Below are 208308 nucleotides of genomic sequence, written 5' to 3'. Positions count from 1 at the left end.
CCCCCCAACCCGCAGTCCCGACGCTCCGTCGGCGCTGCCGCCAGGCGAGGGCCGCACGCCGGGCCGTAGCCGTCTTCGAAGGGACCACCGTGAAGTTGAGCGGGTTGTTGACCGGCCATGAGCACCACGTCATCCAGGGCGACACCGAATCGACGAGGATCACCGCGGGCACCACCTTCGATGTGGACCGGGTGGTGCCGGGCTCGCTCTTCATCGCCGTACCCGGCCACAGCGGCGGCGGACCCGCCTCCGTCGGTGCGGCGCTCGCGCGCGGGGCGGTGGCGGTGCTCGTCGACGCGGCCGGAGCCGCCGCCGCGCCCCCCGGACGGGAACTGCTGCCCGCGGTGTGCGTCGTCCGGGTATCCGACACGCGCAAGGCGGCCGCGGTCGTCTCCTCCCGCTACTTCGGCGAGCCGGGCCGGCACATGGACCTGGTGGCCGTCACCGGGACCAACGGGAAGACCTCCATCTCCTACATGGTCGAGTCGCTGCTGAGGATCTCCGAGGGCGCCTCGGTGGGTGTGATCGGTACGGCGGGCAGCCGGATCGGCGACGAGGTGATCCCGATGCCGCCCTCGGTGCTGACCACACCGGAATCGCCCGACCTGCAGTACCTGCTGGGCCGCATGCGGGACCAGGGCACCGGCAGCGTGGTTCTGGAGGCCACCTCGATGGCCCTGCAGACGTACCGGATGGACAGGACCTTCGTCGACGTCGGCGTCTTCACCAACCTGACCCAGGACCACCTGGACGATCACGGCACGATGGCCCACTACACGGACGCCAAACTTCGGCTGTTCCAAGGGCTGTGCCGGCACGCCGTGGTCAACGTGGACGACGCCGTGGGAGCCGGCATCCGCGCGATGATGCCGGACGCGGTGACGACCTACGGCCTCGACGAGGACGCGGACTTCCGGGCCACGGACCTGGTCGCGGACGCCTCGGGCACGCGGTTCACCCTGCACCACGCCGGCCAGGCGTACCCGGCGGCGATCCCGGTCCCGGGCCGCTTCTCCGTGTCCAACGCGCTGGCGGCCGTCGCCGCCTGCCGCGTGCTCGGGCACGACCTGGAAGGACTGGTCGCCGCGCTTTCCCAGATGCCGCCCGTACCGGGCCGGTTCGAGCGCTTCGTGACCCCTGCCGGCACCTCGGTGATCGTGGACTACGCGCACTCCCCCGACTCCCTCGACAAGGTCCTCACCGCCATCCGCGGCTTCGCCCGGGGCCGGGTCATCACCGTCTTCGGCTGCGGCGGGGACCGCGACACCACCAAGCGCGCCGAGATGGGCCGCATCGCCGGCACCCACTCCGACCTGTGCGTTCTGACCTCGGACAACCCCCGCAGCGAGGATCCCGAGGCGATCCTGGACCAGATCGCCCCCGGCATCGAGGCCACCGGCACACCGTACGAACGCTCGGCCGACCGCCGCCGGGCCATCGCCCTCGCACTGTCCGCGGCCGGGCCCGAAGACATCGTCCTGATCGCCGGGAAGGGCAGCGAGCCGCACCAGATCGTGGGCGACGACCTGCTCCCCTTCAGCGACATGGCAACCGTCCGCGACCTGGCCTCCCGTCTGCTCCCCTGAACCCGGAACCCCAACCCGGGCTTCGCAACCGCCGCTTCGTCCTACAAGGGTGTCCACCAGGCGCCGCGGGGCGTTCGGCGCCACCCTCAGGGAGTTTCCCTGCAACGCGTTGTCTCGCCTACCGTCGGCTCCATGAGCAAAGACGGCGTAGTCGCGTACGGGGCGATCCGCGCAGCATGGGACTCGTACCGGGTCCTGGAGAAACGGACTTCCGCCCAGGAGCGCCCGCAGGCACAGCAGCGCGTCAAGGACGCGATGGACACCTGCGGGCCTGAGGAGGTGTCCCGGGGCACGGTCTTCCTGGTGGGCGTACTGACCGGATACCTGATCGCCGAGCAATCCGGTGGCGAGGACCGGCTGGATCCGCTCAGCGATCTGATCCCCGCTGTGATCCGCCGGCTCCCCACCTTCGAGATGGCCGACCCGGCTCAGTTGCCGATGGCCACCGGTGTCCTCATGGCCGCCGCGATGGGCATGGACACCGTCGCGTGGCGCGACCGGTTCGGACCGATCCCGCCGGAAGAAGCTCTGGTGCACGGCTTCGTGTTGTGGCTGCTCGCCGACCTCTTCGATTCCCTGATCAACCGGCCCGGAGCCATCGACCGGATGATGCGGGAGACCTTCGAAGCCATGGCCACCGAGCATCCCTGACGTGCGGGGGCGTCCGACCGGGTGAGTTCCGGTGGTTCGGGCCGGCAACTACCCGAGCCAGACGACGCTCAGGACGGACAGGCGGTGCATTGGCCTGTTGACCCAGTAGGTGAGGGACAACTGGCCGACGGACGCGAGGCGTACGTCCTGGCCCTCGGGGTCGTCGGCGTTCCACTGGCGAAAGCCCCACGGATCGCCAGCGGCGGCGTCCAGGACGTCCCAGACCATTTCCTCGGCGTGTCCGGGCAGGGTGTCGAGGACCTTCGCCGCCGGTGCGGAGAAGCGGACCGCGTACGGCTCGGCAGTCATCGGCGCCTGCTTCGCAGCTCGGCCATCTCCACGAACCCGGTGTCGTCGTAGCCGCAGGCCACGAACGAGTCGACCGCCGGGGCCGAGACGAGACGGGCCTGCCAGAGCTGGACGACCTCGTACAGCCCGGCGAGGGAGAACGTCCGGCGGGACTCCTCCAGCGCGGCCGCCCACTCCTGCTCGAAGGCCGGAACCCATTGCGCGGCACGCCGGTCGGCGCGCAACTGTGCGAGCAGTTCGGCCGGGGCGCCGGGGGCGGGTGCATATGACGGGACGGGCGGGTACTCGGGCTGGACGCTCACGGGATCCTCCAGGCGGGTCTCACCACCACGGTAGCCCCCACCGCACGACTGAGGAGGACTTCGGCGGTCATGCGTCCTCCCCGGGCAGCCGATGGCCGGCCACGGCGCGGCGTCCGTACGTCGTGACGTCACGACGTCACGACGGTCGTGACGTCCGGACGTCGTGACGTCCGGACGTCTTACGGTGGCACGCCCTATGGCGATGGCAGTGCGGGCGGCTGAACGGCCTCGCCTCGGATACGCCATGTGCCGCTTTCCTGGTGCCAGATGAGACGGACCCGCCCTGCGTCGGGCCTGCGTGCCGTCAACTCGTCGAGGTCGAAGGCGGCAAGAGCCCGGAGCGCCTCGTCGGACATCTCGGACGACAGGTACAGCGTGATGCCCGCATCAGGGTCGTCGACGATGACGAACCGCGCCTGCGGCTGCCCGGAAAGGGCGGACGGGTTGCCGGCGCTGCAGGATTCCTGGCGCCCGAGGGGCAGTCGGCGGATCAGTTGGCGGGCCTGCGCGTACGCGTCCTCGGCCACTTTGGATACCAGCACCTGGACGAAGGGCAGCACCGCTGTGGCGACCAGGACCGTGAGTGCCGCTTCGGCCATGCGCCCGGAGTGCACCGGCGGCGGGAGAGAGGAGCCGGGCAGACGGTTCTCGGTCTCCATCGCCTCGACCCGGCGGTGCCAGTGTGCGGCCTCGTCCTCGCGCCCTTGGTCCGTGAGGAGACGAGCGAGTTCCTGCGCGCACTGAAGCGCTACGCTCCGACCGGCGCCGGCGGTGGCCACCCGCAACCAGTGCTCTGCCTGATCGAGGCGGCCCTGTTCAAGGAGCCTTTGGGCGAGTTCCAACTGTTCGGCGCCGGCCTCGGCGGCCACGGTGAGGTGGTCCACGGGGGAAACCTGCTCGCCCGGCATCTGCACGACACCCTCCCTGCTCTCATCTGGGGAAGCCATTGTGTCTGGAATCCAGGCGAGTTGGTGGCGAGCAGGTGACCGGCCCTGTGCGGGAAAGGACGCCGCTTTCCGGTGAGCTCGGCGGCCGCATACGCAAAAGACGCCCGGCCGGGAAGTCCCGGCCGGGCGTCTTCGTGCGTGTGATAGCCGCTGGTGGTTTAGTACCAGTGGTGGGACTGCCAGAAGTTCCAGGCGGCGGCCGGGCTGCCGTAGCGCGAGTTCATGTAGTCCAGGCCCCACTTGATCTGGGTGGCCGGGTTGGTCTTCCAGTCCGAGCCGGCCGAGGACATCTTCGAGGCCGGCAGGGCCTGGACCAGGCCGTACGCGCCGGAGGAGGCGTTCGTGGCGTTGGGGTTCCAGCCGCTCTCGCGGGAAACGATGTTGTTGAACGCCGCGAACTGGGCCGGGTCCTTGATCATCTGGTGCGCGATCGCCTTTGCGTCCATCGGAGCCGCCTGGGCGGGAACGGTGGCAAGCATGGTGCCGGCGACGCCCAGGGCGACGATGGAGCCGGCGAGGGTCTTCTTGGTGGCGGCGAAGCGACGGATGACGTTGGACACAGACTCACCTTCCGGAGGGGACTAGGGCGGTCGCCGCATGCCGGGGGCATGCGTGAGCCACTCACGCGGAGGAGAGGGGTTCGTCGGCGACGGGTGAAACCCCGTGGCGCCTGGCGACATCAACCAGTTAGCCAGCCCCTCACGGCGTTGGCAACGACCCCTACTACTAGGCGCCCTCGCAGTCGGGGCCTGGGGACCCCCCGGCGGAACAGTCCGGGTCCGCGCAGGTGGGAGCCGGTCCCAAGGAGCCGGCTAGGGCCCTGTGGAACTACTAGCCCGGTTCGTATGTGACGGGGGTCCTATGGGGCGGGTCACCACCAGGGACCCCGGATCTCACGCAGCGTGGCCGCCCGTACCCGTCCTGCGGGGTGCTCGGCATGGAGCCGAGCCCCCGAATCGAAGGAACCTGGGGCATCGGACCGAACCTTCACCGAGCACCCGATGCCCCGGCCGGGCGGGCGGGCGGCCCGCTCGCTCGCCGGAAGGACAGGACGGGCCGGGTCAGTCGCGGGTGGCCTGGCGTTCGACTTCGGTGATGGCGGTGGGCTAGACGTCGATGATGCCGCCGAAAGGCCGGTCGACGTCACGGATGATGCACAACGTCGTGGTGAGCAGCGCGGTGATCACGGTGAGTGTGCAGGGCTGGTTGTGCGCGGGCGCTCTCGTCCGAGGCATAGGTGCGGGCGACGGCCAGTTGGAGGAAGGCCGTCAGTCGCGTGCCGGCGCGTTCCACCCGCAGGTGGCGGACGGTGGCCGTCTCCAGTTCGTAGTCGCAGGCCAGGTCGGCCACGAACCCACGGGTGAGCGGGCGCACCGGCGCCATGACGCCCGGTCGAAGCGGCGGGCACGTGGTCGATGTCCAGCGCCCCCGTAGGGCGGTGGGCCGTTCAGGTCCCGCGGGTCACGCGCCGAAGGGACGCCACGACGGTCGGCCGTCGTCGTCCCGGCGGACGGTTCCGAACACCACGTCGGCGAAGTGGACGCCGAAGCCGATCGTGTCGGGCTCCTGCAACTCCGCCACCAGACGGCGTCGGAAGTCGGCGGACTGCGCGCAGTCGTGGTCCAGAACGGCCGACCACTCCGGATGTGCGATCTGGATCGGCGAGTGCAGGGCGTCGCCGAAAGCGACCAGCCGCTGTCCGCCCGACTCGACGACGTAGGCGACGTGGCCGGCCGTGTGTCCGGGGATGAACCGGGCTTTCACACCGGGGAATATCTCCTGCCCGTCGGTGATCGTACGGACCTGCGGCGCCATCGCGGCGAGCATCCTGCCGGTCGTGCCCACGTCTTCCAGGAGGTGACGCTGCGCCCACTCCGGCTCGGAGACCAGGTAGTCGGCGCCTTCGAAGGCCGGGCGCTCACTTCCCGCGGCGGCCGCGTACGCCCATCCGATGTGGTCCGTGTGGAGGTGGGTGAAGGCGACGGCCTCGATGTCCCGCGGAGCCCAGCCCGACAGGGACAGGTTGTCCAGGAGCGCCCCGCCGCGGATCGCACCGTACGGATTGCCCGGCACCGCGTCGGCCGTCTGCGGCCCGAATCCCGCGTCGATCAGCAGGCCGCGGCCCTCGTGCCGCACCAGGAGCCCCCCGATGCTCCCGACCAGGTTCCCGGAACCGTCCAAGTACTCGGGGTGGGCATCCCACACCTCGTCCGTGGTGTCCGGGAGCCAGCCGCGCGGGGTGAGCTGTATCGCCCCGTCCGGTATGTAGGTCACCGTGATCTCGCCGAGTTCCAGCGTCCGGATGCCCGACGGCCGGCGAAGCCTTTCGTTCTGAATGCGTGTGGTCATGGTGGTGCGTTCCTCCCCTGAAACGGCATGGATCACCACCGCGGCCCGCTCGGCCCACGGCGATGACACAACCATAAACATCAAGCTTGAATCATTCAAGCTTGAGCTATTCAGGCTGAACGCAATCGCTAGGATGGGCGCATGACGGACCCGGAAGCGAAGAGCATCGCCGAGCGGCAGCTGTGCGGCCTGGTCAGCACCATGGCCCACCAGATCGCCGAGCACGTACGCGATCGCGCCGCCACCCTGGGGATCACCGCAGCCCAGGCGACCGCCCTGCGCGAGCTGACCGGACCCATGACCATGCGCGAACTCGCCGACCGCATGAACTGCGAGCCGTCCAACGCGACCTTCATCGTGGACAAGCTGGAGAACCAGGCGCTCATCGAGCGCCGGCCGCACCCTACCGACCGCCGCGCCAGGCAGCTGTCCCTCACTCCGGAAGGTGCGGCGATGCGGGAACGGCTCCTCGGTCTCCTCGCCGTGGACTCCCCGGTCGCGGGCCTCACCCAGGACGAGCAGGGCACCCTGCAGCGCCTCCTGCAGCAAGCCATGACTCACCACTGAGCCGGAGCTCGCCCCCGCCGTACCCCGTACGCGCATCGCGGCCCCGCCCCCAGGAGGGACGGGGCCGCAGCTGGTCCTGGATGACGGCGCCCGGCCTGTCAGGCGTGGTCACCTGTACCACTCGGGAGGGTCACAGGGAGCGCTGAAACACTGCCACTGCTGCCCCTCGAAGGGACCTCCCTTGCCGGGGTGGTAGTTGAACTTGTCAGGCTCGTCGTGGTCCCACTTGCCGTACCCATCCTCTTCCCACTGCTCGCGCTCGTCCCACCAGCCGAAACGGTCCGTACGCAACCAGTCGCGGCCACTGTCCGCCACGGCCGAGTGCGGCGACGCCGGAGCCGCGAAGGCTGTTGCGGGCACGAGCACGCCTCCCGCGGCGATCGCGGTCGATACGGCGAGCAGAACCAGGCGGCGCGGTCGAATGGTGCACGTCATGGCAGTTCTCCCTTGGCTGGACACGCTGAAAAGGTGGTGCCTCCAGTACGCTCCAGCGCTCACCCCATGTCATGCCCCTGCATCACGTGACTTGACGGACAAAACCGGCCTTGACACCCGGCCCGGCCGGGTCCGGCGGCGATCCGCACGCGCGCCTCACCGGCCGCCGGGCGGGCCGCCGGCTCAGGGCAGGGCCTCGGGCGGGCCTCAGGGCGTGGACGTCCAGCCCTCACCGTGGAGTCGGTCGAATCCGTCCAGGAGGAGGTCCAGCGCGAACTCGAACTCGAACCGGTCGTCGCAGCCCTGGCCGACGACGGACCGCCGATCGTGGGCCACCGACCGGGCCAGCTCGGTGACATGGGGGTACTGCCGGGCCATCGCCTCGTACGCGGCCGCCTGCGCCCGGTCGTCCTGTGGTGCGCCGCTCGCGCCCGCCGGATTGTCGAACAGCTCCTCGGTGAAGCCCAGCACCCGGCTGCCGAGGGCGTGCATCACGTGGTGGGTGAGGTCCGTCGAGAGACCGCCGGCCCGGAACATGCCGATCACGGAGTCCAGGTACGCGAGTACGGCCGGTGTCGGGCTGGTGCGCGACCGAATCACCTGAGCCGCCCAGGTGTGCGCCAGGAGGGTGGCACGCGCCCCGAGGATCCGCCCGCGGACCGCGCCCTTCCAGTCGGATCCGGGGACTTGACCCTCGATCCCCGCGAACACGACTTCCACCATGCCGTCCAGGAGCTCTTCCTTGTTGGCCACGTGCTTGTAGAGCGCCATCGGTACGACGCCCAGCTCCTGGGCGAGTCGGCGCATGCTCAGCGCGTCGATCCCGGCGGCGTCGGCGAAGGCGACGGCGGCGCGCAGCACCCGGTCCCGGTTCAAGGGGGTCCGGCGTGACTCCTGCGGCTGGTCGGGCATGTGAGCTGCTCCCTCGATCCGTTCCCAAGGTGGCGCGGGTGGGGCCCCGCCTTGACGAGTGTACGACGTACACCTACTGTGAGCGCCAACCATCGGGTGTACGCCGTACACCCATCGAGGGAGGGTCGGTTCCGCATGAGCTCAACCAGGAGAATCGCGATCGTCACGGGAGCGCTGTTCCTCGTCACCGAGGTCGCCGCGATCGGCGGGCTCGCGCTCTACCGCCCCGTCCTGCACGACGCCGCCTACGTCCTCGGCTCCGGCGCCGACACCCGGGTGTTCCTGGGGGCGCTGTGCGAGTTCGTCCTGGCGCTGGCGGTCACGGGCACGGGGGCCGCGCTGTACCCGGTCCTGAGGAGGCAGAACGAGGGGGCCGCCGTGGCCTACGTCTGCGGGCGCCTGCTGGAGGCAGCCGTCATCGTCATCGGCATCCTCAGCGTGCTGTCCGTCGTGACGCTGAGGAGACAGGCAGAGGGCGCGCCGAGTACCGACGAGGCCTCCCTGGTCGCGGCCGGCCAGGCCCTGGTGGCCTTCCACGACTGGGCGTTCCTGTTCGGGCCGAACTTCGTACTCGGCGCCAACACCCTGGTGCTGGCCGGCCTGATGTACACCTCGCGGCTGGTGCCGCGCTTCATCGCCGTCCTGGGGCTGGCCGGCGGCACGATGATCTGCGCCTCGGCGACCGCCGTGCTGTTCGGGGCATACGAGCAGGTCTCGGTGGCGGGATCGCTCGCGGCCCTTCCCGTGTTCGCCTGGGAAGTGGCGCTGATCGTCCGGCTGATCGGCAAGGGATTCGACGAGCGGCCGGACGGGCACACCGCCCGATGACCGCCCGTCTTCCCGCTGCCAAGGCGAGCAGGTGGACGGAGTTGAAGGTCCCGCCCGTCAGCCCCCGGCTGCCGACCACCCGGGCGTCCGGGCCCTGCGTGTGGGCTACGGCGCACGCGATCTGTTCGTCGGTCAGCGTCCGCTACATCGCGCGCGCCCTTCGGTGGGCGAGCCGTCCGACGTCCTCTTGAACAAGTGGGGCAGCAGTGGTCGCGGACCTCGCGGGGCCGTTCGGTGGACGGGAACTCCCGCCGCCCGGTCCGGTTCGGACGGCGGGTGATCCGGGTCCTGCCGTACGGGTCCGGGTCAGCGGGCGGGGACTACCGCTCCAGGGAGGGGAGCTCGTCAGGAGCCGGACAGATCCGACGCCCGGTGTGGTCGAACACGTAGAGCTGCTCCAAGTCTACCAGCAGCGGAATCTGGGCTCCCACCCGCACCCGGACGTGCGGTCCGGTGCGCACCACGAGGTCGCTGCGCAGCGCCCCGCGCCGTGCCGGAGCAACGTTCGCGTCGAACGTCTGGTCGGATTCCGGCGGCGCCTCCAGGACGGCTGTCGAACCGGAGAGCCGTTCCATGGCCCGGTTCCTGAGCCGACCGAGGCTGCTCTGCTGCTGCCTGCGCCTGCGCATGGGCGAGGCCGGCTGCCGCGGCGCCTCCAGATCCGTCACCACGGCGGGGCGTGAACCCGTGTCCACGTGTACCAGCGCCTCGTGGCCCTGGTACTCGACGTGCTCGACGATGCCGGTCATCGGCACCTCGCCCGGTCGTGCCTGGCTCGGCAGGGCGATCCGGACGGCCTCGGACCGCAGGCCGACGATGATCGGGCGCTCCTGCTGGATCCGGAGCATCTGGTGGTCGGTGCTGAGGGGCTCGGGCAGGACGAGCCGGTGCCGCCCCAGGTCGACCGACATTCCCGTGTCCAGCGGCGCGTGGACCACCGCCTGCAACAGGCTGATGCGGGGTGTGCCGATGAATGCCGCCACGAACACGTTCGCCGGCAGGGCGTAGGTGTCGCGTGGCGAGCTGACCTGTTGCAGGACCCCTCCGCGCATGACCGCCACCCGGTTGCCCAGGGACATGGCCTCGGACTGATCGTGTGTTACGTAGACAGTGGTGACACCCAGTTCCGCCGTCAGCCGGGAGATCTCGGCCCGCAGGTGGTTGCGCAGCTTCGAGTCCAGGCTGGAAAGCGGCTCGTCCATGAGGAACACCGACGGCTGGCGCGAGATCGCCCGGCCCATCGCCACGCGCTGGCGCTCGCCGCCCGAGAGCTGCCGTGGAAAACGGTCGAGCAGGTCCTCGATGCCGAGCATCCGGGCCGTCGCCTCCACCTGCGGTTCGTGATCACCACGGGGGTCGCGCAGTTTCAGCGGGAAGCCGATGTTGGCCCGGCCCGTCATGTTCGGGTACAGCGCGAAGCTCTGGAACACCATCGCGATGTCCCGCTCGCTCGGCGGCATGTAGTTGGCGTACTTGCCGTCCAGGTACAGCCCGCCCTCGGTGATGTCCTCCAGCCCGGCGATCATCCGCAGGAGGGTCGACTTGCCGCAGCCCGAAGGCCCCAGCAGAACCAGGAACTCGCCCGGCTCGACGGTGAGGGAGACACGCTCGACGGCGTAGGAGTTCCGCTCGTATCTCTTGGTGACATCACGCAACTCGATGGTTCGACTCATGACGATCCGCCTGGAGCTGGGAATGGTGAAGGAAGAGGGGGGTGGAGGTGATCAGGCCAGAAGTTAGCCCACGTCACCGCGCGAGGGGAACACCCTGGAGCAAGTTCAAGGAAGCGCGCCCCGGGCCGCCGCCACGGCAGACGCGCCGGCGCGAGTCGGCGCGCCTTCCATCGGCGCCAACAACCATGATCCGCATCGCCGTTGACGCGCACCTGATCAACTGTCAGACCCTGTACGACCCGGAGGCTCCACCCGACGTGCGGGGCATCGTCAGCCGCTCCCCTCACAGGGCGGAGCACTCCCCCCTCCCCTTCACGCTCAGGGAGGTGCACCTCCTGACGGCTGGTTGTATCCGGGCGTGGACGGAGCCCCCGGCGGTGCCGGTGGGCCAGGCCACACCGTTCGTACTCGGCTCCCTCGGCGGCCGCGCGGATCCCCGCGTCGCGACCGCCGAGCACGTCGTCGGCGCGATTGAGGCAGCAACCGGCGAGGCGATGGGAGAGCTGCGGTTCCTGACGAGTCTTGTGGACGGAGCCCCGGTCGCGTGGTGGCGGGGGGATGCCACCACGCGACTCGGGCCCGCCGGGATCCCGCGCCGCTCACCGTCGCGGCTCCCGTGACCCCTCGTATGACCGGTCGCCGGCGGACCAAACAGTCTCGGCGCCCTACTTTTCGTCCGGGCAGGGCTTCGTGCCGGTCGCGGTCCGGATCAGGCTTCTTCGCCGAGGACCGCACGGATCAGTTGCCGTTGGTCATCGGTCAGGACCGTTTCGGAGAGGTCCAGTATCTGGTCGTCGATCGTGATCCGGTAGTGGAAGCCGTCCGCCACCGGCGGCAGGATGCGGTCTGCGAGGCCCTCCCATTCCACGGCGTCGCGCCGGGCCGAGGTGTCGATCTTCCGTACCTTGTCCACGCCGGCAAAGCCCCCCGAGCGGCTGACGGTGATCAGCATGGTCGTTCTCCTTCGGAAGTCGGATCTTCCCTCGTCGGGGCCCGCGGACCGCCCTGCGAGCACGGCCGCGGCCCCACGAGGCTTTGGGCGCGCCTGCCCCTGATCCGGCGCTCCTCCCCCACCGGGTCCCGGAAGCGACGTCAACGTCTCGATCTCATCGGTGCCTGGCCGACAGTCGGCAGTCGGCATGCATCAGCCGGCAACCGGTGGAACCGGGCCCACCTCCCCGAGCCGCGCCGAGCAGCGGGGCGCGTGGTCCGGCCCCTCCGGGGCGTCATGTCGCTCCCCCGGCGCCGGTCCGCCCGTGGGGCCCGACGTCTGCCGACGGGCCGGTGTCGGCCTGGGGAGCTTCGGGCTCGGGTTCGGTGAGCTCCGGTTCCAGGCCCTCGGTCATCGTCGTGCGGCGGCGTCCGGTGTCGGCTCGCCAGGCTTCGAAGGCCAGCGTCGTCGCGGCCACCACCGCGACCCCCAGCAGCCAGCCGCCGACGACGTCGCTGACCCAGTGCACCCCCAGCGCGACGCGCGTGTAGCCGACGCCGGCCACCGTGACCAGCGCGAGCGCCCAGGGCAGCGGGCGCCACATGCGTGGAACCACGGGCAGCAGGACCAGCAGCAGGATGGCGCACGAGGTGGTGGCCGTCATCGCGTGGCCGGAGGGGAAGGAGAAGCCGGGCGCGTGGGCGACGGGGTCCGGAAGGTGCGGCCGTGCCCGTTCGACGGCGCTCTTGGCCAGCAGTCCGATCAGGCCTCCGGCGACCGCCGTGACGCAGGCCCAGGCGGCCAGCCTCCAGGCACGGCGGGTCACCAGCCAGGCCACGCAAACGGCCACCAGGAACCGCATGGTCGCGGGATCCCACACGAAGTCCGAGAGGACGCCGAGGAAGCGCACCCAACCCGGGTGGGCGAGCGCGGTGGTGTGGAGGCGTTCGGCCGTGGCCTGGTCCAGCCGGTGCAGCGGAGGCCAGCGGGACTCCACCAGGACCAGGGCGAGGGCGAAGGGCACGGACGTCACGGCCGTCGCGGCCGCGGCGAGAACGAGTCTCGCGCCGAAGGCGGCGTCGGGTCCGGCGTGCCGTGACAGCAGCCTCCGTAGCGGGCCTCGTGGACCTCGCCGCCCTTGCGGACTTCGTCGAGAACGTTCTGTGCGCCGTGCCATGGTGGCGGCTCCCTCTGGTGTGCGGTGGCGGGCTCCGGCCGCCGAAGGATGGGCCCGTGGGCTGGGGCCGTCAGACCCCGGGATCGTCGGTGACCGGCTCCCTCACCCCCGCCCGTACGGCTTCCAGTTGGGCGGCGAAGGAGAGGCCGAGGAAGAGGGCCATGGAGGTGAGGTAGGACCAGAGCAGCAACGACACGATCGCGCTGAGGGGCCCGTACACGCTGGTGAACGAGCTGCTCTCGCCTATGTAGAGGCTCAGGCCCCAGGTCGTCAGGTTCCACAGCACCAGGTAGACGACGGCGCCGAACGCCAGCCAGGTGTAGCCGGGCTGGCGTCGGCGCGGGGAGAGGCGGAAGATCGCGCTGGCGGCGAGGACGGCGAGCAGGACGCCTACGGGCCAGCGCAGGAGCTCCCAGGCCCGCACCGTGGTGGCAGAGAGCTGGTAGACCTCGGCCAGGGCGCGGGTCAGGTGGGCGCCGACCACCGTGAGGATGAAGCTGAGTCCCAGCGGGACTCCCGCGAGGGCCGACATCACCAGGCCCCGGGTGTACTTGGCGAGGAAGGGCCGGTCTCGTTCGTTGCCGTAGATGCGGTTGGCGCCCCGTTCGACCTGGCAGAGGCTGGTGGTGACGTTCGCCAGGGAGAACAGCAGGCCCAGCCACAGCGCGGCCTGGCCGCCTTCGCCGGCGTTGCGTCTGCTCTCGCTGAGCGCGTCGTCCACGACGGCCTGGCCGGGGCCGCTGGTCAGCCCGCGGATGGTGAGCTCGGCCACGCGGCCCGCGTCCTCGGTGTGCAGTACGCCCGACAGACCGACGACGGCGATGGCCAGCGGGACGATGGACAGGACCGTCTGCAGGGCGAGCGCGCGGGCGTGGCTGAAGCCGTCGGCGTACCGGAAGCGCACGAAGGAGTCGCGTGCCAGGCTCCAGCCGCCGTAGCGGCGCAGTGCCGTCCACGCCTCGTCGGCGGACAGTTCCTCACCGCTCACGTCGTGCCGTTGCGGTACTCGTCGCGCGGTGCCCATCGCGTTCCTGCCTTCTCATGGATGCTGCGAATCGTGCGTGGTGCGCAGAGGCGCCGAACCTGCCGGGCCCCGCCTCAGGACGGTGGGACGGGAGCCGCCGGGAGGTGCGCGGCGCGATCGGCGGGCGCACCGCCTCCGTACGGGGCTGCGGGAGCTCGGGGCAGGTACACCCTCAGGGCGCCCGGTTCGATCTCCGCGGTGAGGCGGACACCGTCGCGGACGGCGTCGCCGTCGAGTTCGCGCGGCTGCGGCGCGGCGCAGCGGACGTCGATCCGGGTGGCGCTGAAGTACTCCAGCACCCCGCCGGCTTCGGTGCGTCCGGCCTGCGCCCCGAGCGCGGTACCCGCCGGGGCCGGCGCGCGGTGGTGCAGGAGCCGGGACGCCAGGTGCCCGGCGGCGGTGAACCATCCGGTGGCGCCCCGCGGGTCGAACAGCACCACTTCGAGGCGTCCGCTGTCCGGCCGCGCCGTCGGCAGGAGCGGCAGGCCGCCCTGGAGGGTGCCGACGTTCCCGATGACGACCATGCGGGCGCGGCGCCGCCGGGGGCGGCCCCCGTCGATGCGGATCGTCAGGCGGACGCCGTCGTCGTTCAGGTGCCGCATGGCCGACAGGACGTACGCGGCCCAGCCCATCCGTGACTTGAGCCGCGGGGAGGCGTCCCGGACCATCGCGGCGTCGAATCCGGCGCCCGCCATGACGGTGAACCGTGTCGGAGAGAGGCCGTCGCCCCGGACCCGTGCGACGTCGATCCCGAAGCTGTCGCCGGCCAGGGACTCTTCGAGGGCGCGGGCCGGGTCCATGGGGAGGCCCAGGTTCCTGGCGAGGAGGTTGCCGGTGCCGCAGGGCACCACGGCCAGCGGGATCCCGGTGCCGGCCAGGATGTCGGCGCAGGCCCGCAGGGTTCCGTCGCCTCCGCAGACCACTACGAGGGTGGGCCGGACGGCGGGCAGCTCCTCGGCCAGGGTGCCGCAGGCCCGCTCGGCGGAGGTCAGGATCCACCGCGGATCCCGGTGGCCGTGGCTGCGCAGCACTGCGCCGATCGTGTCGGCGAGTTCGTCCGGGCAGCCGTGCGGGTGGCGCACCACGACGACCCGGCCGCCGGTGTGCGGCGCGGACTCCCCGGCGGGCCGCTCCGCGCGGTCCGGCTCCGGTGTGGACTGCCTCCCGTACAGCAGCGCGAACCCCGTGATCAGCAGGGTCGCCGCACCGTTGAGCAGGCCTGCGGCCACGTCGCTGGGATAGTGCATGCCCCGGTACATCCGCGACAGTGCGACGGCCGGCGCGAGCAGCAACAGGAAGCCCGCCAGGGCATGGCGCCAGGGGCCGCGCAGGCGAAGCACGGCGATGACGGCCAGTCCCCCGTAGAGCGCGAGGGCCGCCCCGACGTGCCCGGAGGGGAAGCTCGACGTCGGCGGCGCGGCGTCCAGATGGGGAACGGCGGGACGCGGCCGGTCGACGAAGGCCGTCACCACCAGGAACACCGCCGACTGCGCGGCGACCGAGACTCCGAGGAACAGTGCTTCGGTCCGGAGCGGGACCCGCGGAAGCACGAGCAGGGCGACGACGCAGACCAGCGTCACGCCGACGACCGCCTGCGTACTGGCGAGGAGGGAGAACAACTCCGTTACGCCGGTGAACGGTTCGCGGCGGCGCTCCGCCAACGCCTGCACGGCGGATGCCTCGGCCGACAGAGGCCGGTGCAGGGCGGCCTGTCCGGTGACCAGCCCTCCCAGGCCCACCATCAGGGCCGCTTGGGCGGGCAGGAGCAGGAGTGGCCAGGCACCGCGCACCGAAGAACCGCGACTTCGCTTCATGAGGGCCTTCTGGCCCGTCACGGCCGGATGATGCGCGGTGCGAATACGTCGGGCGGCCACTCATGTTCCCGTTCCGGCGGGGCACACGGCGGTCATCGACCGAAAGGGGCCCGACCATGCTGGGCATCACCGCCGCAGTACTGTTCTTCATCGCGTTCCTGATCAACGCGACTCACATCTCCACCAACGACGTGCTGAGCTCGACCAACTTCATGCTGATCGGTCTCGCCGTGCTCGCACTGCACCTCGCCGGCATCGGCGACCGGCTGGCGTCCCGTGGGCGGGGCCGCAGACGCTGACCCCAGGGGCCGGATACGGGTCCTCGGGCAGGCGCAGGCAGGTCCGGAGGGCTCCGCACTCGGCCCCGTCCGGACCTACCGCCGACGCCCCGTCCGGACCTACCGCCGACGCCAGTCCAGGCGGAGTACGGCGAGGTCGTCGGAGTGCCGCCCGGCGTTGAGGGCGTGCACCTCCTTGATGACGCTGTCCACGTGCGCGGCCGGGTCCGTGTGCGGCAGGCGGTCGATCAGGGTGAGCAGCCCCTCGACGCCGAGGCGCTCGGCCGCGTCGCCGTTGTGCCCTTCGGTGAGGCCGTCGGTGTAGAGGGTCAGGGCTCCGGCCGCCGGGAGGGGGATCACCGTGACGGGCCAGCTGCGCAGTTCCGGGGCGATGCCCAGGGCAATGCCGTGTGCGGCGGGGACTTCGCGCGTGCCGTCCGCCGCCGTGGTAAGGAGGGGGTCGTGATGGCCGGCCAGGTGAACCGTGGCGGTCCCGGCGGCCTGGTCGAAGGTGAGGAGGGCTCAGGTCGCGAACAGCGTCTGGAGCCCGCGCTCGGCGATCAGGATGCGTTCCATGAGGTGGAGCAGGTCGGGGCCGCGATGTCCGCCGAGCACCAGCGAGCGCCAGGCGATGCGCAGGCAGACTCCGAGCGCCGCGGCATCGGGACCGTGTCCGCTGACGTCGCCGACGACCACGTGCAAGAGCCCGTCGTCGGCTTCCACCACGTCGAGGAAGTCCCCGCCGAGCAGCGCCCTTTCGGAGCCGGGCAGGTAGCGGGTGGTCACCGTCACCGTGGAGGTGCCGAGGATGGGGCGGGGCAGGAGTCCGCGCTCCAGGCGGGCGTTCTCCTCGGCGCGCAGGCGGGCCTCCTGGGCTTCCAGGATGGCGCGTTCGGTCCGGCTGCGGTAGACGGCGTAGCGGACCGTCCGGTGCATCAGGTCCGCTTCGACCTTGCCTTTGACGAGGTAGTCCTGGGCGCCGGCGGCCATCGCGTCGGCGCCGGCCTGCGTCTCGGACAGACCGGTCAGGACGACCACGGCGGTGTGCGGGGCGAACCGGCGTACGGCCGTCACGGCGGCCGGGCCCGAGGCGTCGGGCAGGTGCAGATCGAGCAGGATGCAATCGACCGGACGGATCGCCAGTTCGGCGCGGGCCTCGGCCAGGCATCCGTGGACGATGAGCTCGAACGGCAGTCCCGTGTCGAGGAGGAGCTCCTCGACCAGCACCGCGTCGCCTTGGTCGTCCTCGACGAGGAGGATCCGGTAGGTGGGTTCGCCGGGCGCCGTACCGGGAGCGGTTGCCACGGTGGTGGTCATCTCGTGGGCTCCTCGGCGGACCGCGTCGCTTCCACCGGGATGAACTGACCGGCGGGCTTGGGCAGTTGGCGGGCGAGCGTGAAGGTGATGCGGGTGCCCAGCTCGTGTTCGGGGTCGACGAAGATGGTCCCGCCGTGGAACTCGACGATCTTCTTGCACATGGCCAGGCCGATGCCGCTGCCGCCGTAGACGTCCTTGGTGTGGAGGCGCTGGAAGATGACGAACACCTTATCGGCGTACTCGGGAGCGATGCCGATGCCGTTGTCGGTCACCGCGAACCGCCACAGGTCGCCTTCCCGCACCGCCGAGACGTGGATCTTCGGCGTCTCCTCCGGGCGGCGGAACTTCACGGCGTTGCCGATCAGGTTCTGCCACAGCATGCCCATCTGGGTGGGGTCGGCGACCAGGGACGGCAGCGGATCATGGGTGATCACGGCTCCGGCTTCCTCGATGCTCACGCTCAGCGAGGACAGGGCGCCCTCCAGCACCGTGTCCAGGGCGACTTCCTGGTGGGTCTGGTGGACCCGGCCCACCCGGGAGAAGTCGAGGAGGTCGTTGATGAGGATCTGCATGCGGTTCGCGCCGTCGACCACGAAGTCGATGTACTGGTCGGCCCGGGCATCGAGCTGCTCTCCGTAACGCCGCTGCAGGAGCTGGGTGAAGCTGGAGATCTTGCGCAGCGGCTCCTGCAGGTCGTGGGAGGCGACGTAGGCGAACTGTTCGAGCTCGGCGTTGGAGCGCTGCAGGTCGGCGGCCTGCGCGTCGAGGCGCAGCCGTGTCTCCTCGCTCGACGCCAGCTCCCGTACGAGTCGGCGGCGCATGAAGTCGATCTCGATGCTCAGACGTCGCAGGTCGGCCGGCCCGGTGGGGGTGATGGCGTGGTCGAAGTCGCCGTCGGTGATGATGCGGGCGTCCGCCCCGAGGAGTTCGAGCGGTGTGGTGATCCCTCGGCGCAGCCCTTCGAAGGCCAGGCCCACGAGGGCGGCGATGAGTACGGCGATGGCGGTGAACAGCCCGTTGCGCAGTCTCATCGTGTCGGACAGGTCCTCGCCGACCCGGACGCCGTCGGCGCGGAGTCGCTCCTGCTGTTCCCGCAGAGCCGTCCGTACCGCGTCGAAGGCCACTTTGCCCTCCTCGGCACGTTCGGTGGCCAGGGGCGAAGGAGACCCGGGCGGCGTGGCGGCGATCGGCTGCGCGATCCTCTCCTGCCACCGGGTCACGGACTCCTGGACCCTGTTCAGGTCGGCGAGGCCGGCGCGGTCCGGGGCCAGCAGTTCCGCGAGGGTGGCCATGTACGTCTTCTGATCGGCGAGTCCCTGCCGATAAGGGACTACGAACTCCGGGGACCCCGTGAGGCCGTAGCCGCGGATCCCGGTTTCCTGGTTCAGCAGGGCCGACTCCAGGCGGAACGCGGTGGTCACGGCAGGAGACCTCACATCCACGAGGTTCTCGCTGATCGAAGACGTGCGGGCCAGCACCCAGGAGCCGGTCACCCCGAGCAGGACCAGGGCCGTCATCGACACGGCCACCCCGACTTGAAGCCAGCGCCTGGTCGTCCACGTCGAAAGCCGCCGCGCACGCGGCGGCTTCTCCTCCCCCGTCATTCTCCGCACCCCTCCAGTGTCGTCGTCTTCCCTCCAGGGACGTGGCGCACACTGTAGAGGGCTTACGACTGGCGTTGTTATCGTAAGTTCAGTCCGGGGACTTACTGTGCTGGGTATGCACAGTGAGCGCCGCCCAGTGCGCGCCGCCGGACGGATCCAGCGCGAAGCAGCCGTGCGGGATGCCCGCCCGGATGGCGCATACCCACGGATCGGCCAGGCATGCGGCATGATCCGCCAGGGAACTCCTGGCCGCCGGCCGGGCCTCTTCGACCACACCCACAACGCACCCACGGAGCAATGATGATGACCGCACCCGCCCGCCCGTTCGATGTGCTGCTCGTCGAGGACGACGCCGCGGATGCCATGCTCATCGAAGAAGCCCTCTCGGAGCGCGGGGCCCGCAACCTCATCCAGGTCACCGACGGAGTCGCCGCCCTGGAGTACCTGCGCGCACCGGGGAGCGTACGTCCCGACCTGATCGTGCTCGACCTGAACATGCCCCGGATGAACGGCCGTGACCTGCTGCGCGTCCTGAAGAGCGACGCCGAGCTCCAGACGATCCCCGTGGTGGTCCTCACCACGTCCTCCGCGCCGGACGACATCCACGGCGCGTACAGCAGCCACGCCAACGCCTACGTGACGAAGCCGGTCAACCTCGAAGCGTTCGAGCAGGCCGTACAGAGCATCGACGCCTTCTACCTCGACACCGCGGCCCGGCCGCCCCGGGGGCCGTCGGAAACCCTCTGACCGCCGCATCCCGGGCGGCCGCTCAGTGTGCCGCCGGAGCGCCGGCCGCGTGATGGCGGGGGGATGCCACCACGCGGCTCGGGCCCGCTCGGGACCCCGCGCCGCTCAACGCCACGGGCTCCCGGTATTCACGCTAGTGACCGGGATCCGGCCGCCCAAACGGGGCAGTGCCCACTTTTCTCGAAGTCCGCATTCTTCTCGAAGTCCGCCGTCGAGGCACCGCGGCCGGCGCCGCAGCCGGCTCAGGCGCCGGCGGTGATCTCCGCGCAGCGGGTGGCTACGGCTCCGAGCGTGCCGTGCGTACGCAGCAGCTCCCGCTGGACGCGCGCGCCGTTGCCGCGCTCCAGGAGGCGGGCGATGCCCTCCCGGACGCGTTCGTCGTCGCCGTGGTCGGCCAGGGCTTCGCGCACGTGCGCGTACAGCGCCTCGACGGCCACCTCGGGCGGCGTCTCCCGCATCGTCCCGGGATCGATGAGCGGGCCGTCCAGCCCCGAACGGCCGGCGCGCCAGGCCGCGAGCCGCAGCAGCCCCGTGCCGATCCTGGCCGGCGGCTGACCGTCCCGCCAGGCGCGGGCGGCGGTCTCGACCAGGCCGCGCACCAGGGCCGCCAGGAGAACCGGGGTGGACGCCTCCAGGCAGACGTCCGCGACCCTGACCTCCACCGTCGGATAGGCGGCGGACAGCCGTGCGTCGAAGTAGATCATCCCCTCATCGCGCAGCACGCCGGTGTTGAGCATGGCGCTCACCTGCTCGTGGTAGCGGTCGGCGGACCCGAAGACGTCCGTGGGCCCGGCCGACGGCAACCGGTTCCACACCCGGCTGCGGTAGCTGCCGTACCCGCTGTCCTCGCCCTGCCAGAAGGGCGAGTTCGCGCTCATCGCGGTCAGCACCGGCAGCCAGGGGCGGATCCTGTCGAGGACCGCGACACCCTCCTCGTCCGACTCGACCGACACGTGGACGTGACAGCCGCAGGTCAGCTGCTCCTGCGCGGTCAGGCCGAACTGCTCGCCGACCCATTCGTAGCGCTTGCCCTTGCTCAACGAGGGCCGGACGGCCAGCGGAGAGGTGCCGAGGGCCGCGACCAACGCCCCGGCGGACGCGGCGTGGCAGGCGGCCTCCGCCCGCCAGCGGGTGATCTCCTCCAAGAGCTCGCCCATCTCCGTCACCGGTTTGGTGGCGAACTCCAGCTGCTCCTTCTGCAGTTCCTTCTCGAAAGTGTGCCCCTGCGGTTCACCGCCCTGCGGCCGATGTCCGGCGGACCGGTCCGCGGCCGCCAGTACGGCCCCCGACAGGGCCAGCGGCTCGCCGCTGCGGCTGTCCACCAGCAACAGCTCTTCTTCCACGCCTACGCTTCGCATGCCGCCGCCCATCGTTCCGCTGGTCACAGATCACCCCACACCTGCCCTGCCCCACCCCGACCATGCGGGTACCGGCCGGGGCGGCGGGCAGGCGGCCTGCTGCGGGGCGAGCCACCGGGTGCGGTCGCGGTGGATCCGCATGAGCCGCGGCTTCCGGGGTACGCGGTACGTCGCGGACGGGCCCGGCATCACCATCCGCGACGGTCGGACGGCGGCGGAGCGATACGCCCCGTCTTCCTTTTCCTTTACCGAAGGAGTTGTTTTCGCGTGACTGAGCATGGTTGGAGCTATCCGGCGACTTCGGGGTACCTGACCGGGGCAGATCTGACCGGCTACAAGGTCGAGGCTGCCGACGGCAGCGTCGGCAAGGTGGACGAGCACACCCACGAGGCCGGTGACGCCTTCCTGGTGGTCGACACCGGAGTGTGGATCTTCGGCAAGGAAGTGCTCCTCCCTGCGGGCACGGTGACCCGCGTCGATCCGGAGGACCGGAAGATCTACGTGGACCGGACCAAGGAGCAGATCAAGGACGCCCCGGAGTTCATCCGGGCCACGCACCTCGCCGACGTCCAGTACCGCGAGGAGATCGGCATCTACTACGGCATCGGCGGTCCCTTCGGCGGCGGCCGCTCCGTGTGATCAAGGGCGCCTTCAAGCACTGACCCGCACCGCCGGAGTCCGCCGCGGTCCCGAACCGATAGAGGGGTTCGGGACCGCGGCGTGTCCGAACCAATAGAGGGAGGGCTCCCGCATGACGTCGTCGGGGGAAGACAGGGGAACGAGCGGACACGGTTCCGCGTCGTTCGGGCGCGATGTGGTGCTGGCCGTGGGGCTCGCGGGGATCTGTGTGGGCGGCCTGGCCGTCTTCCTCAAGGCCGCCGGAGGGGCCGGGGCGGGGATGCCTGTCGTCCCCGTCGTCACCGCGGTGGTCCTCGGCGTCGGGGTGGCGCTGGCCAAGTGGGGCGTATCGCCCGTCCGCCGCGGCTCCACCGCCCGCCCGGTCCCCGGCCCGGCAGCGCACAGGGATCCGTACGGGCTCGAGATGACCGCGGTACTGGACGCGCCCGCCGTACGGGAGGTACCGGACGTACGTGAGGTAACCGCCGTACAGGAGGTGCCGGACCTCGACGCCGGCGCGCTGGACCACACTGCGGTCGACGCCGACGGTTTCGAGCACGCGATAGCCGCGCTGTGCGCGCGCGACGGCTGCACGCCCGTGGAAGTGGTCGGCGGCGCGGGCGACTTGGGCGCCGACGTGATCGCAACGACCCCGGACGGACTCCGTGTCGTCGTCCAGTGCAAGCACTACGCCGACACCAACCGCGTCGGATCGCAGGACCTGCAGCGCTTCGGCGGCACCTGCTTCGCCGTGCACGACGCCGACGTCGCGATCGTCGTCACCACCAGCTCCTACACCGCCCCCGCCCTCGAATACGCCGCCGGGTGCGGCATCGTCTGCGTCGACGGCGAAGCCCTGGCGGCCTGGACCGACCTGGCCACGCCGCCGCCCTGGGAACCGGACAGCCGCGCCGGTACGGCCTCCGTGTCCACGGACTGACCGCGGGCGCCCCGGCGGACGAGGCGGCGTAGAGCGAGCCGGACCGGCTCTCGCGGGTCGATATGGGATTAAATCTGAGGTACATGACGTTTTGTCATGGAATTTGGTTCCGATGCATGGGTGAAGGGGGCCTCGTTGCCGGCCGATCAACGTTCTCGCACGGACAAGGTGGTCTTCGGGGTCACCGCGGGCCTGACCATCGCCTTCGTACTGTGGGGCGCCGTAGCCACGGATTCACTGGAGAGCGTGTCGAGCACCCTGCTCGGAGGGCTCATCCACAACGGCGGCTGGGCCTTCATGCTCGCCGCCAGCGCCTTCGTCGTCTTCGCCCTCTGGCTGGCGGTCAGCCGCTACGGCCGGATCCGCCTCGGCCGCGAGGACGAGCCCCCGGAGTTCCGTACCGTCTCCTGGGTCGCCATGATGTTCAGCGCCGGCATGGGCATCGGGCTCATGTTCTACGGCGTGAGCGAACCGCTGGCACACTACGAGACTCCCCCGCCCGGCACGCATCCGGTCGACTCCGCCGAGCGGATGCAGACCTCGATGGCCACCACCCTGTTCCACTGGACGCTCCATCCGTGGGCGATCTACGCGGTCGTCGGACTCGCCATCGCCTACAGCACGTTCCGTCGCGGCCGCCGCCAGACGATCAGTGCGGTGTTCGAGCCGCTGATCGGCGCCCGGCACGCCCACGGTGGAGCCGGCCGGGTCATCGACATCGTCGCGATCTTCGCCACCCTCTTCGGTTCGGCGGCCTCACTCGGCCTGGGGGCCCTCCAGATCGGCAGCGGGTTCCGTGAGCTGGGGTGGATGAACACGGTCAGCACCGCGCTCCTCGTGGGCGTCATCGCCGTGCTGACCATGGCCTTCGTCGCCTCCGCGGTGTCCGGTGTGGAACGCGGAATCCAGTGGCTGTCGAACATCAACATGGTGCTCGCCTTCGTGCTGGTCGTGTTCGTGTTCATCGCCGGTCCGACCGTCATCGTGCTCGACCTCCTGCCCACGTCCCTGGGCGCCTACCTCGGCGACCTGCCCCAGCTCGTCGGCCGTACCGAGGCCACCGGCGCCGGAGAGGTCGCCGAATGGCTGGGCAGCTGGACGGTCTTCTACTGGGCCTGGTGGATCTCCTGGACCCCGTTCGTCGGGATGTTCATCGCCCGGATCAGCCGCGGCCGGACCATCCGCCAGTTCATCGGCGGGGTCATCCTCGTCCCGAGCACGGTCAGCCTGCTGTGGTTCGCCGTTTTCGGCGGCACGGCCATGAAGCTCCGGGAGAGCGGCGACCTCGCCAAGGAGAGCACCCCTGAGGGACAGCTCTTCGGGCTGCTGCAGGAGTTCCCCCTCGCCACCGCCATGAGCCTGCTGGTCATGCTCCTCGTCGCCATCTTCTTCGTCTCCGGCGCCGACGCCGCCTCCATCGTGATGGGCACGCTGTCGCAAAAGGGCGTCCTCGAGCCGTCCCGGCTGGTGGTCGTCTTCTGGGGCGTGGTCACCGGCGCCGTCGCGGCCGTCATGCTGCTCATCGGCAACGGCAAGGGCGATGCGCTCGCCGGACTGCAGAACCTGACGATCCTCGTGGCGGCGCCCTTCACGCTGGTCATGATCGGCATGTGCGTGTCACTCATGCGCGACCTGCGCCGGGACCCGCTCATCATCCAGGGCGAGCAGGGCGAGGAAGCCGTGGCCGTGGCCGTGGCCGCGGGCCACGAGGAGTACGGCGGCGACTTCGAGATCCGCATCGGCCCGGCCGGCGAGCCGGATGAGGACGCGGCGCAGACACCCTCCGCGTCCTCCCCTCCCAACGGTCGGACATGACGACGGAGCTCGAAGTCCTTCCCGGCGCGCGGGCCTTCGTACGGCCCATCCCCTAGGTTCGGGGGCATGGTGCACGTACTCGGCAGCAGGATCCTGCTGCGCCCCACGGATCCGGAGCGCTCCCGCGCCTTCTACGGTGAGGCGCTGGGGCTCTGCGTCCACCGTGAGTTCGGGACCGGCCCGGAGCGCGGCACGGTCTACTTCCTCGGCGGCGGGTTCCTGGAGGTCTCCGGGCGCTCCGAAGAACCACCTGCTCCCGGTCTGCGGCTATGGCTGCAGGTAGCCGACGTCCGGGCTGCGCACGAGGAGCTGGTGGCGGCAGGCGTACGGGTGCTAAAGCCGCCCGTGAAGGAGCCGTGGGGCCTGATCGAGATGTGGGTGGCTGACCCGGACGGGGTGCGGATCGCGATCGTGGAGGTGCCGGAAGACCACCCGTTGCGGTACCGCCCCTGAGATGTTCTTCGGCCTGCGCCCGGCTGCTGTCGGCAGAAGGACGGGCGCCTGGTCGACGGCGTACCCGGTGCGGGTATGCCGTCGACCAGGCGGCGCCGGCTCAGAGCAGCGCGTGCGGGTACTGTTCGGCGCGGTTCTGGAAGGCCAGGACCGCGGCGTTCTGGACGGTGCCGCCGCGGATCTCGATCGCCCGGCGGATCGTGCGGTCACCGTCCCAGCCGGCCGGTCCCTCGAGGACCGGCCGCAGGAACGGGATCAGCGCCTCGCTGTTCTCCCAGGTGGCCGCGTCCCACAGGTAGGAGGGGCTGTGGTCCACGCCGTAGTAGTGGACCTGGTCACCGACGGTGAACATCGGGTTGTCGAAGGTGGTGGGCCGAGCCCAGTCGAAGCCCATGCCCTCGTCGCAGGAGACGTCGATGACGAGAGTGCCGGGCGCAAGCTTCGGCAGGTCCTCCTTTATCAGGAACATCAGCGGCGCCGCGGTGTCCTGGAGCACGCAGTTGACGATGATGTCGTGCCCGGCAAGGAACTCGGCCAGCGGCTCCGGCCCGTCCTCCGTGAGCGCGACGCTCCGCCGCGGGTCGAGGGTGTCGTCGGCCACGTCGTGGTCGAAGTGCACGATCCGTGCCGAATGGATCGGTGAGCTGACGGCGGCGATTCCGCGGGCGGTCAGCACGTCCACGTCGTGGACACCCAGCGCACTGAGCGCGGTTACCGCGCCGCGGGCGGTGGCTCCGAAGCCGATCACCACCGCACGCCGCCGGCGCCCGTAGTCACCGGTCGCCCCGGTCAGCTGCATGGCATGCAGCACCGAGGAGTAGCCGGCCAGCTCGTTGTTCTTGTGGAAGACATGCAGGCTGAAGTTGTCCTCCCGCGTCCAGTGGTTCATCGCCTCGAAGGCGATCACCGTGAGCTTGCGGTCGATGGCGGCCTGCGTGACCTTCTCGTCCTGCACGCAGTGCGGCCACCCCCACAGCACCTGCCCGTCCCGCAGCTCCGCCAGGTCCTCGTGCAACGGTTTGGCCAGCAGGATGACGTCACACTCCGCGATCAGCTCCTCGCGTGAGCGGAAACCGGCGACCCACGGGGCAAGCTGAAGGTCCGGAACACCGAAGTGCTCTCCGTAACCGGTCTGCAGATAGAGGCTGGGCTGAAGGTCGGCGTCGATGCGTTCGAAGTGCGCCGGGTGGATCGGCAGACGGCGCTCGTTCTCTTTACGGGTCTGCGACATGATTCCGAGCTTGAGATGCTGCAAAATGCCCCTTTGATTAATACCTGTCTAACACACCCGGGGGGTACGGAGCGTTGGCGGGCGTTGATCCTTCGGGCTGAGCGCCTTCAGCTGACAAGCGTGTGAGGGGCGGCCGGCTGCTTCTGGTCGGCGATTCGGTCGAGCCATTCCTTCATGAGGGCGAGTTCGCCGGAGGTCAACGCGGAGACCTGCGGGAGCACCGCACGCAGGGTGATTGCCGCACCGGCCGGTCCGGTTGAGGCCTGGACGGGCGCCTCGGTGGTGATGGCCGCGATGACGGCTTCACGGGCGAGGTCGGCGACCGTGAGGTCGCGCTGGTCTGCCGCCGTGGCGAGCAGGGCGAGCGCGGTTCCGCTGCCGGCGGCCTGGACCAGGCGGGCCGCCCGTTCCTCGGTGACCCGCAGGCGGCCCGCCTGGGCGATGCTGTGGATGTGCGAGGAGAGGTGGGCGAAGGCGGCCGCGGCAGCTGGTGCGGTCGCCCCGTCCGGGCGGGGCGCGCCGTACATGAGGCGGTACAGGGCCGGGTTGGCGAGCGCGAAGTCGATGTTCAGCTTCCAGCCGGTACGCAGGTCCTCGACGGGGTCGCCGGTGGGCCGGATGACCGCGTTCGCCTTCAGGTGCTCGGCCCATCCGTGTGCGGCGACCGCGTCCAGCAACCCCTGCTTGTCCCCGAAGAGGCGGTAGATGGTGGGGGCCTGAATGCCGGCTGCGGCGCTGACGGCGCGCGTGGATACGGCCTCGTAGCCGCCCTCGTTGAGGAGTTTCGTCGCAGCGGCGACGACCCGCTCCTGGTTCTTGTCGGCGCTGACAGGCTTCCCGGTCTCCATGTTTCCAACGATAACAGGTTGCTGATAGCGACCGTTCGACAACTGCCCTGCGCGCGTGTTGGATCACGCGCACCCGGCCCGCCGCATCCGTCCGCACCAGACTCCGCCCGAACCCGCGCACCCCCTCGGGGCCACCTTTGACGTCCTAGATGCGCCAGAAGCCGCACTGGTGGTCCGCCGCGAAGGCCCGGTCGGGCCGGTCGCCCGTGGGAGTCAGCTTCAGGACCGTGCCGCCGGGTCCGGTGGCCGGCCAGGGGGTCTGTCCGGGCACCGCGGGAACCCCGTAGCGGGCGAAAGCGCCCCAGTAGCGCTTCATCCGCGTCGCGAGCGCGACCTGGACGGGGGTGAGGGGCCGCTCACCCATGGTGAAGTCGTGCAGGTAGGCCAGGTCGGCGCTGTGCGCGTTCGACTCGTCCAGGCCCGGGACCTGCGCACCCGCCAGGGTGGGCGAGTCGGGGTCGTCGAACTCGTAGGTGAAGGTGGGCACTTGCCGGGCGAACAGCTGCGCCGTCCGGGCGGTCTGACAGGCGAACGTCGAATCGGTCATGACGGCCGACAGCGCCAGGTACGGTGATCCGTGGGCGGCGGCCGGATAGCGGGCGAGGACCTCCGGGCCGGCCGCTCCGTAGCCCCCCAAAACTTGTTCCGCGTACTGCTCGGCCGTCAGTCCGGGCTGGGTCAGCGCGACGAAGAGCCGCGCCTCGGAGCGGGTGCTCCCGATCAGGACCGGAACCTTGTTCCAGGTCCCCGCGGCGATCGCGGCCGCGGGATCCCTCGGGAGGAGCCCGTCGCCCGACGCGGGACCCGAAGTCGCCCGCGTACGGGCCGCATCCACCAGCGACTGCCCGGAGGCCGCGCGCAGGCACTCGACGACCGCGGTCGGATCGGCACAGCCCGCGCCCGCCGCGAAGTCCCGCGCCTCGGACTCGGCCCGCGCCCCGTCCGGAGTGCGCAGCAGCGTGCACGGCCCGCTCTGCAGTACGGCCCGGTGGAACAGCCCCGCCGCCGACGGCGCGGCCAGCAGCCCGCACACCGAACCGCTGCCCGCCGACTGGCCGGAGACCGTGACGTTGCCCGGATCCCCTCCGAAGGCCCGAGCGTTCTCCCGCGTCCAGCGCAGCGCCTGGATCTGGTCCATCAGGCCGAAGGAGCCGGAGCGCAGCCCGTTCTCGCGGCCCAGTTCGGGAAGGCCCAGATAACCGAGCTGCCCGAGGCGGTAGTTGACGCTGATGACGACGCTGTCGGTCAGTTCCGCCATCGTGCGTCCACCGAACTGGGTTCCGGTGCCCTGGCTGTACGCGCCACCGTGCATCCAGAAGACCACCGGCAGCCGGTCCCCCGCGCGGGCCCGCCGGGGCCGGTAGAGGTCCAGGTACAGGCAGTCCTCGCTGACCGCCCGCGGGTCCCGCAGCCCGAACGGCGAGAACTGCAGGCAGGCGGGCGCCTGCGCGACGGCTTCGCGCACGCCGTTCCAGCGTGCGGGCGAGCGGGGGGCGCGCAGCCGGAAGTCCCCGACCGGTGCGGCGGCGTAGGGCACGCCGAGGAACTCCTGCGCCCCGTCGTGGGCGCGGCCGCGGAGGGCGCCCTGTGCCACGGAGACCACCGGGCGGGGCGGTCCGTCCGGCGGGCCGGCGTTCGCGGAGCCTGCGGCGGCGGCTGCCGGGAGCGCCGCGGCGATCAAGGCGGTCAGGGCGAGTGCGGTACCGAGTAGGGGTCTTGCCGTGGAAAGCCGGGCGATCCGGGTCGAGAGCCGTTGCATCCGTACTCCTGGGTTCAAGACGGTCCGGGGGGCGGGGCGGGGGCGGGCGGGCCGCGCCTGCCCCGCCCCCGGAAGGGCGTCGCTCGCTCGAGAGGGGCCGTACGGCCTACGGGCGCAGGCCCGTGATCAGGGCCGCGGTGACGGCGAAGTCGACCGGACCGGTGTTCCAGTCGGCATTCATCGGACTGACGGCGATCTTCCCGGCGCTCACGGCTTCGACGTCGCTGCCCCGGGCCGGGGTCCGCAGGTCCACCTTCACGCCGACCTTCCAGGTGCCGTCGCCGGCATCGGTGAAGTCGGCCTTGAGCAGCGCCTGCGGGTCCTGGAAGGTGGTGGCCACCCCGGCCGGGGTGCCCATGCCGTCGGCGCCGATGACGGGGTGGTTGACGTTGAGGCCGACACCCTTGGGCAGCAGGGGGCCCGAGCGGGCCCGCGAGCGCAGCCGGTCGATCAGCTTGACGGCGAAGTCGAGCGTCGGCCCCATCGCGTTGACGGTGGTGACGGGGTCGGGGGCCGTGACACCGCCGGTGCTCAGCGCGATGGCGGGGATCCCCGCGTCCAGTCCGGTGACGGCGCCGCCGACCGTTCCGGAGTGGGTGGCGAGGGCGGCGACGTTCGGGCCGAAGTTGGTGCCGGACACGACGAGGTCGGGCGCGTTCCCCTCGAACACCTCGGAGAGCCCGAAGCCCACCGAGTCGCCGGGGGATCCGTCGACGGCCCACACCTTCGGCTCGGGGTGCCGCACGGTGATGGACGGGGCGTTGGAGGTCTTCGTGCCGGCGCCGCTCTGGTTGGTGAGCGGGGCGACGATGGTGACGTCGTGTCCGGCGGCGGTGAGCCGCGCGAAGGCGAGGCGGATGCCGGGCGCGTTGTAGCCGTCGTCGTTGGTGAGCAGGATCCGCAGCGGGCGCGCCGGTACGGGGGCGGGCGCCGGACCGGCCTGCGGCTCGGCCGCGGCGGCGGGCACCGTACCGGCGAGGGCGGGGGCGCACAGCAGCAGGGCGGCCAACGGCAGAACTCGCTTGCGTTGCACAGAACGCTCCTTCGGGGAGGGAGTGGCGTCGGGATGGGGTGAGGGCCGGAAAGCGGTGGGGACCGGCGGGCGCGCGACCCTCGGCGCGAGCCCGCCGGAGTGCGGACCGGGCCGCCGCCCGGAAGCAGGAAGGGCGGCCCGGAGTCTGTGGGGCGGCAGCGGGATCAGCGCACGCTGCGGATCGGGAGGATGGCCAGCGCGCCGATCAGCGAGAGGGCGCCGCCGACCAGGAACAGCGGGGTGTAGCCGCCCAGGGTGGTGACGACGGCGGAGGCCACGAACGGGGCGATGATCTGGGGCCCGGCGTTCGCGATGTTCAGGACGCCCATGTCGCGGGCGGCGTCCTCGGCCCGGGGCAGCACCAGGGTGACGAGCGCGGTGTCGACGGCCATGAAACATCCGAAGGCGAGGCCGTTGAGCGCGCTGAAGACGAGCATGCCCGTCCACGTCGGACTGACGACGGGGACCACCATGACCAGTCCGGCGAGGGCCGCGGAGACGCCGACGAACACCTTCCGGCGGTTCCACCGGTCGGACAGAACCCCGCCGACCACCGTGGAGAGGGCCATCGCGACCATCGAGATCGGGGTGAGCACCGCTATCGCCGCGGGCGGGGTCATCCCCTCGGGAAGGGTGATGTGGTCGCCCAGGATGTAGAGCTGGTAGCCGACGACCGAGAAGTAGCCGAGGACCATCAGGGCCCGCCCGATGAAGGCCCACCGGAAGTCGTGGTTGGCGAGCGCCGACAGGAAGGCCTTCATCTGGGCGCCCTTGGGGGCGGCGGGCGCGTCGGGGGCGGCCTCGGGGCGCGGTACGTCGCGGCAGAAGGTGGTGAGCAGCAGCGCGGCCCCGGCGATGACCCCGCCGAAGATCAGGTAGCCGGTGCGCAGGTGATCGGCGGTCTGGGAGGCGATGAGCACGCCGACCGTGCCACCGATGGGCAGGCCCAGCCCCACCAGTGCGGACGCGGTGCCGCGCCGGGCGGCGGGTACCCGGTCGGGCACGATCGCGGTGACGGCGGCCTGGTAGATGTTCATGGTCGCCTGGACCAGGCACCAGCCGATCCCGACGAGCAGCGCGGTACTCACGCTGCCGACGAGGGCGAGGCCGGCGAGCGAGGCGAGGCCGCCCCCCAGCACCCAGGGGTTGCGGCGGCCGCTGCGATCGGAGAGGGCGCCGGCGATCGGGTTGAACGCGGTCGCGAAGATCGCGCTGATACCGCCGATCAGGCCCAGGACGGCGACCTTGTCGTCGCCGGCGATGGCCTCGATCTGAGTGGGCAGCAGGACGGAGCCGACACCCATGTAGACGGCCATCATCGCGGAGTTCGCGACCAGCAGGAGGAGCAGGAGCCCGCGTCCGCGGGAAGGTTCGGGATCCGCCGGTACGGGCGGGTCGATGATCTCGTTCGTGGCCATGACGACTCCTCGGGGGACGGAGCGGGGAGGTGACGTGCGGGGTGCCGCCGGAATGCGGTGCGCGGGGAAGACGGAGATGCCGGGGGTGCTGTCGCGCACGGGGGCGTCGCCGGGAGGGCCGTGCCGAGCGCGATGACGCTGACGCGGTGCGGTTGCTCGGTGCGGGGCGGTCCGGTGCGATGCCGTGCCGTGCCGTGGGTGCAGTGCCTGCGGTCGGGAGCGGGTGCACTGCGGGTGCGGTGCGGGAAGGCGGTACCGCCTTGCGGGGCTGAGCGGTGCGGTGCTGGCAGTGCGGTGCGGATGAAGCGCGGTGCGGATAGAGCGCGGTGCAGTGCGATGAGATGCGGTGCCGTGCTGTGCTGTGCCGGGCTGTGTGGTTTACGTGATGTTGTTACACGTGTCACTCGAGGTGCTTGGACACTGTGTAGCACTCGTTCCCGGGTCTAGCCAAGGGCTGGCGCTGGTCTCCGTACAGATCGTGACCCATCGGAGAGTTCCAGATCGATCACGTGTAACCAGCCGAATGCGACCGCCCGTCGAGTCCGGACCGTCCGAAATACCTCTTGCCCTTGTGGCGGCGGTCACGCATCCGCAATACTCCGTGCCGCACCGCGACGGCCCCGCCGCAGCGCTCCGGCAAGAGCACGCCCACCCCCCGCGGTTCCGCCGCCGCGCCGGCCCGCCCCGGCCCCCTCTGCACATCTCCCCGCTCCGCGCCCGTACGCCGTCTCCCCACACGCCCCCACCGCTCGGGGACGCGGCCGCGAAAGGTCCCGCCATGCAATATTTCCCCACGCCCGCCCCCGCACCGACCCCGGTTCCCACCCGGCCCGCCCGGCGCCCGGTCCCCGCGGCCCCACCCCGCCACGCGCTCGCCTGTGGTGCCGCGCTGACCCTCCTGTCCCTGCTGACCGGACTGCTCGTCCGCATCGACGAACGGCCCTTCTTCCAGGGCCTCGACGACGCCTGGGCCGCCTCACTGCACGGCTCGCCCGCCGACTCCGCCAGCGGGTTCGCCACCGCGCTCGACCGGCTCGGCGGCCCGCTGGGCACGGTCGTACCACTCCTGCTGATGGGCTGCCTGGCCACGTACGGGCGCTGGCGCTCGGCGCTCTTCGTCTTCACCACCGCGATCCTGGCCAACATGCTCGTGGTGCTGCCCCTCAAGCAACTGGCCGACCGGCCGCGTCCCCCGCACACCTGGGTCCTGGTCAACGACGGCTCGTACCCCTCCGGCCAGGTCTTCAGCGCCGTGGCCCTGGTGATCGCCGCCGCGGTGGTGCTGTTCCCGCCGGGCGGCCGGCGTTGGTGGTGGCTCTTCGGCGCGGGGTACACCGGCGCCATGATGTGGAGCCGAACCTGGCAGCACGCCCAGTGGCTGAGCGACACCTTCGCCGGCGCCCTGGCGGCCGCGGGTGCCTGCCTGCTCCTGTGGCGGGCCTTCGCACCCCTGCTGGAGACGGAGGCGGAACGAATGGCCGCGGACACGCTCTGGCTGTGACGGGCCCCGTGCCGGCAGGGCCGCCCGGAGGGAGTTCCCGGCGGCCCGGCCAGCTGGGCCAGCCGGACCCCGCCTGTCCCGCCAGGCCCGCCCGGCCCGACGGTGACACACTCCGTGATATTGCGAAAGATTGACGGTCGCCGAATTCTCGCCATACTCTCGACGGGTCGGCGCGCGTCCGGCGCGCAGCCCAGGAAGGATCGACTCATGGCACCCACCCCAGGACCCCCAGGATCCGGTCAGCCCGTGGCACATCCGCCCGCGGGCCGGCTGCGCGGCGTGGTCGAGGACGGGCTCGCCGTCTTCCGGGCCGTGCCCTACGCCGCGCCCCCGGTCGGCGCACTGCGCTGGCGGCCCGCGCGGCCGCATCCCGGCTGGAGCGGCACCCGCGACGCGACCGCCGACGGACCCAGCGCCCCGCAGATGTACATGGAGGGCGGCGACCCGGTGCTCGGCGGGCACGGCTCGCCGCCCTTCGACGAGGACTGCCTGACCCTCAATGTGTGGACTCCCGCGGCCGACGACGCCCGGCGGCCCGTGCTGGTCTGGATCCACGGAGGCGGCTTCGTGTCCGGCTCCGGGTCGCTGCCGAACTACTCGGGCGCCACCTTCGCCCGCGACGGGGACCTGGTCGTCGTCAGCATCAACTACCGCATCGGACCGCTCGGTTATCTCCACACGGGACCCGAGGAAGGTGCGCAGGACCCCGGCGCCAACCACTGGCTGACCGACCAGCTCGCCGCCCTGCGCTGGGTGCGGGACAACATCGCCGCCTTCGGGGGCGACCCCGACGCCATCACCGTCGCGGGCCAGTCGGGCGGCGCCGTGTCCACCGCCGCCCTCGCCGGGCTGCCTGAGACCCGGGGTCTGATCCGGCGGGTGATCCTGATGAGCCCGCCCTTCGGGCTGGACCTCCCGGTGCCCGACGACCGCCCCGAGCGCACGGCCGCGTACCTCGAGGCCGCCGGGGTCAAGAGCCTGGCCGAGCTGCGCATGCTGCCCTGGCCCGAGCTGATCGGCGCCGTCGGCGGGCTTTTCGCCCGGACGACCCGCTGGGGCTACTGGCCCACGCCGTTCCTGCCCGTGGTCGACGGCGTCAGCCTGCCCCGCCACCCGGCCGAGGCCCTGCTGCACGGGGCCGCGGCCGGGATCGAGGTGATGATCGGCTGGACCCGGGAGGAGGCCAACTTCGGCTTCGCACTGAACGAGGTCCACGACGCGGCGGACCGGGACCAGGTCACCGCTCGGATCGCGGACACCTTCGGCGCCGAGGCCGCCCCCGGCGTGTACGCGGCGTACGAGCGCGCCCGGCCCGGGGCGAGGCCGGCCGAGGTCCTGATGGACCTCATCACGGACGAGCTCTTCCGGGTCCCGGCGCTCCGGCTCGCCGAAGCGCGGGCCGAGGCGGGCCATCCGGTGTGGGCCTACCAGTTCGACTTTCCCGCGGCCGCCTACGAAGGACGGCTCGGCGCGGCCCACTGCCTGGAACTGCCCTTCGCCTTCGCGAACTTCGACCAGTGGGCGGACGCGCCCCTGACCTCCGGGCTGGACCCCGCCGTCCGGGACGGGCTCGCGCACACCATGCACGAGGCCTGGATCGCCTTCGTCCGCACCGGCGACCCGAACCACCCGGACATGCCGGCGTGGAGCCCGTACGAGAAGGACACCCGCACCACGATGCGCTTCGACTCCGTGGTCACCGCGCTTCCCGACCTCGCCGGGGACTCCCTGCGCCTGCACGAGGGGGCCCTCGGCTCACGGCCCGCCTGAAGGCCGCTCCGAGGGGGCGGCGCCCCGGCCTGGGGCCGCCGTGCGGGGCCGCGCTCCTCGGGAAGTCCGGCGCCTGCTTGAATGCCCGGGTGGATCTTGAGACGTTCCGAGCCCTGCTGACGGACGAGGGCCAAGACCTGCTGGCTGCCCTGCAGGCCGCCGACCCCGCCGAGCTGCCCGCCACGGTGACCGGACAACTGCGGTACCACCCGGCCGCCTTGGTGTCCGCGGCCGTGGAGCAGGTGCGGTTGCGCCGGCGGGCCCCGGCGAAGTTCGGCGAGTACGCGGCCGGCCTGTACTTCACCGAGGACAGCCTGGAGCTGTCGTCCCACCTGGCCGTGTCCGAGTACAAGCTGGGCCGTGTCCTGGACGAGCTGGGCGTTGTGATCATCGACGCGATGGGCCTCGGCAGCGGCGCCGACGCCCTCGTACTGGGCTGGTCGCACCACACCTTGGCCGTCGACGGGGACCCGCTGACCGTCGAGATCGCCGCGGCGAACCGGGACGGGCTGCTCCGGCCGATGTTCCACCCGACCTGCGCGGACGTCATGGAGTACGACGTCGAGGGCGAGGCCGTCTTCATCGATCTGATGCGGCGGGCCGGACCGGGCGGGGTCCACGATCCCGAGGCGTACGATCCGCCGCTGTCCTGGGCGTTGGACCGGGTGCGTGCCACCAAATCCGGCTGGATCAGGCTCGCACCGGATCTGTCGTCGGACACCGTGACCGACCTCGGAGGGGCCCACGAGGCGGAGTGGATCTCCTACCACGGGCAACTCCAGGAAATGGTCGCGTGGTTCGGCCTGGACCTTGGGCGGACACCCCCGCTCGCCCCGGAGCACAGAGCCACCCTGCTGCCCGGCGGCGCGTCGCTCACCGGACGCGGCCTGCCGGAGCCTGCCGTGCGACCGGCCGGCCGCTACCTGTACGCGCCCGATCCCGCCGTCGTCCGTGCGGGGCTGGTCGCCGAGGTCGCCCAGGACATCACCGGCGGGCTACTCGACGGAGGCGGCCCCCTCCTCACCGCCGACGAGCTGCGCCACACCCCCTTCGCGACCGCGTACGAGATCACGGCCGTGCTGCCGTTCACCGGCACGGCGCCGGAGGCGACGCTCCGCGAGCACGCGCTCCGCCGCGTGACCGTGGCGACGCAGGGTTCGGGAAGAGAGCCGGATGCGTTCCGCCACGGCCTCGGCCCAGAGGACCCCGAAACGGCGACGGCGTTCATCACGGGGACCGCCGAATGCCCCACGGTCCTGGTCGTCAGCTCCGTCCCGGTCACGCGCGCGCTCTGAACCGAACGGCGGACCCGGACCGCCTCTTTCGGATCTTGTCGGCCGAGCCCGCGGTGTCCGGTGCCGTGCATGGCAAGGCGGAGGAGCGCCGTGTAGTGGACGTACTCGGTCGCCCCGACAACGCGGCCAGGCGCGGTGCCGGGCGCCGCGGGCCCGGCAAGATCCGAAAGAGACGGCCTGGGCGCCGGACCGGCCGGACTCGGCCCCCGCGAAGCCCTGTGCACATCCGGGCGGCCCCGCGCTCCGGTGATCTAACTCGTGTAACCTCCGAAGGGAAGGCACCGAGCCGACCAAAAGGAGCGTCGATCGACGTCATGGCCAAAGACACTCCTGTCCGGGCATCCCCCACCAGCGCAGACGTGGCCCGCCTCGCGGGGGTCTCCCGCGCCACGGTCTCCTTCGTCCTCAACGACACCCAGGGACACCGCGTCGGCGAAGCCGCCCGTGCCCGTGTCCTCGATGCCGCCCGCCAGCTCGGCTATGTACCGCACGCCGCGGCCCGGTCCCTGCGGGCAGGCCGCAGCAACCTCGTGCTGATGCCCTCGTCCATCTCGGCGGTCGGCCGCCTCGTCAGCGACTGGGTCGACGACCTGCACAGCGAGCTCGACCGGCACGGCTACACCGCCGTCCTCCACGCGGGGCGCTTCGCCGACCCCCTCGACGCCGCCCGCGCCTGGGCCGAGCTGCGGCCGGCCGCTGTCATCGCCCTCGACGGCGACCGGCTCACCGCGCAGGCCGCCGAGTTGCTCCATCGCGCCGGAGTACGCGGCCTGCTCGCCTTCGCCGCCCGCCCCGTACCGGGCGTGCACACCATCTGCTTCGACCACGCCCGCATCGGCGCCACGGCCGCCGAGCACCTGATCGCCCGCGGCAGGACCCGTATCGGCGTGGTCATGCCGCAGGAGCGCGGACTCGGCACCCTCGCCGCGCCGCGGCTCGCCGGCGCCCAATCGGTCGCCGCCCGGCACATGGCCACGGTGACCCCGGTGGAACTCGCCTACACCCGGGAGTCCGCGACCGCGCTGGCCCGGCGCTGGCGGAGCCTCGATCTGGACTCCGTGTTCGCCTACAACGACGAGTACGCCGCGCTGCTCATGCACGCCCTGCGGGCCGAGGGGATCTCCGTACCCGGGGACGTGGCGGTCGTGGGCTCCGACGACCTGGTACTCGCCGCCCTCCAGCAGCCCCCGCTCACCTCGATCCGCCTGGAGATGGTCTCGCCCGCAGTGGTCGCGGACGCCGTGCACGATCTGATCGAGACGGGCACGACGGCGCCCGTACCGGAGGTAGGGGCAGTCCTGGTACAGCGCGAGACCTCCTGAGGCGACCGGCCCCCCGCGCGGCCGCAGGGGGTCGCGGCAGTTCCTGGACGAACTCCGCGTCCGTGCAAGGCAGCCGCCGCGCCGGGCGCCCCGGCGACGGGGCGTCCGGCGCGGCCGCGAGCCGCTTCCCCACAGGGGTCGTGCAGGCTCAGGCGTCCAGGTGGGCGGTGAGGAAGGCGACGCTGTCCGCGACGATCCGCCCGATGTCGGGGGATCCGAGGAAGATGTGGTCGGCGCCCTCCACCGGAGTCAGGGTGACCTCTCCCCCGGCCTTCGTCAGGGCCGCGGCCAGCTGCTCGCTCTGGCTGTAGGGGACCAGCCCGTCCCGCGTTCCGTGGACCAGCAGGAACGGCGGCGGGTCCGCGCCCTCGACGGCGTACGTGACCGGGCTCGCGGCCCGCGCCAGGTCGGGCCGTTCGGCGACGGACGCGCCGAGCAGGGCCTGGTACGGGTCGGGGAACTCGGCTCCGGCGGGCATCGGCGGCATGGGGTGCTCGGCGATGGTGACCAAATCACCGACCCCGTACCAGTCCACGACGGCCCGTACGGCGGTGTCCCCGGCTCCGACGCCCTGCACCCCCTCCAGCGCGGCAGCGTCCGGGGTGTCCGCGCCGACGACCCCGGCGAGGGCGGCCAGGTGGCCTCCGGCGGACTCGCCCCAGACCCCGATCCGCTCCGGGTCCACGCCCAGGACCGCGGCGAACTTGCGGACGTAGCGGATCGCGGCTTTCACGTCGTGCAACTGGGCCGGGAAGGGGGCCTCCAGGCTGTGCCGGTAGTCGATCGAGACGAGTGCGAGGCCGGCCCCCAGCACCGATCCGTGCAGCAGCTCCACGGGAACGGTCGGCGGCGGATAGCGGCGGTCGCCGTCCAGCCAGCCACCGCCGTGGATCCACACCACCGCGGGGAAGGGCCCCTCGCCCTCGGGCACCAGGACGTCGAGGAGCCGCGGCCGGTAGCCGGGAGAGGTCGCGTAGGCCACCCCCTCGAAACGGCGGATCCCGTCCGCGCCCAGCACCGCGGGCGCGGGGTTGCCGAACGGCGGGGGCGGCCAGGTCATGTCCGCCAGGTCGATCGAGGCGGGGGGCGATTGCGTCACTGCGGCCCTTCCAATCTGCTCGGCCTGGGGGCCGACGGGGTCCTGGTGCGGGCCGGGGTCCGGGTCTGGTCCGGGCCCGGGTACGGGTCCCGCCAAGGCTGCGGCCACCACTACGGACAAGGCTTCGTAACGTATGTCCGAAATGCTTGCGCGAGCCAGCGCGGAGGCTTAGCGTGTTACACGTGTAATCGAGACTCTAGCGACGCATTTCCGCAGACCACAAGAGCACGGGCAGTCCAAGTTCCCCGGCCGTTACACGAGCCACCGCGCGAATGCCGTCGCCTTCCCCTTCCGGGAGCACGCCATGCTCAGCTCCGCCCCTCCCCCCACCACACGCCCCTCCGGCCCGATCGCCTCAGCCTCCCCCCGGGCCCGCGGCTTCGGTCACTGGGCAGCGCGGCCCACCGCGGCGGCCGTCCCCGTGATGCGGTCCCGGGTCCGTTCCACGCTCGACGGCTGGCAGATCGCCGGCGACATCGCGGACCTCCTGCTGCTGGCCGTCAGCGAGCTGGTCGCAAATGTCGTCCTGCACGCCGCCGACCCCGGCCGCCTGCGCGTCCGGGTCTCCCTGCGGGGAGGGTGGCTCCGGCTCGACGTGGCCGATGGGGCCTCCTCGCTCCCCCGGCTGCCGCACCCAGGGGCCGTGGTCGATCCCGGGGCCGAGGACGGGCGGGGGCTGCTGATCGTGCAACTGATGGCAGCCGAAAGCGGCGGTCGACTCAGCGTCAGGGCCGATGAGTTCGGCAAATCCGTGAGTGTGCGCGTACCCGCCGTCTGAGAAGTGGCGAAGCCCACACCGAGGACCCGAGGAGGACCGGGGAACCCCGGGAGCACGGCCACAGAGCCTCTCGAGAGCCTTCACGGCGAGCCCCGGACGCGGCGCCGAGCGCGACCATCACCTCACAGAAATATCGCGAGGAATTGACGGCCGCCATTTTATCGAGATACTTGCCCCATCTCCCCCGCTGCTCCCTGATTGAGGTGCCGCCCCATGGAGCTCTCCCCTTCGGCGCATGCCGATTCCTTCTGCCGCGACCGGCTTCCGCCGTTCGAGCTCTGGCCCCGACTTCACTTCGATCTACCGGAGTTGGACTACCCCGACCGGCTCAACTGCGCCCGCAGCCTCCTCGACGACGCCGTCGAGCGCTGGGGCCCCGACCGCCCCTGCCTGCTGACCCCGACCGAGCGCTGGACCTACGGCGACCTGCGTCGGCGCGCCAACCAGGTCGCCCAGGTACTGACCGAGGACCTGGGCCTGCGTCCCGGGAACCGCGTACTGCTGCGCGGCCCCAACACCCCCTGGCTCGTCGCCGCCTGGTTCGGCGTGCTGAAGGCGGGCGGCGTGGCCGTCACCACGGTGCCGCTGCTGCGCGCCGCCGAGCTCGCCGGGCTGTGCGAGATCAGCCGGCCCGCCGTCGCCCTGTGCGACCACCGCTCCCTCGAAGAGCTCGAAGCCGCCACCGCGGCCGGCTCCGACGGCACCGATGGCACCGATGGCACCGGCCTGCGGGTGATCGCGTACGGCGGCCCCGGCGAGGACGACCTCTCCGTCCGCTGCGCCGCCAAGGACGGGGTCTTCACCACCGTGGACACCGCCGCGGACGACGTGGCGCTGATCGCCTTCACCTCCGGCACCACCGGGCTGCCCAAGGCGACCCTGCACTTCCACCGGGACGTGCTCGCCAACGCCGACACCTTCTCCCGGCACATCCTGCGGCCGGGCCCCGACGACGTGTTCACCGGCACCCCGCCGCTCGCGTTCACCTTCGGGCTCGGCGGCCTGGTCGTCTTCCCGCTGCGGGTCGGCGCCGCCACCCTGCTCGTGGAGTCGGCGACGCCACTGCAGCTGGCCGACCTCGTAGCCGCGCACGGGGTGAGCATCCTGTTCACCGCGCCCACCGCCTACCGCGCGATCCTGGCCGCCGGCGCGGCCGACCGGCTGTCGGGCCTGCGCCGCTGCGTATCGGCGGGCGAACCGCTGCCCGCCGCCGTCTGGGAAGAGTTCCATGCGGCCACCGGCCTGCGCATCATCGACGGCATCGGCGCCACCGAGATGCTGCACGTGTTCATCTCCGCGGCCGACGAGGACATCCGGCCCGGCTCCACGGGGCGGCCGGTCCCCGGCTACCGAGCCGCCGTGGTCGACGAGAACGGGGCGCCCGTCCCCGACGGGCACCCCGGCCTGCTGGCCGTCACCGGGCCCACGGGCTGCCGCTACCTGGACGACCCGCGCCAGTCCACGTACGTCCGGGGCGGGTGGAACATCACCGGTGACACCTACATCCGCGACGCCGACGGCTACTTCTGGTACGTGGCCCGCAGCGACGACATGATCGTTTCCTCGGGCTACAACATCGCGGGACCCGAGGTCGAAAAGGTACTGGCCGGCCATCCCTACGTGGCGGACTGCGGTGTCGTCGGAGTGCCCGACGACCGCCGCGGCATGCTCGTCAAGGCGTACGTGGTGCTGTGCGCCGGCGTCCCGGCCGCGCCCGAGACCGCCCTCGAGCTCCAGAACCACGTCAAAGCGGCCATCGCCCCGTTCAAGTACCCACGGGCCGTGGAGTTCGTCACCGGCCTCCCCCGTACGGAGACCGGCAAGCTCCGCCGCTCCGAACTCCGCACCAGGGGAAGGGAGTCGACGGCTCTTCCCGCCCCGGACCCGATCCCCGCATCCACGCCCACGCCCGCGGGCCCGGTCGCGGACCCGAGCCCGGTCGCCGACGCGAACCCGGCCCCGAACGACGGCGGCTGCGCCGCCGGGTGTCCCGAGGCCCGGGTGCCGCACCTGCCCAGCGTCGTCGTCGAACGGCGCGTCGAGTGGATGGACACCGACGCGGCCGGCCACTACCACCACTCCACCGTCGTGCGCTGGGTCGAGGCCGCCGAGGCCGTGCTCCTGCGCCGACTGGGCCTGGCGCACCTCTTCGGCAGCACGCCCCGCGTCCACTTCGAGGCCGACTACCGGGCCCGGCTCTGGTTCGGCGAGGCCGTGCGGACCGAGCTGCGGATCACCAAGGTCGGCGCGAGCTCCCTGCACTACGCCTTCACCGTCCACGGCGAGGAGGGCACGGAGGCCGCCACCGGCCGCATGGTCATCGCCCACTCGGCCGCCCGCGCCACCGGGACCACCCCCTGGCCGGCCGAGGTCCGCGAGGTCCTCACGAAGGCGGGCCGCCAGGCCCCCGAACTGATCGAGAACCACCGAGGAGGCGCCCCGTGCGCATAGCAGTCATCGGAGGCGGGCCGGGCGGCCTGTACTTCGCAGCCCTGGCCAAGCAGCTCTCCCCGCACTGGGAGGTCACCGTCTGGGAGCGCAACGCTCCCGACGACACCTTCGGCTTCGGAGTCGTCTTCTCCGACGAGACCCTCGACGGCATCGCGCAGGCCGATCCCGCCGTCCATGCCGCGATGTCGGCGGAGTTCGCCCGTTGGAGCGACATCGACGTCCGCCACCGCGGCCGGACCCTCACCTCCGGCGGCCACGGTTTCGCCGCCCTGGGCCGGCGCCGGCTTCTGGGCATCCTCCAGGAGCGCTGCGCCGCCCTGGAGGTGGACGTCCGCTATCGCACCCAGGCCCCGCCACCGGAGCAACTGGCCGCCGAATACGACCTGGTGGTCGCCTGTGACGGCGTGCGCTCGGCCACCCGGGCCGCCTACGCCGACACCTTCGGCGCCGATCTCGACGAGCGCTCGGGCCGCTACATGTGGCTCGGCACGGACAAGGTCTTCGAGGCCTTCACCTTCATCGTCGAGGAGGGGGACTTCGGCACTCTGCAGGTGCACGCGTACCCGTACGACGACACCCGCTCCACCTTCATCGTCGAGATGGACGAGGACACCTGGCGGAGCGGCGGCTTCGCCCGGTCCGAAGGGTTGGAACTGCCGCCCGGTGCCAGTGACGAGGAGGGGATCCGGCGCTGCGAGGAGATCCTCGCAGCGCACCTGGACGGCCACCGGCTCATCCCCAACAACTCCAAGTGGCTGCGCTTCACCACCGTGCGCAACCGCACCTGGCGCCACGCGAACACCGTGCTGCTCGGGGACGCCGCGCACACGGCCCACTTCTCCATCGGCTCCGGCACCAAGCTCGCCATGGAGGACGCCCTCGCGCTGGCCGCCTGTCTGCACGAACACCCCGACGTGGAGAGCGCGCTGGCCGCCTACGAGGACGAGCGCAAGCCGGTCGTGGAGTCCACCCAGCGGGCGGCCCAGGCCAGCCTCGAATGGTTCGAGAACATCGACCGGTACACGGGGCAGGATCCGCACCAGTTCGCCTTCAACCTGCTGACCCGCAGCCGCCGGGTCACCTACGACAACCTGCGGGTGCGCGACGAGGAGTTCACCACCTCCGTCAACGCCTCGGCGCCGGTGCCGCCCATGTTCCGGCCCTTCCGGCTCGGCGGCCTGCGCCTGCGCAACCGGATCGTCGTACCGCCCATGGCCCTGTCCACGGCCCGCGACGGGGTCCCGGGTGACTTCGACCTCGTCCACCTGGGCACCCAGAGTCTCGGCGGCGCGGCCCTGGTCATCGCCGGCATGACGGCGGTCAGCGCCGACGGCCGCACCGACGCGGGCTGTCCCGGCCTGTGGACCGACGAGCAGGAGGCGGCCTGGCGGCGGATCACCGACTTCGTGCACGGCCAGTCGGACGCCTGCCTCGGCATCCAGCTGACCCACGCCGGCCGCCGGGCCGCCGAAGGACCGCTGCTGGCCGCCTCCGGTCTGCCGTGGGACGAGCGGAGCCCCGTGCCCCGCGAGGCGGGCCGCGCCGATATGGACCTGGTCGTACGGGACTTCGTGCGGGCGGCCGAGCGCGCCGACCGGGCGGGCTTCGACGTCCTGGAGCTGCAGTTCGGGCACGGCCATCTGATGTCCGGGTTCCTGTCCCCGCTGACGAACCGGCGCACCGACGAGTACGGCGGCGCCGTGGACGGCCGGCTGCGCTTCCCGCTCGAAGTGCTGGGCGCGGTACGGGCGGTGTGGCCGGCCACGAAGGCCCTCCTGGTCCGGGTCTCGGCCGCCGACTGGGCCGAGGGCGGGCTGGAGGAGGCGGACGCCGTGCGCATCGCCCGCGCCCTGACGTCTGCGGGCGCCGACGCCCTCGACGTCTCGACCGGCGAGGTCGTGGCCCACGAGCGGCCCCGCTTCGGCCGCAGCTACCAGACCCCCTACGCCGATCTGATCCGCAACGCCACCGGGGCGGCGACCATCGCCGTCGGCGCGATCTCCACCTACGACGACGTGAACTCGGTGATCCTGGCCGGCCGGGCCGACCTGTGTGCGGTGGGCCGCGCCCAGCTCCACGACCCCCTGTGGACCCTGCACGCGGCCGCCGCCCAGGGGTACCGCGGACCGGCGGCGCCCTGGGCCCCGTCCTGGCGGGCCGGCAGTGCCCGGCCGCCGGCCTCGCGCACCGACCGGGTCCCGCCCCGCCTCGAACTGCTGCGGCAGCCCGCCGCACCGGTGCACCAGCGATGGCTGCCGCGCGTGACCGCGCCGGCCCTCTGAACGGAACGGCCGAGATCCCATGGAGACCCCTCCCCAGCGTGACCTGCCCCGCTTCATCGCGGCCGCCGTACAGGCCGCCCCCGTCTACCTCGATCCCGCTGCCACCGTCGACAAGGCCGTCGCCCTGATCGCCGAGGCCGCCGGGAAGGGCGCCGAACTCGTGGTCTTCCCCGAGGCGTTCGTGCCCGGGTACCCGTACTGGAACTGGACGATGAACCCCGTCCAGGGCTCGCCCTGGTTCGAGCGCCTGCAGCGCGCCTCCATCGACATCCCCGGCCCGCACGTCGACACCCTGCGCGCGGCGGCCCGCCAGTACGGGATCGTCCTGGTCATCGGGGTCAACGAGCGCGCGCCGCACAGCCTGGGCGTGCTCTACAACACCCTGCTCACCATCGGCCCCGACGGCGAACTGCTCGGCGTGCACCGCAAACTGGTGCCCACCTGGGCCGAGAAGCTCACCTGGACCGGCGGCGACGGCAGTTCCCTGCGCGTGCACCCGACCCCCGTCGGCCCGCTCGGCGCCCTCGCCTGCGGGGAGAACACCAATACCCTGGCTCGCTTCGCGCTCCTGGCCCAGGGCGAACTCGTGCACGCGGCCTGCTACATCGCCCTTCCGGTGGCGCCCGCCGACTACGACATGGCCGATGCCATCGCCGTGCGGACCGCCGCCCACAGCTTCGAGGGCAAGGTCTTCTCGGTCGTCGCCTGCTCCACCGTCTCCCCCGAGATCATCGACGCCGTCGCCGGGGAGGACGAGGCGGTCCGGGCCCTGTTCAACCGCCCGCGCAGCGCCCTGTCCGGGATCTTCGGCCCCGACGGCCGGCCGGTCACGGAGCCGCTCGTCGACGTCGAGGGCATCGTCTACGCCGAGATCGACCTGGCCCGGTGCATCCAGCCCAAGCAGATGCACGACATCACCGGGCACTACAACCGCTTCGACGTCTTCCGCCTCGAAGTCGACAACCGCCCGCGCCGGCCGGTCACGTTCACCGTCCCGCCCGCCGCGCCGCTGTCCGCGCCGCTGACCGCCACCCTCGAGGAGGGCTCATGACCATCGAACAGGACGACACCGCGCTCGGCCGCGCCCGGGTGTCCGACACCCCCGAACTCACCGCCTACTACGCCGAGCTCGAGGCTCTGGAAGCCGGCGCGCTGTGGACCGTGGCCAATGACATCGAGCCCTGGTACCCGCAGCCCAAGTCCGTTCCGATGCTGTGGCGTTACGAGGAGCTGCGGCCGCTGGTCCACAAGGCCCTGGGCCTGGTCCGCGGCGACGACGCGGGCCGCCGTGTCGTCATGCTGGTCAATCCCGGCCGCAAGGACGTCAGCGCGGCCGCCGGGCTCCTCTACACCGGCCTGCAGATCATGGGTCCCGGTGAGGCGATGACCGCCCACCGCCATCAGGCCGCGGCCCTGCGCTTCGTACACGAGGGCACCGGAGCGTGGACGATCGTGGACGGCCAGAAACTGAAGGTCGGTCCACGCGATTTCGCCATCACCCCGAACGGCACCTGGCACGAGCACGGCAACGACGGGGCCGACGCCCCGGTGATCTGGCAGGACGGCCTGGACATCCCGCTGGTCAACGCCCTGGACGCGGGTTTCTACGAGGTCCACCCCGAGCTGTACCAGCGGCCCGGGAAGGTGGTCAACTCCTCGGTGCTGACCTACGCCGCGAACCTGCTCCCGTACGGCGCCGAGAAGTGGAGCCGGCCCTACTCCCCGCTGCTGGCCTACCCGTGGGAGCCGACCTACGAGGCCCTGCTCGGTCTGGCCAAGGCCACCGGGGGCTCTCCGTACGACGGGATCATCGCCGAGTACACCAACCCGGTGACCGGCGGCCCGGTCATGCCCACCATGGGCGCCCACATGCAGCTGCTGCTCCCGGGCCAGGCCACCAAGGCCCACCGGCACACCGGTTCGGTGATCTACACGGCGGCCAAGGGACGCGGTGTCTCGGTGGTCGCCGGGCAGCGCTTCGAGTGGAAGCGGGGCGACGTCTTCTGCGTCCCCTCCTGGGCCTGGCACGAGCACCGCAACCTCGACGAGTCCGAGGACGCCTGCCTGTTCTCCTTCAACGACTTCCCCGTCATGCGCTCCCTCGGCTTCCACCGCGAAGAGGCGTACCCGGACAACGACGGGCACCAGCCCGCGTCCTGAGCCGCGCCGCCGCACCGGACCGCCGGCCCTGACACCGGTCCCGGCGCGGCGGCGCACCCCCGTTCCACGCCCTCTCTTCTAGGAGCCACCGATGCGACTGGTGACGTACACGACCGACCGCCCGACCAGCGCCGCCGCCGACACCACCGGCGCGGCCGACCGCCTGGGCGCCCAGGTGGACGGCCTGGTCTACGACCTCGCGCTGCTCGCCCGGCACGCGGGCGTCGAACTGCCCGGCGATCTGCTCTCGTTCGTCCGGGCCGGCGCCACGGCCCGCGAGAGCGCCGCCCGCCTGCTGGACGGCGACCCCGCAGGCCGGCCCGCCGAGGGCGTCCACCGGCTCGAGGACGTCACCCTGCGTGCCCCGCTGCGCCCCGGAAAGATCATCGGGGTGGGGCTGAACTACGTGGAGCACGTCGAGGAGTCCAGCCGGAGCCTGGACACCGACAAGGACCTGCCCCCGCGCCCCGTGCTCTTCAGCAAGCCCGCCACCGCCGTCACCGGACCGGGCGCGCCGATCCTGCACAACGCCGACCTGACGGCCCAGCTGGACTGGGAGTGCGAACTCGCCGTCGTCATAGGGACGAAGGCCTTCCGGGTGACCGAGGAGGAGGCGTACGGCCACATCTTCGGCTACAGCATCGTCAACGACATCAGCGCCCGCGACCAGCGCCGCTCGGGCCAGTGGTTCTTCTCCAAGGGGCAGGACTCCTACGCCCCCTTCGGCCCGGCCGTCGTCACCGCCGACGAGGTCGCGGACCCGATGGACCTGGACCTCGAACTGCGCGTGAACGGCGTCACCAAGCAGAAGTCCAACACCCGGCACATGCTGTTCCCCATCGCGCGGCTGATCGCCGACATCAGCTCCGGCGTGACCCTGGAGCCGGGCGACGTCATCGCGACCGGCTCCCCCTCGGGTGTCGGGGCCGGCATGGTCCCGCCCGAGTTCCTCGTGCCCGGCGACACCGTCGAGGCCACCGTCGAGATCATCGGCACCCTGGCGAACCCCGTCGTCGACGCCCGCTGAACCCCGGCCGGCGCCCGCAGGCGCCCGCCACCACCCGCCGATCGCCACCCGACCATCGAGGAGTACCCGTGCCGCCCCGTACCTACCGCATCGGCCAGATCGTGCCGAGTTCCAACGTCACCATGGAAACCGAGGTCCCCGCGATCCTGCGCGCCCGGATGGAGGCCGCGCCCGAGGAGCGCTTCACCTTCCACTCCAGCCGCATGCGCATGACCCACGTGACCCCCGAGCAGCTCCGGGCCATGGACGCCGACTCCGACCGCTGCGCCCTGGAGCTCTCCGACGCGCGGGTCGACGTACTCGGCTACGCCTGTCTGGTGGCCATCATGAGCATGGGCCTCGGCTACCACCGCGCCTCCGAGGAGCGACTGCACGCGCGCACCGCGCAGAACGGGGCCCCGGCTCCCGTGGTCACCAGCGCCGGGGCCCTGGTGCACGGGCTGCACACGATGGGCGCCAAGAAGGTGGTCCTGCTGGCCCCGTACATGCGCCCGCTCACACAGACCGTCGTCGACTACCTCACCCACGAGGGCATCGAGGTCCTCGACCACCAGGCCTTGGAGATCCCCGACAACCTCGACGTGGCCGCCCACGACCCGGCCCGGCTTCCGGGCCTGGCCCGCGCCCTGGACCACTCCGACGCGGACGCGGTCGTCCTGTCGGCGTGCGTGCAGATGCCCTCGCTCGGCGCCATCGAGGAGGCCGAGCAGCTGCTGGGCAAGCCGGTCGTCTCCGCGGCCGTGTGCACCGCGCACCAGATGCTGCGCGCCCTCGACCTGTCCGCCGTGTCTCCCGGAGCCGGGCACCTCCTCTCCGGCGCGTACGCGCACTCGCCCCTGGCACCGGGGGCGCCCGGAGCGGCTGCCGCGGGGTAGCCGCGGGCGGCCCGGACGCGCCGCCGCTCGGTAAGATCACCTCCGCACACCACGGGAAGGTGATCATGTCGGACAGCCCCCTCAGGCCCAGCTCGTTGATCAGTACGGTCTACGGGGCGTTCGTGCGCGGGAGCGGCGGCTGGATCTCCGTCGCCGACCTGATCACGCTCATGTCGGACCTCGGCGTGGAGAGCCAGGCCGTGCGCTCCGCCATCTCCCGGCTCAAGAAGAAGGGCGTGCTCGAGCCGGAACGCCGCGGTGCCACGGGCTACCGGCTGAGCCCGGCCGTCCATCCCGTCTTCGACGCCGGCGACCGGCGGATCTTCGCCAGCCTGGAGCCGGCGGACCTGGCGGACGGCTGGGCCATGGCGGTCTTCTCCGTACCCGAGTCCGAGCGCTCCCACCGCTACCAGCTGCGCACCCGGCTGACCTGGCTCGGCTTCGGCAACATCGCCCCCGGCGTGTGGCTGGCGCCGGGCCGGCTCCTGAAGGACGCGCGCGACATGCTCGTCCGGCTCGGGCTGAGCGAGTACGTCCATCTGTTCGCCGCCGCCGACTACGCGGCGTTCAGCGATCTGCCGGAGGCGGTGAGCTCCTGGTGGGACTTCCCCGCGATCCAGGCCCAGTACGCCACCTTCACCGGAGCGTACGCACCGGTCGCCGCGCGGCTCGCCCGGCAGGACGGCATCGACGCCGCCGAGGCCTTCCGCCACTACGTGCCGATGCTCACCGAGTGGCGCCGCCTCCCCTACCTCGACCCGGGCCTGCCCGCCGAACTGCTCCCCGCTGACTGGAACGCCGTGGGCGCCCGGCAGGTCTTCCAGCAACTGCACGAGGTACTCGCGGGACCGGGCCTGCGGCACGTGCGCAACGTGACGGGTACCGCCGAGGGTTAGAACTGCGGTCACGGCAATACCCAGCGGGCGGGCGGGCCGTGACGCCGGCGATGACGAGGTCGATGCCGGCAGGGAACTGCAGGCGGTCGTCGTGCTCGAGCGCCAGGTCAGGTCTGCTTGGGGTAGAGGGCGGCCGGCCGGCTCGGCAGGCCGCTCACACATTCGCGCTGCGCGGCCCGTTCAGGCGCGGAGCCTGCTCGCCGCCAGGGCGTCCTTTACCTGTCGCACCACGCGGGCCGCGTCTTCGGGGTTGTTCACCACGTCGGTGTTGTTCATGTCGATGACGAGGACTTCGCTGGCCGAGTAGTACGTGTGGACCCAGTCGTCGTAGCCGGACCAGAGCGTCCGGTAGTAGTCGACGAGGCTCTCGTCCTGCTCGAAATCGCGGCCGCGCAGTCCGATGCGATGCAGCACCGTCTCGAAGTCCGCCTTGAGGTAGACCATGAGGTCGGGTGCCTTGCGGTAGGGCAGGCCGTCGATCTCGCGCATCATCTCGTGGAGCAGGCCCTCGTACACCCGCATCTCGAGGGAGCTGATCCGGCCGAGGTCGTGATTGACCTTGGCGAAGTACCAGTCCTCGTAGATGGACCGGTCGAGGACGTTGTCGCCCTGCTTGTACGCCTCCTTGATCGAGGCGAACCGGGTCTGCAGGAAGTAGAGCTGGAGCAGGAAGGGGTAGCGCTTCGCCTGGATCTCTTCGGGGCTCGCCGTGTAGAAGAGCGGAAGGATCGGGTTGTCTTCCACGCTCTCGTAGAAGACCTCGCTGCCCAGCTCCTTGGCGAGCAGTTCGGCAACGCTCGTCTTGCCGATCCCGATCATGCCTCCGACGCAGATCACTGACATACCTCACTTCTCCCTGGGGGTCTGCTGTTCGCGCGCGGGCGGGCTGGACACCCCACACCACACCACTAAGACGCGTGTCGGCGGTCACTCGATTCCCGAGAGCTTCATGATCAGCGTCACGTGGTCCTCGAGCGGCCCGAGGGCCCGACGCAGGACGGCCGTCTCGACCGGCCGGGCAGACCGTGCCGCAGATGCGCGTGCAGCGACGAGCCACCGCCCCGCGGCCGCCCTGAAGCATAAATGACGCTCCGCCCCACGTCCGCCAGAGCGTCGGTGCCCACAGCCGGCCCAGGTGGCAGGCGGCGATCGGGGACCGGAAGTTGACAACGTTTCAGTTGCGGTAGCCGAGAGATCTGGCCAAAAACCTTACTTTGCGATGCGACATGTGAAATTTTACATGTCACACACCAGCTGCCCGTGTCCCAGCACGCGGCCACAACGGCCCCGGAGGCCCCCGCAGATGCATCCCTTCCGGATATCGAAGGCCACCGCGCGAAGACTTCCCGCGCTCGGCGCAGCCGCCTTCATCGCGCTCGGCCTGTTCGCGCCACCGAGCCAGGCCACCTCCACAGGCGCCGCGACCCCGGCCGGCCCGAACGCGCGGGGAGCAGCGGCCTCGGCGCCCCGGTCGATCCCGGTCCCCAAGTCGCCCGATGCCATGAGCAACGGCTCCCGCTTCCGGATCTCCTCGCAGGACAGTGCCGAGGAGTCCGCCCCGGCACCCGCCCCTGTGGCCGCGCCGACCGTGAAGCCCGGCGAGCGGTCCTCGGCCGCCGCCGCGGACGAGTGCGCCGATCTCTCCGGCGTGATCAACGCCTCGGGCGGCGCGTTGGTCCAGCAGCTCAAGGCCCTCCCCCGGATCTCCTGTACGTACCCGCTGTTCGACCTCACCGGGGAGAACGCGCGGAAGGCCTTCCGCGAAGCCCAGATGGTGACCGTCGCCAACGCGCTGCGCGATGCCTCCGCCACCTACTCGGGCGACAACAGCGCCGCCGTCGGGCAGCTGGTGCTGTTCCTGCGCGCGGGGTACTACGTGCAGGACAATCACGCGGACGTCGTCGGCGACTACGGCACGGCGCTCGACAGCGCGGCGCTCGGCGCGCTCGACGCCTTCTTCGCCTCCCCGCGCAGCAAGGACGTCACCGACGCCAACGGCGAGATCTTCAACGAGGTCGTCACCCTGATCGACAGCACCCACGCGGCCGGCCGGTACGCCGGCGTCGTCAAGTGGATGCTCGCCGGCTTCGACAGCACCTGGCCCGGCCAGATGAACCTCTCCATGCAGCACGTCGAATGGGTCGTCGAGAACGGCTTCAAGGCCAAGGACGACGACCGCGGCTGGCGGGCAGCCCTCAAGGCCGACCCCGCCATCCTCGACACCTGGGCCGGCTTCATCACGCGCAACAGCGCGCAGCTGAACCGCTTGGACGTCGTCAGCAACGTCGGCCGCTTCCTCGGCTTCGCCCTCGACGTACCCGAGGTCAAGGACCGCGTCCGGCCACTGCTGAAGGACCTGATCAACCGCTACCCGAACGTCGGCCCGACCGCGCCGATCACCATGAACCTGGGCTGGTACACGCGCCAGTACGACAGGAACAACTGCGCGGCCTACGCCATCTGCGACCTGGGCGACCGCGTGCTCCCGGCGATCCTGCCGATCCAGCACACGTGCACCCCGGGCCTGAAGATCCGCGCCCAGGACATGTCCCCCGGACAGCTGGCCGGCACCTGCACCAGCCTGGTCAACCAGGACGCCTACTTCCACCGGGTCATCGGCGACAAGGGCGCGATACCCGGCGACGTGAACACCAACCTCGAGGTGGTCGTCTTCGACGACTACACCCAGTACTCGCTGTACGCCTGGGCCATCTACAACATCGACGTCGACAACGGCGGCATGTACGAGGAGGGCAATCCCGCCGCCGCCGGCAACCAGGCCCGCTTCATCGCCCACGAGGCCCACTGGCTGCGCCCGGACTTCCAGATCTGGAACCTCAACCACGAGTACACCCATTACCTCGACGGCCGCTACAACATGGCCGGCGACTTCGACGCCGGCCTGACCACGCCGACGATCTGGTGGGTCGAGGGCATCGCCGAGAACATCTCCTTCGGCTACCGGGGCGAGCGCAACGCCGACGCGATCGGCGAGGCCGGCAAGAAGACCTACAAGCTCAGCGACCTGTTCGACACCGTCTACAACCAGGACGGGGACCCCGAGGTCAACTCGAACCGGGTCTACCGCTGGGGCTTCCTCGCGGTGCGCTACATGCTCCAGGCCCACCCCGCCGACGTCGAGACCGTACTGGGCAAGTACCGCGCCGGTGACTGGAACGGCGCCCGCGCCTTCCTGAAGCAGACCATCGGCACCGGCTACGACGCCGGCTTCGCCACCTGGCTGACCACCGCCTGCGCGACCAACGACTGCGGCCCCCTGCCGGAGGCCCCGTCCACCCCGCTCTGCACCCTCGCCGACCCCCGTCAGTTCGACAAGAACTGCCGCCGGGACAATCTCGCGGCCGCCACCGGCAACTACAGCTACCACTTCGTGTACCTGCCGGCCGGCGTCAAGCAGCTGACCATCACCAGTAGCGGCGGCGCCGGCAACGCCGACCTCTACTACGGCGGCAGCAGCTGGGCGACCACCACCAGCTACCAGGCGAAGTCCGCCAACGCCGGTAACGGCGAGACCCTGACGGTCGACAACCCGCCGTCCGGCTGGGTCTACTTCAGCCTCGCCGCCGCGCAGGGCTTCAGCGGTGTGAGCGTCTCCACGCAGTCCAAGTGAGCAGCTCCGCCGGGGCCTGCCCGGCCCCGGCGGACAGGGGTGCGCCGACGGCGCGGCTCGTAGAATTCCGGACATGCGTACTGTCGCGTTGGCCGTCACTGACGGCATGCTGCACTTCGAGCTGTCCATGGCCATCGAGGTGTTCGGCTCGGACCTGACCCACATCGTGGACCCCTGGTACGAGTTCTCCCTCTGCGGACCGGGCGCCGTGCAGGTCGGCCGCTTCCGCCTGGAGCCCGACCACGGGCTCGACCGCCTCGCTCACGCCGACACCGTGATCGTCCCCGGCTGGGCCGACACCGACACGGACCCTCCGGCGGAGCTCGTCGACGCGGTGCGCGCCGCCCATGCGGCCGGCGCCCGCATGGTCTCCTTGTGTACGGGAGCCTTCGTGCTCGCCGCCGCCGGCCTGCTGGACGGCAAACGCGCCACCACGCACTGGGCGCACACCGCGGAGCTGGCCAGGCGTCACCCGAACGTCATCGTGGATCCGGACGTCCTGTACGTGGACAACGGGGACGTGCTGACCTCCGCCGGCAAGGCCGCCGCCATGGACCTGTGCGTGCACCTCGTCCGCCTCGACCACGGCTCGGCGAACGCCAACAAGATCGCCCGGCGCCTGGTCGTTCCACCGCACCGCGACGGCGGGCAGGCCCAGTTCATCTCCACGCCCGTCCCCGCCCCGGGCAACCATCCCCTCGCCGACCTCTTCCCCTGGACCCTCCAGCGGCTGGGCGAACCCCTCACCGTGGAGGACCTGGCCCGCCAGGCGCGGATGAGCTCGCGCCATCTGGGCCGCCACTTCAAGTCCCTCACCGGTACCACCCCGCTGCAGTGGCTCCACATCCAGCGCATCCGCCATGCCCAGGAGCTGCTGGAGACCACGGACGAGACCATCGACACCATCGCCACGGCCACCGGCATGGGCACGTCCACCACCCTGCGCCGGCATTTCCACCGGACCGTCGGCGTTCCACCGGACACCTACCGGCGCACCTTCCGCTCCCACGCCCGTCCCCATCCCGACGCCGCCGCGTACCACGCCCGGCACGAGGCATGATCGGCGGAGGCGGAGGCGAGCACCGTTCTCAGCAGGCCTTGAAGCCGCGAGAAACGGCCTACGCCTTGGGCCTCCAGGGCTCGTCGGAGGACTCAGGGCCGTTGAGGGCGTGGCGGAGCTTGTCCTTGAACGAATGCGGAGGAGCCTGGATCTCTTCTTGCGTGTGGACGAGGCGGGCGGTGCTCACGCGTACGTGACAGGCGCGGTGACGCTGCCTGAGGTGGACCAGCCAGGCACCGTCCGCGGTGAGAAAGGCCTGACGGGCCGGAACGTCCCCCGGACTGGCGTAGCCGGCCAGGAAGGGCGGCACATAGTGCAGGGCCGCGTCCTCGGCCACGGCGAGAGCCTGCTCCTCCGTACCCTTGACGAGGTGGCTGGCCGCCAGGGTCCAGCGGTGCAGTTTGAGCACGACACCGTCGGCACTGCGGGTCGTGCGCGTGTCCTCCTCGATGAGGACGTACCACTGGCCATGGGTCATGAACGGAGCCTAGACCGGTGCTCCGGGGACGCAAGGGATCGTTCAAAAGTCCCGAATACGAGACCGCGTCAGCCCTGCGGCGACAGATACCCGGCACCAGCGGACCCACTCGCCCACCCGACTGATGGCGCTATCGGCGGCGACGAACCGGACCACAGGCGACCAGGGCCTCGATTTATGGCCGTCCCGGGGTAGATGTACTGGTGTGGCTGCGCGACCGCGTGGACGAAGGTGAAGAACACCTGCCGGCCGTTCACCACCCAGACGGAGAAGACCGAGCTCCCCGAGACCATGGAGACGTGCCCCTCATGACCAACCCCCAGCCAGACAACATCCCGGGTCCCGAGCACTGTGCCGGTCCGGGCGGGTCGGTTCCGCTGACCGCCCACGTGAAAGCGGGGCCCGGCGGGGCGATGACCGACGAGGTCGGCGTCATCACCGGCGACGTCACCCTGACGAGCGAGGCCGGCCAGGACGGCACCGTCCGGATCCGTATCCAGTACACCGGCGCGGACGAGTGGTACACGCTCACGGGCAGCCCGGCCCCCCTTGCGCCGGGAACCCTCGCCGCGTTCCACGAACACGTCGTCGACGCCGTCCGGGCCGGCGGTGCGGCCGAGGTTCCCGATTCCTAGCCGGATCCGGCCTTCCGTCCGCGACGGGGGAGGCGGCGGAGACGGCGGGCCGAGCCCGCCTGTCGGCCGTGTAGCTACGTCGCTGCGCCCGCGTCCGTGACCATGCGGACGAGGGTGTCGACGATCTCCTCTGGAGTGGTGCCCAGGCTGTCCGGGCCGGGGTGGCCGCTGAGTTCCATGTCGGCGATGCCGTGCGCCCTGGTCAGCAGCAGGGCGCTGCAGAGGCGGGTGTTGCGCTCCGCCACCACGTCGGCGACGACGGCCAGGAACTCGCCCTGGAAACGTCCTGCCGCGCGCAGGCGGCTGCGGTCGGGTCTCCCACCGGTGTGCACAGCCGCCCGCGAACGCGGTCGAGTCCTTCGCCGTGGTCTTCCGGTCGGTGTCCGGGGCGCCTGAACAGCATCTGGTACAGGTGCGGCTGGTTTCGGCCGACGGCGATGAGGGTGTGCAGAGCGCCGCGCAGCCTGTCTGCGGCGGACCGGGCCGGATCGGGCCGCAGGGCGTGGACCTGGTCGCCAACCGTGCCCCGGGCAGGCGATGCACCGGGGCACGGGTGGTCAGCGGCTGTTCAACGGCCCTGCAGGGACTTGACGTTGTCGCCGAAGGTCCAGCCCTTCGAGCCGTCCCAGTTGACCGACCAGGTCATGAGCCCCTTCAGCGAACCGCCGAAGGCGTTCCACGACTGGCTGACCAGGCTCGGCGCCATGTAGCCGCCACCCGCACCGGGCTGGGCCGGCAGGCCGGGGACCTGCTTGTCGTAGGGCACCTTGATGGTGGTGCCCTGGATGGTCAGGCCGTTGTTCAGGCACGTGGTCTGGGCGGTGAAGCCCTGCACGGTACCGGCCTGGTAGGAGTCACCGGAGCAGCCGTACATGCTGCCGTTGTAGTACTGCATGTTCAGCCACCACAGCCGGCCGTTGTCGGCGTACTTCTTGATGATCGGCAGGTAGGAGCCCCAGATCGACCCGTAGGTGACGCTTCCGCCGGTGACGTACGCGGTCTCGGGGGCCATCGTCAGGCCGAAGCCCGCGGGCATCTGGGCCAGTACGCCATCGATGATGCGCACCAGGTTGGCCTGGGAGGCGGACAGCGTGTTGATGTTGCCGCTTCCGGTCAGGCCGGTCTCGATGTCGATGTCGATGCCGTCGAAGTTGTACTTCTTGAGGATCGGTACGACGGTCGCCACGAACCGGTCGGCGACCGTACTGGAGTTCAGGTCGATGCCTGCGGTGGCGCCGCCGATCGACATCAGGATCGTCGCTCCGGCCGCCTTGGCCTGGCACATCTCGGCGGGGCTGGAGACCTTGACGGTCGCGTCCATGCCGTCCTGCCACAGGACGGTGCCGTCCGAGAGGATCACGGGGAAGGCCGCGTTGATGACGTTGTAGCCGTGCGCCCCGATCCGGCTGTCCGTGATGGGGACCCAGCCCATGCCGGGGTGGACGCCGTTCGCGGCGCCGTCCCAGTTCTCCCAGTACCCCTGCAGGACCTTGCCCGACGGCTTGGGCTTCGTGGGGCAAGTTTCACCCGGCGGAGGGGTGGTGGGAGGGGCGGTGGTGGGCGGAGGGGTCGTCGGCGGAGCGGTGGTCGGCGGGGTCGTGGTCGGCGGAGCGGTCGTCGGCGGGGTGAACGTCGGCGTGGGGGTGCCGCCTCCGGGGCCGGCGAGGGACACGTCATCCGCGTAGTACGCGGGCTGCCCGTACCAGCCGTGCAGGTAGACGGTCACCGAGGTGGTGTTCGCCCCGGTGGTGAAGCCCACGCTGAGCTGGCTGTACGACGGACTGTTCGGCGTCCAGGTGGACGGGGCACTCGTGATACCGGCGCCGGTGGCACCGAGGTAGACGTAGCTGCCCTGGACGTAGGCGCTCAGCGTGTACTGGGAGTTGGGCTGCACGCTGATGGTCTGGGTGCACTGGCCGTTGTCCTGGCCGGCCGGCGTGGCCTTGAGCGCGGAGGTGCCGGAGTGGACCGGGCTGGCGACGGCCGCGCCGGAACCACCGGAGCAGATCCAGTCGGAGAGACCGTTCTCGAAACCGGAGTTGGCCACCAGGTTGGCGGTGACGGCCCCGGCCGTGACGGACCCGGCCACGGCAAGGCCGGCGGCTATGACGGCGGCGGCGCTCAATCCGGCGAGAGTGCGGCTCAGCACGGTTGACCCACGCCCGGCGCGGCCGGGATCCGGACGAGGGGCGATATCGCCCGACAGGCGTGGAGTACGCGGCTTCCGACGGAACATGGTGTGCTCGCTTCCCGCCGAGCGCCATGGACATGACCGGCGCGTGGGGGCGTGACGCCCGGCTGTGGGTGAGGTGGGGAACATGTGGGGCTGTGCCGGACCGGATCGTAGGAGGCGTCGGAAGCCTGGTCAATAGGTCTGGACCAATAGGGGGAAGTGCGGTTCGATCGAGTGGGGTGCCTGAGCTCTGGTCTCCAAACCCGGATGTCCTCGGTTCGGCGCGCGAGCACGGCCGCGAGCTGCTTGACGCGGTCACGCGGGGACGGACCCCCTACGCGTCACGGGCCCGCTCCAGTGAACCGGAGCGGTGAGTTCGACGGCGCGGAGCGCTGCGGCGAACGCCTGCTCGTCGTTCACGTCCATCGCGGTGTCGGTCAGCTTGATGACGTGCTCGTCGCCGTGGGCGAGGGCGCGCTCGAGGACTTCATCGGCGGTAATGCGAAAGGGAGTCGTGTACGGGATCGGGGCTTGCGTGACGTACATCGCCGTCACCGCCGCCGAGGCCGTCCACGCCGCGTGCAGGCTCGGCACCCAGAGGGTGCGCGGGAGCGCGGGAAGCGTGCGCAGCACCGCGTTGGGCGCTGTTGCCGCGTGGACCAGCATCGTCTCCTCACCGTGGCCGTGGGTGGCGTAGCGGTGGGTCGCGGCGCGTACCAGCTCTGCCAGCTTGCGTTGCGCCTCGTCGGGGTCGGTCACCTCCGCCGCCCAGGCCGGCAGCCGGTCCACGCGGGCCAGCCTGTCGGGGAAGCCTCCTCGGGGGTCCCCGATCGGCGGGACCGCGGCCAGGGCTTGTCCGGCGTCGGCGGTACCGGGGAGCTTGGCGATCGGGGAGACCGGGCGGTGCCTGGCGGCCCAGTAGCCGAGCCCGTGGGCGAGTTCGGTGAGGCGCGGTGGGCTCTCCCCGCCCTCGATGAGGGTGCGCACGGTATGGCCCACCCGGATCACGGGGTGGGTGGATCCCCCGTAGATTCCGGGCAGCAGCCGTGACCACCACACCGCCAGGAGGTGCCCCCACGGTTGATCGGCGAGCTCGCGCGAGAAGTACGCGATCCAGTCGGCCGCCCGGCGCGGGTCCCCCAGCGCGGTCCGCCAGTCGGCCTCGGTGACGGGGGCCACCGAGGCGGGGAACTCCTCGAGCTTCGTCTCGTAGAGGTCGAGCCAGCGGTGCACGGCACCCGACTGCCCGCGCGAAGCGAGCGCCTCGACCACCATCGGGGCGTGATTGGTGAGCCGGCCCAGACGTTCGGGGCCGGAGGTGTGCAGCCGTTCCAGCGCTTCGTCGAGTACGCCGCTTCCGTAGTGCATGTCCATGCTGAGCACGCTAGGCGGGGTGGTGCGGTTTCCTCATCGGGCCTGGGCCCGAGTTCCGTCCGACCAGGCCTAGGACCAAAGTCTCAACGACCGTCGGAGCGCTGAGGGTGAGCCCGGATCCGCGTGACGGGTGGGCGGTTCGCGGCCGGGCGCAGTTCGGTGTGTCCGTGTCGTCCACCGGCCGGTTGGTGCCGGTAGGAACCAGGGCCCTGCGGGCCGTACTCCCCGTGGTCGAGCCTCGGCCCATGGGAATGCTGACGACCTGTCTGGTATCGCTGGCCGGCGTGAACCTCGTACTGGGCCTGACCCGGCTGTGGCGGCGCGCGGGTGAGGCCCGGATGGTCCGACAGGTGCGGGCTTGGGCGGAGTTCGACGTCTAACATGCGGAGCTGCTCGGTACCGCCGAACCGCTGTGCTCGAGCAACCACCAACCCGACAGGCTCGCCCGGAACTCCTTCCGCGCGGCCGAAGCGGCCGTCCGTTTGATGCGCGCGGGCGGGCTGTTCCACGGGCCCGGCCTGGAGTTGACGCAGAGCGCGGCCGAGCCGGCCCACCCGGTCACCGCAGCCGCCTTTCGGGCAGTCGGCCGATCCCAGGCCGCAGTCGGCCGGCTGTGCGTCGGCGACATCAGCCGCGACCCCGGATTCCTGGCCGCCGTCCGGACCCACCTGAACGAACTCCTCGCCCACGCCCCCGCGACCCGGCACCACTTGGGCAACATGACCAGAGACACGGCTTTGTGGTCGTACGGCCTCGGCGCGGCGGACCCTGCTGTCCATGCCTTCCTGCTGCTACGCCGCTCCGCTCCCGGCGATCCCGACGTGGTGCAGGGCTCCTTCGTGCTGGCTTCCCTCGTCTTCGCGGCGGCCCTGATCGTGATCACAGCCCAGGCCGGCAACACCTGGCATCCCCTCGAAGACCCGCAAGTATCCGCCGCCCTGAAGGAGCCGGCCCTATCTCGCGCAGACGCCGCAGATGCCGTAGACGCCGGTGACGGTTCGCACATCAGTAGATTTCCCGGCGATCCGGAAGCCGGCAGAGGGGCATAGGACTCCCCCCTCAGAACACCCCGGGGACCGTGTGCGCAGCCGGCCGGGAGCCGGGCGTCATAGGGAAGCGGCGGGAGGTGTCCAGTCCGGCTCGCGCCCGCTGAGCCCGACTGCCCGGTCCAGCAGCGGGGCGTCGTCCGGTACGGGCACGAGGGGTCCGAAGATGCCTCCGCCGCGGCTCTCGTCCTCGGCGGCGGCCAGCAGGAACGCGTGCGAGGCGCGCAGTGCCGCCTGATCGGGGACGTAGTCCTGGCCGGTGGCCCGGGCCAGGTCCCAGCCGTGGATCACCAGTTCGTCGACGGCCACCACGGCCGCGATGTCACCCGGCAGGTCCACGCCACCCGCGCGGGTCATCCCGGTCCAGGCCGCCGGGTCCTTCCAGGCCTCGGCGAGTTCACCGAGGACCCGGGGCAGTTCCTCGCGCCAGTCGGCGGGCAGCGGGGTCGCGGCTTCGCCGGGGTCGGTGTCCGTCGTGGGGCCCAGGTCCTTGCGGGCGGCGTCACGGAAGGCGACGGCGAGGCCCGCAAGGTGCCCCAGCAGGTCCCTGACCGAGTAGTGGGGGCAGGGCGTCGGGTCGCCGAGCCGGGTGTCCGGGACACCCGCCGCCAGACGGGCCACGATCCGGGCTTGCGGGCCGAGGTCGAGCGTCGTCGTACCGGTCATCTGCCGCACCTCCAAGGCGATGGCGGGTCTGCAGGGTAGACCGGCGGCACGGCCCGTACTCGTCGCAACACGGTCCGGAGGCCTGCCCGGGCGGTCGAGCCGGGCCGTCGAGGCGGGCCGCATCGCGCGTGGGCCGGCGGCCTGTGTCGCTCATCCGCACGCCCGGCCTCCGGCGCCAGTGGGGCATGGCGGTCGCCTTGCTGCGTCCATCGAGGTCAGGTGCCCTCGGCCAGGCGACGTTCGAGGGGAGTGCGCATGCTGGGCCGGATGCGGATCTCGCCGAGGAAGGCGGCCAAGCGAGCCGTCTCGGTGGTGATCGCTTCCCGGGCCTCCGGGGTGCGGCTCGCGGGCGCCAGCAGTTGGGTCGCGATCTCGCCGTCCGGACGCTGGGCCCAGCCGCCGACGACACGGCCGTCCCACCAGATGGTGGGGCCGATGTTGCCGAAGGCATCGACGAGTTCGGGTACGTGGGCGGGGTCGAGGTACCAGTCACGGTGTCGCCAGCCCATCGCCGTGGGATCGAGGGAGGGCAGCAAGGCGGCCGCGGGCGCAACCTCCGAGGGCAGATCGAGCTGGTCGGGCAGGGCGTGGCCGGGCCCGTGGGAGAGGTCGGCTTCGACGGCTGGGGTGCGGGCCATGGCCCGGCGGGTGTCGGTGAGGGTCCAGCCGGTCCACCATTTGACGTCCTCCGTGGTCGCGGGGCCGAAGGACCGCAGATAGCGGGTCACCAGTTCGGCGCGGGCGTCGTCGACCGGGAGGTCCGGGTGGGGCTCCGCCGGCGCCCAGCGGAACTGCGAGGACGCCCAGGTGCCCAGCGGGCGGCCGCGCCGGATCCGGCCCTGCGCGGCCATCACCCCGAGCACCCGGCTGGTGATGCGGGGCGTCGCCTCGTACGGCTTGCCGGGCGAGAGCGTGATCTGCGTACGCAGGGCGGGCACGGCGCCCCCCAGCTCGGCGGCCGTGGCCTCCCCGAAGCCGGCCAGGGCCACCAGTACGGCCCGTTCGGCGGCGGCCAGCCAGTCCTCGCCGTGGCCGTGCTGCTCCCCCACCACCTTCAGCAGGTTCTTCCGCTCCCGGGCCGCGACAGCCCTCGCGGTCGACGCGTCGATCACGGGCGCCAGGTCGCGCGGCACCACGAACATGGTGCGGCGCATGCACAGCATCCGCACCAGGCTCCGCTGCTCGTACAGGGCCCCCTCCAGCTGCGCCGGCGTTGGATCGGTCATACGCGCGGCCACCGCCAGGTAGACGGTCGCCGGGTCCGTGGCGTGCAGGGCGAGAAGCGCGTCGGCGACCTGCTCGGGCGTTGTCGCCCGCACTGCGGGGGCCAGGAGGTGGGCGGTGGTGAGGCGGGCGCGCCGCTGCTCGTCGGTGATCCTCGGTCGGGACTTGGTCATGGGGGGGCCGGCGGCGTCGAGAGCCGTAGCCGTCCTTTCTCGGATGCGGGTGGGAGGCGCTCCGCCGCGGACGGGCTGTCCGGGGCGGAGAAACGTTGGCCGGGATCAGCCGTTGGGTATTCCGAGCCGTTCGAGGAGGGGCTTCCCGGCGTCACCGGGGGCGCCCCTGACCGATCCGGGGCCGTATTGGGCATCCGGGTCGTCCGATCGGGTGCGGACGGATCAGACGGATCAGAATGGATCAGACGGCAGATGGATCAGACGACCGTGCCCGTGAGCCGGGGCGTCCGGTCAGACGGTACGGCCGAAGTAGGCGGCGAGCCGGTCGAGCGCGGGTGCGTCCTCGGGAGCGGCCTTGGACGGGCCGAACATGCCCGTCTGGGGCCGGATGGCATCGGGGTAGTTGCCGCACCAGGTCCCGAAGGCCGCCTCGACGGTGTCCTGGTCCCCGGTACGGTCCTGGCCGGTCGCGGTCGCGAGGTCCCAGCCGTGCAGGACCGAACAGCGAGAAGTCGGGGGCGCCGCCCCGCGCGAGGATCACGTCGTAGGGGTTCCCGGCCACGAGGTGGTCGGCCAGGCCCCGCACGTCGAAGTCGTCACACGGCGTGGGCAGCGGTACTGCTCCGGGGTGACATTGCCGAGCAGCCGCGTCGTGCGGGTCATAGCCCGCTCCAGCAGCTGGATGTCCTGGGACATGATGGTTGCGCCTCTCCGCCGGGTGGGTGTGGGGATGCCTGCACGGCTGGATGGCCATCAGGCACGCGGAAGCACCTCCGCCCTTCTTTCGGGTACCGGTACACCGACAACCCCAGAGTGCACCCCATTGCGGACAGAAACTGTCCGCAATGAGACAGGCGGCGCCGTCAATCACTCCCCCCGGTGGTCTTCCCGGCGGGCGGCACTCGGCGGTCCACCCGTCCGAAGCCCGCTCCGGTCCGGTCCGGTCCGGTCCGCAGAGGGAGAAGCAACACAAAGGGCCATGTCCGGAACTGTTTGGATCATGTCGTTCCGGACACTCGTATGGAGATGGTGTTCCGCGTGAAGATGTCTGTGACGGAGTGCGGCGGGCCGACAGGGCCGGGCGGCGGGACAAGCAGGTACTGAGGAGCGGGTTCATGACATCGGGTCAGATGGTGGCGGTGTTCGGTGCGTACGGGCACACCGGGCGGTTCGTGGTGGCGGAGCTGGTGGAGCGGGGGTTCGTGCCGGTGCTGTCGGGGCGCGACGGCGACAAGCTGAAGGCCCTGGCGCACGAGAGCGGACTGGAGGCCCGGCCTGCGACGGTCGGCGACGCCGACTCGCTGGACCGTGCGTTGGCCGGTACGGCTGCGGTGATCAACTGCGCCGGGCCCTTCGCCTCGACGACCGCCCCCGTGATCGAGGCGGCCCTGCGGGCCCGGATCCCCTACCTGGACGTGGCCGCCGAGATCGAGGCCAACATCGACACCTTCGCGCACTTCACCGACCGGGCGCGTGACGCCGGGGCGGTGATCGTCCCGGCGATGGCCTTCTTCGGCGGTCTGGGCGACCTGCTGGCCACCGCGGCGATGGGTGACTGGACCGAGGCCGAGGAGGCGCACATCGCGTACGCCCTGAGCAGCTGGCACCCCACCGCCGGAACGCGGCTGTCGGGCGCGGTCTCGCGGGAGCGGCGCGGTGAGCGGCGCATGCGGTACGCGGGCGGGCAGTGGGAGTACCGCACCGACGCCGCACCGACCCTCGAGTGGAGCTTCCCCGAGCCGATGGGCCCCCGGCCGGTGATCGGGGAGTTCACCATGGCCGACGTGGTGACCGTACCCAGCCACCTGTCGATCCCGGACGTGACCACCTATATGACGGTCGAGGCGGTCCGTGACATCGCGGCCCCCGGCACGCCGGCTCCGTCCGCGGCCGATGACAGCGGGCGGTCCGACCAGACCTTCCTCGTCGACGCGGTCGTACGGTCGGGCGGCGTCGAACGCCGCGCCGTGGCCCACGGGCAGGACATTTACGCCGTCACGGCCCCCCTCGTCGTGGAAGCCCTGGACCGTGTCCTGACCGGACGCACCCGCACGGTCGGCGTCGCCTCCGCGGGCGAGATCTTCGACGCACCCGACTTCCTTCGCGCGCTGTACCCGCACATCACCCTGGAGCTGCTCCCGTAAAGGGGCACCGCGGCCTGCCACCCGCCGGACTCAGGTGGGCGCCCCGCCGAGACGGGCGCGTGGACTTGGTGGCGCCCGGTCGGCGTGCGGCGGCAGTCATCGGGCTTCGCCGGTCAGGCGGCGGAGCGCTCCCCGGCAGCCGGCGGGCCGTCCGCGGCGCGTTCGAGCGTCACCCTGGGCAGCTTCCGGTCGAGCGGAGCGGCCCAACGGCCACACCCGGTCCGGTTCCCTCGGTCGGGCGTGAGATGGGTCACTCGGCACGCCTCGGTGGGGCGGGCCCTACCGAGATCGTCGACGTGAAGACATTTCGGCGTTTGTGGCTATTTCTTACGGACATGCCTTGCTCCGCCGGAATCGGAATGAGTGCCTTTCGTTTCGCCTTCGTCAACCTGCCTGTCAGGGGGCGGTCCTGGCCGTGTGTCAGTTGTCGGCCGTAGGAGCTGCGGCGGGGGAATGCACGATCACGTGGCCGATTCAAGCCCGGTCGGGAAGCTCCTGGGCGGCTCGGCGGAGGCCGCTTGCCAGCCTGCTGCCGTGCTTCTAAGAATGGCGGCTCCTCCGACGCCCTTGCGGTCGGGCGCCGGGAGCTTCGCGATCACCGGATGAGGTCACGCATGAAGAAGCACCGTAAGAAGACGCACCGTCGGAAGATAGCCGTCGCCTTCGGGGCGCTTGCCATCGTGGGCGCGCCGACCGCCGCCATGGCGTGCTGGGGCCCGCAGGACGCCGGCTCCGCGCCGGCCGCCGCGACCCGGCAGGACGGCCGCTTGCGGCCGGGAGCCCCTCTCGGCGACCCCGGCTCGCAGCCGCCCGCGCAGGACCCGGGCCAGGCAGACGCGCCCGTCGCCCCCGATACGGAACCGGCTGCTCCTGCGGAACCCGTCGCCCAGCCCGTCCCTCGGCCGGTCGCCCCGACCACACCGCCGGTCAGGCCGCAGCCGGTGGAACCCGTGGAGCCCGTGGAGCCCCCGGCCGAACCGGTCGAGCCGATCGAGCCGTCCGCTCCGGATAGCTCCTCTGCGCCCTCCGGAGCTCAGGCCCAGGTCCTCGCCCTCGTCAACGAGGAGCGCGCCGCCGTCGGATGCCCGGCGCTCACCGTCAACGCGGAGCTCACGAAGGCCGCCCAGAACCACAGCGCGGACATGGCCACCCACGGCAACATGTCCCACACGGGCTCCGACGGTTCCGATCCGGGCCTGCGCATCACCCGAGCCGGGTACGAGTGGAGGACGTACGGCGAGAACGTCGCCTACGGCTACGGCACCGCCGCGAAGGTCATGGAGGGCTGGATGAACAGCCCGGGCCACAAGCGGAACATCCTCGACTGCTCCTTCAAGGAGATCGGCATCGGCCTCGCACAGCCGGGCCAGTACTGGACGCAGGACTTCGGCGCGGCGCGCTGACCTGGCAACCTCGCCAGGGCCTCGTGGCCTGACCCCGAAGGACACGGCCCGGGCCTCAGGTGGCGGGTGGCAGGCGGACCTGCAGGTCGAGGCCGCCGGTGGGGCGGGCGGCGGCTGTGGCGGTGCCGCACCGTGGGCGCGGGCGACGGAGCGGACCAGCGCGAGACCGAGGCCGCGGCCGCTGCCGACGCGGGGACTCGCCGGAGTCGTCGGAGCCGGCGAGCTGGAGGGCGGCCCGCGTGGTGGCGAGCGGGGCGAGGAGTTCGTGCGAGGCGTTCGCGGCGAACCTCTGGTGCGCGGCGAAGGACACCTCCAGGCCGTCATCGTCTCCACCTCGGGCTACTTCTTCCACCTGTGCCTGCGCGTCGGCGGCGTGATCCTGCTGCCCATGCTCGTCCATGGCCTGTAGGACACCAGCCTGTTCTCCAGCCAGGTCGGAGCGGAGCCCTCCGCCTGCCCCGGCCTCGTCCTGGTGGTCCTGCTCCAAATCGTCCTGATCGTCGTACTCTTCGTCCGCCGCCGCTCGGCCGAGCCCATCGCGGCCGTGGCCGAAGCCCGGAGCCCCGCCCACCGGCGGTGATGTCGCGCCGACCGCGCCCGGGCCGGCCCTGACGGGGTCCGGGCCGGGCGCGGTCTCACAGGTCCTGGATCCGCCGGAAAGGCCGGTCCGCCTCGAGCGCGAACGCGACGTCCAGCAGCTTGCGTTCACTGCCTGGGCGGCCTGCGAACATGACGCCGATGGGCAGCCCGTCCTGCGTCGCGCTCGCGGCGGGCACCGAGATCGACGGGGTGCCCACGACGTTGTCGACCGGCGTGAACGCCACGTAGGCGAGGATCCGTTCCATCAGCGCCTGGTAGGGAACGTCCGGGCTGAGGTGACCGAGCGGCGGCGTGGTGTGGGCGAGCACGGGCGAGAGCACGAGGTCGAGCCCGCGGAACCCCGCCGCGTACGCCTCCCTCGTGCGCTTCAACCTCCGCAGCACGCCCGGGGTCCGGTGCCAGTTCGCCAGGTACGTCTCGCGCAGGCCCCTGCTGAGACCGTCCATGCGATGCCGGTCGAAATCCGTACCGAGGCTGCGGCCCGTGACACCGATGAGGAACGACAGCATCCCCCAGTACGCGAGGAAGTCCTCGGTGAAGCGGGGGTCGAAGGCCAACTCCACCGGCTCCACGCCGTGTCCGAGCCGTTCGAGCCGGGCCGCGGTCTCCGTGACGGCCGTCCGGGTGGCGGTGTCGGCGGGGACACCGTTCGGCGAGTCCAGCAGGAAGCCGATGCGCAGCCGTTGGCCCGAAGGGCCTTCGACCAGGCCCAGCGGCGGTAGCTTCGGGTTCCGCCAGTACGTCTCGGCGGAGGCGAGGAACGCCGCGGTGTCCCGCACGGAGCGGCTCACGATTCCGTCGGAGATGATTTCGAGCGGCAGTTGGCGGCTCTGCGCGTTCGCCACGACCCGGCCGCGGGTCGGCTTGAGGCCGATGAGCCCGCAGCAGGCGGCGGGTATTCGGATCGACCCGCCGCCGTCGTTGGCGTGTGCGATGGGCACCGCTCCGGCGGCGACGAGGGCCGCGCTGCCGCCCGAGGAACCGCCCGCCGAGTAGTCCGTGTGCCACGGGTTGCGCACAGGGGCGGCGCCTTCGTACTCCGTGGACGGGCTGAACCCGAACTCCGGCAGCCGGGACTTGCCCAGTACGGTGACCCCGCTGCTCAAGAACTGCCGGGCGAACGGCGCGTGCCGGCGCGCGGCGCCCGGCGTGAAGGCCGCGCTGCCGTGGCCGGTCGGCGACCCCTGGTAGTCGGTGTTGTCCTTGACGAAGGTCGGAACTCCGGCGAACGCCCCGGCCGCCCCGGTCGTCCCGTCCCTGTGCGCCGGGAAGTCGCTGTGGTCCTGGACCGCGTTGAGCCGCGCGTCGACCACCCGTACCCGCTCCGCCGCGTCCCGGGCGACCTCGGCGGCACCGACCTCACCCCGCCTGATCGCCGCGGCGAGTCCGACGGCGTCGTGCTCTCCCAGGGAGTCGTCCCGGAAGGCGTGCACCGTCGTTGCTTCCTCGAATGTCGTCACCGCTACCTCAGCCCCCGGCCGTATGGATGGTGCCCGCCATCATTGCCTACCGCCGAGTAACGGGCGAGGGTTCCGCTGATTCGATACGCCGGGCCCGCCAGGCCCCACAAGTGCGTGAAGGGAACAACGCCATGGACTACCGTCTCGAACTGATTCCGATCCCCGTCACCGACGTCGATCGCGCCAAGGCCTTCTACTCGACCCTGCTCGGCTTCACCGTCGACCTCGACTTCAGTCCTACCGAGGCGTTCCGGGTCGTCCAGCTGACGCCGCCGGGGTCCGCCTGTTCGATCGCCATCGGTGTCGGCGTCGTCGCCACTCCCCCGGGTTCGGTCCAGGGCCTGCACCTCGTCGTCGACGACATCCACACCGCCCGGGCAGAGCTGCTGGGCCGCGGAGTCGAAATCGGGGAGGTGCGGGACATGACCGCACCGGGCAAGCCGGTGGTGTCCTACGCGGCGTTCAACGACCCGGACGGCAACGGCTGGACCCTGCAGCAACTGCCCCGCTGAGACCGGCCGTACGAGCGGTGCCCGGGCGAGGTGACCGAAGCCTCGCGGCGGAGTCCCTCGACGGCCGGACCGGTTCCGCTGTCACTGGCTCCGCGTACGGTCGGCGCATGGTCGATCAGCAGTGGACGGGTGTGCGCCGGCGTGTTGTCGCGTTGGGCGCGCGGGCGGACAGCGGTCAGGTATTCGGCTCTCTCGGGCACCGGTGGGTCTTGGAGGATCCGCTTTCGGCTGCCGAGCTTGCCGAGCTCGAAGCGCAGACGGGTGCGAGGCTGCCCGAGGACTACCGGGATTTCCTCACCGGTGTGGGCGCCGGTGGCGCGGGTCCCGCTTACGGTCTCTTCCCCGTGCGCCGCGTCCAGGGCCGCTGGCGCTGGGAGGGGGACGGCGCCGAGTTGGCTGATCCGTCCATGCTCGCCCGGCCCTTTCCTGGCCACGGGCCGGACCCCGAATCGCTCGCCGCGCTCCTTGCCGAGCGTCCTGAAGAGGAGGACTTCGACGCGAGCGAGGAGTTCGATGACGCCGTCGAGGCGTGGGACGAGCGCTGGGAAGCCGTGATGTTCGCCCCCGAGCGCACCGCCGGGGCCATCGTGATCTCCCACGTCGGCTGCGCCCAGAGGGAATGGCTGATCGTCAGCGGCGCCCACAGGGGCACCATCTGGTCCGACTGCCGGGCAGACGACACCGACCTCGCCCCGCTCGTCGATGACGACGGGAGGCCGCTCACCTTCGCAGGCTGGTACACCACCTGGCTGGAGGCGGCGGAGCTCACCTCACGGCAGTAGGTGCCGACGGCGCCGTGGGACGGGCGGATCGGCGTGGGGCGCGGGCGTCGGGCTCCGGGCGTCTCAGCCCCGGCGGCCCCAGGCCGTCATCATGCCCGGGCCGAGTTCGGCGAGTCGGTGCGAGGCCAGGTAGGACAGGGCTTCGTCGATCACGGCGGCGTCCACCCGGCCGGTCGCCTCGAGTTCAGGACGCATCCGGCTCCACGTCTGCGACCAGAATCGGGCCAGGGGATAGCCGGCCGGCGCGAAGAGCCCCAGGGCGCAGGCCAGGGCCCAGGTGCGGGGTAGAGCAGGGCCACGGCCGCTTCCAGTACCGCTTTCAGGGCCGATGCCGCCCGGGTGACCCGTACGGCGCCGGTCCGGTCGGAGCCGCGCGTAGCCGGGAGGCCACCACCCGAGGCCCGGACGGGCGCGGCCCGTGTGGGGCCGTCCCCCGGATCACTCCGGCTCGGTGCAGTCCGGGTCCGTGGCCAGCCGTAGGGCGAGGGCCTGCAGGATCTCCTCGGTCGACGTCTCGGGGTCCGTCTCCTCGTAGGCGTCAGCCACCTGCTCGAACGCCAGGATGAAGCCGTTGATCAGGGAGTTGATGGGGCCGGACAGCTGCTGCAGCACCGACAGGCCGATCTCCGCCGCGTCCCCGTCGACGGGTACGAGGAACTGGTCGGGGGTCACTTCGCCGAGCATGTCGGAGATGTAGTCCTGTCCGACGCCCGAGCGCAGTCCCGTCAGCGCGGCGATCGCCTTCAGCCTGGTGTCGTCGCCGGTCACCGGACGCGCCCGCCTTCGGGAAGCCTCGCCGGCCCGTCCGCCTTCCCGGGCTCGGCGGCCCTGCCCTCAGGCGAGGCTGCCCGCGCGAGGGCGGCCTCGCGCGTGGGCTCGGTCTCCAGCGCCGAGTCGGCGCCGGACATGCTCAGCAGCAGGGCGAACTGGCGGGGCACCGGGCCGACGAGTATCAGCGGGCCGGCCCGCCGCGCCTCGATGAGCGCGGCGAGAACGGTGGAGTCGGCGAACACCACCGCGGCGATGTCGACGACAGCGCAGACCCCGTCCCGTGCGGCGGCCGCCAGCGTCTCCCGGAGCGGCTCGACGCTGTACATGTCGAACTCTCCCGACAGCACGACGACCCGGACCCCGGCCTCCTCGAGGAGGACCTGCACGCGCGGCTCGTCGTAGCTCATGACCCCTCCTTCTCGTCTGCCGCCCCGGTGCTGCGCGGGCGGCCCGCACTGGGCCCCTGCCCGTGATCCGCGCGTTCATGCGGTCGGGCTGGACGGCGGTCCGGAAACGGTCGACGGGGCTCCCCGAACCGCTCGCCGCGAGGCGTCCCGACTGGTTTGTCGCCGGGATCTGCGGGCACCCGCTGACCGAACCCAGCAAACTCAAAACACGGCCCCGGAGTGGAGGCCCCCATGTCAACGAGCACACTGATCGCGATCATCGTCCCATCGGTGGTCGTACTGATCGCCCTCGCCGTCGGACTGTCGATGTTGTCCCGCCGACGCCACCTGCGCCGGCAGTTCGGACCCGAGTACGACCGTACGGTCGAGGCCGAAGGCGGCCGTCTGGCGGCGGAGCGGGAGCTGCACGCCCGCGAGCAACGCCATGAGGCCTTCGAGATCAAGGAGTTGTCCCCCGAGATCCACGACCGGTACGTACACGACTGGCGCGATGTACAGGAGCGCTTCGTGGACCGGCCCGAAGGAGCCGTCACCCAGGCGGACGAGCTGGTGTCGCGCCTGATGCGCGAACGCGGCTACCCGGCCGACGGCTACAGCGGGCGGGTACGGGACCTGTCGGTCGAGCACGGGCAGACCCTCGAGCACTACCGGGCAGCGCACACCGTGAATGTACGCAGCAACGAAGGACAGGCGACGACGGAGGAGCTGCGCGGGGCCATGGTCCACTACCGGGCCCTGTTCGAGGAGCTGCTCGGCACCCAAGGAGGTCGATGACATGCAGTTCGACGAGGACCGTAAGAACCGCAAGGTGGTCGGCGGGGCCGACCAGAACGAAGGCCTGACGACCGAAAGCCTGGCCCAACGAGGAGACCAGGCCGTATATCCGGGCGACGCCACGAAGGGCTGGGAGGGAACGCAGGACGTGCAGGAGGACGAGCGGCAGGATGCCCAGGGCGCTGCGGATGCGACGCAGGACAGCTCGCGGGTGCGGGACGTACCCGACGAGGACGCCCAGAACGGGACCGACGGCGGCGGCCGGTTCGACGAAGGTCGGTTTGACGAAGGTCGCTTTGACGACGATCGACCCGGCACGGTCCGCCCCGACGCCGTTCGGTCGGACACGTCCGCCGACGCAGGCGCGGGCGCGGGCGCCGAGGCAGGCTCCGCGGCCGCGGATGGCACCGTCGGCGGTCAGGGCGAGGAGGCCTTGCTGCCCCGGGGCGATGCGGAGGAGCTGCGGCTGCGGTGGAGCGAGGTCCAGGGCCGCTTCGTGGACGACCCGCAGGAAGCCGTCAGGTCGGCCGACCAGCTCGTCGCAGAGGTGATGCAGACGCTGGCCGGGACGTTCGCCACACGCAAGCAGGAACTGGAAGGCCAGTGGAGCCAGGGCCAGCCCGCCACGGAGGACCTGCGGCTCGCCCTGCAGCACTACCGGTCGTTCTTCAACCGGCTCCTGGCCACCTGAGCCCGGATGACGCCGGGAGCGATCCCTGCGCAGCGTGGGGCCGCCGCCGCATCCGCGGCGGCGGCCCCATGTTCGGCGGCACCGCGTCCGGGCTCGTCAGGACCGGGCGCCGGGAACCTCCAGGGGGTCGGCGGACGCCTTGGCCTTCGCGGCCTCCATCCGCTCGCCGAGCTCCTTCAGCTGGTTGCGACCCAGCGCCCTCCGCACCTCCGGGAACCATCCCTGTTCCTCTTGCTCGACGTGTTGGCGCACGTTCTCGATGAGTACGGTGGTCTTCGCGTCGAAGCGCTCGTCAGACGGGTCCAGCGTGCTGAGCTCGACGCACAACCACACGACGGCATGGTGTTCCGCCACGCTCTCGATCACGCGCTCGCCGGAGTCCGGAACGGCTTCGCGCGCCGCGGGATAGAAGATCTCTTCCTCGATGAGCGCATGGGTGGTCAGCTCGTCGATGATCCGATCGACTATCTCCTTCTTCTCCTGCACCGTGTCCTCGCCGACGCCCTCGAACCTCTTGAAGAGCTTCTCGACGGTCTTGTGGTCGTTGCGCAACAGCACGATGCCGTCCATGTCTGGTCGCCTCTTTCCGCGCCGGCTCCGCGGTGCCGTCCTCACTACCGCGAGACGCACGAGGCGCCTGCCCCGCACAAATGACGCAAAACGGAAGTACTCGTACGAATGACCGAACCGTACGCGCGTCGAGTGGGCACGCACGCCGAAACCTCCGGTCGGCGATACCGGCACGGGATCAGCACGTCGGGCGCCGCATGTTACAAGTCGGGACATTGCGGGCAAGTGCCTCCCGGAGAGAAAGAGAGACACTCACACGGAGCTCCACCATGACGGCCCCGAACCGGAACCAGCGAAAGCATCTCGATCTGCCACCCGACGTCCGCGCCGCGAGCCGCGCCCGCGACGCGACCGCGCATTTCCTGCACGACGCCGCCGGCGAACACGGAGAGCTGCTCCCCAGAGCCGCCGCGGAGAACGCGGCCCTCATCGTCACGGAACTCGTCACCAACGCCGTCCGGCACACCGACGGACCCTGCAGCCTCGACCTGTTCCTGCACGAAGGGATCCTGGACATCGATGTGACCGACACGAGCCCCACCCCGCCGGAAACCCGCCCGCCCCATGTGACGGGCACCGGCGGATGGGGCATGGTCCTCATCCACCACATGGCCCGGGCTCTCACCGTCCAGCAGACCCTCGGCGGCGGAAAGCGCGTCCACGCGGTCCTGACCCTGGTCCCCGAGGACGGCGCCTGAGCAATGGTGGACGTACCCCCGGCCCCAGGAGCTCCCGGACCGGTCCCGCCGGCCGAACGGCGACGGCGGGGCCCAGTGTCCGGGGTGTGTCCGGGGTAGGGCTCAACCGCCGAAGACGGTCACGAGCGCCTCGCAGAACGCGTCCAGGTCGTCCGGCTTGCGACTGGTGATGAGGGTGGACGGGGTGGCACGACAGATGTGGACGGGCTCGTCCACCCATGTGCCGCCCGCGTTGCGGATGTCGGTCGCCAGGCTGGGCCAGGAGGTCAGCGTGCGGTCGCCCACGACGTCCGCCTCCACCAGCAGCCAAGGAGCGTGACATATCGCCGCCACCGGCTTGCCCGACTCGAAGAATCCGCGGGCGAAGGCGACGGCGGAAGCGTTGGCCCGCAGGGCGTCGGGATTGGCCACTCCGCCCGGGAGGACGAGGGCGTCGAAGCTTTCCTCCGTACGGCCGGTAAGGACCCGGTCGACGGCGTACGTGCCGGCCTTGTCCAGATGCCGCATCGCCTGGACCCGCCCCGGCTCCGTCGAGACCAGCCGTGGGGTCCAGCCCGCTTCGAGAACGGCCTTCCAGGGTTCGGTCAGTTCGATCTCCTCGACGCCCTCGGGCGCCGTGAGGAATGCTATCCGCACAGGGCTCACGTCTCTCGTAGCCGGCTCTGTGGCTGGCTCCTGCCCAGAGCGGGACACCTCATGCGGCCTCGGAGCCCGCTCGGACCAGGGCGGGGGCCCGGCCGGCCGCTGTCCGGGCGAGCAGTCGGCAGACGGCGCGCTCCACCTCCCCGTGCGTGGCCGGCCTGCCGAAGGCGACGTCCTGCCCGAGCCGGTCGAGTGCCCGCCTGATCGTGACTCCGCGTTCGAAGAGCTCCACGACCCGGGGATTGATGTACGAGGCCCGGCAGACCGCCGGCGTGTTGCCGAGGTACCGGCTCACCTCCCGGACCGCCCGCGACACCGCCGTACGACGGCGTCCCGGCGATTCGTCGGCGACACCGGCCGAAACCGCGAGGGCAACAGCCGCCAGCACCGTGGCGTGCCAGGTCCGGAAGTCCTTCGCCGTGATGTCGCCTCCGCACGCGTCCCGGAGGTAGTCGTTCACGTCCTCGGCTCGCACGTCGTGCCAGGCGCCGCCTTCCCAGTACACGAACAGCTGGGCGCCTCCGTGGTGCCGCAGCAGTGCGCGCACGACGGCATAGGCAGCAGGATCCACCACGGCCCGCGTCTGTCGGCGGGAGGATTTGCCCGGGTAGTCGAAACAGACCTCGCCGCGGCTGCACGCGGCGTGTTCCCGGAGCAGGGTCGTCAGCCCGTAGGCCTGGTGATCGCGCCGGTACGACGTACCGCCGACCCGGAAGAAGCCCAGGTCGAGCAGGCGCGCGGCGCAGGCCAGGACCCGCTGCCGGGTCAGGCCGCGCCCCGCCAGGTCCGCCTCGATCCGTGTGCGCAGCCGGGGCAGCCGGGCGGCGACCTCCAGCACGTGTGCGTGCTTGGCCGCCTGCCGCTCCCGGAAGAGCTCGTGGTACAGGTACTGGCGCCGGCCGGCCTCATCGGTGCCCATGGCCTGGATGTGCCCGCCCGGCCAGGGGCAGATCCAGACGTCCGCCCAGGCCGGCGGGATCGCCAGCGCTCGCAGCCGGTCCCGTTCCCGGGCGTCCGTCAGCGGCGCACCGCCGGATCCAGGTACCTGAACCCCCGGCCGCGGCGTACCCGCGTGCATCCCGGGCGGTCAGGGCGGCTGACCCGCAGCCGGATGGCCCGCGGCCGGCCCACCCCGGCGCTCGTCACGGCCGGCGCCCCGAAGTCCTCGAGCACCGTCTCCTCGGCCCGGGCATGGCCGGTGATCTCCTCGGACCGTGTGCCATGGGTTGCTCCGTCCCGTATCCCGGCCGGGCGGTCAGGTGGTGGTCGGCGGACCTGCGCGGCGTCGTTGGCCTGGGCTTCGGAGCCCGCGGGCTCCGGTTTTCATGCGGCGAACGGGCCGGCATCGAGACGGTCCAAGAGGCCGGCCGGGTTCCGGTACACCGAGCGGGCCCCGGCCTCCTCCAGGTCCTTGCGGGGGATGCCCCCGCAGAGCAGGCCCACAGCAGTGACCCCGGCCCGGGCGGCGGCTTTCATGTCCCACACGCTGTCGCCGACGAACACCGCGCCCCGCGCCGGTGCGCCGACCAGGTCGAGTGCGTGGAATACCGGGTCCGGAGCCGGTTTGCCCTCGTCCACGTCGTCCGCGCTCGCAGCGGCGCTGATGGCGTCGTCGGCGTCGATGGCACGTCGGAGTGCTTGAAGTTCCTCGCTCCCGGCGGAGGTGACCAGCACGACCCGCCAGCCCCTGCCGGCGAGTGCGCGCAGCAGGTCGGCGGCGCGTTCGAAGGCGGTCAGCCGGTCGAAGTACGTCCCGTACAAGGTCTCGTGCGCGGCGCTCAGCGCGTCGTCCGCGCTCTTGTCCCGGTCCTTGCCGAGCAGGTGGTCGAGCAGGTCCTCGCCCGGCAAGCCCAGGGCATGGTGGATGGAGTACGCCGGTACGGTGTGCCCGGCCTGCCGTAGCGCCTCCCACCAGCACGTGACGTGCAGGTGGTTGGTGTCGGTGAGGGTCCCGTCCACGTCGAACAGCGCGGCGCGCGGCGTAGCGGAGGAGTTCATGGCCCGCTCCGGTTTCAGTGGCCCAGTTTCCGCTTGAGCTCGGCCTTGTTCATGGATGAGCGGCCGTGCAGGTTGCGGCGCCGGGCCTCGGAGTAGAGCTGGTCGTACGTCGGGCCCTGCGCCCCGCTGTGCGAGCGCTGCCCACCGCGCTTGGAGGAGGACATGTCCTCGATCGAGCTCTTGCTGGCCGTCTTGGACTCCCCCGCACGCGCCCGCTCCTTGTTGACCGTACGGGCGGCGATCTCCTTGGCGTGCTCGGTGCTCTCCCCGCGCTGTTCCGCGCTCTCCTTGATGTGCTCGTACTGGCGTTCCCGCTTGGGGCTCGATCCGCGAGGCATGGCGACTCCTTCGGTGGCGGTGGCGGTCGGCAGGGGCACGAACCGTCGATCCGGTGCCGGACCCTGATACCGGGCCGGACCATTCGGGCGCCTACCCCCTCGACCGGCCCCTACGCCCGCCCCCTCGCGCCGACGGAAGCGGCCCGAGGGCTCAGGCCCCCTCTTCACGGGGCCGCAGCACGGGCACGGTGTCCGGCGAAGCCCCGGATACCGAGGACGGTGTCAGGCGAAGCCCCGCCCCTTTTGATGTGCAAAGTGCGGGATCTCGGGTAGACGCGGGCCATGATCGCCTCCGATTTCCTCGCAGCCTCCGGCTTCCCGTCCCTCTTCCTGGTCCTCGCGGGCGTGGTCGTGGCCGCCGTCCTGATCGCCGCCTTCTGGTACGGAAGCAGGCGTACGGCAGCCCGCAAGGACCCCGGTGCCCGGCCGCCGGACCAGAGTCCCCCCGCCCGGGCCCGCCAGGATTCCTGGCAGACACCGGACGGGGACTCCGGCAACGACCCCGGCTCCCAGCCGCGCCCCTGACCCTGCGCCGTCCGGCCGGGGCCTCCGCCGAGGAGGCCCCGGCCGTACCGATGGCTACGCTCCGCATGCGGGCCGCAGGGGACACGGTCCTGGGCGCCGACATCCTGATCCTGTCGACACCGATCTGGCTGGAGCCTCGACAAAACCCCGGAGACCGCCGCCAACAGTCAGAGTTCCGCCCGCGTGGCCGACTGGGCGGCCCGTATCGCGACGTTCGCCGCGTCCTCCACGAGTGGGGCGGGCGACCGGCCGGCTCCGCCGGCCAGGGTCCAGCCACACAGTGCCGCCCAGGCCAAGGCTGACGAGGCCGCCTTGGCCCGCTCGGAGCGGCCGGGCAGGAGAGCGCCGAAGAGCAGCGCGTCTCCCCCGTCGAGCGCAGCCCTGCAGAGCAACGCCGTACGCAGCGCCGCACCTGCCGGGGCCATGACCATGGCTGCTCCGACGACGGCGTCCCGGACCCCGAGGGCGCGGATGAGCAGTGCGGCGGAACCTTGTTCGGGCAGACCGCAGGGCCGGGCCAGTACCCGCGGATTCCAGGCGACAGCCACCCCGTATCCGAGGGTGGCCACGCCCATGACCCTGGCCGCTGTGGTGCGCATGCACATCACTCCGATCTCGTCGTGCTTCGCCGCAGGCTCCTTTCCCGGATCCACGCCTTGGCCGTCTTTTCGGATCTTGCCCGGTCCGCGGGCCGGGCAAGATCCGAAAGAGACGGCCAAGGCGTGGGCCTTCCCGAGCTCGGGCGCAGCCGCCGTCAGCCGCCTACGATTGCGCGCACGTTCTCGATGCGGCCGCAGTCGGCCGCGAGCTGCCGCTCGCGCTCGCGCAGGAAGGCCGCCCCGAGCTCGGCCCTCCGCTCGTCCGGCACGTTCTCCCTGGCCCCGTTGAGGATCGTCCGCTCCTCCTCGTCGAGGTGGTGGGAGACCGCTTTGACGAGGTCCTCCAAGCGCGTGTCCCACTCGTCGGAACCGACCTCGGACACCTCCAGCAGTGCGAGCAGCGCCTCGTTGCCCTCGGCGTGCTCCTCGGTCCCGTGCTCGACCTCTTCGTCGTCGACGTCCTTGAACCGCTTCAGCGCGCCGTACACCTCGGACTCCTCGGCCTCACCGTGCGCGATGAGCAGGGCGGAGAACTTCGCGAGGGCCCCCGCCCGGTCCGCTTCCACGCTGCGCATCCGACGGAAGAGGTCCTCCATCGTCCGGTGGTCCTTGAGGATCAGAGCGACGACGTCCTGGGGGTCCTGCTTGTTCGCTGCCATGTCACGTGCCTCCTGTGCTCGGATTTCTCTTCGCACGGCGCCTGCTCGATGACGGCGAGTTCAAACCCGGGCCTAAGGCCCGGCCGGACGCGGCGCCTGGCCGGTGGGTTCGCCCACCGGCCGGGCGACGGCCGTTGGAGGTCCTGCGGTGTCCAAGAGGTACGACTACCAGTAGTGGCGCCGCCCTCCGACCGCGTGTCCGACGGAGCCGAGGATCCACAGAACCGCGCCGATGATGACCAGGATGATTCCGATGGTCCAGAGGATGGAGATCCCTGTCAGGAATCCGATGAGCAGGAGGATGAGTCCGACGACAAGCATGATGGCCTCGTTCTCACATCGGGGATCCGGCGGACGGGTTCGATCCGCCGTGTGACTCAGCCCGCGTGTACCCGAGAATTCCGTCGATATCTGCGATTCTGCCCTGATCTTCTCCGGACGACGGACGGGGCGACGGACGGGCAGGCGAGGACAGGGACAGGGGCCAGGGGCCAGAGGCCACAGGCAGCCGGAGCCGGTACTGTCCTCGGCCTTGACACCGCTTAATTAATTCCGCTTCTATTCAAATTAAATACCGGCACCGTCACACGCACACCCGCGCTCCCTCCGCACCCACCCCCACCACCAGGAGGAGTACCTGTGTCAGCCCGCTCCAGGACGATGACCGCCGGCGCCCTCGCCGCCACCGCCGCCGTCCTGTTCGGCACACTGGCCGCCGCTCCGGCGTCGGCCCAGCCCCCCTCCCCCACGTACACCGTCGCCATCGGCGCCAAGGGCGCCTGGGGCAACCCCGACGACACCCCCGCCGCCACGTACATCGACAAGAACGGCGCGTTCTACTACCAGTCGGCCCACGCCCTGTACGCGGCCAACGACCCCCGCAAGTGGACCTTTTACACCGGCAAGGACTTCGATTCGGCCGGCCGCTCCAGCACGCTCAGCGACGCGGTCAACCCGGCGAACCCCAACGACCGCAACAACGACACCACGTGGCGGTGCAACAACAGCCCGACGGGCCGCGAGGCCACGTACGCCCCCGACACCTCGCACTACGCGCAGAAGAACTACTGCGACCTGATGGGCGTATGGGTGGACCCGGATACCGGCGACTGGTACGGGCTGGTCCACAACGAGTTCACCCCGCGGCCCTTCGGCGACGGCCTGCACTACGACGCGATCGACTACGCCGTGTCCAAGGACCAGGGCAAGACCTGGTCCATAAAGGACCACGTGCTGACGTCTCCGTACAGCACCCGCCGAGGCGACACCTCGGCGTTCCCGCACGAGACGTACCACTACGGCAACGGCGACGCGCGGCTCTTCGTGGACACCGCCTCCGGGTACTTCTACGTCTACTACAACTCCCGCGTCATCCCGAAGGGCGGCGTCCCCGGCGGGTGGACCTCGGGGAGCCGCGCGCACGTGGCCCGCGCGCCCATGTCCGGGAAGATGGCGCCCGGTTCCTGGCAGAAGTGGTACGACGGGGCCTGGTCCCAGCCCGGGACCGGAGGCCTGGAGAGCAACATGGAGCCGGTCGACGCAGGCCGCTCCACCGGCTACACCCCGGTCGCCCACGACTACGACCCGGCCAACGCCGGCACCGTCCAGGAGCAGCAGGCCGCCGGTGAACTGCCCGCCAAATCCGATCTGTTGACGATGAGCGTCGCCTACAACGCCTATCTCGGACTGTACGTGGGCGAGCCCGAGGCGGTCGACCAGGACGCCGGCGAGCCGCAGCGCTTCTACGTCACCGACAACCTCGCCACCCAGAAGTGGCGCCTGGCCGGCGACTCCGGCGGCTACCGGACCGGCTCCTGGTACCGCTGGATGCTGGACTCGGTCAACAAGACCGGTTCCACCATCGTCGGGAAGCAGTTCCGCTCCTACTGCTCGTTCTTCTGCTCCGAGGGCTCCGACGGCGAGTACTACGACACCGTCATCGACACCAGCGCCCCCGCCGCTCCCCTGGACCCGGGCAAGTCCTACACCATCGCCAACGGCGCCAACCGCTTCCTCTCCCAGGTGCAGGGCAGTACGGCCACGACCTCCCAGGCCTCGGCCGGCAGTTCCGCGCTCCGCCGCTGGGTCTTCACTCCGGGCGGCGACGGCTCGTACCGCATCGCCAACGCGTCCACGGGCCGGCTCCTGGGCGTCGACTCGAAGAACAACGCCGGGCGCGCCTGGGCCGCCAAGCCGACGGTGACGAAGGCGCCGGCGGGCGGGCCCACGGTCGGGCAGCAGTGGTTCGTCGTCCCCAACTCCACGGTGGACGGCGCCCCCACCGGCACCTACCGCCTGGTCAACCGGTACAGCGGCCTGGTCATCGGCATGTCGGCGACGAGCGGCCGCCTCGCCGAGACCACACCCACCCGCGAGTGGACCGACACCACCGGCACCTCGGTCGGCGGCGCACGCACCGCCGCGGAGCAGACCCTCACGCTCTCCGTCGCGGGACCCGCCGCCAAGGCCGGGAGCGTCGCCGCGGAATCCGCCCGCGCCGGCGGCCTCGACCCGCTCCGGCTCACCGGTCGCAAGGAGGACTGACCCCACGCTCGTAACCGCCGCCTCCGGCCCGACCAGCGCCGCCACCGCCACCACAGCGAGAGCGGCAGCGCGCGGGGGCGGGAACGTGCCTACGCTGTAAAGAGGCCGAGGAGGCCCCTGCGGGACATGGCGGACTCGACCTCGGGTACCACTCGGATGAGGTGAAGCCATGGCGGTGACGCGCACAGCCCACTTGCGTGCGGGCGGTGGAAGCCGCGTCATCGCCACGGTTTCCGCCGTCGCCGCCGTATGCCTGCTGTCCGGCTACACGGATTCCGGCAGGCATCCTGCTTCCGCGACGGCCCTCGTCGGCCGGGCTGACGGCTCCTGTCGGCCCTCCCCGCCGGACAGTTTCTGGCACGCACCCGTGGATGCGCTTCCCGTGCACCCGCGCTCGGCCCAGTTCGTCTCCTCGATCGGTGCGGCGGAGCCGTTGCACCCGGACTTCGGGGCGGGACTCGTCGACGGGCAGCCCTTCGGCATCCCCGTCAACGTCTCGGACGCGGCGGTACCGGAATCGAAGGTCACCCTGGACTACGCCGAGGAGAGCGACGCGTCCGGGTACCGGATCCCGCCGGATGCCAAGATCGAGAACGGTCCGCAGAGCGACGGGGACCGGCACGTCATCGTCTGGGACCGCGAGCTCTGTAAATCGTACGAGCTGTGGGACGCGCGCCAGCAGGGCGACCACGCCTGGCACGCCGGCTCGGGCGCGGTCTTCGACCTGCGGAGCAACGCGCTGCGGCCCGCCGGGTGGACCTCCGCCGACGCGGCCGGCCTCGCCGTCCTGCCCGGACTGGTCCGCTACGACGAGGCCGCCGGCGGGCAGGTCGACCACGCGATCCGCATGACAGTGCCGCGCACGGACCAGAGCTACATCTGGCCCGCCCGGCACCAGGCCGGTTCCGCGGCGGACGAATCGCTGCCCCCGATGGGACTGCGGCTGCGGCTCAAGAGCTCGGTGGACACCTCTCAGCTGGCCCCGCAGGCCAAGGCCGTGGCCGAGGCGCTCAAGAAGTACGGCGCCATCGTCGCGGACAACGGCTCGGCCTGGTACCTCACCGGTGAGGAGAACAGCGGCTGGGACAACGACCAGCTCAACGCTCTCAAGGGCTTCAAGGGATCGGACTTCGAAGCCGTCGACGCGTCGGGACTGCAGCAGGCGCCGGACTCGGGAGCCGTCGCACCGAAGTGACGGTTCCCCGGTGTCCCGACGGCTTCGGCCGAGAGGAACGCTTCGATGCACGCTGAGTCCTCGGCGGCAGCACGCAGGGGCGCCTTCGTCGCCGTCGCGGTCGCCCTGTTCTGCGTCCAGCTCGATTTCTTCGCCCTCAACCTGGCCGTTCCCGGGATCTCGGCGGAACTGGGCGTCACGGTTTCGGCCGCGCAGTGGACCCTGTCGGCGTACATGCTCGCCATCGGCTGCTTCTTCATCATCGGCGGCCGGGTGGGGGACGTCTTCGGGCGGCGGGGCACCCTGCTGGCCGGCATCGCCCTGTTCACGGCCGGGTCCGTGGGGTGCGCGCTGGCTCCCGGGCTCGGTGCGCTGGTGGCGGCCCGGATCGTGCAGGGGGTGGGTGCGGCGTTCGTCTTCCCGGTGGCCGTGTCGGTGATGACCAACGCCTTTCCCGAGCAGACCCGTACGAGGGCCCTGGGCGCCGTGTTCGGGGTGGCCAACATCGGGACCGCGCTCGGGCCGTTCGTGGGCGGAGGGCTCACCGAGGGGCCCGGATGGCGCTGGATCTTCTGGCTGATGGCGCCGCTGAGCCTGATCTCGCTGCTCGTCGCGCTCGTGTACGTCCCGGACTCGCGCGACACCTCCGCGTCGCGCGAGCTCGATCTCCTCGGCTGCGCCCTGATCGTCTGCTCGCTGGCCGCTCTGACCCTGGCAGTGGAACGGGGAGACGCCTGGGGATGGAGCAGCGCCCGCCTCCTCACCTTCCTCGCGGTGGCCGCGGTGAGCGGCGGGCTGTTCCTCGTGCGGGAGAGGCTGGCCCGGCACCCGCTGATCAACCTGAGGCTGTTCCGCAACGTCCTGTACCTCCTCGTGACGGGGATGGGCTCGCTCTCGAACATGGGGTACGCGGTCACCGTCTTCCTCGCCACGCTCTACCTCCAGGGTGTGCGAGGGCTCTCGCCCCTCCTGGCCGGCACGGTCTTCCTGGCCCCGGCCCTGCTGGTGGCGCTCAGCGGACCGCTCGGTGCCGGTCTCGCCCGGCACCTGCGGCCGACCGCCGTGATGGCGCTGGCCGGGGCGGTGGCGGGGACGGGAATGTACGTGCTGGCCCAGGTCACCGCGTGGTGGCTGTACGTGCCGGTGTTCGCCTGGTGCGGTCTGGGCCTCGGGCTGGGCTGGACCTTCTCCAGCGTGGCGACCCAGCGGGTCGTCGCGCCCGCCAGGGCGGGTGAGGCAGCAGGCGTACTGCTCACCTTCCTGGTCACGCTGGGTGCGATCGCCTGCGGGTCGTCGCGCCCGCCAGGGCGGGTGAGGCAGCAGGCGTACTGCTCACCTTCCTGGTCACGCTGGGTGCGATCGCCCTGGCCGGCACGGCGGCCGGCATCTCCGCGATGACTCCGCAGCGGCCGCCCGAGGAGGCCTACGACGCGATCCTGCGCCTGGGCGGGGTGGCCGTCCTCGGCGGGGCCGCCGTCCTCGCCACGTCGGCGGCTGTCACGGCCGTACGCCACCGGCTCGACCCGTCCCGTTCGGGGGGTGCGGGCCCGGCCGGCCTTGCGGGCCCGCACACTCCTCGGCATCCGAAGCCGTGAACCTGGGTCCCGGGAGGTTTCGACGGCCCTTTACGGGATACGCGCTTCCATGCCCGGCAAGTTGGTCCGCCGACCAGACGGTGAGGTACTCCGTGACCCGTCCCAGCCTCGACGCCCCGGGGGAAGCCTCCCTGCCGGAGGACCCTGGCCTGAGCCGCGAAGGACCGGACGACGGCCGGCTGCCGGAGGACCACACCCAGGCGATCCTGGAGACCACCAAGCACGTCGCGGCGCTGCTGAAACGCTCCGGACAGCCCTTCGCGCTCGCCGGTAGCGTGGCCGCGTTCGCTCACGGGCTGCCGGCCCGTTTTCAGCACGACACCGACTTCTGCGTACGGCCGGAGGACGCCGACGCCGCGATCAAGGCCTTGGAGGCCGGGGGCATCTCCATGCGCCGCGCACCGGAGGACTGGCTGGTCAAGGGCAGCGCGGGCGGGGAGGAGATCGACCTGATCTTCGAACTGGCCCGGCGGCCCGTGAGCACCGCGCTCCTGGAACGAGCGAGCGTCAAGGCGGTGGACTCGGTGTGGATGCCGGTCCTCGCCCCCACGGACCTCATGGAGAGCCGCCTCTCCGCGCTCTGCGAGCACTACTGCGATTTCGGCGACCTGCTGCCCATGGCCCGGATGCTGCGGGAGCAGATCGACTGGGCGCGGCTGGACCGGGACCACCGGTCCAGCCCGCTGCCCGACTCGTTCTTCCACCTGCTCGAACGGCTCCAGGTCATCGAGCGCGAGCACATCGAGCACTTCGAAAACTTCGAGGAACCCGCGGGCGTCGAGGAACGCGAGGGCTTCGAGGACTACAGGGAGGAGGGCCCATGAGTTCCGCCGAGAGCATCGAGTACCGCATCGAGCACCTGCGCGACCGGCTGGCCCGCGAGGACGTCGCCGAGCTCGGCGTACGGATCGACACGCACGGCGCGCGGACCGTCGTCCGGGGCCGCGTGGCCGACGCGAAGTGTCTGGAGGCCGTCCTGCGGATCGCCGGCGAGGAGCTGGCGGGTACGGACTGGTACGCCGACCTCGCGGTGAGCCACCACGGCGCACCCGACAACCGCCCGGAGGAGCTGTCGTGATCCGCGTGGCGGCAGTGGGCGACATTCACCTCGGCCCGGACAGTGCCGGCCTGCTCCGGCCCGCCTTCGACACCCTCGGTGACTGCGCCGACCTGCTGCTCCTGGCCGGGGACCTGACCCGGCACGGCACCGAGCGGGAGGCCGCGGTGGTGGCGGAAGAGGTGGCCGGGCTGGCGGTGCCCGTGGTCGCGGTACTCGGGAACCACGACTACCAGAGCGACGAGGAGCAGGCCGTCGCCCGGCAGCTGACCGATGCGGGCGTACACGTACTGGAGGGCGACGGCGTAGTCCTCGAGGTCGGCGGGACGAGGGTCGGCGTGGCGGGAACCAAGGGCTTCTGCGGAGGCTTCGCCGGCCGGAGCGGCAGCGAGTTCGGCGAACCGGAGATGAAGGCGTTCATCCGTCACGGCCGCACCCGCGCCGAAGGACTCGAAAGGGCGCTGTGCGAACTGCAGGAAGCGGGCTGCACACTGTGCATCGCCCTCACCCACTACGCGCCCGTACCGGACACCCTCGCCGGCGAGCCGCCCGAGATCTTCCCCTTCCTCGGCAGCTACCACCTGGCGGAGGCGATCGATTCGGCCGGAGCGGACCTCGCCGTGCACGGGCACGCCCACCTGGGCACCGAGCACGGCATGACGGCGGGCGGTGTCCACGTCCGCAACGTGGCGATGCCCGTGATCGACCGGGCCTTCGCCGTGTACCACCTCTCCCCCGGCGGAGCGGACGGTGGCGCGCGCGGCATCCGGGCGAACGCACGCTGATACGGGCGGACTGGTTCGCCTTGCGCGTTCTCTGTGCATGTCCTCCCTGCGTGTTCTCTCAGAGGTGCGGTCCGTGGTGCGCGACCATACGGACGCCGACAAGCGCTCGATTATCGGCTTCGTTCGTGAGGACAGGTTCTCGCCGGCCGCTGGACCCGCGTTGACGGCATACGGAAACACCGCGACAGGAAGAAGGACGGACGTGTCCGGCAGCGACAGCGAGAACCCGGCGATCCCCTCCCCGGCCCCCACGGCGACGCGCCCCAGCACGAACCAGGACTGGTGGCCGAATCAGCTGGATCTTCAGGTTCTTCACCAGCACTCGCCCCAGTCCAATCCGATGGGCGGAGATTTCGACTACGCAGAGGCGTTCGCGACCCTGGACGTCGACGCGCTGAAGCAGGACGTCTTCGAGGTGATGACGGCCTCGCAGGAATGGTGGCCTGCCGACTACGGCCACTACGGTCCGCTCTTCATCCGGATGAGCTGGCACGCGGCGGGCACCTACCGCATCGAGGACGGCCGCGGCGGCGGCGGTTCCGGAGCCCAGCGCTTCGCCCCGCTCAACAGCTGGCCGGACAATGCGAGCCTCGACAAGGCGCGCCGTCTGCTCTGGCCGGTCAAGCAGAAGTACGGGCAGAAGATCTCGTGGGCCGACCTTCTGGTATTCGCCGGAAACTGCGCCATGGAATCGATGGGCTTCGAGACATTCGGATTCGGTTTCGGGCGGGAGGACATCTGGGAGCCCGAGGAGATCTTCTGGGGGCCCGAGGACACCTGGCTCGGAGATGAGCGCTACAGCGGCGACAGGGAACTCACCGGTCCTTTCGGCGCCGTGCAGATGGGACTGATCTACGTCAATCCCGAAGGGCCCAACGGCAACCCGGATCCGCTCGCCGCCGCCCGGGACATCCGCGAAACCTTCGCGCGGATGGCGATGAACGACGAGGAGACGGCCGCGCTCATCATCGGCGGCCACACGTTCGGCAAGTGCCACGGCGCCGTCGATCCCCAGTACATCGGTCCGGAACCCGAGGGCTGCCCCATCGAGCAGCAGGCCCTCGGCTGGAAGAACAGCCACGGCAGCGGCAAGGGCGTCGACACGCTCACCAGCGGGCTCGAGGGCGCGTGGACCTCCGAGCCGACGAAGTGGGACAACGGTTACCTCGACAACCTGTTCCGGTACGACTGGGAGCTGACGACGAGTCCGGCCGGCGCGCGACAGTGGACGCCCACGGACTCCTCCGCCCAGGGCACGGTGCCCGACGCCCACGATCCGTCGAAGCGGCACGCTCCCATGATGCTGACGACGGACCTCTCTCTGAAGCTGGATCCGGTCTACGGGCCGATCGCGAAGAGCTTCCACGAGAACCCTGACAAGCTCGCGAAGGCCTTCGCCAAGGCCTGGTACAAGCTGCTGCACCGCGACATGGGCCCCCTCTCCCGCTACCTCGGCCCGTGGATCGCCGAGCCGCAGCTGTGGCAGGACCCCGTTCCCGAGGTCGATCACCCGCTGATCGGGAACGCGGAGATCGCCGATCTGAAGGACAGGATCCTCACCTCGGGTGTGAGCGTCTCCCAACTGGTCTCCGCGGCGTGGGCGTCGGCGGCGAGCTTCCGGGGCACCGACAAGCGCGGCGGGGCCAACGGGGCACGGATTCGACTCGCGCCGCAGAAGGACTGGGAGGTCAACGCCCTGCCGGAGGTCGCCGAGGTCGTGCAGACCCTCGACCGGATCCGGCAGGAGTTCAACGCCTCGCAGGCCCCCGGCGGAGCGTTGGTCTCGCTGGCCGACCTGATCGTCCTGGGCGGCTGCGCCGCCGTCGAGCGGGGCGCGAAGAACGGCGGCTTCGACGTCGCCGTCCCGTTCGCACCCGGCCGTACGGATGCCTCCCAGGAGCAGACCGATGTGGACGCGTTCGCCGTGCTCGAACCCAGGGCGGACGGGTTCCGCAACTACCTCCGGGCCGGGGAGAAGCTGTCCCCGGAGACACTCCTCCTGGACCGTGCCAACCTGCTGACGCTGACAGCGCCCGAGATGACGGCCCTGATCGGCGGCATGCGGGCCCTGAACGCCGGTTTCGGCGGGTCACCGCACGGCGTCTTCACGGACCGGCGGGAGACGTTGAGCAATGACTTCTTCGTCAACCTGCTCGACATGGGTACGCAGTGGAAGACGTCGACCTCGGCGGAGAACGTGTTCGAGGGCCGGGACCAGGTCACGGGCGAGGTGAAGTGGACGGCCACGGCCGTCGACCTCGTCTTCGGTTCGCACTCCCAGCTCCGTGCCGTCTGCGAGGTCTACGCGTCCCGGGACGCGGGCGAGAAGTTCGTACGTGACTTCGTGGCGGCTTGGGACAAGGTGATGAACCTCGACCGGTTCGACCGCGCCTGAGCCCGATGTCGCGGCCGGCCGCTCCCCGGCCGGCCGCGACACCGACGGACCCCGCACGCCGGCCGACCCCGACTCCGCCTCCGGCTGCCGTGCGCACGGGGTGCGGGTCACGCCCGCCTTCTCCTCGGCGATCCCGGTGGCCACCAGCGCCCGAACCATGCCGGCGATCATGACGGCGTCGTCGGCCCGGAGCTGTACGTCAGGCACCGCACCTCGACCGTGGGGTACCGGTCGGACAACCTCGCCTGCCAGTGGATCTGGGACCGGTCGGCGACCACTCCGGACGCCACCAGGGCCACCAGCCTCTGTTCGTAATCGGAGAAGTCCGCAAAGTGCGGCGGCGGACCCCTCGCCGACTTCCTCCGGGCTCCAGCACACGGGAGTGGCCACGCTCCATGCTCACCCCCCGCGGACGTCGGCTCGGCAGGGTCCGGACCGCCGACCGGGAAGGGCCCGAACCGCTCCTGGCCACCGCTGTCGCGAGTCTGCGTTCAGAGGCGTTTCGATCAGTTCCGCATCAGAGATGCTGCCTAGAGTGACGGGTGCGCGAGGGAGATCAGCTGCTGCTGCACGGCTCCGCCTTCGGCCGCTTCATCACCACCGCCGCGGCCGGGGCCCCGCTCTGCGTCACGGCCACCTTGATCGACGGCGTCATCCTGGGCCGGGCTTCCTCGCACCATTCGGCCGCCTACCGGTCCGTCATGGTCTTCGGGCAGGCCTCCCCGGTCGACGACGCGGAGCTGCGCGCCGAGGCGCTCGGCCGGGTCGTGGAGAGCGTCATCCCCGGCCGCCTCTCCGGGCCGCGGGCAGCGCGCCGCCCCAGCGCCGAGGAAGCCCAGTACACGGCGGTCCTGACCCTGCCCATCCAGGAGTTCTCGATGAAGGTCCGTGCCGGTTTCGCCCGGGACGAGCCCAAGGACGACGCGGTCGAGGCCTGGGTCGGCTTCATCCCGCTGACCCCCGCCCCCGGCGCCCCCGTACCGGACGCGATCACCGGCACCCGCTTCCCCCCGCCCGCGTACGACCCCACCGTCCACCGCTTCCGCCAGGATCGATGAGCGACGGACCCGGCGCCGGAGACATCGGAGACCTTGGAAGCCTTGGAGGCCTTGGAGGCCTCACCGGAGCGAATGTGACGTCTTGGGAACGGACGAGTCCGGGGGCGCCCGCGCAGGGCCGAGTCCGGTCGATGATGGGCAGGCGCACTTCCCGCGCGGTTGAGAGGAGCCCTTGATGACCACACCCCGGGACTTGTTGATCATCTCCATGGATGTGAAGTCCGATCACGCTGCCGAACAGGGTGACCTCTCGCTCGCCCTCGCGGGGGCCGAGGTGATCGACCTCCTCGCCGCCGGAGCCGTCCGGCTGGACGGGGACCACATCGTGCCGGGCGAGCATGCGCCGCTGGGTGATCCCCTGCTGGACGCGGCAGTCGCGTCGCTCGTTCGGGAGGCGCCCTACGAATCCGTCGCCGACTGGCTGTGGCGCAGAGGACACGGTCTGTCCGCCGGGTACCAGGCCGCGCTCGAGGCCGATGGGCAACTGGTCCGGCAGCGCCGCCGGGGGATCTCCCTGCGGGCCGGTCAGCTGGTTCCGGCCGATTCGCCTGCCCGCCGGGAGGCAGAGGAGCGCTTGAGTTCGGGTGAGCCCGTCCTCGCTCTCCTCGCGGAGGCGATCGGTGGCGGCGACGACCCAGCGGGGGACTCTCCGGACGTGGCCGACGACGCCGTCGCGACGGTGCTGGCCACGGTCAACGACGCATTGGTGGAACTGGCGTCCGTACGGCAGCGCCGAGCCATCGAGAACGCGGCCTTCGACAACATCTGGCGCGGCAGCGGCGGCTGATGACACAGCACCCGCAACCGTTCCTACGGGTGCGGTGCGGGCATGACCACTGGTTCCCACCGCGGGGCGGCGGACGTCTCCGTCCGACCGCCACCGCGGTACCGGGGCGGGCCGGATGCCTAGTTGGCGCCGAGGTGGGCACCCTTGACCCACTCCGCCTCGCCGTCCTTCGCGCAGGACGACGTGTAGACGGGCCCGAACGGCGCCGGGACGGCACCCACGGAGGAGCAGTTGGACGAGAACGCCTTGTGCCCACCCGAGAAGTAGTCGATGTCGACACCGTCGTTGGCCAGGGCCGCGCCGGCGCCGCCCAGCAGGATGCCGGCAGCCAGGACGGAGGCGGTGACGGCAGAGCGAATACGCATGATTCCCCTAAGAAGTCATCTCATTTGGCTGGTTGGGTAGGCTGTCGGTCATGGTGGGGATCGTTGAGCGGCTGGTGCCGGATGAGTTGTGGTGTCTGTTCCAGCGGGTGGTGCCTGAGCCGCCGTCGCGGCCTCAGGGCGGTGGCCGGCGTCGGCACGGAGATCGGGAGGTGCTCGCGGCGATCGTGTTCGTCGCCACCTCGGGTTGCACCTGGCAGCAGCTGCCCACAGCGTCGTTCGGACCCTCCGGAGCAACCGCCCATCGGCGCTTTTCCGAGTGGTCAAAGGCCCGGGTGTGGGCCAAACTCCACCGCCTGGTCCTGGATGAACTCGGTGCCCGCGGCGAACTGGACTGGTCGCGTTGCGCTATCGACTCGGTGAACATGAGGGCCCTGAAAAGGGGGATCTGACAGGTCCGAATCCTGTGGATCGGGGCAAGTACGGATCAAAGATCCACTTGATTACCGAACGGACCGGTCTGCCCCTCTCCGTCGGTATCTCCGGCGCGAACATGCACGACAGCCTCGGTCTCGAACCACTCGTGCGAGGCATCCCACCGATCCGATCCCGACGAGGACCCCGCCGACGGCGCCCCGGCAAGCTCCACGCCGACAAGGGCTACGACTACGCTCACCTGCGTCGATGGTTACGCGGACGCGGCATCACCCACCGCATAGCCCGCCGCGGCATCGAATCCTCCCAAACCCTGGGCCGGCACCGCTGGACCGTCGAACGCACCATGGCCTGGCTCGCCGGCTGCCGCCGACTCCACCGCCGCTACGAACGCAAGGCCGAACACTTTCTCGCCTTCACCAGCATCGCCTGCACCCTCATCTGCTACCGCAGACTCGCCAAATGAGATGACTTCTAAGGACTCAAGGATCTAAGGAACGACGCTCCCATGGGTGGATGCGTCAGCCGATTCAACGCCCGGCAGCGCCGTCAGGAACGACCGTTCACTCGAACGCTCCGGCAGAAACGTTTCGACACCCCCTATGGGACGTGCGGGGGCTCTCCGTCCAGCCTGAGATCCAAGATCGATTGTCAGTGGTGGGTGAGACGGTAGGAGCATCCAGTCGGAACGAGGGGGAGCTGCCATGTCCGGAACTCAGAACTACATCAACCACGTTGCTCTTGTGTTGGATGCCAGTTCGTCCATGTCCCACCTGAGCCGCAAGGTCGTCGAAGTCGCCGACCAGCAGATCGCCTACCTCGCCCGCCGGTCGGGAGAGCTGGATCAGGAAACCCGCGTCACGGTGTACGTCTTCGCCGACAAGGTGGAGTGCGTCATCTACGACAAGGACGTGCTGCGGATGCCGTCGCTGAAGCAGCTGTACCGGACCGGTGGCATGACGGCGCTGCTGGCGGCCTCGCTGAAGTCCCAGCGCGAGCTGGCACAGACGGCTCAGCTCTACGGCGACCACAGTTTCCTCACGTTCGTGCTGACGGACGGGCAGGAGAACGCGAGTCACCGCGGCCCGGACGCCCCTGCCCGGGATCAGCGTGAACTCGTCAAGGCCGTGGCCGAGATGATCGCGACGCAGGAGGACAACTGGACGCTGGCCGTCCTCGTGCCGGACCAGATGGGCAAGCGCGAGGCCATGCAGTGCGGTTTCCCCAAGGAGAACATCGCCGTGTGGGACGCCACGAGCACGCAGGGTCTGGAGGAGGCCGGGCAGGTCATCAAGGAGGCCACCGAGAAGTTCATGGTGGGTCGCGCCCGCGGCATCCGGGGATCGCGGGCGGTGTTCTCCATGGGCGCGGAGGCGGTCAACAAGGACACCATCGAGGCGGCCGGCCTGAAGCCGGTGGATCCGTCCGGCTACCAGGTGATCCCGGTGGCTCGTGACGTGGCGATCCGGGAATGGGTCATCGAGTCCGGGCACACCTACCGCACCGGTGGCGCGTTCTACCAGCTCAGCAAGACGGAGAAGATCCAGGCGAAGAAGCAGATCGCGGTGCTGGAGAAGAAGACGGACCGAATATACACGGGGCCGCAAGCCCGGGCCCTGCTCGGCCTGCCCGCAGTGGACGCGCGGGTCAAGCCGGACCACAACGACGACTTCACGATCTTCGTGCAGAGCACCAGCGTGAACCGGAAGCTCGTATCGAACACCCGGCTGCTGCTGATGGGCTGACACCGCCGCCCCGCCCGGCCAGAAGGCCCGCGGCGGGGCTGCCGGGCGTCGCCGCGTTCACCCGGATGCGGGCGTACGACCCGCCGGGACCTCGCCCCACCGCCCGCGCTCGGCTCAGGCCTGGGGCGGACCTTCGGGAATCGGGTGCACCTCGACCGGGTCGCTGCCGGGCTTCCCGCCCGGGCCGGGGCACGCCGACGCCCGTGCGGCGATCTCCAGGGCACGCTCCTCGCTCTTGACGTCGACCACCCAGTACCCGGCCAGAATGTGCCCCGCCTGGGCCGGCCCGTCCGTCACCTGCGGCCGCCCGTCACTCCCGGCCCGTACCGTCTTGACCAGCGAGGGGCCGCCGAGACCCTGCCCGTCCACCCATTCTCCGGCGGCGGTGATGTCCTCGTTCAGGGCGCCCATGTGGGCGAACATGGCATCCATCTCGTCCTTGGAGTACGACGACATGATGGTGTCCCACTCGGCGGCAGGCACGTTCATCTAGATCATGTACTTCATGTTCCTCACCCTTCCGGGGCGGCTGCTGGGGATACGTCTTACACAGGGGTAGACGGCCGGGCGCCGCGAAACTCATCGGTTCTCCCACCACGAAATCACGGAATCCACCGAAGGGCTCCGGGCGGTTTCCGCCACTCCCAGCGGCGGCGCCGCCACCGGTCGCCCTCGCAGCCGGGCGCCGCGGGCCCGGCAGGATCCAAAAGAGACGGCCTAGGGCCTGTGTGATGTCGTGATCAGTTCTTGAGTTCTGTGCTCTTCGTGGGGTGGATTCGATAGGACTGTGGTTGTGACTCGCAGGCAACTCACCCATGCCCAGTGGAAGTTCATCGAGCCATACCTGCCGATCGGTAGGTATGGCCCGTACCCCGAGCGGCTGCGGGAGCAGTTCGAGGGGGTGATCTGGCGGTTCCGGTCCAGCGGTCAGTGGCGGGAGATGCCTGCCGAGTTCGGCCCATGGGCCACCGTCTACGGGCGTTTCCGGGTCTGGCGGAACGCCGGCGTGTTCTCCGCCCTCCTGGAAGGCCTGATCGCCGAGGCCGCCCGCGCCGGACGGAGCGACTTGTCGCTGGTCAGCGTGGATTCCACAACGGTTCGCGCCCATCACGACGCCGCGGGCATGCGCGTCAGCAAGCACCTCATGGACGCCCTGGAGGAAGCCGCACAGGAACATGAGACCGCCCGGCAAAAAGGGGCGGACCGGAGGAACAGAACGGACAGGCCGAGCGCCGGCGCGTCCGGCGCAGACACAAGCTCCGCCTGAAGGAAGCCCTGCTCGGCAGATCCAGGGGCGGGCTGACCAGCAAACTCCACCTCGCCGCGGACCGCAGATGCCGCCCACTCGCACTGGTCCTGACCGTTGGGCAGGCCGGGGACAGCCCGCAGTTCATCCCCGCGCTCAAGCGCGTTCGAGTCCGCTTGCCTGTCGGTCGTCCTCGCAGCAGGCCCGGCGCGGTCGCCGCGGACAAGGCCTACTCATCCCGCGGCAACCGCACCTACCTGCGCAAACGCAACATCAAGGCGGTCATCCCAGAGAAGAGGGACCAAGCCGCCAACCGGAGGAAGAAGGGCGCCCGAGGCGGCCGACCCGTCAGCTACGACGCAGACCTCTACAAAGAGCGGAACACCGTCGAGCGCCTGATCAACAAGCTCAAGGCCTGGCGAGGCATCGCCACTCGCTACGACAAATCACCCGAGAGCTACCTCGCCGGCGTCCACCTCCGTGCCGCAATGATCTGGATCGACGACCTCCTGAAGACCCCCGACTGATCACGACATCACACAGGCCCTAGTGCTGTGACCGGAAAGGTTCACCGTGTCGCGACGGAGGTTGTCCACGATGGCGAGGGACACGAGCAGGTTCGGCACCTTCCCCGCCTTGAGCGCCTGCCAGACCTTGGTATGGCCGGCCCGCCAGACGTAGACCATGCCCCCGCGCACGGCCACCTCGCTCACGTCCCGCCACGGCAGCATCTCGCCGGAGCCGTTGGCGACACCGGCGCCGGAGGACCTTCTCCCCGCCCGGTGCGACCAGCACGGAGGCGTGGGAGCGTCCCACCGGCATCTGCGTGCCCTTGTAGTCGATCACCTCCCGGGCGCCGCCCTCAAGCTGGTACTGATCAACGCGACGATCGGCGGGGTCGCGCTGGTCGCCGAAGCCCTGGAGCTCGGCTCCGCGTTGGGTCTGCCAGAGGAGCTGCTGCGCTCGGAGCTGGCCCGCGGGCCGCTGGCCGGGGCGGTGGACAGGGCCTACGCCGAGGGCTCCCACTTCTCCGTGGCGCTCGCGGCCAAGGCCGCGGACCTGGCCCGCGGCCAGGCCGAGTTGCCGGTCCTGGCCGCGGTGCACGCCGTACTGACGGGCCGCCCGGAACTAGCCGCCCACGACCTGTCGGCCCTGCGCCCGGTCCGCTGACGGCCTGCCGATGGTGGCGAGCCCGGACTGCGCGGTGTGCCAGGCCGAGGTGACCGCGCCGTGGGCCACGGCCGTCGCCTCGGCGAGGCCCTCCGGCAGGAACAGGGGCGCGCCCACGTGGACGTGTACGCGTGGGCGACGGACCGGGGCCGTGAGGACTCCGGCGAGCTGTTTGGCCGTCGTCCCCGAGCTCACCCGGCGGGCGCCCGCCTGACCGACGGGGCGGACGGGTGCTCCCGTGGCCAGGGCGAGACGGGCCAGACCGCTACGGAAAGGCAGGGGCGCGGCTTCCCCGGAGTCCCGGCGGTCGGGGATACGGCCCTCGCCGTACATCAGCACGCACCGCCCCGCCGCCAGCGCCTCGGCGGCGTCGGCGAGCGAGCTCGCCGCGCGGGCCGTTCCCCGGTGGACCGGGATGTGCCCTTCGCGGGCGAGCGCGCCTCCGAGTACGGGGACCCGCCACAGGCCTGCGGTGGCCATGATCACCGGGTCGATGCCGAGCCGGCGCAGGGCGGCGACCACGAGGACCGGGTCGGCCAGGCTGGTGTGGTTGGCCGCCAGGATGGTCCCGCCCACGACGGGGAGCGAAGGAGTCTCGGAGACGGTCATCCGCCCGAACATCTGGGCCAGGGCGGCGGCGACATGGCTGATCATCGAATCGAACCTCCGGGGTGCGCGGTCTTCGTGTACCCCAGCCTGTCGCCCGGCGCCCGGTCCGGCATGAGTCCGGCTACTCAACCCGTCTGGGTACGTGGCCCAGGAGGCCCGGGCCCGAGACGGCCTAGTGCTGTGGCCGGAAAGGTTCACCGTGTCGCGGCGCCCGGCACGGCACCTCGCGGCGTTGTCGGACCGGGCAAGTACGTCCAGTACGAGCCTCGGCCCTCCGCCTTGCGATGCACCGCACCGGACACCGCGACCCGGCAAACCTTCCCGGCCACAGCACTAGCGGCTACGGATCAGGGTTTGCGGGGCGCCCGCCGACTGGGAACCTTCCGACTCGATCGTCAGCCGGTCGGGCTTCGCCATGGTCAGCACGTAGAGGTGGTCCGCGGGACAGGCGAAGGTGGCCGCAGGGTCGGTCGGATGGCTGGTCACTGATGCGAAGACGGCCCTGTCCCCGCTCGTCTGCCGCAGTTCCAGGGCCTCCGTGCACCCCAGGTTCCGCCCGGTGGCGCTCTCCTTCACATCACTGACCTGCCGGCCCACGAGGTCTCCCACGCCCCCGCGTTGAGCGTCACCGTGACGGAGAACCCGCCCGTCCTGGCCCGCGAGACTCCGTCCGCGCCGGGTGTCCCTGGCCCGGTGCCGGTCCAGGTACCGACCCATGACCGCGGCATCGGCGACGCGGGCGGGGCCGCGGCTCCGTCCCCGGGTCCGCCCCACGGCAGCTTGATCGCGAGGGTGGCCGCGGCGACGAGGACGGCGGCGCCTACGGCCGCTCCCGCCACCCGGGCCCGCGTCCTCTCCCGGCGGGAACGGGTTGGGGCACCGGCGGCGTCTCCGGAGCCGTCGAGGGGGGCCTCTGCGGCATGGGAACGGGCGCGGCGAGCGGCTGGGACGCGGCGAGGAGACTGCGCAGTTCGGCTTCCCGGTGGTTCACGTCCGCCGCCAGGGCCGGTGGCACGGCCCCGCTCCACTGCTCCCCCGTCGCGCCGACCCGTGCCAGCACCTCATCGGCGGTCGGGCGCCGCTGCGGCTCCTTGGCCAGGCACTGCTCCAGCAGGGGGCGGAGCTCCTGCGGAACGTCGTCGAGGAGGGGCTCGCCGTGCACGATCCGGTAGAGCAGGCCGGGTAGTTGGAGCTCCTCGCCCCGGGCCAGGAAGGGACTGCGGCCGGTGGCCGCGTACACGAGGACCGCTGCGAGCGAGAACACGTCGGCCGGGGCCTCGGCCACGGTTCCGGTCGCCTGCTCGGGCGCGAGGCAGCCGGGCGTGCCGATGACCGCGCCCGTCCGGGTGTGGCGCGGGTCGCGAACGGCGCGGGCGATGCCGAAGTCGATGAGGAAGGGCCGCTCGCGGCCGAGGAGCACGTTCGCCGGCTTGATGTCGCGGTGGACCACATCCGCCGCCCGTACGGCCACGAGCGCGGCCGACAGTTCCCGGGCCAGGCACCAGAGGGCCGGCGTCGTGAGTGGTCCGTGCCGGTGCACCCATTCGCCCAGTGACGGCGCGGCGACGTATTCGGTGGCGAGCCACTGCGGGGACGTACCCGCAGCGCTGAAGTCCACGACCGAGACCGTCCACGGGGAACGTACGCGGTCGTTGGCGCGCATCTCCCGCGCGAAGCGGTCGGCGAAGTCGGGATCCCGGCTCAGTTCCCGGTGGACGGTCTTCAGGGCCAGTGGCCGCCCGGAGGCCGCCCGGGCCAGGAAGACCTCGCCCATACCGCCCTCGCCGAGGCGTGCCAGCAGGCGGTACCCGCCGATCTCCGGCGCGTCGCCGGGCCGCAGTGACTCCACCGACTCCCCCTGTTTCCAAGGCCGTTGTCCACGCGCGCAGGCGCCTGGACGGGCCGGTGGCGGACCACCTTGGAGGACTCCTTCGCGGGGCCGGATCGTCAGGACGACATGACGAACCGCAGGGCCGGGCCCGAGGCGGTCATCCAGTGGGTGACGCGGGCGAAGTCGTTGTAGTACAGCGTGTCGACGCCGGGCAGGGCGACCTCGATCGACTCGCCCGCGTTGCTGCCGGCCTTGCGGTCCTGGAGCCGGACGTACATGGACTTCGCCGGGGCCTCGTCCATGGGGCCGGTCAGGACCATCGCGGCGTACGCCTGCTTGCCCGGGGCCAGGGCGACGGCCGGCGCGGCCGGGTCGGCACTGTCCTCGAGCTCGGGTACCAGGGTGCGTGCGCCGCCGAGTTGGACGTGGGGAAAGCGGTAGACGTTGCAGGCCCTGGTGCCCGTGTTGGTGGCGGTGAGGAGGATGTGCCGGGGAGGGTTGCCCTTCGCGTCCTCGCTCGTGGCGGTGATCGTGAGATCGCCGTCGGCGCAGACGGAGGTGGCGCCGTTGTCGCCGGTGCCGGTCGCTCCGGGGCCCGGCGTCAGCGAAGGCGTCGCGCCGGGCGCCGACGCGTTCGGGGAGCCCGGGATGCTCGGCGTGCTCGGCGTGCTCGGCGTGGTGGCCTGGCCCGAGGGCTTGCGGTCGTCCGGGCGTTCGCCCGTGCTAGGCGAGCAGGCCGTGGAGGCGAGCAGCGCGGTGACCGTAGCGGCGCCGAGGACATGGGCCTTCCAGCTCCGGCGGCTTCTGCGGGCAGCGGCGTTCATGGTGTTCCCCCGTTGTCGGCCCTGGGCGGCCGCTGTCGACTCTCGATGACGGACGCGGACCTCGACGACCGCCTCCGACACCATGATCCCTGGTGCCGGCGCTCCAGCAGGCCCGCACGAGGTATCTCCCCTGGTCCGAGGAGCCTCAGACGCCGGTTGCGGACCACCTGCACGAACGGCACGCCGGGGCAGCTACCTCCTGGCGTACGACGCCTTCATGGGGCTGCTCACGGCCGACAGCGGCTCCCTCCTCCTACGTTCCAGCACCTCGCTCCAGGCCGTTGACCTTCGCCCGATTGACATGCATATGATCTTTCCATTCAGACGGGGGATGCATCATGTCAGGGGATTTCGCGCGGGAATGGGACCGTGAGCGCGCGGGCGTCACGGACCAGCACGCGGCAATGCGGTTGAACAGCGCGCCGACGGGGCCGTTCGCGCCGGGTGTGTCCGGTGACTTCGCCTCCACGCCCGCCGAGAAGCAGACGGCGGCGAACACCATCGAGTCCGAGCTGCAGCCGAGCACCAAGAAGGCGACGGAGCACGCGGACGACGCCACCGGAACGGCGCAGAAGGGCTTCGAGGGCTGGGACACGGCCGGCGCCCTGAAGAAGGTCTCGGACACCTGGGACCAGCAGGCGAGGAACCTGATGGGCCGGCTGTCCGGGGAGAAGACGGCGCTGCGCGGGGCCTCGGGGCTCTTCGTGCGCAACGACACCGGCCTGGGAAACCAGTTCCTGGTGTCGGGGTCGAAGCTGAACGGTCTGTAGGGGGCTGCGGTGCTGACGTATCACGAGGTCATGACCACGGACCTGGGCCTTTTGACGACCGCGTCGGCCAAGTGGGAAGCGATGGCGGGCGAGTTGAAGCGGGTCGAGACCCGCTACGGCGACACCGTCCAGAAGATCACGCTGGGCCAGACCTGGGCGGGCGCCAGCGCCGGCGCCGCGCAGTCGGGTTTCGCGGCGACGCGTTACGAGTACGCCGCTGCGCAGACCCAGGCCAAGGCGATCGCGAGCCTGCTGCAGGACGCCCACGCCGTGTTCACCGATCTCAAGTCGAAGCTCCAGAGCGCGCGCGACGACGCGGTCGCCGCCGGGATGACCGTCTCCGAGCAGGGGCACGTCGCCTTCGACTACGCCAAGCTCACCCCGGCCGAGCGCAGCGCCTACCACCACGACCCCGACGGCGAAGCCTCCATCCGTACGGCGGTCACCTCGTGGCAGCAGTACATCGACGACCGTGTGAAAGCCGCTTCCGAAGCCGATCAGCACGTGAAGATCGCCCTGGAGGCCGCTGTCGTGGACGGCAACCGCGATGCCTTCGGCAAGGGCGCCGACCAGAGCTTCGGCGGGTTCAACGCCCACCCCGAAGGCGACCTGGCGAAGGTGCCGGGGCCCCGGGCCAAGGACGCCGACGTGGGCACGAGGACCGACGGCTGGCACGCCGAGGGCTCCGCGTCGGCGACGGGGCCCGACGCGGGCGCCAAGGCCAGCGGACCGAAGTACGGCAAGGAGGGCTCGGCCAAGGCGTACGCCGACCTGGGCCACGCCACGGCGGAGGGATCCCTCACCAACGGGTCGATGCGGCTCTCCGGCGTCGCCGACGCCTACGCGGGGGCCCGGGCCAGTGCGAACGTGGGCATCACGGACAAGGGCCTCACGGGCAAGGCCGAGGTGTCCGCGGGCGGCCGCGGCCTGGCCGAGGGGCGCGCGGGATACGGGTACGTCGAGGGCTACGGCCGGGCCGAAGGGTTCGCGGGCGGCGAGGCGCAGGTCAGTGCCGGCGTCGGCCTGGAGGGCCTGAACGCCGGCGCGAAGGCGTTCGCGGGGGCGAAGGCCAGTGTCGCCGGGGGCGCCGAGGTCGCCGGCATCGGGGCCGGCGCCACTGCCGAGGGGTGGGCCGGAGCGGGCGCCGAGGCGAAGGTGACCTTCGGCAAGGGCGACGACGGGAAGTTCCACATCGGCACCAAGGTGGGCGTCGCCCTCGGACTCGGCGGGTCCGTCGGCGCGGAGTTCACCATCGACCCGGCGAAGGTGACCGACGCCGCGGGCGACGCGGCCGACGCGGTGGGGGATGCGGCCCATGCCGTCGGCGATGCGGCGGGCTCGGTCAAGGACACTGTCAGCAACTGGTTCGACTGACCCACGTTCCCGTGGGAGGAAAGAAGGAAAGCGCGAGATGCCCACGACACTGCCGGTACCGATCGAGTTCCGACTGCCGGAGGGCTGGCAACCGGCCCCTCCGGACGAGGTCGGTGCTCCGGGCGTGGCCTTCGTCGCGCTGCATCCGCGGCCGGATTCCGGTTTCACGGCCAACATCACCATCGACGGCGAGTACCGCCCGGACGCGGCGACGCTGGACGAGCTCGCCGACGCCTCGGTGGAACGCCTGCGCGAGGCCACAGAGTCCGTGGAAGTGACAAGCCGTCGCGATATCGGCCCCGAGGGCGCGCCGGGTCTGACCCAGCGGGTGACCTTCTCCGCGGTCGCGGGCGGAGTGCGGCGCGAGCTCGTCCAGTCGCACGTCTACCTGTCCATGCTGGACGTCGGCGACCCCCGCAAGCGTGCGGTGATCCGGATGGTGCTGACCGCCACCGCGGAGCAGCACGACAGCGTCCTCGGCGACTTCCAGGAGTTCCTGCGCACGGTGGGCCCGGACACGGCGGCGGGATCGTAAGGGCCACAGGGGCACATCGTAAGGGCCGCAAGGGCACAAGGGCCGAATCGGACGATCTTGTTCGACCGGCCGGATGTACCTAGGGTGGCGCCATGGGCCTCTTCGACAAACTCACCGGCACCAAGCACCCGGACAGCGGTGTCGCACCGCGCTCCGCCGAGGAGGTACGGGCGGCGCTGCTCGGGCTGTTCGGGCCGGACGCGCCGTACGTCGTGCGCGGCGGCGCCCCTGAGGGCGTGGACCTGGTGGCGGAGTGGCGGATCCGGGAGCCCGCGTGGCACACCTTCTTCGCCCGGACCCAGATGAGCCGGTTGCTCCAGATCCAGATGCGCCTGGACCAGGCCGCCCGGGAGGTCCGCACCGTCGACCGGCAGTTCGAGGTGACCTGGCTGGGCGGCACACCCCGGCTCGCCCTGTCCGCCGAGTACTCGCGGGGGCAGGTGACCACGGTGTCCCGACGGTGGAAGGTCGAGCGGGGGGCGGACGGCGCGCTCGGGGCCACGGAGGTGTTCCGCTTCGACACCTCGGAACTGAAGGACCCGCTGCGGGAAACGGTCCTCGGCGCGGGATGGACCTGGCGCGGCGTCGTCTTCGGGAAGCTCTGACCGCGGGCGCCGAACCCATGTGGCCGGATGGCGAGCCCCCCACCCCCGTGGGGGAGCTACGCTCCGGCCAGGGCCTCCCGTACTCCGCGCGTACCACCTCGTACCGACCTGACCGCCGGGGTCGACGAAACGCCGTCCGAGCGTCGTTCGGTGCCGTCCGTACCGTCCGCGCCCTCCGTACGTCGCGGGAACGATCACCACACTAGCGGCGGGAAGATCCCCTCCCCCATGGCAGCACGCGTCAGCAAGGGGACCGGACGCGCCACGGGGGGACCCTGCACGCCATGTTGGGGACAGCAGGCCCCTAACCCCCACGACGACCTGGTAATTCACGCTGGACTATGCTCGGCGGCTGTGGTCTCGCACGCACATCAGGGGACAACCTCCTCCGCCCTCACCCGTCTCAGCTTCAATGTCGCGCAGTTGGTCGGCATACCCCCGCAGGGATACGCCCACTTGCTGGGTCTGGCGCCGCAGCACCTCAACGACGACTTGTGCCGTACTCCCGCGGCGACGGGCATCCGGCTCGCGGCAAACGCTGGTACGGCACCACTCCCGCCGCCCTGCGCCGCGCCGGCCACGGCGGCGAGGCTCAGGCCGGGGTGTAGCCGCGCGCCCGTACGTGGTGCTGGGCGAGGCGGGTGAACGCGCTTGCGGCTGCGCTCCGATAGGCGTTCTCGCGTCCGAGGAGGGCGACGGTGCGGTGGGGCAGGGCCGGTTCGAGGGGGACCGGGGCGAGGTGGGGGTGGTCCTCGGTGACGGCGTCGGGCAGGACGGTCGCGAGTCCGGTGCGCTGGACGATCTCGGTGAGGGTCTGGACGGAGTTTGCCTCCACCGCGATGCGCGGCCGTACCCGGTGGGCGGCGAGGTAGGCATCGATATGTCCGCGGGTGGCGAAATCTCCGCTGAGCAGGGCGAGTTGACGGCCCGCCAAGTCGGCCACGGGCAGGGGCGGGTGCGGGCCGGGAGCAGATTCGGTGGCCGTGACGAGGCTGAGGGTTTCGGCGTACAGCGCGGTCGCGGTGATACCGGGCAGGTGGGGGCCCTCGAAGGCGATCCCGAGGTCGAGCTCGTCGGCGAGCAGACCGGCTTCGATGCGGTCCTGGGCCATGTCCTTGACGTCCAGGGTGATGCCGGGATGGCGGGCGTGGAGTTCCGCGGCCAGCGGTCCGACGAGGTAGGCGGTGAACGTCGGCGTCACGGCCAGCCGGAGGTGGCCCCTGGAGAGGTCGGCGACGTCGTGGACGGCGCGTTCGGCGGCCGCGAGCTCGCGCAGGGCCCCGCGGGCGTGGTGGACGTAGGTTTCACCGGCGTCGGTGAGGCGGACGCCGCGGCCGGTGCGGTCCAGGAGCTGCACGCCGACGGTGCGCTCGAGCTGCTTGATCTGCTGGGACAGGGTCGGCTGGGAGATCCGCAGCTCTTCGGCGGCGCGGGTGAAGCCGGCGTGTTCGGCGACGGCGAGCAGGTAACGCAGGTGACGCAGTTCCAGGGCCATGACATCAACTATAGATGGCATCTATAGGTGACATGGATAGTACGTCTTGGACGCTATAGGTCCAGGTCGTGCATGGTGGATCTCGTCAGGAACTCGCCGGCACGGGGTCGGCGGTCATCGAAGGGAGTGACTATGCACGACCTCATCGAGGGCGTCGCCCGGTTCAGGCGGGACGTCTACCCGGCCAAGGCGGAGCTCTTCGCCCACCTGGCGACGACCCACCGGCCGCGCACCCTGTTCATCGGCTGCTCCGATGCCCGCGTGGTGCCGGAGCTGATCACCCAGAGCGAGCCGGGCGAGCTGTTCGTCGTCCGGACGGCCGGCAACCTCGTGCCCGCCCACTCCCCCGGCCCGGACGGGGTGGCGGCCAGCATCGAGTACGCCGTCGCGGTCCTCGGCGTGAGCGACATCGTGGTGTGCGGGCACTCCGCCTGCGGCGCGATGACCGCCCTGGCCGAGCGGCACGACCTCAGCGACGCCCCGGCGGTCGCCGGATGGCTGCGCCACGCCGACGCCTCGCTCGCCCGTACCGCCGGCGAGGAGGACCCGCGGCGGGTCGATGCCTTGGTACGGGAGAACGTGCGCGCCCAGCTGGCGAACCTGGCCACCCATCCCTCCGTGGCCCGCGCCCTGGCCGCGGGGTCGGTGACCCTGCGCGGCTGGGTCTACGACATCCCGGGCGGCGGCGTCGAGGAACTCGACGGCTTCCGGCCGGCCTCCCCCGCGGCCTGAGCGCCACCACCCCGACCCGCCTTCCCCTCCCCCTCCGCCGCTCGCCCCGTGTTCTTCGGGTGTGCGGCCCACCCGAAAGGAAGCCCCCTCATGGTGCACGCACAGTTCGACAACACCGCACGTCTGGCCCTGGCCGCCAAGGCCGTGGACGCCAAGATCCGCGAGGACCTGACCTGGCAGCGGATCGCCGACGCCGCGGGCCTGTCGGTCGCCTTCGTCACCGCGGCCGTTCTCGGCCAGCATCCGCTGCCCAAGGTCTCGGCCGAGGCCGTGGCCGCCCTCCTGGGCCTGGACGCCGACGACGCGGTACTGCTGCAGACCATCCCGACCCGCGGCTCCGTCCCCGGCGGTGTCCCCACCGACCCGACGATCTACCGCTTCTACGAGATGCTCCAGGTCTACGGCACCACGCTGAAGGCCCTGGTGCACGAGCAGCTCGGCGACGGCATCGTCTCCGCGATCAACTTCAAGCTCGACGTGAAGAAGGTCGCCGATCCCGACGGCGGCGAGCGCGCGGTCATCACCCTGGACGGCAAGTACCTCCCGACCAGGCCTTTCTGACGGCCCGCGGGTCCCTGGACGGGCACAGCCGCGGACCGGGGGTCAGTGGTGGAGCCGGCGGCTCCAGTCCTCGGGTACCCGGCCGGCCGGGCCGGGGGCCGGCTGGTCGGCCGGGTGGCCGGACGGCGGGGTGAGCTGGGGGCCGGACTCGTACAGCTCGTTGCCGGCGTAGTCCCAGAACCAGTCCTCCTGCGGTTCGTAGCTCTGCACCACCGGATGGCCGGTGGCGTTCCAGTGGGCGGTGGCATGCCGGCCCGGGGAGGAGTCGCAGCAGCCGATGTTGCCGCACTGGGCGCAGCGCCGCAGGTGGAACCACCAGCCGCCCGCCGTATCGCAGTCGGTGCAGCCGTTGCCGGTGGGCGGGACGCTCGGGTCGACTCCGTCGATGGCGGTCATGGGGTCTCCTCGGGCTCGGGCTCGGATTCCGGCGCGGTCAGTGGGAGCAGGACCTGGAAGCGGGTGTCACCCGGGGCGGATTCGACCTGGAGGCTTCCGTGGTGCTTGCTGACGACGATCCGCCAGGAGATGTCCAGGCCGAGCCCGGTGCCCTCGCCGACGGGTTTGGTGGTGAAGAAGGGGTCGAAGATCCGGCTGCGGATGTCGGACGGGATACCGGGCCCCGTATCGCGGAACTCGACGAGCAGCCGGTCGCCCTCGCGTGCCGTGCGGACCGTCAGCGTGCCGTCCCGGCCCGTGCTCCCGATGGCGAAGACGGCGTTGTCGATGAGGTTGGTCCACACCTGGTTGAGCTCTGCGGGGTAGGCGGGTACGTCCGGTACGGAGCGGTCGTACTCCTTGACCACACGGATCCGGGGGCCGATCTTGCCGGAGAGCATCAGCAGGGTGCTGTCGAGGAGTTCGTGGACGTCCACGACCCGGTGCGGGGCCCGGTCGAGCTGCGAGTACTGCTTGGCGGCGTCCACGAGGTGGGAGATGCGGGTGGTGGAGTCGTCGATCTCGTCCATCAGCAGCTCGGTCTCGACCGTGTAGTTGAGCCAGCCGACGGCCCCCGGCAGGAGGTCCTCGGCCACGGTCGCCGCGACCTGCTCCAGCCAGTCGGTGTCCAGGCCGGCCTGGACGAAGACCGGTGCGATCCGCCAGCCCTCGGGGATACCGTGGTCCTCCAGCCAGTCGGCGAGTTCGTCCTCCCGGTCAGAGGCCTCCAGGGGGCTCAACGCCGTTGCCTTGGCGACGCGTTCGACGGTGCGTTCCTGGATCTCGATGAGTTCGGCGATCGCCTCTCGGGGGTAGTTGCCCTGGGAGATGTGCGCCAGCTTGTGCCGCATCTTGCCGACGCGTTCGCGCAGGGTGGCGGTGGCCCGGACGGCCGCCGCGGCCGGGTTGTTGAGCTCGTGGGTGAGCCCGGCGGACAAGGAGCCGAGGGCGAGCAGCCGTTCGCGCTGTCCGATGGCCTGCTGGGTGCTTCTGGAGCCGAAGAAGAGCCCTTCCAGCAGGTGCGCGGCCATCGGGAACCATTCGCGCATGACGTCCGCGAACGACTGCGCGGGCAGCACGAAGAACCGTGTCGGTTCGGTCACCCGCATCGAGTTGTTGTAGACCTGCGGCGCCCGGTCGCCCAGATAGGCCTGCATGGCGCCGGAGTACACCCCGCGCTGGGAGGTCCGGCCCACCTCCACGTCGTCGCCGCCGACCCGGCGGGACAGCACGACGGTGCCCTCGATCATGACGTAGAAGCAGGTCGCGGGGGCGCCCTCGGTGTACACGGGACCGGTGTCGAACCGCTCCACGCGCCCCTCGGCGCACAGCCGGCCGAGCTGCTCCGGGGAGAGTTTCTCGAAGAGGAAGAGGGAGCCGATCTCCTGGAGGGAGCAGGGCACGGCCTGCCCGCTCACGACTGCTCCAGGTACCGGTGGACGAGCATCACGGCCATGGCTCCCTCTCCGACGGCGGACGCGACCCGTTTCGCCGACCTGGCGCGCGCGTCGCCCGCCACGAACACGCCGGGCACGTTGGTCTCCAGGTGGTAGGGCGGCCGGTCCAGCTCCCACTGGGCGGGCGGCCGCCCGTCCGGGGTGAGGTCGGGGCCGGCCAGGATGAAGCCGTGGTCGTCGCGCAGGACCGTACCGTCCAGCCAGTCGGTGAGGGGGGCCGCGCCGATGAAGACGAACATCCACTGGGTGTCGACGAGGTCGGTCACGCCGGTGTCCACATCGCGCAGGGTCAGCTGCTCCAGGTGGCCGTCGCCGTGCGCCGAATCGACGACGGCGCGGGTCCGCACCGTGATGTTCGCGGTCTCCTCGATCTGCTGGATCAGGTAGTACGACATGGATGCCGTGAGGGAGTCCCCGCGCACCAGCAGCGTCACCGATTTGGCGCCTCGGGAGAGGTACACGGCCGCCTGGCCCGCGGAGTTGGCACCGCCTACGACGTACACGTCCTGCTCCAGGCACGAGGCGGCCTCGGTGAGCGAGGAGCCGTAGTAGACCCCGCGGCCGGTGAGGCCGTCGCAGCCGGGCGCCCCGAGCTGCCGGTAGGAGACACCGGTCGCCAGGATGATGCTCTGCGCGCCGATCGCCGAGCCGTCGGAGAAGCGGACGACGCGCGCCGCGCCGTTCACCTCCAGGCCCGTGACCTCGCGTGCGGTGAGGATCTCGGCGCCGAACCGGCCGGCTTGGCGGCGGGCGCGTTCCGTGAGCTGCGCGCCCGACACTCCGTCCGGGAAGCCGAGGTAGTTCTCGATGCGGGAGCTCTGCCCGGCCTGTCCGCCGGTCGCCGACCGCTCGACCAGTACGGTACGCAGCCCCTCGGACGCCCCGTAGAGCGCGGCGCCGAGCCCGGCCGGGCCTCCGCCGATCACGACGAGGTCGTAGAACTCTGCGGTCGGCGTGGTCGCGAGCCCCACGTGGGCGGCCAGGCCGGGTGCGTCCGGCTCGATCAGCACGGTGCCCGAGGGGGTGATCACCACGGGCAGCCGCTGTCCGTCGGCGCCGGCCGCCCGCAGCAGTCGCTGTCCCTCCGGCTCCTCGCAGGAGTACCAGCGGTACGGCACCTGGTTGCGGGCCAGGAACTCCCGCACGCTCGAGGAGGGGGCCGACCAGCGGTGTCCGATCACCTTGGTGGCGGGCACGGGCCGGTGGTCGCCGGCGCGCCAGGCGGTGAGGAGGTCGTCCAGGACCGGGTAGAGCTTCTCCTCGGGCGGGTCCCACGGTTTGAGGAGGTAGTGGTCGAGGTCGACGACGTTGATCGCGTCGATCGCCGCGTTGGTGTCGGCGTAGGCGGTCAGCAGGACGCGGCGCGCGCCCGGGTACACGGTCAGCGCCTCTTCGAGGAACTCGATGCCGTTCATCCGCGGCATGCGGTAGTCGGCCAGGATCACCGCGACCAGGTCACCTCGGAGCTTCAGCTCGCGCAGCGCCTCCAGTGCGGATTCACCCGACTCGGCGCGCACGATCCGGTACCCGGATCCGTAGCGTCGCCGCAGGTCGCGGGCGATGGCACGGGACACTCCCGGATCGTCGTCCACGGTCAGGATCACGGTCCGCGCCGTGTCGGCGACCTCTGTCATGGATCTCCCGCCCCGAGCGGCCTGGACCGGTGGCACGGCGAGCCGCCCGCACCCGTTTCCCGTCCATCCTAGGTTCGATCGTCCCGGTCCGCGCGGACGGGCGGACCGGCGCCCTGGCGGGCGGAAATTCCGTACCGCGATGACGGGAAGGGGCCCAGACTCCTCCCATGGCTGACATGGAGGCGTTCGGGGATGCGGTGACCGCGTGGGCGGCCGGTGACGCCGGCGGCCCAGGTGACGTGGGGGACGCCGGGCAGGCGGCCGGCGCGGCGCGCGAGCTTGCCGCGCGGCTGCCCGTGCGGACCGTCGTGCTGCTCGAAGGGGCGAGCGACGCCGAAGCCGTCGGCGCGCTGGCCGCGAAACGCGGCCGGAACCTGGCGGCCGAGGGGATCTGCGTCCTGCCGATGGGCGGTGCGATGAGCGTCGGGCGCTTCGCCCGGTTCCTCGGGCCGCAGGGCCTGGGCCTGCGGCTCACGGGACTGTGCGACGAGGCGGAACTCGGCTACTACGCGCGCGGCTGGGAAGGGGCCGGGGCGCAGCCTCAGGGGTTCTTCGTCTGCGCGGCCGATCTGGAGGACGAGCTCATCCGCGCACTGGGCGTGCCCAGGGTGGAGGAGCTAGTCCGGGTGGAGGGGGATTTCCGCGCCCTCGGGACCTTCCTGCGCCAGCCCGCACAGCGGGAGCGCACCGCGCAGCAGCAGATGCGGCGGTTCCTCGGTACGAAGAAGGGCCGCAAGATCCGCTACGGCCGCGTGCTCGTCGAGGCCCTCGACCCCGACCGGGTGCCGGCGCCGCTCGACGACCTGCTCGCGAGCCTCTGACCCGATACCGCCCGCGCCGGGTCGGACCAGGGGGCCCACTGCGTCCAAGTGCTCCAGGAAGAGGGCTGCCGCTTCCCCGCCCACCCGGACGCGGGCGGTCGGGTCGGCGGGATCCGGGGCGAAGAAGTCGTCGTGGCGGACGGCGGGACCGGCCGAGCGGCCGCTCGCGGTGGGGATGTGCTCCAGGTAGGGCCGCGTGTCGGCTTCGTAGGGGTTGACCGTGTCCGCTCCGCCCCACCGGATGCCGACCGGTACCCGTACGGCCTCCAGGCTCTCCCGGCTCACGAAGCCGCCGAGCCCGGGCGCCACCTGGAACACGGACCGTACCCGGGCATCGGGGAAATCGCCTCCGGCGCCGTCCACCGTACGCCGCGCGGCCTCGTCTTCCGGGTACTTCTTGCGCAGGGCCCCCATTGCGCCGGGGAACTCGGGGATCTACGGCATCGGCACGGCGCCCCGTGCGCAGGGCCCACGGCATCCGCGGGTCGACGCGGGCCCCGGCCAGCGCCGCCGCCGTGTAGCCGCCGAGGGAGAAGCCCGCCACGCCGACCGGGCCGAGGGGCTGTGGAGGGGCATGGCGCGATCGTAGAGAGGCGGTTGGGCTACCGTCCGGCCCGGACGGACACCGGGCCGCGGCGGATCAGCGCATCTTGAGTACGTGTCCGGGGGCGAGGGCGGCGGAGATGCGTTCGGCTATGACCTGGGCCGAGTTGCCCGCGGGGCTCTTGGGGCCCTGCGTCACCGTGACGGAGATCGCGAGCTTCTCCGCCGGCAAGTAGGCCTGGATGGCGGCGTAGCCGGAGAACGACGGATTCGTCAGGATCCAGTCGTTGACGACGATCACGCCCAGGCCGAAGTGGTGGGCCGCGGTATTGGTCAGGAGGCAGGCGCTGGCCGGGCAGGAGTCCGTCGGGTGGCCGAGGCCGATGGTGCCCGGGTCGAGCTGGGTCCTGAAGGACTTGGCGGACAGCAGCTCCCCGGTCCCGACGGCGCGCGCGGACCGGTCCAGATCGCAGATGTCCTGTACGAGGACGGCACCGGGGGCGGTGGTCCACGAGGGGTTCCAGAAGGTGGACTCCTCGTAGGTGCCGCGCTCGGAGGTGAAGGCGTGCAGTGCCGGTTCCGGGATCTGCGGGGTGTACTGGTTGCTGGTCTGGCTCAGCCCGAGCGGCCCGTACACACGTTCCTTCAGCAGCCGGTCCAGCGGAAGGCCGCTGATCTTCTCCAGCGCTTGGCCGAGCAGCGCGAAGTTGGCGTGCGAGTAACTCCAGTTGGTGCCCGGCTCGTAGAGGAGCGGCTTGCCGGTCGCGATGCCGATGACCTCGGCCGCCGTCCACGCGCGGAACGGCGCGGCCTCCAACTCGGCGACGAAGGCGGGGTCGGTGACGTAGTCGTGCAGGCCGGACGTGGAACTGCCCAGCATGCGCAAGGTGATCTCGGAACCGTGCGGAAGGTCAGGCAGCCAGCGGGCCACGGGGTCGTCGAGCGAGGCCTTGCCCTGGTCGACGAGTTGGAGCAGGACGGCGCCCATGTAGACGATGGCCACGGACCCCGTGCGGAAGTGCATGGACGGGTCGGCCGGGACTCCCGTCATGGATTGCCCGAGAGCCGTGGTGAGCACCTCGCGGTCACCGGAGGACACCTTCAGGACGACCGAGTTCAGGCCGAACTCCCGCTGAGCCTGCCGGGCGATGGTGAGGACCTTGCCGGCGTCGCCCTGGGCGGGGCCGGGAGAAGTGACGCATGCCCCCGGAGCCGCGGCGGCCGGCTCCGCGCCTGCGGCTGTCCCCGCCGGGAGGGCTGCGCCCATCAGACCGGCGATGCACAGCAAGACCGTACAAGTACGCCTCACCGTTCCAGTATGGGCGGGGGCGGCGTGCCGCGCATGCGGTGGGGCGGGAGCGGGCGGGCGGCTCCCGCTCGTGTCGGGGGCCCGGCCCACAGGAAGAGGACCATCATGACGAAACCCCTGGTCGCCATCACCGGTGCCAGCTCCGGCATCGGCGCCGCCACTGCCCGGCTGCTCTCCGGACAGGGCCAACCGCTCCTGCTGTCGGCCCGCCGGCTGGAGTTGCTGGAGGAGCTCGGCCTGCCGGACACCCCTGTGCCGGAAGGCCGACGCACCGACCGGGGAGCGGTCGAGGCGGCGGTCCGCGACGCCGGGGAACGGTTCGGACCCGTGGACGCCCTGGTCGACAACGCCGGCTCCATGCTGCTCGGCCGCATCGCCGATCAGCCGGTGGAGGAGTGGGGCGCATGATCGGCCTCAACGTCAAAGGGTTGCTCTACACCAGCCGCCAGCCGAGCTGTCCTGCCCGGCATGATTTCCCGGGGCGGTGGCACGATCGTCGACGTCAGCTCCGTCGCCTTCCGCAAGGTCTTCCCGCACCATGTCGCCTACGTCGGCACGAAGTTCGCCGTACACGCCATGTCCGAGAACCTGCGCGAGGAAATCGCCTCCTCGGGCGTCCGCGTGGTGACCATCGCCCCGGGCGCCGTGGAGACCGAGCTGCCCTCCCACACCAGCGACGAGCGGATCAGGACCGACTACGAGGCGTTGGAAGAAGTCCGCCGGCGGCGCCCTGGACCCCCAGGGCGTCGCGTAGGCGATCGCCTACGCCTACCGGCACCCGCCGAACGTGACCATCCGCGAGATCGTCCTCGCATCCACGGGCCAGGAGGCCTGATCCACGGCTTTCGCTGACCGGGCGGCGGGGTGCCCTGCTACGAGCACCGCCCTCCCCCGCCGTCCGACCTCGCCGGTGCTGCCACGCCCCGGTCGGCGGGGCAGTCCGCCGCCCCGGCGACTGAGCAGGCCCGCGAGCTGACCGCACTCCTGCCCGGGCACGCCGCCCCGGCGGCGAACCGGAACGAACCCAGGTGAACCGGGCACGCGTTCCCTCGAATCCACACCTGCCGGTCATTCACATCGCCAGAAGTGCCTCACGAGGACTTCCAGAGCCATGTGATGTGTGCCATGTTACATCGCACACTGCATAGCCGTGTACACGACAGAGTTGAATTCCCCGCCAACTCCCGTCGACGTCACGGCCCGCACCCCACATTCGCCGCGTCGCCAGCGCGGCCGCAGACCGGCCGGAGGCCCACCCCTCATGCGAAGTTCCCCCACGACCAAGGGCCGAGTCCGGCCCTTCATAGCCACCCTGGCCTGCTGTCTGGGCCTGACGATGCTCGCCCCCGTCGGCCAGGCCTTCGCGCGCGAGCCGAAGCCCGCCGCTCCCGCACCGGCCTTGAAGTCGGGCGCAGCCCCGCAACCCTCGACCGAGACCGCCGCGGCCGCCGCGCTCAGAGCCGAGCACGCCGCACGCCCGGACTCCGACCTGTCCGAGCGCGCCCCGCTCCGGGCCGCGGAGGAGCCCGCGCGCACCGAACAGCGCTCTTCCAAGGCCCAGTTGGCGCCCGGATCCACGGCCGCTGCCGAAGCCGTCGCCGCGGCCTGCAACGTCGCGGACTTCACCTCGAAGACCGGGGCGGCACTGGTCCAGCAGATCAAGGCTTCCGAGATGGACTGCGTGAACACGCTGTTCCAACTGAAGGGCCCCGACGCGAAGGCCGCCTTCCGTGAGGCGCAGATGGTCTCGGTGGCCGATGCCCTGCGCACCTCGGCCGCCACCTACCCTGGCAACAACACCACTTCCACCGGGCAGCTCGTCCTCTTCCTGCGCGCCGGGTATTTCGTGCAGTGGTACAACGAGTCCACGGTCGGCTCCTACGGGCCTGCCCTGAAGAGCTCGATCCGGGGCGCCCTGGACGGCTTCTTCGCCGCGCCGCGCGCGGCCGACGTGACCGAGGCCAACGGCTCGACCCTGTCCGAGGCCGTCGTCCTGATCGACAGTGCCCAGGAGAACGCGCGCTACCTCAGCGTGGTCAAGCGTCTGCTCTCCGGCTACAACTCCTCGTACGACGGCTTCTGGTCGATGGTCGCGGCGGTCAACAACGCCTACACCGTCCTGTTCCGCGGCCACCAGACCGCCGAGTTCCTGCCGGCCGTACAGGCCGACCCCAGCATCCTCACGGTGCTGCGCGACTTCGCCGTCACCCACGACGCCCTCCTCGGCACCGACAAGGCCTACCTGACGGCCAACGCCGGCCGGGAACTGGGCCGCTTCCTCCAGCACTCGGCGCTCCAGGGGACCGTACGGCCGCTCGTCAAGCAGCTGCTGGACCGCACCGCGATCACCGGCCGGACCGCTGCGCTGTGGGTGCCGCTCGCCGAGATGACGTCCTCGTACGATGCGGCCAACTGCTCCTCCTACGGCACCTGTGACCTGCCTGCGCGGGTACGCGCCGCGGTCCTGACGGTCAACCACACCTGCAGCCCGAGTCTGCGGATCGTCGCGCAGCGGATGACCGCCGCCGAGCTCGGTGCGAGCTGCACCAGTCTGGCCAACCAGGACGCCTTCTTCCACAACGTGGTCAAGGACGGCGGCCCGGTCGCGAACGACAAGAACACCGCTCTGGAAGTCGTCGCCTTCGACTCCAGCTCCGACTACCAGACCTACGCCGGCCTCATCTTCGGAATCAGCACCGACAACGGCGGCATGTACCTGGAGGGCGACCCGGCGGCCACCGGGAACCAGCCGCGGTTCATCGCCTACGAGGCGGAGTGGGTCCGGCCGGAGTTCCAGATCTGGAACCTCAACCACGAGTACACCCACTACCTCGACGGCCGTTTCAACATGTACGGCGACTTCGACTCGGGTATGACGACCCCGACCGTGATGTGGGTCGAGGGCTTCGCGGAGTACATCTCGTACTCGTACCGCAATGTCACCTACGACCGTGCCGTCACCGAGGCGGCCAAGAACACCTACAAGCTCAGCACGCTGTTCGACACCACCTACGACAACTCCGACTCCACCCGCGTCTACCAGTGGGGCTACCTGGCCGTCCGCTACCTGGTCCAGTCGCACCCGCAGGACGTGACCACGCTGCTCGGCCACTACCGCACCGGCAACTGGGCGGCCGCCCGCACCCTGCTCACCTCAACCATCGGCACCCGCTACGACGCGGACTTCGCCGCCTGGCTGGTCAAGTGCGCCGCCGGGGAATGCGGTGGCACCACCACTCCGCCGGCCAACAAGGCCCCGGTGGCGGCGTTCACCGCGTCGGTGAACGCCCTGGCGGTCGCCTTCACCGACGGCTCCACCGACGCGGACGGCACCATAGCCTCCCGCTCCTGGACCTTCGGTGACGGCACCGGCTCCACCTCCGCCAACCCGGCCAAAACCTATGCCGCGGCCGGCACCTACACCGTGACGCTCACCGTCACCGACAACAAGGGCGCCACCGCCACCACCAGCAAGGCGGTCACCGTCGGAGCCACCGGCCCGGCCGAGTGCACCAACGCGGACATCCGAGTGCTCGGCGACAACTGCCTGCGCTCCAACGTCTCGGCCACCACGGGCAACTACCGCTACTTCTACGTGAACGTCCCGGCCGGCACGGCCTCGCTGAAGATCTCCGTCTCGGGCGGCACGGGCAACGCCGACCTCTACTACAGCCCCACCACCTGGGCCACCACGGGCAACAACACCGCCCGCTCGACCCAGACCGGCAACACCGAAACCCTCACCATCAACAACCCGCCGGCCGGCTACGTCTACATCAGCCTGTACGCGGTCCAGAACTTCGCCGGAGTCACCGTCTCCAGCCGGTTCGGGGCGCCGCAGGCGGAGTGCACGGCCGCCGACACCCGGGTGCTGGGCGCGGACTGCCTGCGCTCCAACGTCTCGGCCACCACGGGCAACTACCGCTACTTCTACGTGAACGTCCCGGCCGGCACCACCTCCCTCAAGATCTCCGTCTCGGGCGGCACGGGCAACGCCGACCTCTACTACAGCCCCACCACCTGGGCCACCACGGGCAACAACACCGCCCGCTCGACCCAGACCGGCAACACCGAAACCCTCACCATCAACAACCCGCCGGCCGGCTACGTCTACATCAGCCTCCACGCCGCCCAGGACTTCGCCGGAGCCACCGTCTCCAGCCGCTTCTGAGCCCGACCAGCCCGCCGGCCCCCACCCCTCCGGGGACGGGTGGGGGCCGGCGCCGTCCCCCGGGGCCGGGCCGGCCGCGGTCGTGGCCCGGTCGTGGCCCCGAGGTCGTCGACCGTGAGACCGTCCACGACCAGGTCCCGGCCGCGGGAACAGGGAGTCGGGAGCCGCGGGTGGCAGACTCTCGGGGACGGCAGTGAGGAGTACCGGTGAGAGCGGATCCGCGAGGCACGGGGCGCGGCGGCAGCCATGGGGGCGGGCGCGCCGACGGAGTCGGTGAGGTGCGGCGGGATTCCGGCATCGGGCCCTTCGTGATCAACGGTCCGGCCAGGCCCGCCGGGAGGGCTTCCATCCGTCGTGCCAACCTCGGTCTCGTGCTGCGCCTGCTACGTGACGCCGGGCCGCGTTCACGTGCCAGGATCGCCGACGACGCGGGGCTGCCGAGGCCCACGGTCACCGGCCTGGTCACCGAGCTCATCGAACTCGGCCTGGTGCGGGAGGGGGACGCCGAGCGGGACGGTTCGGTGGGCCGCCCCGGCCAGAGCGTCCGGATCGACGGCCGCTCGCTGTGCGGGATCGGTCTGGAGGTCAACGTCGACTACCTGGCCGCCGTCGCCCTCACCCTGGGCGGGGACACCGTCTTCGAGCGCCGGATCGCCATGGACGTCCGCGGCGCCGGACCCGAGGCCGTTCTCGACTGCGCCGCCGGGCTGGTCCGCGAGGCCCTGGCCACCCTGGACGCTGCCGGGATCGCCACGGCCGGAGTCACGGTCGCGGCCCCCGGAGTCGTCGACATCACTGCGGGCACCGTCGTCTACGCCGCGAACATCGGCTGGCACGACGTGGACGCGGTCAGCGGGATCCGCGCCCGTCTGGGGCGCGGGGCTCCCCCGGTGCGCCTGGAGAACGACGCCAAACTCGGCGCGGTGGCCGAGTACCTGGAGGCCTCCGCGGCCGGTATCCACGACCTCATCTACGTCACCGGCGAGACGGGCGTGGGCGGCGGCATCATCAGCGGCGGCCGGCTCCACCGCGGAGCGGCCGGATTCGCCGGGGAGATCGGCCACATGCCCCTCGATCCCGGCGGCGCGCTCTGCGCCTGTGGGCGCCGGGGCTGCTGGGAGACCATGGTCGGACTCACGGCCCTGCTGCGGCACGCCGCCGCCCCCGAGGATCCCGTACACGACCCCTCCCTGGACCTGGAGGCACGGCTTACGGACCTGCAGGCCCGGGCGGCCGCCGGGGACGCGAGAACGCTGGAGGCCCTGGACCGGGTCGCCGACGCCCTCGGCCTCGGGCTGGCGCTGCTGGCAGACGTCCTGAACCCGCGCGCGGTGGTGCTCGGCGGCTACTTCACCTACTTCGGCGACCGGTTGGCCCCGCGGGTGGAGCGGCTGATGGCCGAACGGGTGATGGCGCCGGACACGGGCGGCTGCCGCCTGCTGCTGTCCACCCTCGGTTTCTCCGCTCCGGCGCGGGGCGGCGCCCTGCTCGCCCTCGACCCGGTGTACGAGGATCCGGCGCAGACGGTGTCGGCGGCCACGGGGGTCTGAGGCCGGGGCCGGATTCGGGGTCGAGGCCGTCTACGGTGCCCTGAGCCGGGCGCCCCGGCCCTGGCCCCGCCACCGTCCGGGCCGCCCGAGGCACCCTGGTACCCGGTGACGGCCATGACGGGTCCGATTCCGTCCCGCAGGCCGGTCTCGTCGTTCTGCGCCACGTCCCTGCCGTCGGCGACCCGGAGAGCGAAGTGGGGCAGTGGGTGCCCGGTGAAGCCGTCGGAGTCGGGCGCCGACCCGCCGGGAGACGTGGATGCGCCGCGCGCATGGGTTTCCACGTCGATCTCGAGCCCGGCCGGGTAGGCCAGTACCTGCCGGGCGAGCACTGCGACACCACTCGACCGGCCGATCGCCACCGGTCCCGCGACGTCTCCGCCGGTCATCGGCGGTGGCGCCTGCCACTCAGGCAGCCCGCCGGTACGTCGACCACTGTCCGGCTCCTCAACCGTGCCCGGAGCGCAGCCGGTTGGGACCTCACCGATGTGGCCGCACCAGGAGGTCGCCGCACCAATCTCTCCGGCCGCGTCTTGCGGATCAACCCTGGCCCGGCCCCGGAAGGGTGCGACAGTGGGAGCCATGTGCGGCCGATACGCCTCCTCCCGGGCACCGAAAGACCTCGCGGGCCTCTTCGACGCCCAGCTCGACCCCGACCGGGCCCTCGGGCCCTCGTGGAACGTGGCGCCCACCGACGAGGTGTGGGCGGTGCTGGAGCGCGCCGACCGGGACACCGGGGAGCTCGGCCGGCAGCTGCGTCCGGTGCGATGGGGTCTGGTGCCGTCGTGGGCCAAGGACCCGGCCGTGGGATCCCGGATGATCAACGCGCGGGTGGAGACCGTCCATGAGAAGCCGGCCTACCGGCGGGCCCTGGCCAAACGCCGCTGCCTGCTGCCCGCGGACGGCTTCTACGAGTGGGAGGCCGTACCCGCCACCGGCACGGCCAAGGCCTACAAGCAGCCCTACTTCATCCGCCCCGAGACCGGCTCCGTCATGGCCATGGCCGGGCTGTACGAGTTCTGGCGCGACCCCGCCGTCACCGACCGGGACGACCCGGACGCCTGGCTCACCACCGCCACGATCATCACCACCGAGGCCACCGACGCGGCCGGCCGCATCCACCCCCGGATGCCGCTCGCCCTCGACCCCGGCGACTACGAGGCCTGGCTCGACCCCGCCCACGAGGACACGACGGACCTCCGCGCCCTGCTCCACACCCCCGCCGGCGGGCGGCTCACGGCGACCGCGGTCTCCACCGCCGTCAACAGCGTCCGCAACAACGGCCCCCACCTCCTCGACCCCAGCGGCTGAGAACACCGGAGCCCCGCGTCCGCTCGGAAATTCGTACGAGTCCGGTCGCTGATTTCGGGGTTTCCGACGGGTTCGGCGGGACGATCCGCCATTCGGTGCCCGCCGCGCGTCGGCCGCTGCGATGCTTCCGCCGGTATCACCGGGCCGTCGACCTTCCAACGGGCCTCGGGATACCGGCGAACGCACGGCACCGCCGTACGAAGCGGCGCTCCGGTTCGTCGTACGGGAGCGTCCGGCCGCGGCTTCCCAGGAGTATTCGCCTCCGGCCGCCGCCGGGCGGAGGCGAGAGGGGGAGACTTCGATGTCTTCGACTGCTGTGTTGCACGGGCCGGGTACCCGGTGGCGTCACCGGCTGCTGGCGGTGGCCGCGTCCGCGACGCTGACCGCGGGCGGCCTGACGGCTCTGGCGCCCCCGGCGTCGGCGGAGGGCGTGTGCGCCGAACCGGTCCTGGCGGGTGCCACCACCACGATCACCTGCTCGGCGGGTGGCTCCGGAAGCGTCACGGTGCCCGAGGGCGTCACCGGCGGTGTGGTGACCCTGGACGGCGCCGGGGGCGGAAACGCCGGGGACGGTACCGCGGGCGGCAAGGGCGCCCACCTCGTCGCGACCGTCGCCGCCACGCCGGGGCAGACGTTGAACGTGGTCGTCGGCCGACGCGGTGCCAACGGTGTCGCGAACGTGCAGTTCGGCGTGCCGGGATTCGGCGGCGCCCTGGTCGCGGTGACCACCGCCGCCAACGTGCCGCTGCTGACCGCCGGTTCGGGCGGCGGGGCGGGCGGAGCCGGCATCGGCTCCCCCGCGTACCGGGGAGCGGCCGGCGGTGACAGCGGCCGGGCGGGCGCCGACGGCAACGGCATGGTCCCCGACGCGCAGGGCGGTACGGGCGGAGGCCCGGGCACCGGCACGGCCGGCGGGGCCGCGGGGACCGGAGGGCCCGGCGCTGACAACGAGGGCCCGAACGGCTCTCCCGGCGCCTACCCGAACGGCTCCGGCGGCGCCGCCGCCCAGGGCGTGTTCAACCCGACGGGCGCCGGCGGACGCGGCGGAGCCGGGTACGGCGGCGGAGGCCGGGGCGGGGCGGGCGGCAGATACGGCGCCACCGGTGGTGGCGGAGGAGGCGGTGGCGGAGGATCCAGCCTGGTCTCCGGAACGGTTCCCGGCTCACCGGTCACCCTGACCGAAGGGGCCAACGCCGGGGACGGCCGGATCGTCTTCGCCTTCACCCTCACTCCCACGGTCACGGCCGTCGGCCCGGACACCGGGCCCGCGGGAGGCGGTACGGCGGTGACGGTCACCGGAACCAACCTGACGGGCGCCGCCCTCGACTTCGGGCAGGACAACCAGGCGACCGGCGTCACCTGCACCGCGACCTCCTGCACCGCCACCGCACCGGCCGGGACCGGAACCGTGGACGTACGGGCCACCACCCCCGGCGGCACCAGCGATCCGTCCCCCTCCGGCCGGTACACCTACGTCCCCTTGCCCGTGGTGACCTCGCTCAGCCCGTCCACCGGCACCACGGACGGCGGTACGGCCGTCACCGTCAACGGCACCGGCCTGCAGGGCGCCACCGCGCTCACCTTCGGCCCCGGCAACCCGGCCGCCAGCCTCTCCTGCACCCCCACCGCCTGCACCGCCACCGCGCCGGCCCACGCCGCGGGCCCGGTGGACGTCCAGGTCACCACGCCCGGCGGCACCAGCGCCGTGGCCGGCGCGGGCCGGTACACCTACCAGCTCCCGCCCGCCGACATCGACGTGGACCTGACCGCGCAGCCGAACCTGAGCCTGCTCGTCCCCTACCTCTCCTACAGCTTGACCGCCCGCAACACCGGCCCCGGTACGGTCACTTCGGCCACGCTCACCGCGACCCTGCCGCCGGGCGCGTCCGCCACCGCCCTGTCCCCGGGATGCACGGCCATCGGGTCCACCGTGACCTGCGCCTACGGGACCATCGCCGTCGGCGCCGCCTCCACCAAGACGTTCCGGGTACCGCTGGGCCTGCTCTCGCTGGGGCGCGTCTCGGTCTCCGCCACCCGTACGGTGTCCGCGCCGACCGACCCCAACCCGCTCAACGACGGCGCGACCGCCAGTTGCACGGTCGTCTCCATCCTCCTGGTCACCTGCCCCTGACCCGGCACCGCCGTCCGCCGCCAACGGGGACGCCGAACGCCGTACGCACCTGATCGCCGCCGGCCCGCCCCGTCAGGAGGCGGGCCGGCGGTGCGCCCACGCGAAAGCCCTCCGGCTGGAGGGGCCCCACCACCGTCGTGGGGTCGCGGGAGGAACCCGGTCGACAGACGGCTGCCCGAATCACTGAAGTGGCCCGCAATGCCCGCCGACCGGAGCGGGCCGGCCACAGGAGCTGTTCTTGGCAAGCGAAACGACCACAGAAACCGGGGCGACCGGGACGAGCGGGCCGACCGGGGCAGTGCTGGACGAGGTCAGTCCGGTCATCGACGGGCCTCTGGTCAGACGCCTGGTCGACGCGCAGTTCCCTCCGTGGACGGGGCTGCCCCTACGCCTCCTCGACCCGGCTGGGACCGGCCTCCGGTCTGGTTCCACGGGGACTTCCACACCGGCAACCTCCTCACCGTCCACGGCCGCCTCAGCGCGGTCATCGACTCCGGCGGGCTCGGGATCGGCGACCCTGCCTGCGACCTGACCATTGCCTTCACCCTGCTGTCGGCCTCCGGCCGGGCAGTCTTCCGCAGCGCACTCGGCGTGGACGACGCCACATGGGCCCGCGGTCGCGGCTGGGCCTTGGCCACTGCCCTGGGCGCCTACACCTGGCACCCCGCCGTCGACCCCGTCCTCGCGGCGCAGACCACCCGCCAGATCACCGAGGCGCTCATCGGCTGAGCCGACCCGGCACCTGTCCCGACAACTGGCCCAGAGGACTGATGGGTTGACATGCCTCCCTTCCTCAGTCCACCCTTTCACTACTTGCCTAGTGAAAGGGTGCTGTTGTCGTGCTGGAATACCGCATCGACCGGCGCAGCGGCATCGCCACGTACATGCAGATCGTCCAGCAAACCAAACAGGCTCTGCGCCTGGGGCTGTTGGAGCCGGGCGACAAGCTGCCGACCGCGCGCGAGGTCGTCGAGGCCACCGCCATCAACCCGAACACCGTCCTCAAGGCCTACCGGGAACTGGAGCGCGAAGGGCTCGTCGAGGCGAAGCGGGGGCTCGGCACCTTCATCCGGAAGTCCTTGGGCGGCACACCGGCAGAATCCCCGCTGCGCGCCGAACTCGCCGACTGGGCGCGGCGGGCCCGGGAGGACGGGATGGAACGGGACGACGCGGTCGCACTCTTCTCGGCCGTAATGGAAGAGCACTTCAAGGGGGACGAAAACGAATGACGCACACCGTGATCGAGGCGGAGGGCCTCGGCCTGCGCTACGGACGCCGGGGAACCTGGGCGCTGCGCGACTGCTCCTTCCGGCTGCCCGAGGGCCGGATCTCTGCACTCGTAGGGCCCAACGGGGCGGGAAAATCGAGCCTGTTGGCCCTCGCGGCGGGGCTCATGTCCCCGACAGAGGGCACCTTGCGCACGGCGCCGCGCGAGCAGTTGGCGTTCGTGGGCCAGGACAAGCCGCTCTACCCGCAGCTCACCGTCGGCGAGACCCTGCGGTCGGGCCTCGAGCTCAACCCCGGGCGCTGGGACTCGAAGACGGCGGAGCGCATCGTGGAGGCGGGCGGACTCGACCCGCGCGCGAAGATCCGTACGCTCTCGGGCGGGCAGCGCACCCGGGTCGCCCTGGCCCTGGCCCTCGGCAAGCGCCCCGGCCTGCTCCTGCTGGACGAGCCGATGGCCGACCTCGACCCGCTCGCCCGGCACCAGCTCATGGGCACGCTCATGGCCGACGCCGCCGAGAACGGCACCTCCGTGCTGATGTCCTCGCACATCCTCACCGAGCTCGAGGGTTCCTGCGACCACCTCCTGCTCGTCGACCGCGGCCGGATCCGCCTCTCCGGCCCGATCGACGAGGTCGGCGCGGCCCATCTGCTGCTCACCGGCCCCGCCGCCGCCCACGGCGAACTCTCCGCGCACACCGTCGTCGAGGCCCGCACGACGGGCCGTCAGCTCACGGCGCTCGTACGCCCACGGGGCCCCGTGGACAGCCTCACCTGGCAGACGTCCCATCCGTCCCTGGAGGAACTCTTGCTCGCCCATCTGCGCGCGCCCGACGCACCGCCGTTCGACGCGGACGCGGACGCGGAGACCACCGAGGCGGTGCGGACATGAGCGCGCTGACGTTGAAGGGCCCCTACTGGGTCACGGTCCGCCAGCACCGCCGCGTGCTGTGGGCGGTGCCCGCCCTCTTGGCCGTGGGCCTCGTCGTGATGGTCGCGCTCTCCGTGTGGAGCGCGTACCCGACCTACGACGAGATGCACCGGCCGGTCATGACCCCCGGATACGACCTGCTCCGGGGATTCATGCAGTCCGCGACCAAGAGCCTGGTGTTCTTCCCGGCGCTGGTGGGTGCATTCGTCGCCGGCCCGTTGGTCGCTCGCGAGCTGGAGAGCGGGACCTGGCGGCTCGCCCTCACCCAGTCGACGACGGCGAAGGGCTGGCTCGGCGCGAAGGTCGCGGTGGCGGCCACGGTCGCCGTCCTCGCTTCGCTCGCCCTCGTCGGCATCTACCGTCTGGGCTGGCTCCGGGTTTCCGACACGTACGGGCTGCGCTGGGGCGACCTCGGTGCGTATGAGAGCAGTGGGACGGTGCTCGTCGCCTACTGCCTGCTCGGCGTGGCCCTCGGCGCCCTCATCGGACAGCTGGTCCGGCGGACCCTGGTCGCCATGGCGGTCACCGGGGTCCTCACGGGTCTGGTGCTGCTGATCCTCCGCGCGCTGCGGTGGTCGTTCCTTTCCGTGGAGACCGTCACCAGGTCCTTCCCCGGCGATCCGGAGTCATTGCTGCCGCCCTCAGCCCTGCGGATGGACGCCGGGCTCCTCACCACCACGGGTGAGCGCCTGTCCCAGTACTTCTGCATTCCGCAGGCGCGGGCCACGGGAGCCTGCCGCCCCGACGCGGACGTCGCCTCCCTGTACGCCGACTTCCACCCGGCCTCGCACTACTGGCCGACCCAGCTCATCGAGACCTCGATCCTCCTGGCCGCGGCTGCCGCCGTCCTCTGTGCCGCCTTCCGACTGGTGCACAAACGGCACCCGTGAGCGCGACCCCGCCGGGCAGGGCGACCCGGCCGGGTCAGGACTCAGGTCCTGCTCCGGCCGGGCCGTCGGCACCCCCGGTCAAGACCATCGCCGCTGTTCACAACCGTTCTACGGCTGTCCAATGGAAAGAGGTCCGCGAGCCAGGAGGACGTCGTGTCCGTCGTGTCCGAAGAGAAGAGGGGTTTCTGCACCCTCTGCAAGTCGCGCTGCGGCGCGATCTTCACCATCGAGGACGGCCGACTCACCGGCGTGCGCCCGGACCCCGACCATCCGACCGGCACGGCGATGTGCCCCAAGGGCCGCGCTGCCCCCGAGATCGCGCACAGCACGCGGCGGCTGACCACCCCGCTGCGCCGGACCAACCCCAAATCGGACCCGGACCCGGGCTGGGTGCCCATTTCCTGGGACGAGGCGATGGAAGAGATCGCCGAGGAGATCGGGGCGATCGCCGCGGAGAGCGGTCCCGAGTCGGTGGCCTTCGCCGTGGCCACGCCTTCGGGGACCATGGTGTCGGACGCCACCGAGTGGATCGAGCGGTTCGTACGGCGCTTCGGCAGCCCGAACACGGTGTACAGCGCGGAGATCTGCAACTGGCACAAGGACTTCGCGCACGCCTTCACCTTCGGCTCGCCGATCCCGCCGCCCGACTACGCGAACGCCGACCTGGCCCTGCTGTGGGGCTTCAACCCGGCCAAGACCTGGCTCGCCCAGTCCGCCGCCCTCTCCGCCGCCCAGGCGGCCGGCACGAAGCTCGCGGTCGTGGACCCGCGCCGCTCCACGAGCGCGCTGCGGGCCGACCACTGGCTGCGGGTGCGGCCCGGCACCGACGCCGCGCTCGCCCTCGGGCTGGCCCACCTGCTCATCGCCGACGAGGGCTACGACGCGGCCTTCGTCCGCGCCTGGACCAACGCCCCTCTCCTGGTCCGCGCCGACACCGGGCGGTTCCTGCGCGCGCGGGAGCTCCCCGGCGCGTACGAGGGCGTGGGCGCTTCGGGCTTCGCCGTCTTCGACGAGGAGACCGGCCGGGCCGAGGTTTACGACACCGCCCGCGCCGCCGTGCGCCCCGAGCGTTTCGCGCTGCACGGCACCCAGGCAGTCACCCTCCATGACGGATCGGTGATCGACTGCGTGCCCGCCTTCGAGCGGTACGCCGCCGCCTGTGCGGACTGGCCGCCGGACCGGGTGGCCGCCACCACGTGGATCCCCGAGCGGGAGGTCCGTGCACTCGCCGCGGAGATCGCAGCCGCTCCCGCGGTCACCTACTACGGGTGGACCGGAGTGGGGCAGAGTGCGAACGCCGCGCAGACCGAACGGGCACTGGCCACTCTCTACGCGCTGACCGGTTCCTACGACACCCGGGGCGGCAACCACGTCGTACCCGCCCCGCCCTACAACCCGGCGACCTCCCTGGCGCAGTTCGCTCCCGAACAGCGCGCCAAGGCCCTCGGCCTCGACAAGCACCCGCTGGGCCCGCCCGCCTCCGGCTACATCAACTCCGGCGACCTGTGCACCGCCATCGAGACGGGCCGCCCGTACCCCGTCCGCGCCCTGATCGGCTTCGGGTCCAACCTGGTCGTCTCCCAGCCCGACTCCGACCGCACCGCGCGGGCGCTGGGAGCGCTCGACTTCCAGGTCCACCTCGACCTCTTCCACAACCCGACCAGCACCAGCGCCGACCTCGTCCTGCCGGTCAACAGCGCCTACGAGCACGAAGCCCTGCGCTTCGGCTTCGAGGTCGGCCACCGGGCCCAGGAGCAGGTCCAGCTCCGGCCCCGGATGGTCGAGCCGCAGGGCGATTCGCGCAGCGACACCGAGTTCGTCTTCGATCTCGCCTGCCGCCTGGGCATGGGGGCGGAGTTCTTCGACGGGGACATCGAGGCCGCCTGGAACTGGCAGCTCGAACCCCTGGGCCTGACCGTCGAAGAGCTGCGCGGCCGGCCGGGTGGCGTCCGGGTGCCCCGCGAGGAGCGCTACCGCAAGTACGCCGCCCTTGTAGCGGGCGACGGCGACGCGGTGGCCGGCTTCGCCACGCCCACCCGGCGCGTCGAGCTGTACTCCGAGCGGCTGCTGGAGCACGGATACCCCGCCGTGCCCGAGCACCACGACCCCGCGCCCACGAACGCCGCATACCCGCTCGTGCTGACCTGCGCCAAGCACGGGTACTTCGTCCACAGCCAGCAGCGGTCACTGACCACGCTGCGCCGCCGGGCCACCGACCCCTCGGTGGACCTGCACCCCCGGACCGCCGCCGCCCACGGCATCGGCGAAGGCCAGTGGGTGGAGCTCGCCACGCGCCTCGGCTCGATCCGGCTGCGCGCCCGCTTCGACGAATCGCTGCACCCCTCCGTCGTCGTCGGCGAGTACGGCTGGTGGCAGGACGCCATCGACCTCGCCCTCCCCGGCGCCGACCCGGCCAGCCAGTCGGGCAGCAACTTCAACCGGCTGGTCGACCACACCGATACCGACCCGCTCAGCGGCTCCGCACCCCTGCGGTCCGCGGCCTGCCGGATCAGCCCCGTACCCGGCGACGGCGCCTGGACCGGAACCCGCCCCTTCACCGTCACCGCTGTCACCGAGGTGAGCCCCGGCATCCGGGGCCTGCGGCTCGTCCCGCAGGACGGCGGAGCCCTGCCGGACTACCGGCCCGGCCAGCACCTGACGGTGCGCGCCGAGCACCCGGACGGCAGCGTCCAGGACCCGTCGGACGGCCGCAGCTACTCCCTGACCGGCCCGGCCCTCGCGGCCGGCCGCACCGACTACCGGCTCGCCGTGCGCCACATCCCCGGCGGAGCCTTCTCCACCCGGGTCCACGAGGAACTCCGGGTCGGCGACCGGCTCCACCTGGCGAGCCCGGGAGGCGTGTTCGCGATACCCACGCACACGGACAACCCCGTCGTGCTCCTCGCCGGCGGCATCGGCATCACCCCGTTCCTGAGCTACCTCGAAACGCTCGCGGCCACCGGCGGCACCGTCCCCGAGGTCGTCCTGCACTACGGAAACAACAACTCGGCCGACCATCCCTTCCGGGACCGGCTGCGCGAACTGGCCGCCCGCATACCGGCGCTGACGGTCGTCGACCACTACGCCGCCCCCGGTACGGGTGACGTACCGGGCCGCGACTACGACCGCGCCGGGTTCATCACGGTCGACGACATCGACCCCGGACTCCTCGGCCGCCGCGCCCGCTTCTACATGTGCGGTCCGCAGCCCATGCTCGACGCCCTCACCGGCGCACTGACCGCGCGCGGAGTCCCGCGCTTCGAGGTGTTCAGCGAGAAGTTCCGCCCGGCCCGGCAGGAGGTGACCGTTCCCGACGACGCCGAGTACACCGTCACCTTCGCGCGGTCCGGACGCAGCGCCACCTGGCGCAAGAACGACGGCCCGCTCCTCGCCCTCGGCGAAGCGGCCGGGGTCGCCATGCCGAGCGGCTGCCGGGTCGGGCAGTGCGAGAGCTGCGCCTGCACCGTGCTGGGGGGCACGGCGGCCCACCTCGTGACCCCCTCGGAGGACCTGCCCGACACCGACGTCCTCACCTGCCAGTCGCTGCCGACCTCGGACCTGGTCCTCGACCTGTAGGCCCGCCGGTCCCCGTCAGGAGAGGTTCTCCTCCTTCTCCTCCAGCCCTTCCAGGCTGTCCATGAAGGAGCTGACGGAGAACACCGCGCGCCCCGGGCCGGCCGGGCCGTAGCCGGGCGGGGAGCTCAGACCGAACTCCTCGAGCGTCGCCCGGTAGGTCTCCAGAAGCCGGACGTGGTACTCGAGGGGTGCGCCCAGCGGATTGGCCTTGCCCAGCGGGGTCGTCGGCTCCGGGCACCAGGTGGTGAAACGCGGAACGACTCCGTGCGACATGAAGAACCGCAGGCCCTCCTGGGTCGAGGCGATCGCCTCGCTCACCTTGGTGAACCCGAAGGGCTCGGCCATCTCGATGCCCGCCACGAAGTTCGGAATCACGTTGCGCGGGCCGAACACCTCGGTGGATTCCAGGATCCTGCGGTGCCATTCGGCACGGCCGACGTAGCGCTCCTTGCCCGGGCAGTGGAGCTGGAACAGCCGCTCGTCCCACACCTCGAAGTTGGGGTGGTAGATCTTGATGCCGTAGTCGTGGAAGCGCTGCACGGCGTCGCGGGGCAGGGCCTGGGCGACGACCTTGCCGGTCCAGCGGCCGGGGAACCGCTCCTCGATGGCCTTCGCGTACTGCCCGTAGAAGTCGGCCTCGTCTCGGCCGCCGACCTGGGAGGTGATCGAGCCTCCCGTGAGGGTGTAGGCCCGGGAGATCCCCGCCGTGTCGTACCGGTCGATGATCTCCAGCGCCTCGAGCACCTCCTCGACCGGCTTCACACCGGTGTAGGGGCGGCCGGCCGCCTTGTGCTGGCGCCAGTTGTGGTTGATGTCGCAGAACTGGCATTCCTCCTTGGCGCCGAAGTACTGGCACACCCGGAAGACCGTCAGATAGATGAGGTAGCCCCACTGGATGGTCGGCGCGACCTCCATCACCGACTTGCCGTTCGACAGCGTGTGCCGGTAGTACTCCGGCATCGGAGGCAGGCCCACGTCCGCGATCCGTACGCCGTCCAGGTACAGGCCGAGCGCGCCGTCCTCACCACCCCGCACCACGTACGGGGAGTCCGGGTTCACCCGTACCGAGACCACGGTGCGGCGCAGGTCGTAGGAGCCGCCGGTGAGCACGATCTCCTCGGGCGGCCGGTTCAGAGCGGCGGCTCCGAGCTCCGGGAGGGTGCGGTGGTCGAAGGAGAAGATGAAGTAGGACTTCGGCTTGACGTCGCCCGAACCCCCGTCGGCGGTCCCGCTGAGCGCGGACTCGTCGAAGGCCATGCCGCCCCGCAGGAGGTCTTCCTTGATCACGGCTTCCCTGGGCACGTGCGGGAAGCGCCCCATCAGGTCCTCGATCAGCGCGGTACGGCTCGGATTCTCCATCTGCGACTCCATTCCAGACTCCTGCCGGGCGCTCGACAGCCCGCCCCCTTTGGCGTTCCGCGCGGCTCAGCACTGATCTCACTCTAATGAGGGCGGGCCGGCCCCGGCGCAGCGCCTCCTCGGGGAGTCGGCCGGCGCTATGGGGAGGGATGGGCGCCGTGGGTGTGGCCGGCCGGCGCGTCCACGGTCCCGCCGAGGCGGGCCCGGGCCGTGGTCAGGGCGTCCGCCGAGGGCGCCGTGATGATCCAGCGTTCTCCGACGAGGTAGGTGCCGCCGTACTGCCGGGACTCCGACAGCCATGCGGAGCGACCCTCCGCCGTGCTGAAGGTGGCCAGCCGGAAGGCCTGCGCGCCCACCGCGCAGGCCCCCTCCCGCAGCTCCTGCGCGTCGACGGTCACCTCGGGGCTGCAGCCCAGGGCGGCCGCGATCCGGTCCAGCGGTTCGGGGGCGGGGGGCGGCGGGGAGGCCGCACTGCCTGCGCCCTCGCATCCCGCGCAGCCCGCGAGCAGGAGGGCGGCGAGCAGGGCGACGGCGCGACGCGGCCGGCGACGGGCCCCGGCTACGGGACCGGTTGCTGCCCGGGGCTTCCCCTCTTGCGTGTCCGGCACGGCCGGTCAGCCCGCCGCCGGGATCTTCTTGCCTGCTGGGTTCACGGCGAACCAGAGGCCCTGGGCGCCGTGGCCGTTGGTCTGACCCGGTGCGGTGTCTCCGGTGAAGAGGTAGACCGGCCAGCAGTCGATCGTCAATTGGCGGGTGCCGTCGGGTCGTTCCACGGAGCCGACCAGCCCGGCGGGAATTCCGGCGGCCTTCTGGCCTTCCGCGGGTGCGGCAGGTTTCCAGGTGTTGAGGCAGTCCTCCAGGCAGCCGAATTCCATCGGCCAGGCGCTGTCCTTGTCGAATCGGTAGAGGGTGTTTCCGCGGGCGTCCACCATGAGTTTTCCGAGTTTCGCGTCGTACACGGCGGAGAGCGGCGCGGACAACTTTCCGCTTTCCGTTTCTCCTTCCTCCGCCTGTCCGTCGTCTCCCTTCTTTCCGTCCGCCGCCCTGCCCCCGTCCGCCGCCAGCGCGTGCCAGGTGCCGCCGACGCCCTCGCCCTTCGCCTCACCGGTCCGGGTGTCCTTCGCGTAGCGGTACACGGGCCACCCCGCGAGCGTGAGCTGGCGGGTGCCGTCGGGCCGGTCGACAGAGCCGAGCAGCCCCTCGTCGATGCCTGCCGGTACCTGGGCCCCGTCCGCCGGCACCGCGGGCCAGAGGTCGGCGCAGGCGTCCTCGCAGGTCGAGCGGGGCGGCTGGGCGCTGTCCTTGTCGAACCGGTAGAGCGCTGCTCCGGCCGCGTCCGTGACCACACCGCCGACCTCGGGGACCTGCCGGACCGACAGTCGGCCGGCCGGGTCCAGGTCCCCGGCCGCGGAGTCCGGGCCCGAGCCCTCCTCGGCGTCCGTATCCGACCCCGCGCCGTAGCCCTCACCGTCCCCGGACCCGTGGCCCGCCGCCTGCTGCGCTCCGGCCGCCCCGAGGGTCACCGTACGGGCGCCGCCTTCGCCGCTGCCGCATCCCGACGCGAGCAGAAGTACCGTCAGCACCGACCCTGCGGCGGCCGTGGTCGCCCGGCTCCTGTTGCCCATGGTTCTCTCCTTCGGATTCCGTCCGGCGCGCCTTCGGTTTCCCTCCGGCGTGCTTCCGTCGGGATATTCATAAGGTCTGCGGGGTCCGGCGTATTCGATCGTGCGGGAATTTGTCAGATCACGCCAAAGCATGAACTCATGCCTGGATGCGGAGTGCGAGTGCGGGGCAACGGCGCACCGCGCGCAGTGCTTTCGGCCGCAGCGGGCCGGGGACCGGCATGACTCCTTGTGCCGGATAGCCGTCCTCGTCGAGCCGCACCACATCGGGCAGCAGGTCCACGCACAGGCCGTGGCCCTTGCACAGCGTCCAGTCCACGACGAGCCGTTCGGGGCTCTCGTCCTCGGGCAGCGGCAGGGCTCCCAGCACCCGGCGGCCGCAACCGCTGCCGAGCGCGTGGCCGCGAAACTCCTCGGGGAAGGCGGTGAGCGCGGAGGCCACGAACGAGGACGTGCCGTCCGGGTGGGAGCAGGCTCCCCGGCCGCGTACTCCCCGCATCCGGGCCTGCACCGCGTCGAGGGCCGCCCCGCCCCCGCCGGCCACGAGCCGCTCCACGGCGTCGGCGAGCGAGGGCAGGCCCCGTACGCACGGACCGCACTGGCCCGCCGACTCCCCCGCCAGCCAGCGGGTGACCCGGGCCACCTCACCGGCCGGGCAGGTGTCCTCGGGCAGCGGCAGCACCGCGCCTGCGCCCAGTACCGCGCCGTACGCGGCCAGGGACTTCCTGGACAGCAGGGCCTCGCGCGCCGCCTCCGGACCCAGCCAGCGGCCGTGGAACCCTCCGATGAGCACACCCTGCCCGGGCACCGTGCCGCACAGGTCCAGTACGTATTCCAGGGACGTGCCCAGGGGTACCTCGACGACCGTCGTGCCGGCGACGGTGAGCAGGGTCGTACCGGGTTCGTCGGGCAGACCTGCCGTGCCGTACGCGGGGGCGCCGAGCCGGGCGGCGACGGCGAGCTGTGCGTACGTCTCGGCGTTGGACAGCAGGGTGGGCAGGCCGCCGAGGCCCCGTTCGCTGGTCCGCGTCCGGTGTCCGGAGGGCACGGCGGGCCCGCCGTCCAGGCCGTTCACCAGGGCGCTTCCCTCGCCCGTGACGAAGCGTTCGGGGAGGCGGACGACGCGGACGCGCCGCCCGGACGGGCCCCGTTCGGCGACGGCCTCGGTGAGCGAGCGCTCCACGTCGGGCCGGGTGACGCCGACGACCACGTCCTCGGCGCCGAGTGCGGCTGCGGCCACCAGGGCGCCGTCGAGTACGAGGTGCGGTACGTAGAGGAGCAGGGCGGCGTCCTTCAGGCAACTCGGCTCGCCCTCGGTGCCGTTGACGACCACGGCGCACCGTCCGTCCTGTCCCCTCGCGGACCGGATGACGGCCCGGAGTTTGCGGGCGAACGGGAAGCCCGCTCCCCCGCGCCCGCCCAGGGCGATGCCTTCGGCCAGTTCGATCAGCTCCTCGGCGGGGTAGCGGGGCAGCGCCCCGTGCACGCTCAGATGGCCGGCCCGGTCCAGCCGTTCGACTGAGTCGAGTCCGGCCAGCAGCCGGGGTCCTCCCACGCAGCCGAGGGCGGGCCGGGTCGCCGGGCCGTTCACCGTCCGCTCCCTACGCCGTCGAGCGGCCCGGCGGACGGCTCCGCGGCCCGCTCCGCAGGACCGGGGAACACCATGGGGCCCGGCTGCCGGGTCAGGCGCGCGGTCAGCAGCTCCGCCGCCCACTCCGCAGGCCTGCGCACGAAGGGGGCAGGCCTGTGCGGCGGCGCCTGACCCGGCAGCCGGGGCGGTACGGCCGGCGCGTGCGCCGGGGCGGGGGGCGGCGGCGCGGCCGGCGCCCCGGGCGGCCGCGCGGGGCCCGCGCGCAGCTGCGTACCGGGTCTCGTACGCGGTTGCGCGGCGGCGAGCGTACGGAGCTTCGCGCGCAGCCGCAGTGCCAGCAGGCCCGCGACTCCGAGGAGGCACAGGGCGTACCCGGTCGTCACCCAACCGCTGGCGGGCCGACCGGACTTGAGCCCGTGAACGAGCGAGGCCCCCCAGGCGGGGTACGCGCCCATGTGCAGGGCCCGCCACCACAGCGACCGGCCTCGCGTGGCGAAGGCGCCGCGGACGGCCCCGGAGACGGCCACGGCGACGAACACGTAGCCGGCCAGGCTGCCGAGGCCGATGAGCAGGGGCCGTTGGCCGTCGGTGAAGGGCAGGACCACGGCGGCGACGTCGGTCCGGGACCGCCCGACCTTGATCCACACGTGCAGGGCGAGGAAGCCGAGTCCGGCGACGGCGAGGCCGCGGTGCACGGCTTGGGCGACGAGCCGGTGCCCGGAGGCGAGCAGTCTGCGGTCGGTGGCCGCCAGGCCCCACAGGACGGCTCCGGTGAGCGAGACCAGAGAGAGGACGCCGGCCGCGTAGTCGAGGAAGTCCCACAGACGGGTCAGTGCGCCGGCGCGGGCCGCCACGAGCAGGGCGGCGGCCGCCGCCAGGGCCGCGGCGGCCAGGGCCGCGGGGTGCGGCCCCCCGGCGGCGGACAGCAACGGCGGGCGCCGCATCGCCCGCCGGCCGGGGGCGGCCGGCGCCGCCGGTGTGGACGCCGCCGGGGACGAGGGTGCGAATGCCGCCCCGGCGTGGCGCCGGGTACGGCCTCTCCTACGGCGGTCCCGGTGCGAGCGTCCGGGCATGCGGGGCTGGGGCGATGGCATGTTGTCTCCCATACGGCCGGGCCCGAGCACTTCCACCTCGCGCTCGGCGCCCCGGGGTCGACGTCGTAACCACTCCTCGGCGGGCGGGAGATGGGCGCCTGGCCCACCGGGCCGGCCGGGAGCGGGGGCCGGAGTGCAGAAGCATCGTGGAGGTATGCAAGCCCTCCACGGGATTTATCGAAACGTGATAATTTCTGGCCCTCGCACAGCCATCGCATCGAACATCCCCGGAAGATTCCCTTCCAGTGGTGCGGTTGCGACGGGGTCCACGCCTGATCCGCCGCCGTACCTCCCCGACGGCGATCGAGCCGATGCCGCGGGACTGCGGGCCTGCCACCGTCCCACGGGGCAGGCCATACCCCGGCTTGAACGAGGTAACAATGTGCGAACTTCTGAACCGCATCTGGTCCCGCCCCCGCGGCGAGTGGACCCGCGTCCTGCGCAAGGAACTGCCCACGTTGGCAGCGGGGATGGTGGAAGAACTACGGGAGACCGTGCCCGGATTCTCGGCGCTCGTCGAGGACATCGGCGACGAGGTGGTCAGACGGAAGCTGGAGGGGGCCCTGCTCACCGGCCTCGGCTACCGCGAGGGCGCCGGCGGCGCCGGGTGCGCGGGGACCGACGGCCCTGAGGGCCCCGACGGAACCCGTGCGGCCCGCGGAGCTCATGGAGCTCACCGAGCCCACGGACAGGAACCGCCGGGCCTCCCCGCGCAGACCCGGTCCGGCCCCGGCCCCGCCCCGACCCCCACGGCCACCACCGCCGCGGACCTCGAGGCCGAGCACGCCCGGCCGCACCCGCACTCACACCCCCACACGGCCTTCCGGGACGGGGAGTTGCCACCTCTCCAAGCTGTGCCCCTACAGCGTTTGGGCTCGGTCCGCGACCATGCCCGGCGCGAGCTCTTCGCCCTGCTCACAGGTGACGCCCCGCACCGTGAACCGGCACTCGCCGAACTGGCCGGCCCGGCCGGATGGCCGCTCCCCGTAGCCGTACGGGCGGTCGCCCTGGCCTCGCCGGGCGAGACCCAGCAGCTCGCGGCCCTCCTCGACGACTGCCTCGGCGGAATGGTCGCGGGCCAGCCGTGCCTGCTCGTGCCCACCGCCGACCCGGAGGACCGTGCCGCCCTGGACGGAGTCCTGCGCGGCCGCCTCGCCGTGGTCGGCCACCCCGTGGCCCCCGGTGACACCGCTTCCTCCCTGCGCTGGGCGGTACGCCTGCTCGCGCTGGTCCCGGCGCAGGCCCGGTCCGGGTCGGACGCCCGGACCGTCTTCGTGGACGACCACCTCTCCACGCTGCTGCTGCTCCAGGACGAGCCGCTGGCCCACGCACTCGCCGCACGCTGGCTGCGGCCGCTGGCGGACCTGACCCCGCGCCAGAGCGAGCGGCTCGAAGTGACCCTGCTCGCCTGGCTGGAGGGCGGCGGAGCACCCGAGGCGGCCAAGGCGCTGAGCGTGCACCCGCAGACGGTCCGCTACCGGATGCGCCAGCTGGAGAAGCTCTTCGGGCCGGGCCTGCGGGATCCGCGCACCCGCTTCGAACTGGAACTGGCGCTGCGCAGCCGCCGGTTGATGGCCCAGGTACGGCTGCGGCCGGTCCGAAGCAGCCGCCGGGCGCGCCTGGTGAGCGACGAGTTCCGCCCCTTCGCCGGTCAACGGCAGGTGCGTCCGCCGTTGACGCAGCGGACGGCCTTGGCCATCAGCTCGTCCGGCATCACGTTGATGAAGTCACCGTGGTCGGTCACCGGCTTGTGGAGCTGCTCGGGGAAGCTGTCCACCGCGAAGCGCGCTCCGGGGGGTGTCGCGTAGACGATCCGCTGCACCAGTTGCGGGACCGCCTTGAATCCCGCCGGGCAGGAGCCGTTGCGGCCTGCGAAGGCCACGTGGGTGCGGTGGTTGGCGCTGTCGGTGTTCTTTCCGTCCCAGCAGCTCTGGAAATTGAACGTCCGGACCACGTCGGTGCCCTTGGGGCAGATCGGGTACTTGTCCTTCAGCTGCCGGTTCTCGAATCCGGTGCAGCTCCACGAGGCGTTGGCGTTGGCCGGGCCGTTGGTGAAGGCCTTCGCGTCGCCCGTGATGATCCGCAGGAAGCGGGGCATGGCGGTGACGCGGGAGACGGGGCTTCCCTTGAACTCGATGCTCACCTGCTTCGGTCGCAGGATCGTGCCCACGTTGGCGTCCTGGCCGCCGCCGGGCGCTCCCGCGTCCTGCTCCGCCTTGCCGTCGCGCAGCCTCAGCACCGGCCAGTAGTAGGTGGACAGGTCGCCGTTCGAGCAGGTGGTCCCGGAGGCGGCGAGGCTGTTGTTGGTGGAGAAGGCGTCCGTGGTCTTGTTCCCGACGTAATCGTGCATGTGGTGGGCGCCGTTGCTCACGCCGGGGGCGACGATCACGTTGTCGGGGTTGAGGTGGCGTTCTTCGTTCCGGCCGCATTCCACGGCGAGGGAGCCCTTGGAGCCGCCGGGCTTGGCCGCGGGACGCCGGACGTTGGGCTTCACCGAGCCGATGGGGACGAAGTCGGCGCGGCCCGGGCCTCCCTTCGGGGCGCCGGCCCGGGCGGGTTCTGCGTCTGCGGCCGGCGCCTCCTGCATCGCGCAGGCGCTCAGCTCCGCCAGCCCGTCGGGGCGGGCGGCGGTCCGCCCGATCGCCTCGGAGACCCGGCCGATCGACGTGGAGCGCCGGTCCTTCAGCTCCCCGAGGAGTGCGTCCGCCGGAGCCCGGCCGGTGGCGAGCCGCTGGTAGGCCTCTGCGATCTGGGTGTCGAGGGTGGCGAGTTCCCGGTCCACTTCGCCGCGCGCCTGGTCGGGGACTTCGCGCAGCCGCTCACCCACATCGGGGCAGTCGATGGTGGCCGTCACGGGCGCCGAGCGCGCCGGGCTCTGTCCCGCGGAGGCGACCTGGTCCGCGATCACGACCCCGCCGCCGCCCAGGACCAGTGCGGACGCGGCGGCGAGCGCCTTGTAGAGGGGACGCGTCCTGCGTTTGTGCCCTGCCTTGTCCTGGCGGGCCGGGCCTTCCGTGGAGTCGTTGTCACTCATGTGATCACTTCACTTCTTGGGTCGGGTGTCGGTGGGAGGGGTGTCCGCCAGGCCCTCGAAGTCGACCAGTCCGCTGGCCTCGAGGACCGCGATGTGGTCCAGGACCGTGGTGTTGGCGTCGGTGGCGAGTTCGCGGACCACGGAGTTGCGGGTTTGCGCCCGCACTTGGGCGACGAGCGCGAACACCTTGCCGTGCGCCCGGCGCAACAGCTGGACGAACAGCCTTTCGTAGGTGCCTCCTTGGGCGCGGTCCAGCTGGTCGAGCCATGCCTGCTGCTGGCCGGTCGGCTGGTCCGGCAGTTCGACGCCGAGCGCCTGGCCGACTTCCAGGACCCTGCGGTCCAGTTCGGCATGGCCTTCCACGAGGTGTTCGCCGGCCGTCCGCACCGACCTGCGGGTCCCCCGTTCCTGGGCCTGGCGGCCCGCGGGCTGCTCCCACAGGCCGGCTAGGCGGACCTTGCGGACGAAGTCGCGGTCCTGCGGGGTCAGCGGCCCGAAGGCCGTGCCCATCACCCCGCCGCCGTCGTCGTCGGCAGAGCCGGGCGAGGCGGCGGCGGGTGCCGTGGCTGGGAGCGGGGCGGCCTCGGCGGTCCGGCCGCCGAAGCTCCGTACGGGTATCAGCAACGCGATCAGCGTGAGGGCGAGGGCACCGAAGACGATGCCCGTGCCCATGACGTGCCGCGAAGCGGGCGACATGCCGCCGACGTTCGTCCGACGGATTGACAGCACTGCGCCTCCTTGGCTCCGGAGATGGCCCGGGGCGGCCGGGCAGAGCGCGCTGCTGCCCGGGGCCCCTGGGTGGCAAGGGACGCTAGTGCCCGGTGCGGTACCCCTCCCGAAGGCCCATCAGGACTGGACAAACATCCGGGCGACGCCGGCAAAGACTGCTACGGTGCCGCGCGCGCAGCCGCCGCCTCCCCTGTCCGACAAGGGGTGACGGGCAGCCAAAATGTTTGGCGCGGCAGCCAGTTGTCCGGTTTGCCGGTCATTCATGAGAGCGAGATGCTCCAGCCTTGAGGTGGATCCGGAGGTGCGCGACCAGTACGACCTCATCGGCTTCGATCCGCGCGGCGTCGGCGGCAGCAGTCCCCTCACCTGTGGGCTGAACGACTCCGAGCAGGGCATCGACCGGCCGTACCGGCCCGAGTCCTTCGGCTCCGACGTGGTGTGGGCACGCACCATCACCTGCCGCAGCACACCCCCCGGGCACGGGCCACACGGAACGGCAGGGGCACCGGGGTCGCCCGTGAAGCCGCTGCCGATTCCCGCGGCGCCCGGCCGGTTCTGACCCACACGGCCCGGTCAGGCTCAGGCCGGTCCTCATCCCCGGCGGGCGGACGCCTCCGCGGCCGCCTTGATGCGGCGGCCGAAGTCGGGGGCGTCCTTGCGCGCCGCGCTCAGGGCCAGACCGACGAGCAGTCTGCCGAAACCGTGCCCGGTCAGGGTGTTGAAGACACGCAACCGCGTCCGGCCTCCGGGGAGTTCCGCCAGGTCGTAGCCTCCTTCGGCGGTCACCAGGTTCTCGCTCAGCTCCGTCCAGCGGATCCGCCCCGGCACGTCGAGTCCGGGCGCGTCGAGCTCGGTGATCTGGAACTCCCGGGCGGTCTTCATACCGGCGTCCTTCACCGTGCTGCGGAAGACCGTGCCGACGGCGGTCGGGCCGTCCGGGGTCCGGGTGATCCGCTGGACGCGAGGGCTGAAATCCGGGTCGTTGCGCCCGTCCGCGAGGTACGCGAAGACCTCTGTGACGGGCCGGTCGATCTCGACGCCCGCCTCGAACAGTCCGGCCATGACCGCTCCTCATCACTGTCCCCCTTTCCACGGTCGCGGAGCCGCGCTCCGGCCGCACCCGCCGCACGGTCAGGTCCGCTCCGAGGCCGCGGCCACGGCTCCCGACCCGGTCCCTCGGCCGAGCAGGGCCAGGTCCGCGGTCAGGGAATCCAGCCAGGCCATCGCGGTGTAGAACACCGGCTGGGCGTCGGCGGGTCCGGGTCCACGGGGCGCGGGGCCACGGGGCGCGGGGCCGCAGGGAGCGGGGCCCTCGGAGTCCGGGGCGTGTACGGGGTCGGCCGCGGCCGCCGCGCGGCGCAGGCCGGTCGCCACCCAGGCCCCGTACTCCCGCACCACCGCCTCCTCGCGCGGGCCGGGCGGGGCGGCGAGGGGTCTGCGGCCGCCCCAGAGGACGTGGTGGCCTGTCATCATCGCGGCCTGCCAGTCCTCGCCCGGGGCGGCGGCCGGATGCTGCCGCTCCGTCTGGTACTGGGCGAACGCGCTCTCCGCCATGGCCAGTGCGTGCCGCACCCGCTGGTCGGGCTCGCCTTCGCGGGCCCGCCCGAAGGCGGCCGTGGCCGCCTGGACGTCGTCGGCCGCGGCGTGCAGCAGTTCGGCCACGGCGCGGCCCAGTTCGTCGTGGGCTCCGCGCGGCCAGGCCAGCAGTCCGCACACCATCCCGATGACGCTGCCGACGAGCACGTCCAGGAATCTGACCTCGGCCAACTGCCAGGTGACGGGGGCGAGCTGGGCGAAGGCCATCGCGATCACCAGCGTGAACATGGCCTGCGCCCAGCCCACGCCGCGCACCGGCCCGACGCAGAAGGCGAACAGCATCAGGGGCGGCAGCACGATCGCGTACAGCAGGCTCGCCTGCCCCGCCAGCGCGAGGACCCCGCCGGCGGCGAGCGCGCCCAGGAGGGTGCCGGTCAAGGCCAGCCGGACCGTGGCCCGGGTCTGCACGGCGGTGGTACGGGTGAGGCTGAGGACGGCGAGCATCGCCCAGAAGCCGTGCGGCAGGGAGTCCAGTCCGGCGACGGCCCGGGCGACGGCGAGGGCCGCGGCGATGCGGACGGCGTTCTGGAAGTGCACGGACCGGGGGCCGGTGTTCCCGGCCAGCCGGTACCACCAGAGCCGCAGCGGCCCTTCCCCGGCGTACCAGAACCGGTCGGCCTGTCCGTTCGGCGGCCCCGTCTCCTCGGGGGCCTCCGCGCGCCCCCGTACGGCTATCCCGGCGGCTCGGCGCAGGACGAGCGCGGCGTCCGCCAGCTCCACCAGCGCGGCGTTGCGGAAGCCGGGCCCGGGCCCCGTCACGGGGGTCCCGGCGAGGGAGATCTGCAGGTTCCGCAGATGTGCGGAGTCCGTCGCGGGCGCGGCGCCCGCCCCGAGGAGTCCGGCCGTACCGGCCGCCGACTCCCGTACGGCCCGTACGAGGTCCGGCCCGGCCGTCCCGGCTGCCTCCGGGCCGGGCTCCGGCGGGGGCAGGGACTGGAGCCGGGCCAGCAGGGTGCGGGCCGCCAGCCCGGTGTGGGCCAGCGCGCGTTCCCGTACGCCCGGTCCCGCGGGCCGCTGCGCCTCCCCGACCCGGGAGGGCCGCAGGGCCTGCGCCGCCTGCGCGGCACGGGCGGACTCCGCTCCGGAGAGGGTGTGGGGCGGCCGCTCCAGCGCGGCGGCGCACCGGGCCGCCTCGGCCGCAGCTCCTGCGGCCAGGTCGCGGTAGCCGGGGACGCCCGGGTCGGGCAGGACCCGGGCCTCGGCGAGGATCAGCAGCAGGACCCCGGCGACGGTGCCGGTCAGGCGCTGGCCGAGGGTGTCGGGCGCGTACGGCGGGAAGCTGGGCAGGATGTACAGCAGCTGGAGCCCGGGCGCGGCCCCCGCCAGGCGGGGGCCGGTCGCCGCGCAGAAGGCCACGCAGAAGCCGATGGCCAGCATGCCCGCCACGGCGGCCCAGGTCCGTACCGACAGCCAGGTGCCCAGGGCCACCAGTGCGCAGGCGGCGGGGAGCAGGCGGGCGATGAGCCGGGCCCTGAAGTGTCCGTCACCGGGTATCCGCGAGAGCCCGGCCAGTGCGACGGCCGCGAAGAGCGCGTAGGTGGCCTCTACGGGCCGGTCGAGCCCGTACAGGAACCCGTAGAAGCCGAGGCCGGCTGCGAGGGTGACCCGGACGGCCCGCCGTGCGGCCGCCGGCAGGGGGCCGGTGCCCGTACGGAGCTCCGCGAGGGTGGCACGCACCCTTTCAGGGTCCCACCGGGTGCCCTGTCGGTCCTGCGGTATCACTTGACAGTTCATCAGGGCAGGCGCAACTTATATCGGCACCCCGATATAACCAGCGCCCGGAGGCCCGGTGGAGCCGTCCCCCAGCACGCAGCGGCCCCCGCGACCGCAGCCGCAGCGCGGCACCCCGCAGGCGCAGCGCAAGTCCGAGAGCCGTGCCCGCCTCATCGACGCGGCGGCCGGCCTCTTCGCCCGCAAGGGGTTCCACGCCGTCTCCGCCGAAGCCGTCGCCGAGGCGGCCGGGCGCACCACCGGTGCGCTCTACAGCCACTTCGGCGGCAAGGAGGGCCTGCTGCTCGCGCTCCTGGAGGTCTGGAAGGAGCGCACGAGCGAAGAGCTGGCCGCCGAGATCGCGGCCGGCGACCCGGCCGACCCCGGCGTGCGCTTCTCGGCGATGTGGGGCAGCCTCACCCGCCCGCACCCCGAGCACGGCGACTCCTGGCTGCTGCTGGAGACGGAGCTGTGGCTGCACGCCGCCCGCGGCCCCCTCATCGGGGACCGGCTCGCCCAGCGGTACGCCGAGATCCGCGCCCAGCTCGGCGAAGGCCTGGCCGACTGGGCCGAGGCCACCGGCACCCCCCTGAGCCGGACACCCGAGGAGACCGGCACCCTCGTGCTCGGCGTCCTCCTCGGCCTGGCCATGCAGCACCGCCTCGAACCGGGCGCCGTCCCGGACGGGCTCGTCGTCGAAGCCCTCGGCGCCCTCCTGGGACTCGTCCGGCCCTGCTGACCCGTACGCCTCGGGTCCGTCGGCACCGGTCCATGGACCCCGACACCTGACGGTCCGCTCCTCCGACCCGGCCCGACCGCGACCCGCCCGACCGCGACCCGTCCGACCCCGATCCGTCCGACGAAGGGAACCGCCCCGTGCTGCCCACCGGCGAGATAGACCTCCTTGAGGACACCTGGGCCCGTGAGGTCCCGCACGCCCAGTTCACCCGGCTGCGCCGCGAGGACCCGGTCCACTGGCACGAGGTGCCGGGCCGGCACGCCGGCTTCTACGCCGTCACCCGCCACGCCGACGTCAAGGCTGTGAGCCGCGACCCCGAGCTGTGGTCCACCGAACTCGGCTCGTTCATGATCCGCGACCAGAACCCGGAGTCACTGGAGACCCTGCGGCTGGTCCTCCTGGGCATGGACGCCCCGCGCCACTCGCGATACCGCTCGCTGGTCAGCGCGGGTTTCACGCCCCGGGTCGTACGAAGGCTCGCGGCCCGGATCCAGGAACGGGCGGTCTCCCTGGTGGAGAGCGCGGTGACCCCGGGCCGGGACATGGACTTCGTCGCCGAGGTCGCCGCCTGGCTGCCGGTCCAGACGATCTGCGAGATGGTCGGCGTGCCCGAGGGGGACGAGCGGCTGATCTTCGAGTGGAGCAACAGGATGGCCGGCTCCCAGGACCCCGAGCTCTCGGCCGGCAAGCACGACAGCGATCTCGCGGCCGCCGAGATCTACGCCTACTGCGACGCGCTGGCCGCCGAGCGGCGGGCGCGCCCCCGGGAGGACATCCTCTCGACGCTGGTCCACGCCGAGGTCGACGGGGACCGGTTGTCCCCGGACGAGATCAACATGTTCTTCGTGCTGCTGTGCGTCGCGGGCAACGAGACCACCCGCAATCTGCTCTCCGGCGCCCTGCTCGCCCTGATCGACCACCCCGCGGCGCGCGCCGCACTGGCCGCGGCCCCCGAGGACGAGGCCCTGTGGAACTCGGCGACGGAGGAGTTTCTGCGCTGGGGCGGCTCGATCCACAACTTCCGGCGCACCGCCACCCGTGACACCGTCCTGCGCGGCCGGCCCGTCGCCGAGGGGCAGAAGGTGGTCACGTACTACACCTCGGCCAACCGCGACGAGGAGGTCTTCGCCGACCCCTTCGTCTTCGACATCCGCCGCACCCCGAACGAGCACCTCACCTTCGGCGGCGGCGGCCCCCACTTCTGCCTGGGAGCCGGACTCGCCCGCACCCAGATCAAGGCCCTGGTCCGGGAGCTCCTGCGCCGCCATCCGGAGGTCTCCCTCGCGGGGGAGGTCCGCCGACTGCGCTCGGACTTCATCAACGGGGTGAAGTACCTACCGGTCCGATTCGGATAGCCGGCCCCGCCCCCGCCACGCCCCGCTCCGCCCCCGGAGGCCTCCCGTCCGGCTTCCAGGGGCGGTCCTCGCCGCTGTTACAGTGGATGACAGCGAAGGGGAGTAGTCCCGAAAACCGCTGGTCGACATACTGGATGCCCCGATGGATCCCGGCCACCGGGCCACCGCGCTTCACGTGCGGGGCGGACGAGACCTTCGGCCAAGGCATGACCCGACCCACATCACCGTGTGGGCCGCTTCGTCGTGCCGGGCCGAGTGGTTCTTCCCATCGCCCCTGCTGGGTGCCGATCCGAGCCATCAGAGCCCGGCTCCAGCAGAAAGCAGCATCCGGAATGACTCTCGACCCCGTGGCGATCTTCACCGCCTTCGGTCTGATCTTCCTCGCCGAACTCCCCGACAAGACCATGTTCGCCTCGCTGGCCATGGGAACCCGGATGCGGCCCCTGTACGTGTGGTTCGGTACCTCCACCGCGTTCATCGTCCACGTGGCCATCGCGGTAGGCGCCGGAAGCCTGCTCAGCATGCTGCCGAACATGGCCGTCAAGCTCGTCTCCGCCGCCCTGTTCGCCTTCGGCGCCGTCGTCATGATGCGCGCCGGCGGGGACGACGACGAGGCGGACTCGGCGGCCAAGGCCGTCACCGGGTTCTGGCCCGTCTACACCACGGCGTTCATGGCCGTCTTCATCGGCGAATGGGGTGACCTGACCCAGATCACCACCGCCAACCTCGCCGCCACCAACGGCTGGCTGCCCACCGCGATCGGCTCCGCGGCGGCGCTCATGTCGGTCTCCGCCCTCGCCCTCATCGTGGGCCGCTTCATCGCCAAGCGGGTCCCCCTCAAGACCGTGCAGCGCTTCGGCGCCCTGTGCATGGCCGGGCTGGCCGTCTGGACGCTCATCGAAGCCTTCACCGGCTGAATCTGGAGATCCGGCCGACCCGGCCGATCCGAGTGACGCGAGCGATCCGGCCGGGCCCGGCCCCACGGGTCACTCCGCTCGCGGCGCCGCCTTGAGCAGGGCGAAGACCGCCCCGCTCGGGTCGGCCAGCCAGGCGATCCGGCCCACGTCGGGCACGTCCGCGCCCGGCATGAGCACCGTGCCGCCGCTGGTCCGTGCGGTGCTCACCACGGCGTCCACGTCCGGGACCGCGAAGTACGGCACCCAGCGTGCGTCCGTCTCCCCCTCCGTCAGCGGCGCCACCCCGCCGAAGGAACCGTCCTCGATGTCCCCGTCGGCGGTGCTGAGCACCCGGTAGGTCATACCGGGCGCCTCCATCTCCTGTGAGCGCATCCCGAAGAGGGCTCCGTAGAAGGCGACCGCCGCCATCGGGTCGGGCACGTGCAGCTCGACCCAGCACAGCGCGTTGTCGGCGGAGGCCAGGCCCAGCCCCGGGGTCCGGCCCGGCTGCCAGACGGCGAACTCGGCGCCCTGCTGGTCGGTGTACTGCGCGAGCCACCCCTCCCCCATCACGTCCATCGGCTCGACGCGGACGGCGCCCCCGCCCTCGCGCACGCCCCGGGTGGTGGCCTGCGCGTCGTCGGTCCGGAAGTACACCGTCCACGCGGAGGTCGCCCCCGGGTCGAGCTGGCCGACCGCGGCGACGGTCTTCCCGTCCACCTGGAAGAACCCGTACCCGCCGGTCTCGGGCCCGAGCAGGTGGAACTCCCAGCCGAACACGGCCCGGTAGAAGGCAGCGGCCCGGGGGATGTCGGGGCTCCCGAGGTCGATCCAGTTGGGCGAGCCGGTGCGGTAGTCGGTTCCGAGCATGGGTTCCTCCTGCGGTGGGGTTTCGGATGCGAGGTACCCGCGCAGGGGCCCCTCACCCCGCCCTTTCCCCCCATCGCCACACGTACGGGTCCCCCCGGACCACCGCATTCGGCCGGTGCGCGGCTCGCCGCCCGCCCGCCCGGACCCGGCCGGCACCACAGGGCGGCCGCCGCGGAGCCTTCACCGCCGGGTGAGCGGGGTCTCGGACGCGACGTGGGACAGCTTCTCCGGGTTGCGGACGAAGTAGAGGCCGGTGATGCGGCCGTCCACCACGTGGACGGCGACGACTCCGTCGAACTCCCCGCCCAGGTGAACGACCAGGGCCGGGGTGCCGTTGACCACGGCGGGGCCGAAGGTGAGCACGTTACCGGCCCTGTCGGCCATGCCGGCGAAGAGGCGGGCCACCTTGTCGGCGCCGACGATCGGGCGCAGTGCGGCGTGCTTGATGCCCCCGCCGTCGCCCATGATCGACGGATCGGCCGGTGCGCTCAAGCGGCCTGTTCGGCGGCGGCCGGCGTCCCGCCCGGCCCGGCCTCCAGGCGCCGGCGTCGGTCGGCGCCTCCCGAGACGCGGTGCAGGCCGTAGGCACCCGGCTTGGCGGCCTCGTCGGCCAGGTGCTTGACGATGCTCTTGCAGACGAACTCCTTGAGCTTCGCGCCCGGCCGGCCGGCGATGTGGAACCACAGCGCGGTGTCGTTGCGGTGGGCGAACTGGAAGATGCCGGCGCCTCGGCCCAGGCTGATGCACTGGCCGGCGAACACCTGGTTGAGGGTCTCGGGCCGCTCGTCCGCGATCCGGCTCAGGACCGTGTCCGCGGCCCGCGCGCCGAGCGGCATCGCCGTCTGGCAGCTCATCCGCAGCGCCAGGCCCGACGGCGCCGCCGAATCCCCCGCCGCCACGATCCGTACGTCGTCCACGCTCGTCAGCGTCTCGTCCGTGAGGAGGCGGCCCAGCGCGTCGGTGCTCAGGCCGCTGCGCACCGCCAGGTCCGGCACGGCGAATCCGGCGGTCCAGATGGTGACCCGGCTCGGCAGCTCGCGTCCGTCGGCGAGCCGTACGGTGTCACGGGTCACCGCCGTCACCTTCGTGTCCGGGCCTTCGAGCACGGTCACCCCGAGCGCCGCCAGCCGTCCGGCCACGGAGCGCCGGCCCCGCGCGTGCAGGTACGGGCCGAGGACTCCACCGCACACCAGGGTCACGGCCCGGCCCTGCTCGGCCAGTTCGGCGGCGGTCTCGATGCCGGTGGGACCGGCCCCGACGATCGTCACCCCGGCCTGCGCGGGCGCGGCGCCGAGGACCGGCCGCAGCCGCTGGGCGTCCTCCAGAGTGGCGATCGGGTGGGCGAACTCGGCCGCTCCCGGCACGGACGGGTCGGCGCCGCCGCTGCCCACCGCGTAGACGAGGTAGTCGTAACCGACCCGGCGTCCCGACGCCAGCGTCACGCCGCGCTCGGCGGCGTCGATCCGCGCCACGGAGTCGACCACCAGCGCGACTCCCTCCGCCAGTACCTTCCGGTATTCGACGACCGCGCTGTGGGTGCCGCCCGCCAGCTGGTGCAGACGGATCCGTTCCACGAAGGCCGCACGCGGATTGATCAGCGTCACCGTCACGTCATCGCGCTGCCGCAGGCGGTTGGCCGCCATCACGCCGGCGTATCCGCCGCCGATGACGACCACATCGGTGTTCTCGGCCATGGTGTCCGTCTCCTTCGCTTCGGGGTTCGGACACAAGACACCGGCCGGCCGACGGTTGTGACAGCGTGCGCACGCCGAATTCTCCCGTGCCGCAAAGAGCGCCTCGGGCCGCAGCGGTTCAGCAGACCTTGCCTCGACCGGCCGCCGTGGCGCGCAGCAGGTCCGTCAGGAGCGCGAAGTCGATCCTCTCCGGCCTGCGGAAGCGCAGGCAGCCCTTGCCCATGTCCTGTCCCGCCAGCCGGTCCTCGAAGGCTTCACGGACATCGGCGCGCATCAGGTAGAAGGAGATGTACTGCTTCTGGCTCGCGAAGCCGATTTCCTCGACGCCCTCCCGTTCGTAGACGGGCATCCCGTACGCCATGACTTCGGTGAATCCCCGTAGCTCGGCACGGCACAGCTCACGCAGCCGGGTCAGTGCCGCCCTGCGCTCCCCGGGGACCTCGGCGAGGTAGGCGTCCACGTCTTTCGCTTGGCTCTGCACCATGGACCCGAGCGTAGGCGAACCCTCGCCGTCCGCCATTGCGCAACCCTACGGTTGCGCAACGGCGATCGAGGTGCAACTCTGGAGTTGCACTCAATGACCTCCGACGAAGGAGTCCTGATGAACGCGGACCGGATCGAACGCGACACCCTGATCGAGGCGCCCCTGGAGCGGGTCTGGCCCCTGGTGGCCGAACCCGGTTTCTGGGTGGCCGACGAGGGGAGCCTGGCCGGCACGGTGGCGAAGGAGGGCGAGTCGATCGTGGCGAGGAACAGCGAGTACGGCGACTTCCCGGTGCGGGTGGAGAAGGTCGAGCCGCCGACCTACCTGGCGTACCGGTGGGCCAGCGCCTTCCCCGGGCAGGAGCTGCGCGCGGACAACAGCACCCTGGTGGAGTTCACGCTGAGCCGCGAGGGCGACAAGACGCGGCTTCGCGTCGTGGAGAGCGGGTTCGCGGCCCTGGCCGGGTCCGAGGAACTGCGCGGCAAGGCGCTGAAGGACAACACGGGCGGCTGGCCGCAGGTACTGGACGCCTTCAGGAAGCGCGCCGAACGACCGGCCGCGTGAGCGAGGAACACCCCGGCGCCGACGAGGCCGTCGACCACGTCCTCGTCGCGCTGGCAGACCCGACCCGGCGCAGGCTCCTGGGGCTGCTCGCCGCTCACGGCGAGGTCACCGCGACCACCCTTGCCGAGGGACTGCCCGTCTCCCGGCAGGCGGTGGTCAAGCACCTCGCCGTCCTGGACGCCGCCGGGCTGGTTTCCGGCAGCCGGGTCGGCCGCGAGGTCCGGTACACCGTGCGGCCCGCGGCCCTGGACGCGACGGCCCGGTGGATGGCCACCCTCGCCGCCGACTGGGACCGACGGCTGGCGGGCGTCAAGCGGATCGCCGAGGCGGCGGAACGGGATGCGCGCGGGCGCCGCGGCCCGGAGTGATGCAGGCGGGCCGCCGCGGCCTGATAGTGGGAAGTGTGAGCGACTGGCCGGAGGGAAGCGGACGGGCCCGGACGAGCGGTGAGGGCCGTGGCGGCGGTGCGGAGCCCGTCGCCTGGTCCGGGCCCGAGGGCGCACAGGCCTTCGCCGCCGTGGAGGCGGCCACGGACTGGCTGCTCGGGTACCCCTTCGTGTTCCGGACCCTGGCCCGGTGGGTGGACAGCGGATCCGTCCTCGTGGACTACGGATGCGGGCCGGGCAAGGTGGCCGACCACGGGGCCCGGCTGCTCGGAGCGAAGGTGCTGGGCGTGGACACCTCCCCCGAAATGCTCGCCCTGGCCCGCGGCTCCGGGACGGCGGTCGCCGAATACCACCTGGTCACGGACGGGCGGACGGCTTGCCTGGCGGACGGCGGCGCCGACGCGGTGATGTGCAATCACGTACTGGCCTCCCTGCCCACCGCGGAGGCGATGCTCGCGGTGTTCCGCGAAGTCCGCCGACTCCTGCGCCCCGGCCGCCCCTTCGTCCTGCTGGCCACCGATCCCGCGTGCAGCGGGACGGAGTACGCCTCGCTGCGCATCGGCGAGGCGGGCGGGCAGTACGGCCCGGGCGACGAGCTGCCCGTACGGCTCCGGCGCACGGACGGCAGCTGGCAGGTGATGCCCAACCATGCCTGGCCCGTGGATTTCTACCCGCCCCTGCTGGAGCGGGCCGGGTTCGCGAACGTCGTACAGCAGCGCCCTACCGTGGACGAGGCCCTCGGCGTCCCCGGCCTCGTCGACCCGGACCTCGCCGCCGGCCGTACGTGGTCGGCGGAGCGGGCGAAACCTCCCCTGGTGATCACCACGGCACTGGCGGTCTGAGGTCGCGCCGCCGCACACCGCCGCACAGCGTTCAGCAGGCGCAGGAGATGCCGGAGCGCGGTGCGGTCAGATCGTCGACCGCGCGCTGGTCGGTGCCCTGGGCGGTCTCGAAGGCGAAGCCCTCGCGGACCCAGTACTCGAACCCGCCGAGCATCTCCTTCACCTGGTAGCCGAGGCGGGCGAAGGCGAGCGCCGCACGCGTGGCGCCGTTGCAGCCGGGGCCCCAGCAGTACGTGACCACCGTCAGCGCCGGGTCGATCAGCGAGGGCGCCAGCTCCGCGATCCGCGCCGTCGGAAGGTGCAGGGCACCCGGAATGTGGCCCTGGTCCCAGGCCGCGTCGCTGCGGGAGTCGACGACCACCAGACCCGGGACACCGGAGAGCAGGTCGGCCCGTACGTCCGAGACGTCCGCCTCGAAGGCGAGCCGGGCGGCGTAGTGGGCCGCCGCGAGGTCCGGCGCGGCGGCCGGGACGGAGAGGACGGCGCTGGTGATCTCAGGCGAAACGGTGGAGGAGAGCGTCGCGGACATCGGGGAACTCCTTGTGCGGGGCGAAGATCAGGGGTTCGCCGGCCGGGTGGACTCCCTTGCGGCGATGACTCCATCCTCTGCGCCGGCCGCCCGCGCGACGAGTGGCGTAAACGCCTCCACTCGTCAAGATCCCGCCAGCCGCGGGGCGGCGCGCACGAACGCCTTCCGGTAGGCCGTCGGCGTGGTCCGCATCTGCCGCGTGAAGTGGTGCCGGTAGGTCGCGGTGGAATCGAAGCCGACCGCTGCGGCCACCTCGTCGACCGTTCCCTCGCCCGACTCCAGCAACGGCAGGCTGGCGGCGATCCGCTGGGAGAGCACCCAGCGGATCGGGCTCACACCGTTGCGGCGGGTGAAGTGGCGCAGGAAGGAACGTTCCGACATGTTCGCCGCGCGGGCCAGGGCCGGCACCGAGAGCGGGCTGTACAGGCGCTGAAGGGCCCAGGCCATGCTCCGGGAGATGCCGTCGTCGGCGCCGTCGGGGCCTATCTCGCCGACCGCCGCCTCGATGAACTGGGCCTGTCCGCCCTCGCGGTGGGGTGGCACGACGAAGCGGCGGGCCACGGTGTTGGCGACGGCGGCGCCGTGGTCGGCGCGGACCAGGTAGAGGCAGAGGTCGATGCCTGCGGCGCTGCCCGCGCTGGTCAGCACGTCGCCGTTGTCGACGTAGAGGACGTCCGGGTCGACCTCGATGCCGGGATGGCGTTCGGCGAGGGTGCGGGCGTAGCGCCAGTGGGTGGTGGCCCGGCGGCCGTCGAGGAGGCCGGTCGCGGCGAGCGCGAAGGCGCCCGAGCAGATGGACACCAGGCGCGCACCCCGGGCATGGGCCTCGAGCAGGGCCTCGACGAGCGAGGGCGCGATGGCGCCGCCCGCCGGGGAGACTCCGGGGATGATCACGGTGTCCGCGGCCGTGAGCGCGTCGAGCCCGTGCTCGGCGCGGAGCGTGAACCCGCCCACCACGCGAAGGTCCCGGCCGGGCTCGGCCGAGCAGACTCGCAGGTCGTACCAGGGCAGGTCCCCGAGCTCGGGCCGGGAAAGGCCGAACACCTCGACGACCACGCCCAGTTCGAAAGGCGCCATCCCGTCGAAGGCCAGTACCGCCACCACATGGGCGGGCGCCGGCCGCACGATGTCAACGGCCACGGGCTCGGAAACCACGGCGGTCTGCACGGGTGGGGAGGGCGCGGGAGTCATGGCCGTACTGTAACCAGGCCTCAGCGGGCTGGTGATGGAGCAGAGGCGTGGAGGAGCGCGCACTCCTTGCCATATACAACATATAGCGCACCGGGGGGCTTGCGGCAAGGCCCCCTTCCTGGTGCAAAATCGCGGACCGAGGCCAGAACCTGCCGAAAAGGAGAGATTCACTCAGTGCGTGCCGATATGTCTGCTCATGGATCACACGGTTCCGTCGGGTCGATGGCGACCTCCACCAGGGCGTTCGATCTTCCCGACCACCTCTCCCCCAAGGCCGACCAGGCCCTGATCGACGGCGACGAGCGGCATTTCGCGGCCATTTCACACTGCCTGGAGCAGACGATCGCCGAACTGTCCGACCGCCTGGAGGCCACGCGCAAGGCGCCCGGCGGTATCGGCCGGGAGGCGATGGACCGCGATGCGGAGATCCACCGCCTGACCGGCCGGCTGCGCACCCTGCGGCGCTTCGGGCTGGACCTGTGCCTGGGCCGCGTCGTCCCCGCCGACGGCTCCGAGCCCGTGTACATCGGGCGCCTCGGCCTCACCGACAGCACCGGGGACCGGCTGCTGCTGGACTGGCGCTCCCCGGCGGCCGAGCCGTTCTTCGCCGCGACGCACGCCGCCCCGATGGGACTGGCGAGCCGTCGCCGCTACCGGTGGACCCGCGGCCGGATCAGCGACTACTGGGACGAGGTGTTCCGCACCGACGGGCTCGAAGGCCACGCCGCGCTCGACGACCAGTCCGCCTTCATCGCGAGCCTGGGCGGCAACCGGTCGGCCCGGATGCGCGACGTGCTCGCCACCATCCAGGCGGATCAGGATGCCATCATCCGGGCGGGATCCCGGGGCGCCCTCGTCGTCGACGGCGGCCCGGGTACGGGCAAGACCGTCGTCGCGCTGCACCGCACCGCCCACCTGCTCTACTCCGATCCCCGGCTCGGTCACCGCCGGGGCGGCGTGCTGTTCGTCGGTCCGCACCAGCCCTACCTGGCCTACGTCTCGGACGTGCTGCCCAGCCTCGGCGAGGAGGGAGTGCAGACCTGCACCCTGCGCGACCTCGTCGCCGAGGGAGCCGCAGCGCCGGCCGAGGCCGACCCGCGCGCGGCCCTCCTCAAGTCCTCCGCGGACCTGGTGAAGGCGATCGAGGCGGCCGTGCGGATATACGAGGAGCCGCCGACCGAGGGAATGACGGTCTCCAGCCACTGGTCCGACGTCTGGCTGAGCGCCGACGACTGGGCGGCCGCCTTCGAGTCGGTGGAGCCGGGCACCCCGCACAACGAGGCGCGCGACCAGATCCGGGAGGAGCTGGTGACGATCCTGACGGAGAAGGACGACGCCGACGTCCCGCCCCACCTCCTCCGCAGGTCGCTGCTGCAGGACCGGGACCTGATCACCGCCCTCAACCGCGCGTGGCCGATGCTCGATGCGGGCGAGCTCGTCGCAGACCTGTGGTCGGTGCCCGCCTACCTGCGCAAGTGCGCTCCGTGGCTGGGCCCCGACGACGTGTCCCTCCTGCAGCGCGCGGACGCCCAGGCCTGGACGGTCTCGGACCTCCCGCTCCTGGACGCGGCCCGGCAGCGGCTCGGCGACGCCGAAGCCTCCGTACGCAGACGCCGGCACGAGGCCGCCGTCGCCGCCGAGCGGGCGCGCAGGTCCGATGTCGTGGACCGGCTGCTGCAGGACACCGAGATCGACGAGAGCGAGGGCGCGGTGGGGATGCTGCGCGGACAGGACATCCAAGATGCCCTGATCGACGGGGACGCGCTGCCCGGCGCCGAACCGGACCTGCTCGCAGGCCCGTTCGCGCACATCATCGTGGACGAGGCGCAGGAACTGACCGACGCCGAGTGGCAGATGCTGCTGGCCCGCTGCCCGTCCCGGAGCTTCACGATCGTCGGCGACCGCGCCCAGGCCCGGCACGGGTTCACGGAGTCGTGGCGGGAGCGGCTCGAACGGGCCGGGCTCGACCGGATCACCGTGGCCTCCCTGAGCGTCAACTACCGCACGCCGGCAGAGGTCATGGCGGAGGCCGAGCCGGCCATTCGCACCGCGCTCCCCGACGCGAACGTGCCGGTCTCCGTCCGCAGCAGCGGGATCCCCGTGACCTACGGCGGCGTCGCGGATCTGGCCGCGGTCCTCGACGACTGGCTCGGCTCGCAGGCCGAAGGGGTCGCCTGCGTCATCGCCGCCGACGACCCCGGCCGCGCCGCCCTCCCGGAGACCGCCCGTGTCCGGTCGCTGACTCCCGCGCTGTCGAAGGGACTCGAATTCGACCTGGTCGTACTCATCGACCCGGAGACCTTCGGGGAGGGCGTCGAAGGCGCCGTCGACCGCTATGTGGCGATGACCCGCGCGACCCAGCGGCTCGTCGTCCTCACGAGCCGCTGAGCCGGGCCGGCGGACGGTGGACGGCGGACGGTGTTAGCGCAGGGCTCCGAAGGCCTTCGTGAAGGCCAGGGGCTGCTGGAGGATCGAGCTGCACGTGGCGTCCGCGTAGTTCACGACCCCGGCCGGGCACTGCCGGTCGCGGGTGGCGGACCACATCGCCAGCCTGCCGATTCCCTTGGCGCTCGCGAAGTCCACGAGCTGGGCGGCGTCGGCGACGGTGAAGATCTCGGTCGTGACGTCGTTGACGCCGATCATCGGTGTGACGGCGACGGTCTTCCAGGCCGCCGCGTCGGAGAGGCCGAGCACTCCCTTGATCTGTGCCTGCGTGGCCGTGGCGGCCTGGATCGCGTACTGGCCCATGTCACCGCTGTAGGCGGGTCCGTAGTCCATCGCCATGATGTTGACGCCGTGGATCCGCACGCCGGCCTTCTTCGCGTCGGCCAGCAGGGCCACGCCCGGCTGCGTGAGGCCCTCCGGCATCACGGGCAGGGTGAAGGCCACGTCCAGTCCCGGGTGGGAGGTCTGCAGCAGGGTGATGGCCTGCGCACGGCGGGTGTTGGCGGCGGTGTCGGGCAGGGCCGCACCCTCGATGTCGAAGTCGACCTTGGTCAGCCTGTACCGGTCGACGACCTTGCCGTACGCGGCGGCCAGTTCCTTCGCGGATCCGCAGTTCAGGGCCAGCTCGTGCCCGGCGGCGCCGCCGAAGGAGACGCGTACGTCCCCGCCCTTGGCCCGCAGCGCACCGATCTGCGCGGCGACCTTGTCGTCTCCGAGCTCGGTGACCCCGCCCCACAGCGGGGCGCAGCTGCCGCCGGAGGTGATGAACGCGAGGTGGAACTCCTTGACGCCGGTCCTGGCCGCCGTGTCGACCAGGTCGTAGGCCGGGTACAGGGAGGTGTCCACGTAGGGCGCGAAGCGTGCGCCGCCGACCGGGGTTCCGGTCCCGGGCGGGGCCGTGGCGGTCGCGGTGGGCGGGGTGGGCCTGGTCGGCTGACCCGAGGGCGTGGGGGTCACCGGAGCGCTCGTACCGGCCGTCGGCGTCGGCCTCGGCGCGGTGGTCGGCGCGCCGGTGGGGGCGCTGGTGGGGCGGCCGCCCGGCGGGGGGGTCGGGCCCTGGTCCGCCGAGCACTTCGCCCCGTTGATCCGGCAGGCCGCCGGGTTTCCGGGATTTCCGCTCCCGCTGGTGACGAAGCCGATCGTGACGGAGGCTCCGGCGGCCAGCTCCTTGTTCCAGGCCGCCGGTTTCACGGTGACGTGCCGGCCGCTGACCGTGTGCGAGCCGTTCCACAGCGAGGCGACCGTCGTGCCCGCGGGCAGGTCGAACTCCAGGGTCCATCCGGTCTGTGTCCGGCTCGTGTTGTTGGTGATCACGTAGGTGCCGGTGTAACCACCGTTCCAGGAGCTCGACTTCGTGTACACCGCGCCGACGGCGGCCGCCTGGGCGGTACCCGTGAACGCGAAGGCGGCAGCGGCGATCAGCACCGCCACCGCCGTCCCGCCCGCGGCTTTCGCCTTCTTGCTCGTCCTGCGCCGGTGACCGGTCGTGCTGCCCATCGCGTGCCTGCCTCTGTGTTGCCGGGGAGTTCGGGGTGCGGCAGCACGCTAGCCGCCCAGAAACGGACATTTGATCGATTCGGGGTGGTGGCCGCGAACCTTAGGGTCCGCTTAAGGAAGCGATCGGACGACCTTAAGCCGCCCGGACCGCCGACCCGGCCGCCGCGTCACCAAGTCCACTGCGTGAACAGTCGGTTGATCTCCGGGGTGGGTCGGACCGATGCCGCATATGCTCCCTCCGTACCTCAATGCGACGTACATCCGAATGCCTCGCGAGCCGTAAGGGGACCGCCCCGTGAGTGTCCGAATTCAACCTTCCTCCCAGGTCGACGAGACGGCCGAGCTCGGCGAGGGGACCACGATCTGGGATCTGGCGCAGGTACGGGAGGACGCCAGGCTCGGCCGCGACTGCATCGTGGGACGCGGGGCGTACGTCGGTCCCGGCGTACGGATCGGGGACAACGTCAAACTGCAGAACTACGCGCTGGTCTACGAGCCCGCCGAACTCGGCGACGGGGTGTTCATCGGCCCGGCCGCGGTGCTCACCAACGACTTCTACCCGCGGGCAGTCGATCCCGACGGCCGGCAGAAGCGCGGCGGCGACTGGGAGGCGGCCGGGGTCGTGGTGGCCGAGGGCGCCTCCCTGGGGGCCCGGTCGGTGTGCGTCGCGGGGGTCCGTATCGGCCGGTGGGCGCTGGTCGCGGCCGGCGCGGTCGTGTCCCGGGACGTAGCGGACTTCGCGCTCGTGGCCGGGGTGCCGGCCCGGCGCATCGGCTGGGTGGGCCGGGCCGGAGTTCGCCTGGTGGAACGCGACGGCGAGCCCGGCGTGTGGGAGTGTCCGCGCACCGGCGCCCTGCACGAGGAGACCGACGGAACCCTGGCCGAGCGCGCCTGACGCAACGTCGGCATTTTGGGTCAATCGCATTTCCCCAAAACCACAATCAATGAACATCCTTGGGCATACCTTGTCCCTGTACACGGGATCTGAGCAGGCAACAGGCTGTGTTCCGTGGGGGGTTGTACACGACGAGAGCAATCGCGAACAAGGTGACGGCCGGCACGCGACTACGTGCCCCTCCGCCGCAGCCGTTCGCGCGCGCTCCGGGCCGGGACTTCGCTGGAGGGGGATCCAGTCGACGGTCCCGGAGAGCTCGTGCCATCGGGGGGATCACACCGTGGGCACGCGCTGCGTCATGCGCGCTCCCCTCCGCCGAACGACGACCGCCAGGTCTGTCCTAGGAACGATTCAGAGGGGGTAGGTGTGTTGGAGCCGTACGATCACAGCTCGGACATACGGGGTGGGCACCACACGCAGGGAACCGGGGTGGGGACCCCGTGACCAGCACACGATTAGACGCACTGGTCCATGAGGACCCGTCGTTGCACGCCCTCGCCGAGCGACTGCTCGCGCTGGCCGAGGCGGGGCTGCCGCAGATGTACCTGCCGGGTGCGGAGACCTTCGTCTTCACCCGGGTGGGGACCGTGTCTCCCGACGGCGTCCGGCGGGTGGAGCGGCGCGGGACCAGTACCCGGTACGCGGCCATCACCGCGCTGGGAGCCCGGTTCCTCCCCGAGGAGCGACAGCGCGCCCTCTTCGGCGGCCGCACGGCCGGGGAGTTCACGGCGCTCCTGGTGGAACGGCTGCCCGCGGTGGTGAACCTCGGCGACGCCGCGCTCATCGCCTGGGCCGCCGCCGAAACCGGCCACCCCAAGGTCGCGGACGCCGTGGCCAGGGTGGCCGAACTGGACGTCCCCGGACGGCCGCAGTACACCGTGGAAGCCGCCTGGGTGCTCTCCGCCCTCACCGCCGCCCGCGGCTCGGTGGACGTCGAGTACCGGCTCGCGGCCGCCCGCGACCGCCTGCTGGCGGCCAGGGCCGGGGACGGCCCGCTGTTCGCGCACGCCACCGGGCCGGGGCTGGTCCCCGGGTACCGCTCCCACGTGGCCTGCTTCGCCGACCAGACCTATCCGCTCCAGGCGCTGGCCCGGCTGCACGCGAGCGCCCCGGACCAGCGGGCCCTCGCGGCCGCCGACGCCTGCGCCGCCCGGATCTGCGCCCTGCAGGGGGACGGCGGACAGTGGTGGTGGCACTACGACGCCCGCACGGGCGGTGTGGTGGAGGGCTACCCCGTCTACAGCGTGCACCAGCACGCCATGGCCCCGACCGCCCTCTTCGACCTGGCCGAAGCGGGCGGCACCGACTTCGGCGCGGAGATCCGCAGGGGTCTGCGCTGGATGACGGAGGTGCCCGAGATCAGCGGGCCCGACGGCAGCCCGCGCGAGCCCATGATCCGCGAGGAGTACGGGGTCACCTGGCGCAAGGTCCACCGCGGCGACCCCGCCAAGGCGGTGCGCGCCGCCCGCGGGCTCACCACCCGGGTGGCCCCGCGGGCCCGCCTCGCGCCGCTCGACCGGATCTTCCGCCCCTTGGCGGTGGACCGCGAGTGCAGGCCCTACGAGTTCGGCTGGCTGCTCCATGCCTGGCTCGGGGGGCTCGGGAGATGAATCACAGACAGTCCCTCTTCGGAGTGGCGCTCGACCCCCTGACCATGGACGAGACCGTCCGGCGCTGCCTCGACGCCGCACAGCGCGGTGAACAGATCGAGATCGGCATGGTCAATGCCGCCAAGCTGGTCAACATGCGCCGCGACCCCCGCCTCGCCGCGGCGGTCGCCGGCTGCGACCTCGTCCTGGCCGACGGCCAGGCCGTGGTGTGGGCGGGCCGCATCCTGGGGGTCCGGCTGCCCGAACGGGTCGCGGGAATCGACCTGTTCATGCGGCTGCTCGCCGCGGCGGAAACCGCCGAGGTCCCCGTCTACCTGCTCGGCGCGCGGCAGGACGTAATGGATCTGATGCTCGACCGGATCGCCGAGCGGTTCCCCGCACTGCGCGTGGCCGGCAGCCGCAACGGCTACTTCGAGGACTCCGAACAGGGCCCGGTCGCCGACGCGGTGGCCGCCAGCGGGGCCCGGATGCTGTTCCTCGGCATGACCTCGCCCAAGAAGGAGATCTTCACCGCCGGCTACGGCAAGCGCACCGGCGCCCATGTGGTGCACGGCGTCGGCGGGTCCTTCGACATCCTGGCCGGCATCACCAAGCGCGCCCCCCTGATCTGGCAGCGGATGGGGCTCGAATGGTTCTACCGGACCCTCCAGGAACCGCGCCGCCTGGGCAAGCGCTACCTCACCACCAACGCTGCCTTTCTCCTCATGACGGTCCGGGAGCTCATCCGCCGTACACCGTCTGCCGGTTCCGCGAACAGGAGTCACTGATGCGCGTCGTCGTCGTGGGACAGGGATACGTCGGCCTTCCGCTGGCCATCAGGGCCGCCGAGGTCGGACACCAAGTGGTCGGTTACGACGTGGACGTACGGCGGGTCAAGAGCCTCGCCGCCGGCGAGTCGTACGTGGAGGACGTCTCCTCCGAACGGCTGAGCCGGGCCCTGGAGCTGGGCACGTACCAGGCCAGTGACCTCGCCCGTGACTGCGGCGGCTTCGACGTCGCGGTCGTCACGGTCCCGACCCCCCTGCAGGACGGTGCCCCCGACCTGCGCTGCATCGAGGAGTCCGCGCACACCCTGGCCCGCTTCCTGCGGCCGGGCGCCACCGTGGTACTGGAGTCGACCACCTACCCGGGCACCACCGAGGAGCTGTTCGGCCCGATCCTGGAGGACGGTTCGGGCCTGACGGCCGGCGTGGACTTCCACCTGGGCTACAGCCCGGAGCGCATCGATCCCGGCAACAAGGTATGGGGTTTCCAGCAGACGCCGAAGGTGGTCTCCGGCGTCAACGCCGTCTCGCTCAAGGCCGTGGAGACCTTCTACGCGGGCCTCGTCGACACGACCGTGCCGGTGCGCTCCCCCAAGGAGGCCGAGCTGGCGAAGCTGCTGGAGAACACCTTCCGGCACGTGAACATCGCCCTGGTCAACGAGATAGCCATGTTCGCCCGCCACCTCGACATCGACGTGTGGCAGACCATCGAGGCCGCGGCCAGCAAGCCGTTCGGCTTCATGAAGTTCACCCCGGGCCCCGGCGTCGGCGGACACTGCCTGCCCATCGACCCCTCGTACCTGTCGTGGCGGGTGCAGCGCGAGCTCGGGCAGAACTTCCGGTTCGTCGAACTGGCCAACGACATCAACAACCACATGCCCGAGTACGTGGCGCGCCGCGTCATGGACGCGCTCAACTCCAAGCGCCGCTCGGTCAACGGCTCCCGGATCCTGCTCCTGGGACTGGCGTACAAGAAGAACACCGGCGACGCCCGGGAGTCCCCGGCGGTACGCGTCTCCCAGCTGCTGCTGGACATGGGCGCCAAGGTTCGTGCGGCCGACCCCCATGTGGTGGAGAGCATCAAGGTGGACGCCCGCCTCTCGCGGGTGGAACCCACCCGCAAGGAGCTGGCCGCCGCCGACGTGGTCGTCCTGCTCACCGACCACGACTCCTTCGACTACCCGATGATCGCCGAGCACGCCTCGCTGATCCTCGACTGCCGCAACCGGCTGTCGGGACCCACGGTGGAGGTGCTCTGACCCCATGACCAGAATCATCTGCGTGGCCGGGGCCCGGCCCAACTACATGAAGATCAAACCGGTGATGGACGCCCTGGAGCATCACGGCGCCGAGGTCGTGCTCGTCCACACCGGCCAGCATTACGACGAGTCCATGAACGACGTCTTCTTCCGCGACCTCGGCATCCGCTCCCCCGACCGGTACCTGGGTGCCGGGTCCGGCACCCACGCCCGGCAGACCGGCCGGGTGATGGAAGCCTTCGAGCCGCTGCTCGAAGAGCTGGAGCCGGACGCGGTCGTCGTGGTCGGGGACATCAACTCCACCCTCGCCTGCGCCCTGGTCACCGCGAAGGCCGGCCCGCTGCTGGCCCACGTGGAGGCGGGTCTGCGCAGCCGGGACTGGAGCATGCCCGAGGAGGTCAACCGGGTCGCCACCGACCGGATCAGCGACTACCTGCTGGCCCCCTCCCCCGACGCCGCCGCGAACCTGCGGTCGGAGGGGTATCGGGAGGACCAGATCCACGTCGTCGGCAACGTCATGATCGACACCCTGCTCGCCAACCTGGACCGGGCGCGGCGCTCCGACGTCCTCGACCGCTACGGGCTCACCCGCGGCGGGTACGGGCTGGTCACCCTGCACCGGCCGGCCAATGTGGACGATCCGGGCGCCCTGCGCGGCTTGCTGAAGGCGCTGGGCGAGATCGCGGGGCGCTGCCCGCTGCTGCTGCCCGTGCACCCGCGGGCCGCCGAGCGGCTGGCCGAGATCGGCGTACCCGGCGGGATCCGACTGGTGCCGGCCGCCGGATACCTCGATTTCATCGCCTTGCAGGACTCCGCCCGGGTGGTGCTCACCGACTCCGGGGGCGTACAGGAGGAGACCACCGCCCTCGGCGTGCCCTGTGTGACCCTCCGGGAGAACACCGAGCGCCCGATCACCGTCGAACAGGGCACCAACGTCCTGGCGGGCACCGACCCGGACCGCATCACCGCCACGGTGCACCGGGTGCTCGACGATCCTCCCGCGCCACGCTGTCCCGAACTGTGGGACGGCCGCGCCAGCGAGCGCATCGCCCGGGTGCTGCTGGAGGGCGGGAGCGCGGCGACCCGGCCGCGGCCCACCGACCTCGTCCCACGACCGTAATCACCGCAATGACACAGGGCGGCGGCGCGTGCGTGACACGACGCCGCCGCGAGGGGGAAAGACCATGGATCTCGCGGAGATCTGGCGGGTCATGCGCAGGCGCTGGTACGTGCTGCTGCCCGGGCTGCTGCTCACGGCAGGGCTCGTCACCGGCGTGTACCTGCTGGTTCCGGTGGAGTACGTGTCACAGAGCACGGTGACCCTCCTGAACTCGAAGAAGGCCACGGTGGCCTTCGACGGCAACCCCTTCCTCAGCACCCAGGCCTCGCTCACGGGCATGGCCGACGGACTGGCCCGCAACCTCAACTCCGACGATTCCCGGGCCGACCTCAAGGCCCAGGGACTCAGCGGCGTGTACGAGGCGAAGATCGCCGACAACGCCCAGGGCCCCTTCATGTGGCTGAGCGTCACCGGGACCGACCCGGCCGCCGTCCTGAAGTCGGACCAGCTCTTCACCACCTACGCCGCGAAGCGGCTGGAGGAGTTCCAGGCGCAGCAGGCGGTGACCCCGGAGGCGATGATCCGCATGGCCACGATCGTGCCGCCGCAGAAGCCGGAGGCTCAGACGAAGACCCGGCTCCAGTACCTCGTCATGGCGTCGGCGCTGGGCTTCGTACTCAGCCTGGTGGCCACCTTCTTCGTCCAGGCCCGGCGCCGCAAAACCGACAAGCCCGGCCGGCGCAGGCCCGTACCGGGCGACTCCGGCCCGCCGCGGACCCCCGATCCCGATCCCGCCGACTCCGGCGAGCCGGCCGACCCCGCGTCGACCATGGCGCTCACGGTCCTGCCCGCGTCCGCCTTCCGCTCCAAGGCATCGCCGTGACCGCCCCCGCCACGGACACCGCCGCCCAGGACCCGCCCGAGGCGCCGTCGCTGGGACGGAAGGTGGGATCCGCCGCCCGGTGGAGCCTGGTCAACACGATGGTCATGCGCCTGGGCAATTTCGTCACCGGCATCATCCTCGCCCGCTTCTTCCTCGGTCCCGAGGCCTGGGGTGTCTACGGGATAGCCCAGACGGTCCTGCTGGTCCTGCTCTCCGCGAACGAGCTCGGGGTCTCCCTCGCCATCGTGCGCTGGGAGGGCGACCCCCGCCGCTTCGCCCCGACGGTCCTCACCCTGAGCGCCGTCTCGAGCTGCCTGCTGTACGCGGGCCTGTTCGCGGCGGCTCCCCTGGTGGCCCGGGTCCTCGGCTCGCCCGAGGCCTCGGGCGTGCTGCGGGTGATGTGCGTGTGCGTGGTCCTCGACGGGCTCTCGCAGGTGCCCGCCGGCTTCCTCACCCGGGAGTTCGCGCAGGGCAAGCGCATGGCCATCGACGCCGTCAACTTCGTCCTCAGCACGGCCGTGACCCTGCTGCTGGCCACCGAGGGCTTCGGCGCGATGAGCTTCGCCTGGGGCTCCGTGGCCGGCAACGTGGCAGCGCTCATCGGCTGCTGCCTGGCCGCGCCCGGCACCCTGCGGTTCGGCTGGGACCCGGACCAGGCGCGGGCCCTGCTGCGCTTCGGGCTCCCGCTCGCCGGGGCCAGCATGCTCGCCCTCGGTGTCGTCAACGTGGACACCATGGTGGTGGGTTCGGCCCTCGACCAGCTGGCCCTGGGCTTCTACGTGCTCGCCTTCAACATCTCCGGCTGGCCCGTACGGATCATCTCCGAGGCGGCCCGCCGGGTCTCCTTCGCCGGGTTCTCCCGGCTGGCCGACAGCGACACCGGAGGGGGGCCGGGAGCCCTGGCCGCCGGATTCGGCCGGGCCCTCGGCGTGGTGATGACGGCCACGGTGCCGCTCTGCGTCCTGCTGGCCGCCCTCGCCGGACCCATCGTCGAACTCGTCTACGGGGAGCGCTGGCTGCCCGCCGCCGCCGCACTGCCGTGGCTGATGGGGCTCGGGCTGGTCCGGATCGGCTGCGAACTGGCCTACGACTGCCTCGTGGCCATCGGCCGCCGCCGTTCCCTGATCGGAGTACAGGGGCTGTGGCTCGTCGTCCTCGTCCCGGTGCTGATGGCCGGCGCCGACGCGGGCGGGATCGAGGGGGTGGCCCAGGGCCACCTCCTGGTCGCCGGATCCGTCGTGGTACCGGTGTTCCTCGTCGCCCTGCACCGGGGCGGCGTCGGGCTGGGTACCGTGGCGCGCGCCTGCGCCTGGCCCTTCCTCGGCGGCGTGGTGATGACGGCCTTGGTCCTCGGTCTGGAACCGCTCCTCGGCGACGGCGTCCTCGCGCTCCTCGCGACCGGGTCCGCGGCCGTCCTGTGCTACGCCGTGTGCGTCCTGCCAAGCCTCCGGTTCCTGCGCGGCTCCGCGCCGGCCGCAACCTCCGCGAAGGCAGGGATCTAGCGTCATGGCACGCCATCGCAAACGCTTATGGGCCTGGTTGCTGGCCGGGGTCCTACTGGTCGCGGCCCTGGCCTTCTACCAGGCCGAGCGGACGGGCCGCAGCGAGCCCTCGGCAGCTTCCTGCCCGGACACCGCCCTGGAATGCCCCGGCGAGACGAGGCCCCCGCCCCTGCCCGGACCTTCCGCCGAACCGTCCGCCTCGAAGAGCCCGAGCCCCTCCGCGAGCCCCGCGAGCCCCGCCTCCCCGTCCGCGACTCCCCCGCCGGGCAGCAGTGCGCCGCCCGCACCTGGCCCGGTCTGCACCGCCGACTCGCCCGGCGCCTGCGGCTTCCCCGACGCGCGCACCACCGGCCCCCGGATCGCGCTGCAGCGGCACGACACGGGGAACATGTCCGTCAAGACGGACGGCATGGTCATCAAGGGCTGGGACATCCGGGGCTCCCTGGACGTCTACGCGAACGACGTCACCATCATCGACAGCAGGATCACCTCGGCCAACTGGTGGGGAGTCAACCTCCGCCCGGGCTTCAAAGGCCTGCGGGTCCTGCACACCACGATCACCGCCGAGCCCGGCAAGGGACCCGACAACGGAGGCGTGGACTACGCGGTCTCCAACATGGGCGAGAGCTCCGTCGAGGTCGGCTGGTGCGACGTCTCGGTGTTCGGCAACGCCCTGTCCATGGGCCAGGGCAATCTGCACGACAACTACGTCCACGACATCGTCGCCTTCCGCAACCAGGGCGGTGAGTGGCAGCACACCGACGCCGTGATCAGCGGTGGCGGCAACAAGGGGCGGCTGACGGTCCGCCACAACACCCTGCTGAACTCCGTCCCGGTCGACCGCGGTGCCAGCGCGGCGGTGGGGCTCTTCGCCGACACCGGCGTGGTCTCCAACGTGATCGTCGACAACAACTGGCTGGCCGGCGGGGCCTACGCGCTCTACGGCGGCGGCCCGGGGGCCACCGGCATCCAGGTCACGGACAACGTGTTCTCCGCCCAGTACCACCTGGCCGGCGGGGTCTACGGGGCGGTCGCCGCGTGGAACGCGGGCGGCGCCGGGAACGTGTGGCGCGGCAATCGCATGACGGACGGGCGGCCCGTCGTACCCGAACCCGCCCCCTGAGGACCGGGCCCCCGACCCGCCCCCGAACGACCGAGAGGACTTCAATGCGCCGGATCGCCCGGGCCCCCTGGGAGCTGCTCAAGCGGGTCTTCGGCTGGCTGGTGCTCTTCGAGACCAGGAACAAGATCCTGCTGGCCCCCTCGGCCCTGCGGCTGCGCCGTTTCGAGAACGCCGAGACCATTCGTCTCGGCGCGCTCCTGGGCCGGCCGCCGGCCGCCCTGGTGGCCACCGTGATCGCCACCCACCGACGCCCCGAGGCCCTGCGCGCGGCAGTGCGCTCGGCCCTGGGGCAGACCGTGGCCGACCAGGTGGTCCTCGTCGTGGACGACGGTGCGGGACTGCCCGAACTGCCTTCGGACCCAAGGCTCTTCGCGGTGTCGCTGGCCCGGAACACGGCCACGGCCGGAGTGGTGCGCAATGTGGGGATACGGCTGAGCCGCTCGCGGTACGTGGCCTTCCTGGACGATGACAACCTGTGGGAGCCGGATCATCTGGAGCAGGCCCTGACGGCCCTGGAGTCGCCGGGCGGACCGGACGCCGTCTACACGGCGCTGCGCAGGATGCTCCCCGACGGATCCCAGCGGGACGTGTTGTCGGTGCCCTTCGACCGGCGCCGCTCCGCGCACGAGGCCTTCCTCGACACCAACGCGTTCGTGGCGCGCCGCACCCCGGCCCTTTACTTCAGCCGGCTGCGGCGAACCCCGGAGGTCCTGCCCCGCGAGGACTGGGAGCTCGTACGCCGCTACAGCCGGCGCCACGAGGTCCGCCACCTGCCCCACCCCACCGTCCGCTACCTGGTCAACCCGGAGAGCTTCTACACCGCCTGGGACGGGCCGGCGCCCTCCGCCTGAGCCCGGGACCGGGGCCGGTGCGGTCAGGGTCCCGGGGTGGCCCGCAGGGCGGAGGGGCTGGCCAGGGCCCGCGCCGCCGCCCGGCTCGCCGGGCGGCCGAGCGCCGCCCGGGAGGTCTCCCGTAGCAGCACGGCCGCGCGGAAGGCCGCGGTGGCCGCCGCCGAGTTCCGACGGCCGTAGAGGCGGACGCGGTTGAGGGTCAGCAGGGTCCACAGGCGCGGGGAGACCTGCGAGTCCCCGCCGAGGTGGACGGCAGAGGCCTCGGGTTCGAGCCGGGTGACGAAGCCGTGGTCGCCGGCCCGCAGGCAGTACTCGGTCTCCTCCGAGTACAGGAAGAACGATTCGTCCCAGGGGCCGCAGGCCTCCAGGCACTCCCGGGAGAGCGCCAGCAGCGCGCCGGTGGCCCAGTCGGCGACCGTCCGGCGCCCGTACGCCCCCGGATCGGTGACCAGCTCGCTCCACCGCGGGAAGCGTCCCGCACGGCGGTTGCCGATCACGGCCTCCCCCAGGGCGCGGGTGACCCGGGACTCGCGGCGCAGCGAGTAGTGGAGCGTCCCGTCCTCCTCGTACAGCAGCGGGACGCTGATCCCGACCTCGCTTCCGCCGGCCACGGGGTCGCCGAGCGCGCCGACGAGGAGTTCCGCGCAGCCCCGCCGCATCCGGATGTCCGGATTGCACACCAGGACGGCGCGGAAGCCGCCGTCCCATCCGGCGGCGGCTTCCAGGGCGGCGTTCACCCCGGCCGCGTAGCCCGCGTTGCGGCCGGTCTGGACGACCGTGGTCTGCGGGGCCAGCGACCGGATCAGGTCCACGGTGTCGTCGGCGGAGTCGTTGTCGGCGACGACGAGGCGCCAGTCGAGCCCGGCCATGCCCTGCGGCAGGGATGCGAGGAACTCGGGTATCACCCGGGCGCTGTTCCAGGTGACGACGAGGACGGCTACGGGGCCGGCACCCCGGTTCTGGTGACCGGAGTCCGGGCCGGAGGGTGCGCTGCTGGAAGACACGGGGACTCCACGGTTCGGGGCGGCTCGGGCGCGGCGCGCCGGATGAAGCCGAGGTAACTGCCTCCGGCGGCGATCGTCAGGAAGAACATCCCGGCGAACATCGGGAAGCTGAGGGCGTCGAAGGTGGCCGCGCTGACCAGGGCGACGAGGGCCGAGGCGAAGAAGGCCTGGCCGAGCTCCCGGTCGGACTCGTCGGCGGCGAGGCGGCGGATGGCCCCGCCCTGGTGGATTCCGGTGAGGAACAGTGCCAGGAGCGCGAGCAGGCCGAACAGGCCCATCTCCGCCAGGGTCAGCATGTACTGGTTGTCCGTGAAGAAGTAGAGGTCGGGGGTGAAGGTCCCCAGGCCTCGCCCGAACAGCGGATGACCCTCCAAGTAGGGCACGATCGCGCTGTACTTGACGGTGCGGGCCTGGGTGCTGCTGTCGGAGTTCGACACGAAGGACGCGAAGAGCGTGGTGATCGTGCCGATCAGTCCGGGGACGAGGACCTTGAAGACGGCCACCGAGCCGAGCAGCAGGCCGAAGGTGGTCCAGCGGCGCTGCGGCTTCCACCTCGGCACCATCACCAGCACCACGATCAGGGCCCCGATGATGGAGGTCCGCGACACCGTCAGCGGCAGGGCGCCGCCCATCAGCGCCACCGGCGCCCAGCGGCGCCAGCGGCTCAGCTGGGCGCGGACCGGATCGAAGGCCTGCTGCACGGCGAAGGGCAGCAGCAGGGCGAGCATGCCGCCGAACTCCAGCGGCTGGGCGGTGGTGGAGCGGGGCCGGGTGAACGCCCCGCGGTCCAGGGTGGTGATCTGCGCGACGCTCGACTGGAGCCCCGGGATGCTGATCTTCTCGGCGATGTTCGTCGCGGTGAAGAAGTCGTAGTAGCCGATGGCCGCGACCACCGCACCCATGACGACGGCCCGCCGCAACAGTACGTCCAGGCGGGCCCGGTCCTGGATGCCGGCGGAGACCAGTACCACCAGCGACACCCAGACCAGCAGTCCGATCAGCCCCCGGTCGGCGCCCAGCACCTCCTTGTGCGAGCTGCCCCGGGAGGCGTTCGCCAGGTACGAGGCCAGGACCGACACGGCCAGCAGCCACATCGCGATCCGGGGCAGCCGGGTGCCGGGGGCCGGTCTGATCCGGCCGGTCAGCCAGGTCGCCAGGTACCAGAACAGCGCCAGCAGCGCGAAGACGTTGGCGGGGGTGCCCACGCCGCCCAGGCCGGGCAGGGTCAGGTTGGAGGGGATGAAGAAGGCCAGCCCCAGATAGCCGGTGAGCAGGGCGGTGGCGTCCAGCTCGCGAGCCCGCGTCCTCCTGCGCACCTGGGTCCTGGCCCTGCCGGCCTCGGCGGCGGCCTCACGCCTGCGCCGACGGGCCCCCAGCAGGCTCTCCGCGACGAAGGAGGAGGTGAATCCGGCGACCACGCCGGCGATGACCACGGCCAGTACCTGCTGGTAGCGGGCCTTGAGCTGCGGTTTCGGGGTCTGCGGCAGGACCACGGGGGCCGTCTGCACGAAGTACGCGGGCTGTACCTTGGCCGCCGCCTGCAGGGCGTTGAGCTGCTCCCCGGCGAAGGCGGTGAGCGCACTGGTCTCCTTGAGCACCTTGTCCCGGTCGGTGCCCGTGACGGTCAGCGTGAGCATCGGGCCCGAGGCGTTCGCGGCGAAGCCGACCGTATAGGGGTCGCTCACCCCGAGACCGTGCAGGTCCCGTGCCGCGTCGGCGCCCGACAGGGTCCTGATGAGCACGTCGGCGGTCACCACGAGCGAACCGCCCGCGTTGGCGATGGGGTTGCCGAAGGCGGGGGCCAGTGCGGCCACGGCCGTGGAGTCGAGCAGGGCCACCGAACTCTGGGACTGGTAGGCCACCGGGACCGACTCGTAGAGCTGCGCGCCCGCGAGGAGTCCGAGCAGCGTCAGGGGTCCCATGACGTACCAGCGGCGCCGCAGTACCGCGCCTATCTCACCGATGTTCACGAACAAATCCTCCCAACTGCCCTGGAACCAATGGCGTGTCGCCCGGCGTCCTGGGAAGATCGGACACGACGGAAGGAATCCTGTGTCGCCTGGTGAGCTGTTCCGCACGTTGCGCCGGCGCTGGTACGTGCTGGTCCTGGCGGGAGTGCTCGCGGCCATCGGGGCGCTCCAGGTGCTCCGGCCCACCACGACCTACGTGAGCACCGCGATCGTCGTCCTGAAGCCGCCGGTGACGAGCAATCAGCCCAACCAGCTCGCCAATCTGCAGCCGCCGCTCGCCGCCGTCTCCCTCGCCGCGGTCCAGCAGCTGGACTCCTCCGACGGGGAGGCCGAACTGCGCGCCGCCGGGGTGGCCGGCACCTACCGGCTGATCCCGCGCAACAGCGGCACCAGTGTCACCCCGCGCTATCTGATCCCCTCCCTCCAGATCCAGGCCGAGCACACGGATCCGGCCACGGCCGACCGTTCGGTGCGAACGGTCGTCGAGGTCTACGGAAAGCACCTCTCGGACATGCAGGCCGAGCAGCGGATCCCTGCGGCGGGCCGGATGAGCGTCACCCTTCTCGTACCGCCGTCCGCGGTCGCGCAGACCGGGACCAAGAGCCGCGGACTGGCCGGGACGGCGGTGCTGGCACTGGTCGCCGGGGCGGCCTGCGCCCTGTGGAGCGATCAGTTCCTGGCGGGCCTCGGCCGGCGCCGGCGCGAACGCGCCGCGGCCGGGCCCGGGCGGGACGGGAACGCCGCGGAGACGGCCGCGGCGGCCCGCTGAGAGCGCGGGCCGCCCGGCCGCCAACGCCCCTGGAGCGGGGCGGTGGTGCGGTGTCATCAGATCCCTCGGCGCTTCCAGGACTGCCACCAGAGCCATTCGCGTCCCCGGTCGGCGACGGCCGAGAGCACCAGCGGCTGGAGGTAGGGCATCATGCGGGCCCCGATCCGCCGGCGCCGGCGCAGCGCCCCGTACTCGGCGAGCGAGGCGTACTGCGGCAGGCATTCGGCGGCGAAGGCCTCCAGCTCCTCGACCGGGACCAGCCCGGTGCGCCCGCGGTCGTAGGCCCGGTAGGCGCGCCGCAGGGCGTACCGGGCGAGCCGGGTACGGGCCGCCGTCGAGAGCCGGCCGGACTCCGGGATCAGTCCGCCGCACTTCTCCAGCACCGAGTCGAAGGCGACGAGGCGCTGGCGGAGGTCGTCGAGCTGTCCGCCGAAGTCCGTGGTGGACATGTTGTTGCCGTGGACCCGGTAGAAGGCCTGGTCGGCGCCCCGTACGTAGCCCACGTCGGCGTGGGCCGCGAGCCGCATCCACATCTCGATGTCCCCGGCGTGCGGAAGCTCCGGGTCGTAGCCGCCGACCTTCTGCTGGAGGCTGGTGCGTACGACCACCTCGGGTGAGGTGATGCACCCGGTGCCCTCCCGGAAGCGCCGCTCCAGCCACCAGCGCCCCGGATAGACCACCGAGCCGGTGCTTCGCGTGCGAGCCTCGGGTAGCGGCCCGCCGTGCTGGAACCGCAGCGGCCTGCCGTAGGCGAACCCGGCTTCCGGGTGGGCGTCGAGCAGGGCCGCGGCGCGTACCAGGGCGCCGGGGACCAGCCGGTCGTCGGCGGAGAGCAGGGCGACGTAGTCCCCGTCCGCCCACTCCAGCAGGCCCTCGTTGTAGGTGGCGATGTGACCCCGGTTGCGCTCGTGGACCCGGACCTCGATCCGGGGGTCGGCGGCCGCCAGGGCGCGCGCGACCTCCGCGGAGTCGTCGGGGGAGGCGTCGTCGATGATCAGTACCCGTACGTCGACGCCCTCCTGCTCGTCCAGGACGCTCTTGACGCAGTCGGCCAGGAAGTGGCCGTACTTGTAGCAGGGGATCACCACGCTGACGGTGCTCACTGGCCGGTCACCTCCGTGGATCCCTCCGTGAGTCCGGCGGGAGCCGTGGTGGTGAAGACCGGGCCGACCCAGTAGTTCACCGATCCGAAGGTGTTGGCCGGGAAGACCGTGGCCGAGCCGTACTTGTAGAGCCCGTTGGCCCCGCCGCTGCCGTCCGCGGGGGCCACCAGCGGGTAGGAGCGGTGCGCCGCGGTGAAGTAGCCGCCGTCCACGGAGTACTTGCCGTTCGGCGCGTGGTACGAGGCCACGTACTCGGTGTTCGCGGTGATGGCCACCGGGGTGGTGAAGTGCAGCTGCTGCCAGCCGGACACGGTCTCGCTGCCGAAGGTTCCGGTGGCCAGGAGCGTTCCGCTGGAGGACCAGAGACTGCCGGTGTGCGTGCCGGTGTTCCCGGGGCCCTTGTAGAAGGTGACGCCGGTGACGTAGCCGCCGACTGTGGACTGGAAGCGGGTACCCAGTTCGACGGAGTTGGTGTCGTCGCCGACGTTGGCGGTGGTAGGTGTGGCGTTCGGGCCCCACAGCGTGCAGGGGCAGTTCACCGCCGGTGGGCTCGTGCTGGTGGTGAAGGTCCAGGTGACCGGCGCGGCCATGGCGTTGCCCCACAGGTCGGCGACCTGAACCGATGCCGTGTAGGTGGTGTTGAGCGCCAGTTCGGTGGAGGGGGTGAAGCCGGCGCTGTTGGACGCCTCGAGGAGCTTGCTGCCCGGGACGGTGGCGCCGCCGGGATCCTTGACGGTGAACACCAGGGTGTCCTCGTCCACGGCCGAGTTGAAGGTGGCCTTCACCGTCGTGGTGATCGCGGTGCCGGTCGCCGCCGACTGCGGTGTGGTCGAGGTGACGGTCGGGGGCGTCGTACTCGCGGTGGCGGTGTCCAGGACCGCGTCGACCCAGTAGTTGCTGCCGGACGAGGCGGTGGACGGGAACCCGCCGGTGCCGCTGTAGCGGTAGACGCCGTTGCCGCCGTCGGTTCCGCTCTTCAGCGCGGTGAGCGGAGCCAGCCCCGCGTCGGAGGAGGCGAAGGTGGTGTCGTAGGAGTACCCGCCGCCCGGGGCGAAGTAGGAGGCGACGTAGGTGGTGTTGGCCTTGACCGGGACGGGTGAGGAGAAGTTCAGCTGCTGCCAGCCGGACGCCGTCTCGTTGGTGAAGGTGCCCGTGGCCAGGCGCTGGCCGGTGCTGCTCCACAGGCTGCCGGTGTGGGTGCCGGTGTTGGCCGGGGACTTGTAGAAGCGGACGCCGGTGATCGAACCGGGTACGGAGGAGCGGATCTTCACGCCGAGCTCAAGGGCGCTGCCGTCACCGGCGTTGACCGTTCCCGGTACGGCCGCGGCCGGCCAGACGGTGCAGGGGCACTGCTGCGGACCCACGGTCAGCGGCACGATGGTGGTGGCGCCGATGTTGACGCTGTCGTCCACCGCGCGGACCTTGATCTGCGCGGCTCCGGGGGTGGTGGGGGTCCACTTGTAGCTCCAGGACCCGATGCCCGTAGTGGCCTTCCAGGTGGTTCCGCCGTCGGTGGAGACCTCCACGCGGGCCACGACGCCGCCACTGTCGGAGGCGGCTCCGGTGATGGTCACGGGCCGCAGCGCGGGCACCGTGGCGTTCGCCGCGGGGCTGGTCACGGTGATGACCGGGCCGGTGGTGTCCGTGGAGGCGGTGGCCACGAGCAGGTTGCTCTGCAGGGACTTCGGCTGGACCGCCATGTCGGCGAAGATGTTCACCGTCGCCTGCTGCATCCGCTTGTCCTCGGTGACCACCGCGTCGTCCGGATTGCCGGTCGGCATGTTGGTCAGGCCCCAGGACCACTGCACGGTGCCCGCTCCGAAGACCAGGGCGTGCGAGATCTGGTCCCGGAAGGCGACCAGGCTGTGCGTCGCGGTCCCGTTGCCGTAGGTGTTCCCGTAGTCGAGGCGGTACTTGCCGTCGTTGATGTCCACCGTGGTGGACGACATGGCGATCTGCCCGGCCGGGCGCGCCGCGTCCTCCACGTCACTGTCCCACTCGTAGCCGAGCGTGCCGACGGGGAAGGTGGCGGTCTGGGAGGGGGTCAGGTTCGCGACGGTGGTGCCCCTCCACAGGCGCATCTTGGCGAACGCGCCGGGCACGGTGATCGCGTCGCTGCGGTAGCCGTTCACGCTGAACAGCGAGCCGGTCACCTGGTTCTGCGGCTGGTAGGGCCGCCCGTTCGTGGAGCTGGCCGGATCCATGAAGGTGCCCGTCCAGATCCCGCTCGGGTCGGGGATGCCGTTGGGCTGCGGGAAGGAGAGCTTGGTCTCCTTGTAGCAGACCAGGGTCCGGTTCGCCGTGTTGGCCCCGTCGATGCTGGGGGCGAGGCGGGTCTTCCAGAACACCTCGTTGCCGCTGAAGTAGGTCTGGTTGACGCCTGCGTGACGTGCGTTCAGGGCGTTGGTGAACTGGTCCTGGGTCCAGTACTCGTCGTGCCCCGAGGACATGAACACCTTGTGGTTCTGCAGCTGGGTCGCACCCTTGGTCGACATGTCGATGCCCGACATGTAGCTCACGTCGTACCCGTTGCGCTCCAGCCAGGAGATCATCTGGTACTCGGAGCCGTAGATCCCGTTCTCGCCGCCGATGTCCATCGGCCGGTTGTAACTGACCTCGTAGGCACGGCCGTCGGGCGCGGGTCCGGCGCCGTCGTACAGGTCCTGGCCGCCGTAGTTGTTGTACGCCTGCCAGGTCTGGTCGGCGGTCTGCACGACGATGTCGGAGTGGCTGGAGTCGCTCCGGACCACGAACGGGTAGGGCATGACCCCGTTGCCGTCGGCCTGGTCGAAGTTGGCCATGTAGAGGCCGGAGACGGCGTCGGAGGGCACCGTCCACGTCGAGGTGACGGGCCAGTTGCCGCAGTCGACCAGGCCGGTGGATGCCTTGGTGGTGCAGCTGTGCGGGCTGCCCCCCTGCGGGAAGTTCGACGGGTAGGTCTGGGCGGCCTGGGCCGCGGTCGACATCAGGCGGGCGCCGTCACCTCCGTAGTGGCCGAGCCGGTAGACCGACACCTTGTACGCGGTCGGCGACTGGACCTTGAACTGCAGGGTCTCGCCGGCCTGCACGCTCGTCTGGGCCGGGAAGCCCTTGATGTCCCCGTAGGCACTGGGTGCGAACCAGTCGGACATCGGCGTGCCCGCCTTGGAGTTCTCGCACACGATGGCGTTGGTTCCGGGGCCGCACGGGTCCGCCGCGGCCGCCACGGATGGCGGCAGCGCCGCCGCCATCAGGGCCGCGACCACGGTGAAGAGCCCGTACCGCAGCAGCCTTGTCCGTCTGTTCATCCGCATCCTCATTTGGGAGTGGGGCTTTGTGAGTCGACGCCGGGCGTCAGCGCAGGGCTGCTGCGAGCGCGTCCACGACCCGCTGCTGTTGGGCGGCGGTGATCTGCGGGAAGAGCGGGAGGGAAAGCATCCGGTCGGCGGCCAGTTCGGCGTGCGGGAAGGCCCCGCGGCGGTGGCCGAGGTGGGCGAAGGCCGGGGTGAGGTGTACGGGGGCCGGATAGTGCACGCCGGCGCCGATGCCCTCCGCGTTGAGCTTGCCGACGACCGCGTCGCGGTCCGCGCCGCTGACGCGGACGACGTACAGGTGCCATACGTGGACGTTGCCCGGCTCGGTGACCGGCAGGGTGAGGCGTCCTGTGACCGCCAGGTCCGCCAGGAGCCCGTCGTAGCGGGCGGCGGCGGTCCGGCGCGCCTCGTTCCCCTCGGCGAGCCGGGCCAGTTTGGCCCGCAGCACCACGGCCTGCAGACCGTCGAGCCGGCTGTTGAAACCGGCCACGTCGTGCCGGTACTTGGCGACGCCGCCGTGGTTGGCCAGCGCCCGGACCAGGTCGGCGGCCTCCTCGTCGTCGGTCACCACCGCGCCCGCGTCCCCGTACGCGCCGAGGTTCTTGCCGGGGTAGAAGCTGGTCGCGGCGATCCCGCCGCTGCCGGGGGTGCGGCCCTCGCGGGCGGCGCCCTGGCTCTGCGCGGCGTCCTCGACGACCTTGGCGTAGGAGGGCAGGCTCGCGGCCAGTGCGGCGGCGTCGGCACACTGTCCGTACAGGTGGACCGGGACCACTGCCCGGGTGGCCCTGGTGACCGCGTCGAGCGCGGCCTGCGGATCCAGCAGCAGGGTGTCGGGGAGGCAGTCGGCGAGGACCGGGCGGGCGCCGATCCTGGCGACGGCGCCGGCGGTGGCGATGAACGTGTTCGCGGGCAGGACGACCTCGTCGCCGACACCCACCCCGCTGGCCCTCAGGGCAAGTTCCAGCGCGTCGGTGCCGTTGGCCACGCCGACGCAGTGCCCGACTCCGGCGAAGGCCGCGTACTCGCGCTCGAAGGCCCGGACCTCCTCGCCGCCGATGAAGGCGGTGTCGGCCAGCACCCGGTCGAATCCCGCGCGTAATTCCTCCGCGACCTCGGCGTGCGCCGCTTTCAGGTCGACGAGCGGTATCTGGTTCATCCGGTTGTGCTCCCCATCCGTGTCTCCGGCCTCCGGCCGGTCTCCAACGCGTCGGCCCGCAACTCGTCGAGCGCCGGGCCCCCCGCCTCGCGCAGTCGGCGGGCGGGGCTTCCGGCCCACACCTCGCCGGCCGGCACGTCGGCCAGGACCGTGCTTCCCATCCCGGTCAGCGACCAGGCGCCGACCGTCGTGTACTCCCGGACCATCGCGCCGGCGCCCACGTAGGCTCCGCGTCCGACCCGCACCCCGCCGCCGAGGCGGACCCCGGAGGCCAGGGTCGCGAAGTCGCCGACCGTGTCGTCGTGGGTGAGGACCACGTGCGGCATGACCGCCACGTGGGACCCCACCCGGACCGCCGCCGTCAGCACGCTGTGCGCGAGCAGCACCGTGCCGGGGCCGAGGACGCTGGTCCCGGAGAGGGCCGCCGTGGGGTGGACCACGGTGGCGTACCGGCTCTCGGGCAGCGCCAGGCGCCGTACCAGGCGGGCCCGTACCGCGTAGTCGCGGGGGCTGCCCACGCAGACCACCACGCGGGCGGCCGGGCATTCGTGCACCAGCGCGCCGGGGCCCAGCACGGGTACGCCGTCGATGTCCAGGCCGTGCAGAGCCGGATCGTCGTCGAGGTGCCCGGCGAGCCGCCAGCGCGGGGGCCGGCCCGCCGCCAGGGCGGCGGCGGCCGCGTCCCGTACGGCCTGGGCGGTCTCCCGGGCGAAACCGCCTGCCCCGACGATCAGCAGTTCCTCGCCGGCGGCCCCGGCCGGCCCGGCCGCGCCGGTCATCCGCCGGCCTGTCTGTGCAGCACCGCCACCACCCGGTCCTGCTGCTCCTCGGTCATGGTGTGGAACAGCGGCAGGATCAGCGAGTCCCGGCTGAGCCGCTCGGTCACGGGCAGCGCCGCCGCGCCGTGCCCGGCGTACGCCGGCTCCAGGTGGGAGGCCATGATCCCGCGCCGGGCCGAGACCCCGGCTTCGGCCAGTACCGCGAGCAGCTCGTCCCGGCCCACGGGGAAGTCCTCGGCCAGGAGAACCCAGTACGACTGGAAGTTGCCCTCGCCGTGACCGGGGTCGCGGACCGGGGTCAGGCCCGTGATCCCGGCGAGGAGCCGTGCGTACCGGTCGGCGAGGAAGCGTCTGCGGGCCACGATCTCGTCGAGTTTGCCCAGTTGCACCAGGCCGACCGCGGCCTGGATGTCGGTCATCCGGTAGTTGTAGCCGACCTCCAGGTAGCTTTCGGCGATCGGCTTGCTGCTCGCGTGCCGCTGCGCCGCGGACACGTTCATGCCGTGCTCGCGGAGCCTGCGCAGCCGCTCGGCCCACTCGGCGTCGTCCGTGGTCACCATGCCGCCCTCGCCGGTGGTGATCACCTTGCGGGGGTGGAAGGACCAGGCCGCCAGCAGCGCCCCCTGGCCGACGGACTTGCCGCCGACGGTGGCGCCGATGCCGCAGGCGGCGTCCTCCACCAGCGCGATGCCCCGGTCGGCGCAGAGGGCGCGCAGGGCGTGCACGTCGGCGGGTACCCCGCCCTGGTGGACGGCGATGACCGCCTTGGTGCGCGGGGTCCGGACGGCGTCCACGGTGGCCGGGGTCAGGTTCCCGGTGGCCTCCTCGACGTCCGCGAACACCGGGTGCGCACCCACGTAGCGCACCGCGTTGGCCGTGGCGATGAACGACAGCGAGGGGACGACGACCTCGTCGCCCGGGCCGAGGTCCAGGGCGATCAGCGCGAGGTGCAGGGCGGTGGTGCACGAGCTCACCGCGATGCCGTGTTCCGCACCCACCCGCTCGGCGAAGGCCCGCTCGAACTCGGCGACCCTGGGTCCCTGGGCCACCCAGCCGGAGAGGACCGCGTCCGCGGCTGCCCGTGCCTCGTCCTCTCCGAGCCACGGGATCATGACGGGGATGCGGGCGGGGGCGTCCTGGGCGCTCATCGGCCGGCCTCCGCGTCCGCGGCGCGCTCGGCCCGCCACCAGTCCACCAGGTCCCGGAGCCCGCTGCGCAGGTCGATCTCGGCCGTGAAGCCGAGGCGCCCGGCGGCCCCCGAGGTGTCCGCGAGCCGGCGGGTCACGCCGTTCACGGCGCGGGCCGGTCCGTGCTCGGGCACCAGGCCCTCGGCGCCCATCGCCTCCAGCAGGCCGAGCGCCAGGTCGAGCAGACTGGTCTCGGAGCCGCTCGCGACGTTGAACACCTCGTCGGTCAGGTCCGATTCGGCGGCCAGCAGGTTGGCCCTGGCGATGTCCCTGACGTGGACGAAGTCCATGGTCTGCGTGCCGTCGCCGAGGATCAGCGGCGGTTCGCCCGCGGCGATCCGCTCCATCCACCGGATCAGGACTTCGGTGTAGAGCCCGTGGATGTCCATCCGGGGGCCGTACACGTTGAAGTAGCGCAGTGCGACGTAGTCCAGTCCGTACATGGCGTGGAAACTGCGCAGCACGCCCTCGTTGAAGGCCTTCGCGGCCCCGTAGAAGGTGTCGTTGTTGTAGGCGTGGTGGCGCTCGGTGGTCGGAAAGGACTCCGCCATCCCGTAGACCGAGGCCGAGGAGGAGGCGATGACCTTGCCCACGCCGGCGGCTGCCGCGGCCTCCAGGACGTTGAACGTGCCGTCGACCATCACCTCGTTGGCCAGCCGCGGCTCTTCGGCGCACTGGGTGATCCGGATGGCCGCCAGGTGGAAGACCAGGTCGGCTCCCTCGGTCGCCTTGCGCACGGCGGATATGTCCCGGATATCGCCCTCGACGAGATTGACCAGGCCGCTGGGCAGGGCGCGGGCGAGGTTCGCGGCGCGCCCCCGTACGAAGTTGTCGAGCACGGTGATCTCCCGTGCCCCGTTGTCCACCAGCAGGTCCACCAGGTGCGAGCCGATGGTGCCCGCTCCGCCGGTGACCAGAATCCTCTTGCCTCGTACGCTGCTCAACGCCCTGCCCCTACTGAGTCGGTCATGGTGTTCCCTGCTGTGGCCTGCGCGCCGTACGCGGCCGCCGGCCGGGTGGAATGCCGGGCGGTCAACGGCCGGTGCGCAGTCCGACGACGGCTCCGCGGAACTCCAGGCTGCGGGAGGCCGCTTCGAGGATGTCGAGCACCTGGAGTCCGGCGCGTCCGTCGGTGAGTGCCGGCCGCCGGTTCCTGATCGCCGCGGCGAACTCCTCGACCATGCTGCGCAGGGCCTCCTTCTCGCCGAGCGCGGGGGCCACCATGTCGCCGGTCCGGTAGGAGACGAGCATGTCGCGGCGTTCGTCGGCGCCGATCTCCTGCGGGGCCGTGAGGTCGACTCCCCGGTCGAACACCGCGACCCGCTGGGTCGGGTTGAGGTCGTCCCACACCAGGGTGCGCTTGGAGCCGCCGACCATCGTGGTGCGGACCTTCACCGGGGACAGCCAGTTGACGTGCACGTGCGCGATGGCGCCGGTGTTGAGCTGGAGCGTCAGGTAGGCCACGCAGGACTGGCCGGCCCCGATCGGGTCGGCGCCGTGCGCGGCGACGGCGACCGGGTGGACGTTGTCCGGGAGGATGAAGTCGAGGACCGAGAGGTCGTGGGGGGCCAGGTCCCACAGGACGTCGATGTCCTTCTGGACCAGCCCGAGGTTGATCCTGACGGAGTCGACGAACTGGATATCGCCGAGTTCACCGGAGCGGACCATGTCCCGGATGCGGGCCACCGCCGGGGTGTAGCAGTAGGTGTGGTCGCACATCAGGGTGAGGCCGCGTTCCTCGGCCTCGTGGACCAGCCGCAGTCCGTCCTCGTAGGTGGCGGCGAGCGGCTTCTCCACGAGGACGTGCTTCCCGGCGCGCAGGGCGGCCAGGGCGACGTCGAGGTGGGTGCCGGCCGGGGTGGCCACGGCGACGGCGTCGACGGCCGGGTCCGCGAGGACCGCCGCGTAGTCCGAGGTCGCCTGGACCGTCGAGTAGCCACCGAGCACCTGCCGGGCCCGGTCGACGTTCAGATCACAGAGCCAGCGGAGCCGGAACTCCGGACTGGACTGGAAGTTGCGGACCAGGTTGGGGCCCCAGTAGCCCGCTCCGACGACGGCGACGCCTAACGGCCCGGTCCCTGCCGCACCCGCACTCGCGGTGTCCCGCCCGACGTCCTTCGCGGTGTCCTTCACAGCGTTCCCCTTCCTTGCGCGCACGCCCGCGGGCGTGTCACGACCCATGGCCGGGACGCGTGCGAAGGAAGAGGGTGCCGTCGAGGGCACGCCGGGCGCTTGTGCGACCCGTGCGCGACCCGCCCGATGGTGATGGCCCCCACGACCGATGCCGTACGTCTTCTACGTACTTCCGCCCCCCGGCCGCCCGGCACCCCTCGCGCCGGCCTGGCCACGGACGGGCAGCCTGTTCCCCCAAGCCGCCCAGCCCGAACCCGCCCCAACTACCCTGCGCCGACTGGACTGCAGCATGGATCGCAGCATTGCCGAAGCACGCCGAATCCGGTCGGCTGCGCTCAATCTAGACCACGGGGCGTACCCCCGGGGAGAGTTGGAGGAATCGGTCGGTACGGGCGTTCGGGCATGCATACTTCCGGGGTGACCAGCATCGTGATCCCGGCCCACAACGAGGGCCGGGTCATCGGCCGGCTCCTCGACGCGCTCCTGACCGAGGCCCCGGGACCCGACATCGTCGTGGTGTGCAACGGCTGTACGGACGACACCGCCGCGGTGGCGGGCGCCCGCGGCCCCGGGGTACGGGTCGTGGAGATCCCGACCCCCTCCAAACACACGGCACTTCGGGTCGGCGACGAGCACGCCCGGGGCTTCCCCCGGCTGTACGTGGACGCCGACGTCGTGGTCGGCGCGGCCGATGTACGGGCCCTGGCCGAAGCCCTCGCCACCAGCCCGGACCTGCTCGCCGCGGCCCCGGGCCGGGACATTCCGCTGGCCGGCTGCGCCTGGCCGGTCCGGGCGTACTACCGGGTCTGGCAGCTGCTGCCGGCCGTCCGCGAGGGGCTGTTCGGGCGCGGGGTCATCGCAGTGTCCGAACCGGGACACGCCCGGCTCGCCGCCCTGCCGCCGCTGATGGCGGACGACCTGGCCGCGTCCCTGGCCTTCGCGCCGGGAGAGCGCCGGGTGGTGGAGTCGGCCAGGGTGGTGGTCCTTCCGCCGCGCACCTGGGGCGATCTGATCAAACGGCGCGTGCGGGCGGCGACTTCCTCGGCCGAGCTGGAGCGGTTCCAGGCCGGGCGGGCTTCAGGGCCCGGGGCCTCCGTACCGTCCGCGCGCACCGGTACGGGAGACCTGCGCGCGCTGCTCCGGGCCCAGCCGCGGCTGCTTCCCGGGGTCGCGGTGTTCGTCGTGGCGGCCCTCGCGGCACGCCGGGGAGCCCGCAGGGCCATCCGGACCGGGGACTTCTCCACCTGGCTGCGCGACGAGAGCAGCCGGCAGGGCTGAGGGCGGACAGCCTGCCGGGCAGCGGGGCGAGGGGCCGAATCGGGTCGTATGCCGCCCAGTTGGCCCGTACAACCATTAGGGTGCCATTCGCACGTACGCCATTCGCACGTACGGCTGGCTCAGACGTCGGACCGGGAGTTCGAAAGCATGTACCTCGCGGACCGCTCCGCTCCCGCGGACGCGAAGACCACCACCGACGGGTCCCCCGTCCGGGGGCCAGCCGTCGCCTCGGCCGTCCTCGCCCTGGGCTCGGTCAGCCTGATCACCGACATCTCCTCCGAGATGGTCACCGCCGTGCTGCCGCTCTACCTGGTGGCCGGACTGGGCCTGAGCCCGCTCGGCTTCGGTGCGCTCGACGGCCTGTACAACGGAGTCAGCGCCCTGGTGCAGCTGACCGGCGGCCACCTCGCCGACCGGATCCGCAACCACAAGCTGATCGCCGGCATCGGCTACGGGCTGTCCGCGGCGTGCAAACCACTGCTGCTGCTCGCCCACGGCCTCGGCCCGGTGGGGGTCGTCCTGGCCCTGGAGCGCACCGGCAAGGGCCTGCGCACCGCCCCGCGCGATGCGCTCATCTCCCTCTCCACACCTCCCGAGTTGCAGGGCAGGGCCTTCGGCGTGCACCGCGCCATGGACACCACCGGGGCCCTGCTCGGTCCCCTGGCCGCCTTCTTCATCCTGAGCATGACGGTCGACGGGTACGACGCCGTCTTCGGAGTCAGCGCCTGCGTCGCCGTACTGGGCGTCGTGGTGCTCCTGCTGTTCGTCCCGTCCGGCACGGAGCCGGGCCCCGCCCGCCCGAAGCCCACCGCTCCCCCGGGCCCGGTACCCGAGGCCGGCTCCCCGAAGCCGGACGCGGTGAACCTGCGCGACGCGCTGGGCCTGCTGCGGCTGCCCCGGCTGCGCGCCCTGGCGGGCTGCGCCGCCCTCCTCGGGCTCACCACCGTCAGCGACGCCTTCCTCTACCTGCTGCTCCAGGACCGCACCGGCGTCGGCGAGCGGTGGTTCCCGCTGCTCCCCCTGGGTACCGCGGCCGTGTTCCTGCTGCTGGCCGTGCCGGCCGGCGCCCTCGCGGACCGCATCGGACGCCGCACCGTGTTCCTCATCGGGCACGCCCTCCTGCTGGCCGGATACGGGCTGCTCCTGTGGGCCCCCGCCCTGCCCGCGCTCCCCTTCCTGGTGCTCGCACTGCACGGCATGTTCTACGCGGCCACGGACGGGGTGCTGCCGGCCGCCGTCGCCGCGATCGTCCCCGCGAAGCTGCGGGCCACCGGCATCGCGCTCGTGGGCACCGGCCAGGCCCTGTCCCGCTTCGGCTGCTCGCTCGCCTTCGGCGCCGCGTGGACGCTGCTGGGCTCGGGCCCGGCGCTGGCCGCCGCGGCGGCCGGCCTGTGCTGCTGCGCGGCCGTCGCCGGTTTCGTACTCCGCCCCACGGCCCCGGACGGCGCCACCGGCCGGGCCCCGCGCCCCCGACGCCCCCGAGGAACCCGATGACACGCTCACGCCGGCTGCTCGTACTCGCCCTGGCCGTGCTGGTCCTCGGCGGCCTGGCCGGGGTGATGGTGGTACGCGCCGCCGCACGCTCCGAGCAGACCCGCGCGGGCGATCCGACGGCCGCCCCGGGCAAGGTCACGCTCGGCCGCCGCGGCGCTCTCGCCTTCGTCAACGGCGCGCAGGGCCCGCACCGCGGAGCACTCGTCTCCGTTCCGGACCGCTCACCCGGGGACGAGCGGACCGCCTCGGGCCTCACCTGCCTGCGCTTCCACGCCTCGGCGGGTACCGGCGTATGCCTGAGTTCCTCCCCCGGAGCCCTCGCCCAGGACAACCGGGCGCTGATCGTCGACTCCGAACTGCGGACGCTGCGCGGCTTCCCCCTCGCGGGCACCCCGTCCCGGGCGCGGGTCTCCCCGAGCGGCCACTTCGTCGCCTGGACCGTCTTCGTCGCCGGGGAGTCCTACGGCGCGGCGTTCTTCTCCACCCGGACCTCGATCGTGGACACCCGCACCGGGGCACTCGAACCGGACCTGGAGAAGTTCGCCATCGTGCTGGAGGGCCGCCCCTACAGTGCGAGCGACACCAACTTCTGGGGTGTCACCTTCTCCAAGGACGACGACACCTTCTACGCCACCCTGGGTACCGGCAACCAGACCTATCTGGTGAAGGGGTCGATCTCGCGGCGCAGCGTCACCAGCCTCGCCGCGAACGTCGAGTGTCCGTCGCTGTCCCCCGACGAGACGCGGGTCGCGTACAAGAAGCGCGTACAGCGCGGCGCGGCTCTGTGGCGCGAACACGTGCTGGACCTACGGACGTTGCGGGAGCAGCCGCTGACGGAGAAGCGCAGCGTGGACGATCAGGCGCTCTGGCTCGATGACCGCACCCTCGCCTACGCACTGCCCGCCGACGGCTCCGTGGACACCACCGACCTCTGGACGGTCCCGGCGGACGGCACCGGAACCCCGCGCGCCCTGGCGGCGGCGGCCTCCTCGCCCAGCCGTCTGGACTGACGGCTCCCGGATCGGACCCGCACTCCATCCCGCCGGCCCGCGGGCGTACCCGGGGGCCCGCAGAATCGTTGGGGCGGGCATGGGCACTCCACACGCCGTCTCCCCGTCCCCAGCCCGGCACCGGGCACCCGAGCGCGCCCCGGCCGCGATGCCGGGGGGCATCCCCCGGCAGCAGTCGGGCAGCGCCGCCCCCGCGGGCGGGCCGGCCGTCTTCGAGCAGCTCGCCCGCGAGTGGGAAGCGCGCGGCGCCACCGTTCCCGGCCGTCCCGACCCGCTGTGGGAACGGTTGATCACCTACGCGCACTTCCAGCGCGAGACGGACGCCACGCTACGCAGCCTGCGCCTGGACGGAGCCGAACCCACCCCGGATCCCCTGCCGGCCCCCCAGCCGGCCCGCCCGCGCTGGACGAGGGCCTAGGCCGCCGACGGGGCCGGCGACCTGCGCTGGGTCCCGGAGACCCTGCTGCGCCGGTCCTGTGCGGGCCGGCTGCGCCGGCCACGGGAGGCGCCGCCGGTACCGCGCCGCTCGCTGACGGGCGCGGTGATGGTGACCGGGACGCCGGACGGCGCCTGAGCACCGGTGATCCGGCTCAGTTCGGCCTCACCGGAGCGGACCTGGGCGGTCTGCGGGGTGATGCCCGCGGCGGCCATGAGACGGACCATGTCGCGGCGCTGGTTGGGCAGGACCAGGGTGACCACGCTGCCGGACTCGCCCGCGCGGGCCGTACGGCCGCCACGGTGCAGGTAGTCCTTGGGGTCGGTCGGCGGGTCGACGTTGACGACGAGGTCGAGGTTGTCGACGTGGATGCCGCGAGCCGCCACGTTCGTGGCCACGAGCACGCTGACGTGCCCCGTCTTGAACTGCGTGAGGGTGCGGGTTCGCTGGGGCTGCGACTTGCCGCCGTGCAGTGCCGCGGCGCGCACGCCGCTGCTCAGCAGGTGCTCGGTCAGCCTGTCCACGCCGTGCTTGGTGTCCAGGAACATGATCACGCGCCCCTCGCGGGCTGCGATCTCGGTCGTGGCGGCCTGCTTGTCGAAGTTCTGCACGTGCAGCACGTGGTGTTCCATCGTGGTGACGGCGCCAGCCGAGGGGTCCACCGAGTGGACGACCGGGTCGGTCAGGTAGCGGCGCACCAGCAGGTCGACGTTGCGGTCGAGGGTGGCGGAGAACAGCATCCGCTGGCCCTCGGGGCGCACCTGGTCGAGGAGCTCGGTGACCTGGGGCATGAAGCCCATGTCGGCCATCTGGTCGGCCTCGTCCAGGACGGTGACCGCGACCTGGTTCAGCCGGCAGTCGCCTCGCTGGATGAGGTCCTTCAGCCGGCCGGGGGTGGCGACGACCACTTCGGCTCCGGCGCGCAGCGCGCCGGCCTGCCGGTGGATCGGCATGCCGCCGACGACGGTGGCGATCCTCAGCTTCACCGCACGGGCGTAGGGCGTGAGGGCGGCCGTGACCTGCTGGGCGAGCTCGCGGGTGGGTACGAGGACCATCGCGAGCGGGCGGCCGGGCTCGGCACTCTGGCCGGCGGTGCGGGCCAGCAGCGCGAGGCCGAACGCCAGGGTCTTGCCGGAGCCGGTACGACCGCGGCCCAGCACGTCCCGGCCCGCGAGGCCGTTGGGCAGCGTGGCTGCCTGGATCGGGAAGGGGGTGGTCATGCCCTCACGGGTGAGCGTGGCGAGCAGCTGGGCCGGCATGTCCAGGTCGGCGAAGGCCTCGACGGCGGGCAGCGCGGGGACCACGGTGACCGGCAGGGCGAACTCGCCCTGCGGTGCGGCGGGGCGGCGCCCGTAGCCGCCGCCACTCGAGCGCTTGGGGCCGCCGGAGCGGCTGGGGGCCGACGAGGAGCCGAAGCGGCTGCCACGGCTGGAGCCGGAGCCGGAGCCGGCGTAGGAGCCGTTGGATCCACCCGTACGGGCAGACGAAGAGCGGTCATTCATGCGGGTCGTGCGGTTCATGCAGAACCTTCCTCGATACGGCACACATCGAGGAATTCTCGGCAGCGGAAATCTGGCCGCACGATGATTCACAAGAATGAGCCGGAGCATAAGCAGATATGACGGAGTCGAATCGAATTTCGACCGCGATCACTAAAGGATTATCACCCTACGCGTCGGCGAAAAGAGCGCCGCATTCGGGTGGCGAGCCGAGGAGCGTATCCATCGGCCGAACAGTGGGGCGCTCGTACGGGTTTCCCCGCCGCGCCGCTCACGGGGCCGAGGCGGCCCACGGATCCAAAAACGCAACGAGCTGGGGCCCGCACCCAAGGTGCGGGCCCCAGCTACGCGGTTACGCGTGAACGTCAGGCGGTGACGATGTTCTCGGCGGTCGGGCCCTTCTGGCCCTGCGCGATGTCAAAGCTGACCTTCTGGCCTTCCTGAAGCTCACGGAAGCCCTGGGCTGCAATGTTCGAGTAGTGGGCGAACACGTCAGGACCGCCACCCTCCTGCTCGATGAAGCCGAAGCCCTTTTCCGCGTTGAACCACTTCACGGTGCCATTAGCCATGTTAAATCTCCTTCGGGGCACAGCCCAGAGGTCCGCACTGTGCGAACCTCAAGTCGCCGAATGATTGCCCAGCCCGGATAAAACCGGAAAAACAAGAACACTCGCCCAGCTCTCGAAAGAGCGGGCAGAGGTGCTCGAAATTTTGGGAACCACAACTGCAACTAAAACAACAGTAGCACGCCGGGGGCGCATCGACTGGAAAGTGAAATCCGCTCCTTACGCATCCAAGAATTCTCGCCCGGCCGATGTTCAAATCCGTCCTTCGCGAACATAGATTTCAGCGGCGGTCCGGGGCGGTCCCGGGATCCCGTACAGTGGTGTCCACAACGACGCGGGGTGGAGCAGCTCGGTAGCTCGCTGGGCTCATAACCCAGAGGTCGCAGGTTCAAATCCTGTCCCCGCTACGAAAGTTCGGCCCCCTGGTGCCTTGGCATCAGGGGGCCGAACCCATTTCCGGGGCCACCCGGGCAGGGGCCGGCCCTCGCGGTCGTCAGGCGGAGGTGCCGCCGTCGATCACCAGGTCCGTGCCGACCGCGGAGGCGGCGTCCGGTGAGGCCAGGTAGAGCACGGCCGCCGCGATCTCGGCGGTGGAGGACACCCGGCCCAGCGGCGATTCGCTCTTCATCCGGACGGCGCGGTCGGCGTCGTCCTCTCCCCGTCGCAGCGACATCGTGGTGGCGGCCGGGCCGGGGCTGACGGCGTTGATGCGGACCCCGTCGGCGATGTGGTCCAGGGCGGCGGCCCGGGTCAGGGCGGAGACGGCCGCCTTGGTGGTGAGGTAGCCGGCCGCTCCCGGGATGCGGGCGTGCGCGCCCAGGTTCGAGGAGATGTTGACGATCGCCCCGCCGCCCGGCTGGTCGCGCATGGCGGCGATCTCGGCCTGGAGGCTGAGCAGTACACCGGTGACGTTGGTGTCCAGCAGGCTGCGCCAGTCCTCCTCCGCCAGGTCCGCGACGGGACCGCCGCCCCGGAAGACGCCCGCGTTGTTCACGGCGACGTCGAGGCCGCCGAAGTGTTCGACGGTTCGGCGCACCATGGCCCGTACGTCCTCGGAGCGGGTCACGTCCGCGGTCACCGCGACGGCCCTGCCGCCCTCCTTCTCGATCAGCTCGACCGTTTCGTCGAGCGGCGCCGCCGTGCGGCCGGCCACGGCCACCGCGGCCCCTTCGGCGGCGAAGGCGAGGGCGACGGCCCGGCCGATGCCGGACCCGGCACCGGTGACGAGGACGCTCTTGCCGGTGAAACGTGCGGACATGATGGTGATCCCCTTGTCGGTTGCCGGCTGGCCGGCTGATGTCGGTCGTGTGTTGTCGGTCGCGCGGTTCAGCTGGTGGTCGGTTGCGCGGCTACTTGATGCGGGCGCCCAGGAAGGCGATTGCGGCGAAGGCGCCCGCCGCGGCCGCGAGGGAGACCGTGTCGGAGCCCAGGGAGAGGACGGCGGCGAAGACGACCGTGGGTCCGAGTTCCATCGCGGTGTTCATGACCCCGCCGGCCAGTCCCGCCTGGTGCGGCTCCACCCCGTCCGTGGCGAGGACGGCGGCCCCCGCGAAGGCGGCCGCCGCGCCGGCCGGCAGCAGGAGCAGTCCGGGGAGGAGGCCGTATGCGTACGGGATCTCCGCGGTCAGGCCGGTGAGCGCGAGGAGTGCGAGTCCGGCCGCGGCTGCCACGAGGCCGGTGGTGGTGACGCGGGCCGCCCCGTACCGGGCCACGAGGGGACCCGCCACCCGGCCGGCCGCGAGCAGTGCCACCGCGAAGGGAAGGAAGGCGGCCGAGGTCCGCAGCGGCGACCAGCCGAGTTCCTGCTGCAGGTGGAGCGACAGGAGGACGAAGGTCACGGCCGTGCCGGCGGCGGTGAGGCCGATGGCCGCGAGGGCGAGGACCCGGCGCCGGTCGCGGAGGAACCCGAGCGGGAGCAGGGGGTCGCGGACCCGGCGTTCGACGAGCGGGAAGGCCAGCAGGAGCGCGGCCGCGGCGAACAGGGTGACCAGGACGCCCGTCGACCCCCAGGGCTGGACGTCGGTGAGGACGAACCCGTAGCTGGCCAGGCTGATCCCGGCGGTGGCCAGCAGGGCTCCCGGCAGGTCCAGGGAGCGGCCCTGGCCCTCCGGGGTGGCGGGCAGCAGCCGGGGAGCGAGGGCGAGTGCGGCGACGGCCACCGCGACCGGGACGGCGAAGGACAGCCGCCAGGAGGTCAGGGCCGAGATGACTCCGGAGAGCAGGTTCCCGGCGGTCGCGCCGAGCACCGACAGCCCGCCCCAGGTGGCCATCGCCCGTCCGAACGCGGCGGGTTCGGGGAAGACCGCCCGGAGTACGGCCATGGCGGCCGGCGCGGTGAGCGCGGCGCCCACCCCTTGGGCGAAGCGGGCGGTGAGCAGGATTCCGGGGCCCTGGGCGAAGGGTGCGGCGAGGGAGGCCACGGCGAAGAGGAGGAGTCCGGCGGTGAGGACTCGGCGCCCGCCGAACCGGTCGGTGAGGCGGCCTCCGAAGAGCAGCAGGCCGGCGAAGCTCAGCCCGTAGGCGGCGCTGAGGAGCATCAAGTCATCGCGGGCCAGGGAGAATTCGCGGCCGATCGTGGGCAGCGGCACGATGAGCGAGGTGAGCGCGAAGATCAGCGTCATCTGTACGGTGCCGAGCAGCGCGAAGGCCGGGCCGGGCGCCGGACGGGCCGCCCTGGTTCCGGACGCGGTGGGCTTCGTCGTGGTGTCTGCGGTCTGCGTGACGGTCATTACTCCCCCTTGAACTGGATCGTACATTCCAGACTGAAGTCTTAAAAGAACCTCCCCGAAGGGAGGTGCCGTACGGTCGTGCGGTCCGTCAGTCGAGCAGGGTCAGGGCCTGCTCCGCCGCGTCCCGCACCCGGCCGGGGTCCTGCGAGGCCTTGCCGACGACGCGCAGGCCCTGCATGAGCACCAGCAGCATCCTGGCCAGGGTGCGCGGATCGCGGTCCGCGGGCAGTTCGCCCTGGGCCTGGGCCCGGGTCAGCGCCGAGTGCAGCAGCGTCTCGATCTGGGTCCAGCTGGCTTCGACCTTGCGGGCCGCCACCGGGTCGTGCGCACCGAGTTCCGCAGCGGTGTTGGTCACGAAGCAGCCGTTGAGCCGCTGGTCACCGATGCTCGCCTCGGCGGCGAAGCGTCGGACCACCGTACGTACGGCCGGCAGCGCGGGTCCCGGCTGGGACAGCTCGCGCAGCAGACCGGGGTCGCGGTGCTCGTTGTAGCGGTCCAGCGCCTTCAGGTAGAGCTCGCGCTTGTTCCCGAAGGTGGCGTACATGCTGGCGCGCCCGATGCCGAGGTGCTCGACGAGGTCCGCCATCGACGTCGCTTCGTAGCCGCGCCGCCAGAACAGCTCCAGAGCTGACTGCAGCGCGGCGTCCGGATCGAATTCCTTGGTCCTGGCCACATCCCGTACTCTACGAGATATTGGAACGGTCAGTCAAGTAATCCACTCGGTTCGTTCAGATGGCTCGGGTCTCCCCCACCGGGTGGGCCCTCAGCTCGACCACCTCGACGCAGCGCCGGAGCTTGGCCTGGGCGCGGGGCGAGTCCGTGACGGGTACGACGATCTCGCACTCGGCGAGGCCGTCGTCGACAGCCGCCCTGAAGGACAGCGTCCTGACGGTCAGGTTGTTGAGGAGCGCGGAGATGCGGGTGAGTGCGTGGCCGCCGTCCCGGACGGTGACGGTCAGCGCGTGGCAAGCGGTGTCGCCGGTGCGCACGGCGTCTTCGACGGCGGGGAGGACATCGCTGCGGGTCATGAGTGGTGGGCTCCTGTCCTGGGGCGGGGGCGGGGCTGAGGGGAGGCTCGCAGAGCGGGAAGGCGCCTGGCCCCGGAAAACAAGAAGACCCCTCGCGGGTGCGAGAGGTCTGCGTGCGGGCGGTGGGCTGCTGGGGTGATCCCAGTTCAGCTCGGGGCCGGCACGCCGGCGCTAATCTTCAGCTGGCGCATGCGGAGGAGTCTGGCACGCGGCTGCCGACATGGGACACCGCATCTCACGATGCGGATGCCCCGCGCCCTCGAGCCACCCCTCCGCTACCCGGGCAGGCGCAGCCAGACCGTGGTGTCCGTCGGCAGGAGGGGCCCTCCGTCCGCGCCGGTGCCGAGCGGGCCGCTGGCGAGCAGGACCCGGGCGCCCCCGGGCAGCGGGACGGGGTTCGCGAAGGCGGTCAGGCAGCGGAAGCCGCCGGGGCGGTCGAAACAGAGGGTGTCGGGTCCCGCGTCGACCCACTCCAGTACCTCGGGCAGCCGGGCCAGCTCGGCGCCGCGCAGGGCGAGGGCCCCGCGGTAGAGGGTGAGGACGGAGTACGGGTCCTCGTGCTGGGCGGCGGCGCTGAGCGCGGCCCATTGCTCCGGCTGGGGCAGCCAGGGTGCGGCCGGGGCGGTCGCGGTGGTCGCGGTGTCCTCGCCGGCCCGGGCGCTGAAGCCCAGAGAGGTTCCGGCAGCTTTCCACGGCAGGGGGACACGGCAGCCGTCGCGGCCGCGGTCGGCGCCGCCGGATCGGACGAAGGTCGGGTCCTGGAGGACCTCGTCGGGCAGGTCCTGAACCTCGGGCAGGCCGAGTTCGTCGCCCTGGTAGACCTAGACGCCTCCGGGCAGGGCGAAGGAGACGAGGGCCGCGGCGCGGCCCCGGTGGCGGCCGAGTCCGGGGTCGCTGGGGTCGAGGAGCCGCTTGTCTCCCATGTCGAAGGAGGTGTCGGCGCGTCCGTACCGGGTGACGTGGCGGATGGTGTCGTGGTTGGAGAGCACCCAGGTGGGCGGGGCGCCGACGGGTTCGTGCGAGGCGAGCGTGGCGTCGACCACCTTCCGCAGGGCTCCGGAATCCCAAGGGCTGCACAGGTAGTCGAAGTTGAAGGCGGAGTGCAGTTCGTCGTGGCGCAGGTACCGGGCGAACTGCTCGGCCTCCGGCAGCCAGACCTCGCCGATGAACACGCGCTCGCCGGGGTAGGTGTCGAGGATCTTGCGCCAGTCGCGGTAGACGGCGTGGACGGCGTCCACGTCCTGGTAGGGCAGGTCGGTGGGGTCGGGGTTCTCGCCGACGTCGGGGAGACCGGGTTTCTTGGCGAGGCCGTGGGCCACGTCGATGCGGAAGCCGTCGACGCCCCGGTCGAGCCAGAACCTCAGGACGTCCTCGAACTCGGCCCGGACATCCGGGTGTTCCCAGTTCAAGTCGGGCTGCTCGGGGGCGAACATGTGCAGGTACCAGCTGCCTTGGGTGCCGTCGGCCTCGGTGATCCGGGTCCAGGCGGGGCCGCCGAAGTACGAGTTCCAGTCGTTGGGCGGCAGTTCGCCGTGCGTGCCGCGCCCGGGCAGGAACCAGAAGCGTTCGCGTTCGGGGGATCCGGGGCCGGCGGCGAGGGCCTGGACGAACCAGGGGTGCCGGTCGGAGCAGTGGTTGGGGACGAGGTCGACGATGACCCGCAGCTCGTGGCCGTGGGCCTCGTCGATGAGCTCCTCGGCCTCGGCGAGCGTGCCGAAGATCGGGTCGATGTCGCGGTAGTCGGCGACGTCGTAGCCGGCGTCGGCCATGGGAGAGACGTACCAGGGGTTGAACCAGAGCGCGTCCACGCCGAGTTGCCGCAGGTAGGGCAGCCGCTCGCGGACTCCGGCGATGTCGCCGGTGCCGTCGCCGTTGCCGTCGGCGAAGCTGCGTATGTAGATCTGGTAGATCGCGGCATGCCGCCACCAGGGGGAGGTGGTGGGGCTGGGGGCGCTCTGGGGCACGAGGTCTCCTGGTGCGGTAGGTGCGGCGGGTGGTGCGCGGGCTGGGCACGGGGGTGAAGCGGGTGCCCCGGTACGGGGCCCGGTCGGGTGGGGTGGCTGGGGTTGACCGGGCCCCGGACTCCGGGGCGGGAGGTGCGGCGGGCGGGCTACCAGCCCGAGTTGCCGGCTCCGCGGTTGACGGTGAAGCCGCTGGCGAGGCTCAGTCCGCCCGAGGCGGCGTCGGTGACGGTGACCCCGCTGAAGGTGCCCGATCCGGCCGCGTTGATCTCGATGCCGTAGCCGCCGGCCTTGACGATCTTGGTGTTCTTCACGGTCAGGTTGCCGACGTTCTTCTGCCAGGAGACGAGCAGACCGCTGTAGGTGCTGTCCAGGATGTCGTTGTCCTGCAGGAGCACCGGAGTGGTGATCTCGGAGGTGTCGGCGTACACCCACAGGGCGCCGAGCTTGCTCGCCCAGTTGGGCTCGTAACCGCCGGCCCGGTCGATGGTGTTGCGCTGGACGGTGGCAGGGCCGCTGAAGGGGATGCCGAAGCGGGTGCTGATCGCGATCCCGGCGGCGCCGGTGACCGTGTCGGCGACCACGTTGTCCTCGATGCGGTTTCCGCTGCCGCCGTAGATCGCGGCTCCGTTGGCGAGCAGGGGGAGCTGGACGGTGTTGAAGCGGAGCACGCAGTCGGTGACGGCCTGGGCCTCCGACCACATCGCGAGGGCGTCGTCACCGGTGCTGCGGATGCTGCTCTGGGAGACCTCGCTGCCCGCGGTGCCCTTGTGCAGGTTGACCCCGTCCGCGTACGTGTCCCGGATGCGCAGGCCGGTGGCGAGCATGCCCCGGGTCGGTGCGTCGATCCACAGGCCGACCTTGCTGTGCTGGATCCAGAGGTTCTGCAGGGTGGAGCCGGAGCCGAAGTCACCTTCGACGGCGGCGTCGCTGTTGCCGTCGTCGCGGTGGTCGGCTTCTCCGGTGATCGCCAGGTCCTGGACAATCGGATGCCTCCCGCTCCGACGCCCACCCCGGCTCCCGCCCCGCCGCCCGCCTCGCCGCAAGCCCGATGGCCCACCCCGGTCGCGACGGGCGACAGCGGGTGGTGGGCTGGGTGGATCACGCGCGCGGCCGACCGGGGCCCGTGCGGGCGGGTGAGGAGACACATCGTGGCCAAGGCCTATCTGGTGGGTGCCGGCATCGCTTCCCTGTCGGCGGCGGCGCTGCTGATCAGGGAGGGCGGGTTCGCGGGCGCCGACATCACGATCCTGGAGGCCCAGGGCCGTACCGGCGGAAGCCTGGACGCCGCGGGAGACCCCGAGAACGGCTACACGATGCGCGGCGGCCGGATGTTCGAGCTGCACTTCGAGTGCACCTACGACCTGCTGCGCTCCATCCCCTCACTGGACGCACCGGGCACCTCGGTCACCGAGGACACCTTCGCCTTCCACGAGGACTTCGCCTGGAACGACAAGGCCCGCCTCGTCGACTCCACCGGACGGCGGGTCGACACCCGTTCCATGGGGTTCTCCGAGCGCGACCGCCTGGACCTGGTCGCGTGCGTGGCCTCCCCCGAGTCCCGGCTCGACGGCAAGCGCATCTCCGACTGCTTCACCCCGGAGTTCTTCACCACCAACTTCTGGTACATGTGGTGCACGACCTTCGCCTTCGAGCCCTGGCACTCGGCGATCGAGTTCCGGCGCTACCTGAACCGTTTCGTGCACCTCTTCAAGACCTTCGACACCATGTCGGGCATCTACCGCACCCGCTTCAACCAGTACGACTCGATCGTCCGACCGCTCCAGAGCTGGCTGCGGGGCAACGGCGTCGTGTTCTCGATGAACACCACCGTGACCGACGTCGAACTGGCCGACGGCGAGGCCACCACCGTCACCGCCCTCGCCTGTACCCGGGAAGGCGCGGCCCTGCGGATCCCCGTCGGCGCCGAGGACCTGGTGTTCGTCACCAACGGGTCGATGACCGCGAACTCGACCCTGGGAACCACCGACACCGCCGCCGTACTGGACACCTCCGCGCCGGACGCTTCGTGGCGCCTGTGGCAGACCCTGGCGGCCAAGCGCCCCCACCTGGGGGACCCTTCGGTGTTCGACTCCTCCGTCTCCGACTCCACCTGGGGGTCCTTCACCGTCACCACCCAGGACCCCACCTTCTTCAAGGCCATGGAGGAGTTCTCGGGCAGCGAGGCCGGCAAGGGCGGCCTGATCACCTTCAAGGACTCCGGCTGGCTGCTGACCATCGTCCTCAACCACCAGCCGCACTTCCACGAGCAGCCCGAGGGCACCTACGTCTGGTGGGGGTACGCGCTCTTCCCGGACAAGGCCGGCGACCACGTGGGCAAGACGATGGCCGAGTGCACGGGCCGCGAGATCCTGACCGAGGTGCTCGGACACCTGCGCCTCGAACAGAGCGAGCAGATCCTGGAGTCCTCGGTCGTCGTCCCGGCCCTGATGCCGTACATCACCAGCCAGTTCCTGGTGCGCAAGGCCGGGGACCGGCCCGAGGTCGTCCCGCAGGGGTCCACCAACCTGGCATTCATCGGCCAGTACGCCGAGGTTCCCGACGACGTGGTGTTCACCGTGGAGTACTCGGTGCGCACCGCGTGGACCGCCGTGGCCGGGCTGCTGCACCTGGACCGGCAGCCGCCGCCCGTATACAAGGGCGGCCACGATCCCAAGGTGCTCCTCGAAGCCCTGCACACGATGCACCGCCGCTGAGCCGCCGTCGCGCCCGTCCCCCACCTCGCCCGGCCCCGCGCCTGCGGCCGGCGACACGGCGGGCGCGACCGGGTACCGTACGCCCCTCGACGACAGAGAGGTGCGGACATCGTGACCCGAATCCCGGACGTGGGCGATGTGGTGGGCGACTTCTCGCTCCCCGGCGGCCTGCTCACCGACGACGCGTTCGTACGCGGGCAGTACTCGCTCGGCGAGCAGCGCGGGAACCCGGTCGTTCTCGCCTTCTACCCCGGCGACAACACCCCCGTCTGCACCGCGCAGTTGTGTTCGTACTCCGACGGGCTGGAGGCGCTCGCGGCCTGCGGCGCGCAGGTGTGGGGCATCAGCCCGCAGGGCGTGGACAGCCACGAGGCCTTCGCCCGGGCCCGCGGCCTGCGGATGCCGTTGCTCGCCGACCCCGACCGCGAGGTGGCCCGCGCCTTCGGCATCGCCGCTCCCGTGATCGGTCTGCGGCGGGCCGTCTTCGTCATCTCGGGGGACGGCACCCTGCACTGGAAGCACGTCGGGACTCTGGGTATGAGGTTCCCGTCGGCGGACACCATCGCGGAGCAGCTCGCGGGGGTCGGCGCCGCCTGAGTCCGGTGGGCCCGGAGGTCAGCGGCCGGAGGTCAGCGGCCGGAGGTCAGGAGGCGTCTCCCCTGCGCGTGGTGGGGTGCCTCCCCCGGCCCGGCCACCGTACGCGCCGGGTCCCCGGCCGTCCGGCGGGGGCCGGACGAGCGGGGACCGCAAGCTCGATCTCAGTTGTTGGAGCCCACCGTGTTGTTGAGGCCCGCGTTGAACACGTCGTCGGCGGCGAACTGGGTCCAGTCGCCGAAGACGAGGGTGAACGACTTCTCCGACGGGGCGTTGACGGTCACATCGGCGGAGGCGGCGGAGGCGCAGCCGAGGACGATGAGACCGGCAGCGACGACGGAGAGCGCGGAGCGGACGGAACGCATGGATCCACCTTTCGAGGGGGCAGCAGGCACCTTCGAACCTAAAGAGGTGTCGTGCGCCTGTCCCCTCACGCGGCCGGGCAGGGCCGAGAGCCAACCGATCGGACGAACGCGCCGAACGCCCGGCGCGGAAGGTCCCCGGAAGGTTTTTGGGCGGCCTCGGCCCAGGGGTTGGCCGAGGCCGCAGGGGCGCTTCGGGATCCGAAAGCCGGACGGAACACTGGGCGTCACGTGAGGAGGAGAAACGTCACGCCCGGTGTCTGTTCTGGGAGGGTGTGGGGACACCTTCCCTGGCATCGCGACGGATGACCGCGCCGCCATCAGTAAACATATATACCGTTGAGTACGCAAGAGTATGAAAATATTCATGTGCTGCGGTGGCGTGAATACGGCAGCTCACGCCACTTCGCCCGAAACCACTAGAGGAAGAAGCCGTGCTGGTCGGCGGCCTGCTCGTAGCTCTCGAGCCGCGCCTGCGTCCGCTCGGGGTCCGCATCCGCCATGGCCTGAAGTAGCGCTGCGGACAGGACGCCGGGAGCCGAGTAGGAGTCGAAGACCAGTCGCGAACCGGTACCGGCCGTCAGTGCCACATCGGCCTCGTCCACCAGGGGCCCCAGCGTGCGGTCCGTGATCAGCGCGATCCGCAGCCCAGCACCGCGGGCCACCCGCAGGGCCGCCAGCGTCTCCTTGGCGTGCCGGGGCATCGCGAAGGCCAGGACCCAGGTGCCGCCCGCAGCCCGGGCCTGCAGCAGCGCGTCGGAGGCGACGCTGCCGCCGCCGGTCACCAGCCGCACATCGGGGTGGATCCGGCGGGCCGCGTACGCGAAGTACTCGGCCAGCGAGACGGAGATCCGCAGCCCGAGGACCGTCAGCGGCACCGACCGGGCCAGCTCGCGTCCGATGTCGAGCACCTGGTCGGTGTCCGCGAGCAGCTGCCGGACGGTGCGCAGGTTCTCGATCTCGGCGTCGACGGCCGCCTGCAGTTCATTGCGGCGGGTCTGCTCGGGGCTGTCCGGGGCTCCCGCCACCGCGCTGAGCGCGATCGGCTGGAGCACCTCGCGCAGGGCCGGATAGCCGCTGAACCCGAGGGCGGCGGCGAAGCGGGTCACGGAGGGCTGGCTCACGCCGGCCCGTTCCGCGAGCTCGGTGATCGAGAGGAACGCCGCCTCGGTGAGGTGGTCCACGAGGTACTGGGCGATCCTTCGCTGGCCCGGGGAGAGCGGGTGCCCGTCGAACAGCGCCCGGACCCGGTCGGCGGGGGCGCGTTCGTGGTCGGCCGCCTGCCCGCTCGACGTGATCGCTGCCGCCTGTGCGCGTGCCTGCTGCCCCGATGACACCGGCGGTCCTCCCTCTCGTACCACTCCGTGACCCCAACATAGCTCACGGCATCCGGCTGACCAGCGCGCTTCCGCCCGCCGCCGGCCCCAGAGGGAGGTCCTGGGCGCCCGCGACGTCCACCGCTTCCGTCATCGCCATCTCCGATGACGAGGCGTCAGCAGAGCTGTTCGGGCTGCCCCGTTGCGAGTCCGTGCCGGGCCCGGCCGTCGAGGAGGAGCACCACGAGGGCCCGCAGGGGCTGGCGCAGCGGAACGAACGCTCCGCCGTCGGCGCCGGGTACGGCCCGTACCCCGTGGAGGGCGAGGCGGTCGCCGGTCGCGATGTACTGGGCCGGGGTGAGGCGGTAGCCGCAGGGCGGGTCGGCGAGGGTCTCGGCCCCGGCCGCGGGGGCGTTGTCCGCGCCGGCCAGCGGGACCGGGCCCACCGTGCTCGCCGCCATCCGCCGGGCTGCTTCCGAGGCCGCCGCCAGGGGGCCCGTATGCGTGGAGACATAGGCGAACAAGCCTTGCAAACCTGCTAGTTGGGAGGAGACCCGGCGGCGGCGGTTGAGGGACGGGTCGGCCCGCTCCGCGTTCCCGGCCGTGCCCGCCGGTGCTTCGATGCGGCTTTCGATCAGCAGCGCGACCGCGTGCTTGATCCCCGCCGTGTTGCGCAGGATCCGCTCCTGGCCGTCCCCCGCGGACTGCCCGACCGGGGCGCCGGTCGCGGGGTCGGTGCGGATGCCGTAGGTCCCGGTGGAGTGGCCGGCCGCGTGCGCCGCCCCGCGTACGAACGCGCCGGACAGGACGCGGGACTGCGCGTACACCGCCGGGTCGGTGTTGAGGTTGCGCGGCCAGAGGTCGAAGAGGTCCTTGTCGTACGTGCCCGGCGTCGCCCGGTACTCGTGCAGGTCGTACACGAGGTGCGGACGGCGGTCGCGCAGGACGGTCGCCACGGCCCGCGCCTCGGGCGAGGTCAGGAGCATGTGGTCGCGGTTGATGTCGGTGCCCTCGGCGTTGGCGCGGGTGCCGGCGGCCCGTCCGTCCGGGTTGGCCGTCGGGACCACGAGCAGCGTCACGGCTTCCAGGAGGCTCCGGGCCGCCGCGTCCCGGGCGTGGGCGATGTCCCGTACGGCGCTCAGGCACGCCTCGCGTCCCGCCGGTTCGTCGCCGTGCTGGCTGCAGACCAGGAGGACGGTGACGGGGCCCCGGCCCAGGCTCACCAGGCGCAGTGGGCGGCCGAGCACGCTGGCGGCGATGGTCCGGACAGAGGCGTGCGCGCTCCGGCGCTCCACCGCGAGGAGCAAGTCCCGCTCCTCGGACTCGCTGGTCCAGCGAGCTCCGTACGTGGCCTCGAAACCGGTGCGGGGCGCCCCCTCGGCCGCGCGCACCGGCCCGGAGGCCAGGGGCACGGCGAGCAGGGCCAGTACGGTCGCGGCGCATGCGGACAGGCCGCGCGCCCTCATCTTCTTGATCACGCCCCGGTTGTAGCGGGCGGGGGCCGGCCACGGCAGGTCCGGGCGCATGAACTCACCCGGTCGGGTGGGCGCGTTCCTCCCGTGCGCTGCACGGGACGACACCGCGCCTCTGCCGAACGGCACTACGGCCGCACTCGTGCGGGTGGTGCGCGGGCGCCGCGGGCCCGGGCCCGGCAGGAGGCACACGAGGATCACATGACCGTGGTCGGCGGTCGGCGGCGCCGGGGAGCCGGACCGGGGCCTGGGGCCTGGACCGGGAGCCGGGAGCCGGGAGCCGATGAGGGAGCTCTTGATGGGATACGTGACGGGTCCGCCCGGTCGAGCGGCCGGAGGGGTCGCGCCTCCCGGGGACGTGCCGCGGGAGCACGCGCCTGCCCGGGACGTGGTGCGGGAGGCGGGCCTGTGACGGTCACCCTCGTCGTCGCGTTCCTCGCGCTGACCTCGGGAATCGTCGCGAACCGGTTCCTGCGCCCCCGGGTGATGGGCGACGACGACGCCGAGGGCATGGGCGTCCGCGACCTCATCGGGCCCTTGATGACCCTGACGATCCTGATCCTCGCGTTCATGCTGGTCACCGCCGCCGGCTCCAACGGGCGGGCCGACGACGCCGCGCGGGCGGAGGCACACGCGCTCGATCACCTCGCGGAGATGGCGGACTACGCTCCCCCGGCGCCGCGTCAGCGGCTGCGCGGTGACGCCGTCTGCTACGCGCGGGCCGTCGAGCACAAGGAATGGCCGGCGATGGCCGAGGGGAAGGGCTCCTCGGCTCCCAGCGTGTGGAGCAGGGACTTCCGGGCGACCTTCAAGGATCTGGGTCCCGGCAGCCCCACGTTCGGCATGCTGGTCGCGGCGGACGATCAGCGGTCCCTGGGGAGGCAGGCCAGGATGACCGAGTCCACGCCGACCATCCCGAACCTGATCTACTGGTTCATGCTGGTCAACCTCAGCGTGACCGTGGTCGGCCTCGGCCTGTGCCTGCCCCGCAAGGACAACAAGGGGCCGCTCGCCGCCCTGATCATCGTCACCGCCCTGCTGACCACGACCCTGCTCATCATCCGGGACGTCGACCGGCCCTTCAGCGGTGTGATCGTCGTGAAGCCCACGCAGATGGCGGAGATCGAGGAGGAATCGGCCCGGGACTTCCTGGACGACTACGCGGCGGACCTGATCCCCTGCGACGGGCAGGGCCTGGCCAGGCCGCCGGGCGGCGGCGCGTAGGCCCGGTCGTCCGGGACGGTCCGTCCGGGACGGTCCGTCTAGCCCTGTTCTTCCAGCCCCGCCGGCAGCCGGCCGGTGTGCAGCACCCCCAGGGTCCGGGTCGCGCGTGTCAGGGCGACGTAAAGGTCGCTGGGCTCGTGGTCCGCCGGTTCCACGACGATCACCGTGTCGAACTCCAGGCCCTTGGCCTGCCGGGGCGCGAGCAGGACCACCGGGCGGGTGAGGTCGGGCTCCGCCCCCGCCCGTACGCCGGGCAGCGCGGCCGCCAGTGCCTCGTGCAGCGGACGCGGGGCGATCACCGCGAGGCGCCCCTCGGCCGGCGCGCCCTCGCGCACCGCTTCGGCCACCGCCGCGGGCAGGTCGTCGGTCCGCCTCACCCAGGGCCGCCGCCCCGTGGAACGGACCGAGCTCGGCGGCTCGAAGCCGGGGTGGCGGGCCCTGAGCACGGCCGCCGCCACCTCCATGATCTCGGCGGGCGTGCGGTAGTTGACGCCGAGGCGCACGAGCTCCCAGCGGTCTTCCACGTAGGGGGCCAGGATCTGCTGCCAGGATCCGCAGCCGGCCTCGTCGCCGGTCTGGGCCGGGTCGCCCACCAGCGTCATGGAGCGGGTCGGGCAGCGCCTCATGAGCAGGCGCCAGGCCATGGCGGACAGCTCCTGCGCCTCGTCGACGATGACGTGCCCGAAGGACCAGGTGCGGTCGGCGGCGGCCCGTTCGGCCGCGCTGCGGTGATCGGCCTCCTCCTGGCGTTCCGCCATCCGCTCGGCGTCGATGATGTCGTGGGCCGCGAGGAACTCGTTCTCCGCGTCCTCGAACTCGTACGACTCCGAACCGGCCGACAGGTCCAGGACTCCCTGCGCGTACGCCACCCGCTCCAGGCGCTCGCGCTCCACGGCGGCGCGCCGCGCGGTGTCGTCGACTCCGAGCAGTTCGGCGGCCTCGTCGAGCAGCGGGACGTCGGCCGGGGTCCAGTCCGCCTCGCCCGTGGTCGTACGCCGGATCAGCTCGGCCTCCCGCTCGGGGAGGTACGCGGGCTCGGCGAGGTAGTCGGCGATCAACTGTCTGGGCGTGAGCGGGGGCCACAGGGTGTCGATGGCGGCGTGCACCTCGGCGCTGGTCGCGATCTCCTTGCCCAGTTGGGCGATGTCGTCGGGGCCCAGCAGGTTGGGGCCGCCGTAGGGGTCGGCTCCGAGCCGGTCGGCGAGCTGTTCGGTGAGCGCGTCGATGATCCGGAAGGCGAAGTACGGGCGCGCCAGGTTGTGCGGCAGTCCGGTGGCGCGGGCCCGGTCCCGGGCCTCGTGGGCCATGGTCCGGTCGAGCAGCAGCGTCCCGTAGTCGTCGTGGTCGATCTCCAGGGCCGGTTCGGGGACCACGTCGGCATCCTCGCCGCTGCCCGCGGGCACGGTCTCGGGCAGCGCCTGCCGGTCGCCCACGACACGGGCGAGGATCCCGGCCATCTCCGCGCGCCCCTTGACGGCGGCGGCGCCGGGGCGGTCGGCGGCGCTCGCGCGCACGCCGGGGAACAGCTCGCCCGGGGTGGAGAGCAGCACCCCGGTCTCACCGAGGGCCGGAAGGACCTCGCCGATGTAACCGAGGAAGGCCGGATTCGGTCCGACGATCAGGACGCCGCGTTTGGCGAGCAGCTCGCGGTGCGCGTAGAGCAGGTAGGCGGCCCGGTGCAGGGCCACGGCGGTCTTGCCGGTGCCGGGTCCGCCCTCCACCACGAGGATCCCGCGGTGGGTGGAGCGGATGATGCGGTCCTGCTCGGCCTGGATGGTCTGCACGATGTCGTGCATCCGGCCGGTGCGTGCGGCGTCGAGCGCGGAGAGCAGCACCGCGTCCGCGTCGGTCCCCTCGTGGCCGGTGCGTTCGGTGTCGGCGAGGTCGAGGATCTCGTCGTGCAGGGCCGTGACCCGGCGCCCCCGGGTGGTGATGTGGCGGCGTCGGCGCAGCCCCATGGGGGAATATCCGGTCGCGAGATAGAACGGGCGTGCGACATCGGCCCGCCAATCGAGTACGAGTGGTGTGCGGTCTTCGTCGTCCTGTCTGATTCCAATGCGGCCGATGTGGTGGTCGGAGCCGTCGGAGGACTCCAGCCGGCCGAAACACAGCCCGCTTTCCCCCGCGTTCAGAGCGGAAAGCAGACCGGACTGTTCAGCGACCACGACATCCCGCTCCAGGCGCGCCTGAAACCCGCCACCGGGCGCGCCGAGCGCGCTATGCACGGCGCGTTCGGACAGTTCGCGCAGTTCGTCGAGGCGCGCGTAGAGATCCGTGATGAATTGCTGCTCATTCCGGAATTCCTCGGTTGACAATTCCACTCCTGACGCGGTACGGTGTCCCCATAAGCTTTTTCACGTCTTAAGCCTTGCTTTCGATGTGAAACATCAAATATACGCAGACAAACACCCCGGCCGTCAATCGGTCCGGGGTGTTTTTGTCTGCTGCCGTTTATTCGAGCGGTATTAGCCGGTGGCCAGCATGCGGACCTTCTGGTCGGCCAGGTCGTAGCGCGCGGCCGCCACGGCGAGCCGACCGGTGGCTATCCTGCGGGCCAGGTCAGGCTCCGCCGCCAGCAGATCCCGGGTCCGGCGCGCGTGGGCGTCGATGGTGGCGGCGATCCGGGCCTCGCCGTACTGGCCATGATCGATGGAGGGCCGGATCCGATCGGCCAGGTACTGGATGTGGGCGGGCAGCCGGGCACCCGTCTCGTCCGCGTGAACCGCGGCGCCGACGGCCCCGCACGACTGGTGGCCGAGGACCAGGACCAGGGGGACGTCCAGCTCCAGGACCCCGTACGCGACGCTGCCGAGCACCGCCTCGTCCAGCACCTCGCCCGCCGCGCGTACGGTCAGCAGATCGCCGAGCCCCTGGTCGAAGACGAGCTCGGGCGGCACCCGGGAGTCGATACACCCGAGCACGATGGCGAACGGGTGTTGTTCCCGGGCCACTTGGACGCGTACGGAACGCGATTCGCGCGGGTGCTGCTGGCGGCGGGCCGCCCAGCGCCGGTTGCCGCCCTCCAGGCGGCGCAGCGCCTCGTCCGGGGTCCGTGGACGGGGCCCGTCCACGGGTTCGGCGGAGCCTTCGGAGGCGGAGGCCGGGAAGGCGGAGCCGAGGCCGAGGACTGACCCGGCGGTCGCCGTGCCGGCCAGGGCGGTGCGCAGGAGGACCCGGCGACTGGGCGAAGTAGCGGATGGCGTCTGTGCGTTCGAGGACATTGGGGGACGTTAACGCCGTACCGCACGACCGGGTCCACCGCCGGACGGAGAAATGGCGCGTTCCTCCCGAAGCCCGTCCGGATCGGCATGGCGGGTCTCGCGATGCGGCGGATGCGGGGCGCCGGCGCGGCGGTCAGTCGGCCAGGGCGGCCGGGCGTACGGCCCGCGGGCCGAAGCGTCGGCGGGCGCGGTCCGCGGCGGCTTCGGCCGCGCGGGCACGCGCGGCACCGGGATCCAGGGAGAGCTGCCAGTAGGTACTTCCGGCCGGCCGCAGGTCGTCGGCACGGACCGCGAAGGAGCGGACCCGTGCGCGCTGCAGCCCCAGGGCGGTCAAAAGCCCCAGGGCCGCGCCGGTGAGGGCGGGCGAGTGGTCGGTGGCCTCCGGCAGTGCGCACGTGCGCGTGGTGGAGCTGCGGTCGGCGTAGCGCACTGTCAGGGTGAGCCGGCCCGCGGTCTGCCTTTCGCGGCGCAGGCGTTGGCCGATCTGGTCGGCGAGCCCCAGGACGGCGCGGTGCCGGCGCGCCGGGTCGAGACAGTCGCGGTCCAGCACCAGGTCGGCGGCCACGTGCTCGGCGGGCTCCGTCCGGGTGACCGGGCGGGGATCGCCGCCCCGGGCGCGTTCGGCCAGCAGCCGGGCGGGGCCCGCGCCGAGGAGCCGCTGCAGGGTGGCCGGAGGCAGGTCGGCGACCTGGCCGATGGTGTGCAGTCCGTACTTGCCCAGCGTCTGCGCCGTGGCGCGGCCGATCCCCGGCAGGGTGGCGACCGGCCGGGGGTACAGCCAGGCAGCGGCCTGCCCGGCGGGGACCCAGGTCGTGTCCCCCGGCGCGGACGCGTCTGCGGCCATGGCGGCCAGCATGCGGTTGTTCGCGAGGCCGGCGCTGCTGTCGATGCCGTAGAAGGCCTTCAGCCTGAGCTTCGCCAGTTGGACGACGTCGTAGGGAGAGAGGTCGAAGTATCGGAGCGCCGACGTCAGATCGAGCTGGACGGCGTAGGGCGGAACGGCCTGGACGAACGGAGTGATACCGGACACCAGTTCGATTATATCGTTGTATTCGGCCTCGCTCGGTTCGGTGGGCAGGTGGAGGTGGAGGTGGGCCACGTACCGCTGACGCGTGTTCATCCCGCGCTCCCCGGGCTGGTGTAGCCGAACTTCCTCAGGTCGGCCGAGCGGCTGCCGGCCGGTTGCAGGTCTGCGTACGGGTGCAGGCGGGCGCCGGTGGTGCCGTCGGCCAGGGTGCGCCGCGGCTGGGCGGGGGTCGGATTCGGGTGGTCGGCGCCGAGCAGGGCGAGCGCGGCTCCGGGCCCCTCGTCGCGGCGGGCGGCGGCGATCCGGTCGAAGTCCCAGGCCATGGTGCCGACCACGGTGCGCCGGGTGCCGCGCACCTGGACCGTGCCGCGGACCAGGAGCAGACCGCTGTGGAAGACGGTGTGCGCGCAGGCCGGGTGGGAGTCCTCGAAGAAGGCCAGGTCGACCAGGCCGGAGCCGTCTTCCAGGGTGACGAAGATGATGCGCTTGCCGCTGGCGATGGGCGGGGTCTGCGTGGAGGCCCGTACGCCGGCCACGAGGACCTGCCGGCCCTGGCGCATGCCGGCCAGATGGGCGGCGTCGGTCGCGCCGATCTCCCGTAGCAGCCGGTGGTGGTGCTCCATCAGGTGCTTGGAGACGTCGATGCCGAGGGTGTTCAGTTCGGCGGTCAGGGCCTCGCGTCCCGTCACCTCCGGCAGGCCGCTCGGTTCCGCGCCTCCGACGGCGCCCGCGTCCAAGGACAGCTGACCCTCGCCCGCCGACCGGGTGCGGGACTGCCGGTGGAGCTCGGCGATCTGGAGCAGCAGGTCGCGCCGGGTGAGGCGGCCGTCGTGGAGGGAGTTCAGGGCGCCGATCTCGGCGAGGCGTTCGGCGACCGGCCGGCTGGGGCGGGCCCGCTGCCAGAAGTCCGACAGCGATCCGTACGGCCGTCCCTCCTCGATCCGCGCGCACTCCTCCTCGCTGATGCCGCGCACCCCGGACAGTGCGAGCCGCACGCCCCACTTCTCCTTCTCCGTCATCTCCACGGTGTGCTTCGCCCAGGAGTCGTTGACGTCGACGGGCAGGATCGGGACACCGCGGCGACGGGCGTCGGAGACGAGGACGCGCTTGGGCCACATCCCGGGGTCGTGTTCGAGCAGGCCGGCCAGCAGGAAGGCCGGATAGTGCGCCTTGAGCCAGGCGCTCTGCAGGGCCGGCACGGCGAAGGCGACCGCGTGCGCGCGGCAGAATCCGTAGGCGCCGAAGGCCGCGACGGTCTTCCAGACCTCCTCCCGCACGGTCGCGCCGTACCCGCGGGCCTGCGCCTGGCGGTGGAACCAGTCCTTGATTCTCGGCAGCCTGCCCTTGTCGGCGAGCGCCCGCCGGGCGATCTCGGCCAGTGCCCGGTCGCAGCCGGTCATCACCGAGAAGGTCTCGATGATCTGCTCGTGCCAGATGGTCACGCCGTAGGTGTCGGCGAGCACCGGCTCCAGGTCCGGGTGGGCGTACGAGGGCGTGCCGCCATGGCGGGCGGCGATGTACCGCTCGGGCATGCCGCCGGCCACCGGTCCGGGACGGAAGAGGCTGATGTCGGCGATCACGTCCTGCGGATCACGGGGCTGGAGCCGGGACAGGAGGTCTTGCTGACCGGGCGACTCGAGCTGGAACAGGCCCAGGGTCTGGCTCTCCTGGATCAGCTTGAACGCGAACACGTCGTCGAGCGGGACCTGCCGCGGATCGTCCAGGTCGATGCGGTTGCCGGTCGTCCGTTCGATCTCGGTGACCGCATGGGCCATCGAGGACAGCATCCGGACGCCCAGGACGTCCAGTTTGATGTTCCCCAGCGCCTCGATCTCCTCCTTGGCCGCCATCGCCATCGGGTAGTCGCCCTGGGGAGTGGGCTGCACCGGCAGGCGGTCCAGGAGCGTCGCGTCGCTGATGACCACGCCGCAGGGGTGCATGGCCATGCCGTGGACCAGGGAGTCGAGGCCCTGGGCGAGCTCCCACAGCGGCCCGTACCGGTGCGCCTCGGCCGCCAGTTGACGCAGTTCCGGCAGTTCGGCAAGGGCGCCGGTGATGTCCACGGCCCGCAGGTGCGGGAAGCTCTTGGCGATCCGGTCGACGTCCGCGGGCGCGATGCCGAGGGCGAGGCCGGTGTCCCGCAGGGCCCGGCGGGCCCGGTAGGTCTCCGGCATGGCGGTGACCGCCACCCGCTCCTTGCCGAACCGGTCGAAGATCAGGTCGTAGCACTCGAGGCGGCGGGCGGATTCCACGTCGATGTCGATGTCGGGCAGGGAAGCCCGGCGCACGCTCAGGAAGCGCTCGAACAGGAGGTGGTGGTCGAGCGGGTTCGCCGTGGCGATGTCCAGCGCGTGGCAGACCATCGACCCGGCGCCCGAGCCGCGGGCCGCGACCCTGATGCCCTTCGCCCTGATGTCGGCCACGACCTGGCCCACGGCGAGGAAGTACGAGTCGTAGCCCAGCGTGGAGATCACATCGAGTTCTTCGTCCAGGCGCTCCAGCGCCACCCGGTCACGGTCCAGGCCCCGTCGGGCCAGGCCGTCCTCGCACCACCGGCGCAGCAGCCGGGCGGCTCCTCCCGCTCCGGCCTCCGCGCCGAAGAGCTCCGCTTCCGGAAAATGCGACGTTCCGAGCCCGAGGTCAGCTGCGGGGTCGACGGCACACAGGGCGGCCGTGGCCGCGGTGTCCGCCATCAGGCGGCTCGCGCGCCGGACGTCCGCTCCGGCACATTCGGCGGCCATCCGGGCGATCACCGTCATCGCCCTCTCGTCCTTGAGCCACCGCTGCCCGCTGTCCAGGTGGCGCCGGTCGATCGGCCGCAGCAGCCTCGCGGCGTCCAGGACGTCAGCGAGCCGGTGCTGTTCGGGATCGGCGTACCGGACGGCGTTGGACAGCACCGCGGTGGTGTGGGTGCGGTCGGCCAGCGCCAGGGTCCGGGCGGCGAGCCGGAGCGAGCCGGGCCCGACGCCGGAGCGCTTGTGCACGACGAGTTCCAGCCTGACTCCGCTGCCGAAGATCCCTTGCCACGGAGCCAGCAGCTTCCTCGCGACGTCCTCGCGTCCGGCCGACAACGCCCGCACCGGCTCCGAGAGCGGTCCGAGCAGCACGGTCAGGCCGGGGCCGCCGTACCGGCGCAGCGCCTCCCACGGCACCACCGGAGCCGCGCCGGCCCCGGCACGGGCATGGGCGGCCGACGTGATGCGGCACAGCCGCGCCCACCCGGCCCGGTTCTGCGCGAGCAGCACGAACCGCAGCGGCGGCTCGACGACGTGTGCGCCACCGCGCGCCGGGGTACGCCGCCGCGGACCTGGCGGCGGGGGCGCGAGGGCCTCCACCGCCAGGTCGACGCCGAAGAGCGGCCGGATCTTGTTGCCGGCACACGCCCGCGCGAACCGGACGGCCCCGGCGACCGTGTCCCGGTCGGTGAGCGCGAGCGCCGCCATACCCCGCTCCGCTGCCCGCCGTACGAGCTGCTCGGGGTGGGCGCCGCCGTAGCGGGCCGAGTAGCCGGACGCGACGTGCAGATGGGCGTAACCCGCCATGCCGCACCTCCATCACCTCGCGCCTTCCGGCCATACGTCCAATACGTCTATCGTACGTCCGTTCGATTCACCTAGCTTCCATTAATCCTGGTCAGCGATCAAACTCGAACACACAATCGATCACTCGGTGGGGGGCGCAGCCCCGGAAACAGGCGCCATCCAGCCACCCCGCGGCCCGGCTGAGCCCGGGGCGGATCCGATGGAAAATCCCCAGCGGGTGCGTGCGCCAGGGGGCTGCTCTAGCGTCGGATGAGGGAGGGGATGCCCGGTCGGGCCGGTCCGTTGCCGGGGGCCAGGACCTCGTGGCCGTACGTCGGCCGCGTGCGCTCGGCGCCGCTACCACGTGGCTCCGGTACGCCCAGATCCCGGGCCGCGCGGCGATCCCGGAGAGCAGGTACATCCCATGCGCACGTCGACCCGTATCGCAGGTGTCCTCACCACCCTGACCCTGGCCCTCGGTGGCGCGGCCCTCACGGCCCCCACCGCCCACGCGGACGTCTCGGCCTGCATCAACCACGTCGAGCGGGAGCTGCAGGGCGGCGAGGCTCCGGAGTCCGTCCGCGCCGCTTGCTACGTCGGCTTGACCGGCGCCCAAGATGCGTGTGTGACCGGTCTGACCGAGGGCAGTGGCGTGACCAACGGGACCGCGGAGGCCGCCTGCCGACTGGCTCCCAAGTAGGCGCTCGGCCGGAGCAGGCACTCAGCCGGCAGCAGGCGCTCAGCCGGCGATGGCAGCCCCGAACCACTTCGGCAGGTGGGAGTCGAGGTCGTCCTGGCCTTCGCCGGCCCATGCCACGTGACCGTCCGGGCGCAGCAGCACGGCGGGCGCTCCCAGCGCCTCGCCGACGTCGCCGTCGTCGATGACATCGACGACGTGATCGATCCGGTCGGCCCACCCGGAGACCGAGAGCCGGCCGGTCCGGTCGAGCAGCAGTCCGCGGCCGGCTCCCCTCCCCGCGCCGAACCCGCATGCCGGAGCCGTCGCCCCGGCCGCAGTGATCCTGCTGCCGGGGCTTCCGCGAGGCACTGACGCGGGGCCGCACGTCCCGCGCCGACGCCGGGGCGGGGAGCGGGCAGGAGCGTGTGACCATGGGTTCCCTGCCGTACCAGCACCTCATGGGGGGACCATGCGCACCCGTACCACCACCGCCTCGACGGGCCTCGCCGCCGCGCTCGCGGCGGCGCTCGCCCTCGCCGGCTGCTCCGCGTCCGGTGGGAGCACACCCGGGAAGGGGGCCGGGTCCACCGCTCCCCCGTCGGCGGCGGCTCCCACTCCGGTGCCCGGCGGCGCGGGGTACGAGGGGCCCCGGCCGCAGGATCAGAATCTGCTGGCCTGGACCGGGGACCCGAACGACGCGGGGCACGTCACCGCCCAGTCCGCCGCCGGGGTCGGCGGGCGGGTCACGCTGGTCCGGGTCGTGCTGCGCGAGCAGCTCACCTGGTCCAACGTCTGGCTGGGGCTGGCCGGCATCGACCCGAACGCCCAACTGGCCAACTGCTACCTCGGCGTGTACGACGCCCACGGCAGCCTGCTCGCCTCCACGGCGGACGTCTCCCCGCAGCTGATGACTGACGCGATAGCCAAGCCGCTGCCCCTCGCCAAGCCGTTCGTCGCAGCCCCCGGCACGTACTTCGTCGCCCTCCTCCTCAACGGCAGCTGGGCCACCAACGCCCTCACCCTCAAGGCCACGGGCGCCGGGATCTCGGTCAACGCGGGCCTGACCCCGCCGAACCTGCGGTACAGCACCGTCCTGACGGGGCAGACCTCCCTCCCGGCCGCCGTGAACCTCGCCGAGCAGTCCATCAGCACGATCAACACCGGCTGGGCCAGCCAGTGGTACGCGATCTCCTGAACACGGCGGCCCCGCGCGGACGACCCGTGTGAACCGCTGTCACGAATGGCTCCCGCGAATGACTGGTAGGAAAGTTTCCTGTTTGCTAGCATCCCGCTTCGGCGGCCCGGCGCGGTGCCCATCCCCGTGGGCATGACGCGCTCAGCGAGAGCTCTGACCCGGCCGCTGTGACCACGCCCGGCCCTGCCCGCACCCGGGCAGGGCCGGAGGGTCTCGTACCGGTGCCAGCTCTCGCCACCCACAAGGCCAGGGAGTCAGGAATGCGCCTGAACACCCCAAGCACACCTCATGCATCCGCATCACGCCGCACCGTGGGCGTGGTCATCGCCGCCGTACTCCTCCTCGTCGGCGGGCTGTTGCTCGCCTATCCCGAGCGGGCCGGCGCCGCCGTCGATCCCCTCATCTCGCGCGGCAAGGCCGCCACCGCTTCCTCCAGCGAGAGTTCCAGCCTCGGTGCGCAGAACGCCTTCGACGGCAGCTCCACCACCCGGTGGGCCAGCGCCGAGGGCAAGGACCCGCAGTGGATCCGCGTCGACCTCGGCGCGAACGCCAACGTAACTCGAGTGAACCTGAGTTGGGAGGCCGCGTACGCCAAGGTGTACCGGGTCGAGATCTCCCCCGACGGCGCCACCTGGACCCGGCTCGCCAACGAGACGGCCGGGAACGGCGGCACCGACGACTGGACCGGCCTCTCCGGCAAGGGCCGCTACCTGCGCGTCTACGGAACCGCCCGCGGCACCACCTACGGGTACTCCCTGTACGAGGTCGACGTGTACGGCACCCTCGACGGGGGGACGCCGCCCCAGACCGGCGCCTTCACCGTGGTCGCCGCCGGAGACATCGCCGCCCAGTGCACCGCCTCGGACAGCTCCTGCGCCCACCCCAAGACCGCCGCGCAGGCCCAGAAGATCAACCCGAAGTTCTATCTGACGATGGGTGACAACCAGTACGACGACGCCCGGATCTCCGACTACCGGGCCTACTACGACACCTCCTGGGGCGCGTTCAAGAACAAGACGCACCCGGTGCCGGGCAACCACGAGACCTACGACCCGGCCGGAGCCCTCGCCGGCTACAAGGCGTACTTCGGGGCCGTCGCCTACCCCCAGGGCAAGAGCTACTACAGCTTCGACGAGGGCAACTGGCACTTCATCGCCCTCGACTCCAACTCCTTCGACCAGAAGGCCCAGATCGACTGGCTCAAGGCCGACCTCGCCGCCAACGCCAAGGGCTGCATCGCCGCCTACTGGCACCACCCGCTGTACTCCTCCGGCGGCCACGGCAACGACCCGGTCAGCAAGCCCGTATGGAACATCCTGTACGGGGCCAAGGCCGATCTCGTCCTGGGCGGGCACGACCACCACTACGAGCGCTTCGCCCCGCAGGACCCCTCCGGGAAGGCCACCGCCGACGGGATCACCGAGATCGTCGGCGGCATGGGCGGCGCCGAGCCGTACGACATCGAGAACGTCCAGCCCAACAGCCAGAAGCGGATCAGCGGTGAATACGGCGTCCTGAAGCTGGACTTCACCGACTCCGACTACAGCTGGACCTACGTCGCCGCCGACGGGAAGACCAAGGACACCAGCCCGAAGTACACCTGCCACTGATGTACCTGGCCACCACAGGCCGCCGGGTCGCTCCGGCCCCGCCCCCCATTGGAGGGGCGGGCCGGCGCGTCCCCGCCGCCGTCCTGGCGCTCGGAACGGTCAGCCTCGTCACCGATGTCTCCTCCGAGATGGTCAGCGCGGTACTGCCGCTCTACCTCGTCCTCGGACTCGGCCTCTCACCCCTCCAATTCGGCTTCCTCGACGGCCTGATGGGAGGAGGTACCGCGCTCGTACGACTGCTCGGCGGGCACCTCGCCGACCGCGGCCACCGGTACAAGCACGTCGCGGGGATCGGCTACGCCGTCTCCGCCTGCTCCCGGCTCGGCCTGCTGCTCGCCGGCGGCGCCACCGGCGGGATCGCCGCGGCCCTGGCCGCCGACCGGATCGGCAAGGGCATCCGTACGGCGCCCCGCGACGCCCTGATCACCCTCAACAGCCCTCCCGACGAGCTCGGCCGGTCGTTCGGCGTGCACCGGGCCATGGACACCACCGGCGCCCTGCTCGGCCCGCTCGCCGCCTTCGCCCTGCTCTGGGCGACCGCCGGAGCGTACGACGCGGTGTTCGTCGCCAGCTTCTGCGCCGGCCTGCTCGGCGTGCTGCTCCTGGTCCTGTACGTTCCCGGACAGCACCGCCCGGCACCGACGCCCGGCCCGGCTCCGGCTCCGGCTCCGGCTCGGGGAAAGGCGTTCGGGGCACTGCGCGACCCCTCCTTCCGGCGGATCCTCTGGGCGGCCGCCCTGCTCGGCGCCGCCACCATCGGCGACGCCTTCGTCTACCTGCTGCTCCAGCGCCGACTGGGCCTGGACACCGGCTGGTTCCCGCTGCTGCCGCTCGGCGCGGCGGCGGGCTATCTGCTCCTCGCCGTCCCGGTGGGCCGGATCGCCGACCGGATCGGGCGCCGGCTGCCGTTCCTCTACGGGCACCTCGCCCTGCTCGGCGCCTACCTCGTCCTGCTCTCCCCGGCCGACGGGCCGGCCCCGGTCCTCCTCGCGGCCGTACTCGCCCTGCTCGGGGTGTTCTACGCGGCCACCGACGGGGTACTGATGGCCCTCGCCGCGCCGGTCCTGCCCGCCGGGGGCAAGGCAGGCGGACTGGCCCTGCTCCAGACCGGCCAGGCCCTGGCCCGGATGCTCGCCGCGGCCGGCTTCGGCGCCGCGTGGACGGTGTGGGGGCCGCGGCCCGCACTGTGGGCGGCCACCGCGATGCTGCTCGCCGCGCTGGCGGGCGGCTGGGCGCTGCTGCCGCGCGAGCCTGCCGCTCCGGCCGCCGCCCCGGAGCCGGAGCCATCCCCCACCAGTCAGAGGAGCACCCCGTGACCACCAGCCTCCCCGGGCGGACGGCCCCGCCCCCGCCGACGCCCACGCCCGCACGGCGGCTCGGCGCCAGGGCCCGTACCGCCGTCACCGCGGTCGCGGTCGTCCTCCTCGCCGGGTCCGCCGCCGGGTACGCCCTGTACGCGGGGCACCGGCCGGGCGGCCGACAGGGCGCCGCCGACGCCTCCTTCACCCTCGACGGTCCCGCCCTGTACTTCCGGGACACGGCCACGGGACGGGTGGCGCACCAGCCCCTGCCCCGGGCGGAGGACGGAGCCGGCCGCACCACGGGCGGCCCCGCCTGCGACCGGTTCCACGCCGCCGGGGGCACCGCCCTGTGCCTGCGTGCCGAGCCGGGGGTGCTGCCGAAGACGTACGCCGTCGTCCTCGACCAGAAGCTGCGCGAGGTGCGCCGGACGATCGTGCCGGGCGTTCCGACGCGGGCCCGGGTGTCCGCGTCCGGGCAGATGCTCGCCTGGACGGTGTTCGCCACCGGGGACTCGTACTCGGCCACCGGGTTCTCCACCCGGACGGCCGTCCTGGACCTGCGCACCGGGTACCTGGTGAAGTCCCTGGAGGAGATTCCGCTCACCATCGACGGCGTCCGCCACCACTCCCCCGACGTCAACTACTGGGGCGTGAGCTTCGCCCGCGACGACAGCCGCTTCTACGCGACCGTTTCCACCAAGGGGCGTACGTACCTCGTCGAGGGGAACATGGACGACTGGTCGGCGAAGGCCCTGCGGGAGAACGTCGAATGCCCCTCCCTGTCGCCGGACAACACCCGGGTCGCCTTCAAGAAGAAGGTGTCCGACGACCCGGCCGCCCCCTGGCGGCTGTACGTCCTGGACCTGCGGACCATGAAGGAGACCCCGCTCGCCGAGACGCGCGGCGTGGACGACCAGGCGGCCTGGACGGACGACGGGACGGTCGCCTACGCCCTGCCGGGTGGCGACGGGCGCGCGAGCGACGTCTGGAGCGTCCCCGCGGACGGCACCGGAGCGCCCCGGATGCTGGTCGCGGGCGGGTCCTCGCCGGTGGCGGTGACGGGAGCCGGCGCGCCCTGAGCCCGGAGAGCCGGGGCGGGCCCTGCGGCCTGGGGTGCGCCGGCCGGTCAGCCGGGGCCGGACGGTGGCCCGGCCGCCGTCACCGATGCCAGCCGGGCGCCGGTCCCGGTCAGCCGGATCCGCAGTTCCCGCACGGTGAGGGGCTCGACCCGGTGGACGCGCCGGACCCCCACCGTATGGCCGCAGGCGATCAACCGGCCGTCCGCCCGGACCTCGTGGCCGTCCGCGCGCTGGCCCGCCGTGAGGTCCTCGCGCAGTTCCAGGTGGTCCACGCGGACGGGCCGGCCGAAGTCCGCGAGGAGATCGTCTCCGTCGGTGGTGAGGACGGCGGCGTGCGGATCGCCCAGGCGGCGGGCCAACTCTCCGGCGAATTCGAGGAGTCGGGCCCGGTCCGCGTCGTCGATCAGGCCGCGCCGGTCGGGCGGGACGCCCAGGAGCAGTCCGGCGCCCAGCCCCACCGAGGAGTACCAGATGTCCAGCAGTTCCTCGCGGCTCTTGAGGGTGTCCCGGTCCCCGGGCTGCCAGAACCAGTCGGCTCGGATGGGCACATCGCACTCGGGCGGCAGGTAGGCGGCCGAGCCGAGCTCGGTCGTCCCGTCGTCGTACAGGCTGATGCCCGTGGTGTGCGTGACGTAGCGGCAGGGGTCGGTGGCGAGCCCCTCCTCGTTGCCGATCCAGCGGATCGTCGGGCGGCCCATGTTGAAGACCATGGCGTCGGGCTGGTGCCGGTCGATCACGGCCATGACGGCGTCCCAGTCGTACGTGCGCCCCTCGGAGCGCGCGCCGTCGAACCACAGCTCGCACAACGGGCCGTAGCGGGTGCAGAGTTCGGTGAGCTGGCGGACGTAGAAGGCGTCGTACCCGGCGGGCTCCCCGTAGCGGTCCGCGTTGCGGTCCCAGGGCGAGAGGTACAGCCCGAGGCCGAGGCCCGCCTCCCCGCAGGCCTCGGCCAGCTCGGCGACCACATCGCCCGCCCCGTCCTTCCAGGGTGAGGAGGCGACGGAGTAGGCGGTGGTGGCGGTCGGCCAGAGACAGAAGCCGTCGTGATGCTTGGCGGTCAGCACGACGTACTTCGCTCCGGCCTCGACGGCGGTACGTGCCCACTGGCGCGCGTCGAGCTGCGCGGGCAGGAAGGTGGCCGGGTCCAGGGTCCCGTCGCTCCACTCGACACCATTGAAGGTGTTGATGCCGAAGTGCAGGAAGATCCCGAATCCGGCTTCCTGCCAGGCGAGTTGTCCCGGCGTGGGCACGAGCGGGGCAGCGTGGAGGCCGGCGGGACGGGCGGGACCTGCGCGGGGAACCGGGGGCTGACCGGGCGTCATGGTGGGCTTCCTGGTTCGGCGGCGGCGCTCAGGCCGAACGGGCCAGGCTCGCCGGG

At 71.8% G+C, this 208308-nt stretch carries 189 protein-coding genes, 1 tRNA gene and 8 pseudogenes (1 of these 198 cut by a window edge); 102 read left to right on the top strand and 96 right to left on the bottom strand.

Going from position 1 to position 208308, the window contains the following annotated elements:
* Positions 1 to 89 precede the first annotated feature (89 nt).
* Both OTB20_RS11900 and OTB20_RS11895 read left to right on the top strand, forming a co-directional pair.
* Positions 90 to 1586 (top strand): UDP-N-acetylmuramoyl-L-alanyl-D-glutamate--2,6-diaminopimelate ligase, encoded by a 1497-nt coding sequence (locus OTB20_RS11900; protein WP_267817138.1) that lies wholly within the window; start codon positions 90 to 92, stop codon positions 1584 to 1586.
* 132 nt (positions 1587 to 1718) lie between these two features.
* Entirely contained in the window at positions 1719 to 2237 is a 519-nt protein-coding gene (locus OTB20_RS11895) for a hypothetical protein (RefSeq protein ID WP_267817104.1), read from the top strand.
* 48 nt (positions 2238 to 2285) lie between these two features.
* Here OTB20_RS11895 and OTB20_RS11890 read toward each other — a convergent pair whose 3' ends face one another.
* The 6 genes from OTB20_RS11890 to OTB20_RS11865 form a co-directional block, all read right to left on the bottom strand.
* Positions 2286 to 2546, bottom strand: coding sequence for a hypothetical protein (locus OTB20_RS11890; protein WP_267817102.1), 261 nt, complete (start codon positions 2544 to 2546; stop codon positions 2286 to 2288).
* Complete coding sequence (locus OTB20_RS11885; RefSeq protein ID WP_267817100.1) at positions 2543 to 2848, bottom strand: DUF6247 family protein; 306 nt, start codon at positions 2846 to 2848, stop codon at positions 2543 to 2545. The genes OTB20_RS11890 and OTB20_RS11885 overlap by 4 nt, the downstream gene beginning before the upstream one ends.
* 194 nt (positions 2849 to 3042) lie before the next feature.
* On the bottom strand, positions 3043 to 3762 hold the full coding sequence (locus tag OTB20_RS11880; RefSeq protein WP_267817098.1) for a hypothetical protein: 720 nt from the start codon (positions 3760 to 3762) through the stop codon (positions 3043 to 3045).
* 191 nt (positions 3763 to 3953) lie between these two features.
* Positions 3954 to 4355 carry a transglycosylase SLT domain-containing protein gene (locus tag OTB20_RS11875; protein WP_267817096.1) on the bottom strand — a complete coding sequence of 134 codons (402 nt, stop codon included), beginning with the start codon at positions 4353 to 4355 and terminating at the stop codon, positions 3954 to 3956.
* A 583-nt stretch (positions 4356 to 4938) separates the two neighbouring features.
* Positions 4939 to 5145 carry a hypothetical protein gene (locus OTB20_RS11870; RefSeq protein ID WP_267817094.1) on the bottom strand — a complete coding sequence of 69 codons (207 nt, stop codon included), beginning with the start codon at positions 5143 to 5145 and terminating at the stop codon, positions 4939 to 4941.
* 111 nt (positions 5146 to 5256) lie between these two features.
* Positions 5257 to 6144 carry an MBL fold metallo-hydrolase gene (locus OTB20_RS11865; protein ID WP_267817092.1) on the bottom strand — a complete coding sequence of 296 codons (888 nt, stop codon included), beginning with the start codon at positions 6142 to 6144 and terminating at the stop codon, positions 5257 to 5259.
* Positions 6145 to 6285: 141 nt separating this feature from the next.
* Between OTB20_RS11865 and OTB20_RS11860 the strand changes: the two genes are divergently transcribed.
* Entirely contained in the window at positions 6286 to 6711 is a 426-nt protein-coding gene (locus tag OTB20_RS11860) for a MarR family winged helix-turn-helix transcriptional regulator (protein WP_267817090.1), read from the top strand.
* Positions 6712 to 6819: 108 nt separating this feature from the next.
* Here the strand turns inward: OTB20_RS11860 and OTB20_RS11855 are convergent, their stop codons facing one another.
* Positions 6820 to 7146: a hypothetical protein gene (locus tag OTB20_RS11855; protein ID WP_267817088.1), complete on the bottom strand. Its 327-nt coding sequence runs from the start codon at positions 7144 to 7146 to the stop codon at positions 6820 to 6822.
* Between the two features lie 207 nt (positions 7147 to 7353).
* Positions 7354 to 8058, bottom strand: a complete 705-nt coding sequence (locus tag OTB20_RS11850) for a TetR/AcrR family transcriptional regulator (RefSeq protein WP_267817086.1) — start codon at positions 8056 to 8058, stop codon at positions 7354 to 7356.
* 135 nt (positions 8059 to 8193) lie between these two features.
* On the opposite strand from OTB20_RS11850, the gene OTB20_RS11845 reads away from it, so the two are divergent.
* Entirely contained in the window at positions 8194 to 8886 is a 693-nt protein-coding gene (locus OTB20_RS11845; protein ID WP_267817083.1) for a DUF4386 domain-containing protein, read from the top strand.
* A gap of 320 nt (positions 8887 to 9206) precedes the next feature.
* Here OTB20_RS11845 and OTB20_RS11840 read toward each other — a convergent pair whose 3' ends face one another.
* The gene (locus OTB20_RS11840) at positions 9207 to 10559 is read right to left on the bottom strand and encodes an ABC transporter ATP-binding protein (protein WP_267817081.1); all 1353 of its coding nucleotides are present in this window, start codon (positions 10557 to 10559) and stop codon (positions 9207 to 9209) included.
* Positions 10560 to 10744: 185 nt separating this feature from the next.
* On the opposite strand from OTB20_RS11840, the gene OTB20_RS11835 reads away from it, so the two are divergent.
* On the top strand, positions 10745 to 11179 hold the full coding sequence (locus tag OTB20_RS11835) for a hypothetical protein (protein WP_267817079.1): 435 nt from the start codon (positions 10745 to 10747) through the stop codon (positions 11177 to 11179).
* Positions 11180 to 11268: 89 nt separating this feature from the next.
* Here the strand turns inward: OTB20_RS11835 and OTB20_RS11830 are convergent, their stop codons facing one another.
* The 4 genes from OTB20_RS11830 to OTB20_RS11815 form a co-directional block, all read right to left on the bottom strand.
* Entirely contained in the window at positions 11269 to 11511 is a 243-nt protein-coding gene (locus tag OTB20_RS11830) for a protealysin inhibitor emfourin (RefSeq protein WP_267817077.1), read from the bottom strand.
* A 274-nt stretch (positions 11512 to 11785) separates the two neighbouring features.
* On the bottom strand, positions 11786 to 12523 hold the full coding sequence (locus tag OTB20_RS11825; RefSeq protein WP_420716375.1) for a phosphatase PAP2 family protein: 738 nt from the start codon (positions 12521 to 12523) through the stop codon (positions 11786 to 11788).
* A gap of 214 nt (positions 12524 to 12737) precedes the next feature.
* Positions 12738 to 13691: a YihY/virulence factor BrkB family protein gene (locus OTB20_RS11820; protein WP_267757344.1), complete on the bottom strand. Its 954-nt coding sequence runs from the start codon at positions 13689 to 13691 to the stop codon at positions 12738 to 12740.
* Between the two features lie 74 nt (positions 13692 to 13765).
* Complete coding sequence (locus tag OTB20_RS11815) at positions 13766 to 15505, bottom strand: diacylglycerol kinase family protein (RefSeq protein ID WP_267817075.1); 1740 nt, start codon at positions 15503 to 15505, stop codon at positions 13766 to 13768.
* A 116-nt stretch (positions 15506 to 15621) separates the two neighbouring features.
* Between OTB20_RS11815 and OTB20_RS11810 the strand changes: the two genes are divergently transcribed.
* Positions 15622 to 15804 carry a hypothetical protein gene (locus OTB20_RS11810; protein WP_267817072.1) on the top strand — a complete coding sequence of 61 codons (183 nt, stop codon included), beginning with the start codon at positions 15622 to 15624 and terminating at the stop codon, positions 15802 to 15804.
* Between the two features lie 99 nt (positions 15805 to 15903).
* Here the strand turns inward: OTB20_RS11810 and OTB20_RS11805 are convergent.
* Both OTB20_RS11805 and OTB20_RS11800 read right to left on the bottom strand, forming a co-directional pair.
* Positions 15904 to 17100, bottom strand: a pseudogene (locus OTB20_RS11805) (PP2C family protein-serine/threonine phosphatase).
* Entirely contained in the window at positions 17097 to 18704 is a 1608-nt protein-coding gene (locus OTB20_RS11800) for a sensor histidine kinase (RefSeq protein ID WP_267817134.1), read from the bottom strand. The pseudogene OTB20_RS11805 and the gene OTB20_RS11800 overlap by 4 nt, the downstream one beginning before the upstream one ends.
* Before the next feature lie 297 nt (positions 18705 to 19001).
* On the opposite strand from OTB20_RS11800, the gene OTB20_RS11795 reads away from it, so the two are divergent.
* Positions 19002 to 19451 carry a response regulator gene (locus OTB20_RS11795; protein WP_267757349.1) on the top strand — a complete coding sequence of 150 codons (450 nt, stop codon included), beginning with the start codon at positions 19002 to 19004 and terminating at the stop codon, positions 19449 to 19451.
* 242 nt (positions 19452 to 19693) lie between these two features.
* Here the strand turns inward: OTB20_RS11795 and OTB20_RS11790 are convergent, their stop codons facing one another.
* Positions 19694 to 20809: a glutamate--cysteine ligase gene (locus tag OTB20_RS11790; RefSeq protein WP_267817070.1), complete on the bottom strand. Its 1116-nt coding sequence runs from the start codon at positions 20807 to 20809 to the stop codon at positions 19694 to 19696.
* A gap of 267 nt (positions 20810 to 21076) precedes the next feature.
* On the opposite strand from OTB20_RS11790, the gene OTB20_RS11785 reads away from it, so the two are divergent.
* The 4 genes from OTB20_RS11785 (at position 21077) to OTB20_RS11770 (ending at position 24635) form a co-directional block, all read left to right on the top strand.
* A complete protein-coding gene (locus tag OTB20_RS11785) occupies positions 21077 to 21448 on the top strand; it encodes a PRC-barrel domain-containing protein (protein WP_267817068.1) in 372 nt (123 codons plus the stop codon).
* Positions 21449 to 21560: 112 nt separating this feature from the next.
* Positions 21561 to 22367 carry a restriction endonuclease gene (locus tag OTB20_RS11780; RefSeq protein ID WP_267817066.1) on the top strand — a complete coding sequence of 269 codons (807 nt, stop codon included), beginning with the start codon at positions 21561 to 21563 and terminating at the stop codon, positions 22365 to 22367.
* 96 nt (positions 22368 to 22463) lie between these two features.
* Positions 22464 to 24182 (top strand): BCCT family transporter, encoded by a 1719-nt coding sequence (locus OTB20_RS11775; protein ID WP_420716374.1) that lies wholly within the window; start codon positions 22464 to 22466, stop codon positions 24180 to 24182.
* Between the two features lie 66 nt (positions 24183 to 24248).
* Positions 24249 to 24635, top strand: a complete 387-nt coding sequence (locus OTB20_RS11770; RefSeq protein WP_267817064.1) for a VOC family protein — start codon at positions 24249 to 24251, stop codon at positions 24633 to 24635.
* Positions 24636 to 24735: 100 nt separating this feature from the next.
* Here OTB20_RS11770 and OTB20_RS11765 read toward each other — a convergent pair whose 3' ends face one another.
* The 5 genes from OTB20_RS11765 to OTB20_RS11745 form a co-directional block, all read right to left on the bottom strand.
* Positions 24736 to 25890 carry a N(5)-(carboxyethyl)ornithine synthase gene (locus OTB20_RS11765; RefSeq protein ID WP_267817062.1) on the bottom strand — a complete coding sequence of 385 codons (1155 nt, stop codon included), beginning with the start codon at positions 25888 to 25890 and terminating at the stop codon, positions 24736 to 24738.
* 83 nt (positions 25891 to 25973) lie between these two features.
* Positions 25974 to 26714 (bottom strand): TetR/AcrR family transcriptional regulator, encoded by a 741-nt coding sequence (locus OTB20_RS11760; RefSeq protein ID WP_267817060.1) that lies wholly within the window; start codon positions 26712 to 26714, stop codon positions 25974 to 25976.
* A gap of 145 nt (positions 26715 to 26859) precedes the next feature.
* The gene (locus OTB20_RS11755; protein WP_267817058.1) at positions 26860 to 28473 is read right to left on the bottom strand and encodes a carboxylesterase/lipase family protein; all 1614 of its coding nucleotides are present in this window, start codon (positions 28471 to 28473) and stop codon (positions 26860 to 26862) included.
* A gap of 106 nt (positions 28474 to 28579) precedes the next feature.
* The gene (gene surE / locus OTB20_RS11750; protein ID WP_267817056.1) at positions 28580 to 29506 is read right to left on the bottom strand and encodes a 5'/3'-nucleotidase SurE; all 927 of its coding nucleotides are present in this window, start codon (positions 29504 to 29506) and stop codon (positions 28580 to 28582) included.
* Between the two features lie 164 nt (positions 29507 to 29670).
* A complete protein-coding gene (locus tag OTB20_RS11745) occupies positions 29671 to 30924 on the bottom strand; it encodes an MFS transporter (RefSeq protein ID WP_267817054.1) in 1254 nt (417 codons plus the stop codon).
* A 778-nt stretch (positions 30925 to 31702) separates the two neighbouring features.
* On the opposite strand from OTB20_RS11745, the gene OTB20_RS11740 reads away from it, so the two are divergent.
* From OTB20_RS11740 to OTB20_RS11725, 4 genes are all read left to right on the top strand, one after another.
* Positions 31703 to 32425, top strand: a complete 723-nt coding sequence (locus tag OTB20_RS11740; RefSeq protein ID WP_267817052.1) for a phosphatase PAP2 family protein — start codon at positions 31703 to 31705, stop codon at positions 32423 to 32425.
* Positions 32426 to 32671: 246 nt separating this feature from the next.
* Entirely contained in the window at positions 32672 to 34195 is a 1524-nt protein-coding gene (locus OTB20_RS11735; protein ID WP_267817050.1) for a carboxylesterase/lipase family protein, read from the top strand.
* A gap of 89 nt (positions 34196 to 34284) precedes the next feature.
* On the top strand, positions 34285 to 35490 hold the full coding sequence (locus OTB20_RS11730) for a THUMP-like domain-containing protein (RefSeq protein WP_267817048.1): 1206 nt from the start codon (positions 34285 to 34287) through the stop codon (positions 35488 to 35490).
* Positions 35491 to 35804: 314 nt separating this feature from the next.
* A complete protein-coding gene (locus OTB20_RS11725; RefSeq protein WP_267817046.1) occupies positions 35805 to 36812 on the top strand; it encodes a LacI family DNA-binding transcriptional regulator in 1008 nt (335 codons plus the stop codon).
* A gap of 148 nt (positions 36813 to 36960) precedes the next feature.
* Here the strand turns inward: OTB20_RS11725 and OTB20_RS11720 are convergent, their stop codons facing one another.
* On the bottom strand, positions 36961 to 37911 hold the full coding sequence (locus tag OTB20_RS11720) for an alpha/beta hydrolase (protein WP_267817044.1): 951 nt from the start codon (positions 37909 to 37911) through the stop codon (positions 36961 to 36963).
* A gap of 304 nt (positions 37912 to 38215) precedes the next feature.
* On the opposite strand from OTB20_RS11720, the gene OTB20_RS11715 reads away from it, so the two are divergent.
* The 9 genes and pseudogenes from OTB20_RS11715 to OTB20_RS11675 all read left to right on the top strand — a co-directional run bounded on the left by OTB20_RS11715 (position 38216) and on the right by OTB20_RS11675 (position 48380).
* Positions 38216 to 38689 carry an ATP-binding protein gene (locus OTB20_RS11715; protein ID WP_267817042.1) on the top strand — a complete coding sequence of 158 codons (474 nt, stop codon included), beginning with the start codon at positions 38216 to 38218 and terminating at the stop codon, positions 38687 to 38689.
* Between the two features lie 213 nt (positions 38690 to 38902).
* Positions 38903 to 40540 (top strand): annotated as a pseudogene (locus tag OTB20_RS11710) (AMP-binding protein); the annotation flags it as partial.
* A 195-nt stretch (positions 40541 to 40735) separates the two neighbouring features.
* Positions 40736 to 41140, top strand: a complete 405-nt coding sequence (locus OTB20_RS11705; protein ID WP_267817133.1) for an acyl-CoA thioesterase — start codon at positions 40736 to 40738, stop codon at positions 41138 to 41140.
* On the top strand, positions 41131 to 43422 hold the full coding sequence (locus tag OTB20_RS11700) for an FAD-dependent monooxygenase (RefSeq protein ID WP_267817040.1): 2292 nt from the start codon (positions 41131 to 41133) through the stop codon (positions 43420 to 43422). The genes OTB20_RS11705 and OTB20_RS11700 overlap by 10 nt, the downstream gene beginning before the upstream one ends.
* Before the next feature lie 19 nt (positions 43423 to 43441).
* Positions 43442 to 44473: a carbon-nitrogen hydrolase family protein gene (locus tag OTB20_RS11695; RefSeq protein WP_267817038.1), complete on the top strand. Its 1032-nt coding sequence runs from the start codon at positions 43442 to 43444 to the stop codon at positions 44471 to 44473.
* Positions 44470 to 45582, top strand: coding sequence for a cupin domain-containing protein (locus OTB20_RS11690; protein WP_267817037.1), 1113 nt, complete (start codon positions 44470 to 44472; stop codon positions 45580 to 45582). Before OTB20_RS11695 ends, OTB20_RS11690 begins: the two co-directional genes overlap by 4 nt.
* Before the next feature lie 91 nt (positions 45583 to 45673).
* Complete coding sequence (locus OTB20_RS11685) at positions 45674 to 46609, top strand: fumarylacetoacetate hydrolase family protein (protein ID WP_267817036.1); 936 nt, start codon at positions 45674 to 45676, stop codon at positions 46607 to 46609.
* A 68-nt stretch (positions 46610 to 46677) separates the two neighbouring features.
* Positions 46678 to 47484 carry a maleate cis-trans isomerase family protein gene (locus OTB20_RS11680; protein WP_420716373.1) on the top strand — a complete coding sequence of 269 codons (807 nt, stop codon included), beginning with the start codon at positions 46678 to 46680 and terminating at the stop codon, positions 47482 to 47484.
* Positions 47485 to 47549: 65 nt separating this feature from the next.
* The gene (locus OTB20_RS11675) at positions 47550 to 48380 is read left to right on the top strand and encodes a PaaX family transcriptional regulator C-terminal domain-containing protein (protein WP_267817034.1); all 831 of its coding nucleotides are present in this window, start codon (positions 47550 to 47552) and stop codon (positions 48378 to 48380) included.
* 180 nt (positions 48381 to 48560) lie between these two features.
* Here the strand turns inward: OTB20_RS11675 and OTB20_RS11670 are convergent, their stop codons facing one another.
* Positions 48561 to 49223 (bottom strand): deoxynucleoside kinase, encoded by a 663-nt coding sequence (locus tag OTB20_RS11670; RefSeq protein WP_267817032.1) that lies wholly within the window; start codon positions 49221 to 49223, stop codon positions 48561 to 48563.
* A 460-nt stretch (positions 49224 to 49683) separates the two neighbouring features.
* Here OTB20_RS11670 and OTB20_RS11665 point away from each other — a divergent pair, with 460 nt between their 5' ends.
* Together OTB20_RS11665 and OTB20_RS11660 are read left to right on the top strand one after the other, a co-directional pair.
* The gene (locus OTB20_RS11665; RefSeq protein ID WP_267817030.1) at positions 49684 to 52011 is read left to right on the top strand and encodes a M9 family metallopeptidase; all 2328 of its coding nucleotides are present in this window, start codon (positions 49684 to 49686) and stop codon (positions 52009 to 52011) included.
* A 73-nt stretch (positions 52012 to 52084) separates the two neighbouring features.
* A complete protein-coding gene (locus OTB20_RS11660) occupies positions 52085 to 53071 on the top strand; it encodes a helix-turn-helix domain-containing protein (RefSeq protein WP_267817028.1) in 987 nt (328 codons plus the stop codon).
* Between the two features lie 58 nt (positions 53072 to 53129).
* Here OTB20_RS11660 and OTB20_RS11655 read toward each other — a convergent pair whose 3' ends face one another.
* Complete coding sequence (locus tag OTB20_RS11655; RefSeq protein ID WP_267817026.1) at positions 53130 to 53549, bottom strand: hypothetical protein; 420 nt, start codon at positions 53547 to 53549, stop codon at positions 53130 to 53132.
* A 308-nt stretch (positions 53550 to 53857) separates the two neighbouring features.
* On the opposite strand from OTB20_RS11655, the gene OTB20_RS11650 reads away from it, so the two are divergent.
* Complete coding sequence (locus OTB20_RS11650) at positions 53858 to 54184, top strand: hypothetical protein (RefSeq protein ID WP_267817024.1); 327 nt, start codon at positions 53858 to 53860, stop codon at positions 54182 to 54184.
* A gap of 74 nt (positions 54185 to 54258) precedes the next feature.
* On the opposite strand, the gene OTB20_RS11645 is transcribed toward OTB20_RS11650, so the two are convergent.
* The 3 genes from OTB20_RS11645 to OTB20_RS11635 form a co-directional block, all read right to left on the bottom strand.
* Entirely contained in the window at positions 54259 to 54516 is a 258-nt protein-coding gene (locus OTB20_RS11645; RefSeq protein ID WP_267817022.1) for a hypothetical protein, read from the bottom strand.
* 236 nt (positions 54517 to 54752) lie between these two features.
* Positions 54753 to 56420, bottom strand: a complete 1668-nt coding sequence (locus tag OTB20_RS11640) for a carbohydrate binding domain-containing protein (protein ID WP_420716372.1) — start codon at positions 56418 to 56420, stop codon at positions 54753 to 54755.
* Positions 56421 to 56672: 252 nt separating this feature from the next.
* A complete protein-coding gene (locus OTB20_RS11635) occupies positions 56673 to 57731 on the bottom strand; it encodes a questin oxidase family protein (protein ID WP_267817018.1) in 1059 nt (352 codons plus the stop codon).
* 245 nt (positions 57732 to 57976) lie between these two features.
* Here OTB20_RS11635 and OTB20_RS11630 point away from each other — a divergent pair, with 245 nt between their 5' ends.
* Both OTB20_RS11630 and OTB20_RS11625 read left to right on the top strand, forming a co-directional pair.
* Positions 57977 to 58111, top strand: coding sequence for a hypothetical protein (locus OTB20_RS11630; protein WP_267817016.1), 135 nt, complete (start codon positions 57977 to 57979; stop codon positions 58109 to 58111).
* 105 nt (positions 58112 to 58216) lie between these two features.
* Positions 58217 to 58780 (top strand): hypothetical protein, encoded by a 564-nt coding sequence (locus tag OTB20_RS11625; RefSeq protein ID WP_267817015.1) that lies wholly within the window; start codon positions 58217 to 58219, stop codon positions 58778 to 58780.
* Positions 58781 to 58837: 57 nt separating this feature from the next.
* On the opposite strand, the gene OTB20_RS11620 is transcribed toward OTB20_RS11625, so the two are convergent.
* Together OTB20_RS11620 and OTB20_RS11615 are read right to left on the bottom strand one after the other, a co-directional pair.
* The gene (locus tag OTB20_RS11620; protein WP_267817013.1) at positions 58838 to 59443 is read right to left on the bottom strand and encodes a TIGR03086 family metal-binding protein; all 606 of its coding nucleotides are present in this window, start codon (positions 59441 to 59443) and stop codon (positions 58838 to 58840) included.
* A 215-nt stretch (positions 59444 to 59658) separates the two neighbouring features.
* Positions 59659 to 60840, bottom strand: coding sequence for a winged helix DNA-binding domain-containing protein (locus tag OTB20_RS11615; protein ID WP_267817011.1), 1182 nt, complete (start codon positions 60838 to 60840; stop codon positions 59659 to 59661).
* A gap of 1115 nt (positions 60841 to 61955) precedes the next feature.
* On the opposite strand from OTB20_RS11615, the gene OTB20_RS11610 reads away from it, so the two are divergent.
* The 3 genes from OTB20_RS11610 (at position 61956) to OTB20_RS11600 (ending at position 64796) form a co-directional block, all read left to right on the top strand.
* Positions 61956 to 62984, top strand: coding sequence for a saccharopine dehydrogenase family protein (locus OTB20_RS11610; RefSeq protein ID WP_267817009.1), 1029 nt, complete (start codon positions 61956 to 61958; stop codon positions 62982 to 62984).
* Positions 62985 to 63598: 614 nt separating this feature from the next.
* A complete protein-coding gene (locus tag OTB20_RS11605; protein ID WP_267817007.1) occupies positions 63599 to 64387 on the top strand; it encodes a CAP domain-containing protein in 789 nt (262 codons plus the stop codon).
* Positions 64388 to 64652: 265 nt separating this feature from the next.
* On the top strand, positions 64653 to 64796 hold the full coding sequence (locus OTB20_RS11600) for a hypothetical protein (protein ID WP_267817142.1): 144 nt from the start codon (positions 64653 to 64655) through the stop codon (positions 64794 to 64796).
* Positions 64797 to 65022: 226 nt separating this feature from the next.
* On the opposite strand, the gene OTB20_RS11595 is transcribed toward OTB20_RS11600, so the two are convergent.
* Positions 65023 to 66447 carry an amidase gene (locus OTB20_RS11595; protein ID WP_267817005.1) on the bottom strand — a complete coding sequence of 475 codons (1425 nt, stop codon included), beginning with the start codon at positions 66445 to 66447 and terminating at the stop codon, positions 65023 to 65025.
* A 131-nt stretch (positions 66448 to 66578) separates the two neighbouring features.
* Here OTB20_RS11595 and OTB20_RS11590 point away from each other — a divergent pair, with 131 nt between their 5' ends.
* The gene (locus tag OTB20_RS11590) at positions 66579 to 66959 is read left to right on the top strand and encodes a VOC family protein (RefSeq protein WP_267817003.1); all 381 of its coding nucleotides are present in this window, start codon (positions 66579 to 66581) and stop codon (positions 66957 to 66959) included.
* A 107-nt stretch (positions 66960 to 67066) separates the two neighbouring features.
* Positions 67067 to 67741, top strand: coding sequence for an SMI1/KNR4 family protein (locus OTB20_RS11585; RefSeq protein ID WP_267817001.1), 675 nt, complete (start codon positions 67067 to 67069; stop codon positions 67739 to 67741).
* A gap of 63 nt (positions 67742 to 67804) precedes the next feature.
* Here OTB20_RS11585 and OTB20_RS11580 read toward each other — a convergent pair whose 3' ends face one another.
* From OTB20_RS11580 to OTB20_RS11570, 3 genes are all read right to left on the bottom strand, one after another.
* Positions 67805 to 67936, bottom strand: a complete 132-nt coding sequence (locus OTB20_RS11580; protein WP_267817000.1) for a hypothetical protein — start codon at positions 67934 to 67936, stop codon at positions 67805 to 67807.
* 243 nt (positions 67937 to 68179) lie between these two features.
* The gene (locus tag OTB20_RS11575) at positions 68180 to 68509 is read right to left on the bottom strand and encodes a hypothetical protein (protein ID WP_267757762.1); all 330 of its coding nucleotides are present in this window, start codon (positions 68507 to 68509) and stop codon (positions 68180 to 68182) included.
* Positions 68506 to 68919 (bottom strand): STAS domain-containing protein, encoded by a 414-nt coding sequence (locus OTB20_RS11570; protein WP_267816998.1) that lies wholly within the window; start codon positions 68917 to 68919, stop codon positions 68506 to 68508. Before OTB20_RS11570 ends, OTB20_RS11575 begins: the two co-directional genes overlap by 4 nt.
* Positions 68920 to 69150: 231 nt before the next feature.
* On the opposite strand from OTB20_RS11570, the gene OTB20_RS11565 reads away from it, so the two are divergent.
* Complete coding sequence (locus OTB20_RS11565) at positions 69151 to 69693, top strand: hypothetical protein (protein ID WP_267816996.1); 543 nt, start codon at positions 69151 to 69153, stop codon at positions 69691 to 69693.
* A 1-nt stretch (position 69694) separates the two neighbouring features.
* Complete coding sequence (locus tag OTB20_RS11560) at positions 69695 to 70384, top strand: hypothetical protein (protein ID WP_267816994.1); 690 nt, start codon at positions 69695 to 69697, stop codon at positions 70382 to 70384.
* A gap of 96 nt (positions 70385 to 70480) precedes the next feature.
* Here OTB20_RS11560 and OTB20_RS11555 read toward each other — a convergent pair whose 3' ends face one another.
* The gene (locus OTB20_RS11555) at positions 70481 to 70954 is read right to left on the bottom strand and encodes a hemerythrin domain-containing protein (RefSeq protein WP_267816992.1); all 474 of its coding nucleotides are present in this window, start codon (positions 70952 to 70954) and stop codon (positions 70481 to 70483) included.
* Positions 70955 to 71223: 269 nt separating this feature from the next.
* On the opposite strand from OTB20_RS11555, the gene OTB20_RS11550 reads away from it, so the two are divergent.
* Positions 71224 to 71652, top strand: coding sequence for an ATP-binding protein (locus OTB20_RS11550; RefSeq protein WP_267816990.1), 429 nt, complete (start codon positions 71224 to 71226; stop codon positions 71650 to 71652).
* 102 nt (positions 71653 to 71754) lie between these two features.
* On the opposite strand, the gene OTB20_RS11545 is transcribed toward OTB20_RS11550, so the two are convergent.
* From OTB20_RS11545 to OTB20_RS11530, 4 genes are all read right to left on the bottom strand, one after another.
* Positions 71755 to 72288 carry a type 1 glutamine amidotransferase domain-containing protein gene (locus tag OTB20_RS11545; protein ID WP_267816988.1) on the bottom strand — a complete coding sequence of 178 codons (534 nt, stop codon included), beginning with the start codon at positions 72286 to 72288 and terminating at the stop codon, positions 71755 to 71757.
* A gap of 58 nt (positions 72289 to 72346) precedes the next feature.
* The gene (locus OTB20_RS11540) at positions 72347 to 73372 is read right to left on the bottom strand and encodes a DNA topoisomerase IB (protein ID WP_324290360.1); all 1026 of its coding nucleotides are present in this window, start codon (positions 73370 to 73372) and stop codon (positions 72347 to 72349) included.
* A gap of 245 nt (positions 73373 to 73617) precedes the next feature.
* Positions 73618 to 74292 carry an HAD family hydrolase gene (locus tag OTB20_RS11535; RefSeq protein WP_267816986.1) on the bottom strand — a complete coding sequence of 225 codons (675 nt, stop codon included), beginning with the start codon at positions 74290 to 74292 and terminating at the stop codon, positions 73618 to 73620.
* 14 nt (positions 74293 to 74306) lie between these two features.
* Positions 74307 to 74630, bottom strand: coding sequence for a plasmid stabilization protein (locus tag OTB20_RS11530; RefSeq protein ID WP_267757752.1), 324 nt, complete (start codon positions 74628 to 74630; stop codon positions 74307 to 74309).
* Between the two features lie 282 nt (positions 74631 to 74912).
* Here OTB20_RS11530 and OTB20_RS11525 point away from each other — a divergent pair, with 282 nt between their 5' ends.
* Positions 74913 to 75155, top strand: a complete 243-nt coding sequence (locus tag OTB20_RS11525; protein WP_267757751.1) for a DUF6479 family protein — start codon at positions 74913 to 74915, stop codon at positions 75153 to 75155.
* Between the two features lie 167 nt (positions 75156 to 75322).
* On the opposite strand, the gene OTB20_RS11520 is transcribed toward OTB20_RS11525, so the two are convergent.
* From OTB20_RS11520 to OTB20_RS11510, 3 genes are all read right to left on the bottom strand, one after another.
* Positions 75323 to 75754, bottom strand: a complete 432-nt coding sequence (locus OTB20_RS11520) for a hypothetical protein (protein ID WP_267816985.1) — start codon at positions 75752 to 75754, stop codon at positions 75323 to 75325.
* A 155-nt stretch (positions 75755 to 75909) separates the two neighbouring features.
* Positions 75910 to 76413, bottom strand: coding sequence for a hemerythrin domain-containing protein (locus OTB20_RS11515; RefSeq protein WP_267816984.1), 504 nt, complete (start codon positions 76411 to 76413; stop codon positions 75910 to 75912).
* 165 nt (positions 76414 to 76578) lie between these two features.
* Entirely contained in the window at positions 76579 to 76734 is a 156-nt protein-coding gene (locus OTB20_RS11510; RefSeq protein WP_267757747.1) for a DUF6131 family protein, read from the bottom strand.
* 318 nt (positions 76735 to 77052) lie between these two features.
* Between OTB20_RS11510 and OTB20_RS11505 the strand changes: the two genes are divergently transcribed.
* From OTB20_RS11505 to OTB20_RS11455, 10 genes are all read left to right on the top strand, one after another.
* Positions 77053 to 78957: an RICIN domain-containing protein gene (locus OTB20_RS11505; protein WP_267816982.1), complete on the top strand. Its 1905-nt coding sequence runs from the start codon at positions 77053 to 77055 to the stop codon at positions 78955 to 78957.
* A gap of 175 nt (positions 78958 to 79132) precedes the next feature.
* Positions 79133 to 80152: a hypothetical protein gene (locus OTB20_RS11500; protein ID WP_267816980.1), complete on the top strand. Its 1020-nt coding sequence runs from the start codon at positions 79133 to 79135 to the stop codon at positions 80150 to 80152.
* 45 nt (positions 80153 to 80197) lie between these two features.
* On the top strand, positions 80198 to 81529 hold the full coding sequence (locus OTB20_RS11495; protein WP_267816978.1) for an MFS transporter: 1332 nt from the start codon (positions 80198 to 80200) through the stop codon (positions 81527 to 81529).
* The gene (locus OTB20_RS11490; RefSeq protein WP_267816976.1) at positions 81526 to 81726 is read left to right on the top strand and encodes a hypothetical protein; all 201 of its coding nucleotides are present in this window, start codon (positions 81526 to 81528) and stop codon (positions 81724 to 81726) included. Before OTB20_RS11495 ends, OTB20_RS11490 begins: the two co-directional genes overlap by 4 nt.
* A gap of 92 nt (positions 81727 to 81818) precedes the next feature.
* Positions 81819 to 82550, top strand: a complete 732-nt coding sequence (locus tag OTB20_RS11485) for a hypothetical protein (protein WP_324290359.1) — start codon at positions 81819 to 81821, stop codon at positions 82548 to 82550.
* The gene (locus OTB20_RS11480) at positions 82547 to 82804 is read left to right on the top strand and encodes a hypothetical protein (protein WP_267757743.1); all 258 of its coding nucleotides are present in this window, start codon (positions 82547 to 82549) and stop codon (positions 82802 to 82804) included. The genes OTB20_RS11485 and OTB20_RS11480 overlap by 4 nt, the downstream gene beginning before the upstream one ends.
* Entirely contained in the window at positions 82801 to 83568 is a 768-nt protein-coding gene (locus OTB20_RS11475; protein ID WP_267816974.1) for a metallophosphoesterase family protein, read from the top strand. The genes OTB20_RS11480 and OTB20_RS11475 overlap by 4 nt, the downstream gene beginning before the upstream one ends.
* Positions 83569 to 83770: 202 nt before the next feature.
* A complete protein-coding gene (gene katG, locus OTB20_RS11470) occupies positions 83771 to 85963 on the top strand; it encodes a catalase/peroxidase HPI (RefSeq protein WP_267816972.1) in 2193 nt (730 codons plus the stop codon).
* Between the two features lie 542 nt (positions 85964 to 86505).
* A complete protein-coding gene (locus OTB20_RS11460; protein WP_267816971.1) occupies positions 86506 to 87021 on the top strand; it encodes a pyridoxamine 5'-phosphate oxidase family protein in 516 nt (171 codons plus the stop codon).
* Between the two features lie 175 nt (positions 87022 to 87196).
* Entirely contained in the window at positions 87197 to 87808 is a 612-nt protein-coding gene (locus tag OTB20_RS11455; RefSeq protein WP_267816969.1) for a GOLPH3/VPS74 family protein, read from the top strand.
* Between the two features lie 119 nt (positions 87809 to 87927).
* On the opposite strand, the gene OTB20_RS11450 is transcribed toward OTB20_RS11455, so the two are convergent.
* Positions 87928 to 88173, bottom strand: a complete 246-nt coding sequence (locus OTB20_RS11450; protein ID WP_267816967.1) for a hypothetical protein — start codon at positions 88171 to 88173, stop codon at positions 87928 to 87930.
* 50 nt (positions 88174 to 88223) lie between these two features.
* On the opposite strand from OTB20_RS11450, the gene OTB20_RS11445 reads away from it, so the two are divergent.
* A protein-coding gene (locus OTB20_RS11445; protein WP_420716371.1) for an IS5 family transposase occupies positions 88224 to 89032 on the top strand; the annotation gives its coding sequence in 2 pieces (ribosomal slippage) (positions 88224 to 88572 and positions 88572 to 89032; 810 coding nt in all).
* A 238-nt stretch (positions 89033 to 89270) separates the two neighbouring features.
* Entirely contained in the window at positions 89271 to 90311 is a 1041-nt protein-coding gene (locus OTB20_RS11440; protein WP_267816962.1) for a vWA domain-containing protein, read from the top strand.
* Positions 90312 to 90425: 114 nt separating this feature from the next.
* Here the strand turns inward: OTB20_RS11440 and OTB20_RS11435 are convergent, their stop codons facing one another.
* The gene (locus OTB20_RS11435; protein ID WP_267816960.1) at positions 90426 to 90800 is read right to left on the bottom strand and encodes a YciI family protein; all 375 of its coding nucleotides are present in this window, start codon (positions 90798 to 90800) and stop codon (positions 90426 to 90428) included.
* 304 nt (positions 90801 to 91104) lie between these two features.
* Here OTB20_RS11435 and OTB20_RS11430 point away from each other — a divergent pair.
* Positions 91105 to 92084: pseudogene (locus OTB20_RS11430) on the top strand (IS5 family transposase).
* Here OTB20_RS11430 and OTB20_RS11425 read toward each other — a convergent pair.
* Complete coding sequence (locus tag OTB20_RS11425) at positions 92085 to 92270, bottom strand: hypothetical protein (RefSeq protein WP_267816958.1); 186 nt, start codon at positions 92268 to 92270, stop codon at positions 92085 to 92087.
* Between the two features lie 88 nt (positions 92271 to 92358).
* Between OTB20_RS11425 and OTB20_RS11420 the strand changes: the two genes are divergently transcribed.
* Positions 92359 to 92727 carry a hypothetical protein gene (locus OTB20_RS11420; protein ID WP_267816956.1) on the top strand — a complete coding sequence of 123 codons (369 nt, stop codon included), beginning with the start codon at positions 92359 to 92361 and terminating at the stop codon, positions 92725 to 92727.
* On the opposite strand, the gene OTB20_RS11415 is transcribed toward OTB20_RS11420, so the two are convergent.
* The 4 genes from OTB20_RS11415 to OTB20_RS11400 form a co-directional block, all read right to left on the bottom strand.
* A complete protein-coding gene (locus OTB20_RS11415) occupies positions 92686 to 93381 on the bottom strand; it encodes a lysophospholipid acyltransferase family protein (RefSeq protein ID WP_267816954.1) in 696 nt (231 codons plus the stop codon). The two genes, OTB20_RS11420 and OTB20_RS11415, sit on opposite strands and share 42 nt — an antisense overlap.
* A gap of 288 nt (positions 93382 to 93669) precedes the next feature.
* Positions 93670 to 93945, bottom strand: coding sequence for a hypothetical protein (locus OTB20_RS11410; RefSeq protein WP_267816952.1), 276 nt, complete (start codon positions 93943 to 93945; stop codon positions 93670 to 93672).
* Positions 93946 to 94156: 211 nt separating this feature from the next.
* Entirely contained in the window at positions 94157 to 95185 is a 1029-nt protein-coding gene (locus tag OTB20_RS11405) for a serine/threonine-protein kinase (protein ID WP_267816951.1), read from the bottom strand.
* Positions 95186 to 95283: 98 nt separating this feature from the next.
* Positions 95284 to 95991 carry a DUF4232 domain-containing protein gene (locus OTB20_RS11400; protein ID WP_267816950.1) on the bottom strand — a complete coding sequence of 236 codons (708 nt, stop codon included), beginning with the start codon at positions 95989 to 95991 and terminating at the stop codon, positions 95284 to 95286.
* A gap of 338 nt (positions 95992 to 96329) precedes the next feature.
* Here OTB20_RS11400 and OTB20_RS11395 point away from each other — a divergent pair, with 338 nt between their 5' ends.
* The 4 genes from OTB20_RS11395 to OTB20_RS11380 all read left to right on the top strand — a co-directional run bounded on the left by OTB20_RS11395 (position 96330) and on the right by OTB20_RS11380 (position 99275).
* A complete protein-coding gene (locus tag OTB20_RS11395) occupies positions 96330 to 96761 on the top strand; it encodes a hypothetical protein (RefSeq protein ID WP_267816948.1) in 432 nt (143 codons plus the stop codon).
* A gap of 30 nt (positions 96762 to 96791) precedes the next feature.
* Positions 96792 to 98135 carry a hypothetical protein gene (locus OTB20_RS11390; RefSeq protein ID WP_267816946.1) on the top strand — a complete coding sequence of 448 codons (1344 nt, stop codon included), beginning with the start codon at positions 96792 to 96794 and terminating at the stop codon, positions 98133 to 98135.
* 37 nt (positions 98136 to 98172) lie between these two features.
* Complete coding sequence (locus OTB20_RS11385; protein ID WP_267816944.1) at positions 98173 to 98670, top strand: hypothetical protein; 498 nt, start codon at positions 98173 to 98175, stop codon at positions 98668 to 98670.
* Positions 98671 to 98762: 92 nt separating this feature from the next.
* Entirely contained in the window at positions 98763 to 99275 is a 513-nt protein-coding gene (locus tag OTB20_RS11380; RefSeq protein ID WP_267816942.1) for a hypothetical protein, read from the top strand.
* Between the two features lie 592 nt (positions 99276 to 99867).
* Here the strand turns inward: OTB20_RS11380 and cynR are convergent.
* Positions 99868 to 100770 carry a transcriptional regulator CynR gene (gene cynR / locus OTB20_RS11375; RefSeq protein WP_267816940.1) on the bottom strand — a complete coding sequence of 301 codons (903 nt, stop codon included), beginning with the start codon at positions 100768 to 100770 and terminating at the stop codon, positions 99868 to 99870.
* Positions 100771 to 100902: 132 nt separating this feature from the next.
* Between cynR and OTB20_RS11370 the strand changes: the two genes are divergently transcribed.
* Together OTB20_RS11370 and cynS are read left to right on the top strand one after the other, a co-directional pair.
* The gene (locus tag OTB20_RS11370) at positions 100903 to 101502 is read left to right on the top strand and encodes a carbonic anhydrase (RefSeq protein ID WP_267816938.1); all 600 of its coding nucleotides are present in this window, start codon (positions 100903 to 100905) and stop codon (positions 101500 to 101502) included.
* A 90-nt stretch (positions 101503 to 101592) separates the two neighbouring features.
* Positions 101593 to 102063, top strand: coding sequence for a cyanase (cynS, locus tag OTB20_RS11365; RefSeq protein WP_267816936.1), 471 nt, complete (start codon positions 101593 to 101595; stop codon positions 102061 to 102063).
* A 42-nt stretch (positions 102064 to 102105) separates the two neighbouring features.
* On the opposite strand, the gene OTB20_RS11360 is transcribed toward cynS, so the two are convergent.
* The 3 genes from OTB20_RS11360 to OTB20_RS11350 are packed head-to-tail and all read right to left on the bottom strand — an operon-like array spanning position 102106 to position 105589.
* The gene (locus OTB20_RS11360) at positions 102106 to 102459 is read right to left on the bottom strand and encodes a UBP-type zinc finger domain-containing protein (RefSeq protein ID WP_267816934.1); all 354 of its coding nucleotides are present in this window, start codon (positions 102457 to 102459) and stop codon (positions 102106 to 102108) included.
* Positions 102456 to 103916, bottom strand: a complete 1461-nt coding sequence (locus OTB20_RS42410) for an ATP-binding protein (protein ID WP_324290358.1) — start codon at positions 103914 to 103916, stop codon at positions 102456 to 102458. The genes OTB20_RS11360 and OTB20_RS42410 overlap by 4 nt, the downstream gene beginning before the upstream one ends.
* Positions 103913 to 105589 carry an FAD-dependent oxidoreductase gene (locus OTB20_RS11350; RefSeq protein WP_267816932.1) on the bottom strand — a complete coding sequence of 559 codons (1677 nt, stop codon included), beginning with the start codon at positions 105587 to 105589 and terminating at the stop codon, positions 103913 to 103915. The genes OTB20_RS42410 and OTB20_RS11350 overlap by 4 nt, the downstream gene beginning before the upstream one ends.
* A 167-nt stretch (positions 105590 to 105756) precedes the next feature.
* On the opposite strand from OTB20_RS11350, the gene OTB20_RS11345 reads away from it, so the two are divergent.
* Entirely contained in the window at positions 105757 to 106410 is a 654-nt protein-coding gene (locus OTB20_RS11345; protein WP_267816931.1) for a TOPRIM nucleotidyl transferase/hydrolase domain-containing protein, read from the top strand.
* A 640-nt stretch (positions 106411 to 107050) separates the two neighbouring features.
* On the opposite strand, the gene OTB20_RS11340 is transcribed toward OTB20_RS11345, so the two are convergent.
* On the bottom strand, positions 107051 to 108220 hold the full coding sequence (locus OTB20_RS11340; protein WP_267816929.1) for a serine hydrolase domain-containing protein: 1170 nt from the start codon (positions 108218 to 108220) through the stop codon (positions 107051 to 107053).
* A 51-nt stretch (positions 108221 to 108271) separates the two neighbouring features.
* Between OTB20_RS11340 and OTB20_RS11335 the strand changes: the two are divergent.
* From OTB20_RS11335 to OTB20_RS11290, 10 genes and pseudogenes are all read left to right on the top strand, one after another.
* Positions 108272 to 109114: pseudogene (locus OTB20_RS11335) on the top strand (SDR family oxidoreductase).
* A 409-nt stretch (positions 109115 to 109523) separates the two neighbouring features.
* The gene (locus OTB20_RS11330; RefSeq protein WP_267816928.1) at positions 109524 to 112433 is read left to right on the top strand and encodes a collagenase; all 2910 of its coding nucleotides are present in this window, start codon (positions 109524 to 109526) and stop codon (positions 112431 to 112433) included.
* A gap of 371 nt (positions 112434 to 112804) precedes the next feature.
* A complete protein-coding gene (locus tag OTB20_RS11325; protein ID WP_267816926.1) occupies positions 112805 to 113983 on the top strand; it encodes an ROK family transcriptional regulator in 1179 nt (392 codons plus the stop codon).
* Positions 113984 to 114562: 579 nt separating this feature from the next.
* Positions 114563 to 115291 (top strand): SOS response-associated peptidase, encoded by a 729-nt coding sequence (locus tag OTB20_RS11320; RefSeq protein WP_267816924.1) that lies wholly within the window; start codon positions 114563 to 114565, stop codon positions 115289 to 115291.
* Positions 115292 to 115592: 301 nt separating this feature from the next.
* Positions 115593 to 117422, top strand: a complete 1830-nt coding sequence (locus tag OTB20_RS11315; protein ID WP_267816922.1) for an IPT/TIG domain-containing protein — start codon at positions 115593 to 115595, stop codon at positions 117420 to 117422.
* Positions 117423 to 117821: 399 nt separating this feature from the next.
* Positions 117822 to 118151: pseudogene (locus OTB20_RS42405) on the top strand (phosphotransferase); the annotation flags it as partial.
* A gap of 110 nt (positions 118152 to 118261) precedes the next feature.
* Positions 118262 to 118651, top strand: a complete 390-nt coding sequence (locus OTB20_RS11305) for a GntR family transcriptional regulator (RefSeq protein ID WP_267816919.1) — start codon at positions 118262 to 118264, stop codon at positions 118649 to 118651.
* Positions 118648 to 119538 carry an ABC transporter ATP-binding protein gene (locus OTB20_RS11300; protein ID WP_267816918.1) on the top strand — a complete coding sequence of 297 codons (891 nt, stop codon included), beginning with the start codon at positions 118648 to 118650 and terminating at the stop codon, positions 119536 to 119538. Before OTB20_RS11305 ends, OTB20_RS11300 begins: the two co-directional genes overlap by 4 nt.
* Entirely contained in the window at positions 119535 to 120467 is a 933-nt protein-coding gene (locus OTB20_RS11295) for an ABC transporter permease (protein WP_267816917.1), read from the top strand. The genes OTB20_RS11300 and OTB20_RS11295 overlap by 4 nt, the downstream gene beginning before the upstream one ends.
* A gap of 153 nt (positions 120468 to 120620) precedes the next feature.
* Positions 120621 to 124043 (top strand): molybdopterin-dependent oxidoreductase, encoded by a 3423-nt coding sequence (locus OTB20_RS11290; RefSeq protein WP_267816915.1) that lies wholly within the window; start codon positions 120621 to 120623, stop codon positions 124041 to 124043.
* Between the two features lie 15 nt (positions 124044 to 124058).
* Here the strand turns inward: OTB20_RS11290 and OTB20_RS11285 are convergent, their stop codons facing one another.
* From OTB20_RS11285 to OTB20_RS11265, 5 genes are all read right to left on the bottom strand, one after another.
* Positions 124059 to 125402 (bottom strand): radical SAM protein, encoded by a 1344-nt coding sequence (locus OTB20_RS11285; RefSeq protein ID WP_267817125.1) that lies wholly within the window; start codon positions 125400 to 125402, stop codon positions 124059 to 124061.
* A 137-nt stretch (positions 125403 to 125539) separates the two neighbouring features.
* Positions 125540 to 126010, bottom strand: coding sequence for a hypothetical protein (locus OTB20_RS11280; protein ID WP_267816913.1), 471 nt, complete (start codon positions 126008 to 126010; stop codon positions 125540 to 125542).
* 6 nt (positions 126011 to 126016) lie between these two features.
* On the bottom strand, positions 126017 to 127027 hold the full coding sequence (locus OTB20_RS11275; protein ID WP_267816911.1) for an SCO0930 family lipoprotein: 1011 nt from the start codon (positions 127025 to 127027) through the stop codon (positions 126017 to 126019).
* 136 nt (positions 127028 to 127163) lie between these two features.
* Complete coding sequence (locus OTB20_RS11270; protein WP_267816909.1) at positions 127164 to 128615, bottom strand: NADH-quinone oxidoreductase subunit NuoF family protein; 1452 nt, start codon at positions 128613 to 128615, stop codon at positions 127164 to 127166.
* Positions 128612 to 129709: a hypothetical protein gene (locus tag OTB20_RS11265; RefSeq protein WP_267816907.1), complete on the bottom strand. Its 1098-nt coding sequence runs from the start codon at positions 129707 to 129709 to the stop codon at positions 128612 to 128614. Before OTB20_RS11265 ends, OTB20_RS11270 begins: the two co-directional genes overlap by 4 nt.
* A gap of 311 nt (positions 129710 to 130020) precedes the next feature.
* Here OTB20_RS11265 and OTB20_RS11260 point away from each other — a divergent pair.
* Positions 130021 to 131256, top strand: a pseudogene (locus tag OTB20_RS11260) (PucR family transcriptional regulator); the annotation flags it as partial.
* Positions 131257 to 131360: 104 nt separating this feature from the next.
* Here OTB20_RS11260 and OTB20_RS11255 read toward each other — a convergent pair.
* Together OTB20_RS11255 and OTB20_RS11250 are read right to left on the bottom strand one after the other, a co-directional pair.
* Positions 131361 to 132743 (bottom strand): DUF1996 domain-containing protein, encoded by a 1383-nt coding sequence (locus OTB20_RS11255; RefSeq protein ID WP_267816905.1) that lies wholly within the window; start codon positions 132741 to 132743, stop codon positions 131361 to 131363.
* A 9-nt stretch (positions 132744 to 132752) separates the two neighbouring features.
* On the bottom strand, positions 132753 to 133472 hold the full coding sequence (locus OTB20_RS11250) for a DUF4142 domain-containing protein (RefSeq protein ID WP_324290357.1): 720 nt from the start codon (positions 133470 to 133472) through the stop codon (positions 132753 to 132755).
* Between the two features lie 301 nt (positions 133473 to 133773).
* Between OTB20_RS11250 and OTB20_RS11245 the strand changes: the two genes are divergently transcribed.
* Positions 133774 to 134031 carry a hypothetical protein gene (locus OTB20_RS11245; protein ID WP_267817140.1) on the top strand — a complete coding sequence of 86 codons (258 nt, stop codon included), beginning with the start codon at positions 133774 to 133776 and terminating at the stop codon, positions 134029 to 134031.
* Between the two features lie 32 nt (positions 134032 to 134063).
* Here OTB20_RS11245 and OTB20_RS11240 read toward each other — a convergent pair whose 3' ends face one another.
* Positions 134064 to 134534 (bottom strand): SRPBCC family protein, encoded by a 471-nt coding sequence (locus tag OTB20_RS11240; protein WP_267816903.1) that lies wholly within the window; start codon positions 134532 to 134534, stop codon positions 134064 to 134066.
* Positions 134535 to 134603: 69 nt separating this feature from the next.
* Entirely contained in the window at positions 134604 to 136745 is a 2142-nt protein-coding gene (locus OTB20_RS11235; RefSeq protein ID WP_267816901.1) for an FUSC family protein, read from the bottom strand.
* 112 nt (positions 136746 to 136857) lie between these two features.
* Here OTB20_RS11235 and OTB20_RS11230 point away from each other — a divergent pair, with 112 nt between their 5' ends.
* From OTB20_RS11230 to OTB20_RS11220, 3 genes are all read left to right on the top strand, one after another.
* A complete protein-coding gene (locus OTB20_RS11230; RefSeq protein WP_267816900.1) occupies positions 136858 to 137517 on the top strand; it encodes a TetR/AcrR family transcriptional regulator in 660 nt (219 codons plus the stop codon).
* A 137-nt stretch (positions 137518 to 137654) separates the two neighbouring features.
* On the top strand, positions 137655 to 138872 hold the full coding sequence (locus tag OTB20_RS11225; RefSeq protein WP_267816898.1) for a cytochrome P450: 1218 nt from the start codon (positions 137655 to 137657) through the stop codon (positions 138870 to 138872).
* Between the two features lie 332 nt (positions 138873 to 139204).
* Positions 139205 to 139789 (top strand): TMEM165/GDT1 family protein, encoded by a 585-nt coding sequence (locus OTB20_RS11220; RefSeq protein WP_267816896.1) that lies wholly within the window; start codon positions 139205 to 139207, stop codon positions 139787 to 139789.
* Positions 139790 to 139858: 69 nt separating this feature from the next.
* On the opposite strand, the gene OTB20_RS11215 is transcribed toward OTB20_RS11220, so the two are convergent.
* The 4 genes from OTB20_RS11215 to OTB20_RS11200 form a co-directional block, all read right to left on the bottom strand.
* The gene (locus OTB20_RS11215; RefSeq protein WP_267816894.1) at positions 139859 to 140638 is read right to left on the bottom strand and encodes a VOC family protein; all 780 of its coding nucleotides are present in this window, start codon (positions 140636 to 140638) and stop codon (positions 139859 to 139861) included.
* A gap of 180 nt (positions 140639 to 140818) precedes the next feature.
* Entirely contained in the window at positions 140819 to 141130 is a 312-nt protein-coding gene (locus OTB20_RS11210; RefSeq protein ID WP_324290356.1) for a hypothetical protein, read from the bottom strand.
* Positions 141127 to 142332 (bottom strand): NAD(P)/FAD-dependent oxidoreductase, encoded by a 1206-nt coding sequence (locus OTB20_RS11205; protein WP_267816892.1) that lies wholly within the window; start codon positions 142330 to 142332, stop codon positions 141127 to 141129. The genes OTB20_RS11210 and OTB20_RS11205 overlap by 4 nt, the downstream gene beginning before the upstream one ends.
* 118 nt (positions 142333 to 142450) lie before the next feature.
* The gene (locus OTB20_RS11200) at positions 142451 to 142816 is read right to left on the bottom strand and encodes an iron chaperone (RefSeq protein ID WP_267816890.1); all 366 of its coding nucleotides are present in this window, start codon (positions 142814 to 142816) and stop codon (positions 142451 to 142453) included.
* Positions 142817 to 142933: 117 nt separating this feature from the next.
* On the opposite strand from OTB20_RS11200, the gene OTB20_RS11195 reads away from it, so the two are divergent.
* The 3 genes from OTB20_RS11195 to OTB20_RS11185 are packed head-to-tail and all read left to right on the top strand — an operon-like array spanning position 142934 to position 144608.
* Positions 142934 to 143380, top strand: coding sequence for an SRPBCC domain-containing protein (locus OTB20_RS11195; RefSeq protein WP_267757541.1), 447 nt, complete (start codon positions 142934 to 142936; stop codon positions 143378 to 143380).
* Positions 143377 to 143748 carry an ArsR/SmtB family transcription factor gene (locus tag OTB20_RS11190; protein WP_267816888.1) on the top strand — a complete coding sequence of 124 codons (372 nt, stop codon included), beginning with the start codon at positions 143377 to 143379 and terminating at the stop codon, positions 143746 to 143748. Before OTB20_RS11195 ends, OTB20_RS11190 begins: the two co-directional genes overlap by 4 nt.
* Before the next feature lie 35 nt (positions 143749 to 143783).
* Complete coding sequence (locus tag OTB20_RS11185) at positions 143784 to 144608, top strand: class I SAM-dependent methyltransferase (RefSeq protein ID WP_267816886.1); 825 nt, start codon at positions 143784 to 143786, stop codon at positions 144606 to 144608.
* A gap of 31 nt (positions 144609 to 144639) precedes the next feature.
* Here the strand turns inward: OTB20_RS11185 and OTB20_RS11180 are convergent, their stop codons facing one another.
* Both OTB20_RS11180 and OTB20_RS11175 read right to left on the bottom strand, forming a co-directional pair.
* Complete coding sequence (locus tag OTB20_RS11180; RefSeq protein ID WP_267816885.1) at positions 144640 to 145137, bottom strand: rhodanese-like domain-containing protein; 498 nt, start codon at positions 145135 to 145137, stop codon at positions 144640 to 144642.
* A 123-nt stretch (positions 145138 to 145260) separates the two neighbouring features.
* Positions 145261 to 146328, bottom strand: coding sequence for a helix-turn-helix domain-containing protein (locus OTB20_RS11175; RefSeq protein ID WP_267816883.1), 1068 nt, complete (start codon positions 146326 to 146328; stop codon positions 145261 to 145263).
* A 222-nt stretch (positions 146329 to 146550) separates the two neighbouring features.
* On the opposite strand from OTB20_RS11175, the gene helR reads away from it, so the two are divergent.
* The gene (helR, locus tag OTB20_RS11170; protein WP_267816881.1) at positions 146551 to 148716 is read left to right on the top strand and encodes an RNA polymerase recycling motor ATPase HelR; all 2166 of its coding nucleotides are present in this window, start codon (positions 146551 to 146553) and stop codon (positions 148714 to 148716) included.
* A gap of 33 nt (positions 148717 to 148749) precedes the next feature.
* Here helR and OTB20_RS11165 read toward each other — a convergent pair whose 3' ends face one another.
* Positions 148750 to 150270, bottom strand: coding sequence for a cellulose binding domain-containing protein (locus OTB20_RS11165; protein WP_267816879.1), 1521 nt, complete (start codon positions 150268 to 150270; stop codon positions 148750 to 148752).
* 295 nt (positions 150271 to 150565) lie between these two features.
* Here OTB20_RS11165 and OTB20_RS11160 point away from each other — a divergent pair, with 295 nt between their 5' ends.
* The 9 genes from OTB20_RS11160 to OTB20_RS11120 all read left to right on the top strand — a co-directional run bounded on the left by OTB20_RS11160 (position 150566) and on the right by OTB20_RS11120 (position 160217).
* A complete protein-coding gene (locus tag OTB20_RS11160) occupies positions 150566 to 151165 on the top strand; it encodes an acyltransferase (protein WP_267816878.1) in 600 nt (199 codons plus the stop codon).
* 440 nt (positions 151166 to 151605) lie between these two features.
* A complete protein-coding gene (locus OTB20_RS11155) occupies positions 151606 to 152775 on the top strand; it encodes a hypothetical protein (RefSeq protein ID WP_267816876.1) in 1170 nt (389 codons plus the stop codon).
* On the top strand, positions 152772 to 153542 hold the full coding sequence (locus OTB20_RS11150) for a WecB/TagA/CpsF family glycosyltransferase (RefSeq protein WP_267816874.1): 771 nt from the start codon (positions 152772 to 152774) through the stop codon (positions 153540 to 153542). The genes OTB20_RS11155 and OTB20_RS11150 overlap by 4 nt, the downstream gene beginning before the upstream one ends.
* Positions 153542 to 154798: a nucleotide sugar dehydrogenase gene (locus OTB20_RS11145; RefSeq protein WP_267816872.1), complete on the top strand. Its 1257-nt coding sequence runs from the start codon at positions 153542 to 153544 to the stop codon at positions 154796 to 154798. The genes OTB20_RS11150 and OTB20_RS11145 overlap by 1 nt, the downstream gene beginning before the upstream one ends.
* Positions 154799 to 154802: 4 nt before the next feature.
* Entirely contained in the window at positions 154803 to 155918 is a 1116-nt protein-coding gene (wecB, locus tag OTB20_RS11140; RefSeq protein ID WP_267816870.1) for a non-hydrolyzing UDP-N-acetylglucosamine 2-epimerase, read from the top strand.
* Between the two features lie 64 nt (positions 155919 to 155982).
* The gene (locus tag OTB20_RS11135; RefSeq protein ID WP_267816868.1) at positions 155983 to 156741 is read left to right on the top strand and encodes a chain length determinant protein; all 759 of its coding nucleotides are present in this window, start codon (positions 155983 to 155985) and stop codon (positions 156739 to 156741) included.
* Positions 156738 to 158243, top strand: coding sequence for an oligosaccharide flippase family protein (locus tag OTB20_RS11130; protein WP_267816866.1), 1506 nt, complete (start codon positions 156738 to 156740; stop codon positions 158241 to 158243). Before OTB20_RS11135 ends, OTB20_RS11130 begins: the two co-directional genes overlap by 4 nt.
* A 4-nt stretch (positions 158244 to 158247) precedes the next feature.
* The gene (locus tag OTB20_RS11125; RefSeq protein WP_267816865.1) at positions 158248 to 159366 is read left to right on the top strand and encodes a hypothetical protein; all 1119 of its coding nucleotides are present in this window, start codon (positions 158248 to 158250) and stop codon (positions 159364 to 159366) included.
* A gap of 44 nt (positions 159367 to 159410) precedes the next feature.
* On the top strand, positions 159411 to 160217 hold the full coding sequence (locus tag OTB20_RS11120; RefSeq protein ID WP_267816863.1) for a glycosyltransferase family 2 protein: 807 nt from the start codon (positions 159411 to 159413) through the stop codon (positions 160215 to 160217).
* A 23-nt stretch (positions 160218 to 160240) separates the two neighbouring features.
* Here the strand turns inward: OTB20_RS11120 and OTB20_RS11115 are convergent, their stop codons facing one another.
* Both OTB20_RS11115 and OTB20_RS11110 read right to left on the bottom strand, forming a co-directional pair.
* Positions 160241 to 161221: a glycosyltransferase family 2 protein gene (locus tag OTB20_RS11115; protein WP_267816861.1), complete on the bottom strand. Its 981-nt coding sequence runs from the start codon at positions 161219 to 161221 to the stop codon at positions 160241 to 160243.
* Positions 161155 to 163191: an O-antigen ligase family protein gene (locus OTB20_RS11110; protein ID WP_267816859.1), complete on the bottom strand. Its 2037-nt coding sequence runs from the start codon at positions 163189 to 163191 to the stop codon at positions 161155 to 161157. Before OTB20_RS11110 ends, OTB20_RS11115 begins: the two co-directional genes overlap by 67 nt.
* 82 nt (positions 163192 to 163273) lie before the next feature.
* Between OTB20_RS11110 and OTB20_RS11105 the strand changes: the two genes are divergently transcribed.
* Positions 163274 to 163960: a hypothetical protein gene (locus tag OTB20_RS11105; protein WP_267816857.1), complete on the top strand. Its 687-nt coding sequence runs from the start codon at positions 163274 to 163276 to the stop codon at positions 163958 to 163960.
* Between the two features lie 56 nt (positions 163961 to 164016).
* Here OTB20_RS11105 and OTB20_RS11100 read toward each other — a convergent pair whose 3' ends face one another.
* From OTB20_RS11100 to OTB20_RS11070, 7 genes are all read right to left on the bottom strand, one after another.
* Complete coding sequence (locus OTB20_RS11100) at positions 164017 to 165063, bottom strand: glycosyltransferase family 2 protein (protein ID WP_267816855.1); 1047 nt, start codon at positions 165061 to 165063, stop codon at positions 164017 to 164019.
* Positions 165060 to 168350 carry a DUF4082 domain-containing protein gene (locus OTB20_RS11095; RefSeq protein WP_267816853.1) on the bottom strand — a complete coding sequence of 1097 codons (3291 nt, stop codon included), beginning with the start codon at positions 168348 to 168350 and terminating at the stop codon, positions 165060 to 165062. Before OTB20_RS11095 ends, OTB20_RS11100 begins: the two co-directional genes overlap by 4 nt.
* Before the next feature lie 46 nt (positions 168351 to 168396).
* A complete protein-coding gene (locus tag OTB20_RS11090; protein ID WP_267816851.1) occupies positions 168397 to 169512 on the bottom strand; it encodes a DegT/DnrJ/EryC1/StrS family aminotransferase in 1116 nt (371 codons plus the stop codon).
* The gene (locus OTB20_RS11085) at positions 169509 to 170291 is read right to left on the bottom strand and encodes a NeuD/PglB/VioB family sugar acetyltransferase (protein WP_267816849.1); all 783 of its coding nucleotides are present in this window, start codon (positions 170289 to 170291) and stop codon (positions 169509 to 169511) included. Before OTB20_RS11085 ends, OTB20_RS11090 begins: the two co-directional genes overlap by 4 nt.
* A complete protein-coding gene (locus OTB20_RS11080) occupies positions 170288 to 171439 on the bottom strand; it encodes a DegT/DnrJ/EryC1/StrS family aminotransferase (RefSeq protein ID WP_267816847.1) in 1152 nt (383 codons plus the stop codon). The genes OTB20_RS11085 and OTB20_RS11080 overlap by 4 nt, the downstream gene beginning before the upstream one ends.
* Positions 171436 to 172422: an NAD-dependent epimerase/dehydratase family protein gene (locus tag OTB20_RS11075; protein ID WP_267816845.1), complete on the bottom strand. Its 987-nt coding sequence runs from the start codon at positions 172420 to 172422 to the stop codon at positions 171436 to 171438. Before OTB20_RS11075 ends, OTB20_RS11080 begins: the two co-directional genes overlap by 4 nt.
* Before the next feature lie 88 nt (positions 172423 to 172510).
* A complete protein-coding gene (locus OTB20_RS11070) occupies positions 172511 to 173611 on the bottom strand; it encodes a Gfo/Idh/MocA family protein (RefSeq protein ID WP_267816842.1) in 1101 nt (366 codons plus the stop codon).
* Positions 173612 to 174028: 417 nt separating this feature from the next.
* On the opposite strand from OTB20_RS11070, the gene OTB20_RS11065 reads away from it, so the two are divergent.
* The 4 genes from OTB20_RS11065 to OTB20_RS11050 all read left to right on the top strand — a co-directional run bounded on the left by OTB20_RS11065 (position 174029) and on the right by OTB20_RS11050 (position 177811).
* Positions 174029 to 174889: a glycosyltransferase gene (locus tag OTB20_RS11065; protein WP_267816840.1), complete on the top strand. Its 861-nt coding sequence runs from the start codon at positions 174029 to 174031 to the stop codon at positions 174887 to 174889.
* A gap of 147 nt (positions 174890 to 175036) precedes the next feature.
* Positions 175037 to 176383, top strand: a complete 1347-nt coding sequence (locus OTB20_RS11060) for an MFS transporter (RefSeq protein WP_267816838.1) — start codon at positions 175037 to 175039, stop codon at positions 176381 to 176383.
* Positions 176380 to 177393: a TolB-like translocation protein gene (locus OTB20_RS11055; RefSeq protein WP_267816836.1), complete on the top strand. Its 1014-nt coding sequence runs from the start codon at positions 176380 to 176382 to the stop codon at positions 177391 to 177393. Before OTB20_RS11060 ends, OTB20_RS11055 begins: the two co-directional genes overlap by 4 nt.
* Before the next feature lie 79 nt (positions 177394 to 177472).
* Positions 177473 to 177811 carry a hypothetical protein gene (locus OTB20_RS11050; RefSeq protein ID WP_267816834.1) on the top strand — a complete coding sequence of 113 codons (339 nt, stop codon included), beginning with the start codon at positions 177473 to 177475 and terminating at the stop codon, positions 177809 to 177811.
* On the opposite strand, the gene OTB20_RS11045 is transcribed toward OTB20_RS11050, so the two are convergent.
* Positions 177808 to 179349, bottom strand: a complete 1542-nt coding sequence (locus tag OTB20_RS11045) for a DEAD/DEAH box helicase (RefSeq protein WP_267816832.1) — start codon at positions 179347 to 179349, stop codon at positions 177808 to 177810. The genes OTB20_RS11050 and OTB20_RS11045 overlap by 4 nt on opposite strands.
* Positions 179350 to 179693: 344 nt before the next feature.
* A complete protein-coding gene (locus tag OTB20_RS11040; RefSeq protein WP_267757528.1) occupies positions 179694 to 179897 on the bottom strand; it encodes a cold-shock protein in 204 nt (67 codons plus the stop codon).
* A gap of 330 nt (positions 179898 to 180227) precedes the next feature.
* On the opposite strand from OTB20_RS11040, the gene OTB20_RS11035 reads away from it, so the two are divergent.
* Positions 180228 to 180301 (top strand) — tRNA-Met (locus OTB20_RS11035).
* An 86-nt stretch (positions 180302 to 180387) separates the two neighbouring features.
* Here the strand turns inward: OTB20_RS11035 and OTB20_RS11030 are convergent.
* The 6 genes and pseudogenes from OTB20_RS11030 to OTB20_RS11005 all read right to left on the bottom strand — a co-directional run bounded on the left by OTB20_RS11030 (position 180388) and on the right by OTB20_RS11005 (position 186658).
* Entirely contained in the window at positions 180388 to 181152 is a 765-nt protein-coding gene (locus OTB20_RS11030) for an SDR family NAD(P)-dependent oxidoreductase (protein ID WP_267816831.1), read from the bottom strand.
* Between the two features lie 91 nt (positions 181153 to 181243).
* On the bottom strand, positions 181244 to 182623 hold the full coding sequence (locus tag OTB20_RS11025; RefSeq protein ID WP_267816829.1) for an MFS transporter: 1380 nt from the start codon (positions 182621 to 182623) through the stop codon (positions 181244 to 181246).
* 88 nt (positions 182624 to 182711) lie between these two features.
* Entirely contained in the window at positions 182712 to 183296 is a 585-nt protein-coding gene (locus OTB20_RS11020) for a TetR/AcrR family transcriptional regulator (protein ID WP_267816827.1), read from the bottom strand.
* A gap of 55 nt (positions 183297 to 183351) precedes the next feature.
* On the bottom strand, positions 183352 to 183651 hold the full coding sequence (locus OTB20_RS11015; protein ID WP_267816825.1) for a hypothetical protein: 300 nt from the start codon (positions 183649 to 183651) through the stop codon (positions 183352 to 183354).
* Positions 183652 to 183926: 275 nt separating this feature from the next.
* A pseudogene (locus OTB20_RS11010) lies at positions 183927 to 185615 on the bottom strand (glycoside hydrolase family 13 protein).
* A 146-nt stretch (positions 185616 to 185761) separates the two neighbouring features.
* Positions 185762 to 186658 (bottom strand): right-handed parallel beta-helix repeat-containing protein, encoded by an 897-nt coding sequence (locus tag OTB20_RS11005; RefSeq protein ID WP_267816823.1) that lies wholly within the window; start codon positions 186656 to 186658, stop codon positions 185762 to 185764.
* Positions 186659 to 186763: 105 nt separating this feature from the next.
* Here OTB20_RS11005 and OTB20_RS11000 point away from each other — a divergent pair, with 105 nt between their 5' ends.
* Both OTB20_RS11000 and OTB20_RS10995 read left to right on the top strand, forming a co-directional pair.
* Complete coding sequence (locus tag OTB20_RS11000; protein WP_267816821.1) at positions 186764 to 188329, top strand: oleate hydratase; 1566 nt, start codon at positions 186764 to 186766, stop codon at positions 188327 to 188329.
* A gap of 111 nt (positions 188330 to 188440) precedes the next feature.
* Entirely contained in the window at positions 188441 to 188926 is a 486-nt protein-coding gene (locus OTB20_RS10995; RefSeq protein WP_267816819.1) for a peroxiredoxin family protein, read from the top strand.
* Between the two features lie 161 nt (positions 188927 to 189087).
* On the opposite strand, the gene OTB20_RS10990 is transcribed toward OTB20_RS10995, so the two are convergent.
* The 3 genes from OTB20_RS10990 to OTB20_RS10980 all read right to left on the bottom strand — a co-directional run bounded on the left by OTB20_RS10990 (position 189088) and on the right by OTB20_RS10980 (position 192067).
* Positions 189088 to 189288, bottom strand: coding sequence for a hypothetical protein (locus tag OTB20_RS10990; protein ID WP_267757536.1), 201 nt, complete (start codon positions 189286 to 189288; stop codon positions 189088 to 189090).
* A 416-nt stretch (positions 189289 to 189704) separates the two neighbouring features.
* The gene (locus tag OTB20_RS10985) at positions 189705 to 190622 is read right to left on the bottom strand and encodes a MurR/RpiR family transcriptional regulator (protein WP_267757537.1); all 918 of its coding nucleotides are present in this window, start codon (positions 190620 to 190622) and stop codon (positions 189705 to 189707) included.
* A gap of 155 nt (positions 190623 to 190777) precedes the next feature.
* Positions 190778 to 192067 (bottom strand): M14 family metallopeptidase, encoded by a 1290-nt coding sequence (locus OTB20_RS10980; RefSeq protein ID WP_267817121.1) that lies wholly within the window; start codon positions 192065 to 192067, stop codon positions 190778 to 190780.
* A 414-nt stretch (positions 192068 to 192481) separates the two neighbouring features.
* Between OTB20_RS10980 and OTB20_RS10975 the strand changes: the two genes are divergently transcribed.
* Positions 192482 to 193297, top strand: a complete 816-nt coding sequence (locus OTB20_RS10975; RefSeq protein WP_267816817.1) for a hypothetical protein — start codon at positions 192482 to 192484, stop codon at positions 193295 to 193297.
* A 38-nt stretch (positions 193298 to 193335) separates the two neighbouring features.
* Here the strand turns inward: OTB20_RS10975 and OTB20_RS10970 are convergent, their stop codons facing one another.
* Entirely contained in the window at positions 193336 to 195255 is a 1920-nt protein-coding gene (locus OTB20_RS10970) for a HelD family protein (RefSeq protein ID WP_267816815.1), read from the bottom strand.
* Here OTB20_RS10970 and OTB20_RS10965 point away from each other — a divergent pair.
* Positions 195232 to 195609 carry a hypothetical protein gene (locus OTB20_RS10965; protein ID WP_267816813.1) on the top strand — a complete coding sequence of 126 codons (378 nt, stop codon included), beginning with the start codon at positions 195232 to 195234 and terminating at the stop codon, positions 195607 to 195609. The genes OTB20_RS10970 and OTB20_RS10965 overlap by 24 nt on opposite strands.
* 153 nt (positions 195610 to 195762) lie before the next feature.
* Here OTB20_RS10965 and OTB20_RS10960 read toward each other — a convergent pair whose 3' ends face one another.
* From OTB20_RS10960 to OTB20_RS10950, 3 genes are all read right to left on the bottom strand, one after another.
* A complete protein-coding gene (locus OTB20_RS10960) occupies positions 195763 to 196518 on the bottom strand; it encodes a carbonic anhydrase (RefSeq protein WP_267816811.1) in 756 nt (251 codons plus the stop codon).
* A gap of 133 nt (positions 196519 to 196651) precedes the next feature.
* Positions 196652 to 197638, bottom strand: a complete 987-nt coding sequence (locus OTB20_RS10955) for a DNA polymerase Y family protein (protein WP_267816809.1) — start codon at positions 197636 to 197638, stop codon at positions 196652 to 196654.
* Positions 197635 to 201087 carry a DNA polymerase III subunit alpha gene (locus OTB20_RS10950; protein ID WP_267816807.1) on the bottom strand — a complete coding sequence of 1151 codons (3453 nt, stop codon included), beginning with the start codon at positions 201085 to 201087 and terminating at the stop codon, positions 197635 to 197637. The genes OTB20_RS10955 and OTB20_RS10950 overlap by 4 nt, the downstream gene beginning before the upstream one ends.
* A gap of 403 nt (positions 201088 to 201490) precedes the next feature.
* Between OTB20_RS10950 and OTB20_RS10945 the strand changes: the two genes are divergently transcribed.
* Positions 201491 to 201766, top strand: a complete 276-nt coding sequence (locus OTB20_RS10945) for a hypothetical protein (RefSeq protein ID WP_267816805.1) — start codon at positions 201491 to 201493, stop codon at positions 201764 to 201766.
* Between the two features lie 39 nt (positions 201767 to 201805).
* On the opposite strand, the pseudogene OTB20_RS10940 reads toward OTB20_RS10945, so the two are convergent.
* Positions 201806 to 202030 (bottom strand): annotated as a pseudogene (locus OTB20_RS10940) (FAD-dependent oxidoreductase); the annotation flags it as partial.
* 184 nt (positions 202031 to 202214) lie between these two features.
* Here OTB20_RS10940 and OTB20_RS10935 point away from each other — a divergent pair.
* From OTB20_RS10935 to OTB20_RS10920, 4 genes are all read left to right on the top strand, one after another.
* Positions 202215 to 202940 carry a hypothetical protein gene (locus OTB20_RS10935; RefSeq protein ID WP_267816803.1) on the top strand — a complete coding sequence of 242 codons (726 nt, stop codon included), beginning with the start codon at positions 202215 to 202217 and terminating at the stop codon, positions 202938 to 202940.
* 260 nt (positions 202941 to 203200) lie between these two features.
* Positions 203201 to 204550 carry a discoidin domain-containing protein gene (locus OTB20_RS10930; protein WP_267816801.1) on the top strand — a complete coding sequence of 450 codons (1350 nt, stop codon included), beginning with the start codon at positions 203201 to 203203 and terminating at the stop codon, positions 204548 to 204550.
* Positions 204550 to 205866, top strand: a complete 1317-nt coding sequence (locus OTB20_RS10925; protein ID WP_267816799.1) for an MFS transporter — start codon at positions 204550 to 204552, stop codon at positions 205864 to 205866. Before OTB20_RS10930 ends, OTB20_RS10925 begins: the two co-directional genes overlap by 1 nt.
* Complete coding sequence (locus tag OTB20_RS10920; protein WP_267816797.1) at positions 205863 to 206930, top strand: TolB family protein; 1068 nt, start codon at positions 205863 to 205865, stop codon at positions 206928 to 206930. The genes OTB20_RS10925 and OTB20_RS10920 overlap by 4 nt, the downstream gene beginning before the upstream one ends.
* A gap of 47 nt (positions 206931 to 206977) precedes the next feature.
* Here OTB20_RS10920 and OTB20_RS10915 read toward each other — a convergent pair whose 3' ends face one another.
* Together OTB20_RS10915 and OTB20_RS10910 are read right to left on the bottom strand one after the other, a co-directional pair.
* Positions 206978 to 208180, bottom strand: coding sequence for an alpha-L-fucosidase (locus OTB20_RS10915; protein WP_267816795.1), 1203 nt, complete (start codon positions 208178 to 208180; stop codon positions 206978 to 206980).
* A gap of 100 nt (positions 208181 to 208280) precedes the next feature.
* Positions 208281 to 208308: the 3' portion of a hydroxyacid dehydrogenase gene (locus tag OTB20_RS10910; protein ID WP_420716370.1), read on the bottom strand. Its footprint extends 1019 nt past the window's final position; the window shows 28 of its 1047 coding nt (coding positions 1020–1047); its start codon lies beyond the right edge, outside the window; the stop codon is at positions 208281 to 208283.

Origin of the sequence: Streptomyces sp. H27-H1 (assembly GCF_026627445.1) — a bacterium.
Classification (GTDB): Bacteria; Actinomycetota; Actinomycetes; order Streptomycetales; family Streptomycetaceae; genus Streptomyces.
The sequence above is the reverse complement of the archived record's forward strand: the minus strand, read 5'-3'. Positions and strand labels throughout refer to the sequence as shown.

Coding starts and splice junctions, on each gene's coding strand:
- OTB20_RS11725 (WP_267817046.1), top strand. CDS start 35,805: ATGGCCAAAGACACTCCTGTCCGGGCATCCCCCACCAGCGCAGACGTG.
- OTB20_RS11495 (WP_267816978.1), top strand. CDS start 80,198: ATGCACGCTGAGTCCTCGGCGGCAGCACGCAGGGGCGCCTTCGTCGCC.
- OTB20_RS10950 (WP_267816807.1), bottom strand. CDS start 201,087: ATGGCGGGTTACGCCCATCTGCACGTCGCGTCCGGCTACTCGGCCCGC.
- OTB20_RS11745 (WP_267817054.1), bottom strand. CDS start 30,924: ATGGCCACGAACGAGATCATCGACCCGCCCGTACCGGCGGATCCCGAA.
- OTB20_RS11060 (WP_267816838.1), top strand. CDS start 175,037: ATGTACCTCGCGGACCGCTCCGCTCCCGCGGACGCGAAGACCACCACC.
- OTB20_RS11840 (WP_267817081.1), bottom strand. CDS start 10,559: ATGAGTCGAACCATCGAGTTGCGTGATGTCACCAAGAGATACGAGCGG.
- OTB20_RS11440 (WP_267816962.1), top strand. CDS start 89,271: ATGTCCGGAACTCAGAACTACATCAACCACGTTGCTCTTGTGTTGGAT.
- OTB20_RS10945 (WP_267816805.1), top strand. CDS start 201,491: ATGCGCACGTCGACCCGTATCGCAGGTGTCCTCACCACCCTGACCCTG.
- OTB20_RS11455 (WP_267816969.1), top strand. CDS start 87,197: ATGACCACACCCCGGGACTTGTTGATCATCTCCATGGATGTGAAGTCC.
- OTB20_RS11695 (WP_267817038.1), top strand. CDS start 43,442: ATGGAGACCCCTCCCCAGCGTGACCTGCCCCGCTTCATCGCGGCCGCC.
- wecB (WP_267816870.1), top strand. CDS start 154,803: ATGACCAGAATCATCTGCGTGGCCGGGGCCCGGCCCAACTACATGAAG.
- OTB20_RS11830 (WP_267817077.1), bottom strand. CDS start 11,511: ATGCTGATCACCGTCAGCCGCTCGGGGGGCTTTGCCGGCGTGGACAAG.
- OTB20_RS11605 (WP_267817007.1), top strand. CDS start 63,599: ATGAAGAAGCACCGTAAGAAGACGCACCGTCGGAAGATAGCCGTCGCC.
- OTB20_RS11585 (WP_267817001.1), top strand. CDS start 67,067: ATGGTCGATCAGCAGTGGACGGGTGTGCGCCGGCGTGTTGTCGCGTTG.
- OTB20_RS11120 (WP_267816863.1), top strand. CDS start 159,411: ATGCGCCGGATCGCCCGGGCCCCCTGGGAGCTGCTCAAGCGGGTCTTC.
- OTB20_RS11095 (WP_267816853.1), bottom strand. CDS start 168,350: ATGAACAGACGGACAAGGCTGCTGCGGTACGGGCTCTTCACCGTGGTC.
- OTB20_RS11890 (WP_267817102.1), bottom strand. CDS start 2,546: ATGACTGCCGAGCCGTACGCGGTCCGCTTCTCCGCACCGGCGGCGAAG.
- OTB20_RS11625 (WP_267817015.1), top strand. CDS start 58,217: ATGCGCGCGGGCGGGCTGTTCCACGGGCCCGGCCTGGAGTTGACGCAG.
- OTB20_RS11620 (WP_267817013.1), bottom strand. CDS start 59,443: ATGACCGGTACGACGACGCTCGACCTCGGCCCGCAAGCCCGGATCGTG.
- OTB20_RS11555 (WP_267816992.1), bottom strand. CDS start 70,954: ATGGACGGCATCGTGCTGTTGCGCAACGACCACAAGACCGTCGAGAAG.
- OTB20_RS11330 (WP_267816928.1), top strand. CDS start 109,524: ATGCGAAGTTCCCCCACGACCAAGGGCCGAGTCCGGCCCTTCATAGCC.
- OTB20_RS11395 (WP_267816948.1), top strand. CDS start 96,330: ATGTCAGGGGATTTCGCGCGGGAATGGGACCGTGAGCGCGCGGGCGTC.
- OTB20_RS11135 (WP_267816868.1), top strand. CDS start 155,983: ATGGATCTCGCGGAGATCTGGCGGGTCATGCGCAGGCGCTGGTACGTG.
- OTB20_RS11180 (WP_267816885.1), bottom strand. CDS start 145,137: ATGTCCGCGACGCTCTCCTCCACCGTTTCGCCTGAGATCACCAGCGCC.
- OTB20_RS11275 (WP_267816911.1), bottom strand. CDS start 127,027: ATGGGCAACAGGAGCCGGGCGACCACGGCCGCCGCAGGGTCGGTGCTG.
- OTB20_RS11635 (WP_267817018.1), bottom strand. CDS start 57,731: ATGGACATGCACTACGGAAGCGGCGTACTCGACGAAGCGCTGGAACGG.
- OTB20_RS11240 (WP_267816903.1), bottom strand. CDS start 134,534: ATGGCCGGACTGTTCGAGGCGGGCGTCGAGATCGACCGGCCCGTCACA.
- OTB20_RS11285 (WP_267817125.1), bottom strand. CDS start 125,402: ATGGAGAATCCGAGCCGTACCGCGCTGATCGAGGACCTGATGGGGCGC.
- OTB20_RS11530 (WP_267757752.1), bottom strand. CDS start 74,630: ATGCCTCGCGGATCGAGCCCCAAGCGGGAACGCCAGTACGAGCACATC.
- OTB20_RS11675 (WP_267817034.1), top strand. CDS start 47,550: ATGTCGGACAGCCCCCTCAGGCCCAGCTCGTTGATCAGTACGGTCTAC.
- OTB20_RS10925 (WP_267816799.1), top strand. CDS start 204,550: ATGTACCTGGCCACCACAGGCCGCCGGGTCGCTCCGGCCCCGCCCCCC.
- OTB20_RS11165 (WP_267816879.1), bottom strand. CDS start 150,270: ATGGGCAGCACGACCGGTCACCGGCGCAGGACGAGCAAGAAGGCGAAA.
- OTB20_RS11055 (WP_267816836.1), top strand. CDS start 176,380: ATGACACGCTCACGCCGGCTGCTCGTACTCGCCCTGGCCGTGCTGGTC.
- OTB20_RS11400 (WP_267816950.1), bottom strand. CDS start 95,991: ATGAACGCCGCTGCCCGCAGAAGCCGCCGGAGCTGGAAGGCCCATGTC.
- OTB20_RS11570 (WP_267816998.1), bottom strand. CDS start 68,919: ATGAGCTACGACGAGCCGCGCGTGCAGGTCCTCCTCGAGGAGGCCGGG.
- cynR (WP_267816940.1), bottom strand. CDS start 100,770: ATGGCCCTGGAACTGCGTCACCTGCGTTACCTGCTCGCCGTCGCCGAA.
- OTB20_RS11080 (WP_267816847.1), bottom strand. CDS start 171,439: ATGAGCGCCCAGGACGCCCCCGCCCGCATCCCCGTCATGATCCCGTGG.
- OTB20_RS11175 (WP_267816883.1), bottom strand. CDS start 146,328: ATGACTCCCGCGCCCTCCCCACCCGTGCAGACCGCCGTGGTTTCCGAG.
- OTB20_RS11045 (WP_267816832.1), bottom strand. CDS start 179,349: ATGAACCGCACGACCCGCATGAATGACCGCTCTTCGTCTGCCCGTACG.
- OTB20_RS11360 (WP_267816934.1), bottom strand. CDS start 102,459: ATGACCGCCATCGACGGAGTCGACCCGAGCGTCCCGCCCACCGGCAAC.
- OTB20_RS11690 (WP_267817037.1), top strand. CDS start 44,470: ATGACCATCGAACAGGACGACACCGCGCTCGGCCGCGCCCGGGTGTCC.
- OTB20_RS11895 (WP_267817104.1), top strand. CDS start 1,719: ATGAGCAAAGACGGCGTAGTCGCGTACGGGGCGATCCGCGCAGCATGG.
- OTB20_RS11350 (WP_267816932.1), bottom strand. CDS start 105,589: ATGACAGAGGTCGCCGACACGGCGCGGACCGTGATCCTGACCGTGGAC.
- OTB20_RS11435 (WP_267816960.1), bottom strand. CDS start 90,800: ATGAACGTGCCTGCCGCCGAGTGGGACACCATCATGTCGTCGTACTCC.
- OTB20_RS11030 (WP_267816831.1), bottom strand. CDS start 181,152: ATGTCCGCACGTTTCACCGGCAAGAGCGTCCTCGTCACCGGTGCCGGG.
- OTB20_RS11800 (WP_267817134.1), bottom strand. CDS start 18,704: ATGACGGGGGAGGAGAAGCCGCCGCGTGCGCGGCGGCTTTCGACGTGG.
- OTB20_RS11215 (WP_267816894.1), bottom strand. CDS start 140,638: ATGCTCGGAACCGACTACCGCACCGGCTCGCCCAACTGGATCGACCTC.
- OTB20_RS11195 (WP_267757541.1), top strand. CDS start 142,934: ATGAACGCGGACCGGATCGAACGCGACACCCTGATCGAGGCGCCCCTG.
- OTB20_RS11740 (WP_267817052.1), top strand. CDS start 31,703: ATGCAATATTTCCCCACGCCCGCCCCCGCACCGACCCCGGTTCCCACC.
- OTB20_RS10930 (WP_267816801.1), top strand. CDS start 203,201: ATGCGCCTGAACACCCCAAGCACACCTCATGCATCCGCATCACGCCGC.
- OTB20_RS11150 (WP_267816874.1), top strand. CDS start 152,772: ATGAATCACAGACAGTCCCTCTTCGGAGTGGCGCTCGACCCCCTGACC.
- OTB20_RS11550 (WP_267816990.1), top strand. CDS start 71,224: ATGACGGCCCCGAACCGGAACCAGCGAAAGCATCTCGATCTGCCACCC.
- OTB20_RS11205 (WP_267816892.1), bottom strand. CDS start 142,332: ATGGCCGAGAACACCGATGTGGTCGTCATCGGCGGCGGATACGCCGGC.
- OTB20_RS11685 (WP_267817036.1), top strand. CDS start 45,674: ATGCGACTGGTGACGTACACGACCGACCGCCCGACCAGCGCCGCCGCC.
- OTB20_RS11025 (WP_267816829.1), bottom strand. CDS start 182,623: ATGACCGTCACGCAGACCGCAGACACCACGACGAAGCCCACCGCGTCC.
- OTB20_RS11650 (WP_267817024.1), top strand. CDS start 53,858: ATGACCAACCCCCAGCCAGACAACATCCCGGGTCCCGAGCACTGTGCC.
- OTB20_RS11815 (WP_267817075.1), bottom strand. CDS start 15,505: ATGAAGCGAAGTCGCGGTTCTTCGGTGCGCGGTGCCTGGCCACTCCTG.
- OTB20_RS11370 (WP_267816938.1), top strand. CDS start 100,903: ATGCACGACCTCATCGAGGGCGTCGCCCGGTTCAGGCGGGACGTCTAC.
- OTB20_RS11715 (WP_267817042.1), top strand. CDS start 38,216: ATGCTCAGCTCCGCCCCTCCCCCCACCACACGCCCCTCCGGCCCGATC.
- OTB20_RS11315 (WP_267816922.1), top strand. CDS start 115,593: ATGTCTTCGACTGCTGTGTTGCACGGGCCGGGTACCCGGTGGCGTCAC.
- OTB20_RS11860 (WP_267817090.1), top strand. CDS start 6,286: ATGACGGACCCGGAAGCGAAGAGCATCGCCGAGCGGCAGCTGTGCGGC.
- OTB20_RS11510 (WP_267757747.1), bottom strand. CDS start 76,734: ATGCTTGTCGTCGGACTCATCCTCCTGCTCATCGGATTCCTGACAGGG.
- OTB20_RS11090 (WP_267816851.1), bottom strand. CDS start 169,512: ATGAACCAGATACCGCTCGTCGACCTGAAAGCGGCGCACGCCGAGGTC.
- OTB20_RS11340 (WP_267816929.1), bottom strand. CDS start 108,220: ATGGGCGCAGCCCTCCCGGCGGGGACAGCCGCAGGCGCGGAGCCGGCC.
- OTB20_RS11610 (WP_267817009.1), top strand. CDS start 61,956: ATGACATCGGGTCAGATGGTGGCGGTGTTCGGTGCGTACGGGCACACC.
- OTB20_RS11615 (WP_267817011.1), bottom strand. CDS start 60,840: ATGACCAAGTCCCGACCGAGGATCACCGACGAGCAGCGGCGCGCCCGC.
- OTB20_RS11085 (WP_267816849.1), bottom strand. CDS start 170,291: ATGACCGGCGCGGCCGGGCCGGCCGGGGCCGCCGGCGAGGAACTGCTG.
- OTB20_RS10970 (WP_267816815.1), bottom strand. CDS start 195,255: ATGGGGCTGCGCCGACGCCGCCACATCACCACCCGGGGGCGCCGGGTC.
- OTB20_RS11775 (WP_420716374.1), top strand. CDS start 22,464: ATGGAATTTGGTTCCGATGCATGGGTGAAGGGGGCCTCGTTGCCGGCC.
- OTB20_RS11630 (WP_267817016.1), top strand. CDS start 57,977: ATGGGAATGCTGACGACCTGTCTGGTATCGCTGGCCGGCGTGAACCTC.
- OTB20_RS11835 (WP_267817079.1), top strand. CDS start 10,745: ATGATCCGCATCGCCGTTGACGCGCACCTGATCAACTGTCAGACCCTG.
- OTB20_RS10990 (WP_267757536.1), bottom strand. CDS start 189,288: ATGCGTTCCGTCCGCTCCGCGCTCTCCGTCGTCGCTGCCGGTCTCATC.
- OTB20_RS11845 (WP_267817083.1), top strand. CDS start 8,194: ATGAGCTCAACCAGGAGAATCGCGATCGTCACGGGAGCGCTGTTCCTC.
- OTB20_RS11755 (WP_267817058.1), bottom strand. CDS start 28,473: ATGCAACGGCTCTCGACCCGGATCGCCCGGCTTTCCACGGCAAGACCC.
- OTB20_RS11145 (WP_267816872.1), top strand. CDS start 153,542: ATGCGCGTCGTCGTCGTGGGACAGGGATACGTCGGCCTTCCGCTGGCC.
- OTB20_RS11320 (WP_267816924.1), top strand. CDS start 114,563: ATGTGCGGCCGATACGCCTCCTCCCGGGCACCGAAAGACCTCGCGGGC.
- OTB20_RS11515 (WP_267816984.1), bottom strand. CDS start 76,413: ATGGCAGCGAACAAGCAGGACCCCCAGGACGTCGTCGCTCTGATCCTC.
- OTB20_RS11565 (WP_267816996.1), top strand. CDS start 69,151: ATGTCAACGAGCACACTGATCGCGATCATCGTCCCATCGGTGGTCGTA.
- OTB20_RS11380 (WP_267816942.1), top strand. CDS start 98,763: ATGGGCCTCTTCGACAAACTCACCGGCACCAAGCACCCGGACAGCGGT.
- OTB20_RS11665 (WP_267817030.1), top strand. CDS start 49,684: ATGCATCCCTTCCGGATATCGAAGGCCACCGCGCGAAGACTTCCCGCG.
- OTB20_RS11640 (WP_420716372.1), bottom strand. CDS start 56,420: ATGTTCCGTCGGAAGCCGCGTACTCCACGCCTGTCGGGCGATATCGCC.
- OTB20_RS11590 (WP_267817003.1), top strand. CDS start 66,579: ATGGACTACCGTCTCGAACTGATTCCGATCCCCGTCACCGACGTCGAT.
- OTB20_RS11255 (WP_267816905.1), bottom strand. CDS start 132,743: ATGAGTGACAACGACTCCACGGAAGGCCCGGCCCGCCAGGACAAGGCA.
- OTB20_RS11580 (WP_267817000.1), bottom strand. CDS start 67,936: ATGCGTCCTGAACTCGAGGCGACCGGCCGGGTGGACGCCGCCGTGATC.
- OTB20_RS11480 (WP_267757743.1), top strand. CDS start 82,547: ATGAGTTCCGCCGAGAGCATCGAGTACCGCATCGAGCACCTGCGCGAC.
- OTB20_RS11415 (WP_267816954.1), bottom strand. CDS start 93,381: ATGATCAGCCATGTCGCCGCCGCCCTGGCCCAGATGTTCGGGCGGATG.
- OTB20_RS10980 (WP_267817121.1), bottom strand. CDS start 192,067: ATGAGGGCGCGCGGCCTGTCCGCATGCGCCGCGACCGTACTGGCCCTG.
- OTB20_RS11855 (WP_267817088.1), bottom strand. CDS start 7,146: ATGACGTGCACCATTCGACCGCGCCGCCTGGTTCTGCTCGCCGTATCG.
- OTB20_RS11450 (WP_267816967.1), bottom strand. CDS start 88,173: ATGCGTATTCGCTCTGCCGTCACCGCCTCCGTCCTGGCTGCCGGCATC.
- helR (WP_267816881.1), top strand. CDS start 146,551: ATGGCGACCTCCACCAGGGCGTTCGATCTTCCCGACCACCTCTCCCCC.
- OTB20_RS10960 (WP_267816811.1), bottom strand. CDS start 196,518: ATGTCCTCGAACGCACAGACGCCATCCGCTACTTCGCCCAGTCGCCGG.
- OTB20_RS11345 (WP_267816931.1), top strand. CDS start 105,757: ATGGCTGACATGGAGGCGTTCGGGGATGCGGTGACCGCGTGGGCGGCC.
- OTB20_RS11520 (WP_267816985.1), bottom strand. CDS start 75,754: ATGCGCACCACAGCGGCCAGGGTCATGGGCGTGGCCACCCTCGGATAC.
- OTB20_RS11535 (WP_267816986.1), bottom strand. CDS start 74,292: ATGAACTCCTCCGCTACGCCGCGCGCCGCGCTGTTCGACGTGGACGGG.
- OTB20_RS11820 (WP_267757344.1), bottom strand. CDS start 13,691: ATGGGCACCGCGCGACGAGTACCGCAACGGCACGACGTGAGCGGTGAG.
- OTB20_RS11490 (WP_267816976.1), top strand. CDS start 81,526: ATGACTCCGCAGCGGCCGCCCGAGGAGGCCTACGACGCGATCCTGCGC.
- OTB20_RS11660 (WP_267817028.1), top strand. CDS start 52,085: ATGCGTACTGTCGCGTTGGCCGTCACTGACGGCATGCTGCACTTCGAG.
- OTB20_RS11770 (WP_267817064.1), top strand. CDS start 24,249: ATGGTGCACGTACTCGGCAGCAGGATCCTGCTGCGCCCCACGGATCCG.
- OTB20_RS11265 (WP_267816907.1), bottom strand. CDS start 129,709: ATGCCATCGCCCCAGCCCCGCATGCCCGGACGCTCGCACCGGGACCGC.
- OTB20_RS11705 (WP_267817133.1), top strand. CDS start 40,736: ATGGACACCGACGCGGCCGGCCACTACCACCACTCCACCGTCGTGCGC.
- OTB20_RS11670 (WP_267817032.1), bottom strand. CDS start 49,223: ATGTCAGTGATCTGCGTCGGAGGCATGATCGGGATCGGCAAGACGAGC.
- OTB20_RS11040 (WP_267757528.1), bottom strand. CDS start 179,897: ATGGCTAATGGCACCGTGAAGTGGTTCAACGCGGAAAAGGGCTTCGGC.
- OTB20_RS11385 (WP_267816944.1), top strand. CDS start 98,173: ATGCCCACGACACTGCCGGTACCGATCGAGTTCCGACTGCCGGAGGGC.
- OTB20_RS11300 (WP_267816918.1), top strand. CDS start 118,648: ATGACGCACACCGTGATCGAGGCGGAGGGCCTCGGCCTGCGCTACGGA.
- OTB20_RS11780 (WP_267817066.1), top strand. CDS start 21,561: ATGACGTCGTCGGGGGAAGACAGGGGAACGAGCGGACACGGTTCCGCG.
- OTB20_RS11865 (WP_267817092.1), bottom strand. CDS start 6,144: ATGACCACACGCATTCAGAACGAAAGGCTTCGCCGGCCGTCGGGCATC.
- OTB20_RS11200 (WP_267816890.1), bottom strand. CDS start 142,816: ATGGTGCAGAGCCAAGCGAAAGACGTGGACGCCTACCTCGCCGAGGTC.
- OTB20_RS11015 (WP_267816825.1), bottom strand. CDS start 183,651: ATGACCCGCAGCGATGTCCTCCCCGCCGTCGAAGACGCCGTGCGCACC.
- OTB20_RS11540 (WP_324290360.1), bottom strand. CDS start 73,372: ATGCACGCGGGTACGCCGCGGCCGGGGGTTCAGGTACCTGGATCCGGC.
- OTB20_RS10935 (WP_267816803.1), top strand. CDS start 202,215: ATGCGCACCCGTACCACCACCGCCTCGACGGGCCTCGCCGCCGCGCTC.
- OTB20_RS11795 (WP_267757349.1), top strand. CDS start 19,002: ATGATGATGACCGCACCCGCCCGCCCGTTCGATGTGCTGCTCGTCGAG.
- OTB20_RS11295 (WP_267816917.1), top strand. CDS start 119,535: ATGAGCGCGCTGACGTTGAAGGGCCCCTACTGGGTCACGGTCCGCCAG.
- OTB20_RS11050 (WP_267816834.1), top strand. CDS start 177,473: ATGGGCACTCCACACGCCGTCTCCCCGTCCCCAGCCCGGCACCGGGCA.
- OTB20_RS11560 (WP_267816994.1), top strand. CDS start 69,695: ATGCAGTTCGACGAGGACCGTAAGAACCGCAAGGTGGTCGGCGGGGCC.
- cynS (WP_267816936.1), top strand. CDS start 101,593: ATGGTGCACGCACAGTTCGACAACACCGCACGTCTGGCCCTGGCCGCC.
- OTB20_RS11655 (WP_267817026.1), bottom strand. CDS start 53,549: ATGACCCATGGCCAGTGGTACGTCCTCATCGAGGAGGACACGCGCACG.
- OTB20_RS11760 (WP_267817060.1), bottom strand. CDS start 26,714: ATGGAGACCGGGAAGCCTGTCAGCGCCGACAAGAACCAGGAGCGGGTC.
- OTB20_RS11390 (WP_267816946.1), top strand. CDS start 96,792: ATGACCACGGACCTGGGCCTTTTGACGACCGCGTCGGCCAAGTGGGAA.
- OTB20_RS11810 (WP_267817072.1), top strand. CDS start 15,622: ATGCTGGGCATCACCGCCGCAGTACTGTTCTTCATCGCGTTCCTGATC.
- OTB20_RS11220 (WP_267816896.1), top strand. CDS start 139,205: ATGACTCTCGACCCCGTGGCGATCTTCACCGCCTTCGGTCTGATCTTC.
- OTB20_RS11125 (WP_267816865.1), top strand. CDS start 158,248: ATGGCACGCCATCGCAAACGCTTATGGGCCTGGTTGCTGGCCGGGGTC.
- OTB20_RS11850 (WP_267817086.1), bottom strand. CDS start 8,058: ATGCCCGACCAGCCGCAGGAGTCACGCCGGACCCCCTTGAACCGGGAC.
- OTB20_RS11525 (WP_267757751.1), top strand. CDS start 74,913: ATGATCGCCTCCGATTTCCTCGCAGCCTCCGGCTTCCCGTCCCTCTTC.
- OTB20_RS10955 (WP_267816809.1), bottom strand. CDS start 197,638: ATGAACACGCGTCAGCGGTACGTGGCCCACCTCCACCTCCACCTGCCC.
- OTB20_RS11790 (WP_267817070.1), bottom strand. CDS start 20,809: ATGCGAAGCGTAGGCGTGGAAGAAGAGCTGTTGCTGGTGGACAGCCGC.